Raw genomic sequence first — 228,501 nt, 5'->3', positions numbered from 1 at the left:
TGAAGGCGCCGGTGCGGCTGCAGCCGTCGACCATCGCCGCCTCTTCCAGTTCCTTCGGGATGTTGACGATGAAGCCGCGCAGCGTCCACACCGTGAAGGGGAGGATGAAGGTCAGGTAGGTGATGATCAGGCCCGAGAGCTTGTCGTACTGCTCCAGGTCGTTGAGGAGCAGGAAGATCGGGATGATCATGGCGACCAGCGGGACCATCTGGACCGCGAGGATGCCGACGATCACGATCTTGCGGCCGCGGAAGGCGAACCGGGAGATGGCGAGCGCCGCCAGCATGCCGACGACGATGCCGATCGCCACGACCGAGACGGAGACGATCAGGCTGCGGCCGACCGGGCCCCAGAAGTCCGCGATGGCCAGCGCCCGGCGGAAGTTGTCGAGCGTGAAGCCGGTCGGGAACAGGCTCGGGTCGGGGTCGATGGTGTCCTTGGCCGGCTTGATGGCCGTGTTGAGCATCCAGTAGACGGGGAAGCCGGCGGTGAGGAAGACCAGCAGGCCGAGAAGGTTCCAGCCGGCCTTCGTCTTCCGGGGCCCCCCGGCGGTGGTCGCGGGTCCCCCGGTGGTGATCGCGCTCATTCGACCTCTCCGATCTTCAGCATCTGGCGCATGTACACGGCGACCACGCCGAGCAGCAGCACAACGGTGATCAGGGCGATCGCGGAGCCCTGCGCATAGTCGTTGACGACGAAGGCACGGTCGTAGGAGTAGGTGGTGAGCAGCTGGAACTCCGCCTCCGGGTGGCCGTTGCGCATCACGAAGACCTGCGGGAAGACACCCATGTCCCAGATGACCGACAGGGTCGTCAGCATCACGATGATGGGCTTGAGGATGGGCAGGGTGACGTAACGGAAGACGCCCCAGGAGCCCGCGCCGTCCAGCCGGGCCGCCTCCTCCAGCTCCGCCGGGACCTGGGTGAGGCCGGCGCTGAGCGTGATGACGACGAAGGGGACGGCTCCCCAGACCACCAGCAGCATGATCACGGCCAGGCCCTGCGGGCCGCTGGCGAACCAGTTGTGGCCGATCAACTCGACGCCGGGCAGCTTGCTGAGCAGCGCGTTGAGGATGCCGTAGTCCGCGTCGAACAGCCACTTGAAGACCGTGGTGGCGACGATGATCGGCATGCCCCAGCTGGCCACCAGCACGATGTTGACCAGCGTCTTCATCCAGCCCGAGACCCGCTGCAGGAGCAGCGCGATCAGCATGCCCAGCACCATCGTGAAGATGACCGAGCCGGCCGCGAAGACGATGGTGCGGACCACCACCTGCCAGAACTCGCCGTCGCCCAGCACCCCGGTGAAGTTGTCGAACCCGACCCACTGGGCCGGCAGGAAGCCCCACAGCTGGGACTGCCCGAACTTCTGGAAGGAGAGGGTGACCAGGCGGACCAGCGGATAGCCGAGGACCAGCGCCAGGATCAGCAGACAGGGAGCGAGCAGCAGCCACGGGGTGGCCGCACCGCCCGAAGTCCTGGCTCTGCGTGGGTTCCCCGCGACCGGCGGCGGTGGCGCCTGCCGCGGCGGCGGCACCTTGGCAGGGGTGGTCGTGTCTGCGGCACTCATCGCGCGCTCCTCAGCGGTCCCTCAGGTCGTACGGAGAGCGGGGTTCCGTCCGGACGGAACCCCGCTTGCAGGTCACTTGGTGTTGATGACCTTGTCGATCGCGGTGTCCGCGTCCTTCGCGGCGGCCTCGACCGACTTCTTGCCGGTGCCGATGTCCTGGAGCATGGTCTGCAGGACCTGGGCCTTCTCGACCTGGCCCCAGCCGGGTGCCATCGGGACGAACCAGTTGGACTCGGCCGCGGTGGCCGGGACCGCCGTGGCGGGGTCGTTCTTCAGCGTCGCGAGGTCGGTCTTGTTGTTGGGCAGGTTGCCCTTGGCCATCAGGCCCTTCTGTCCGGAGGGGCCGGTGAACGCGTTGATCCACTCGGCGGCGACGGCCTGCGCCTTGGACTTGACCGGGACGGCGAGGTCCGAACCGCCCAGGAAGACGGGCAGGTTCTTGCCGGACGGACCCGGCATCACGAAGTTCTCGAGGTTGTTCTTGAGCTTGCCGGTCTTGTCGTTCTTCGGGTCGGCGGAGGTCGCACCCTCCCAGGCGGCACCGAAGATCATGCCGGACTTGCCCTGGCCGTAGACGATGTAACGGTCGGACTCGTCCTTGGTCTTGTCGCCGTGCATGTACTTGTCGACGACGTTCTTGAACTCGGTGAGGCCCTTGACGGACTCCGGCGAGGAGAGGTTGGCCTTCCACTGGCCGCCCTCCTCCTTGGCGATGGAGCCGCCGGCGTCGTAGACGAAGGACATGGCCGCGTACCAGTCACGGGTGGGCTGGTACCAGGCGGAGAACTTGTCCCCCTCCTTCTTCTGCACCTTGTCGAGGTCGGCGGTGAGCTCGGCGTACGTCTTCGGCGTGGACTTGATCCCCGCCGCGGCGAAGACGTCCTTGCGCCAGTTGGCGACCCGGCCGCCCGCGTAGTACGGCACGCCGTAGGTCTTGCCGCCGTACGTCACCGAGGCCTTGAGGCCGTCCAGCCAGGCGGCGGAGTTGGTGAAGTTCGCCGGGTCCACGGGGGCGAAGGCGCCCTTGACCATGTAGCCGAGCATCTCGGTGTTGCCCATCTCGACCACGTCGGGGACCTTGTCGGTGGCGAGAACCGCGTCGAGCTTGGTGTTCTTGTCCGGCCAGCCGTAGTACTCGTGGTTGATCTTGATGCCGGGGTGCTTCTTCTGAACGGCAGCGTCGGCTGCCTTCACCAGGCCCGGCCAGTTGTTCTGGGCGTCGACGGTGAGCCAGACGGTCAGCTCCTTGGCGTCCGCGCCGCTGTTGGAAGAACCCTTGCCGTCGCTGCTGCCACACGCCGCGATGGAGACCATCATGCCCGCGATACCGATCGCGGCTATCAGCTTGCGCTTCACGCCACCCTCCTCAGGGAAGCCCACACCCCCCGCCCATGGAGCTGGGACCTGGACCAATGGTGTAGACCAGTACCGGGAGCTTGAACCAGACCAGGAAGCCTGTCAAGAGTCCTCGAAACAGCCTTGACCAGCCGTTATGCGAGCTACATATGCAGGAACCTTTAAGTAAGAAGGCAGCGAAAACAGCGACGCCGGAGTACTCTCGTCCGCTAGACCACTTGGGTCTCCGTGGACTAGACCAAAAGAGCTGGCGACGGTATACAGAAGGGATCACGAAGTGACCCGCATCCGGAGCCGGGAAGGCAGAGCATGAGCAGCGACGTCAGCAGTGCGGAGACCGAGGGCGGGGCAGGTGTCCGTACCGCACGCGTGCCCAAGTACTACCGCCTGAAGAAGCACCTGCTCGACATGACGGAGACGCAGTCGCCCGGCACTCCCGTACCGCCCGAGCGCACCCTCGCCGCCGAGTTCGACACCTCGCGCACGACGGTGCGGCAGGCGCTGCAGGAGCTGGTGGTCGAGGGCCGGCTGGAGCGGATCCAGGGCAAGGGCACGTTCGTCGCGAAGCCGAAGGTCTCGCAGGCGCTCCAACTGACCTCGTACACCGAGGACATGCGCGCCCAGGGCCTGGAACCCACCTCGCAACTGCTGGACATCGGCTACATCACGGCCGACGACCGCCTCGCCGGGCTCCTGGACATCACGGCCGGCGGCCGGGTGCTCCGCATCGAACGCCTCCGCATGGCCAACGCCGAGCCGATGGCCATCGAGACGACCCACCTCTCCGCCAAGCGCTTCCCGGCCCTGCGCCGCTCCCTGGTGAAGTACACGTCCCTCTACACCGCCCTCGCCGAGGTCTACGACGTCCATCTCGCCGAGGCCGAGGAGACCATAGAGACCTCACTGGCCACCCCGCGCGAGGCGGGCCTGCTCGGCACGGACGTGGGCCTGCCGATGCTGATGCTCTCCCGCCACTCGTACGACAAGACGGGCGAGCCGGTGGAGTGGGTGCGGTCGGTGTACCGGGGGGACCGGTACAAGTTCGTGGCGCGGCTGAAGAGGCCCGCCGACTGAGCGGGCAGTAGGGCAGCACCGGAGGGGGCGCGGGGCTGTGTCCGATATGCGGATCCGCCGCTGACGCGCGGGTGCCGTCCCGGCGGGAGTTCGAGCGAATGCGGACGGACCGTCAGGAGCCGGATCCGCAGCAGGGATTCCGCTGCTGCTGACAGCGATGTCGGGCCGGCGCCCCACCGATGTCGCCCTGATGCCGCCTCGATGCAGCCCCGATGCCGGGCTTTCACGGAATCGACATACCGATATGCGGACGAGGTCTTCCGCTCTCGCAACACCGTGACCTAGATTGCCTGCGCATTACACAGGTGATCACAGATGATCAGTACAGGTGATCGGTGAGGGGACGGAACCGGTATGTCAGATGTGTCCGAAGCGAGACCACCAGTGGTGACACCGGTCCGCGTGGTCATCGCCCTCTGTCTCGTGGCGCCCTTCGTGGCGATGCTCTGGGTCGGCTCCTACGCGAAGACGGACCCGGCGTTCGGCGGCATCCCGTTCTTCTACTGGTACCAGATGCTGTGGGTGCTGATCTCGACGGCGCTGACGATGACGGCGTACAAGCTGTGGCAGCGTGACCAGCGCGCCCGTGCCTCGCAGAAGGGCGGTGCGTCGGAATGAAGCACGGCGTGAACGGCGTCGCACTAGGCGTCTTCATCTTCTTCTTCCTGGCCGTCACGGTCATGGGCTTCCTGGCCGCTCGCTGGCGCAAGGCCGAGAACGACCAGAGCCTCGACGAATGGGGCCTGGGCGGCAGGTCGTTCGGCACCTGGGTCACCTGGTTCCTGCTCGGCGGCGACCTGTACACGGCGTACACCTTCGTCGCCGTACCCGCGGCGATCTACGCGGCGGGCGCGGCGGGCTTCTTCGCGGTGCCCTACACGATCCTGGTGTATCCACTGATCTTCATGTTCCTGCCCCGCCTGTGGTCGGTCTCCCACAAGCACGGGTATGTCACGACCTCGGACTTCGTGCGCGGCCGCTTCGGCTCGAAGGGGCTGTCGCTGGCGGTGGCCGTGACCGGCATCCTGGCGACGATGCCGTACATCGCGCTGCAGCTGGTGGGCATCCAGGCCGTTCTCGACGTCATGGGCGTCGGCGGCAGCGCGAACTCCAACTGGTTCGTGAAGGACCTGCCGTTGCTGATCGCCTTCGGCGTGCTGGCGGCGTACACGTACTCGTCGGGCCTGCGCGCCCCCGCGCTGATCGCGTTCGTCAAGGACGCGCTGATCTACATCGTCATCGCCGTCGCCATCATCTACATCCCGATCAAGCTCGGCGGGTTCGACCACATCTTCGCCAAGGCGGGCGAGGCCTACAGCGCGACCAACCCGGCGACCGGGAAGCCGCGCGGGGCGCTGATTCCGGCCGACGCGAACCAGTGGACGTACGCCACGCTGGCGTTGGGCTCCGCGCTCGCGCTGTTCATGTACCCGCACTCCATCACGGCGACCCTCTCCTCCAAGAGCCGGAACGTGATCCGCCGCAACACCACGATCCTGCCGCTGTACTCGCTGATGCTGGGTCTGCTGGCCCTGCTGGGCTTCATGGCGATCGCGGCGGGTGTGAAGGTCACCAACGGTCAGCTGGCGATCCCGCAGCTGTTCGAGGACATGTTCCCGAGCTGGTTCGCGGGCGTGGCCTTCGCGGCGATCGGCATCGGCGCGCTCGTCCCCGCGGCCATCATGTCCATCGCGGCCGCGAACCTCTTCACCCGCAACATCTACAAGGACTTCATCAAGCCGGACGCGACCGCGGAACAGGAGACCAAGGTCTCCAAGCTGGTCTCGCTGCTGGTGAAGGTGGGCGCGCTGGTCTTCGTCCTGACCATGGACAAGACGGTCGCGATCAACTTCCAGCTGCTGGGCGGCATCTGGATCCTGCAGACCTTCCCGTCCCTGGTCGGCGGCCTGTTCACCCGCTGGTTCCACCGCTGGGCGCTGCTCGCCGGCTGGGCGGTCGGCATGGTCTACGGCACCCTCGCCGCCTACGGTGTCGCCTCGCCCACGCAGAAGCACTTCGGCGGCTCCAACGCGGCGATCCCCGGCATCGGCCAGATCGGCTACATCGGCCTCACGTCGTTCGTCCTGAACGTGGCCGTGGCCGTGGTGCTCACCTTCGTGCTGAAGGCGCTGAAGGCCCCCGAGGGCGTCGACGAGACGAAGCCGCAGGACTACACGGCGGACGCGGGCGACCCGGGCGTACAGGTGGAACTGCCGCCGGCGACCGCGGGGGCGTCCCACTAGCGGTTACGGCGATCAGCGGGCCGCCGGGGGAAATCCGGCGGCCCGCCGGCGTATCCGTCCGGCAGACTCAGGCCCATGGACATCGTGATCAGGCAGGCAGAACCCGGCGAGTACGAGGTCCTCGGCGAGATCACCGCCCAGGCCTATCTGCAGGACGGCCTGCTCACCTTCGGCGAAAGCGACTGGTATCTCGCCGAGTTGAGGGACGTCGCCAAGCGGGCGGCCGCCGCCGAGGTGCTGGTGGCCGACATGGGCGGCCGACCGATCGGCGGCGTCACCTACGTCCCCTCCGGCGGCCCCATGGCAGATCTGGCCGGCCCGGGAGAGGCGGAGATACGCATGCTGGCCGTCGACCGGGCAGCCCGCGGCCGAGGCGCCGGGGAAGCCCTCGTACGCGCCTGTGTCGACCTGGCAAGAGCCGCGGAGTGCACCGGCATCGTCCTGTGCACCCAGCCGGTCATGCACGCCGCCCACCGCATCTACGAACGCGCCGGCTTCGTCCGCGCCCCGGAGCGCGACTGGAAGCCGATCTCGGGCGACGAGTTCACGCTCATCGCCTATGAGTTGACGCTGTCAACGCCCCGGGGCCGGTCGACTGCACCCGCGTCGCCCCGACTCCCATGCTCTGGCACGGGTGTCGCGGGACGACCGGACACAGCACCGGCTCCGCCGGACACCTCCCAGCCGTGAGCGCGGGGGTTTCTCGCAAGGATCTGCTGAAGTCACCAGCGACACAACATATGGGGGTGCCGTCTCCACCGGGCACAAGATGTATGCTCATGCTCGCTGTCGCCGCAGGGGAATCCGGTGCGAATCCGGAACTGTCCCGCAACGGTGTACCCATGCGTGTTCGCACACATATGGGCGTCAGTCCGAGGACCTGCCGACAGCGCGCCCGGCCATCCGGCCCGGGTGCTCAGACGTCCGGGCCTCGTGGAGTGGGCCGGTGGACGCGACGCCGTGCGCGCTCGTGACTGCCCCCTGCCCTCCGCAAGGCCCCCGTGCCGAGCGAGGGAGAGCCTCACGTGACCATCGCGCCAGCAGACCCGGTTTCAGCGAACGCCGCCGTGGCCGACGACGGCCTGGGAGCCGCGCTGCTGCGGACCCTGACCAAGCTGACCGCCGACCTCCCCGACGCCGACCCCGGCCGGGTCGCCGCCGCCGCGCTGCGCGGCCGGTCCGCCCGCGCGGACGAGACGGAGCTGCGCGAACTTGCCACCGAGGCGGCCGCCGGCCTCATCTCGGAGGACCCCGCGTACAGCAGGCTGGCCGCCAGACTGCTCACGATCGGCATCGCCGCGGAGGCCGCCTCGCAGGGCGTCACGTCGTTCACCGAGTCGGTCGCCGTCGGCCACCGCGAGGGTCTGATCGCCGACCGAACCGCCGAGTTCGTGCGCGTCCACGCGGCCCGGCTCAACGCGTTGACCGACGCCCGAGGAGACGACCGCTTCGGCTACTTCGGCCTGCGCACGCTCCACAGCCGCTACCTCCTGCGGCACCCGATCACCCGCAAGGTCATCGAGACGCCCCAGCACTTCATGCTGCGGGTGGCGAGCGGACTGGCCGAGGACGCCACTTCCCGCTCGGTGGACGAGGTAGCCGCGCTCTACCGCCTGATGAGCCGCCTCGACTACCTCCCCTCCTCCCCCACCCTCTTCAACTCCGGCACCCGGCACCCCCAGATGTCGTCCTGCTACCTCCTCGACTCGCCGCTGGACGAGCTGGACTCCATCTACGACCGCTACCACCAGGTGGCCCGCCTCTCGAAGCACGCCGGCGGCATCGGGCTGTCGTACAGCCGGATCCGCGCCCGCGGCTCCCTCATCCGCGGCACCAACGGCCACTCCAACGGCATCGTCCCGTTCCTGAAGACCCTCGACGCCTCGGTCGCCGCCGTGAACCAGGGCGGCCGGCGCAAGGGTGCGGCCGCGGTGTACCTGGAGACCTGGCACTCCGACATCGAGGAGTTCCTGGAGCTGCGCGACAACACGGGTGAGGACGCCCGCCGTACGCACAACCTGAACCTCGCGCACTGGGTCCCGGACGAGTTCATGCGCCGTGTGGACGCCGACGAGCAGTGGAGCCTCTTCTCCCCCGCCGACGTACCGGAGTTGGTGGACATGTGGGGCGAGGAGTTCGAGACGGCCTACCGGAAAGCCGAGGCGGAGGGGCTGGCGCGCAGGACGATCCCCGCCCGCGACCTCTACGGCCGCATGATGCGCACCCTCGCCCAGACCGGCAACGGCTGGATGACCTTCAAGGACGCCGCCAACCGCACCGCCAACCAGACGGCCGAGCCGGGCCACGTCGTCCACTCCTCCAACCTCTGCACGGAGATCCTGGAGGTCACGGACGACGGCGAGACGGCTGTCTGCAACCTGGGGTCGGTCAACCTCGGCGCGTTCGTGGCCGGTCGGGACATCGACTGGGAACGGCTGGACGAGACGGTCCGCACGGCCGTGACCTTCCTGGACCGCGTGGTCGACATCAACTTCTACCCCACCGAGCAGGCAGGCCGGTCCAACGCCCGCTGGCGCCCCGTCGGCCTCGGCGCGATGGGTCTCCAGGACGTCTTCTTCAAGCTCCGCCTGCCGTTCGACTCACCGGAGGCCAAGGCCCTCTCCACCCGGATCGCCGAGCGCATCATGCTCGCCGCGTACGAGGCCTCCGCCGACCTGGCCGAGCGCAACGGTCCGCTGCCGGCCTGGGAGAAGACCCGGACGGCCCGCGGCATCCTGCATCCCGACCACTACGCGACCGAACTGACCTGGCCAAAGCGCTGGGCAGCCCTCCGGGAGCGCGTCGCCGCCGTCGGCATGCGCAACTCCCTCCTCCTCGCGATCGCCCCGACCGCCACCATCGCGTCGATCGCCGGCGTGTACGAGTGCATCGAGCCGCAGGTCTCCAACCTCTTCAAGCGCGAGACCCTCTCCGGCGAGTTCCTCCAGGTCAACTCGTACCTGGTGAAGGACCTCAAGGCGCTCGGCGTCTGGGACGCCCGCACCCGCGAGGCCCTGCGGGAGGCGAACGGCTCGGTGCAGGACTTCGCCTGGATCCCGGCCGACGTACGCGCCCTGTACCGCACGGCGTGGGAGATCCCGCAGCGCGGCCTGATCGACATGGCGGCGGCCCGCACGCCGTTCCTTGACCAGTCCCAGTCCCTGAACCTGTTCCTGGAGACGCCGACCATCGGCAAGCTCTCCTCCATGTACGCGTACGCCTGGAAACAGGGCCTGAAGACGACGTACTACCTGCGCTCCCGCCCGGCGACCCGCATCGCCCGCGCGGCCCGGGCGACGGCCACCGTCCCCGTCCAGCAGTCCGCCGACCCCGAGGCCGTCGCCTGCTCCCTGGAAAACCCCGAGTCCTGCGAGGCCTGCCAGTGATGACCAGCACCACCCGTTCCCAGAACCTTCTCGACCCGGGCTTCGAGCTGACCCTGCGCCCCATGCGCTACCCGGACTTCTACGAGCGCTACCGGGACGCCATCAAGAACACCTGGACCGTGGAGGAGGTCGACCTCCACTCGGACGTCGCCGACCTCGCCAAGCTGACGCCCGCCGAGCAGCACCTGATCGGCCGCCTGGTCGCCTTCTTCGCGACGGGCGACTCGATCGTGGCGAACAACCTGGTCCTGACCCTGTACAAGCACATCAACTCCCCCGAGGCACGGCTCTACCTGAGCCGCCAGCTGTTCGAGGAGGCGGTGCACGTCCAGTTCTATCTGACCCTTCTGGACACCTACCTCCCCGACCCGAAGGACCGCGCCGCCGCCTTCGCGGCCGTCGAGAACATCCCGTCCATCCGCGAGAAGGCCCAGTTCTGCTTCAAGTGGATGGACTCGGTCGACAAGCTCGACCGCCTGGAGTCGAAGGCCGACCGCCGTCGCTTCCTGCTCAACCTGATCTGCTTCGCGGCCTGCATCGAGGGCCTGTTCTTCTACGGGGCTTTCGCGTACGTGTACTGGTTCCGCAGCCGGGGCCTGCTGCACGGCCTGGCGACGGGCACCAACTGGGTGTTCCGGGACGAGACCATGCACATGTCCTTCGCGTTCGACGTGGTCGACACCGTCCGCAAGGAGGAGCCGGAGCTCTTCGACGACCAGCTCAAGCAGCAGGTGACGGACATGCTGAGGGAAGCCGTCGAGGCCGAGCTGCAGTTCGGGCGCGACCTGTGCGGTGACGGTCTGCCCGGTATGAACACCGAGTCGATGCGCCAGTACCTGGAGTGCGTCGCCGACCAGCGCCTCACCCGCCTCGGCTTCGCCCCGGTGTACGGCTCCGAGAACCCGTTCTCCTTCATGGAGTTGCAGGGCGTCCAGGAACTGACCAACTTCTTCGAACGCCGGCCTTCGGCGTACCAGGTCGCCGTGGAGGGCACGGTCGACCTCGACGAGGACTTCTAGCGCAAGGCCCTGGGACGGCCCATGGAGCTTCCATGGGCCGTCCATGGACTTGTTATGGAGCGGCAAAGTTCTTCCGGCCCATCTGTTCGGGGCTCCTCGCCTACCGCTACTTTCTGGCCGTCCTGCCATGTACACACAACACCGGCACAGGATGTTCGAAGTGTCATGCCCATGACGGCATCGCGCACCGCCGCCGCTACGCGCGTCACAGGCCTGCCACCCGCGTCGAGAACCCCACTCCAACGACGGAGGCAGTACCCCATGCGTGAGAAGTCCGGACGGAGTCTGCGAAGACTCCTGACCACCGTCATACCCGCCCTCGCCCTCGGCCTCGCCGGGCTGGTCGCGGCCCCGGCGCACGCGGCACCCGCGGTGTCCGCGTCCACCCACACCACCCGCACCGCCCAGAACGCCAAGGCCCTCACCTCCCCCGACCGGCAGACGTTCCACTCCACCGGCAAGGCCGGCCAGAAGGTGCCCACCCAGCACCTGTGCGCCACCGCCGTCCCCGGCCAGGCGGCCTGCTTCGCCCAGCGCCGTACCGACATCAAGCAGCGGCTGGCCTCCGCGGTCGCCGCCGCCGCGCCCTCCGGACTCAGCCCGGCCAACCTGCACAGCGCCTACAACCTGCCCTCGACGGGCGGATCCGGCCTGACGGTTGCTGTGGTCGACGCGTACAACGACCCCAACGCGGCCTCCGACCTGGCCACTTACCGCTCGACCTACGGCCTGTCGGCGTGCACGGTCGCCAGCGGCTGCTTCAAGCAGGTCAGTCAGACCGGTTCCACCACCTCGCTGCCCACCAACGACACCGGCTGGGCCGGCGAAGAGGCGCTGGACATCGACATGGTCAGCGCGGTCTGCCCGAACTGCAACATCATCCTCGTCGAGGCCAACTCGGCGACGGACGCCGACCTCGGCGCCGCCGAGAACGAGGCCGTGGCGCTCGGCGCCAAGTTCGTCTCCAACAGCTGGGGCGGCAGCGAGTCCTCGTCCCAGACCGGCGAGGACACCTCGTACTTCAAGCACCCGGGTGTCGCGATCACCGTCTCCGCCGGTGACTCCGCCTACGGCTCCGAGTACCCGGCGACCTCCCAGTACGTGACGGCAGTGGGCGGTACCGCCCTGTCCACGTCCTCCAACTCCCGCGGCTGGACCGAGTCCGTGTGGAAGACCAGCTCCACCGAGGGCACCGGCTCCGGCTGCTCCGCGTACGACCCGAAGCCGAGCTGGCAGACCGACAGCGGCTGCAGCAAGCGCATGGAGGCCGACGTCTCCGCCGTCGCCGACCCGGCCACCGGCGTGGCGGTGTACGACACCTACGGCGGCTCCGGCTGGGCCGTCTACGGCGGCACCAGCGCCTCGTCGCCGATCATCGCGGGCGTGTACGCGCTGGCCGGCACCCCCGGTTCCGGCGACTATCCGGCGAAGTACCCCTACAGCCACACGAGCAACCTGTACGACGTCACCAGCGGCAACAACGGCTCCTGCTCCACGGCGTACTTCTGCACCGCCGAGACCGGCTACGACGGCCCGACCGGCTGGGGCACCCCCAACGGCACCACCGCCTTCACGTCGGGCAGCACCTCCGGCAACACGGTGAGCGTCACCAACCCGGGCAGCCAGTCGACGACGACCGGCGGCTCGGTCAGCCTGCAGATCAGCGCGAGCGACAGCGCGGGCGCGACCCTGACCTACAGCGCGAGCGGCCTGCCGACCGGGCTGTCGATCAGCAGTTCCACCGGCCTGATCTCCGGTACGGCGTCCACCGCGGGCACCTACCAGGTCACCGTCACCGCCAAGGACTCGACCGGCGCCTCCGGCTCGACCTCCTTCAGCTGGACGGTCGGCTCCGGCGGCGGCACCTGCACCTCCTCGCAGCTCCTCGGCAACCCCGGCTTCGAGTCGGGCAACACCACCTGGACCGCGTCCAGCGGTGTCATCACCAACTCCAGCAGTGAGTCGGCGCACGCCGGTTCGTACTACGCCTGGCTGGACGGGTACGGCTCCTCGCACACCGACACGCTGTCCCAGTCGGTGACCGTGCCGAGCGGCTGCAAGGCCACCTTCACCTTCTACCTGCACATCGACACCGCGGAGACCGGCAGCACCGCGTACGACAAACTGACGGTCAGCGCCGGTTCGACCACCCTGGCGACGTACTCGAACCTCAACGCCGCCTCCGGCTACGCCCAGAAGTCCTTCGACCTGAGCTCGTACGCGGGCTCGACCGTCACCCTGAAGTTCAGCGGTGTCGAGGACTCCTCGCTCCAGACCAGCTTCGTCCTCGACGACACCGCCGTCACGACCAGCTGATCCCGATCGATCCTTTTTGACCCCGGGCCCCGGTCGCCGCCTTCGCGGCCGGGGCCCGGGTATGCGTCAGGAGTGGATCCGGATGCGCGCGTGACACGTCACACCGGAGAGGAGGCCCCCCATGCGCCGAACGATCCACCACACGACCCTCGCCCTCGCGGCACTCACCCTCGCCCTGGCCGGCTGCGGCAGCCAGACCGACAGCGGCAAGGGCGGAAACGGCAACGCCGTGTCGCCCTCCCCCACCCCCAAGAAGAGCCCCCCGGCCAGCCCGACACCCGGTCCCACGGGCGGCTGTACAACGGCATCGACGCTCGGCGCCGCCGACAGCGGCCGTACGGTCTGTCTGGCGGTGGGCGACACCGTCCGGATCAGCCTGGACGGAACCGCGAAGCGGCCCTGGAAGCCGGTCACCGCGAACGGCTCCGTCCTGAAGGCCGCCAACAGCGGCTTCGTCCTGCAGCCCGGCGATGCGAGCGCCGCCTTCAAGGCCGTGGCGGACGGGAAGACCCGGCTGCAGTCCACGCGGCCACTGTGCGCCAAACAGCCCGGCCAGGTCTCGTGCCTGGGGATTCAGGAGTGGTGGGTCACCGTGGTGGTGAAGTAGCGCTGCCGGCGGGCGGGACGCCCGGTGGGGCCGAGGTCCTCGGCCTCCCGGCGGGCCTGCTCGGCCTCGCGGATCTGCCGGGCGATGCGACGGTCGCGCGCGATACCGAGCACGGACGGGAGGACCAGGAGAACGAGGATGGCGAGAACGGTCAGCATTCCGATCAGTCCTTCGAGGTGTGCCGTATCCATGGACACCACTGTCGCGCCGATAGCTCCTGACAGACAGTGGCAGGACTGCCGTAGACCCTCGAAATGCTGCCAATGACGAGGCACACTGGACGGCATGCTGCAGAACGTCGCCGCCGTCGTCCTGGACGGCGTGAATCCCTTCGAACTGGCCGTCGTCTGCGAGGTGTTCGGCACCGACCGCAGCGACGACGGGCTGCCCGTCTACGACTTCGCGGTCGCCTCGGCCGAGGGGCCGGTGCTGAACACGCGCGCGGGCTTCTCCATGAACGTGGAGCACGGTCCGGAGCGGCTGGAGGAGGCCGACCTCATCGCGGTACCGGCCGGCGCCGGCTTCGCGACCCGGGAGTTCCCGCCCGAGCTGCTTGACTCGCTGCGGCGCGCGGCCGACCGGGGCGCCCGGATCCTCAGTGTCTGCTCCGGCGTCTTCGTGGTCGCCGCGGCCGGGCTGCTCGACGGCCGGCGCTGCGCCGTGCACTGGCACCACGCGGAGGAGCTGGCGCGGGCGTACCCGCGGCTGACGGTCGAGCCCGACGTCCTGTACGTCGACGAGGACCCGGTGATCACCTCCGCGGGCACCGCCGCCGGCATCGACGCCTGTCTGCACCTCGTGCGCAAGGAGCAGGGCCCGGAGGTCGCCAACAAGATCGCCCGGCGGATGGTGGTGCCGCCGCACCGGGACGGCGGGCAGGCCCAGTACATCGAGCGCCCGCTGCCCCGTTCGCACGGCGACACGGTCGCCGAGGTGCTGGTGTGGATGGAGCGGCACCTCGACGAGGACGTCACGGTCGAGCAGCTCGCCGACCGCGCCCACATGTCGCCGCGCACCTTCGCCCGCCGCTTCCAGCAGGAGACGGGGACGACTCCCTACCGCTGGATCCTGCGGCAACGCGTGCTGCTGGCCCAGCGGTTGCTGGAGGGGACGGACGAGACGGTGGACGCGATCGCGGGCCGGGCGGGCTTCGGCAACGCGGCCGCGCTGCGCCACCAGTTCGTCCAGGCGATCGGCACGACTCCGAACGCCTACCGCCGCACCTTCAGAGGACCCGAGGCGGCCGCCTGAGCGGCGCCGGGGTTTCTCAGTCGTTCGCGACGACGGGGTAGCGGGGCTCGTTCTCGGCCATCTGCCGCAGCGCGTCCTTGCGCTCGCGCTTGGACAGGCGGTCGATGTAGAGGTAGCCGTACAGGTGGTCCGTCTCGTGCTGCAGGCACCGGGCGAAGTAGCCGGTGCCGCGGACCTTGATCGGGTTGCCCTGCTCGTCCTGGCCGGTCACCTCGGCGTAGTCGGGGCGGGCGAGCGGCGCGTACGCGGTGGGCACGGACAGGCAGCCCTCGTTGCTGTCGTCCAGGCGACGCCGGTCGGCGGGCAGGTCGACCAGCTTGGGGTTGCAGACGACACCGACGTGCCGCCGGCCCTCGTCGTCGCCGCAGTCGTAGACGAAGACCTTCAGGTCGACGCCGATCTGGTTGGCGGCCAGGCCCACACCCTCGGCGGTGCGCTGCGAGGCGAACATGTCCGCGACCAGCTGCTGCAGCTCCTCGCCGAACTCGGTGACGTCCTTGCACTCCTTGTGCAGCACCGGGTTCCCGACGACGGTGATCGGCCGCGAGGTGCCCCGCTCACGCCAGGCGTTCTCGCGCTCCTCGGTCTCCTCGGTGTCGTTGACGAAGCCCTCGTCGTCCACGGGGAGCACGCCCACGTGCTGCTGATCGGTGTCCTGCTGCGCCATGCCGACGTATGCCTTCCTCAAAAACCGGGGGTTGCTGCGGATACAGGGTACGGGGAAGCGCCCCCATCAGGGGGGCGGGTCCGTGTCGATATGCGGCTCCGCCACGTGGGCGCGACCAGCCGCGACGAACCCGCATCCGGCCGCGATCCTCAGCACACCTCTTCGAGATCCCGCCAGTCACGAGAATCCGGGCTATCGGCGACCCACCCGTCCAGCAGCCCCCTCACCAGGGAAGCCGGAGCAGCCACCCCGCATTCCCGCTCGGGCACCCACAACTGCCCATCCGTCCGATGCCCCAACGGCCCCGGATGCCCGGGCTCGCTGTGATCATGGGGATCAAGATGCTCCCCATCACCCTCATCGGACGGCATCCGCGACTCGGAGCACATCCGACACAGCAGTCGCACGGACGACGACCAGTCCTCCGCCGCGAACCCCGCGTCCGCGGCCAGCTGCTCCAAGGCATCCCTGTCCGCCTCCGTGGCGGCCTCCAACAGCACCACCCACGTCGGCACCGGCGACGGCGCCCACAGCTCGATCTCGTCGAACACGGGGTAGGCGTGCCCGGCGGCGGTCGTCCGCTCCCCGTGGGGCACCCCGTCGTGCAGCACGACCTCACCCCACCGGCGCCCGGAGGACGGCAGCGGAATGGACAGGACCTCCATCCGCGCGGGGTCCAGCCGCCGCCCCCACACCACCTCGGCCTCCCCCTCCGGGGAGAGCCGCACGGCAGCGCTGCCCAGCTCCATCCCGACGGGCTCACCGTTCGCCGCGGCGGCCCCCGGCACCCGCAGCCCGTACGCCTGCCAGGACCGCCGGGCCAGCGGCCAGTCCTGCAGGGCGGTGGCCGCGATGCCGACGTTCCACCAGTCGGGGGCGCCGGTCTCCCGGTCCAGCAGCGCGACGGCCCGCAGTCCCGCGGCGCGGGCCTGCTCCCAGTCGTGCCGGAACTTGTGCAGCAGGGCGAGGTTGAACCAGGACTCGGACAGCCAGGGCTCCAGGTCGGCGGCACGTGTCAGCAGCGCGCCCGCGTCCTCGTACCGGCCGTCCCCGATGAGCGTGAAGGCCCGATCGGTGGCCTGCCGCCAGGAGGCGGAGGGCCGGTGCCGTCCCTTGCCGAAGATCCTCACGATTCCCTGCCAGTTCCGTGGAGTGGGCTGGCTAGTGCTGCCCCCGGACACACCCTCTCATTCGCATCCAACCACGTACGGCTGGAAGGGCGCTCATTACCCATGGGTTACCCAGCCGCGGGCAGGGTCAGACAGTCCCGTGCGAGGACCCGGGCCAGCGATTCCACCACTTCGGGCGCATAGTCCCCGGCGGTGGCGAGCCGCAGCTCCTCCAGCGCCGTCAGGGGCCCGCCCGGCCCCGCGTCGCGTGCTTTCTCCTCGTACGCGTTGACGGCTCGCACGATCCGGGCGGCGAGGGGCTGCTCCCGGTAGGGGTCGGCCTGCCGCTCGACGACCACGGCGACCGCCGGGTCCACCCCGGTCTGGCGTACGACGGCCCCGCCGAGCAGGGCGATGCGGCGCTGCTCGGCCGTGGGCAGTACGGCAGTGGCGCCGGCCGGTACCGGGTCGACCAGGCTCAGCTGGCCGATGTCGTGCATGAGGGCGGCGTACTCCAGCACGGTCAGTTCGGGCCGGGTGAGTCCCAGGTCGCGCCCGACGGCGCGGCTGAGGGCGGCCACGCGGCGAGCGTGCCCGGCGGGGGTGTACCCGGCGATCTCGGTGGCGCGGGCCAGGGAGGTGATGGTCTGCCGGTAGGTGGTCCGCACGGCGGCGTACCGGCGGAAGGACAACTGGGTGAGCAGCAGCGGCAGCGAGAACACCGGCAGCGCCCACAGCCCGACGACGGCGACCGCGAGCGCCATCACCGCGCCCGTGGCGCACACGGCCGAGCCGATGCCGAGGAGGGCGTGCAGTTCGTCCCGGAGCAGCGGGCCGAAGGGCCACCGGGTACGGGAGTGTGCGAGCGCGGCGGCGAGCACGGCGTCGCACAGCGCGGTGAGCGCGAGCAGGGCCAGGAGCAGCAGGGCGTAGCCGGGGCCGCGCCATGCGCCGAACGCGCCCCGGTTGTACAGGGGTTGGAAGCAGACGGCGGCGAATCCGACGGTGAGCACGCGCCGCGCGAGGTGGTCGAGCACGGGCCCGCGTCCGCAGGCGATGTGCGGCACGCTGCCGATGAGGGAGGCGGCGAGGACGACGGCGACGACCTGGGTGACACCGTGGTGGGTGGGCTGCCCGGCATCCTCCCCGAGCAGTGCGTACGCCATCGCGCCGGCGGCTCCGAGCGGTGCGGCCTCCCGCACCCGGGCACCGGTCCAGCGGGTGAGCTCGCCGACGGTGACGAGCAGGCCGAAGGCGAGCGCGGTGGGGCGCTCCTCCAGGCCGGCCCGGTGGGTGACGGCGAGGGACACGGCGGCGACCAGGGCGGCACAGGAGTGGATGAGGAGCGTCAGCGGCGGCCGGGCGCTCATCCGAGGGCCCCCGGCCCACTGGAGACGGCCGCGGCAGGCGCGTGAAGGCGTGGTTGCTCCCCCGCCACGACCACCGGCCACTCCCCCAAGGGCCCCCGGCCCGCTGGAAACAACCGCGGCGGGTACGGGAAGGCAGAGTTGCTCCCCCGCCGCGACCACCGGGCGCTCATCCGCGAGCCCCCGGCCCGCTGGAAACGACGGCAGCAGGCGCGAGCAGCCAGACTTGCCCCTCCGCCACGACCACCCGGCACTCCCCCAAGGGCCCCCCGCCCGCTGGAAACAACCGCGGCGCGTACGGGAAGGCAGAGTTGCTCCCCCGCCGCGACCACCGGGCGCTCATCCGCGAGCCCCCGGCCCGCTGGAAACGACGGCAGCAGGCGCGAGCAGCCAGACTTGCCCCTCCGCCACGACCACCCGGCACTCCCCCAAGGGCCCCCCGCCCGCTGGAAACAACCGCGGCGGGTACGGGAAGGCAGAGTTGCTCCCCCGCCGCGACCACCGGGCGCTCATCCGCGGGCTCCGGGCCGGCTGGAGACGGCCGCGGTCGGAGCGGGAAGGCGCGGTTGCTCCTCCGCGGTGACGGCCGGATGCCAGCCGCACCGGCCGAGCGCCTGCACCAGTGCCGCGACCATGCGGGGGTCGAACTGCGCCCCCGCACACCGCTCCAGCTCCTCCAGGGCGACCGGGACGGGCCGGGCGCGCCGGTAGCACCGCGTGGACGTCATCGCGTCGAAGGCGTCCGCGACGGCCACCACCCGTGCCGACTCGGGGATCTGGGTTCCGCGCAGCCCGTACGGGTATCCGCTGCCGTCCAGCCGTTCGTGGTGGTGGAGTACGGCGGCCCGGGCCTCGCCCAGAAAACCGATTCCGCGCACCATTTCGTGGCCGTACTCGGGATGCAGTTCGATCACCCGGCGTTCCTCGGGGGTGAGCGGCCCGTCCTTCCTCAACAGCCGTGTGGGGACGCCGAGTTTGCCCACGTCGTGCAGGATTCCGGCGAACCTGAGGACCTCGACGCGCTCGTCGTCCATGCCGAGTTCCCGGGCGATCATCATGGAGGCCTGGCCGACCCGCTCGCTGTGACCGCGGGTGTACTCGTCCTTGATGTCGACGGCCTGCACCAGCGCCCGGATCGTCGCCTGGTGGGCGGCGCGCTCCCGGTGGTACTGCGTGAACACCCACCAGGACACGCACATCGGCAGCAGCACGAGCAGCGCGGCGACGGGCCCGTACGGGCTGCGCCACAGGACGGCCATCATCAGCCCGGCGAGGCCGTGCACGACCACGGGCGCGAGGGACCGTACGAACAGCCCGCGCCAGGCCCGCCGGACCGGTACCCGCTCGGCCAGCGCGCGGATCCCCCCGTCGAGGGCGGTCAGCACCAGGCAGAAGGCCAGTACCGCGGCGCCCGCGGGCACGAGCGCGTACGGGAAGTGGGAGCCGACGACGGCGTCCCGCCCGCCCAGCGACCAGTGCACGCGGCCCGCGGCCCACACGCCGAGGACCAGCTGGGCGGCGCGCCAGCTCCGCCGCAGCCGGCGCGGCCGCTGGTCGACCCGGGAGAGCAGCGCCCCCGGCAGCGCGACCAGGGCGGCGGCAGGGGGCGGCAGCAGGAAGGCAGCGGCGAGCAGCACCGGGTAGAACGTTCCGGCAAAGCGCCATCGGGCGGCGGCCTGCTCGCAGCCCGCGTACAGCAGGGCGAGCAGGGCGACGGCCCGCCAGGAGGTGTGGACGGCGAGCAGCGGACGCAGGCAGAACAGCGCGCCGAGGACCGTACAGGCGACGTACGCGCGTGCCCGTGCCGGAACCGCCTCCATCACGCCCCTCCCGGCCGAACCTGCTCCGGGTGAGGAGACTAGGGCGAGCCGGGGGGAGTCCGCGGGCTTATGAACCGCGGATTAGCACGTTCGAGTGACGACAGCCCGTTCCAGCCGTTCCGGACGAAGGTCCGGGGGAGTTCAGGACTCCTGCGGGGTCGCGGTGACGTCGTGCTCGGGGACGGCCTGTCCGGAGCGGATCAGGTCGAGCCGCCCGAGGACCTTGGCGCGCAGGTCGGTCGGTACGTCGTCATGGCCGCAGCACCGCTTGACCAGTTTCTTCACGGCCTGCTCCAGGCCGTACTTCTCGAGGCACGGCGAGCACTCCGTGAAGTGCTGCTTGAACTTGTCGCGATCGACGTCCGGCATCTCACTGTCGAGGAACTCGTAGAGATGGTCGAGGACCTCACTGCAGTCCGTCTCGTGCGGCTCTCCGCAGCTCATGAGCCCGAGCCTTTCGCTTCGTCCGACTCTCCGGCGCCGGCCGGGACCAGCCCGCGCTCGCGCGCGTAGTCCTCGAGCATGCCGCGCAGTTGACGGCGGCCCCGGTGCAGCCGGGACATCACCGTACCGATGGGTGTCCCCATGATGTCCGCGATCTCCTTGTACGCAAAGCCCTCGACGTCCGCGAGATACACGGCGATGCGGAACTCCTCGGGGATCGCCTGGAGCGCTTCCTTCACGTCCGAGTCGGGCAGGTGGTCGAGCGCCTGCGACTCCGCGGAGCGCAGACCGGTCGACATGTGCGACTCGGCGCGGGCGAGCTGCCAGTCCTCGATCTCCTCGGCCGCCGAGCGCTGGGGTTCACGCTGCTTCTTGCGGTACGAGTTGATGAAGGTGTTGGTGAGGATCCGGTACAGCCACGCCTTGAGATTGGTGCCTTCGCGGAACTGGTGGAAGGACGCGTACGCCTTGGCGTACATCTCCTGCACCAGGTCCTCGGCGTCGGCCGGGTTGCGCGTCATGCGCAGGGCGGCCGAGTACATCTGGTCGAGGAATTCGAGCGCGTCCCGCTCGAAGCGCGCGCTGCGCTCCGCCGTCGACTCCGCGCTGATGCCCTGGCCCTCGGGCAGCTCCGCCTGGCCGTTGTCGGTCCCTGCGTCGATCCCAGTGACCGGACCCACCTCCTCAAGATTGCGGGCAGCACCGAAACCGGTGTCGCCAGAATCGGAGGATAGACGACGACCCGTCCCCGCCGCCCCCCGAATAGGGGTGGTCTTGGCCGCAGTCAGCACCGTCCAGTCCAGGTCAGTGCGGCTGCTGCGGCTCGGGCATACGGTCGAACCCATGCGGCGGACTCCCTCTCCCACGACGATCGGTGCTGGTCTCCAGCACTTCTGTCCGCCTCAACAGTGACCGCCCGCGCAGCATTCCCAGCCCTCACCCGAGTGACGCGGTCCACTGGGTGACACCGTCCGTGACGATCTCCAGCGCCTGCTCCTGCGAGATCTCCGCCCGCTTCGGCACGGCGAACCCGTGGTCGCCGTGCGGAACCTCGACCAGCTCGTACGCCCCCTCCGGGAACTCCCCGGGCTTTCCGAAGGGGTCGTTGCCGCCCTGTACGACGAGGGTGGGCACCCCGGACCCGAGCAGTTCCTCGGCACGGGACTTCTCGGGCCTGCCCGGCGGGTGCAGTGGAAAGCTGAGGGCGAGGACGGCGTGCGCGCCGAGCTCGGTGGCGGTGCGGCAGGCGACCCGGGCGCCCGCGCTGCGACCACCCGAGATCACCGGCAGTCCGGGCTCGGCGAGCGCGGGCCAGATCCCCCGCCACCCGAGGTCGAGCGTCTTCGGAGCGGGCGCCAGCTTCTTGCCGGCCACCCGCCAGGGTTGCTCGACGAGGGCGACGGTCACTCCGTGTCCCGGCAGGACCCGGGCGAGGGCCTGCAGGTCCCGTGCCCCGATGCCGCCGCCGGCGCCGTGACTGACGGCCAGGACGAGCCGCGGCTGCCCGGCGTGGCGCCAGGTGACGCGCGCCGGGCCGGCATCGGTCTCGACGTCCTGTGTCACTTCTGTCAGATCTGTCACATCAGAAGAGTGTGCCCTCTTCTGGGCCCTCGAGTTCCTTCAGCAGCTCCGGTCCGTTGTTGCGGACGTTGCTGACGGAGATGGACACGGGATAGGCGCGCATCAGCCCGGCGGGCGGCGGCTCCAGCAGCGACCGCAGGCCGTCGGGGTCGGTGCGTGCCGGGTCGAGCCAGGCGTCCCAGCGGTCCGGGGTGAGCATCAGCGGCATCCGGGGGTGGATGTCGGCGAGCGCGTGCGGGCCTTCGGCCGGGGCTACGGCGAGCGGTGTCGTCTCCGCCTCGGTCGTGATCACGGAGCAGGTGACCCACCATGCCTGCGGGTGGTCGTCCGGCAGGGTCTTGTCCCGCCAGAACTCGTACAGCCCGGCCATCGCGAAGACCGACCCGTCGGCGGGCAGCACGAAGTACGGCTGCTTACGAGGCCGCTTCTTCTTCCCCTCGACCTCCAGGTCCCGCTCCTCTTTGGCGGTGACCCACTCGTAGTAGCCGTCGGCGGGGATGATGCAGCGGCGGGAGGTGAAGGCCCGCTTGTACGACGGCTTCTCGTGGACGGTCTCCGCACGCGCGTTGATCATCCGCGCCCCGCCCTCCGGGGTCTTCGACCAGGACGGCACCAGGCCCCACTTCAACTTGCGCAGCTGCCGAACCGGCCGCCGGTCGTCGACGTCCTTGAGAGGGCGGTCCAGGACGGCGTAGACCTCCTTGGTGGGGGCGACGTTGTAGTCGGGCTCCAGGGTCTCCTCGGGTTCCCACTTCTCGACCTCAAAGATTCCTGCGAGATCCTCGGGCCTACGACTCGCTGCATACCGTCCGCACATACGTGCCACACTGCCAGATTCGACACGACTCCAGGGAGCCACAGCCGAACATGCCCACCATCGCATCCGACTCGCTGGCCTCCCTCTGGGACCAGGTCTCCGGCAGCCAGCCGGACCCCGACCTCTGGGTGGTGATCGCGACTCTGGTCGCCGCCCTGGCCGTGGTCGTCCCGCACAACTTCTGGCGCCTCTCGCGCAACGCCATCACCATCGCCCACGAGGGCGGCCACGGCCTGATCGCCCTGCTCACCGGCCGCCAGCTCACGGGCATACGGCTGCACTCCGACACCAGCGGCCTCACCGTCAGCCGCGGCAAGCCGCACGGCCTCGGCATGATCCTCACCGCGGCCGCCGGCTACACCGCTCCCCCACTCCTCGGCCTGGGCGGCGCGGCCCTGCTCGCCGCGGGCCACATCACCCTGCTGCTGTGGCTGGCGACGGCCCTGCTCGTCGCCATGCTGGTGATGATCCGCAACGCGTACGGCGCGCTGACGGTGGTCCTGACCGGCGGCACGTTCCTCCTGGTGTCATGGCTGGCGGGTCCTCAGGTCCAGGCGGCGTTCGCGTACGCGGTGGTGTGGTTCCTGCTGGTCGGCGGAGTACGCCCGGCGTTCGAGCTGCAGGCGAAACGGAGCCGCGGGGGCGCGGGCGACTCGGACGCGGACCAACTGTCACGGCTGACGCATGTACCGGCGGGACTGTGGCTGTTCCTCTTCCACGCGGTGAGCCTGTGCTCGCTGATAGGCGGCGGGCGCTGGCTGCTGGAGGTGTGATCAGCCACCCCAGGGGCGCGGGGAACTGCACGACCAGCCACGATGGCGCGGCAGATGCAGGGCGGCCCGCACAACCCCCTGCTTATAAAGTGGCCCCATGGCGACAACCCCCGCACACACCGCCCTCTGGCCCGCCCCCCTCGCGAGCGGAGCCGTCGACGCGACGGTCCACGTACCGGGGTCCAAATCCGTCACCAACCGCGCCCTCGTCCTGGCGGCGCTGGCGAGCGAACCGGGCTGGCTGCGCCGCCCCCTCCGCTCCCGCGACACCCTGCTGATGGCCGAGGCCCTGCGGGCGATGGGCGTCGACATCGAGGAGGGCGTCGGCCCCGACGGCACCGGCGAGACCTGGCGGGTGCTCCCGACCGGCCTGCACGGCCCGGCCACGGTCGACGTCGGCAACGCAGGCACGGTGATGCGCTTCCTGCCCCCGGTGGCCGCGCTCGCCGACGGCCCCATCCGCTTCGACGGCGACCCGCGGTCGTACGAGCGCCCCCTGAACGGCGTGATCGACGCCCTGCGCGTGCTCGGCGCCCGGATCGACGACGACGGCCGCGGCGCGCTGCCGCTGACGGTGCACGGCGGGGGCGCCCTGGACGGCGGCCCGGTGGAGATCGACGCGTCGTCGTCCTCCCAGTTCGTGAGCGCCCTGCTGCTCTCCGGCCCGCGCTTCAACCAGGGCGTCGAGGTCCGTCACATCGGCGGCTCCCTGCCCTCCCTCCCGCACATCCGCATGACCGTCGACATGCTGCGCGCGGTCGGCGCCCAGGTGGACACTCCGGAGTCGGGCGGCGAGCCCAATGTGTGGCGGGTGACGCCGGGCGCGCTGCTCGGCCGGGACCTGACCATCGAGCCGGACCTGTCCAACGCGCAGCCGTTCCTGGCGGCGGCCCTGGTGACCGGCGGCAAGGTCGTGATCCCCGACTGGCCGTCCCGCACCACGCAGCCCGGCGACAGGCTGCGGGAGATCTTCACCGAGATGGGCGGTACCTGCGAACTGACCGAGTACGGGCTGGAGTTCACCGGTTCGGGCGCGGTCCACGGTATCGACGTGGACCTCAGCGAGGTCGGCGAGCTGACCCCGGGCATCGCCGCGGTCGCGGCCCTCGCGGACTCCCCCTCCACCCTCCGGGGCGTGGCCCATCTGCGGCTGCACGAGACGGACCGGCTGGCCGCGCTCACCAAGGAGATCAACGAGCTCGGCGGTGACGTCACCGAGACCGCCGACGGCCTGCACATCCGCCCGCGCAAGCTGCACGGCGGGATCTTCCACACGTACGAGGACCACCGCATGGCGACGGCCGGCGCGATCATCGGCCTCGCGGTCGGGGGCGTGCAGATCGAGAACGTGGCGACGACGGCCAAGACCCTGCCGGACTTCCCCGACATGTGGGCCGGGATGCTCGAGGCGTAGAGGACGGCAAGGACCAGTCATGCGCCGTTACGGCAAGCACACCGACGAGGACGACATCCGCAGCCGCCCGAACCGCAAGGGCACCCGGCCCCGTACACACATCCGCCCCGCCCACGAGGACGCGGCCGAGGGCATGGTCCTCACCGTCGACCGGGGCCGGCTGACCTGCCTGGTCGACGACCGGATCGTGCTGGCGATGAAGGCCCGCGAACTGGGCCGCAAGGCGGCGATCGTCGGCGACCGTGTGGCCCTCGTCGGCGACCTGTCCGGCAAGAAGGACACCCTCGCGCGCATCGTCCGCATCGGGGAGCGCACCTCGGTCCTGCGCCGCACCGCCGATGACGACGACCCGTACGAGCGCGTGGTCGTCGCCAACGCCGACCAGCTCGCCATCGTCACCGCCCTGGCCGACCCGGAACCCCGCCCGCGCCTCATCGACCGCTGCCTGGTCGCGGCGTTCGACGGCGGACTGACCCCGCTGCTGGTGCTGACGAAGTCGGACCTCGCCCCGCCCGACAAGCTCCTCGAGCTGTACGGCGCCCTCGACATCCCGTACGTCGTGACCAGCCGCGAGGAACTGGAGAACGGCAGCGCGGTGGCCCGCGTGCGCGAGCAACTCGACGGCAGGATCACGGCGTTCGTCGGTCACTCGGGCGTCGGCAAGACGACCCTGGTCAACGCACTGGTCCCGCAGGAACAGCGGCGTTCGACCGGACATGTGAACGCGGTGACGGGCCGAGGCCGCCACACCACCACCTCGGCGCTCGCCCTGCCGCTCGCGGACAGCGACGACGGCTGGGTCATCGACACCCCGGGCGTACGGTCCTTCGGCCTGCACCACATCGACCCGTCCCGCGTCATCCACGCCTTCCCCGACCTGGAACCGGGCACGGAGGGCTGTCCGCGCGCGTGCAGTCACGACGAGCAGGACTGCGCTCTGGACGCGTGGGTCGCCGAGGGCCACGCGGACCCGGCCCGCCTCTATTCACTGCGCCGCCTGCTGTCCACACGGGAGCGCACGGAGGGCGACTGACCTCCACGTTGTTTGTGAGGCCGCCGGCCCGGTAAGTGCATAATCGCACCGAGCCGGACATACGGGAGGACAGCACATGGCGTGGCTGCTGGTAGTGGTGGCCGGGGTGCTCGAAACGGGTTTCGCCGTGTGCCTCAAGCTCTCCCACGGTTTCACCCGCCTGTGGCCGACGATCGCGTTCTGCGTCTTCGCCCTGGGCAGCTTCGGCCTGCTCACCCTGTCCCTGAGGAAGCTGGACGTCGGCCCCGCCTACGCCGTGTGGACCGGCATCGGCGCGGCGGGCACCGCGATCTACGGCATGATCTTCCTCGGCGACCTGGTGTCGACACTGAAGCTCGTCTCGATCAGCCTGGTGATCGTGGGCGTGATCGGCCTCCAGCTCTCGGGTTCCGCGCACTAGACGACTTCGGAGAACCTCGGAACCGTCTGCTGACCCGCGTCAACTCCCGTTCTCCCGGCGCCTACCAGGTCCTGCCCGCACCGCGGCCGAAGCGACCCCTCACACCGTCTGCCGCGGCAGTGCCGAGCGGACCAGGTCCGCCACCCCGCCCTGTCCCGGCGGCGCCGCCACGCAGGACAGGGCAAGCCGTACGACCAGTTCGCAGGAGCGTGCCAGATCCGCCGTGTCCGACTTGACCGCCCCCGGCTTCGACAGCACCGCCACGGCCCGGTCCCGGACGATCGCCACGAAGTCACCGGGGGCCGGCAGCGGACCGTCCGCCCGCCGCTGCGCCGGCACCGCGGAGGAGGACGGCACCGCGGACAGCGTCGGCGAGGGCAGCCGTTCACTCCAACAGCCGGTCAGCATGGCCCGTACGAGTGCGTTCTCGCGCGCCGTGGACGTGGTCCATTCGGCGGTCGCGGTCAGCCGGTCGCGGGCGTCGCTGTGCGTGGCGAGCGCACGCTCGACCCCGGCGAGATAGCCGTCGGCCTCCCTTCTCACGAGCGCCCTGGCGAGCCCCTCCTTGCTGCCGAACTCGTTGTAGAGGGTCTGCCGGGATACTCCGGCCGCCGAGGCGACGTCCACCATCCGTACGGCGGACCATGGTCGGCGCGCCAGCGCCGTGTACGCGGCGTCCAGTAGGGATTCCCGCGCTGCAGGCATCATCGCCTCCCTGGGGCGAGCGGCTCTGCGCCCAGATTTGACGCGCACAAGGGCGCTGTCAAGGGTTCGCGAGCGCACGCGGGGGCGCCCCTCGACCGGCGTGTGCCGGCCCGGAGGCGAACAATGTGCCGCCAAACCGTGAGCATGGCCTGGTGGCCCCAGCGCGACCTCGCCGGATAGCGTTCGTTCCATGCCGGACTACCTCGACGATCTCCGTTTCGCCCACGTCCTCGCGGACGCCGCCGACGCGGCAACGATGTCCCGCTTCAAGGCGCTCGACCTCAAGGTCGAGACGAAACCGGACATGACCCCGGTGAGTGAAGCGGACAAGGCGGCGGAGGAGCTCATCCGCGGCCAGCTCCAGCGCGCCCGCCCCCGCGACGCGGTCCTCGGCGAGGAGTACGGCCTGGACGGCAGCGGCCCCCGCCGATGGGTGATCGACCCGATCGACGGCACCAAGAACTACGTGCGCGGTGTCCCGGTGTGGGCGACCCTGATCTCCCTGATGGAGGCCGGTGAGACCGGCTTCCAGCCCGTCGTCGGCGTCGTCTCCGCCCCCGCTCTGGGCCGCCGCTGGTGGGCCGCGAAGGGCCACGGCGCCTTCACCGGCCGCAGCCTCTCCTCCGCCTCCCGTCTGCAGGTCTCCCGCGTCGCGAAGCTGTCGGACGCCTCGTTCGCCTACTCCTCCCTGACCGGCTGGGAGGACCAGGGCCGGCTGGGCGGCTTCCTGGACCTGACCCGCGAGGTGTGGCGCACGCGCGCGTACGGCGACTTCTGGCCGTACATGCTGGTCGCCGAGGGCGCGGTCGACATCTGCGCCGAGCCGGAGCTCTCCCTCTGGGACATGGCCGCCAACACGATCATCGTCACCGAGGCCGGCGGCGCCTTCACCGGCCTCGACGGCCGCCCGGGCCCGCACAGCGGCAACGCGGCCGCGTCGAACGGCCTGCTGCACGACGAGTTGCTGGGCTATCTCAATGAGCGCTACTGAGGCGCACGCGCAAAAGCACAGATGAGCGCGTGCGCCCTCAATTGGCCGCACGCGCCCTCTTGTTGACCCCCGCTTTACCTGCGACTCTGAGAGTCCCCCCACTTGTGAACTTGTGAATCCTGGAACCAAGTGGATTCCTTTGGAGGTGGCTCCGTCCATGCTCGTCCGCGACGCCATGAGCACGGTGGTTCTGACCATCGGGCCCGCCCACACCCTCCGCCAGGCCGCAGCCCTGATGTCCGCCCGCCGTGTCGGCGCGGCCCTGGTCCTCGACCCGGACGCCGGCGGTATCGGCATCCTCACCGAACGCGACATCCTCAACTCCGTCGGCCTGGGCCAGAGCCCCGACACCGAGCGAGCCCACGACCACACCACCAACGACGTCGTCTTCGCCGCCCCGTCCTGGACGCTGGAGGAGGCGGCCCGCGCCATGGCCCACGGCGGTTTCCGCCATCTCATCGTCCTCGACCGGGGCGAGCCGGCCGGCATCGTCTCGGTCCGCGACATCATCCGCTGCTGGGCACCGGCCCGCCAGCACGTGCCCGCCTGACCGCGCGGGGGGACCGGAAGCCCGCATTGGACTCAGTCCAAGTCGAGCAGCGATCCAAACTCACACCTGTTCGGAAAGTGGTCCCCCTGCTGTTAGGCTGGATTTCATGAGTGACCTTCTGGAACGGCTGCGCGGACGCGGATGGCGGATGACCGCGCAGCGGCGCGTCGTGGCCGAGGTTCTCGGCGGCGAGCACGTGCATCTCACCGCCGACGAGGTCCACTCCCGGGCCGTCGCCAAGCTGCCCGAGATCTCCCGCGCGACCGTCTACAACACGCTGGGCGAGCTGGTCTCCCTCGGCGAGGTGCTCGAGGTCTCCACCGACAAGCGCGCCAAGCGGTACGACCCGAACGCGCACCGTCCGCACCACCACCTGGTCTGCGCCCAGTGCGGCGCGATCCGCGACGTCCACCCGAGCGGCAACCCGCTCGCCGACCTCCCCGACACGGAGCGCTTCGGTTTCACCGTCTCGGACGTCGAGGTCACGTACCGCGGCATCTGCCCGAACTGCGCGGCGGCGTAACCGCCCCGCGGACAGAGGACCCCCGCACACCGGAAACCCCGGACGGGAAACACCGAGGGCCGGAATCCATCTCTGGATTCCGGCCCTCGGCCTTCAGTAGCGGGGACAGGATTTGAACCTGCGACCTCTGGGTTATGAGCCCAGCGAGCTACCGAGCTGCTCCACCCCGCGTCGGTGAACCCAACATTACGTGAAGGGCGCGGCCAGAGGCAAATCGGTTGTCCACCCCACCTGGCCTGCGGGCAGTGCCGCTGGGGCGGCACCCGTCCCACGGCACCTCGCCGGCGCGGGCAAGCAAACCGCTGTGCCGCCGCGCCCTACGCCGACAGCTCCTCCCGCAACGCATCCCGCAGCCGGGCCGCCCGCTCGGACACCTCCGGCGGCCCCAGGGACACCGCCCGGTCCGCCCACCGCTGCCCCTCCGCCAGCTCACCCCGACGCGCGTAGACCAGGGCCAGCCGCAGCGCCGCCCGGCCGTGCCCCGCGTCGGCGGCCCGCGTCCACCACACGGCTGCCTCCGGCTCGCTCCCCTCGCGGGCCAGCAGCAGCCCGAGGTTGAAGGCGCCGTTGCGGGACCCCGCCTCGGCGGCCGCCCGGTACCAGCGCGCCGCCTCCACCACGTCACCCCGGGCCGCGGCCATCATCCCGACCCGCACCTGCGCCCGCCGGTGCCCCTGGGACGCCGCACGCTCGTACCACTCCTCGCACTCGGTCTTCTCGTGCACGGACTCCCCGAGCTCATGCGGGGGCGCAGGCGGTCGCCGGGCGTCCAGTACGGTCGCCAGCCGGTACGCGGCCTCCGCGCTGCCGCCTCCGGCCGCGCAGCGCAGGTGCCGCTCCGCCGCCCGCTCGTCCCCGTCCCGCAGCCGCGCCATGCCGACCTGCAGTGCCGCCTCGGTGTGCCCGGCGGCAGCGGCCCGCTCGTACCAGCGCAGCGCCACCTCGTCCTCGGCCCGCCCGGCGTGCAGGATCCCCAGGTTGAACGCGGCGTCCACGCTCCCGGCCTCGGCGGCCTTGGAGAACCACGGCTCGGCGCCGGTGGTGTCCCCGCCCTGCAGCAGCAGGATCGCCAGCGCGTTCGCCGCCTCCCGGTGCCCGGCGTACGCGGCCCGGCGGTACCACTGCTCGGCCTGTGCGGTCCGCCCCTGCTCGGCGCAGAGCAGCCCGAGGTTGTAGGCGCCGTTGTCGTCCCCGGCGTCCATCGCCGCCCGGTACCAGCGCTCGGCGGTCTGCGTCTCCCCGCGCTCGGCGTGCAGGGCCCCGAGCGCGTTGGCCGCGTTGCCGTCGCCGTCCTGCGCGCCCCGGAGCCACCACACGGCGGCGCTCTCGGTGTCGCCGGCGTCCCGCAGCAGGAAGCCCAGCGCGCAGGCGGCCCGCGCCTCCCCGTCCTTCGCGGACGTCAGATACCAGCGCCCGGCCTCCTTGAGCTCTCCGCGCTTCTCCAGGATCGCCCCGAGGTGCAGCGCGGCCCGCCGGTGGCCGCGCGCGGCGGCCTGCCTGTAGAACTGCTCGGCCTGCGCGAGCAGTTCGACACCGTTGTCGGCCCCGTCCTCTCCCTGGCCGGCCGCCTTGCGGTCGAGCGCTCGCGCCAGGCGGTACGCCGCCTCCCGGTGCCCTCGCTCCGCCGCGGACCGCATCCAGGCCTCGGCGCCGGTGTCCCCGCGGTGCTCCAGCAGATCGGCGAGCGCGTAGGCGCCCAGGGCGTGCCCCTGCTCGGCGGACTGCCGCAGCCAGTACTCGGCGGCGGGCTCGTCCCCGCGCTCGCGGTGATGGCGCCCCAGCGCGTGCGCGGCCGCCGCGGACCCGGCCACGGCGGCGATCCGCCACCATCCGGCGGCGTCGTCGGCGTACCCGCGCTGATGGAGAAGGACCCCCAGGTTGTTGGCGGCGGCGCGGTCCCCCGCGGCGGTGGCGGCACGCAGATGGGGCTCGGCTCCGTCGAGATCACCGCGGCGCAGCAGCATGGCCCCGAGGACACTCATCGCCTCGACGTCGCCGGCATCGGCGGCGAGCCGCTGACGAACTTCCTCGACGGCCTCCTCAGCCGCCTCCCCGGCTTCGCCCGGTTCGGAAGGCTGCACAAATCGCCCTGTCTCGAACAGAGTTGCCTTGTCCCCCATAACGTCCATCGTCGCACCACCTGCAACCTGGGTACACCTGGTATACCGCAGCCAGTGAGGTCACTTCAGCGTTTTGTCGACATGCCCACAGAGAGACAAGTCAAACACAGTTCTCCCAACTCCCCGAGGCGGCATGACGATCCCCCTGACCGGCACATGCGTTCGCACATCACGAAGGCCCGGATCCTTGAGGATCCGGGCCTTCGACTGCAGTAGCGGGGACAGGATTTGAACCTGCGACCTCTGGGTTATGAGCCCAGCGAGCTACCGAGCTGCTCCACCCCGCGTCGTTGTGTGCCAACCGTACCACGACGCGGGGCGGGCATGATCAGCCGCTGCCGGAGCTGCCGCTGGGGCTCGGACTGGGGCTGCTGCTGCTCTTGCTGCCGCCACTCGTCCTGTCGGCCTTGGACTGCGCGTCCTCGGCCCGCTTGAGGGCGTCCGCCAGGTCCTTCTGCGCCTGGCCGTACGCCGTCCAGTCGTTCTTCTTCAGAGCTTCCTGACCGGCGTCGAAGGCCTTCTGGGCGTCGTTCAGCGCCTGTTGGACCGTGGGATTGCCGGACGTCGGCGGCTTGGTCGTCCCCGTGTCCGGCGGCGGGGTGGGCGTACTCTCCGCTCCGAAGACCTTGTTGAGGGCCTCGTCGAGGGTGTTCTCGAAGGCGGTCTGGTCGCCGTAGCTGACCAACACCTTCCGCAGCAGGGGGTACTTGAGTCCACCACCGCGTACGTAGACCGGCTCCACGTACAGCAGTCCTCCGTCGAGCGGGACGGTCAGCAGGTTGCCGTACTCGATGTCGGAGTCGCCGCCCTTCAGCAGCTTGATCGACTCGGCGATGTCCTGTTCGGAGTTGAACTGGCTCTGGACCTGTTTGGGTCCGTCGACCGTGGTGCTCGTCGGCAGTTTCAGGACTCTGATCTTGCCGTAGTCGGGGGTGCCCGCCTCGGCGTCGACCGTCATGAACGCACTCAGGTTGTCCCGGCCGTTGGGTGTGAACGTCGTCGTCAGCGAGAACGCCTGCGAGGACTGGTCGGGCATCTTCATGCTCAGGTAGTACGGCGGCACCGCGTTGCCCGACTTGTTGGTCGGGTCGTCCGGGACCTGCCACACCTCGCTGCCGCTGAGGAAGGTCGTCGGGTTGGTGACGTGGTAGCGGGTCAGCAGCTCGCGCTGGACCTTGAACAGGTCCTGCGGGTAACGCAGATGGTCCATCAGCGACTGCGAGATGGCGGTCCTGGGCTCGACCGTGCCCGGGAAGGCCTTCATCCAGGTCTTCAGGACCGGGTCCTTGGTGTCCCACTGGTAGAGCTTGACCTCGCCGGTGTACGCGTCGACGGTCGCCTTCACCGAGTTGCGGATGTAGTTGACCTGGTTCTGCTGGGCCACCACAGCGCGCGAGTTGTTGTTCGCGGTCAGCGAGTCGGCCGTGGTGTCACCGAGAGTCGTACGGGAGGCGTACGGGTATCCGTTGGTCGTCGTGTACGCGTCGACGATCCACTGGATCTTGTGGTCCACGACAGCCGGATAGGCGTCTCCGTCGATGGTCAGCCACGGTGCGACGGCCTCGACGCGCTCCTTCGGGGTGCGGTTGTAAAGGATCCGCGAACCCTCCCCGATGGCGCCGGAGTAGAGGATCTGCGGCTCGTTGAACGCCACCGCGTACGCGGCCCGGTTGATCGGGTTGTCGAGGTTGACACCGCTCTTGCCCTTGTAGCTGGTGGTCTTCTCACCGCTGTCGTCGGAGTAGTCGATCTCCTTCTGGGGACCGCCGACGATCGAGTACGTGGTGGTCTTCTCGCCGTAGTAGACCTGCTGTTCGTACGTCCCGAGGTCACCGGTGGACGGCAGGTCCGACTCGGTGAAGACGGGCTGGCCGTTGGCGTCGGCGGCCGTGCCCTTGGCGGCGACCACGCCGTAGCCGTGGGTGTAGCGGAAGTGGTCGTTGATCCAGTTGTTCTTCGGGATGCCGTCGAGGTTCAGCTCGCGCAGACCGATGACCGTGTCCTGGTCCTTACCGTCCTTGCCGTACCGGTCGACGTCCAGGTTGGTCGGGAACGCGTAGTAGTTCCTGATCTGCTGGAGCTGCTGGAACGTGGGCGAGACGATGTTCGGGTCCAGGATGCGGATGCTCGCCGTGGAGTCGACGTCGTCGCGCAGCGTGGACTTGTCCTTGGTCTTGCTTGTTCCCGAGTAGTCGGAGACCTTGGCGCCGTCGATGCCGTAGGCCTCACGTGTGGCCTTGAGGTTCTTCTGGACGTACGGCGCTTCCTTGGCCTGCTCGTTGGGCTGGACCTGGAACTTCTGGACGATCGCCGGGTACAGACCGCCGATGAGGATCGCCGAGAGCACCATCAGGCCGAAGCCGATCACGGGCAGCTGCCAGGTGCGCCGCCACAGGGTGGCGAAGAACAGCAGCGCGCAGATGACGGCGATGCAGAACAGGATCGTCTTCGCCGGCAGATAGGCGTTCGCGTCCACATACCGCAGGCCGGTCCAGTTGCCCGTCGCCTTGAAGTCGCTGGACTTGACCGCGAGTCCGTACCGGTCGAGCCAGTACGCGACGGCCTTGAGCGCGACGAAGATGCCCAGCAGTACCGAGAGGTGGCCCGTCGCGGCGGCGGTGGCGCGCGCGCCCGGGGAGGTGATCCTGAGACCGCCGTACAGGTAGTGCGTGAGCGCGGCGGCGATCAGGGAGAGGATCGCGGCGGCGAAGCCGAAGCCGAGCAGGAAGCGGTACCAGGGCAGGTCGAAGGCGTAGAAGGAGACGTCGAGGTGGAACTGCGGGTCCTTCTGGTGGAAGGGCACGCCGTTGACCCACATCAGCCAGGTGCGCCACTGGCTGGACGCCGAGGCGCCGGCGATCAGACCGACCAGGGCGGTGATCCCGAGCAACAGCCAGGTCTTGTACGGGGCGATGCCCATCCGGTAGCGGTCGAGGCTCTGCTGCTCCATCGACATGGCGCTCAGCGGCGGTCGCAGCCGGTGCGCCAGCCAGACGTTGAAGCCGACCGCGAGGGCCATCAGCAGACCGAAGACGAAGAACAGTCCGATCTTGGTCCACAGGGTGGTGGTGAAGACGGACGAGTACTTCACGGAGCGGTACCAGAGCCAGTCCGTCCAGAAGCCCGCGAACATGGTGAACGCCATGCCGAGTACGGCAAGGACGCCCATGGTCATGAGCAGGGTCCGGACTCGCCGGGACGGGCGGCCCACTCTGATCCGTGGCCCCGTCGGGCCTCCGCCGCGGTCCGGCATCTGGAAAGCCAAGGTGCGCACCTCGAAGTCGCTGTCGGTTCGTCAGGCCCCCGCGTGTTCGTGAGCCCCTCCGTGGCCCCCCGTGATCGCGGGCCCACACCTATGCAACTTACTCACCGTTTACTCGGTTCCCGATTCCGGCCATGAACGAGGCAGGATTGTGACCATGTCCAACACTCCCATGGCAGCGAGCCCGCTCACCCGGGCCGTACTCGAGATCGACGAGTACGCCTCCGGCCTCGGCTGGGACCAGCCCGCCCGCCTCTTCGCCCTCGTAGACACCGCTCGGCTGCGGTCCCAGGAACCCGCGCTCGCGGCCCAGCTCGGTCTTGCGGACGAGCCCGACAGCACCGGTCTCACCCCGGTGGAGCAGGACGAGATCCCGGCCGGCAGGCCGCTGGACGAGTTCCTCGCGACGATCGCCTGGCCCGACGCGGTGGCCGGCTGTGCGCTCACGGTGGAGCGGCTGATGCTGCCGCCGTCCGCCGAGGCCCAGGTCCCCCAGGGGCTGGACGAGGCGGGGCTGGCGAAGTGGGTGGCGGGGCACCCGGACCGTCAGGAGGTCCGCATGACGGTGGCGGTGCTGCGCGACGGTGCCCGCGACTCGGCGCTGCGGCTGCGCGAGAAGGACGCGCCGACGGATGTCCTCACGGGCTCCGATCTGGTGCCGGGCCTGGCTCAGGCCCTGGCGGCCACGTTCGAGGAGTAGGCCTCCTCATTCCCGCGGGCCGGTCCTTCGGAATTCCCGCGGGCCGGCCCTTCGGACTACTTGGCCGTGCACTTCGGCAGGTCGGACGTCTTGCCGGTGCGGATGTCCTTCAGCGCGCCGAGGGCGTCGTCGATGGTGTTCACCTTGACCAGGGTGAGCCCACCGGGGGTGTCCTTGGCGGCGGCCGCGCAGTTCTCGGCGGGCGTGAGGAAGTACTGGGCGCCCTTGTCGCGGGCGCCGACCGTCTTCATCTCGATGCCGCCGATCGGGCCGACCTTGCCGCTGTCGTCGATCGTCCCGGTGCCGGCCACGAACTTGCCGCCGGTCAGGTCGCCCGGGGTGAGCTTGTCGTAGATACCGAGGGCGAACATCAGGCCGGCGCTCGGCCCGCCGACGTCGGCGAGCTTGATGTCGATGGTGAACGGGAAGGTGTGATCGGTCCCGGCGGAGATACCGACGATGGCGCGCTTCTTGCCGCTGTCGTCGGAGGTGGTGGTCGTGATCGTGATGTCCCGGGTCCCGGTCGCCGTCGTGTTCTTCTTCACGGCGGCGGCCTGGTCCTTGGCGGGCACGATCGTGAAGGCGACCTTCTGACCGGGCTGGTGCCTGGTCACGAGCTTGGCGACGTCGGCGGGCTGCTTCACGGCCGTCCCGTCGACGGCCTTGATCACGTCTCCGGCGTGCAGTTGGCCCTGCGCCGGGGAGCCCTTGACCACCGTCGAGACGATCACCCAGCTCCTGACCGGGATGCCGAGTTCCTTGAGGGCGGCGACCTTGGCGCTCTCCTGTGACTGGCTGAACTCCTCGGCGTTCTCCTGGGTCGACTGCTCCTCGGTCTTGCCGTCCGGATAGAGCGTGTCGTGCGGCACGACCTTGCTGTCGTGGGCGAGCCACCCGTAGACGGCCTCGACGAGGTTCATCCGGTAGTCGGCGCTGGTGACCCGCACGGTGGTCATGTTCAGGTTGCCGTCGGCGGCATAGGTCCTGCGTCCGGAGATCTGCAGCACCGGCTCGCCGTCGTGGTCCCCGAGCGTGTTGACCGTGGGTCCCGGGGACATCTCCGAGTACGGCACGGGGATGAAGACTCCCGCGCACAGGAGCGCGATCAGCATCAGGGTGGAGGCGAGCATCGTCGCGGTGCGGCGTGGCATGCCAAGACAGTACGGGAAGGTCCTGTCAGCGCACCGTCAGCCCCGCCTCTGTCATGTCACGTACCGGAGTGGGGCTTCTCCATGGCCTCACGGAAGCGGGCGTACCCGTCGAGCTCGGGTCCGTCGCCGCGTGCTTTGCGGGTCCGGTTGGCCCAACTTCCCCACAGACCGGCGCCGACCGCTGCCATGAACGGAATCAACAACCAGAGGAGCGCCCCCATGCCGACCTCCCGACCCCTGTGAGCGACCGCGACAACTGACTGATCAGCAGATTAACCAGTCACACTGAGAACGCTGACGCCAGGGGTGCGGTTACGCAACCCGGGTGTGGCGGAGGGAGCTCAGCAGGCCCCCACCCATTCCTCCTTACCGTCGGAGAAGGTCTGGTGCTTCCAGATGGGCACCTCGTGCTTGAGATCGTCGATCAGCTTCCGGCAGGCCTCGAAGGCCTCGCCCCGGTGCGGACACGAAACAGCGACGACCACGGCGAGATCCCCGACGGCCAGGTCACCGATCCGGTGAACGGCGGCCAGGGCCCGCACCGGGTATGCGGCTACGACCTTCTCGGCGATCCGCCGCATCTCGGCCTCGGCACTGGGGTGACACGAATAGCCGAGCCGGTCGACGTCGGCTCCCCCGTCGTGGTTCCGCACGGTCCCCACGAACAGCGCGGTGCCGCCGGCGGCGTCGTCCCCGACGGCCTTGAAGACCTCGTCCAGGGAGAGCGCGGTCTCACGGACGGCGATCAGCTTGACGGGGTCCTGCGCGGCCTGCTCGCCGGGATGGTCGTTGGTGGATGCCATGCCTCCATCGTGCCGCACGCCTCTGACAACGTGGAACAGACGTTTCACCCGGCACGCACGTGTACGGGCTTGGAGTCTCCTACAAGGCCGGATCTCAGATCCGGCGCCGGGCCTTGCGGGCCCTGCGGACCACGGCCGCCGCGCCGAGCAGCGCCACCGTGGCACCTGCGGCGCCGGCCGCCGTCGCGTCCTTGCGGCCCAGCCGCCGGCCGGCGACCGTGTGCCTGCCGGAGACCTCCTCCAGGAGTTCCGCGAGCACTTCCTCGTTGGTCCACCGGGGCCGCCAGCCCGCGTCGTGCAGCCGGCTGCCGCTGACCACCCAGGGGTACATCGTGTACGCCAGGTCCCCGGCCGGGGACGGTGTCAGACCGATCCGGTGCAGCCGGGCCGCCGCACCCAGCGCGACAGCCGACGGCAGCTCCATCCGCCGGATCCCGCTGAGCTCCTCGACCTCCTCCTGTTCCAGCCACCCCTCGCACCCCACCGTGAGTTCCCCGTCGACCTTCTCCAGGACGGCGTACTCCAGGGCACTGCACAGGTCCTCGACGTGGCAGAACTGCCAGGCGGGCCGCGACCCGGCGACGACGAGCAGCCTTGGGGACTCGAAGTACCTGGTCAGCGCGGTGTCGGTGCCTCCTACGAGCACCGCGGGGCGGACGACGGTGACATTGAGTCCCGGGTGGGCGCGCGGCGCACGCCGGGCGAGCCGCTCGATCTCCAGGAGGTCGCCGACGCCGGTGGCCTCGGCCGTGGCCCGCAGCTCCGCGTCCTCGGACAGCGGCAGCTCGTTGTCCGGCAGCGCCCCGTACACCATCGCGGACGTGCACAGCACGACCCGGTGGACACCGGCCGCGGCGGCAGCGGTCAGAACGGTCTGCGTCCCCCGGACGTTGTAGGCCGAACGGGCGGCGGGATCCGTCTCCAGATCCAGATCGAGCGCCAGGTGCACCACCACGTCAGCGCCCCGCAGCTTGTCCGCGATGGCCGGATCCCGTACGTCCAGGATGTGCCACTGCGCGCCCGCGCACTCGCCGCGCCGCTCGTCGATGGCGATGACCTGCTTGATCTCGTCCGAGGCGACGAGCCGCTCGGTGAGCAGCGCGCCGATGCCGGACGCGGCGCCGGTGACCGCGACGACGGGTCCGCGCGTGGCGGAACTGGTTGACTCGTTTCGCGCTGCGCGAACCTGCGGATCTGGGGAACTCACCGGGCGTCTCCAGCGGTTGTCTTCAGTACGAACGCGAGTGACGCGTCCGTACCAGGTGGCATCCATCCTGCCGCAGGCCAAGAGTCGGCGAAGCACCGAGGCCCGAACCGCCCATGGTGTCTACGCTGGGTGGTGTTATCGGGCAGTCGTGCCGTCGGGGCAACCGGCGGCCTTACCAGCCGAGGAATCCCGTGAGTGACACCCCATTCGGATTCGGCCTTCCGCCGGAGGAGCCGGAAGACGGCGACGAGGGCAAGAAGAAGGACCAGGAGAGCGGTGGTGGTCAGGGACCGGCCAACCCGTTCGGTTTCGGCGGGCTGCCGGGGGCCGGAGGCTTCGGCGGCCCCGGTGCGGACAATCCGCTCGCTGCCATGTTCGGTTCGCTGAACCCCACCGACCTGGGCGCCGCCTTCCAGCAGCTGGGCCAGATGCTCTCCTACGAGGGCGGCCCGGTGAACTGGGAGATGGCCAAGCAGATCGCCCGCCAGACGGTCTCCCAGGGCACCCCTGACGGCACCAAGGACGCGAGTGTCGGCGCCGCCGAGCGGACCGCGGTCGAGGAAGCGGTCCGCCTGGCCGACCTGTGGCTGGACGACGCGACGTCGCTGCCGTCGGGTGCCGGCTCCGCGGTGGCGTGGTCCCGCGCGGAGTGGGTCGAGGCGACCCTGCCCGCGTGGCAGGAACTCGTCGACCCGGTCGCCGAGCGCGTCGGCGCGGCGATGGGTGACGTCCTGCCGGAGGAGATGCAGGCCATGGCGGGCCCGCTGATCGGCATGATGCGCTCCATGGGCGGCGCGATGTTCGGCACCCAGATCGGGCAGGCCGTCGGTGTGCTCGCGGGCGAGGTCGTCGGCTCCACCGACATCGGCCTCCCACTGAGCCCGGCCGGAAAGGCCGCGCTGCTGCCGGTGAACATCGAGGCGTTCGGCAAGGACCTGGGCGTACCGAAGGAGGAGGTGCGGCTGTATCTCGCCCTGCGCGAGGCCGCCCACCAGCGCCTGTTCGCGCATGTGCCGTGGCTGCGCTCGCACCTGTTCGGCGCGGTCGACGGGTACGCGCGCGGGATCAAGGTCGACACGGCCAAGCTGGAGGACGTGGTCGGCCAGTTCGACCCGCAGAACCCGGAGCAGCTGCAGGACGCCCTCCAGCAGGGCATGTTCCAGCCGGAGGACACCCCTGAGCAGAAGGCGGCCCTCGCCCGGCTGGAGACGGCTCTGGCGCTCGTCGAGGGCTGGGTGGACGCGGTGGTGCACGCGGCGGCCAAGCCGCGCCTGTCGTCCGCGGACGCGCTGCGCGAGACCCTGCGCCGGCGCCGTGCCACGGGCGGGCCCGCGGAGCAGACGTTCGCCACGCTGATCGGGCTGGAGCTGCGCCCGCGCCGCCTGCGCGACGCCTCCCGCCTGTGGGCGTCCCTCACGGACGCGCGCGGGGTGGACGGCCGGGACGCCCTGTGGTCCCACCCGGACATGCTCCCGACGGCCTCCGACCTGGACGACCCGGACGGCTTCGTGCACCGCGAGCAGCTGGACTTCTCCGAGCTCGACAAGATGCTCGGCGAGGCGGCGGGCGGTACCGGCGAGAAGCCGAACCTGAAGAAGGACGACGCTTCCGAGGGCGACGGCAAGGGCGACGACACCGAGTGAGCCTGTACGACGACGCGGTCCTCGTCCTGAAGGGGTACGAGGACCAAGAAGAGCTGCGCCAGGCCTACCTGGACCACTTGGCGGCCCATCCGGACGGCATGTGGAAGGCCTGCCACGCGGGCCACGTCACTGCGAGCGCCCTGGTGATCGACCCGTCCTGTGGGCGCGTGCTGTTGACCCTGCACAAGAAGCTGCGGATGTGGCTGCAGATGGGCGGTCACTGCGAGCCGGAGGACACCTCCGTGGAGGCGGCGGCGCTGCGCGAGGCCGCCGAGGAGTCGGGCATCACCGGGTTGGCGCTGCTGCCGGGCGGCCCGGTCCGCCTCGACCGGCATCCCATCCCGGCCCCCTGCCACTGGCACTTCGACGTCCAGTACGCGGTGCTGGCCCCGCAGGGCGCGGTCCAGGAGATCAGCGACGAGTCCCTCGACCTGCGCTGGTTCGCGTACGACGAGGTGGCGTCCGTGGCGGACGACTCCGTCGTACGGCTACTGGAAGCGACCCGCGCCAGGCTGTGAGCTTCAGCGACATGTAAGGGGCGCCCGCAGTTGCGGGCGCCCCTTACGTTCGTTCAGCGGACGATCAGCTCCAGACGTTCCCCTGGTTCTGCGCCCGCGCCCCGTGCTGGCCCATCCCGAACTGCGCGGCGAGGCCCTGGCCGATCTGGGCGTTCTGCGGAGGCAGCAGCTCGCTCGGCTGGACGAGCGCGTAACCGCTGCCCATGAAGCTGAGTTCCCAGCCCTCCCCGGTGTTGCCGCGGCGCCGCCACACGCCGGAGGAGTGCGTCTGGGCCTGCATCTGGACGCGCAGCCCGGTCGACCAGGCGACGATCGCGTCGGCGTCGCAGTTGACGTACTTGTCGGGCGTCACCTGCATCATCAGCGGCGCACCCGAGGTCATCAGGGCGACCTTGCCGCGGCCGGTGATGTTGAGCTGGTACTTCCCCGAGCCGGAGATGCCGTAGAGGCTGTCGACGGCGATGACCTCGTGGTGCAGCGAGGAGTCCATCGCGAGCACATAGCTGCTGTCGACGGTCAGGCCGTCCTGCTCCACGTCCACCACATGGATGTGCTGGGCGAGGTTGGCGAAGTAGACCGTCCCCTGCCCGTGGCAGCGCATCAGGCTGAGGCCCTCGCCGGTGTGCGCACGCGCGCGTGCCTGGTTGTTGCTCTGGTACTCGGCGTCGAACTCGACGAGCCCCTGGTAGGCGACCATGGTGCCCTTGCGGGCCAGGATGTCGTCGTGGCCCTCCAGGGTGACGCGCAGCATCTGCTTGTTCTGCAGGCTGTAGCGCTCCTGGGACTGCGAGTCGTTGAAGGCGAAAAGCGGACTCTGCATGGTGTCTCTGGCTCCCCCTCAGCCCCGGACCCGGAGGCGGTCGGTGCTGTCCTCGCTGGGCTGGACGACGACGATGCCCTGACCGGAGAAGGCCATCTGGTAGGCCTCGCCGCTGCCGCGGCCGATCAGCGACTGCGCCTTGAAGCTGCGCTTGCCCTTCACCCTGAGGTTCGGGGACCAGGCGACGAGTGCGTCCGGGTCGACATACGTCTCGTCCTCGCCGCCGCCGCAGTCGACGACGATCGGCTTGCCCCGGGAGGTCAGCGCGACCCAGCCCTGCCCGGAGATCCTGGTGTTCCACAGGCCCTGTCCGGCGAACTTCGCCAGCCCCTTGACCCGCTCGACACCCCAGGTGAGGTGGGCGTCGAAGGCGAGCAGGTTGGTGGCGTTGACGGAGATCCCGTCGCCGTTCAGGTTGATGACGACGACGTTCGCGCCGTAGTCGGCGAGGTAGAGCAGTCCGTCGCCGGAGCACTTCATCAGGGGCGCGCCCTCGCCTGTGATCCAGTCACGGGCGATCTGGCGCACGGCCGGCGGGTTGGGCTCGTACTGGATGAAGCCCTCGTACGCGATCATCGATCCCACGCGCGCGAGGATGTCGTTCCCGGTCTGCATGGCGACCTTCAGCATGTGGTCGCCGTGGGTCTCCATGCGGGCGGTGACGGGTGCGGGGGCGTAGCCCGCGAGTGGCTGGTTCATTACGGGCTCCCTCAGACCTCGTACGGCTGGACGACGATGAAGTTGCCGGGCGCGCCCCGGAACTGCAGGTTGACGCTCTCACCGGTGTCGCCCGGGTAGGCGTTGCGGCGCATGCGGACCTGGCTGGAGACGATCACCTGGGAGGCGGCCGACCAGGCGACCACCGCGTTGGCGTCGGCGAACGTCGTCGGCGTGACCGGCAGCACCACGGGCGTGCCGTGCGTCTTGACGACGATCGTGCCGGTGCCCTGGAACTGCATCGTGAACAGCGCGCCCCCGGGGATGCCATGCCCCTCGATGCGTCGGACCTCGTACTGGAGGCTCTCGTCGAAGGCGAGGACGCTCTCGGCGGAGACGCAGATCGCGTCACCCTGGAGCTCGACGGGATGCAGATGCGTGGCGTTCTCGGCGAGGAAAACCTGGCCCTGGCCGGTGCAGCGCATCAGCTGCATCTCCTGACCGGTCGCGTTGCCCACGATCCGGCCCGCGAAGCCCGCGCCCTTGTAGCCGAAGTCGACTTTGCCCTGGTAGAGCACCATGCTGCCCTGGCGGGCGAGCACGGGCTGGCCGCCCATGCCGAGGTCGACGCGGACGAGCTTGCTGTTCTGCAGGGTCCAGCGCTGCCCGGTGGGTGTCTCCTTGAACATCTGGAGCGCGGCGCTCACTCCGGCGCCCGTCCGGGGTACGCCCTGCGGTGCGCCGTAGGGCGCCTGCTGCCCCGGGACCTGACCGAACGCGGGCTGCTGTCCGTAGCCGGGCGGCGGGCCCGGGGCGTGCGGGGCCTGCGGGGCCGGGGGCTGGCCGTAGCCGGGCGGCGGCGGTGGGCTCTGGCCGTACGGCTGCTGCTGGGGCGGCTGGCCGTAGGGCGCGGGCGCCGGGGCCGGCGGGTGCACCTGGCCGCCGCCGGGCGGGGACATGGGCGCGATGATGGTGGGCGCGGCGTGCACATTCGGCGCGGCCGCGGGCGGCGGGGGCGGAGTCGCTGCCGGGGGTGGCGCGAAGCCCTGCGGAGCCGGGGCGGGGGCGGCCGGGGCGCCGAACGCGGGCGGGGCGAAAACGGGAGCGGCCCCGGTCGAGGGCTGCTGCGGAGCAGGCGCCGCGGGCGCCTCCTCCTCCATGACCTCGCCGCCGAAGTTCTTCAGCAGCGCCTCGAGGCCGCCGTCGAAGCCCTGTCCGACGGCCGCGAACCGCCACACGTCCTTGAGGTAGAAGTCGCCCAGCATGACGGCCCGCTCGGTGGAGAACTCCGAGCCGTTGAAGGCGTACCGGGCCACCTCCTCGCCGCCCGCGACGATACGGATGTACCCGGGGGCGATCTGCGACATCTGCCCGGCACCGTCGAGCGTCGCCGTGAACGACAGCTTCTGGATCTGCGCCGGGACCCGGTCGAGCGTGACCCGGAAGGCCTCCGTGTCGCCCGCCTGGCCGCCCAGGAGCTGGATGGACTCCTCAGGAGACTTCGGCTGGTTGAAGAAGACGAAGTAGCGGTCGTCCGAGAGCCGTTCGTCGGCGTCAAGGCCGAAGCAGCTGATGTCGAAGGTCAGTCCGGGGCCGCTGATCTGCACGCCTACGTACAGATCGGTACCCGCGGTGAGGTCACTGATCCTGGCCTTGTGGCCGCGTTGGAATTCCCTGGCCATGCGTAACGACCGTCCCCCATCCCGAATGCGAGTGCGTCGCGCCAGGTTAACGGCTAACTCGGACACCGGCTGAAGTCGGTACACACCCGGTACACAACCACCGCCCCGGGGAGGGGCGTCACTCCCCGCGAGCCTCCGGCAGGTGCGGCAACCGTTCGGCGGCGACCACTCCTTCGAGGTAACCCCGGGCCCGCTCCGTGCGCGGATACGCCTCCAGGAGCCGCCAGAAGCGGGGCCCGTGCCCCGGCACCAGCAGATGCGCCAGCTCGTGGACGAGGACGTAGTCGACGACGTACTCGGGCATGCCCTGCAGCCGGTGCGACAGACGGATACTGCCCTCTGCCGGGGTGCACGAGCCCCAGCGGGTGTTCTGGTTGGTCACCCAACGCACCGAGGTGGGCCGGGCCCGGCCGTCGAAGTACTGCTCCGACAGCCGTGCGGCCCGCTCCGCCAGTTCGTCGTCACCGAGAACCCGTTTGCTCTCCTGCGCGGCCAGCTTGTCGAGCATCACGGTCACCCAGCGCTGCTCCTCCGCCTCGGACATCCGGGCAGGGATGAGCACGACGGTGCGATCGCCCTCGCGGTACGCGGAGACCGTCCTGCGCCGACGGGAGCTCCTGCGGACCTCGATCGCGCTCGCCCCCGAGCCGCTCGGCGGCTGGCTCGTCGTGCTGCGCTGTGGCATTCCGGCGCGGTGCAGTGGGTCGGCGGGCACGCCCCGACGTTACCCGCTGCACACGGGGGAAGTCCCGACTCCCGGACGGTTCCGTCTCGATCCGCCACCAAGCGCTTGATTTGTACGACAAATATCCACCGCCTGTGGACAACTTTCGGCACCTGTCCGCCCCGCCGGGCATGCTGGTTCTCGCCGGGACAGCCACGACGGACAGTCGACCGACCATCGACCGCTCGCCGACCGCGCTCCTCCGGCGGACGGGAATGTTCTACGAGGGCTACGGGGGCCTGTCATGAATACGATGATTCCGCTCACGCCGGCGGTGAAGCCGGCGCTCAGGCGCGGCTGGCGCGATCTCAACACGGTGCAGTTCGGCATGACACCGGCGCACGCACTGACGCTGGGTCCGGTGGACACGGCAACGGGCAGCTTTCTCGACCTGCTCAACGGCACCCGCGGACTGCCTCTCCTGCGCGAGGAGGGGCGCCGCATGGACCTGCCCGACGGTCATGTCGACAGACTCGTGGAGCGGCTGGCGCGGGCCGGCCTCCTGGACGACGCGAAGGGCGGCGGGCCGGCCGCCGACACACTGCGCGGCAACAAGGACGTCCTCGCCCGGCTGCGCCCGGACCTCGCCTCACTCTCCCTGATCACCACCGACCCGGGCGACGCGATCAGTCGCCTGGCCGCACGCCGCTCACTCCGTGTGCAGGTGCGGGGCGCGGGCCGGGTGGGATCGGTGCTGGCCTCGCTGCTGGCGGGCGCAGGCATCGGAGAGGTCGACGTCCGGGACGTCGGCCGGGTCGAGCCGGGCGACGTGGCACCGGGCGGGCTGCCCGCCGAGTCCATCGGCGACCGCAGGAACGAGGCCGCCCGGCAGGCCGTACGCCGGTCCGCCCCCGACCGCCCACCACGCCGCAGCAACGCGGCTCCCCCGCCGGACGGCGAGCCCGGCTTCTCCCTGGTGGTCCTCGCCCCACGCGACGACGTCGCCGTCCATGCCCCCGCGCCGTCCACCGCCGAACCCCTCATCGCCTCCGGCACACCGCATCTGTACGCCGGCGTAGTCGAGGCGACCGGCGTCGTCGGCCCCCTCGTCCTGCCCGGTGAGACGGCCTGCGCGGGCTGTCTGCACGAGGGCCGCACCGACCGGGATCCGGCCTGGCCCCGGCTGGTCGCGCAGTGGCGCTCCGGCGCGCCGCGACAGGCGCGGCCCTGCGACCTGACGCTGGCCACTACGGTGGCCGGGCTGGCGGCGGCACACGCGCTCGCGTTCCTGGACGGCCGGGTTCCCACGAGTTCCGGAGCACGCTGGGAGGTCTCCCTGCCCGCTCTGACCTGGCACGCACGGCCGGTCTGGGCGCATCCGGCATGCGCCTGCGGGGCCGCGGAGAAAGGTAAGGGAGAACACACCTCTGAGGACGAGGAGTCACACGAGACAATGACGGGGCAACGGTCGCCGAAGGAGCTGTGCCGTACGGCACAAGCGGCGCGGCCGGCAGGGACTTGGAGGGCGCATGTCTGATCTTCCCCGCAAGGCGGTCACCCGGACCGCCAAGCTCGCCGCGCTCCCGCTCGGCTTCGCCGGGCGGGCGACCTGGGGACTGGGCAAGCGGATCGTCGGGGAGTCCGCGGAGATCGTCGGCCGCGAGCTGCAACAGCGCACGGCGGACCAGCTGTTCAAGGTGCTCGGCGAGCTCAAGGGCGGGGCGATGAAGTTCGGCCAGGCCCTGTCCGTCTTCGAGTCGGCGCTGCCCGAGGAGGTCGCCGGCCCCTACCGTGCGGCGCTGACGAAGCTGCAGGAGGCGGCGCCGCCGATGCCGACCAGCACCGTGCACCGTGTGCTCGGCGAGCGGCTCGGCGAGGACTGGCCCGACCTGTTCCTCGAGTTCGAGGACAAGCCCGCCGCCGCGGCCTCGATCGGACAGGTCCACCGCGGCGTGTGGCACGACGGCCGCGAGGTGGCGGTCAAGGTGCAGTACCCGGGAGCCGGCGAGGCCCTCCTGTCCGACCTGAATCAGTTGAGCCGGTTCGCCCGCCTGCTGGGTCCGCTCATCCCCGGCATGGACATCAAGCCCCTGATCGCGGAACTCAAGGACCGGGTCTCGGAGGAGCTGGACTACGGCCTGGAGTCCCAGGCCCAGCAGGCGCACGCCGAGGAGTTCACGGACGATCCGGACGTGGTCGTTCCGGGCGTGGTCCACCAGTGCGACCAGATCCTCATCACCGAGTGGATCGACGGAATCCCTCTCTCGGAGATCATCTCCGACGGCACCAGGGAACAGCGCGACCGGGCCGGTCAGCTTCTGGCCCGCTTCCTCTTCTCCGGCCCGGCCCGCACCGGCCTGCTGCATGCCGACCCGCACCCGGGCAACTTCCGGCTGCTGCCCGGTGGCCCGGCCGGCGAGGACGACTGGCGCCTGGGCGTCCTGGATTTCGGCACGGTCGACCGCCTCCCGGGCGGCCTGCCCGCCCCCATCGGCGACTCCCTGCGCATGACCCTCGACGGCGAGGCGGAGGCCGTCTACGAACTCCTCTGCGTCGAGGGCTTCGTCAAGGACTCCATAGAGCTGGACCCGAGCGCCGTCCTCGACTACCTCCTGCCGATCATCGAACCCGCCCGGGCCGACGAGTTCACCTTCACCCGAGGCTGGATGCGCAGCCAGGCGGCCCGCATCGCCGACCCCCGCTCCCCCGCCTACCAGCTGGGCAAGCAGCTGAACCTGCCACCGGCGTACCTCCTGATACACCGGGTGACGTTGAGCACAATCGGCGTGCTGTGCCAGCTGGGGGCGACGGTGCGACTGCGCGAGGAGTTGGAGGAGTGGCTTCCGGGGTTCGCGACGGAGGAAGCCACTGAGGAGGAGCCGGCCGCGGAGGCTTGATCGAGGCTGCGGGCTGCGGGCTGCGGGCTGCGGGCTGCGGGCTGCGGGCTGCGGGCTGCGTGATCGTGGGGCCGTGCTGCGGGGCTTCGAGCTGCCGTGATGTGTGTCCGAGGGGGCGGGGGGTGGGGGCGGGGGGAGGAGGCCCCAGAGGAGCGGTCTCACCACCAGGCGGAGTCCAGCCGCCCCTCAATCGCCCTGAGGTTCTCCCGTGAGCAGGTGTCGCAGAAATACTGGCGGGCCCCGTTTTCCACCGAGCAGACCCAGGTGGGCTGCGGGCCCTTCGCCCCGGCGCCGCAGCGGGCGCACACCAGGGGCTGGGGCTCCGCGGGGGAGCCTGAGTCGTCACTGCCTCCGGGAAGACTCGTCACCCGCTGACGATAACGCCGCGCTGCGTTGATCGCGGGCACAACGCACCGCGGGGGCCGGTCCGTTAACGGACCGGCCCCCGCGGGGAGCTATTGCCTCCCGGAGTCGGGAGGCCACCGCTTCAGGTGTGATCGGTTACTGCATGACCGCCATGGCGAGCGCGCGGCGGGCGCGCCGCGAGGCGCGCTCGGCCCGGCGCTGCATCCGGTGGGCGGCCGCCAGGCGCACGGCCTGGCGTTCCCGCTCGGCCTCATGCAGTCGGTCGTGCATATGCGCACGAGCCAGGGCTTCTTGGAGGAGTTGCATCTCTCGGGTCCTGTTCTGACGCGAGTCCGTCGCGCCTGTGGTGGTGAAATCTTCGATCGCGGAGCTGGTGGGCTCGTTGGTGGACGGCTTCATCGGGGCCTGCTTCTTGGGGTCGTTCGTGAGGGGGCGGTCGATGGTTCCGGGGATGTTCATGCCGTGACCGGGTTCTTGCGCGGACGGCCACGCGGCCGCTTCCGGGCTACCACGACACCCTGGACGAACAGCTCGCCACCCCAGACGCCCCAGGGCTCACGCCGCTCCTTGGCACCGGCGAGGCAGGCCTCGATCAGCGGGCAGGTGCGGCAGAGGGACTTGGCGTACTCGACGTCGGCCGGCGACTCGGCGAAGAAGACCTCCGGGTCGTAGGAGCGGCAGGGGACGGGTACGCCGAGGTTCTCGATGGCGTCGTCGAGCGCGGTGAGCGCAGTGAGCGGGATCAAGGTGGGGTCCTCCGTGAGGCCGGGCGGGGGGATCGTTTCGGAAGGCGGTACGGACGGGGCGTGCGCTTCGAGTTGCACGGTTGGTCTTCCTCGTCTGGTCGTTCCGGCCCTGTTGGACCGGGTGGCGGCTGGTACCGGGTTCAGCTCTTTTCCCGAGGCCCCTTCGCTCCGTCGTCCCCGTTCGGGGAAAACAGAAGGGCCGCGGATCCCGGATGGGGTTCCGCGGCCCTGAAGGCGCCGGCCTGATCGGCGATCAGGCTGGATCACTCCAGGGTTCTGGCCCACGGAAGGCCCACATCAGGTGGTGCTGCGTCGTCTGCTTCCGATTTCCGGCGCCGGCCGCCGTAAAGGCATAGGCCTGCGCCTGTGCCATTACTGCTTCCAGTGCCTTGGTCGGTCGCTCATTGCGCTCACGGATGGGAAGACCCGCGAGAGAGACGGGGGCGGACGCCGGACGACCAGCAGTGATGCCGGACAGACCGGTGGCCTGGTTCGAGGCGCCGAGCATGCACGTGGAGACGACCGAGCGATCGGTCAGTTTGGCGGTGCTGATGGAGCTGGTGCTGATGCTGATCACTTCAATCGCCTCCTCTCGGCGTCTCGGGGGACTGGGGTGAGCCAGTCCGACGGATATGCAAGTAGAACACGGAATCGGGGCCTCCGAGAAGGCCTCCGTCCCCGTGGCTAAGAACCTATGGGGATTGCTGGGGCATGCGCAAACTATTTTTTCGACGAGTTTGAATCAGTCCCCTTCGTCCTGTTCCCCGGGTTCGCGACCTGCGCAGAGGGCCAGGACGTCGGCCCCGTAGCGGTTGAGTTTGCGTACGCCGACCCCGGGGATCCGCGCCAGTTCGCCTTCCTCGTCGGGGGCGGCCTCGGCGATGGCCATCAGTGTCTTGTCGGTGAAGACGCAGAAGGCGGGCTGTCCGCTGCGCTGCGCCTGGTCCGCGCGCCATTCGCGCAGTCGCTCGTAGAGTCCCTCGTCCATGTCGGAGGGGCAGTCCTCGCAGCGCATCAGTTTCATCTCGCCGGCGGCGAGCGTGCGCCCGCACACCCGGCAGCGGGCGGGGGTGCGCTGTGTGCGCCGGGGTACGGCGTCCGGTCTGCTCGTGAAGCCGCGTTCGACTCCCCCTGTGCCACTTGCCGCTGCGCGGCCGGCGGTTGCGGTGGAGCCGGGGCGCAGCCCGGCCAGGAAGCGGCTGGGGCGGCGATTCGGGCGGCCGCCGGGTGAGCGGGACAGTGACCAGGAGACGTGGAGGTGCTCCCGGGCCCGGGTGACGCCGACGTAGAGGAGGCGGCGTTCCTCCTCGATCTGCTCGTCGGTCTTCGCGTAGGTGATCGGCATCATTCCCTCGGCGACTCCGACCAGGAAGACGACGTCCCACTCAAGGCCCTTGGCGGAGTGCAGGGAGGCCAGGGTGACGCCCTGGACGGTCGGGGCGTGCTGGGCGTTGGCGCGCTCGTCGAGTTCGGCGACGAGGTCGCCGAGGGTGGCGCCGGGTTTGGCGGCGGCGAAGTCGTGCGCGAGGTTCACCAGGGCGGCGAGGGAATCCCAGCGTTCTCGGACCGCGCCGGATCCGGCCGGGGGCTGAGGGGTCCAGCCTTCGCCGGACAGCACGGCACGGACCTGGGAGGGCAGGTCCACGGCGTCGTCGAGGAGGGAGTCGTTGCCGCCGAAGCGGGCGGCGCCGCGCAGGGCGACACCGGCCTTGCGGACCTCGGGGCGGTCGAAGAACCGTTCGGCGCCGCGGAGCTGGTAGGGGACTCCGGCGTCGGCGAGGGCCTGCTCGTAGGTCTCGGACTGGGAGTTCGTCCGGAACAGGATGGCGATCTCGCCGGCCGGGACGCCGGTGTCCATGAGTTCGCGGATGCGGCGGGCGGCGCCCTCGGCTTCGGCGGGTTCGTCGGTGTATTCGGTGTAGCCGGGCTCGGGGCCGGGCTCGCGTTGCGAGATCAGTTCCAGGCGGTGGTCGGCGGCGCGGCCGCGGGCCTGGGCGAGGAGGCCGTTGGCGAGGTGGACGACCTGGGGGGTGGAGCGGTAGTCGCGGACGAGTTTGACGACGGTGGCTCCGGGGTGGCGGATGCGGAAGTCGAGGAGGTGGTCGGGGGTTGCTCCGGTGAAGGAGTAGATCGTCTGGCTGGCGTCGCCCACGACGCACAGGTTGTCGCGCTCGCCGAGCCACAGTTCGAGAAGGCGCTGCTGGAGGGGGCTGACATCCTGGTATTCGTCGACGACGAAGTGCTGGTACTGGGAGCGGACCTGGTCGGCGATGTCGTGCCGGTCTTGGAGGATGGCGACGGTGAGCAGCAGGACGTCCTCGAAGTCGATGACGGAGCGGTCCCGTTTGAGGTCTTCGTAGACGGAGTAGAGCTGGGCGATCTCGGCCGGGTCGCGGGGGGTGTCTCGGCCGGCCTTGGCGGCGGCGGGTGCGTAGTCGGCGGGGACGGTCTGGGTGACCTTGGACCATTCGATTTCGGCGGTGACGTCGCGCAGTTCGCCGCGGTCGAGGCGGATGCGGCAGGCGGCGGCCGCGTCGGCGACGAGCTGGATCTTGCGGTCGATGAGCCGGGGCATGGAGCCACCGACTGCTTTCGGCCAGAAGTACTGGAGCTGGCGCAGGGCGGCCGAGTGGAAGGTGCGGGCCTGGACTCCGGCGGTGCCGAGCTGGCGCAGTCGGCCGCGCATTTCGCCGGCGGCGCGGTTGGTGAACGTGACAGCCAGCACGGTGGAGGGCTGGAGGATTCCGGCGCGTACTCCGTAGGCGATGCGGTGGGTGATCGCTCGGGTCTTGCCGGTGCCGGCGCCTGCCAGCACGCACACCGGGCCGCGCAGGGTGGTGGCCACCTCGCGCTGTTCGGGGTCGAGCCCTTCGAGCACGGCATCGGGCCCACTCGGCGGAGCCGAATATTGGGAGCTGCCGGTGCCGCGCGGGAAGAGCGTGGAGTGCGTTGCTGCTGTCACATGGCCATGCTGCCAGGTCGCCGGAGACGGGTGCGGCGGTTGTCCACAGGCAGGTACCTGCAGTCGTACTAATGCGGCAGGCGTCACGTCGGGCGTGGTACCGCGTGTGGGGAATGGTGGCTCTTTCAAGTACGTTCCATCACTGCGACCAAGCATCCCCGAGCAGCTGAGGAGCGCGAGAGACATGCCGGGCACTGTGACGATGTACAGCACCACGTGGTGTGGCTACTGCCGTCGGCTGAAGAGCCAGATGGACCGTGAGGGCATCACGTACAACGAGATCAACATCGAGCAGGACCCGGATTCCGCGGCGTTCGTGGAGAAGGCGAATGGCGGAAACCAGACGGTGCCGACGGTCCAGGTACTTCCCGCCAACGGTGGCAAGGAAGTGATCATGACGAACCCCAGCCTTGCGCAGGTCAAGCAGGCTCTCAGGGCCTGAGACATGACGAGACCCCCGGTCACGGGACCGGGGGTCAGTCAGGGCGACTGCTGTACCGCTTGCCGTTCAGTCGCCCCTACCGGCACTCAGCGTGCCGGAGTCTTGTTGCGGGGGTCGTTCGGGTGGCCGTAGACCATGTGCGCGTGCATGCCAGACAAGACGGCACGAGCCGCCTTTGCGCTGCCCGTTCTCACTACCTCAGCTAGGTCTGATCGCAGCGAGAAGCACACAGGGCACGCCTCAGGGTCGACCCTTCCGGGTCGAGGGGTGCGGAGATCAAGAAACAGCATGGTCACCCCCGCACAGCGAGCACGGGAACGGGCATGAGGGCAGCGACCGCGGCGGGAACGCGATCACACCAGAACGGGCGTCCAGCGCTCCGCCGTACTCAGTCCACCAACCATCCGGAGAGTCGGGACTGCTGCATGATCGGGTGACAGCGGGGTTTATGCAGCCAGAGCTGCGGGTGGGGTCATGATGGTCTCGTACTCGACGGGGGTCAATCGACCCAGGCGTCGTTGTCGCCGACGCCGGTGGTAGGTCCGCTCGATCCAGGTGACGATCGCGATCCGCAACTCCTGCCGGGCAGTCCAGGTGCGGCGGTCGAGAACGTTCTTCTGCAGCAGTGCGAAGAAGCTCTCCATCGCCGCGTTGTCGCCGGCGGCCCCGACCCGGCCCATCGAGCCGAGCAGGCCGTGCCGGGTGAGTACGGCGGCGACCTTCCGTGACCGGAATTGCGAGCCACGGTCCGAATGCACAATGCACCCGGCCACCTGGCCACGGCGGGCGACGGCGGACTCCAGCGCGGCCACCGCGAGGCGGGACTTCATCCGGGCGTCGATGGAATAGCCCACGATGCGGCCGGAGTACACGTCCTTGACCGCGCACAGATACAGCTTGCCCTCGCCGGTCGCGTGCTCGGTGATGTCGGTGAGCCACAGCCGGTTCGGGGCGGCGGCGGCGAAGTTGCGGCGCACCCGGTCGTCATGGACCGGCGGTCCGGCCTTGGCGTTCTTGCCGCGGCCCCTGCGCTTGCCGAAGACACTCCACCAGCCGTTGTCCCGGCAGATCCGCCAGGCGGTCCGCTCAGCCATCGCCTCACCGGCCGCACGGGCCTCATCGAGGAGGAAGCGGTGACCGAACTCGGGATCATCGCGGTGCGCGTCGAACAGCGCGTTGGCCCGGTATGCCTCGGCGAGTTCGGCGTCGGTGACCGGAGAGGCCAGCCACCGGTAGTAGGGCTGACGGGCCAGCCCGAGCACCCGACACGTCACCGCCACCGGCACCCTGTGAGGGGCGTCGGCGGCGGCCAGCTCGCGGACGAGCGGGTACATCATTTTGTCGGCAGGTTCGCCTGCGACAGATACGCCGCAGCCCTCCGCAGCACCTCGTTCTCCTGCTCCAGCAACCGGATCCGCTTGCGGGCCTCGCGCAGCTCGGCCGACTCACCCGACGCCGTTGCAGGCCCGGCACCGCCCTCGTCGGTGTCGGCGCGGCGCAGCCACTTCGACAACGTGATCGGGTGAACGCCGAAGTCGGCGGCAATCTGTTCCAGCGTGACGCCGGGCTCGCGATTACGCGCGACCCGCACGACGTCCTCGCGGAACTCCTTCGGATACGGCTTGGGCACTGCAACATCCTTCCAGGCCGCTTCTCAGCAAGCCAGGTCAGGTGTCACCCAACCCTGCAGCAGTCCCATATCACTCACTATCACCATCGTTCGGTACGTCCAGAAACGCCATGATGAGAAGAGGGCCGATACGTTGCGCCTCAAGGCGCATCCCGCGGACTGCATCGGCAATCTCCTTATCCGATGCGCCCTCAAACTGAATCATGATGAACTTGGTAGGGTCATCGTCCTCCATTCGGTGGACGTCAACGCCAGTAAGCATGCTTTCTCCCTTCTGTTGGTAGGGCATAACAAAGGCGCCCCAATGCCTTAACATTGGGGCGCCCTCAAGGGCTCTATTCGATTGTGAGCGCCTTTCAGCGCCTTATCTACCCACCATCGCCATAAGACGGGGTCCACCCGGAATATTGGACCCCGTTCAACTCATTGCTCGATCACGAGCCCAGCAACGGCCTGACCATCTCGGACTAGAAGCGTCAGCGGTCGAGGAACATCCTCTTCAACCAGGGAGCCCGAAGGGATCTGCCTACACTGCCCCTCATCTGGGTAGCCCCAGGCCCACTGTGGATCGTCCGAGCGCACTCGAATGTTGCCGTTCGCATCAAGCACGACGTCCCCAGGTTGCCAGGTCTCGCCAATGCTCGTGATCTTGTGTACCTGTCCCATGTCAGCCATCATGCCCCTCCCCACTGACAACGCTCATGGGAGGCTCGTATAGCCCCTCAACCTCTGTCAGAGGTCTTCCAAGCCAGTAGTACCGGAACGCCACACCATCGATCATGCGCCGTTCAATGCTGACAGCGTCAGCCGGAAGGATATCTATCTCTCCGTCCGCCAAATCGGCGGACAGAAAGACGATCCATCCAACGGAAGTGCCGTAGTCCACTTCGAGGACTTGCATGTCGTCTTCGTCTTCGATGACCCTTGTCGGGTTGTCCGCCTCTGCGGATTCTTCATACCGCGGTGCGGCCTGACAGGGCTTGTCCGCCTGTCGCTGCCATGAGGCGTAGCCGCAGTTCTCGCAGTATCGGTGTTCGCTGCCGTCGATGGCAGGCAACCACTCGTGCCCTGAGGGCACGCTAAAGTGGGACACAGCCGTTCTCCTTCTAGCCCAAGGATGATCGGTCAGGCCCCGTTTCGGTGTTGGTAGCACCGAGCGGGGCCGTTCCGCTGAGGTTGACCCTGCTGTCACCCCCTGTCAAGAGGTGTGACGCATGTCATGTATTGCGCAGGAAGACGTAGTTGGTCGGGGCGAGCCGGGGGTCTGTCGGCTCCTCCAGCTCCTTGAAGTACGTCTCAGGGCTCACGCCTAGAGCGTCGATGACGTGTGGGAGCAGCCTACGGGGCGCCTCAGGGGGCGTGAGCCCCTGCGCCTTGAGGTTGTCCATAAGGTCTCCCAGGTGGACCAGGAAGAGCCTCTGAGGCTCCCTCAGGAACATGATGCGCACTCCGTGCCGTTGCAGGAACTCCCGCCTGTCGTCAGGCTCGGAAGCCTTCCACCACTCCGCGTAGGTCTGCCCTGTGGATGTCCAGATGGTCTCAGGCTTGGGCCCATCGGACTCCGCGATGCGCTCCCGCTCCTTGGCGGCCTCCGCCATCAGGGAGCCATAGGCAATGGCGTTCAGCTTCCCTGCTTGAAGCTCTTTGGTGTACTGAGCCATCTGGCCATCGATGACAGCCAATTGAGCTTCCCTGCGGTCATCGAAGCGAGTAACCGACTCCATCACGTCCAGATGACCAATGGTCTCCGTGATGAAGGTAGTCAGTATCTCATGCATCTCTTCGGCCGGCGTAGCCTGTCGCGCGCATGCCTTAATGCCCTTGCTTTTGTTTCCCTGGCACCGATAGCGCGACTCCCGCGAACGGGTAGGGGTGTCCTTAACGTAGTACAAAGGCTGTTGGCACTTGGCGCAGAACGCCACTCCCACGAGTGGCGAAGTTGACCCCTTCTGCCTTTGGTGCTTGACCGACTGCACCTTGTGCTGAAGTCGCTCAAACTCCTCTGCTGTCAGGACAGGCACGGAACGCATGACAGGCGTTCCGTCTTCGTTACGGACAATACTTTCGTCCGCACGCTGATACTCCCCAAGAAGGGAGCGTGAGACCAGGATTGCTTGAACGGCCGTAGGAGTCCACTTGCTTCCGCGTGGCGCCTTCTTTTCGTCGGACAGCCGTGTCGTGCTCTCTCCTGCTGCCGCACGCATACGCGCAATGTCTTGCGTCGTGGGCACGCCTTCTTCGTTGAGCCAATCAGCGATAGTCGAGAATGAAGGCTTCTCAGCCGCCGTAAAGCGCCGAATCATCTCAACCAGATAGGGGCCAAACTCCGGGTCAAGCTCTAGGCCATAGCCACTATCGCCCTTGACTGCCTTGCGCCCGAATGGCACAAGGCCACCCGCCCAACGACCGCTCTTACGCATTGTCTCTCGCGATGCGCGGATACGCTCTTGGATGGTCTTCAGTTCTGCCTCAGCCAGAACTGAAAGGATTTTCGCGATGACCACACCCCATGGTTTCGACAGGTCGAAACCCTCTTCACATGAGATGAAGCCCTTGCCATGCTTCTCGCACCAGTCAATGAGATCAGACAAGTCACGGCTTGACCGTGCGATACGGTCAATCTTGAAGACGTAGAGAACGTCGAATTCGTGCGCTCGGTTGTTGATCCAGTCCCCCAATTGCGGGCGCATCCATGGCGAGATGGATGCGGATACGTCAACGTCCTCAGCGAATCCGACTAGTTCAGCTTCGTCAGCGTCAACGCGCTTCGTGATGCGCGTCTTCTGCGTCTCTGGTCCCGTCTGATGCTCATTGCCTACCGAGATGCGGACGACGCCAAGCGCTCGCAGCTTCCCCATGACTGCCCCTCCCCTGTGACCGTGCCTGGTGAGAGGGTAGCGGCGATGGTGGGAAGTCTCAACACGGTGCCGACGGTGCTGTTCCCGGATGCTCGACGCTGACCAACCCGTCGTTGGCGCAGGTGAAGCAGAAGATCGGCGCGTAGGCGCGGCGCGGTTTTGTTCGGAGGGCGGTTCCTGGGTCGGTTCAGGGGCCGCCTTCTTGTGGTTTGTCCCACACTGCGGTGTAGCGCCACAGCAGTCGGCGGCGGAAGCGGCAGCCGGGCAGGAGCTGGTGTGCCGCTTTGCGGGCTTCGCCCCAGTGCATGGCCGAGTCCTTGACGGGCATGCCGGCCGGGCCGCGTTTGCCGCCGCGCAGCCGTGCGTTGATCAGGCTGGCGGGCAGGCCGCAGCCGCTGATCACCCAGTCCAGGGCGGTGTGGTTGTACGCCATTCCGACGATCATCAGTCGGCCGCCGGGAGCGAGTAGTCGTACCAGGCCGTTCACCGCGTCCTCGAACGGTGTGTGGTGGACCACGGCGACGGCGCTGACAAAGTCGTACTTACCCTCGGGGAGGGTCTTGTCGTCGAGGTAGTCGCCCTCCTCGAACGTGACGTTCTGCGGTGTCTGCTCGCGGGCGAGCCGGATCATTTCCGGCGAGCGGTCCACGCCTGTCACCGATTCGGCTTTCTGGGCCAGTTTGCGTGCGAGCAGCCCGTCGCCGCATCCGACGTCCAGGGCCGCCCGGCAGCCGTCGGGCACGGCGTCGAGGACGACGGGGTGGTAGTGGACGTTGTGGTTCCAGTACGGGTCTGTCATCGCGGCGTCCGGCTCAGATGAAGCTCCTGGTCGGCAGGGGCTTGCCGTACCACATCTCGATCAGGCGGGCCGCGATGGAGATGCCGTAGGGGGGCAGTACCTCGCCGGCTTCGAAGGCGGCGCCGAGTTCGTCCCGGGAGAACCAGCGGGCTTCGTGGATCTCGTCGCCGTCGACGTTGATGTCGGTCGAGGTGGCGCGGGCCATGAAGCCGAGCATGAGGCTGGAGGGGAAGGGCCAGGGCTGGCTGGCGACGTACTCGACGCCGCCGACGAGGATGCCCGCCTCCTCGAAGACCTCGCGGCGTACCGACTGTTCGATGGACTCGCCCGGTTCGACGAAGCCGGCGAGCGTGGAGAAGCGGCCCTCGGGCCAGTGCACCTGGCGACCGAGCAGGATGCGGTCCTCCTCGTCGGTGACGGCCATGATCACGGCGGGGTCGGTGCGCGGGTAGTGCTCGGCGCCGCAGGCGGAGCAGCGGCGGATGTGGCCGGCGGCGGCGATGACCGTGCGCTCGCCGCAGCGGGAGCAGAAGCGGTGGGTGCGCTGCCAGTTCTCCAGGCCGACGGCGTGCACCATCAGGCCCACGTCGCGGGGTGAGAGCAGGAGGCCTGCCTCGCGCAGGCCCGCGGGGCGCGCGGACTGGTCGATACGGCCGGGCAGCGCGTCCTTCTGGAGCGCGAAGTAGCTGACGCCGTCCTCGTCGGTGCCCAGGAAGTAGCGGTGTGCCTCGGTCAGGGGAGCTTCGAAGGAGGGGGTCATGACGAGTTCGGTGCGGCCGTCGGCCGTCTCGTCGATGAGGACCTGGCCGCCGGAGACCACGAAGCAGCGGGTCGTGGGGTGGCTCCATGCCGCGGCGAGCCAGGCCTCGTCGAGGCGGTGGTGGGCGGCGCGGTCGATGCCGCTGGGGGCGGTGAGGGAGATGGGGCGGTCGGCGGTTTGGTCGGTCCAGGTGGTCACGGGTGATTCCAACTCCCCCAGTGGAACGGATTGTTTCGGCGGGTGGTTCGGTGGGACGTGGTGCGGGAGGCGAACGGATCCGGTGGGGCTGGGCCATGCGGGGCGGCCTCTTCAGTCTGCCCCGCGCGCGGTGCCGCTACGGACGGCGCGGGGGGCTCAGGGTGCATGGCGCCAGGTCTCGGCGAGGTCGCCCCACAGGTATGCGCTGGTTTCGACGCCTTTGAGGAGCAGGTCGAGTTCGATCTTCTCGTTCGGTGCGTGCCAGCCGTCGGAGGGGACGGAGATACCCAGGAAGAGGACGGGTGCCGCGAGGACTTCCTGGAGGTCGGCGGCGGGTCCGGAGCCGCCTTCGCGGGTGAAGCGCACGGGCTTGTCGAAGGCGCGGCCCATGGCGCGGGCGACGGACTGCAGGGCGGGGTGGTCCAGCGGTGTCAGGCACGGGCGCGTGGCCGCGGCGAACGTGATCTCGTGCCGGATCCCTGCGGGTACCTGTTCGGCGGTCCAGGTGCGGACGGCCTTCTCGATGTGGTCGGGGTCCTGGCCGGCGACCAGGCGGAAGGAGAGCTTCACCATGGCCGAGGACGGGATGATCGTCTTGCTGCCGGGGCCCTGGTAGCCGCCGCCGATGCCGTTGACCTCGGCGGTGGGGCGGGCCCAGATGCGCTCCAGGGTGGTGTGTCCGGCCTCGCCGTGGGCGGCGTACGACTTGGCGGTGCGCAGCCACTGCTGCTCGTCGAAGGGCAGTTCGGCGAAGAGTTCGCGCTCGCGGTCGGTGAGTTCGACGATGCCGTCGTAGAAGCCGGGGACCGCCACGTGCGCGTGCTCGTCGTGCAGGGCGGCGACGAGGCGGGCGGCGGCGGTGGCCGGGTTGGGGACGGCGCCGCCGAAGGAGCCGGAGTGGATGTCCTGGTCGGGGCCGAAGAAGTGGATCTCGCATTCGGCGAGGCCGCGCATGCCGGTGCACACAGTGGGGGTGTCCTCGGACCACATGCCGGTGTCGGAGACGATCACGGCGTCGGCGGCGAGCTGGTCCGTGTGCTGCTCGACGAGGGTGCGGAAGTGCGGGGAGCCGGACTCCTCCTCGCCCTCGATCAGCAGCTTCAGGTGGACGGCGGGGGCGGTGCGGCCGGTGGCGGCGAGGTGGGCGCGAACGCCGAGTGTGTGGAAGAACACCTGGCCCTTGTCGTCGGCCGCCCCGCGCGCGTGGAGACGGTTCTCGCGGATGACCGGCTCGAAGGGCTCGCTGTCCCAGCCGTCCTCGCGGGCGGCGGGCTGCACGTCGTGATGGCCGTAGACGAGGACGATGGGTGCCGCGGGGTCGTCGGCGGGCCACTCTGCGAAGACGGCGGGGGCGCCTGGCGTCTCCCAGACCTCTGTGGTCGTGAAGCCGGTCTCCTCGAGTTTGGCGGCGAGCCAGTCGGCGCTGCGACGCACATCGTGTGCGTGGTCGGGCTGGGCCGACACGGACGGGATGCGCAGCCACTCCGCGAGGTCGTCGAGGAAGGCGGCGCGGTGCTGCTCGATGTACGTACGGACGGCGCTGACGGCACTGTCAACGGGCTGGCTCATGGTCACGAGCCTATCGGCCCGCACCGACATCATCGTTGGGCGGTTGCTCACAGTTTGCTTCCGCGGCCGGCTCGTCGAGCAGCAGCCGCTCCAGTGCGGACCGGTCGGGCAGGCCGTCCGGTCGTACAACCTCACCAGTGCGTACGTACAGAAACGCGGCGTTGACGGACTCCAGGGGGACACCTTGCTGCTCGGCCCAGGCGAGACGGTACAGGGCGAGCTGGAGCGGGTCCGCGGTGCGCGAGCGGCTGGTCTTCCAGTCGACGATCTCGTACGTCGTCCGGTCGCCGTCGTGCTCCTTGTAGACAGCGTCGATGCGGCCCCGGACCACGCGGCCGGCGATGGCGAGCTGGAAGGGCGCTTCGACGCGGTGGGGCGTGCGGTGGGCGTACTCGGTGCGTTCGAAGGCGTCCTTGAGCGCTTCCAGGTCGCGTTCGTCGGCGACCTCGGTCTCACTGCCGGGCAGCTCCTCCGGTTCGAGCATCGGGAGGGCGAGTTCTTCGAAGCGGGCCTCGACCCAGGCGTGGAAGCGGGTGCCCCGGCGTGCGGCGGGTTGCGGAGGGCGCGGCATGGGGCGTGCGAGTTCCTGCGCGAAACCGTCCGGGTCGGCGGCCAGGCGCAGTACCTGCGAAGTGGTGAGGGACGCCGGGAGGGGGACGTCGGTGACGGCTTCCCGCGCGCGCAGGAGTTCGCCGGTGAGGGCGTCGAGGTCGCGGTCCCAGGAGGCGAGGGTGCGGGTCTCCTCCGGGGTGAGGCGGGTGTGGGCGGCGGCGCGGGGGCGCGCAGGGGCGGTGTGGGCGTGCTCGGCAGCGGATTCGGGCGGGCCGGGGTGCGCGCGTGCGTCCTGGTTCGCGTTTCCCTCCGGGGCCGCTGCCTGGTGCGGGATGGCCGGGCGGTCCGTGGACCAGGCGTCCCACTCGGCCGGGTCCTCCCCCGCGAACGGGTCCTCCTCTTCGTACGGCAGGTCTTCGTCTTCCGGCGGCGGGGGCCACTCCGGGTCGTCGTGGCTGTCCGGGTCGTGTGTGGCCGCGGGGTGGCCGTCCTCGTGGGAGGCGAGGTCCTCCAGGTGGGCGAGGACCGTTTCGGCGGCCGTCCGGCGTCGGGCCAGGGATGCCTCGTCCAGGGGCAGCGGCCAGACCTGGTCGGCTGTCGCCGTGTCCAGGGCCGGGTTCTCCTCGTCCTCGGCCGGTGCGTCCGCCCACACCTCGATCTCGCCGTATCCGGCGGCGCAGTGGTCGTGGAGGGCTTGCAGGAAGTCGGAGGGGCCGCGGGGCTTCTTCTGGGTGGGGCCCCACCAGTGCCCGGAGCCGAGGAGGAGGGAGCGGGGGCGGGTGAAGGTGACGTAGCCGAGGCGGAGTTCCTCGGTGTGCTGGTGTTCCTTCATGGCCTCCTGGAAGGCTTTGAGGCCCCGGGAGTCCCATGCTGCGACGTCGGGCAGGGTGTCGGCGTCGCCGCGCAGTTCGTGTGGCAGGACCTTGCCCTGGGCGGTCCACTTCTCGCGGCCCTGGGTGCTGGGGAAGGTGCCGGTGACCAGGCCGGGGACGGCGACGACGTCCCACTCCAGGCCTTTGGACTTGTGGGCGGTGAGGACCTTCACGGTGTTCTCGCCGCCCGGGAGGGCGTTGTCGAGGCCTTTCTCGTACTGGGCGGCGGTGCGCAGGAAGCCCAGGAAGGCGAGCAGGGTGGCCTCGCGGTCGCCGGCGGCGAAGGAGGCGGCGATGTCCAGGAAGTTGGAGAGGGTCTCGCGGCGGCGGGCGGCCAGGGCGTGCGGGGACGCGGACAGCTCGACCTCCAGGCCGGTCACGGCGAGGACGCGGTGCAGGACGTCCATGAGCGGGTCGGCCAGCGAGCGGCGCAGGTCGCGCAGTTCGGCGGCCAGGCGCGCGAACCGCACGCGTGCGTCCGGTGAGAAGGGCAGCCCGTCGTCCTCGTGTTCGGCGTCGAGCGGCAGCTCCAGGAAGGTGTCGAGGGCGTCGGCGAGCGAGGTCACCTCGGAGGGGTCGACGCCCTCGACGGCTTCGGCGAGCCGGCGGTCGCGGTCCTCGTCGTCGCCCACGCGCGCGTGGGCGACGAGGAACCGGGCGCGACGTCCCAGGAGGGCCAGGTCGCGGGGGCCGATGCGCCAGCGCGGGCCGGTCAGCAGGCGGACCAGGCAGGCGTTGGCGCCGGGGTCCTGGAGGACCTCGCAGACGGCGACCAGGTCGGCGATCTCGGGCAGGTGCAGCAGCCCGGACAGGCCGACCACCTCGACGGGGACGTCGCGGGTGACGAGTGCGCCCTGGATCTCGGCGAAGTCGGTTGCCGTACGGCACAGGACGGCGATCTCGCCGGGCGGCTTGCCGGTGTTCACCAGGTGGGCGATGGAGTCGGCGATCCAGTCGATCTCCTCGGCGTGGTTGGGCAGCAGCGCGCAGCGCACGATGCCGTCACGTTCGGCGCCGGGGGCCGGGCGGAGGGCCTCCACGCCCGCGTGCATGGCGCGCAGGGGCTCGGCGAGGCCGTTGGCGAGGTCGAGGAGGCGGCCGCCGCTGCGGCGGTTCTCACTGAGCGCCTGGCGGCCGGCGGGGCGGCCGTCGGGGTGCGCGAAGTGGGCCGGGAAGTCGTCCAGGTTGGCGACGGAGGCTCCGCGCCAGCCGTAGATCGCCTGGCAGGGGTCGCCGACGGCGGTCACCGGATGGCCGGTGCCGTCGCCGAACAGGCCTGCCAGGAGGATGCGCTGGGCGACCGAGGTGTCCTGGTACTCGTCGAGGAGGACCACACGGAACTCGTCGCGCAGGATGCGGCCCGCCTCGGGGATGCGGGCGAGCTGGGCGGACAGGGCGATCTGGTCGCCGAAGTCGAGCAGGTCGCGTTCGCGTTTGGCGGTGCGGTAGCGGGCCACCAGGTCGGCGAGTTCGCGGCGGGCGGCGGCGGCTTCGGGAACCTTGCGCAGGTCGGCGTTGGTGAGCTTGGCGCCCTCCAGGGTGCGCAGCAGCCCGGCATCGTACGTGCGCACGTCCTCGGGCCGTACGAGGTGCTCGGCGAGTTCGGCGTCGAGGGCGAGGAGGTCGCTGACGAGGTCCGCGAAGGAGCGGGTGAGCGCCGGGTAGGGGCCCGGTGCCTCGCGCAGCACGCGCGCGGCGAGCTGGTAGCGGGTGGCGTCGGCGAGTAGACGGGCGGTCGGTTCGAGGCCGATGCGCAGGCCGTGGTCGGTCAGGAGGCGGCCCGCGAAGGCGTGGTACGTCGAGATCACGGGCTCGCCCGGCGGGTTGTCCGGGTCGATGGCGTCAGGGTCGGTGACGCCTGCCTTGACGAGCGCCTTGCGGACGCGCTCGGCGAGTTCACCGGCCGCCTTGTTGGTGAAGGTGAGGCCGAGGACCTGCTCGGGTGCGACCTGCCCGGTGCCGACCAGCCACACCACGCGTGCCGCCATCACCGTCGTCTTGCCCGAGCCTGCTCCGGCCACGATCACCTGCGGGGCGGGCGGCGCGACGATGCAGGCCGTCTGCTCCGGGGTGAACGGAATCCCGAGGAGCTCCTTGAGCTGGTCGGGATCGGTGATACGGGGCGGCACGTCACAGAGGCTAGCGGCGGCCACTGACAGTGAAGGCCCAATCGGCCTCGGGGCGGGGAGAAGCGCAGGTCAGCACGTGTGGTGCGGTCGATCACATCGGGCCCGGAAGATCACCCCCGTCACTCGACCACATGTCGTCCTTCGGGCCGCGCGCTGCAGGACGCCCTGAAGGCGCAGTGGGTGCAGTGCTGGCCGGCGCTCGGGGTGAACCGTTCGTCGAGGACCTTTCCGGCGGCGTTGGCGAGCAGTTCGCCGGCCCACTCCCCCTCCAGCGGTTCCTGGGCCTGCACTTTGGGCAGGGTCTCGCCGCCGTCGCGCCGGGCGGCGCCCTGGCGCAGCTGGACCAGCTCGGCGCCGCCGGGCTCGGGACGTATGCCGTCGAAGGCCTCGTCGACGGCGCCTTCACGGACGGCGAGCTGGTAGACCGCGAGCTGCGGGTGGCGTTCCACTTCGCGCGCGGTCGGCGCCTGTTTGCCGGTCTTGAAGTCGACGACGTAGGCGCGGCCCTCGCCGTCGGCCTCGACGCGGTCCATGGAGCCGCGGATGCGGACCTCGTAGTCGCCTGCTTCGAGGGTGACGTCGAAGCCGTGCTCGCTGGCCACCGGGGTGCGGCCGGTGCGGGCGCCACTGGTGTCGACATGCCACTTCAGGAAGCGTTCGAGCGCCACGCGCGCGTTGTCCTTCTCCTGCGCCGACTTCCAGGGCGCGTCGAAGGCGAGCGCGTTCCACACGGAGTCGAGGCGCTCCATGAGGACTGCGAGGTCGGCTGGGGTGTGTCCGGAGGCGACCTCGTCCGCGAGGACGTGCACGACGTTGCCGAAGCCCTGGGCGGCCGTCGCGGGGGCGTCGGCCTTCACCTCGCGGCCCAGGAACCACTGCAGGGCGCAGGTGTTGGCGAGTTGGTCGAGGGCGCTGCCGGAGAGCACGACGGGCTGGTCGCGGTTGCGCAGCGGCACCTTGCTCTCGGTCGGCTCGTACATGCCCCACCAGCGGTAGGGATGGGCGGACGGGACGAGCGGGCGGCCGTCGTCGTCGGCTAGCGCGGCGAGCCGGGCCAGGCGGTGGGCGGCGGCCTCCCTGAGGGTGTCCGAGACGCGCGGGTCGACGGTGGTGGCGCGCAGTTCGGCGACGAGCGCGGCGACGGACAGCGGGCGGCGCGGGCGGCCCGTGACGTCCCTGGGTTCGACGCCGAGTTCGGTGAGGAAGCGGGAGGGCTGGTCACCGTCGTCCGCGGGGGCCTTCACGGCGGTGACGACGAGGCGTTCACGCGCGCGCGTGGCGGCCACGTAGAACAGGCGGCGCTCCTCCGCGAGCAGCGCGCCCGGGGTGAGCGGTTCGGCGAGTCCGTCGCGGCCGATGCGGTCGGCCTCCAGGAGGGAGCCGCGGCGGCGCAGGTCCGGCCACAGTCCCTCCTGCACGCCCGCGACGACGACCAGGTTCCACTCCAGGCCCTTGGAGCGGTGCGCGGTCATCAGGCGTACGGCGTCGGGGCGCACGGCACGCCGCGTGAGGGTGTCGGCGGCGATGTCCTCGGCGTCGATCTCCTCGAGGAAGTTGAGGGCGCCCCGGCCGCCGGTGCGCTCCTCCGCGCGCGCGGCGGTCGCGAACAGCGCGCACACGGCGTCCAGGTCGCGGTCGGCGTTGCGCCCGGCAGCGCCGCCGCGTCGCGCGGAGCGCTCCAGCCGGGCCGGCCACGGTGTGCCGTCCCACAGGTCCCACAGCGCTTCCTCGGCCGTGCCGCCGCTCGCGAGGCGTTCACGGGCCCTGCGCAGCAGTGCGCCGAGGCGCTGGGCGCCACGCGCGTACGTGGGGTCGTGCGCGACCAGGCGTTCGGGTTGGGCCAGCGCCAGCGCGAGCAGCCGGTCCGAGGGCGGTGGCAGGGGGTTGCCCGCGGCCCGTTCCTCGTCGCGCAGGGCGCGCCCGAGACGGCGCAGGTCGGCGGCGTCCATGCCGGCGAGGGGGGAGGTCAGCAGGGTCAGGGCGGTTTCGGTGTCGAGCCAGGACGCGGCGGTCTCTGGCTCTTCGGAGACGAGTCCTTGCGAAGGGGTCTCTTCGGAACCGCCCTCTTTGTGCACGGCGGCTTCGGCGGGGGGCTCGGCGCCTGGCTCGTCCGGCACGTCGGTCCGCGCCGCCTCCGCCTCGGCCACCGCCCGCAGTGCCGTCAGCAGCGGCGCCACGGCTGGTTCGTGGCGCAGCGGCAGGTCGTCACCGTCGATGTCCAGGGGCACGCCCGCCGCGGTGAGGGCTCGGCGGACCGTCGGAATCGTGCGGGATCCGGCGCGCACCAGGACGGCCATCTCACGCCAGGGGACGCCGTCCTCCAGGTGTGCCCGGCGCAGGATGTCGGCGATGTTGTCCAGTTCCGTACCGGGTGTCGGGTACGTGTACGCCTCGACGCGGCCGCCGTCCCGCACCGGGGCGAGTTCGCGGTGCGCGCGTACCTGCTGGGCCGGAAGCCGGGTGAGCGGCATGCGCTGGGTGAGCAGCCGGGTCGCGCCGAGCAGGGCGGCACCGGAGCGGCGGGACGTGCGCAGGACCTCGACGGGTGCCGGGCGGCCGTCCGCGCGCGGGAAGGCGCCCGGGAACTCGAGGATGCCGCCCACGTCCGCGCCGCGGAACGCGTAGATCGACTGGTCGGGGTCGCCGAAGGCGACGAGGGTGCGGCCACTGCCTGCGAGGGTGTGCAGCAGCCGTACCTGGGCGGCGTCCGTGTCCTGGTACTCGTCCACGAAGACGGCGTCGTAGCGCGCGGCGAGCCGCTCGGCTGCCTCGGGGCGGCGGGCGAGGAGGACCGCGCGGTGGACCAGTTCCGCGTAGTCGACGACGCCCTGCAGGTCGAGCACGTCGAGGTACTCGGCGAGGAAGGTGGCCGCGGCACGCCAGTCGGGGCGGCCGATGCGGCGGGCGAAGGCGCCCAGGGCGCCGGGCCCCAGGCCCAGTTCGCGGCTGCGGGCGAGGACCGCGCGGACCTCGTCGGCGAAGCCCCGGGTGGTCAGGCAGGCCCGCAGTTCGTCGGGCCAGCGCACGTGCGCCAGGCCGAGCCGCTCCAGGTCGACCTGGCCCGCGAGCAGTTCACGGACGGTCACGTCCTGTTCGGGGCCGGACAGCAGGCGCAGCGGCTCCACGAACAGGTCGTTGTCCTGGTGGGCGCGGACCAGGGCGTAGCAGAACGAGTGGAAGGTGGTCGCCTGGGGCGCGCGTGCCGCTCCTATGCGCAGGGCCATGCGGTCGCGCAGTTCGGCGGCCGCCCTGCGGCTGAACGTCAGCACCAGGATGCGCTCGGGGTCCCCACCACGGGCGATCCGCGCCGCCACGGACTCGACCAGCGTGGTGGTCTTGCCGGTGCCCGGACCTGCGAGGACGAGCAACGGGCCGCCCTGGTGGTCAACCACGGCGCGCTGTGGCGCGTCCAGACGAGGGGGACCCTGTCGGGTCGGCGGGGTACGCACCAGTCGGTAGGCGCCACGGCCCCCCTGCCGCACCTGGGGGTGCGGCAGGCGCCTGGTGGAGGAAGAGGAGCTCACGTGGTTCGCCGGTCCTGGTGGTTGTGCTGGTCGTCGGACCACCGCGCGTGCCGGGCGGTGATCGGGGGGTGAGGGGGACGTGTGCAGCCGACGCTACGCCGACGCAGCTTGCGGAAGCAGGGCTTCCGCTTCTTCCCTCGCGGCACTCGCACCCCGCGGGCCCCTCGCCCCACGAACGTACGCCATGCCACAAACGTGCCCCGGGTCCCCCGTACGGATCACGGGTCACACACAGGCCCGTCCGATGGCGGAAGCTTTCAGGTGTGACCCTCCGCGCGTTCGCCGCCGTCCCATCGCGCCCGCCTCATGTCGAGGCGCGGCAGGTGGCCCTCGGCGGCCCTGCTCGCCTCCTTCAGGGGGGTGCCCTCGGCGCGGTAGTGATCGAGAGCACGCAGTTCGTGCCCCGGGAGCAGGACACCGTCCGCGCGTACGACACGCCACCACGCAACGGCTCCCCCGTAGAGGGCCATCACCCGGCCGACCTGGCGAGGCCCGCCCTCCTCCAGCCACTCGGCGACGTCCCCGTATGTCATGACACGCCCGGGCGGGATCAGTTCGGCGACCTCGAGGACGCGCTCGGCGTACTCCGGCAGCGCGTCCGCGTGCTCCGGGCCGGCGTCCCGCGGAAGGCTCTCCTCGCTCATCCGGCCCATCCTGCCGCACGCCACCGACAGCGTGACGCGCTCGGGACCGTGCGTATCCCTCGCCCCCGGGCGGCGCTTCCGGCAGACTGTGCGCCCCCGCTCTTGCACCCTGATGCCCCTGTGCGTCGGTGGAGCATGCCACCATCATGCGGGCGGTGACTGGTGATACGAGATCAAGAAGAGACGATGAAGCAGCAGGGTGCGCACCCAGAGGACGCGGAGAGCACTTCTGACGCCTCGTCGCGCGCGGGCACCGGCTCCGACTCCCGCACCGGCTCCGACGGCAAGGACACCGCTTCGAAGGACGCCGGCAAGGGCGGGGACGACTTCCTGGACGAGGCGCACATCGACGAGGTCGAGGGCGACGAACCGCTGCTCCCCGCGCGCGTGCACCGTCCTTCGGATCTGATGCGCCTCCTGGTGGGCGTGCTGGGGATCATCCTGCTGCTGGCGATCGCCGCGTTCGCCCACGGCACCACCTCGGGGCTCGAACAGGACATCAACAAAGGCACCGGGCAGGCGCCCGATCTGCTCATCAAGATCGCCGGCCTGGCCTCCAGCATCGCGATCCTGCTGGTGCCGGTCGCCTTCGCGATCGAGCGGCTGATCAAGCGCGACGGGCTGCGCATCGCCGACGGTGTGCTCGCGGCCGTCCTCGCGCACGGAGTGACTCTCGCCACAGACCTGTGGGTCGCCAAGGCCGCCCCCGGCTCCATCCAGGAGGCGCTCACCCAGCCCTCCCCCGGCGACATCCACGCCCTGACCGACCCGGTGCACGGCTATCTCGCGCCGGTCATCGCGTACATGACGGCCGTCGGCATGTCGCGGCGCCCGCGCTGGCGTGCGGTGCTGTGGATCGTGCTGCTCCTCGACGCGTTCTCGATGCTGGTCACCGGCTACACGACACCGTTCTCGATCATCCTGACGGTGCTGATGGGCTGGACCGTGGCCTACGGGACGCTGTACGCGGTCGGCTCGCCCAATGTCCGCCCCACGGGACGGACCCTGATGGCGGGCCTGCGGCACGTCGGCTTCCGCCCGGTGACCGCGTCACGCGAGGAAGTGCAGGAGACCCCCGAGACCGGTGACCGCGGACGGCGCTACTTCGTCACACTCGAGGACGGCCCGCCCCTGGACGTGACGGTGGTCGACCGGGAGCAGCAGGCGCAGGGCTTCTTCTACCGCGTGTGGCGCAACCTGACGCTGCGCGGCTTCGCCACCCGCAGCAGCCTCCAGTCGCTGCGCCAGGCGCTGGAACAGGAGGCCCTGCTCGCATACGCTGCGATCGCGGCCGGCGCCAACGCTCCCAGGCTGATCGCGACCTCCGAACTCGGCCCCGACGCCGTGATGCTCGTCTACGAGCACACCGGCGGGCGCACCCTCGACACCCTCGCGGACGACGAGATCACCGACGCGCTGCTGCACGACACCTGGCACCAGGTACGCGCGCTGCAGTCCCGGCGCATCGCGCACCGCAGGCTGGTGGGCGACGCGATTCTGGTGGATCGTTCCGGCACGGTCATCCTCACCGACCTGCGCGTCGGCGAGATCGCGGCCGGCGATCTGCTGCTGCGCATGGACATCTCGCAGCTCCTGGTGACGCTCGGGCTGCGGGTGGGCGCCGAGCGCGCGGTCGCGTCGGCGGTGGGTGTGCTCGGCCCCGACGCCGTGGCCGACTGTCTGCCGATGCTGCAGCCCATCGCGCTCAGCCGCACCTCCCGCGCGACCCTGCGCAAGCTGGCCCGGGAACGGGCCCAGCGTGAGCGCGAGGCGGTCCTGGAGGCATCCCGGCAGGCCAAGCAGGCCCACCTGGAGGAAGCGCCGGACCAGCCCGGCCCCGTACTCGAAAAGCCCGACAAGAAGGCCGTACGCGCCGAGCAGCGGGCCGAGAAGAGGGCCATCGACGAGGCCATCGACGAAGCGCGCGAGGAGGATCTGCTCACCCAGATCCGGCACCAGGTGCTGCTGATCAGGCCGCAGGCTCCGGTCGAGCCGGCCCGGCTGGAGCGGGTGCGGCCGCGGACGCTGATCAGTCTGATCGCCGGTGCCATCGGCGCGTACTTCCTGCTGACGCAGCTCACCCACATCGAGTTCGGCCCTCTGGTCGCCAACGCGCAGTGGGGCTGGGTCGTCGCGGCCGTGCTGTTCTCGGCGCTGAGCTACGTCGCGGCGGCCATGGCCCTCCTGGGGTTCGTGCCGGAGCGGGTGCCGTTCCCTCGGGCCGTGGGGGCGCAGGTCGCCGGGTCGTTCGTCAAGATCGTCGCGCCGGCCGCGGTGGGCGGTGTCGCCCTCAACACGCGCTTCCTGCAGCGCGCGGGGGTGCGTCCGGGGCTCGCGGTGGCGAGCGTCGGCGCCTCGCAGCTGTTCGGGCTCGGCTGCCACATCCTGATGCTGCTGTCGTTCGGTTATCTGACCGGCACCGAGAAGACGCCGTCCCTGTCGCCGTCCCGGACCGTCATCGCGGGTCTGCTGACGGTGGCCGTGCTCGTCCTCGTCGCCACCTCGGTGCCGTTCCTGCGGAAATTCGTCGCCACGCGCGTGCGGTCGCTTTTCGCCGGTGTCGTGCCGCGCATGCTGGACGTGCTGCAGCGGCCGCAGAAGCTCGTCACCGGCATCGGCGGCATGCTGCTGCTGACCGCCTGCTTCGTGATGTGCCTGGACGCCTCGATCCGCGCCTTCGGCCAGCAAGGGACCTCGCTCAGCATCGCCAGCGTCGCCGTCGTCTTCCTCGCCGGCAACGCGCTCGGCTCCGCGGCCCCGACCCCGGGCGGCGTGGGCGCCGTGGAGGCGACCCTGACGGTCGGCCTGATCGCCGTGGGCCTCCCCAAGGAGGTTGCGGCCCCCGCCGTGCTGCTGTTCCGGCTGCTGACGCTGTGGCTGCCGGTGCTGCCGGGCTGGCTGGCCTTCAACCAGCTGTCGCGCAAGGGTGCGCTGTAGTACGAAGACCGTAGATGGCGTACCTCTTACGGCCTGTGTTCCGAGCGTCCACGCGCGCGTGCCCGCAGGATGGGAGCATGCCGAACCCTTCCCGCCCGCGCGCGGCCGCCCTGACCGCCACCATCGTGCTGCTGTCCTCCGTGCTGGGAGGCTGCAGCGGCAGCTCCAAGGCCGCCACGGGCGAGGATCTGTCGGCCCAGAAGCTGGACTGGAAGGACTGCCCGGCCCCGTCCGCCGCGGAAGGCGGCGGCGACGCCCCGTCGCCTCTGCCGAACGGCGGCCAGTGGCAGTGCGCCACCATGAAGGCGCCCCTCGACTGGGCGAAACCCAAGGGCGACACGATCGGCATCGCGCTGATCCGGGCGAAGGCGAGCGGCGACAGCAGCAAACGCATCGGCTCGCTCGTCTTCAACTTCGGCGGGCCCGGCGGCTCGGGCGTCACCACACTGCCCGCCTTCGGCCAGGACTACGCGAAGCTGCGCACCCGCTACGACCTGGTCAGCTTCGACCCGCGCGGCGTCGGCAGCAGCGCCCCCGTGAAATGCGAGAGCGACCAGCAACTCGACGCGTACTTCCAGCAGGACGCGACCCCCGACGACGCCACCGAGCGCACCGCGTACGTGGACAACACCAAGAAGTTCAACGCGGCCTGCGAGAAGAACTCCAAGCAGGTGCTGCCACATGTGCGCACCACCGACGCGGCCCGTGACATGGACCTCATGCGGCAGGTCCTCGGCGACGACAAGCTGTACTACTTCGGCATCTCGTACGGCACCGAACTCGGCGGCGTCTACGCTCACCTGTTCCCGAAGAAGGTGGGCCGCGCCGTCCTCGACGCGGTCGTGGACCCGACGCAGAACGCGGAACAGAGCTCGCTCGGACAGGCCAAGGGCTTCCAGCTCGCCCTCGACAACTTCGCCGCGGACTGCACGTCGAAGGCCACGGCGTGCCCGATCGGCGACACCGCGCAGGACGTGAAGGACCGTATCGCCAAACTGCTGAAGGACCTCGACGCACAGCCGATCTCCGGCATCATTCCCCGTCGGCTGACCCAGACCGCCGCGACCAACGGCATCGCGCAGGCCCTGTACTCCAAGGACTACTGGCAGTACCTCACCGAGGGCCTGCAGCAGGCGTACCGCGGCGACGGCAAGGTCCTCATGGCACTGTCCGACTCGCTGAACGGGCGCAGCGAGAACGGCGAGTACAGCAACATCACCGCCGCCAACATCGCCATCAACTGCGCCGACGAGAAGTCCCGTTACAGCCCCGACTACGTGCAGCGGAAACTGCCCGAGTTCCGGTCCGCCTCGCCCACGTTCGGCGACTTCCTGGCCTGGAGCATGGTCAGTTGCACCGACTGGCCCGTGGCAGGTGCCGCCGACCATCCGGACGTGAGCGCGCCGGGGGCCGCGCCGATCCTCGTCGTGGGCAACACCGGCGACCCGGCCACCCCGTACGAGGGTGCGAGGAAGATGGTGGACGCGCTGGGCAAGGGTGTCGGCGTGGAGCTGACGTACAAGGGGCAGGGGCACGGCTCCTACGACAGCAAGAACAAGTGCGTGCAGGCCGCGGTGAACGGCTATCTGCTGGACGGGAAGGTACCGGCGGCCGGAACCGTCTGCTCCTGAGTACCGCCGCAAATTCGGGGAAAAGCGGCAGGTCAGAAGGTTATCCACAGGCTCCGGCAGGTCTGGCTCGATCCGCCTACGATGGCCTGACAGCCGTCCGCTGCTCGATGCGGACGGCCCGCGAGGGGGGACGCACATGGCGCGATTCGTACGGTGGACGGCTCTGGCGGCCGCCGCAGCGCTTCTGGTGGGCGGCTGCAGCAGTGGTTCGTCGTCCGACGACGGCAGAGGTGGTGGAGGGACGAGCACGGCCGCCTCTCCGTCGTCCGGCTCTTCCGGAACGACGGCCGCGCTGCCCTCGTCGCTGACCGCGCAGAAGTTGGCCTGGGGCCGCTGCAAGGCCACCGACGACTCCCCCGCACCCGGCAACGACTGGCAGTGCGCGAGGCTCAAGGTGCCGCTGGACTGGTCGAAGCCGCAGGGCGAGACGATGGGCCTCGGGCTGATCCGCGCCGAGGCCCGCGGGGGCAGGCGCATCGGCTCGCTGCTGTTCAACTTCGGTGGCCCCGGCGCCCCGGGGGTCTCCTACCTGCCGTCCTTCGGCCCCACCTTCGCCAAGCTCCGTGAACAGTACGACCTGGTGAGCTGGGACCCGCGCGGCGTCGGATCGAGCGGGGGAATCCGCTGCCGCAGCGACAAGGAGATCCAGGCCGCGGAGTCGGTGGACACCACACCGGACACCCCGGCCGAGGAGAAGGCGTACCTCCAGGACGCCGTCGACTTCGGCAAGGGCTGCGAGAAGGCCGCCGGAAAGCTGATGGCGCACGCGTCGACGACCGACACCGCCCGCGACATGGACCTGATGCGCCAGGTGCTGGGCGACCCGGAAATGCACTACTTCGGCATCTCGTACGGCACCGAACTCGGCGGCGTCTACGCCCACTTGTTCCCGAAGAAGGTGGCGCGGCTGGTCCTGGACGCCGTGGTCGACCCGAGCGCCGACATGGTGGGCCACGCCGAGAACCAGGCGAGGGGCTTCCAGCGGGCTCTGGACGACTACCTGAAGTCGACAGGACAGGACCCGGCACAGGGATCCCGGACGATCTCAGCCCTGCTGAAGCGGATCGACACCCGTCCGCTGCCGACCTCGGGCAGCCGCAGGCTTACCCAGACACTCGCGCTGACCGGACTGACCTACCCCCTCTACTCCAAGCAGAGCTGGCCCAGTCTCACCAGCGCGCTGAACACCGCCGAGAACGGAGACGGTTCGGAACTGCTGTCGCTGGCCGACGAGTACAACGGCCGCGACGCTTCGGGGCACTACGAGACGACGACCCACTCGCAACGGGTCATATCGTGCTTGGACAGCAGGCTGCGGCCGACGCCCGCCGAAACGAGGAGGCGGCTGGCGCGGTTCGAGAAGATCTCGCCCGTCTTCGGCGACTTCATGGGCTGGGACACGGCCGGCTGGTGCCACGACTGGCCGGTGGCGGGCCAGTGGAACACCCCGCCGGCCAGTGCGCCCGGCGCGCCCCCGATCCTCGTGGTCGGCAACACCGGCGACCCGGCGACGCCCTACGAGGGCGCCCGGAAGATGGCCGACGAACTGGGCAAGGGTGTCGGAGTGGAGCTCACCTGGAAGGGCGAGGGGCATGTGGCGTACGGGAAGGGGAGCGACTGTGTCGACTCGACCGTGAACGCGTATCTGCTGAACGGCACGGTGCCGAAGGACGGAAAGGTCTGCGCCTCGTAGCCCTGGCAGCGGGTCTCTCCTCCCGGGCAGCGGAAAGGGGCCCGGCACCCGTGGTGCCGAACCCCTTCCGGGAAGGCGTGCGCCTAGTAGACCGGCAAGTGAGGCCACATAGGGGCTGACCTGCGGTCCAGCTCCCTTCTCACCCCTCCTGGGCCGTCGTGGGGCCGTCATCGGTGCTGGGGCCGTCGACGAAGGCCCGGTTCACTGCCTCGCGCGTGCGCTTCTCCCTGCCCGGCATGAGGTGGGTGTACATGCGGAGGGTGAAGCCGGGATCGTGGTGCCCCAGGTACTCGGGCACCGCCTCCCGTTCTCCCGACCGCGCGGGACTCCCGCCGAGTCGAGGGCCGGACGCCACGCCGCACGGTTGAAGTCGTTGCGGATCACCTCGCACCCCTTGTCGCTGGTGAAGAACAGGGACGCCGTGACCGGCGAGCCGTCGACCGTCCGCCAGGGCAGGGTCACGGCCCCAGGGGGATGCCGGGTGATGTGCTCCTCAAGCGAGCGAGCGACGCTCTCAGGCAGTGGGACCGCGCGCGTCCTGCCTCCCTTGGGCGGGGCGAACACGGGGCGGTGGTGGATGAGCTCGACCTGGCGGACCACATGCACCAGACCCTTGATGAAGTCCACATCTTCGACGGCCAGGCCGAACAGCTCACCCTGACGTAGGCCACACCCACCGGCCACGTCGACCATGGGCCGGTACTGCTCCGGCAGGGCCGAGCGCGCGGCGAGGACGCGCTCACGGGACGATCCGGCGCGGGTCAACCTCGGGCGCCCGTACCGACGACGAACGGCAGGGGCTGTGCGGGATGAGGCGGTCGTCCACGGCAGCCGTCGGCATGGTGCCGAGGTTCGCGAAGATGACTCGCTGGCAGGCGGGCGCCACTCCCCCGTCCTCCAGGCCGGCTCGCTGCGCTCGCTCGACCGGCGGCCGCAGGCGCTTGCCGACTTCAGGCCGCCGGCTCCGCCCAAACGTGGGGAGCTTCCATCCCGTCCGCCATCGGCCGAGGCAGAGAACCGAGCAGCCGCGGCCCATGGCGTCCAGGCCGTCCGTACAGTGGCGCGCTCCACCTGGAGGCCATGAACCACGCCCGCTCCGCGGTGTGCGGGTCGACGGCGGACGGGATGGAAGTTGGGGAGAGTGGTGGGTTGAGGGGAGCGTTCGACCTAGATCGTCGGGTAATCGAGCACGTCGCCGTTCGGGCAGTTGTTGGAGTGGACGGGAACGAAGTCAGTCAGAATCGGCAGCGCCGACACCTCTGCCCCTTCCAGCCCGCAGACGGATCCCGGCGCGAAGGTCCAGTGGGGGGTCGACTTGTCGTCGGCATGAGCAGGAACTGCCATGGCGACAGCAGCAAGGGCCAGCGTGGCGGTCATGATGATCTTTCGCATGCTCGCTCCAACGACCATGACAATCACCAGACACGGCTCACCATTGGAGTGTCCCCCACGTGCCCGAACCAACGAGCACCAACGGGGAACAGCGGGGACTTGCAGACCAAATTTCACATAGTCCCAGACCGCTCACTGTCCAGCCCAGCCCAGCCCAGCGATCATCGGTGTACCCGATTTTCCACACTGGTGCAGCGCCAATCAGGAGTAGAAGCCCCGGCCGTACTCCTCGGGCCCCACGGCGAAATCGTCCGGACGATCGCGGCGCAGCTCCTCATAGCGGACCGCGAACACATCGATGGCTTCATGAATCGTGCAGCCCAACGTGTCGCGGATCGTCTTGATCGCGAAAACGATCCGATGATCGATGATGTCGCGGTCTACGCTCGCCGGCAGCGCGGCCATGGGTCCTCCGGAGTCGCCGTACGGCAACGGAGTACAGCATCAGGGCAGACCGCAGTCAACCGAGTAAGACCCCTTCCACCCTTGCTGAACAGCGAATCGGCCTTCAGCCACCGCCGCGCCCGTAGTTCGCATCGAGGGGCTGCCGGCACTCTGCACGGGGAGCCGTTCCCAACCGATGGACGCTCCCCGCCAGCCTGACAGGAACGCCCGCGGGCGGGCGATGGCAGAGCTTTCAATGCATGCGGGAACGCTGGCTGAGCGATTCAAAGAGAAGGGCATCAAGCACTACCGATATCCGGCTTTCACTCTTGGGCATCGATTGCAACCGGTCCAACTTGAAGCCATCTCGGCGCGGATGCTTGTGATGTGGCACAAGAGGAACGCAAAAGAGAACCTGGACCGCCTGTACGGCAGCACCGAAAGCCTCGGCATCAAGGAGCGTCTTTGAAAAGGTATCGGAGGAAGATTCGCGTAGGAGCTGATGGGGATAATCTGTTCCGCCAGAACGCGGAGGGATCACCTACCAGCGAGGAATATCGGTGGTGGCTTCCGTGGACGAGCGACCTTCCGAGCTGTCCCGCGGCCGAGAAAGAGCGCTCATTGGTGGCCGGCCCTGACAACTGACTGCAGCTGCGCAGCAGTTCAGAGCGATGATCGAGTGGATGACCGCAAGTCACGGCCATCGATGATCAGGTGTGGCCGTACGCATCACGGTGCGCGATGTTCGGGCCGTCCCTGGGCCGTCGGAGGTCACCCGACGCCGACCGACAACGACAGAAGCCCACGGCATCTGAACTGGTCAGAGCCGTGGGCTTCCTCAGTCTCGCTGGTCAGCGAGACCGGTGATCAGTAGACCGGCTTGTGCGGCTCGATCTGGTTGACCCAGCCGATCACGCCGCCGCCGACGTGCACGGCGTCGGCGAAGCCCGCGGACTTCAGGACCGCGAGGACTTCCGCACTGCGGACACCCGTCTTGCAGTGCAGGACGATCTTCTTGTCCTGCGGAAGTGTCTCCAGGGCGGTGCCCATGAGGAACTCGTTCTTCGGGATCAGCTTGGCGCCGGGGATCGAGACGATCTCGTACTCGTTGATCTCGCGGACGTCGATGATCTCGATGTTCTCGCCGTCGTCGAGCCACTCCTTGAGCTGCTTCGGAGTGATCGTCGAGCCGGCGGCCGCCTCCTGTGCCTCCTCGGAGACGACGCCGCAGAAGGCCTCGTAGTCGATGAGCTCGGTGACGGTCGGGTTCTCACCGCAGACCGCGCAGTTCGGGTCCTTGCGGACCTTGACCTGGCGGTACTGCATCTCCAGGGCGTCGTAGATCATCAGGCGGCCGACCAGCGGCTCACCGATGCCCGCGAGGAGCTTGATGGCCTCGTTGACCTGGATGGAGCCGATGGACGCGCACAGCACGCCCAGCACGCCGCCCTCGGCGCAGGAGGGGACCATGCCCGGCGGCGGGGGCTCCGGGTAGAGGCAGCGGTAGCAGGGGCCGTGCTCGGACCAGAACACGGAGGCCTGGCCGTCGAAGCGGTAGATCGAACCCCACACGTACGGCTTGTTGAGCAGCACGCAGGCGTCGTTCACCAGGTAACGGGTCGCGAAGTTGTCCGTGCCGTCGACGATCAGGTCGTACTGGCTGAAGATGTCCATCACGTTGTCGGCCTCGAGCCGCTCCTCGTGAAGGATCACGTTCACATACGGGTTGATGCCGAGGACGGAGTCACGGGCGGACTCGGCCTTGGAGCGGCCGATGTCGGCCTGGCTGTGGATGATCTGGCGCTGCAGGTTCGACTCGTCGACCTCGTCGAACTCCACGATGCCGAGCGTGCCGACGCCCGCCGCGGCCAGGTACATCAGCGCCGGCGAGCCCAGGCCGCCGGCGCCCACACAGAGCACCTTGGCGTTCTTCAGCCGCTTCTGCCCGTCCATCCCCACGTCGGGGATGATCAGGTGGCGGGAGTACCTGCGGACCTCGTCTACGGTGAGCTCAGAGGCTGGCTCGACCAGGGGTGGCAGCGACACGGGGACTCCGTTGGTCGGTCAATCACTACAGTTGTTCTCCCCGTAACACTGCCACGGCCTTCTTCATTCCGAGACACCCGTTCCGATCCGCGAGACGATTTCGTCCCAGTAGCCGGGCATGGTCTCCCAGGGATCGGCACGGCCGCCGCGGTCGGTGTGATCGGTGAAGTAGATGGTCGAGGCACCCTGCCAGCGGGCGATGCGCAGAGCTTCCTCCAGGTGGGGGCGGGGCACCCCGTGGACGAAGTGGCAGAAGCGCTCGGGCGGATGGTCGGCGGTCCACTCGGCCACCTGCGACCAGCGGTAGTCGCTCCAAGGGCCGGAGAAGGTGACCAGCTGGTCGGCGCTCTCGGCGTAGCCGGGGTGCGGGTGGGTGCCGTGGCCGAGGACGATGTGGGCATCGTCACGGATCGCTCGGAGCGTGGCGGCCGTGCGGCGGACCTCGGGGAGCGAGACGCGATCGGCCGGGCAGCGGTCCAGCAGGAAGCCGTCGACCTGGTACCAGTCGAGGTAGCGGTGCGCGTCGGAGACCATCTCGCCGAAGGTGCGGACCCCGTAGGCGGCGTCGAGGTGGCCGAGGACCCGCACGCCCGCGTTGCGCAGGCGGCCGGCCGCCTCCAGGCAGTGCGGGTCGGGGCGGGCGCCGGGGCCGTCGGCCACGTTGAGGACGACCCAGTGCAAGGGGGTTCCGGGGCGGGTGAGTTCGCCCCACTCGGTGGGTGCGACGAGGGGGTGTGCGTAGCCGGGGATGCCGAAGCCGGTACGGACGTCGGTGCTCGTGGTGCCCGCTTTGGTGCTGGTCAGATACGGCACGCCGCCTCCATCCAGATGTCGGCGAGGGACTCTTCGAGATTGATGCGGGGCCGCCAGCCGAGCCGGTCGCGTGCGGTGCGCACGTCGGCCTGCTGCCAGCTGCCGCAGCCGTCGGGGTACGGGTATGCGACCGGGGCCATGTGATCGGATTCACTGCGGGGATGGCCGATGGTGGCCCGCAGCGGGCCGGGCGGGCCGTCGAGTTCGTGGAGGGCGCCGCCGTATCCGGCCACGCGGGCGAGCATGGCGGCGGCGTCGCGCAGCCGGACGGCGCGGCCCGAGCCGATGTTGATGACGCCCTGCGCGGCGGAGAGCGAGGCGGCGTGCACGGCACGCGCCACGTCACGTACGTCGATGAAGTCGCGCTGGACGCCGAGGCCGCCGAGCTTGAGCTCGCCGTCGCCGGACTGCATGGCGCGGCGCATGGCCTCGGCGAGCCGCCCGAGGGGGGAGCCGGCGGGTGTGCCCGGTCCGGCCGGTGAGAAGACCCGGAGGACGACGGCGTCCAGGCCCGAGCCCAGGACCAGTTCGGTGGCGGCGAGCTTGCTCACGCCGTACGGGCCGCCCGGGCGCGGGACGGCGTCCTCCGCCGTCGACGAACCCGGCTGGCTCGGACCGTACTCGGCGCCGCAGCCGAGCTGTACCAGGCGGGCGCCGCAGCCGCTGCGGCGCAGGGCCTCGCAGACGGTGGCGACGGCGACGGTGTTGTGGCGCGCGAGGTCGCGGGCGCCACCGCGGGTGGCGCCGGCACAGTTCACGACCACACCGGGGTGAACCGCGTCGAGGAAGCGGGTGAGGGCTCCGGGGCTGCCGGACGCGAGGTCGAAGCGGACGTCGGCGTCGTCGCCGCGACCGAGCGCGGTGAGCTGGACGGCCGGGTCGGCGAGCAGGCGGTCGGCGACGAAGCGGCCGAGGTAGCCGTTGGCTCCGATCAGCAGGACTCTCATCGGGCGGCTCCCGGGGCCGAGGCGTCGGGTCGGGAGGTGATCATCTGGGGTTCTCCTTCGGAGGGGGTGGTGCGCTTGCCTCGGGCGGCGGGGCCGGGCGCCTGCGGCAGGGGGTGGGCCGACGTGCGTCGGCGTGCATGCGACTCGCGGAGGTGCGCCGGGGACTGCTGCCGCATCAGCACGGCCGGTCCTCGGGCGCGTGGGCCGAGGCCCGGGTGAGGGTGCGGGTCGCGTGGATCAGCAGGGCCAACGCGGCTGCCCCGCAGGCGAGGGCCGGGACGCTGCCCGGGCCCCAGTGGTCGACGAGGGTCTCCACGGGAGTGGCGAGGAAGCCGCACCCGGGGAGGCGGCCCGCGAAGACCGTGGCCGTGGCGGTGGCCTCGGTCATGACCGTGGCGGTGAGGACGAGCGCGGGGGCGTGGGTGAAGCCGTGCGTGGTGAGGAGGCGGGCGAGGAGCAGCAGGGCGCCCAGGGTGACGGTCTGGGCGTAGTCCGCGGGCTCACCCAGCGCCGCACCGCACACGGCGAGCAGGGCGGTCAGCGCGCACAGGAACAGGGCGAACATGCCGATGAGCAGCGGTCGTACGGAGGCGGAGTACTCCTCCAGGGCGCGGCTGGCGGTCAGTCTGCGGCGGGCGCGTACGGCGAAGAGGTGGGCGCTCCAGGCCGCGGGGGCGCAGGCCAGCGTGAGGGCCAGGACGGGTGCGGTGGCGAGGGGCCAGGGGCCGTCGGCGGTGCCGGTGGGCGGGCCGTCGGGGCCTCCGGCGAGGGCCGCGTCCAGGAGGCCGTCGCCGAGGAGGGCGTAGGCGAGGAGCCAGTACGTGCACGCGCGGCTGCCGGGCGCGTGCGCGAGGGACCCCGGGGGCCTGCGGTCCGCCGCGGCGAGCGGGCCGCGGGTGAGCGCCGCGCGCAGGGCGAGCGCGACGGCGAGCACGCCGACGGCGGCCGCGAGCGCGCGGGCCTGTCCGTGGGTGAGATGCAGGGCGGCGACGGTCGCGGCGCACAGGGCTCCGGGGAGGAGGGTGAGCAGGGCCCAGTCGGCGCGTGCCCTGGCCACGTCGAGGGCTGCCGGGCGGGCGGGGGCGCCGGTGTCGCGGGGTACGCGCGCGTACATCTCCTCCGCCAGGGAGAAGACGTCCCGGTGGCGGAAACGTGCGGCGGTCCGGTCGGTGACGCCGTGGGCCTCCAGGCCCGCAGCGATCTCCAGAGGGTCCACCGCCCGCTCGCACAGCTCACGGTGACGGTGCATCAGCGCCTTCACGGGGTCTGCGGCGGCGCGACGGGGAGCAGCGGGTTGGCGGCGGGCGGCCGGGAGGTCGGTGTCGGCACGCGTGTGTGCCGGGGTTTCGGCGTCCGCACGCGCGCGTGTCAGCGATTTGGCATCTGCACCCACGGGCGCCAGGGGTTCAGCATCTGCACGTTCGCGTTGCGGAGCTTCGGCGACTGCACGCGTGTGTGCCGGGGTTTCGGCGTGTGCATACGTGTGTGCCGGGGCGTCGTCGCCGCCGCGCGTGCCGGGTGCCGTCTCGCCTCCCGCGGTGTGCGAGCCGGAGGTCTCCCCCGCGAGCCATCCCTGTGACCGTTCGTCCCAGGACCCGGGGCTGTCCGGGGTACCGGGGCGGTCCAGTGCTCCCAAGTCGCTCATCGCGCCCCCTCGGTGGCCGGCATCGGGGGCGTGGTCCGCGGCGGCGTCGCGCGGACCGGTGCGCCCTTCGCCCAGCCGGGTCCGCCGCGGGCCACCACACGTGCGGCCGGGTGGGTCCAGCGGCCGGGGACGTGGGCCTCGGCTGGGACGGCGAACGGCAGGGGTTCTCCCGCGTCGTCGAGGACGACGCGGGACACCGGGGTGTGCGAGACGATCTCAAGGTAAATGCCGTGAAATGCCGTGGTGTTCTGCTCGACGGTGAACAGTTCGAGCGCACGCGCGCGGGCGGCGGCGCCCAGGCGCTCCCGGCGCGCGGGGTCGCGCAGCAGCGCGAGGCACGCCTCGGCGAGCGCCCGCGGATTGCGCGGCGGTACGACGAGTCCCGTGCCCCCGATGACCTCGACGACCGCGCCGACGTCCGTGGAGACGGTCGCGCGGCCGCAGAACATGGCCTCGACCAGGCTGATCGGGAAGCCCTCGACGACGCTGGCGAGCACGGTCACCGCTCCGGCCGCGTACGCGTCGGCGAGGCTCGGAAGCTCCGGTCCGCCGATCTCCTCGAAGGAGACGGGGTTGTCACCGACGGCATGCAGCCCCTCCGCCTCGTCGGGGAAGAGCTGCGCTGCCAGCGCCCGGCAGTGGCCGAGGTAGGCCTCGCCGTCGGGGCCGTCCGGGGCACCGACGATCCGCAGGAGCGTCTTCGGCGCCTCCTTGCGGATCTCCGCGAAGGCGTGCAGCAGCGACACCAGGTCCTTGGCGGGTTCGACACGGCCGACCCAGACGAGTGTGTCCGGGTCCGCGGACTGCGGGGATTCACCGACTTCGGCGAACCGGGAGGCGTCCATGCCCGGGTAGACCGTGCGGAGCTTCGCGCGGTCGGCGCCGCACCGTTCCTGCCAGCGGCGGGCGTGCGCATTGCCGGGGGTGACGATCGCGGCCCGGTCGTAGCTCTCGGCAGCGAGCCTGCCGTGGAAGGCGGCGAGCAGGGAGCGTACGGCGGGCGAGGCGTCCGTGCCGGCCAGGTAGTGCGTGCGCAGCCGCACGCCGTACTCGGTCAGCAGCAGGGGTACGCCGTGGAAGTGGTGGGCGAGCAGGCCGGGCAGGGCCGCGGAGCCGCCGGTCGTCGCGTGGCACAGGTCGACCGAGCCGAGTCCGTCGTCCTCGTACCAGTCGAGCGAGAGGGGGCGCAGGGCGCGTTCCAGATGCGCGGCGACAGCGAGCAGATCCGGTACGCGCGCCTCACGCGCCGCACCGAGGGCGCCCGGCGCACGACAGGCGCGCTCCAGGGCCCGTACGGCGGCTTCGGAGCGGAGCGCTCCCACCAGCCCGCGCTCGTCCCGGGCGAGTTCGGCGAGGCCGTACAGCGCGCTGCCGAAACGGTCCGCCTCGGCGGCCGGGGACTCCCCGGAAGCGCCAGAAGGATCCCCGGCGTTCCCGGCACACAGCGCGGCGGCCAACTCCCCATAGCACTCGGCGAACCGTCGGCGCGCCCGGCGCCCGTAGATCGTCCCGTCGTCCTCGGCCGTCCACAGCGGCGCCGTCCACACCCGGCCGACCTGCGGCGGGAGCGCGATCCAGCCCTCGTTCTCCTGGCGCTCGCTGCGGCTGAGGGCGTAGACGTCGAACTCGTGCTGCCCCAGCCCGCGTACGAGCCGGTCGCACCAGAGCCTGGCGTCACCGCTCACATACGGATAGCCACCCTCCGTAAGCAGTCCGATGCGCACGAGCGCACCCCCGATCTCCCGTATGGGGAGCCGCCGTTGACCCGGCGGCTCGCAGCGGAGAAGAACGTATGCGGACAAGGCGGTGGCGCGATGGACGGTTGTCCATCGCACCACCAAAAGGGGTGAACGGTCGTAACTTTCCCGTGCGGATCGCGTTCGATCGCGCTAAGAGATCAAGCAGTTACGTTACGTCAGGCAGCGGCGAGCTCCCGCCGTGCAGCCCTGCGCCGGGCCGCGACCTGGGGATCGAGTGCCGGCACGGCGGCGAGCAGTTGCTTGGTGTACGGGTCCTGGGGGGTGCCGTACACCTCGTCGGCGGGGCCGGACTCGACGATCCGGCCGCGGCGCATCACCGCGACCCGGTCGCTGACCTGCCGTACGACGGCGAGGTCGTGGGCGACGAAGACGAGCGCGAGCCCGAGTTCGCGCTGCAGCTCGCCGAGCAGGGCCACCACCTGCGCCTGGGTGGTCACGTCCAGTGCGGAGACGGGCTCGTCGCAGACGATGACGCGCGGGTCGGCCGCGAGCGCCCGCGCGATGCCGACGCGCTGTCGCTGGCCGCCGCTGAACTCGTGCGGGTAGCGGTCGTAGTGCGCCCCTTCGAGCCCCACACGCTCCAGCAGCTCCGTCACGCGCCTCCGGATGCCCCTCTCGTCCCGCTCGCCACGCGCGCGGAGCGGATCGGCGATCGATTCGCCCACGCTGCGGCGGGGGTTGAGGGAGGAGACGGGGTCCTGGAAGACCATCTGGACGGCCGGATTCACGCCCACGCGCGCGTGCCCCTCGTAACGGACCTCTCCGGTCGTCGGTTGCAGCAGGCCGACCAGCATCCGCCCGAGCGTCGTCTTGCCGCTGCCGCTCTCGCCGACGATGCCGAGGGTCTCGCCTCGGCGGAGGGTCAGCGACACGTCGTCCACCGCGGCGAACGCCCGCTTGCCGCGCCCGAATTCGCGCCGCAGCCCGCTCGCCTCCAGGACGACGTCGCCGGAGGCACCGGCGGACACGCCCCGGGCGTTCTCCGCCCCGGTGGCCGGGGAGTCAGCCTCGGGTCCCTCCGCCGGACCGCCCGGCACATCAGCCCGGGCGGCCCGCGCCGATGCGCCGGAAGAGACCACGCCGCCGTCCCCGGACGCGCGCCCCGGGGACACGGCAGATCCCTCCCCGGACGGGACATCCCTGGCGCCTTGCACCGAAGAACCCGACGAGAGCACCCCACCGTCCCCGGACACACCCTCCGGGGAGACAGCCGCACCGGCCCCGGCCGGGACAGCCCGGGCGCCCGGCGCCAGATCGCCGGAAAAGGCCACCCCGCCGTGCCCGGAGGCGCCCTCCGGGGGCACAGCTGCACCGGCCCCCGGCGAGAGCGCCTTCCGTCCCTCGGCCGAAGCGTCCGGCAGGAGCGACCCGCTGCCGCCCGTCACGGATTCCGAGAGGGCGCCGGGTGGCGTGCGGCGCACGTCCACCCGTGGGACCGCCGCCAGCAGGGTCCGTGTGTATGCCTCCGTCGGTGCCTCCAGCACGTCCGCGACCGGTGCGTGTTCGACCACGCGCCCGTGCCGCATGACGAGGACCTCGTCGACGCTCTCGGCGGCGACGCCCACGTCGTGGGTGACGAGCAGCAGGCCCATGCCCGTCTCCTCGCGCAGCGCGTGCAGCAGGTCGAGGATCTGCGCCTGGACGGTCACGTCGAGCGCCGTCGTCGGCTCGTCGGCGATCAGCAGCGCGGGCTCGCAGGCCAGCGCCATGGCGATGAGCGCCCGCTGGCGCATGCCGCCGCTGAACTCGTGCGGACGGGACCGGGACCGGCGTGGAGCGTCCGGAATTCCCACCCGGTCGAGCACCTCCACCGCACGCGCGCGTGCCGCCCGTCGAGACACGCGCGTGTGTACGCGGTACACCTCGGCGATCTGGTCGCCGATCGCGTAGTACGGGTCGAGGGACGACAGTGGGTCCTGGAAGACCATCGCGGCCTTTGCCCCGCGCAGCCGCCGCAGTTCGTCGTCGGACGCCTGCTGTACGTCGGTGCCGGCGACCTCGATCGAGCCGCCGACCCGCGCGCCGGTACCGCGGTGCAGACCCAGCAGGGCCGAGGCGACGGTGGACTTGCCGGACCCGGACTCGCCGACCAGGGCCAGGGCGGCGCCCTGCTCCAGGCGGAAGGAGAGGCCGTCGACGGCCCGCAGGTCGCCGAACTCGACGAAGAGATCCGTGACTTGGACGAGACTCACGTCAGTACCACCCGTCGGTCGGCCACCGCGTACAGCACGTCCGCGACGGCGTTGGCCAGGACCACGAAGAAGCCGATCACCAGGACCATCCCGACGACGACCGGGAGGTCGACCACATTGACGGCGTGGACGAGTTCCTGGCCGATGCCGGGGAGGCCGAAGAGCGACTCGATGAGGACGGCACCGCCCACCGCGCTGCCGAAGTCGTTGGCGTTCAGGGCGATGATGGGCGCCAGTGCGCCCCGCAGCGCATGCCGGCCCACGAGCGACCGCTCGCCGACGCCGTAGGCCCGGAAGGTCCGGATGTGGTCCTCGGCCAGCGTCTCCAGCATCGATGCCCGGGTCAGCCGGGCGAAGTAGGCCGCCTCGCTGAGGGCGAGGGTGAACCATGGCAGCAGGAGGCCCCAGGCCCACTGCTCCGGGTCGTCGGTCAAGGAGACGTACTCCGGGAAGGGCAGCAGCTCCAGCTGCCCGCAGATCACGATCATCAGCAGCAGGCCGATGACGAAGACCGGCGTGGAGATGCCCGCGAGGGTGAGGCCGGTCAGCGCGCGTTCGCTGATCCGGCCGCGCCGCCATGCGGAGAGCACCCCGGTGCCGACGCCCATCAGGAGCCAGAGCACCATCGCGCCGACCACCAGGGACAGACTGACCGGCAGCTTGGTCAGGATGATCTGGGTGACCTGCTGGTCGCTCTGGTACGACTGCCCGAGGCAGGGCGCCGAGCAGTGCTCGACGGACGTGCCCGTCGAGTAGTCCTGGCCGACGACGATGCCCTCCAGGAAGTGCCAGTAACGCAGGTACAGCGGGTCGTCGAGCTTGAGCTGCTGGGCGACCTGGTGCACCTGTTCCGGCGAGCAGCGGGGGCCGCAGGTGATCTGGGCGACGTTGCCGGGAGTGGCGTAGAAGACGACGTAGATGATCACCGAGATGGCCAGCAGGGTGATCACGGCGCCCATGGCGCGGCGCAGCGCGAAACCGGCGAAGCCGCTCATGACTGCACTTCCTTCGACTGCACTTCCTTCGACTGCACGACCTTCGACGGCACGACCTTCGACTGCACGACCTTTGACTGCACGTCTGACTGCACGTCCTTCTCGGCCGCTGCTTTCGCCTCCCGTTTACTGCCCGTTCCGACGCGCAGGCGGGAGGCCGCGCGCGGGTCGAGGGCGGTGCGTACGCCGTCGCCGAGGACGGTGAGCGCGAGGACGGTCACGAACAGGGCGCCCGCGGGCAGCAGCAGGTACTGCGGCGCCGCCTGGTACCAGACGTTGGCCGAGGTGAGCATCTGCCCCCAGGACGGGGTGGGAGGCTTCACGCCGACGCCGAGGAAGGACAGGGCGGCCTCGATGGCGATGTTGGCCGGAACCATGAGCGCGGCGTACGTGATGACGGGCGCGGCCAGGCCGGGCAGCAGCTCCCGGCGGGCGATCCGCCAGGTGCTCCAGCCGCTGAGCCGCGCTGCGGCGACGTAGTCGAGTTCCTTGAGGGTGAGCGTCTGGGCACGGACGATCTTGGCGATGGTGCCCCAGGCGACGAAACCGATGATGAGCGCGACCAGCACCGGCCTCGGGAAGCTGCTGGGCACGATGGCCAGCAGCGCCAACGCCATGATCATCAGCGGCATGGCGACGATGATGTCGGCGGCCCTGCTCAACAGTTGATCAACCCATCGGTTGCCGAGGGCGGCCGCGACGCCCACGACGACACCGAGAAGGACCTGCACCGTGGTCGCCGCGAGTGCGACCGCCAGCGAGACCCGCGCCCCGTAGGCGAGCCGGGCGAACAGATCCCGCCCGGTCTGCGGCTCGACCCCGAGCCAGTGGTCCCCGCTGATGCCTCCGAAGGAGCCGATCGGCACGCCTCCGCGCGCGGAGTCGACGAGTGAGGGGTGGTACGTGGTGGGGTCCTGGCCCTCCAGGGCGGTGAGGAGGGGTGCGGCGAGCGCGACCAGGACCAGCAGCGCGACGACGGCCGCCGCGACGAGGGCGGCGCGCTGCGTGCGCAGCCGCCGCCAGAACTGACGAGCCCCCGAGGCTCCGGGGACGGGCTCCACGCCCGCCCCGGCGGCCTCGGCGGCGACAAGTGCCTCGCTCACGGCGCTACTTCACCGCGACCTGCGAGATGTCCAGCACACCGGTCCAGTCACTGATCACGACGTTCCTGATGTCCTTGCCGACCAGGCGCTTGTAGACCGGGTGGAACAGCGGCACGGTCAGGGCCTGCTCGCCGATCTTCTTGTCCAGTGCACCCCACCTCTTGGCGGCAGCGTCAAGATCGGTCAACTTGTTGATCGCGTCAATCTCGGCATTGACCGACTTGTCATTGAGCAGGCCCGTGTTGAAGTTGGCGCCGTCCTTGACGATCTGCCGGCCGTCGAAGATCGGGGCGAGGAAGGGACCGCCGGAGGGCCAGTCGGCACCCCAGTGGGTGAGGAAGAACCCGGGCTCGGTCTTCACGTTGTGGATCTTGTCGGAGTAGTCGTTGTCCTCCAGCCCCTGCAGCCTGACCGTGATCCCGGCCTGCTTGAGCGCGTCCTGGACGGCGGTCGCGATCTCCGGGCTGGTCTCGAAGTTCTTGGCGTTGGAGTGCGTCAGCGTCACGGTGAGTCCCTTCGGGTAACCGGCCTCCTTCAGCAGCTCCTTGGCCTTCGCCGCGTTGCCCGTCCTGCCCGCCGGGAAGAGGTCGTACGGCGTGTAGCCGAAGGACTTCTGGTTGGGCAGGTAGGTGGTGGCGGCCTCGGCGAGCGCGGAACCGCCGGCCGCGTTGATCACGGAGGACCGGTCGACGGCGTACGAGATCGCCTGCCGCACCTTGACGTTGTCGAACGGCTTGACCGTCGGGTTGAACGCGATGTAGTCCGTCTGACCGAAGTGACCGGTACCGACCCGCGACGAGAGTTCCTTGTCGCCCGTCACCTTGGCGAGTTCGGCCGGACCGAGGTTGGTGTCCACCGTGACGGCGGCTGCGTCCGCACCCTGGGACGCCGACAGTCGCTGGTTGATCACGGACGAGTCAAGACCCGACTTCACGTCGACCTTGTCCGGGTAGGCCTTCCGCTCCGCGTCCGTCGCGGTCGACCAGTACTTGTTGCGCTCCAGGACGATGTGCTCACCGTTGTTCTCGTTCGTGACGACCCGGTACGGGCCGGACGAGACCGGGTGCTCGGCGTACTTGGTGCCGGTGTCCTTGGCCTTCGGGACGGGCGTGAACTGCGTCTGCGTGGCCAGGTACGGGAACTCGCCCTCGGGCTTGTCCAGATGGAAGACGACGGTCCGGGCATCCGGCGTCTCGATCGCCGACAGGCCCTTCTTGTCCTTGTACGGCCCCTGGTAGTCGGCCGCGCCGACCAGCCAGTCCCGCAAGTAAGGGGCGCCGCCGGACAGTTCGGGCGCGAAGGAGCGCTCGATGCCGTACTTGATGTCGGCGGACGTGATCGCCGTGCCGTCCTCGTACTTGAGGCCCTTCTTCAGGGTGTACGTCCACACGGTCGCGTCCTTGTTGGGGCGCCCGGTGTCGGTGGCGAGGTCCGGGACGACCTTGGCACCGGCCGCGCCGTTCTCCCGGTTGCGGGTGGTGAGCGTACGGAAGACCAGGGACGGGACGTTGCCGCCGCCGGAGGTGTACAGGCGGGCGGGGTCGAAGTTCTCCGTCGGGTCGGCGTTCAGCACGGTCAGGGTGCCGCCCTTGTGCGGCGTGGAGTCGCCACCGGAGCCCTTGGCATCGTTGTCCTTGGGCCCGCAGGCGGCGGCGCCCGCCGCCAGAACGAGGCCTGCGGATGCAGCGGCCACGCGGCGCGCTCTGACGGACGGTTGACGCATCGGAATGACGACCTCTCGGAGTGGTTCGGGCCCCGGTGAACCGGAATGTGCCCGAATGGTGAGACAGGTGGACGAGGAGTGAGACGAAAGTGAACAGACCTCGGCCCGGGCGTCAGGTCGTCGAAAACCGTGACCGAGTCACGGAAGAGGAAGGAAAATCGCGACGCGAACGCCTGAGGGCGAGCGTCAGCGACAGTGGATGTCGGCCACGCAGAGCGGGGTCACGCCGATGAGCGCCAGCTCGATGGCTGCGCGTGCGGTGGCGTGGGGGGTCGACATGCCCAGAAATATGTATGAACTTTCTGGGCATGTCAACGTGACACATGAGGCGTCTGTCAACTCCCGGGATACGGCCAGGGGTTGGGCAGACAGTGGATCCCATCGTGGTCGAGGAACTTGGTCTGCTGCTGCATGACCGGCGCGAGCTGGCCGCTCTTGCTGCAGGTGACATGGCTGTAGCCGAGCCGGTGACCGACCTCGTGGTTGATCAGCATCTGCCGGTAGGCGTGAATTTGATCACCGTATGTCTTCGATCCCTGCGCCCATCTGTACGCGTTGATCATCACGCGCTCGGTGGCGGCCGAGTCGCACGAGACGTTGTCCTCGGTGGTGTCGAGTCCGGACTTCGCGCACCATTTCGCCGTCGTCCCGGGGCTGGCGAGCGTGATCACGAAGTCGGGTTTACCGGTGTAGATGCGCTCGAAGGTGCGGGCACCGTTGTGGGCCCAGCTCCGGTTGTCGTTGAGCGTCTTCTGCACGGCCTGGGCGAAGAGTTCGCCGTCGAGCCCGAGCCCCTGCTCCACGTCCACGCGGTAGGTGTACTTCTGGCCCGTCCCCGGCGCCTTGTCGACCCCGGGGACCGCGTCGAACTTCCCCGACGCCTTGAGCGTGGCGCTGAGCGGGTACTTCTCCGCCATCGCCTGCGCATACGTGAGCGTCGCCACGCCCGGCGACCCGGACGGCGACGACTGCGTACCCGAGTCCCGGGCGTCCCGCGCCTGGTCGGTGGCCGACTGCGTCCCGATGCCGGCGCCTTCGCGCCCGTGCGTGACCTGACCGGCGACGACGACGGCCAGCACGGTGGTGACAGCGGCGGCCGCGATACCGGTGAACGTCCGCCCCTTGCCTCCCTTCGCCTGCGCGGGCACGCCGGTCGGGGGCGCGTCGTCGTCCGTCTCGGAGGGGACGCCGACCCCCGTGTCGGGGTCCCAGTCGGTGACGGGGGCATACGGGTCCGAGGCGTGCGCCGAGACACCGCTACGGGGCGCGAAGACGTCGTCGTCCTCGTCCTCGCCGAAGGCTTCGAGGTAGTCCTGCCGCGGCCCACCGGGCGGCGCCTGCCGCTGCCGCGGTATCGGGGCACCGGGCCCCGCACCGGCCGGCCCCCTCAACTCACCCCATCCACCACCGGCTTCACGCTGCTCGGGATGACCACTGCGGACTTGGGGGGTGCCGCGGACGGGGGTGCCATCGGGGAGGCGGGGGACGCCGCGCCCGGGCGTGCCCTCGGCAACCCGCGGCACCCCACGGGCAGGCGTGCCGTCAGCGAGACGCGGGACACCGTGCACCGGCGTTCCATCGGGCAGACGAGGCACTCCCCGCGCGGGGGTACCGTCCGCAGACCGCGGCACCCCATGCGCGGGAGTGCCGTCCGGCAGACGCGGCACTCCACGCCCGGGCGCACCCTCGGCAACCCGCGGCACCCCACGGGCAGGCGTGCCGTCAGGGAATCGCGGCACCCCACGGGCAGGCGTGCCGTCAGGGAATCGCGGCACCCCGCGCGCGGGCGTGCCGTCCGGCGTCCTCGGCGTCCCGGACATCGGGGCCCGCTGCTGCCCGCCCGACGGTCCGGGCACCCGGCGGCCCACCGCACCGCCTTGCTGCGCCCCCGGAACGGATCCTGTACCGGCGGCCGGCCTGCCGCCCTGCCCCGCACCTATGTCACCGGCGTCGCCCTTCGCGGCGGCAGCGCCCCCGCGGCGGCTGTGGCGTCCCACGTCGGCCCTCAGCTCCCCGCGCTCTCGGCGGCGGTCTCGCCGTCGTCGACGACCGGACCGCCTCCGTCGGGGGAAGCCGCGGCTGCGAGGGAAGCCGGCTCGCCGGACGGGAAGCCGCCGGTCGGCTCTCCTCTCTCACCGAGGAGTTCGCAGAAGGCGCGGGCCACCGTCTCGGGGTACTCCATCATCGCGACATGCCCCGCGTCCGGCAGGGTGAGCAGACGGGACCCACGGAAAGCGCGGGCCGCCCGCTGGGCCATGCGGAAGCCGACGAGCTGGTCCCGGCCGCCGTAGACGAGCAGGGTCGGGGCGAGGACGCGCTCGGCCTGGCGCCACAGGCCGTGCTGGCCGCTCAGCGTGTAGGCATTCACCACTCCGCGCGCGGAGCGCGTCAACGCGTCCCAGAAGTACGGCAGTTGAAGGCGCCGCTCCATCTCCTCGACCGCGTTGCGGAAACCTTCCGGTGTCACCCGACCGGGGTCGCCGTAACAGAGCGCCGTGACCCCGCGGACCCGCTCCTCCGCGGACCACTCCTTGGTGAACCGGGTGAAGAGCGCGGTGACACCGGGCAGCGCCAGCAGCGCCGTGGGGACCGCGGTCCGCTGGACGCGGATCTCCGGCAGCGCAGGCGACACCAGCGTGAGCGTCCGGACCAGGTCGGGCCGCAGCGCCGCGACACGGGTGGCGACGGCGCCGCCGAGCGAGTTGCCGAAGAGGTGCACGGGCCCACGGCCGGCCGCGTCGAGAAAACGGATGACCGCGCGCGCGTGGCCGGTCACCGAGTAGTCGCCGTCGTCCGGCGGCGGCGAGTCACCGAAGCCCGGCAGGTCGACCGCCTCGCCGTCGACGACCCCCTCCAGCTGCTGCATCAGCGCCGACCAGTTCTGCGAGGAACCGCCCAGCCCGTGGACGTACAGCGCGGGCGGCAGTCCCTCACGGGCCGGTGGTCTCGACCGTACCGACAGCGTGATCCCCGGCAGCCCCACCGACCTGAGCCGCTCACCCTCCGCGACCCTGACGGGCGCCACCTTCGGTAGCGCAGTGGTCGCCGGCACGGAGGGCAGCTCGGTCGAAGACATGCGGCAATGTTACGAGACGATCACGCAGTGGCTCATGTGTTCGCGGTCACAGATCGCGGGGCACACCGCATAGCGTCCGGATCGGGTGTCTCCTAGGCTCGTAAAGAGGGCACCCGCAGTGGCCCCTGCTCCGTCGCAGGGACATTCGTAGGAAGGGAGCCCAACCATGGCCGTAGACCCCACCGATCCCGAGACGTTCGTGGACGAGGACACACAGGAAGCCCACGAGATCGACCTCGAGGCCCCCGAGAACGACGCCGCGGACCAGTACGCACACCCCGCACCGGACCGCGACGACCCTCTTGAGGACGTGGACCCGGCCCGCGCGAACGAGGCCGACCTCGTCGAGCAGCGCCGCGTCGTCTCCACCGACGAGGACGACTACCGCTGACAAGCGGTTGCGGGGCGACGGAGTGTGCCGCTGAGCTGGAACGAGGTGACATGCTGCCCGCTTCGATCCGTTTTGAAACCCTCTGTACGGCTTTCGCCACCGTCCGGTCCGTGAAATTCTGCGCTCGCACCGCGCACGACAGGGTTACCGAAAAGTACGATGGCCGCGCGGCGCACACCGCATGTGGACGATTTTGGGAGGCGGCGTGACAGCCATCGAGCAGACAGAGGCAGCACGCCCGCGGGGCACGCGCCTGCCGCGCCGTGCCCGACGGAACCAGTTGCTGGGCGCCGCACAGGAAGTCTTTGTGGCGCAGGGGTACCACGCGGCCGCGATGGACGACATCGCCGAGCGCGCCGGCGTCAGCAAGCCGGTGCTCTACCAGCACTTCCCGGGCAAGCTCGACCTCTACCTCGCCCTGCTGGACCAGCACTGCGAGTCGCTGATCGGCGCGGTACGCGGAGCACTCGCGTCGACGACCGACAACAAGCAGCGTGTACGGGCGACGATGGACGCCTACTTCGCGTACGTCGAGGACGACGGCGGCGCCTTCCGCCTGGTCTTCGAGTCCGACCTGACGAACGAGCCCGCGGTGCGCGAGCGCGTCGACAAGGTCACGACCGAGTGCGCGGAGGCGATCTGCGAGGTCATCGCCGAGGACACCGGCCTCTCGCGCGCGGAGTCGATGCTGCTGGCCTCCGGCCTCGGCGGCCTCGCCCAGGTGGTGGCCCGGTCCTGGCTGCACAGCGACCGCAGCGTGCCGCGCGACCAGGCGGTGCAGCTGCTGACCTCGCTGGCCTGGCGCGGTATCGCGGGCTTCCCGCTGCACGGCATCGACCAGCCCCACTGACTCGCACGCGCGCGTACCGGCCGTTTGTTCCCGTCGGCTGTTCGCTCCTGGCGTGCAGGCGCGGAGGGTGCAGGTCCCCTCACCGGGCTAATGTGTGCTGGGTACGGCGCGTAAAGGTCGCGCACTTCACTGACCGTCGGAGGGACATAGCCGTGGAGGTCAAGATCGGCGTGCAGCACGCGCCCCGCGAGATCGTTCTGGAGAGCGGTCAGAGTGCCGAGGAGGTCGAGCGGGTCGTGGCCGAGGCACTGGCCGGCAAGTCACAGCTGCTGACCCTCGTGGACGAGCACGGCCGCAAGGTCCTCGTCCCGGCCGAGCGCCTCGCCTACGTCGAGCTCGGCGAGCCGGCCCCGCGCAAGGTGGGTTTCGGAGCGCTGTAGGCGCACAACAGCACATCACCGAAGGGGCCCGGCGGCCGATGGTCGCCGGGCCCCTTCGGCTTCGCCCCGAGATTTTTTTCTCCACATCTGGAGCACAAGTCACGCACAGGGGAGGATTGCATTCCGCAGGTCACGGGTATGACGGGCTACGACCGTGATGGGCAGTGTGGCCGTGTGGGAGGGACTCCATGTTGTTGTTCGAAGCGCTCGGTTCCGTACTTCTCGGTCTTGTGCTGGCGGGGGCGGCGATCCACCGCCTGTCCGACCGGCTGCCCACCCGTTCCCTGGTGCTCGCGACCGGGATCGCCGGAGCCCTCTTCGGCGCCTTCGTCACGCACAGCGCGCTGGACCCCGGCAACTTCCTGCTGATCCTGCTCGGCGCTGCGATCGTCTCCGCGGCCTCGCTGTCGCTGCTGGTGCGCCCGGCCGGGAGGCTGCGCCGACGATCAGCGCCGGCGTAGGAACAACGCCCCCGTAGGGGCGCGGGGCCTTGTCTATGTGCGGCTCCGCCACGTGGGCGCGACCAGCCCCCGCGACCCGCAGCCGCGAGACAGCCGAAGCCGCCTCGCAGAGCGCTACGCCGCCAGGCCCAGCGCAGCCATCCGCTTCGTGTGGGCCTCGGTGATCCGCGAGAACATCCGGCCGACCTCGGCCAGGTCGAAGCCGTCCGCGACGCCGCCGACGAGCATCGTCGACAGCGCGTCGCGGTCCGCGACCACCCGCTGGGACTGCGACAGGGCCTCGCCCATGAGACGCCGGGCCCACAACGCGAGACGGCCGCCCACGCGCGGGTCGGCGTCGATCGCGGCGCGCACCTTCTCCACGGCGAAACCGGCGTGCCCGGTGTCGTCCAGCACGGCCAGCACCAGCTCACGCGAGTCCGCGTCGAGCCGCGCGGCGACCTCGCGGTAGAAGTCGCTGGCGATCGAGTCGCCGACGTAGGCCTTGACGAGCCCTTCCAGCCAGTCCGAGGGCGCGGTCTGCTTGTGGAAGCCGTCCAGGGCGGCGACGAACGGCTCCATCGCGCGCGTGGGCTCCTCGCCGATCTCCGTGAGCCGGTCGCGCAGCCGCTCGAAGTGGTGGAACTCCGCCGACGCCATCTTGGCCAGTGCCGCCTTGTCCGCCAGCGTCGGCGCCAGCTTGGCGTCCTCCGCGAGCCGCTCGAACGCTGCGAGTTCGCCGTACGCGAGGGCACCGAGGAGATCGACGACCGCGGCCCGGTACTGGGGGTCCGCGGAGGCCCGGCCCCAGTCCTGGGCGGCCACTCCGGTCTGCTCGGCGGGTGCGTCAGAGGTGTTGTCAGGCGTCGTCATGAAGCGCACAATAGTCCGCTTGCCGAGCCCTGGAAGTCCCTGGTCAATCAGTGTGATGACGGCTACGTGACCAAATCGGCCATCGCGTGTGCGTGATTCCGGGGTATGGTGGTAATGCGCCTGCCGACTACTCGACGGGCCGCACGTATGAGGATGCCCGGTCGGTGGCCCGATCGGCTCCGACCCGACAGCCCTCCTTATCCGTACGGCACATTGCGTACGGAATCCGGAGGGAGACCCCTCAGCGGTACGAGCGCTAGAGCGTCGGCAGTGGTCCCGTGCCCTACGGCAAGCCCGTAAGGCAGCCGACGTCCCCGGCACGGTCCGTCAAAGACCCCCGCGCTCGCCTCGCACCGCGCACACAGAAGAGGCAGCACCCTGACTACCACGTTCAGAGATCTCGGCATCCTTCCCGAGACCGCCGAGGCCCTCGAGGCCGTCGGTATCATCACCCCCTTCCCCATCCAGGAGATGACCCTCCCCGTCGCCCTCACGGGCACGGACGTCATCGGCCAGGCCAAGACCGGCACCGGCAAGACGCTGGGCTTCGGCCTCCCGCTCCTCGAGCGCGTCACCGTCCCCGCGGACGTGGAGGCGGGCCGCGCGAAGCCCGAGGACCTCACCGACACCCCGCAGGCGCTCGTCGTCGTCCCCACGCGCGAGCTGTGCACGCAGGTCACCAACGACCTGCTGACCGCGGGCAAGGTGCGCAACGTACGCGTTCTCGCCATCTACGGCGGCCGGGCCTACGAGCCGCAGGTCGAGGCCCTCAAGCAGGGCGTCGACGTGGTCGTCGGCACGCCTGGCCGGCTGCTGGACCTCGCGGGCCAGAAGAAGCTCAACCTCAAGCACGTCAAGGCCCTTGTCCTCGACGAGGCCGACGAGATGCTCGACCTGGGCTTCCTGCCTGACGTCGAGAAGATCATCAACCTGCTGCCGGCCCGTCGGCAGACCATGCTGTTCTCGGCGACCATGCCGGGCGCGGTCATCGGTCTCGCGCGCCGCTACATGTCGCAGCCCACGCACATCCGCGCCACCGCGCCGGACGACGAGGGCAAGACGGTCGCGAACACCCAGCAGCACGTGTACCGCGCGCACAACATGGACAAGCCCGAACTGGTCGCGCGCATACTGCAGGCCGACGGCCGGGGACTGGTCATGGTCTTCTGCCGTACGAAGCGCACCGCGGCCGACCTCGCCGACCAGCTCAAGCAGCGCGGTTTCGCGGCCGGCGCGGTCCACGGCGACCTCGGCCAGGGCGCCCGCGAGCAGGCGCTGCGCGCCTTCCGCAACGGCAAGGTGGACGTCCTCGTCTGCACCGACGTCGCCGCCCGCGGCATCGACGTCGAAGGCGTGACCCACGTCATCAACTACCAGTCTCCCGAAGAGGAGAAGACGTACCTGCACCGCATCGGCCGTACCGGTCGTGCGGGCGCCAAGGGCATCGCGATCACGCTCGTCGACTGGGACGACATCCCGCGCTGGCAGCTGATCAACAAGGCGCTGGAGCTGAACTTCAACGACCCGCCGGAGACGTACTCCACGTCCCCGCACCTCTTCGAGGAACTGAGCATCCCCGCGGGCACCAAGGGTGTTCTGCCGCGCGCCGAGCGCACGCGTGCCGGGCTGGACGCGGAGGTGCTCGAGGACCTGGGCGAGACCGGCGGCCGCGGTGCACGCGGTCGCGGTGGCCGCCCCGAGCGGGGTGGCCGGGGCGAGTCCGGGTCCACCGAGCGCGAGCGCACGGAGCGCACGCCGCGTCGCCGCCGCCGTACCCGCGGCGGTTCGCACTTGGACGCGACGGCCACTCCGGACGCCTCGACGGCGGTCTCGTCGCCGGAGGAGGCCGCCGGTCCCCGCACTCCACGTCGCCGTCGCCGCACCCGCAGCGGTTCGGCGGCGGAGCCGGTGACGGCCGCGGCCACGGCACCCGAGGCCGCTGAAGCCGCCGTCACGACGGCGGAGGGCCCGGCCCTGGACACCCCCGAGGCCTCGTCGAAGCCGCGCCGCCGCCGCACCCGCAGGTCCGCGGAGAGCACGGCCGCCGCGGAGTCGCTCACCGCCGAGGCCCCGGCGATAGAGGAAGCCCCGCCGGCCGCGGAGCCCGAGGCTCCCGCCACGCCGCGTCGCCGTACGCGCAAGGCGACGGCAGCCGCTGCGGAGACGGCGGTCGACACCGCCGAGGTCACCGAGGCCAAGCCCCGCACCCGGACCCGCAAGGTGGCTACCGCCGCGGAGACCGCGGTCGACACGGCCGAGGGCACCACCGAGTCGGCGTCGGAACCGACACAGACCGCACCGCGCCGCCGCACCCGCAAGGCGACGGCAGCCGCCGAGCCCACGGCCGAGGCCACCGAGGCCAAGCCCCGCACCCTCAAGACGGCCGCCACCGCGGAGGCCACCGCCGAAGCGACCGAGGCCAAGCCCCGGCGTACACGCAAGGCGACCACCGCCGCTGAAACCGCGGTCGACACGGCCGAGGGCACCACCGAGTCGGCGTCGGAACCGACACAGACCGCACCGCGCCGCCGCACCCGCAAGGCGACGGCAGCCGCCGAGCCCACGGCCGAGGCCACCGAGGCCAAGCCCCGCACCCGCAAGACGGCCGCCACCGCGGAGGCCACCGCCGAAGCGACCGAGGCCAAGCCCCGGCGTACACGCAAGGCGACCACCGCCGCGGAGACCGCGGTCGACACCGCCGAGGCCGCGGAGGCCAAGCCGCGGCGCACCCGCAAGACGGCCACCGCCGCGGAGACCACCGCCGATGCGGTCGAGGCCAAGCCTCGCCGTACCCGCAAGGCCGTTGCCGTCGCCGCCCCGGCGCCGGAGGTGGCGAACCCACGGCGTACCCGCAAGGCGGCGGCAGCCGTCGAGGCCTCGGTCGACACCGCCGAGGGCACGGAGGCCAAGCCGCGCCGCACCCGCAAGACGGCCACCGCCGCGGAGACCACCGCAGAGGCGAAGCCCCGCACGCGGAAGGCGGCGACCGCCGCGGTCGACACGGCCGAGGCCAAGCCGCGCCGCACCCGCAAGGCCACCGCCGTCGCGGAGATCCCGGCGCAGGCCGCCGAGGAGCCCGAGGCCAAGCCCCGGACCCGCGCCCGGAAGGCCGCGGCACCCGCCGTGGCCGCCGCCGACACGGCGGAGGCGAAGCCCAGGGCGCGTCGTACGCGGAAGGCCACGGCCGCCGCGGAGCCTGCGGAGAGCTGATTCGCTCACTCACCGACGGCCCGGCCCCACCTCACAGGAGGGGGCCGGGCCGTCGGCGTTCCGGCGCCGGTCCCCCTCCCCGACACCCGAGCAGGGCCGGCACCAGGCCCAGCGAGGCGGCGAGGATCGCCCTCAGGGCCCGCGGGAGCCCGCTGCGGCGGTGGGCAGGTGGGGCATGACGGCGGGCCGAAGCCGTCGGCCCCGGCACCCGGTCCGGATGGAGGAGGTACTGGCGCCGTTGCCACCCCGGCCGGATAACCTCACCTCATGAGCAGGCCCCCGACCTTCACCCCGCCCCCCGGCGCCCGCGCGTACGCGCTGCGCACCGCGCGCGGAGAGTTCGCCGTCGTCGACGCGCCCGTGGCGGACGGCGTCGCCCCCAAGGGAACCGCGCTGCTGCTGCCCGGGTTCACCGGCAGCAAGGAGGACTACAACCCGCTGCACCGGCCGCTCGCGGCACGCGGTTACCGGACCGTCGCGGTGGACGGACGGGGGCAGTACGAGTCCGACGGCCCCGAGACCGACGAATCGGCCTACGCCCAGGCCGAGTTGGCGCGGGACGTGCTCGCCCAGGCGGCCGCGCTCGACACCCCCGTGCACCTCGTCGGCCACTCCCTCGGCGGGCAGATCGCACGAGCCGCGGTCCTCCTGGACCACGCCCCCTTCCTCTCCCTCACCCTCATGGCCTCCGGCCCCGCCCAGATCTCCGGCTCCCAGCAGCAGCGCGTCAAGCTGCTCCGCGACGCGCTCGCCGTAATGAGCATGGCCGAGGTGTGGGAGGCGATCCAGGCCATGGAGCCGCCGGAGGAGACCGAGACCGGCGAGTCCGGGGAACTGGACGGCGGCCTCGACGACCGGGACGACCTGCGCCGCCGCTGGCTGGGCAACAAACCGGCCCAACTCCTCGTGACCGGCCGTCAGTTGTGCGTCGAACCTGACCGGGTGGCCGAGCTGGCCGCCGTACCGCTGCCGTTCCACGTGCTGTCGGGTTCCCAGGACGACACCTGGCCGGTGCCCCTGCTCGACGACATGGCACTGCGTCTGCACGCGCACCGCACTGTCGTGCAGGGCGCCGAACACTCCCCCAACACCGACAATCCCCTCGACACGGCCCGCGCCTTCGCCGACTTCTGGGACAGCGCACAGGACCGCCGGTAAGCGCCGCTGCTAGTACTGCGACTGCAGGTGCTCCCAGAACCCGTCCCGCAGCGCGCGCCGCAGGTCGGCCTGGCCGCGCAGGGAGTACTGGAGCAGTCCCTCCGCCTCCACCAGCAGGTCCTGGTCCACCGAGCCCGGCAGATAGGGGTGGCCGGGCAGCAGTTCCGCCAGGGAGTCGCGGCCCCGCGCGGCCAGCCACTTCGCGGCGATCTGCGCCCCGACGAAGCGGACGTCGTCACGGCCGGGCCGGGCGGCGGTGGCCTCGTAGGCGGCCGCGGTGCGCCGGAAGACGTACGGCTTGAAGAAGTCGAGGTCGAGGGTGCGCTGGCTGTCGACCTCCCAGAGCAGGGGCTCCGCCTGGTTGCGCCCCTCGGGAGCCTCGATGCCCCACAGGTGGACGCGCGCCCCGTAGCCCTGCGCCGCCTCGACCGCCGACACCAGGTCCTCGTCGCCGCCGAGCAGTGCCGCGTCGCTGATCGCCCGGTGTCTGGCCAGTGACTCCAGGTCCGATCTGATCAGCGAATCGACGCCTTTCTGCTGGTTGTTGGCGTTCAGGTTGCCCAGCCGGACCTTCACGTCCGGGAGTTCGGCGATCGACTGCTGCTCGGCGGTGTGGATGCGGCGTCGCGCGCCGTCGTACCAGTAGACGCGGAGCAGTCGGCTGTCCGCGAAGATCGTGCGGGCCCGGTCGATGAGCGCCTCGATCAGGCCTTCCGCGTCCAGATCGAAGGCGCGTCGGTCCTCCGTCCCCGCGACCAGCCGGCCCGCGGCCGCGTACAGGTACCCCGCGTCGACGAAGATCGCATGGGTCGAGGGTGTCTTCGCCACCTCGGCGAGCATCCGCTGCAGCAGCTCGTTCGTGCGGTCGATGCGGGCGCTGAGGGCCGCGAGGTCGTCATTCATCGCCTCCATTGTCCCGGCGGTCACGCTGCGGACACAACCGCTCCCGGTCGGTCTCCTCGGCGGTGCCTTACCCGCTAGTAGTTAGACGTTCGAAAAATTTCTTTAGCGTAGGGAATGTTTGTAACACGCAAGCCGTTGACTAGGACGTACACAGCGAGACGAAGGGAGAGGCCATGCGCTTCGAAATCATGCGACTCGACGAGGTCGACGGCACGACCGTGGACAGCACTGTCGTGGACGCCGCCTCCGTCAACCGGATCGTCCAGCATGCCGCCGCCATCGGACAGCGGCTCTGGATCCGGCCGGCCGAGAGTTCGGCCGCGTAACACGACGCAAACGCAACAGACGCGGATCACCGCTGAAGCTTCAGAGCCCCCGTACGGCATCGACGCCGTACGGGGGCTCTGCGCATACGTACCTCTCAGGCGCCCATACGCACCTCTCAGGCGCCCTTGATCACCTGCGTGATGCCGTTGATGATCTGCTGCACGGCGATCGCGGAGAGCATCATGCCCGCGAGCCGCGTCACCAGGACCACGCCCCCGTCCTTGATGACCCGGATGATCAGCAGCGAGTAGCGCATCACGAACCACAGCACGACATGGATGGCGAGGATCGCGCACCACACCGACACCTGTGTGGCCACGCTGTCGGCCTTCTGCACGGCGAGGATGACGGACACGATGGCACCGGGGCCGGCCAGCAGCGGCATGCCCAGCGGTACGAGCGCCACATTGACGTCCTTGGTCTGCTTCGGCTCGTCGGTCTTGCCGGTCAGCAGGTCGAGGGCGATGAGCAGGAGCAGCAGCCCGCCCGCGATCATCAGCGCGGGCACGGAGACGTGCAGGTAGTTGAGGATCTGGTGCCCCAGCAGCCCGAAGACGGTGATCACGCCGCCCGCCACGCACACGGCCTGGAAGGCCATCCGCTTCTGCACCTTGCCGGGGCGCCCGGCGGTCAGGGCGAGGAAGATCGGGGTGATCCCAGGGGGATCCATGATGACAAAAAGGGTCAGGAACAGGGAGCCGAAGACGGCGACGTCGAACATGGGTGAGCTACACGCCTTGCAGGAAATGGTGATGGACGGGAACGGCAGGTGCGGAGGGGGCCCTCAGGCTCCGCCGGTCCCCGGCACCGGGAACGCCCCGGTGGCCCGCCGCGTGATCTCCCCGTACACCTCGGGATCCGTGACGTACTCGCCGAGCACGCACGTCTTACGGCTGCCGTGGTAGTCGCTGGACCCGGTGGTCAGCAGCCCCAGTTCCCCGGCCAGTCCGCGCAGCCGCGCCCTGGTCTCCTCGTCATGGTCCATGTGCTCGACCTCGATGCCGTCGAGCCCGGCGGCGGCCATCTCGGCGATCGCGGCCTCCGGCACAGTGCGGCCGCGCTTGCTGGCGCCCGGGTGCGCGAAGACGGTGACCCCGCCCGCGGCCTTGACCAGCCGGATCGCCTCGAAGGGATCCGTCTCGTGCTTCTCGACGAAGGCCCGCCCGCCGTCGGCCAGCCACTCCTCGGTGAACGCGTCGCTCACGGTCGGTACGACGCCGAGCTCGACGAGCGCGGTCGCGACATGCGGCCGGCCGACGGAACCGCCCCCGGCGATCCGCTCGACCTGCTCCCAGGTGACCGGCACGCCCAGCCCGTTCAGCTTGGCGACCATGCCCTGGGCCCGCGGCACCCGGTCGTCGCGCACCAGCTCGCGCTCGGCGAGCAGCGTCGGCTCCTCGGGATCGAAGAGGTAGGCGAGCATGTGCATGGAGACACCGTCGACACGACAGGACAGCTCGGCGCCGGTGACGAGCGTGAGCCCCTCCGGCACCGCGGCCATCGCCTCGGCATACCCACGAGTGGTGTCGTGATCGGTCAGCGCAACAACGTCCAGCCCGGCCGCGGCAGCATTCCGCACCAGCTCAGCCGGGGTGTCCGTACCGTCGGAAGCAGTGGAGTGGGCGTGCAGGTCGATACGCACTACGCAGACTCCAAGCGGTGACGGAACAGAAGCGGACGCTCAAGGATAACCGGATTTTCACGGCCCCCTGTCACACCCGCACATACAGAGCGCCCCCTACAGCAACCGCCGTTCGGGGGCGCGAGGAACTGCGCGACCAGCGACATCGGACCCGCAGACGCCGGACGCGCGCCCCAGCTCCCCACCCCGTGGGCGCTACGGCTCGAGCAAGCGCGGCGAGAGCGCCCCGCACGGCACCAGTTCGACCTCCGCCCCCGCATCCCGCAAATCCGTCAGCACCAACTCGTCGTACATCAACAACCCCGACTGCTCGGGCCACACCACCGCCCACAGCCACAGCCCACGCGCCTCGCCCGCGAACACCGCCCGGTCGTCGGGGCTGCCGGCCACATGCCACAGCGGCGTGGGGCGCCCACCCGCCAGCACCTTGGCCTGGGACGGCTTCTCGACGTTCATGTACGGACCCGGATCCGGACCGTCGATCCCCGCGTACCGCGCGCCGAGCCCGACGCCGAGTTCCTCTGCGACCAGGATCAGCTCCCCTATTCCACCGAGCGGCCCCGGCCCCGAGCAGGCCACGGCGGTGGCGCGGCCGCCATGGCGGTCGTCACCCGCGCAGGCCACACCTGTGAACAGCCAGCCGATCGGCAGCGGCCACGGCATCCACACCGGCACCTGGGTGCGATGCACCACGACACTGAGGGCCTCGACGCTGGGCGGGATCACGGGCTGCAGCGGATGCACGGTGCCGTGCACATCGCACTGCCAGGTGTCGGAGAAGAGTCCGGGAGCCCTGACCCGGCCACCACACTTCGGGCAACTGGGTTCGCCCCTCATAGGGCCCCACGGTGCTACCCCCGCTCCGCCACGTCAAGGACGATCACCCGTCCGGACGGAACCCTTCACCGGAACCCTCACCGCCGGAACGGGACGCACGGTGTCAGGGTCTTGACCAACTGCCCGGTTCCGGCGGCGCGTTGGTGAGCTTGCTCACTTGGCGGTCGGCCCAGCGGGACGGACCGGTCAGTCCAGCGGGACGGACCTGCGGGACGGATCCCGCAGGTCCGTCCCGTTCGTCAGCCAGCGCTCCTGGAGGGCCTGGGCGCCGTGCACGCGCTTCCAGGCGGCCTCGTTCGGCGTCATGGGGAGCAGGGGCAGGAAGCGGACCGGATCGAGGGGCTCGTCGAGATCGAGGTCCTCGATCAGACCGCCCGGCTCGGCCACCAGGACGGAGCTGAACGGAGCCCCGGGCCACAGGGGCTCACCGACGTCGAGCGAGGCACCGGGCGCCACGATCACGCCCTCGACCTGCGGGGACGCGGCGAGTACGGCGAGCGGGCGCAGCGCCTTGTCGGTGTCGGCGAGGCCGCCGCGCACCGAGAGGACCAGCTCCGCGCGCGGGCCCTTGACGGGGTCGGCGAGCACCGCGGTGGGGTCGCTCATCGGCTGCGCGGACATGCCGAGCGTGGCGTAGCGGACGATGTCCCCTCCCCTGGAGTCGTCCCGGAAACGCAACACCTCGATGCGGTCCGTGCCCAGGAAGGTGACCGCCGCGCGCGCGTCCGGTTCGCCCAGCGAGCTGCGCAACCGGGCCTCGACCAGAGGGAGAACATCAACCATGCGGTGAGCATAGAACTCGTCAGCACCGGGCAAAGCTGCACCTTGACAGTTTGGGCGGCTGATACTCTGGCCCGGTCGTTCGGGCAGCACGCAGGAGCGTCGCGATCGAGTCCCGACGCCGATTGAGACTCCCTTACGAGGGACCGGCCGGAGGAGGTGGGGCTGTCATGGATCGAAGTCACCCGTGCAGTACCACTCGCTCTTCCCGCCGCTGATACAGCTGATCCGGCTCTGGCTGACCGCCGCCTTTCACGCTCACGTCTTCTCGCGGAAGAGCACTTCGTTTCGTTGTGCCTGATCTGTCTGATCTGAATCAGTAGCGAAGCTCACCACCGCGACGGTGCGGTGCTCCCCGCTTTGCGGACGTGCCAAACACCCGCAGTCAGGACGTCCCCATTCCGGGCAGTTCCATCCGTCGTCGGCGCCCTTTCGCTGCCTGTCACGAAGGAGCCAGCCATGTCGATGATCCGTGACCTCCGCGCCGCGGTCCGGCCGTCCCGCATCTCCCTGCGCAAGGACACCGGTGTGTACGACACGACTCGCGACCCGTCGACGCCGACCGCGGTCGTCGACTGCGCCGTCTACCGCGACGGGGCCCGCGTCGACACGGGCAAGCCGATGACCCCGCACGAGGCGATGCGCCTGGTGCGCCGCGACGGGGGCTTCGTGTGGATCGGGATGCACGAGCCGACCGAGGCCGAATTCGCCGGTATCGCCCGCGAGTTCGGGCTGCACCCGCTGGCCGTCGAGGACGCCGTCCAGGCCCACCAGCGACCCAAGCTGGAGCGGTACGACGACTCCCTGTTCACCGTCTTCAAGACGATCCACTACGTCGAGCACGACCAGCTCACCGCCAACAGCGAGGTCGTGGAGACCGGCGAGGTCATGTGCTTCACCGGACGGGACTTCTTCATCACCGTCCGGCACGGCGGGCAGGGCTCGCTGCGCGCGTTGCGGCACCGGCTGCAGGACGACCCCGAGTTGCTCGCCAAGGGGCCCTCGGCGGTGCTGCACGCGATCGCCGACCACGTCGTCGACGGCTATGTCGCGGTCGCCGACGCCGTCCAGGACGACATCGACGAGGTGGAGACCGAGGTGTTCTCGCCGGGGCGCCGGGGCGGTGTCTCGCGCGGTGTGGACTCGGCGCGGATCTACCAGCTCAAGCGCGAGGTGCTGGAGTTCAAGCGGGCCGTGTCGCCGCTGCTGCGGCCCATGCAGCTGCTGAGCGAGCGGCCGATGCGGCTGATCGACCCCGACATCCAGAAGTACTTCCGGGACGTCGCCGACCACCTCGCCCGCGTCCAGGAGCAGGTCATCGGCTTCGACGAACTGCTGAACTCGATCCTGCAGGCCAACCTCGCGCAGGCGTCCGTCGCGCAGAACGAGGACATGCGGAAGATCACCGCCTGGGCCGCGATCATCGCCGTACCGACGATGGTGTGCGGGGTGTACGGCATGAACTTCAAGTACATGCCGGAGCTGCACTGGAAGTACGGCTACCCGGTGATCATGATGCTGACCGGGGTCATCTGCCTGGGCATCCACCGCACGCTGAAGCGGAACGGCTGGCTGTGAGGCGCCTGGATAGGCTGGGCTCATGACAAGCGAGCTGCTCGACCAGGCCCTCGTCGAGGAGGCCACCAAGAAGTCCGGCCTCATCTGGGTCAGGGGCCCGGGTTCCGCGGCCCGTGCGCTGTGGCATGTGTGGCACGAGGGTGCCGCGTGCGTCGTCGGCGACGGGCCGGGCGAGCAGCCGCTGCCGGGGCTGGCCGACGGGGCCGGCGCCGAGGTGACGGTCCGCAGCAGGGACAAGGGCGGGCGGCTGGTGTCCTGGCCGGCGAAGGTCGTGGAGCTGACGCCGGGTTCCGAGCCGTGGGAGGCGGCGGTCGCCGAGCTCAAGGGCAAGCGGCTGAACGCTCCCGACGGTGAGGCGATGACGGGCCGGTGGGCCCGCGAGTGCCGGGTGCTCCGCTTGGAGCCGGCGGGAGTCTCGGGCCCGCTGCCCGACGGCAGCCTGGCGGAGGCGCCGCTGCCGTCGCCGGCGACGACTCGTCAGCCGATCCCTGCGGGGTTGCCGCGGCTGCTCTTCCGGAAGCGGCGGAGCCGCTAGCGCTCCGCGGGATGGGCCGTCTTTCGTCTGCGGGACCGTTGTGGCTGGTCGCGCCCACGCGGCGGAGCCGCATGTCGATACGGCCCCCCGCCCCTTGAGGGGCGCTGTCACTTACGTCGGCAGCTTCTTGCCGTAGTCGACCGTGTCGCTCTTCTTCGGCTCGGTGAGGGTGAAGTCCTTGCCCCAGGAGGAGAAGGTGAGGGTGCCTGCGCCGCCTGCGCGTTCCAGGCGGAGGGGGTACGGGGTGCCCTCCAGGGAGACGTCCAGCTTGCCGCCGGAGCCCTCGTCGCCGGTGATGCGGATGGTTCGGGTACCCGCCTGCTCGTGGTGGCCGTCCGTCGCGAGCGCGCCGTGCAGGGTCAGCAGACCGTCGAGGAGGACGTCCTTGTCCGTGAACCCACTGAACTTCTTGTACGAGGGGTCGCCCTGCGGCACCTTCACGTACTTGCCGTCGAGCGTGCCCCCGGCCGAGGCGTCCTTGTTGCCGTCCACGTGGTTCCAGAACTCCGCGCCGGCCTTGAGATACAGCTGCTCACCGATCCGCAGCAGCCCGAAGGCCACCCCCTTGGAGGTGACCGAGCCGCTGCCGCCGCCGGACTTCAGGCTCATGTCGAGTGTGTACGTCCGCCCGTTGGTCACCACGGTTCCGGAGAGCCGCACCGCCTCGGCGGATTCGGCGGCCGCCCTGGTCCTCGACTGGATCTTGTCCGCCGACAGCTTGCCGACCCCGTTCGTACCCGCGTCGGGGTCCTCGCTGCACCCCGCGAGCAACCCCGTCCCCGTCACCACCAGCGCGCACACCGCGCTCACCAGGGAGGTCCGACGCGTTCGGCCCAGGGCAATCGCAGTCACAGGTGGGGCTGCCTTTCGGTCGAGGGACGTGGGGCAGGGCCCCAGCAGCGTACGGCAGAGTAACGGGTGCGGTCGGGCCGGGCGGAGCCAGTGCGTCCGGAGCTCCCACCAGGGCGGATCCGATCGGTACGGGCTAGCCTGAAGCCCATCCCAGCGGGCAATTCGGAAATGACGCACAGCAGCTACACGCAGCACTCGACACCCATACGAAAAGGAGGCGCAGCCATGGCAGCGGGCGCGCCCCGGATCTTCGTCTCGCATCTCGCCGGCGTCGCCGCCTTCGACCCGAGCGGCGACCAGGTGGGGCGCGTACGCGATCTGGTCGTCATGCTGCGCGTCGGGCGTCGGCCCCCGCGCGTGCTCGGGCTGGTCGTCGAACTGCCCAGCCGGCGCCGTATCTTCCTGCCCATGACCCGGGTGACCAGCATCGAGTCCGGCCAGGTCATCACCACCGGCGTGCTCAACGTCCGCCGCTTCGAGCAACGCCCCACCGAGCGCCTCGTGTTCGGCGAGCTCCTCGACCGGCGCGTCACACTCGCCGAGACCGGTGAACAGGTCACCGTCCTCGACGTGTCGGTGCAGCAGCTCCCGGCCCGCCGGGACTGGGAGATCGGCCGCGTCTTCGTGCGCAAGGGGAAGAAGGGCGGCGCCTTCCGGCGGGCCAAGGGCGAGACGCTGACCGTGGAGTGGTCGGCCGTCACCGGCTTCTCCCTGGAGGAGCACGGGCAGGGCGCCGAGAGCCTGCTCGCCACCTTCGAGCAGCTGCGCCCCGCCGACCTGGCGAACGTCCTGCACCATCTCTCCGCCAAGCGCCGCGCAGAGGTCGCCGCCGCCCTCGACGACGACCGGCTGGCCGACGTACTCGAAGAGCTCCCCGAGGACGACCAGATCGAGATCCTCGGCAAGCTGAAGGAGGAGCGCGCCGCCGACGTCCTGGAGGCCATGGACCCGGACGACGCGGCCGACCTGCTCTCCGAGCTGCCGGAGGAGGACAAGGAACGGCTGCTGAGCCTGATGGAGCCGGGCGACGCGGCCGACATGCGCCGGCTCATGGCGTACGAGGAGAAGACGGCGGGCGGACTCATGACGACCGAGCCGATCGTCCTGCGCCCTGACGCCACCGTCGCCGACGCCCTGGCGCGCGTACGCAACCGCGACCTCTCCCCCGCCCTCGCCGCGCAGGTCTACGTCTGCCGCCCGCCCGACGAGACGCCGACCGGCAAGTACCTCGGCACGGTCCACTTCCAGCGGCTGCTGCGCGACCCGCCGTACACGCTGGTCAGCTCGATCATCGACGACGACCTTCAGCCCCTCGACCCCGAGGCAGCACTGCCCATCGTCGCCGGGTTCTTCGCGGCGTACGACATGGTCGCGGCGCCGGTCGTCGACGAGGCCGGGTCGCTGCTCGGCGCGGTGACGGTGGACGACGTACTGGACCACATGCTGCCCGAGGACTGGCGGGAGACCGAGTTCCACCTCGACGAGGACGACGAGGGGGCGGCCCCCCATGCCTCCTGAGCGCGAGACCGGCCGCGAGCGCACCCCGGCGGGTGCGACGGCGACCACGCGCACGCGTCCCCGCCTCGACCAGCCGCGGCCGCCGCGCCGCCGGATCCTGCCCGAGTGGGACCCGGAGGCCTTCGGACGGCTCTCCGAGCGCATCGCGCGCTTCCTGGGCACCGGGCGGTTCATCGTCTGGATGACGGTCGTCATCATCGCGTGGGTGCTGTGGAACGTCTTCGCGCCGCACGGTCTGCGCTTCGACAACTACCCGTTCATCTTCCTGACCCTGATGCTGTCGCTCCAGGCCTCCTACGCGGCCCCGCTGATCCTGCTCGCGCAGAACCGGCAGGACGACCGGGACCGGGTCAACCTCGAACAGGACCGCAAGCAGAACGAGCGCTCGATCGCCGACACCGAGTATCTGACCCGTGAGATCGCCTCCCTGCGCATCGGCCTCGGCGAGGTGGCGACCCGCGACTGGATCCGCTCCGAGCTGCAGGACCTGGTCAAGGAGCTGGACGGACGGCAGGACGGCCACCACGAACATGCCGTATTCCCGGCAGAACGGTCGCACGGACGTGACGTAGAAGACCGCTGACGGGCTTACCCGGGCCCTGCTACCGAGCCGTACCATCGTTCCTATGGCTAGCGAAGACGCGGTGCGCGAGGCACTGGCGACGGTGAACGACCCCGAGATCAACCGGCCCATCACCGAGCTCGGGATGGTGAAGTCGGTGGAGATCGGCGCGGACGGAGCGGTCGCGGTCACCGTGTACCTGACGGTCTCCGGCTGCCCGATGCGCGAGACGATCACGCAGCGCGTGACCGAGGCGGTCTCCAGGGTCGACGGCGTCACCCGCGTCGACGTGACGCTCGACGTCATGAGTGACGAGCAGCGCAAGGAGCTGGCGGCCGCTCTGCGCGGCGGCACGGCCGAGCGCGAGGTCCCCTTCGCCAAGCCGGGCTCCCTCACCCGCGTGTACGCGGTCGCGTCCGGCAAGGGCGGCGTCGGCAAGTCCTCGGTGACGGTGAACCTGGCGGCGGCGATGGCCGCCGACGGCCTCAAGGTGGGCGTCGTCGACGCCGACATCTACGGCCACTCGGTGCCGCGCATGCTGGGCGTGGACGGCCGTCCGACCCAGGTCGAGAACATGATCATGCCGCCTTCGGCCAACGGCGTGAAGGTCATCTCCATCGGCATGTTCACGCCGGGCAACGCGCCGGTGGTCTGGCGCGGCCCGATGCTCCACCGCGCGCTGCAGCAGTTCCTGGCGGACGTGTACTGGGGCGACCTGGACGTCCTGCTTCTCGACCTCCCGCCGGGCACGGGCGACATCGCCATCTCGGTCGCCCAGCTCGTCCCGAACGCCGAGATCCTGGTCGTGACGACCCCGCAGCAGGCGGCCGCCGAGGTCGCCGAGCGGGCCGGCTCCATCGCCGTCCAGACCCACCAGAAGATCGTCGGCGTGGTCGAGAACATGTCCGGCCTGCCCTGCCCGCACTGCGGCGAGATGGTCGACGTCTTCGGCACCGGCGGCGGCCAGACGGTCGCGGACGGCCTGACCCGTACGACCGGCGCGACGGTCCCCGTCCTCGGTGCCATCCCGATCGACGTCCGCCTCCGCGAGGGCGGCGACGAGGGCAAGCCGGTGGTCCTGACCGACCCCGACTCCCCGGCGGGCGCGGCCCTGCGCGGCATCGCGGGCAAGCTGGGCGGCCGCCGGCGCGGCCTGTCGGGGCTGTCGCTGGGGATCACGCCGAAGAACAAGTTCTAGGGCTTCTACGGCAGAGGGGGCGCTGTCCATCAGGACAGCGCCCCCTCTGCCGTACCCCTGACTAGGCGTAGGCGCCGATGTCCTTGATCATGGCGAAGGCCAGGCCGTAGGCGCTCATGCCTCTCCCGTATGCCCCCACGTGCACCCCCTGCTGCGTGGAGCCCGCGAGGACCCAGCCGAACTCGGACTCGCGATAGTGGAACGGGGTCGGGACGCCGTCCACCGGCAGGGACAGCGTCGACCAGTCCGGACCGTCCAGATCGTCCGCGAGGGCCCAGGCCGTCTCGGTCTGCTGCTCCAGCCAGTCGTCACGCAGGGAGTGGTCCATCTGCCCCGGCCAGGTGAAGGACAGCAGCCCCACACCCGCGAGCCAGGCCGCCGAGGACACCGAGGTGGCCTCCAGGAGCCCCGTGCCGTCCGCGCTGCGCCGCACGGGGTTGGCCGCGACCGTGACCACGACCGCGAACTTCTCCTTGGGCTCGCCGGCCGTGCCGACCGCGTACTCGTTCTTCACGGAGGGCTCGTCGCCGTGCCCGATCGAACCGTGTTCGACAGCTTCGTCGGCCGCCGTCCCGACCTGCATCAGCCAGCGCGGGCCCGTGAAGGCCTCGTCGAGGCCGTACCACGGGAAGGGCGCCTGCAGGTAGCCGTCGACCGTGCGCCGGCCGGAGGGGAGCTGTTCTGCGCCCTCCTCGGCCGGCGCACGGTCGACGGCTACCGCCTGACTCGTCGTCTCCATGTGCCCGGACGCCTCCTCGCTCTCGTCGGACCGGAGCGGCCCGCCCCCCTTCGGGCGGCGTTACTCCTCGAAGTACGGTCCGCACAACAACTCGGCAGCATAGCCACCCCACTCAGGACAGCACGGAAACCGCCCGGCGCGTGGGTCGCGCCGAGGGCGGGTTTCAGGCCGTGCGGGGGCGCCGTGGAGTATGAAACGCGTCACGTACGGCGCAGAGGATCGTCCGGGGCGTACGGCTCAGAGCCTGTGTCGACAGGCTCTCAGGTGGCGTCCGCGTCGAAGGGCGGGCGGTCGTCTTCCTCGGGCTTCTTCGTCATGTCGACCCGGCCGCCGGTGGAACCGGACGACGGGGAGGCGGAGGGGGACGAGGGCGTCGACGAGGACGACGGCGAGTCGGTGCCGTGGACCGCGTCCGTGACCTCGGCCATCTCCTTCTTCAGGTCGAAGCCGTTGCGGATCTCCTTGAGCCCCAGTTCGTCGTTGTTCAGGTGCTTGCGGACGAACGTCTTGGGGTTGAGGTCCTCGAACTCGAAGTCCTTGAACTCCGGGCCGAGTTCCGACCGGATGTCGTCCTTGGCGCTCTCCGAGAACTCACGGATCTTGCGGATCGTCCGTGTGACGTCCTGGATGAACTTCGGGAGCTTGTCCGGACCGAAGACGAGCACGGCAAGGACAACGAGCGTCACCAGCTCGAGCGGTCCTACGTCATTGAACACCTGAAGCTCCTTGCGATGTCCTCGGTCCTCGGCCCTCGGTGGTCTGCGGGGTCTTCCGTGGTCCGGGCCGGATCCACGGTACCCGGCCATCCCATACGACCGGTACTGTCCCGGGGTTACCGAGTGCGTCTTCCTGCGCGGTTTTGGGGGTTGTTTGCCTTGTGGGGCGACCGTTGGGGGTCATACCTGTGAGGTTTGTGTCAATCAGTCGCCGTCGGCGGAACCGAGCACCAGCGAGATCTTCTTCTCCCTGCCGTCGCGCCACACGGTCAGCCGCAGGCGGTCGCCGGGGCGGTGGGCGCGGGTCTTGACGATCAGCTCCTCGCCGGAGTGCACACGCTGGCCGTCCACGTCGGTGATGACGTCGCCCGCCTTGAGGCCGGCCTTCTCTCCCGGGCCATGCGCGCTGACGGCGGGGCCGCCGCCGGACGCCTTGGTGCCGACGCGGGCGCCGTCGCCGGTGTAGTCCATGTCGAGGGTGACGCCGATGACCGGGTGGGTCGCCCTGCCGGTGTTGATGAGCTCCTCGGCGACCCGCTTGGCCTGGTTGACGGGGATGGCGAAGCCGAGCCCGATGGAACCGGCCTGTCCGCTGTCGTCGGAGGTGCTGTCCGCGGACCGGATGGCGGAGTTGATGCCGATGACGCGGGCCCTGGAGTCGAGCAGCGGACCGCCGGAGTTGCCGGGGTTGATCGGCGCATCGGTCTGCAGCGCGTCGACGTACGACACATCGCTGCCGTCGGAGCTGTCGCCGCCGGCGGTGATGGGCCGTTCCTTGGCGCTGATGATGCCGGAGGTGACGGTGCCCGCCAGATCGAAGGGCGCGCCGATGGCGACGACGGGGTCGCCGACCTGGACATTGTCGGAATTGCCCAGGGCCATGGGCTTCAGCCCGCGCACATCGCTGACCTTGACGACGGCGAGGTCGTAGCCGCTGTCCCTCCCCACGACGCTGGCCTTCGCCGTGTCCCCGCTGTTGAAGGTCACCGATATCCCGCCTTTCGACCCGGCGGCCGGTTCGACGACGTGGTTGTTGGTGAGGATGTGCCCCTGGTCGTCGAGCACGACCCCGGTCCCGGTGCCGGAATCGTCTGAGCCGGTGACATGCAGGGTCACCACGCTGGGCAGGGCCCGGGCGGCAATCGCGGCCACACTGCCCGGAGCCCGCCCCGCAGGCTCCTTCCCGGCCTGGGGCAGCTCCACGGCCCCCACGTTGCGCTCCACATACGCCCCGACGACCCCACCGACACCACCGGCCGCAAGCGCAAGTGCCACTGCACCCCCCACGAGCCCCCTCTTCACCCGCCGCTGCTTGTCCTTCCCCTCGACGACAGCCCCGGTCTGCTGGAGGGGGGCGGGAGCCCAGGGGTCGTAGTTCTGCCAGGGGGTGGAGACGGGGGCGCCGGGAGCCGACGGTATGCCGCCGGGGGGCTGTGTGGAGGCGGGTGCGGTCTGGGCCTCGGGAGCTGCCAGGGGGACGGCAGCAGCAGCGGACGGCAGGTGGGCCGATGTGCCGGGAGGCTGCGTCGAGGCGGCAGGTCCGTGCAGTTCGGGGGCTGCCAGGGGGGCAGGTGCTCCCGAGCCGGGCGTGCCGGGGGGCGACGGCGGCTCCGGGGGCGGTGCGGCGTGGGGCGGGGCGGCCATAGGGGCGGGCACACCGGCCACAGGCGCGGAGACAACCGGCGCACCGGCAGCCGACGAAGGCACCGGGGTCGGCGCGGCATGGGACGGGGCGGCCATAGGGGCGGGCACACCGCCCACGGGTGCCGAGACGACCGGCGCACCGGCAGCCGACGAAGGCACCGGAGGCGGCGCGGGGTGGGACGGGGCGGCCATAGGGGCGGGCACACCGCCCACGGGTGCCGAGACGACCGGCGCACCGGCAGCCGACGAAGGCACCGGAGGCGGCGCGGGGTGGGGCGGTGTCGGCCTCGGTATCGCCGTGCCCTGCGGGGAGGTGGCCGCCGGGTGCTGTACCGGCGGGGCGGGGGCCCAGGGGCCGGGCTCTCCGTACGGCGGGGTGCTGTAGGGATCAGGGTCGTGCAGCGGCTTGGGACGCTCGGCGGCAGGCGGCGCCGGGGCGGGAACCGTAGCCGTGTCCGTGGCGGTTTCCGCGAAGGAAGCCGCCTCGACGGGCCGGCCCGGCTCGAAGTCACCCCCGGTGTGCGGCCCGTCGGAGCCCGCTGCCTCGGGGGCGTCCTGCGAGCCCACGGCCGGGCTGCCGTCGGTCGCCGCCCCGGCTATGTCCCCCGGAGCCCTCAGCTCGAAGTCACCCTCGGGGAGACCACGTCCGCCGCTGCCGCCCACAGCGGGGCGCCCCGGCCCGACCTCGCCTTCCGTAGAAACCGCGCTCTTGCTCCCGGTACCTTCCGGCCGCTCCGACTCGAAGTCTTCGTCGGCGACAGCCGCGCGCTCACCGGAAAACCGTTCCGGCCGGCCAAGCTCGAAGTCGTCACCGGAACCAGCGGCACCACCGCTGCCAACACCCTCCGGCCGACCCGGCTCAACGCCGGCCTCGGAGGCCGCCATCCCACTGCCGACCCCGGTCGGCGGGCCCAACTCGTAGTCACCGCCGTCGGCAGCGTCATGCGACAGGGCCGCCCCGCCGTCCACCGGCGCGGCCCCGGCCACGGGTCGCGGCGCCGCATCCACCGCCCCGGTCGCACCAGCCGCGGTATCGGCGACCGCCGACGACCCCGGAGCCGTACCCCCGGACATCGGCGAACCCGCGGCATCCGTCCGCCCCGGCGTCGCGTCCACCGGACCCACCGCCGCATCCGCAACCGCCGCCGAGCCCGGTGCCGCCTTCGCAGGCCCCTGCGAACCCACCGCCTCAGCAGTCATCGGCGCGGGGGCAGCACCCGTCGGGTCCCCCGCAAGGCTCTGCGGGCGTGGTCGGTTCCACCACTTCGGCTTCGTGGGCTTCCCCTCGCTCATGATCTCCCCACAGCTGGCCACGCCGCGGCACGGCTCCTCGGCGGTGGCCGCAGTTGTCGACTCCGCGCGCGGCTGTCTGCCTGGGCGCGGTCCACCCTGGATTCAACCAGGTTCGCGGGCCGTCGCGCAGGGGCCGGTCAGCGGGAGGTGTGAGGGGAGGAGGGAGCGGAGGCCGAGTCGGGCGCGGGGGCGGCCAGCAGGCCGGGGGACGAGACCTCGGGGGCCGTGGACCACGAGGTCAGGGTGAGCGGCGGGGTCGAGGTGAGCGGACGTATCAGCGGGGACATCACCGCGGCACCCGCCACCACTGGGGTGGTCAGCGCATGCATGGCCTGCGCCGCGGTGGCAGGGCTCGGTACACCCGGCAGCAGTGGTGCGGACACCGCGGTGGGGGCCACCGGGGCGTCACCGAGCGACTGCCGGCCCTGCGCGAGCAGCGGGCCTGTGCCACGGCGCCGCTGGGCCTCGGGGGCCGTCGCGGCGCCCGCCCCCTGCGTACGCATCGGGGTCACATTGCTGCCCGCCCCTGTGCCGCCGCGCGCGTCCGTGGTGTCGGCCGTGGTGCCCGTCGTGACACCGCCCAGCGCGACCGCGGCGAGCGACACGGCACCGGCGGCGACGAACGCGAACCGCATCCCGCGCGATGCCGACCGCTCGGCCTCGTGCCGGCTGACGTCGTGTATACGGAAGCCGCGGTCCGCGGACGGCGGAGGCAGGGGGGCATGCGGGGAAGAAGAGGGGACGTAGCCGAACTCGAAGCGCTCGCCACGCCTCAGGCCGAAGACTCCGGTGACGCCCGGTCTTCCGGAGGTTCCGCCGAGGAGTCCTCCCCCGCCGAACGGCGAGCCATCGCCGTCTGGATCATCTCCCCCCGGAAGTCCTTGCAGACGGGCCAGGAAGCTCTCGGAGGGCGGCGGCGGGGCCGCTTCCGCGAACACGTTCTTCAACTGTCGCTGCGCATCGGCCTCCGCCTTGCACTTGGCGCAGGTGGCCAGGTGGGCGAGGACACGCTCACGCGACTCATGACCGAGCTCTCCGTCCACCAGGGCGGAGAGTCGGTCTCCCAGGTGCTGCTCGGCCAGACGCCTCTCGGCGGGGCTGGGTCGTGTTCCACTCACGCGGTCGCGCCCCCTCCCCCCAGTGCGGCTACACGAGGCACGAACGAGCGGCGCTCGGAGGCGCGGGCCTCCGGCGAGCGGTGCGCGAGAGCCTTGCGCAGCTGTGAGCGGCCGCGGTGGATCCGGGAGCGGACCGTACCAAGCTTGACGCCGAGGGTCGCGGCGATCTCCTCGTACGACAGGCCCTCGATGTCGCACAGGACGACCGCGGCACGGAACTCGGGCGCGAGGGTGTCGAGGGCCTGCTGGACGTCCGCGTCGAAGTGGGCGTCGTTGAAGACCTGCTGGGGCGACGGCTCACGGCTCGGCAGCCGCTCGGCCGCGTCGTCGCCCAGGGCGTCGAAGCGGATGCGCTGCTTGCGGCGGACCATGTCCAGGAAGAGGTTGGTGGTGATCCTGTGCAGCCAGCCCTCGAAGGTGCCCGGCGTGTAGGTCGACAGGGATCGGAAGACGCGGACGAAGACCTCCTGGGTGAGGTCCTCGGCGTCGTGCTGGTTGCCCGTCAGACGGTAGGCGAGCCGGTAGACGCGGCCGCTGTGGGTGCTGACGATCTCCTCCCAGGTGGGCGGAGTCCACGCCTGCCCGTCCGCGTCGGTGGAGAAAGTCGCGGTCTGGGCCTGGTCGGCGGCGCGGTCGTGGTCAGCAACGGTGTCGTTCACGGATTTCGGCCTGCCTGCCGATCCGAGAAAGCGCCGCAGCACTCCTCCCCGATCCACAGGTGCAGCCGCACCTCCCCTGTCGGCTCTGGTGGTGTCCAGTGGAGCCCCTACCATAGCCACCTCGCCCGTTAGCTCCGGATAAGCGGTTTTACGAGAATTTGATCTGGGCTGATACCGCTCGGACCCCTGCTTCCGCAGTTGCTCGGGCCGCCGCCCCTCATCGTGATCCAACCGTGTCCCCCCGTGCCGTCTCCTACCCCTCTAAACGCCCGGTCCCATCTGCGGGTTCCCGGCGCCAACGGATACAGTCACGCCCAGGCAACCACGGGGACAGGAGAGGGTCATTACCGGCAACCGGCAGACGAGCTGGGCGTTCGCCGACGCCTACGTCGCCGAGGACGAAGTGCTGCGCTGGGCCCGTGACCGGGCCCGTGAGGCGGGCCTGCGCTCGGTGTCTCCCGGCACGGGCTCCGCGCTGCGGTTGCTGGCGGCGTCGGTGGACGCGAAGGCGGTGGCGGAGATCGGCACCGGCACCGGCGTCTCCGGCATCCATCTGCTGCACGGCATGCGCCCGGACGGGGTGCTGACCACGGTGGACCCCGAGCCGGAGCACCAGCAGTTCGCCCGCCAGGCCTTCCGTGCCTCCGGTTTCGCCAGCAACCGCGCCCGGTTCATCCCGGGCCGCGCCCTGGACGTCCTGCCCCGCCTCGCGGACGCCGGCTACGACCTCGTGTTCTGTGACGGCGACCGCCTGGAATTCCTCGACTACCTCGCTGAATCGTTGCGTCTGCTGCGCCCCGGCGGCCTCGTCGTCTTCGAGGGCGTCTTCGCCAACGGCCGCACGGTGGACTCGGGCCCGCAGCCCACGGAGGTACTGCGGCTGCGGGAGCTGCTGCGCGCGGTGCGCGAGAGCCAGGAGCTGGTGCCGTCGCTGCTGCCGGTGGGCGACGGCCTGCTCTGTGCCGTCAAGCGGTGACGAGGTCCACAGACAGCAACCCCGGCATCGCTTGGATGCCGGGGTTGTCGAAAGGGTATGGTCGCTTCCGCGTCAGCCGACGACCTTCTTGAGGGCGTCGCCGAGCGCGTCGGCCTCGTCAGGGGTCAGCTCGACGACGAGCCGACCGCCGCCTTCGAGCGGAACGCGCATGACGATGCCCCGCCCCTCCTTGGTCACCTCGAGCGGGCCATCGCCCGTCCGCGGCTTCATGGCCGCCATGCTCGTTCCCCTTCCTGAAACCAGCTCATCGTCAAAGCCGACGGCCCTGGCAGGGCACGCGCGCAGCGTGAGACACGCGACACCGGCATCGAACACATTGCTTCCAAGCCATTATCCCGCATCTCAGGACCCGATGACCAACATCAGTCGGCATCGCTTGGGCAACGCGCGCGAGCAAAACCACCCAATTCGGCGATGTGACTGCGATACTGCGCGGCCGCACGCAGTTCCGCCGACCGGAAACCGTCCCGAATTCTTTGACGCAGGTCACACGTCCACTCCGGTACCCCGGCGGTGATCTCCGCCATGCTGTCCTACGGACAGGGGCGTACCGGCCGGTACGCCTGAACCGCGACAGCCGAGGGGACACACCATGGCCGACACCGTGCTCTACGAGGTGAGCGACGGACTCGCGACGATCACGCTGAACCGCCCGGAGGCGATGAACGCGCTGAACATCGCGACGAAGGTCGCCCTGCGGGAGGCGGTCGGCTCCGCGGCCGAGGACGACGCCGTGCGGGCGGTGCTGCTGACCGCCGCCGGGGAGCGGGCGTTCTGTGTGGGGCAGGACCTCAAGGAGCACATCGGGCTGCTGGCGCAGGACCGGGAGACGGGGTCCGGGCAGACCATGAGCACGGTGAAGGAGCACTACAACCCGGTGGTGCGGGCGATCGCCGGGATGCCGAAGCCGGTGGTGGCCGGGGTGAACGGGGTTGCCGCCGGGGCGGGCTTCGGGCTCGCCCTCGCCGCGGACTACCGCATCGTCGCGGACACCGCTGCCTTCAACACGTCCTTCGCGGGGGTCGCGCTGACCGCCGACTCCGGCATGTCCTGGACCCTGCCACGGGTCGTGGGGCCCGGGCGCGCCGCGGACCTGCTGCTCTTCCCGCGGAGCATCAAGGCCCAGGAGGCGTACGAGCTGGGGATCGCGGGCCGGCTGGTGCCGGTCGGCGAGCTGCATGCCGAGGCGGAGAAGGTGGCTCGAGCGCTGGCCGAGGGGCCGACGGTGGCGTATGCGGCGATCAAGGAAGCGGTGGCTTACGGGTTCTCGCACACCTTGTCCGAGACGCTGGACAAGGAGGACGAGCTGCAGACCCGGGCGGGGTCCTCGGAAGACCATGTGATCGCCGTGCAGGCCTTCGTCAACAAGGAGAAGCCGAAGTACTTGGGCCGGTGAGCCCGGGTGCTTGAGCGCCGTCGGGGACTGCGGGTTCGTCGTGGTTGATCGCCCCACGCGGCGGAGCCGCATATCGATACGGCCCCGCGCCCCTCACGGGGCGCTTCTGGCAACGCATGCTGCCAGGTGATCGTCGACCAGCCCGCACGCCTGCATCAGGGCGTACGCCGTCGTGGGGCCGACAAAACGCAGGCCCCGCTTCTTCAAAGCCTTGGACAGGGCCGTCGACTCAGGTGTGACGGCGGGGACATCGCCCAGAGTCTTCGGGGCCGGCCCCGCGGCCGGCGCGTACGACCAGATGAAAGTGTCCAGCTCACCCGGCGCCCACTCCGCCAGCACACGCGCGTTGGCCAGTGTCGCGTCGATCTTGGCTCTGTTTCGGATGATGCCCGCGTCGGTGAGGAGGCGGGCGCGGTCCGTTTCCGTGAAGGCGGCGACCTTGGCGATCCCGAAGTCGGCGAAGGCCGCGCGGAAGCCGGGGCGGCGGCGCAGGATCGTGATCCAGGACAGGCCGGACTGGAAGGCCTCCAGGCTGAGGCGCTCGAAGAGGGCGTCGTCGCCGTGCACCGGGCGGCCCCACTCCTCGTCGTGGTACGCCACGTAGTCCTCGGTGGACAGGGCCCAGGGGCAGCGCAGGGCGCCGTCCGGGCCGGCGATGGCGGTGCCGTCGCTCACTGCTGCTCCTCCTGGCCGTGCGCCTGGCCGTGCATCGGCTTGTCCATGGAGACGTGGTGCGCGGCGGCCTGGGCGCCCGCCAGAGCGGACTCCAGGTCGGCGATACGGGCGTCGCGCTCGGCGAGTTCCGCGCCGAGGCGGCCCAGGGCGTCGTCGACGTCCGACATGCGGTAGCCGCGGGCGGCGAGCGGGAAGCGGAGGCTGTCCACGTCGGCGCGGCCCACCGGCCGGTCCAGCGGCAGCGGGTCGTGCAGCCGCTCGGGGGCGACCTCGGGCAACGGCCCCTCGCCCTCTCCGCCGCCCACCACGGCCAGGGTCACGGCGGCGACCACGACGGCGAGAGCGACGACCAGGAACAAGAACATAACCATCGCTGTGGTCCCCACGCTCGAGGTTCGGAAGCTTGATGAAACTGAGGATGAAGCTGAATGTGTCAGGGTCCGATCGTGCCATGCGAGTCTGACAGTTAGGGTCGCAGGCGGCCGAGGAACCGGTCTCACCCAGGTCGTACTACGAGAGGTCACAGGGGATGCTCAGGCTGGGCAGGCGCACGTTCGAGGCGCACGAGCCGGTGGTCATGGCGATCGTGAACCGGACCCCGGACTCCTTCTACGACCAGGGAGCGACGTTCCGCGACGAGCCCGCTCTCGCGCGCGTGGAGCAGGCGGTGTCGGAGGGGGCTGCCATCATCGACATCGGCGGGGTGAAGGCGGGGCCGGGCGAGGAGGTGTCGGCCGAGGAGGAGGCTCGGCGGACGGTGGGGTTCGTCGCGGAGGTCCGGCGGCGCTTCCCGGACGTGGTCATCAGTGTGGACACCTGGCGGGCCGAGGTCGGCGAGGCCGTGTGCGAGGCCGGCGCGGATCTGCTGAACGACGCGTGGGGCGGCGTCGACCCCGGGCTGGCCGAGGTCGCGGCGCGGTACGGGGTCGGGCTGGTGTGCACGCACGCGGGCGGCGCCGAGCCGCGTACGCGTCCGCATCGGGTGACGTACGACGATGTCGTGGCCGACATTCTGCGGGTGACGCTGGGTCTTGCCGAGCGCGCGGTGGCGCTGGGGGTGCCCCGGGAGTCCGTGCTGATCGATCCCGGGCACGACTTCGGGAAGAACACCCGGCACAGCCTGGAGGCGACACGGCGGCTCGGGGAGATGGTCGAGACGGGGTGGCCCGTCCTGGTCTCCCTGTCCAACAAGGACTTCGTGGGCGAGACGCTGGACAAGCCGCTGAAGGAGCGGGTGGTGGGGACGCTCGCCACCACGGCCGTGTCGGCGTGGCTGGGGGCGCAGGTCTACCGGGTGCACGAGGTCGCCGAGACCCGTCAGGTGCTGGACATGGTGGCGTCCATCGCCGGGCATCGGCCTCCGGCGGTGGCGCGGCGGGGGCTGGCGTAGGGCCCGCGGCGGAGCCGCTGATGGATGCATCCTCGCCCCCGCCGCCCCTACCCGTCCCGACCCCGGGGGCTCCGCCCCCGGCCCCCCGCTCCTCAGACGCCGGAGGGGCTGGATCTCCCCCTAGCGGGCCGCCTCCTTCGACACCAACGCCACCGCCTCGTCCACGTCGTCCGTGACGTGGAACAGCAGCAGGTCCTTCTCCGACGCCTTGCCCTGGGCGATCAGCGTGTTCTTGAGCCAGTCGACCAGGCCGCCCCAGTACTCGCTCCCGAAGAGCACGATCGGGAAGCGGGTCACCTTCTGGGTCTGGACCAGGGTGAGCGCCTCGAAGAGCTCGTCCAGGGTGCCCAGACCGCCGGGCAGGACCACGAAGCCCTGCGCGTACTTCACGAACATCATCTTGCGGACGAAGAAGTAGCGGAAGTTCAGGCCGATGTCGACGTAGGGGTTGAGCCCCTGCTCGAAGGGCAGCTCGATGCCGAGGCCGACCGAGATGCCCTTCGCCTCGCAGGCGCCCTTGTTGGCCGCCTCCATGGCGCCGGGTCCGCCGCCGGTGATCACCGCCCAGCCCGCCTCCACCAGACCGCGGCCGAGCCGGACGCCCGCCTCGTACTCCGGGGAGTCGACGGGCGTGCGCGCCGAGCCGAACACGCTGATCGCGGGCGGGAGTTCGGCGAGCGTGCCGAATCCCTCGATGAACTCGGACTGGATGCGCAGCACCCGCCAGGGGTCCGTGTGGACCCAGTCCGTGGGAGCACGCTCGTCCAGCAGCCGCTGGTCGGTCGTGCTCTCGGTCACCTGGCCGCGCCTTCGGAGGACCGGTCCGAGACGCTGCTCATCCGGTGGCACCTTCTTGCCCTCGGGGTTCCCGGTAGCCATGTGCGCTCCCTCCGCTTGCAGGTGTTTCCACCTCAGAGTAGATCTACGCGGGTTACGGACGGGGGACCTGAGCATGTCCGCCGTGAAGCGGTGTACGGGCCTATGCCGTCAGCCACGCCCGCAGGCGCTGCTCACCCGCCAGGATCTTCCCGGTTTCGACCCGTTCGTCCCGCTTGTGCGCCAAGTGCGGGTTGCCGGGGCCGTAGTTGACCGCGGGGATGCCGAGGGAGGAGAAGCGCGAGACGTCCGTCCAGCCGTACTTCGGCTGCGGGGTCCCGCCGACCGCCTCGATGAAGGCCGCGGCGGCCGGGTGCGAGAGGCCGGGCAGCGCCGCACCGCTGTGGTCGTCCACGACGAACTCCGTCACCCCGCAGTCCGCGAAGACCTCCCTGACGTGGGCGATCGCCTCCTGCTCCGTGCGGTCGGGGGCATAGCGGAAGTTGACGGAGACGACGCATTCGTCGGGGATGACATTGCCCGCCACGCCGCCCGAGATGCCCACCGCGTTCAGGCCCTCCCGGTACTCCAGGCCGTCGATCACCGGGTAGCGGGGCTCGTACGACGCCAGGCGGGCCAGGATCGGCGCGGCCGCGTGGATGGCGTTGGAGCCCATCCAGCTGCGCGCCGAGTGCGCCCGCTCGCCCGTCGTCTTCAGCAGGACCCTGAGGGTGCCCTGGCAGCCGCCCTCGACCTCGCCGTCGGACGGCTCAAGGAGCACCGCGAAGTCGCCCTCCAGCCACTCGGGGTGCGCCTCGGCGACGTGCCTGAGTCCGTTGAGGTCCGCCGCCACCTCTTCGTTGTCGTAGAAGACGAAGGTCAGGTCGCGGTTGGGGGCCGGGACCGTGGCCGCGATCCGCAGCTGCACCGCCACGCCCGACTTCATGTCGCAGGTGCCGCAGCCCCACAGGACGCCGTCCGCGTCCAGCCGGGACGGGACGTTCCCGGCGATCGGCACGGTGTCGATGTGACCGGCCAGGATCACCCGCTCCGGCCGCCCCAGGTTCGTGCGCGCGACGACGTTGTTGCCGTACCGCTCGACCGTCAGGTGCGGCAGGGCGCGCAGGGCGGTCTCGATCGCGTCGGCGAGGGGCTTCTCGGTGCCGCTCTCGGACGGGAAGTCGACGAGCCGCGCGGTGAGCTCGGCGGCGTCCAGGGTGAGGTCAAGTGGGGTGTCGGCCATGCCGTCGACCCTAACCCCCCACCGCTTCGGCCCACTGCCCACATCCGGCACGTGGGTCACAGAGCCCTCCGCTACCTTGTACGACGTGCCAGAGCCGTCACCCACCCTCAAACGCCGTGGCCGCCTCTTCCGCATCGGGGCGGCTTTCGTGATCCTGTTCGCCGTCGCGGGCTATCTCGCGGTGCAGTACGTCACCGGGGGCAGAGGCGGTTCCGGATGCAAGGTGGTCTCGGGGGAGGCCGGCGGGGCGTCGTACGAGTTCACGCCGGAGCAGGCGGTGAACGCGGCGACGATCGCAGCGGTGGGCACCGGGCGCGGCATGCCCGAGCGGGCGGTGACCATCGCGATCGCGACCTCGCTTCAGGAGTCGGGGCTGCACAACATCGAGCACGGCGACCGGGATTCGCTCGGCCTGTTCCAGCAGCGGCCCTCGCAGGGCTGGGGCACGAAGAAGCAGATCCTGGACCCGACGTACGCGGCCGGCGTGTTCTACCAGCACCTGGCCAAGGTGCACGACTACGCGAAGCTGCCCCTCACGGTCGCCGCGCAGCGTGTGCAGCGCAGCGGATATCCCGAGGCGTACGCCAAGCGCGAGCCGGACGCCACTCTGCTCTCCGCCGCCCTCACCGGGAACTCGCCGGCCACGCTGACCTGCGCCGGCCTCCCGGCCGCCACGCGGGCGGCGGGTCCGGACGCCGTCCGGGCCGCTCTCGTACGGGACTTCGGGCGCGACGCACTGCAGCCGGCCGCCGCCGAGGTGAGCGCCGCGTCGACCCCGGCACCCTCCCCCGCGGGGAGCACGACCGAGAGCACGACGGAGACCGCCCGCACCGTCACGCTCCCCGTCGCAGACAAGAGCCCCGCCAAGGGCCGCAGCGTGCGGCAGCGCGGCTGGCAACTCGCCCACTGGGCCGTGGCCAACTCCTCCGCCCTGCACATCGAGCGTGTCTCCTACGGCGGACGGGAGTGGACCGCCGGAAGCGCCGACACCCCGTGGCACACGGCCGCCGCGGAAGGCGCGGGCGTCGTGGGAAAGGCCACCGGCGCGGTCCGGATCGTCACTGCGCAGTAGTACGGTCCTTCACTCGCACGGGTTATGCCCGGCATGCCCGGTCCACGGTGTGGGCAGGTTTTCGCACCGTCACCCCTGCATCGGTCAAAGCCCTTGTCGGCAAAGGGATGTAAGGATTCGGCGGGCTTGCCGGCCGGGCACTTTTTGCCCGTTTTTATCCGCAGCCGATAATGCGACGCATTGCCAACTCTTTACGTTGGGACGCCGCAACCTTCGGGGCCTTCGAGCGGTAGTCACATCGTCCGAGCCCGGACGATCAACATCCATCGAAGGAGCATCATGTCCCTCCCCCTGACCCGTCGGATCGCCCGTGCCGCGCTGCTCGTCGCAGCGGGAGCGGCTGCCGGGGTCGGTGCGGCCGGCTCCGCGAGCGCGGCGGCCCCCGAACTGCCGGCCACCCCGAACCTCGGTGGCGTGACCGCCCTGGACGGGGCGAACGTCGGCAACACCGTCGACGGTGCGGCGCAGAACGTGACCGGGCTCGCGGGCGACGCCGGCAGCAACGCGGTCAAGAAGGCGGTGCCGAACGCCGGCAAGACCGGCGGCAGCGTGGCGAAGAAGGCGGCCCCGGCGGCGCAGCGTGCCGCGGGTGCCGCGGCCGGTTCCGTCGGGGAGATCGTCGGCGTCACCACCCAGACGGCCACCAAGGGCGGCGGCAACCTGCCGACCGACGGGCTGACCAAGGGCGGCCTGCCCTCGACCGGCAACCTGCCGGTGAAGGGCCTCCCCATCGGCGGCTGAGCAACTTGCACGACGATGGGGCCCGGGACGATGTCCCGGGCCCCATCGTCGTGTCCGGGGTGGTTACAGCCGCTCCACGGCCGCGCGCACCCGCTCGTCCGTCGCCGTCAGCGCCACGCGTACGAACTTCTCGCCCGCCGTGCCGTAGAAGTCGCCCGGTGCAACCAGGATGCCGAGCCCGGCCAGGTGGGCCACCGTGTCCCAGCAGGACTCGTCCCGCGTCGCCCACAGGTAGAGGCTGGCCTCGCTGTGCTCGATGCGGAAGCCGTGGCCGAGGAGCGCCGCGCGCAGGGCCGTGCGCCGGGCCGCGTACCGCTCCCGCTGCTCACGGACGTGGGCGTCGTCACCCAGGGCCGCCACCACGGCCGCCTGCGTGGGCTTCGGCGTCATCATGCCGCCGTGCTTGCGGATCTCCAGCAGGGGGCCGAGCACGGCCGGGTCGCCGGCCAGGAAGGCCGCGCGGTAGCCCGCCAGGTTGGAGCGCTTGGAGAGGGAGTGGACGGACACGATGCCCTCGTACGAGCCGCCGTTCACGTCGGGGTGCAGGACCGAGACCGGGTCCGCCTCCCAGCCCAGCTCCAGGTAGCACTCGTCGGAGAAGAGCAGGATCCCGTGCTCGCGCGCCCACGCGACGATCCGGGTCAGCTGCTCCTTGCCCAGCACCTTTCCCGTCGGGTTGGAAGGCGAGTTGAGCCAGAGGAGCTTCAGGTTCGTCGGGTCGAGGTCGGTCCCCGCGGCGGTGGCCGCAAATGTCTCGGCGTCGTAGACCTCGTAGTCCGCGCCGGCCAGACGGGCGCCCACCTCGTACGTCGGGTAGGCCAGGCGCGGGTACGCGACCCTGTCGCCGGGGCCCAGGCCCAGCTGGGTGGGGAGCCAGGCGACGAGTTCCTTGGAGCCGACGATCGGCAGCACGTGCTTGTGGGTGACCCCGCGGGCGCCGAGCCGGCGCTCGACCCAGGCGGTGATCGCGTCGCGCAGGGCCGGGGTGCCCCAGACCGTCGGATAGCCCGGGGAGTCCGCAGCGTCGATGAGGGCCTTCTGGATCAGCTCGGGGACCGGGTCGACCGGGGTGCCGACGGAGAGGTCGACGATGCCGTCCGGGTGCGAGGCGGCCGTTTTCTTGTACGGCTCCAGCTTGTCCCAGGGGAAGGTGGGCAGGCGGTCGGAGACTGCGGACACGGGATCTGGCTCACTTTCTGGTACGGCACAAGGCCCTCGGGCCCTGATTCGGCAAACGCCTCGGCCCCGTACGGCGATCATGGCGATCCGGCCGTACGGGACCGAGGCGGCGCGGAGTGCGGGCCGCTCGGTGGTTACTCGGCCTGCGGCGGCAGCGCGGCGATGAAGGGGTGGTCCCGCTCGATCAGGCCCAGCTTGCTGGCGCCGCCGGGGGAGCCGAGCTCGTCGAAGAACTCGACGTTCGCCTTGTAGTAGTCCTTCCACTCCTCCGGAGTGTCGTCCTCGTAGAAGATCGCCTCGACCGGGCAGACCGGCTCACAGGCACCACAGTCGACGCATTCGTCCGGGTGGATGTACAAGGACCGCTGGCCCTCGTAGATGCAGTCGACCGGGCACTCCTCGATGCACGCCTTGTCCTTGACGTCGACACAAGGCTGCGCGATGACGTAGGTCACGCTGTCGTTCCTCCTCGATAGGGCGCTGGCGGGCCTCCGTAGGCTCCGCCGCCTGGCGCGCGGGAGCGCGGCGTCGTCGATGCCCGCCCCTAGTATCTCCGTTATTGGGCATGATCCGAACAGGAGGGGTGAACTGACCTGTGGAAATCTCGGCCGGCGGACTTCTGGAGGTTCGTATCACCGCTGCTGACGTGGGGAAACGAGTCTCGGTACGACGCTTGATCGAAGCTGGAGTCGCGGAGGAGAAGTTCACCGACACGGTGGGTGTTCTCACATCATGGGACGACGGTGTGCTGCTGATCACACGCAAGAGCGGTGAGAGCGTCCGGATTCCGGAATCCGCGCTGGTCGCGGGGAAGGTCGTGCCCGCCGCACCGGCCCGTCGGCGGGGTCCTGCCGTCTCCTACGAGGAGCTCGCGCACGTCGCCTCGCGCGCGTGGCGGCCGGTGGAGAGCGAGCGGCTCGGCGACTGGGAGCTGCGGGCCGCGGCAGGGTTCACCCGGCGCGCCAATTCCGTGCTGCCGCTCGGCGACCCGGGCGTGCCGCTCGACGAGGCACTCGATGTCGTACGACGGTGGTACGGCGACCGTGGGCTGCCCGCGTACATCCAGACCGCGACCGGCGCCGAGGGCACTCAGGAGCTGCTGTGCGCGGAGCTGGAGCGGCGCGGATGGGTGCGTGAGGTGACCGCCGGGCTGTGGGTCGGGGCGCTGGCGCCGGTCGCCGACCGGGCCGAGGGGGCCGGTGTCGTGCTGTCCCGGGAGGCGGACGAGGCGTGGCTCGCCCGGTACCAGCGCAAGGGGGTGAGCGAGGTGGCTCTGAAGGTGCTGGGGAGCGGGCCCTCCGTGTGGTTCGCGACGGTTCCCGGCTTGTCCGAAGGTACGGCGCCCCAGGCGATCGGGCGGTGTGTCGTGGACGGGCGGTGGGCGTCCTTCGCGGCCGTCGAGGTGGATCCGGCGCTGCGGCGGCGCGGGCTGGCGACCACCGTCATGGCCGCGCTGGCCCGGCGGGCGCTCGACGAGGGCGCCTCGGCCGCCTGGCTGCAGGTCGAGGAGGACAACGCGGGCGCGCGGGCCCTGTACGCCGGGATGGGCTTCGCCGCGCACCACGCCTACCACCACTACCGGGAACCGGCGGCTCCCGGCGGCGGCCGGTAGTACCGATCGCCGGGAGAGGGCACGAGCCTGCCATGCGTCCCCCATACCCACCACCGCCTGAGCGGTCCGCCGAACTGCGGCGGCGGTTCGCCGAGGAGGCGCGGTCCGAGCGGCCCGATCTGTCCACGCTGTGCCTGCTGGTGGGCGCGGCGGCGGACGGGGAGCTGGACGAGGCGGGACTGGACGCCGCCCAGATGGAGCTGGACCGGCTGGCGGGGCGGATGCCCTTCCGGCCGGGCGGCCCGATGGCCTGGGCGACCGCACTGCACCACCTCCTCGGGGCGCAGGACGGCTTCCGCGGCTCCCCCGCCGACTATCAGCGCCTGGAGTCCTCGCTGCTGCACGAGGTGCTGCGGCGGCGGCGCGGGCTGCCGATCCTGCTCTCGGTGGTGTGGATGGAGGTCGCGCGGCGGGCTGGGGCGCCGGTGTACGGGGTCGCTCTGCCAGGGCACTTCGTGGTCGGGTTCGGGCCTGAGGAGGCACAGGTGCTGGTGGATCCGTTCGACGGGGGGCGGCTGCTGGGGGCCGGCGACGCGGAGCTGTTGGTGGCCGGTGCCACGGGGGCTGCGCTGGATCCGTCGATGTTGACACCGGCGGATCCTCTGGACGTCGTTCTGCGGATCCTCAACAACATCCGGGCGTGGGCCGCGGCTCGGCCCGAGCGGTCGGATGTTTCGTTGTGGGCGGTCGATCTGTCGCTGCTGTTGCCCTCGCATCCGGCGCGGTTGCGGTATGAGCGGGGGCAGGTGCTGGTGCAGCGGGGGGACTTCGTCGAGGGGGCGGTGGAGCTCGAGGCTTACGCCGATGCGGTGGCGGCGGTGGATGAGTCGGCCGCGGAGCGGGTGCGGGGGCAGGCCCGAGCAGCTCGGGCGCTGCTCAACTGAGTTCGCCTGATCACCCCAGGGGCTTGTGAATGGTGCGTGTGCGAGTTCGTCGTGGCTTGTCGCGCCCACGCGGCGGAGCCGCAAATCGATACAGCCCCGCCCGCGCCCCTCAGGGCGCTACAGCCAGCCTTTTTCTCTAGCGATCCGTACCGCTTCGGCCCTGTTTCGTACTGCCAGTTTCTGGATCGCCGTGGAGAGATAGTTCCGGACCGTCCCCTGGGACAAGTGCAGGGCCGCTGCCAGCTCCGCGTTCGTCGAGCCGTCGGCCGCCGCGCGGAGGACCTCGCGTTCGCGGTCCGTCAGAGGGTTGGCGCCTTCCGCGAGGGCCGCTGCGGCCAGGGTGGGGTCGATGACCCGTTCTCCCGACAGGACCTTGCGTACCGCGTCTGCCAGTTGGGCTGCGGGGGCGTCCTTGACCAGGAAGGCGTCGGCGCCCGCCTCCATGGCGCTGCGGAGGTAGCCGGGGCGGCCGAAGGTGGTGAGGACGACGAGTTTCACGCCGGGCAGGGCCTTGTGGACCTGGGCCGCCGCCTCGATGCCGGTGCAGCCCGGCATCTCGATGTCGAGGAGGGCCACGTCCACGGCGTGCTCGCGGGCGGCCGCCAACACCTCGTCGCCGCGCGCCACTTGGGCCACGACCTCGATGTCGTCCTCGAGTCCGAGGAGGGCGGCCAGCGCCTCGCGGACCATCGACTGGTCCTCGGCGAGCAGCACCTTGATCGTAGAGCTCATGCCCCGGATCCTACGGCCGGCGAGGTGGTGACGGGGACGCGGGCGACCAGCCGGAAGCCGTGCTTGACGCGGCCTGCCTCCAGGGTCCCGCCGGCCTTCTCCAGGCGTTCCGTCAGGCCCGTCAGACCGTTGCCGGGGCCCTTGCCGGAGCCGCCCGAGCCGTTGTCCTCGACGGTGAGTTCGAGGACCGGGCCGTCCAGGGTCTGGCGGTGCAGCACCTCCACCGTGCAGCGGGTGGCGCCGCTGTGCCGTACGACGTTGGTGACCGCCTCGCGCAGCGCCCAGGCGAGGGCGGACTCGCTCTCCTCGGGGACGCCGGTGAGGTCCGCGTCGTCGGGCATGTCGGCCGTGACGGCCGCCGCCGTCAAGGCGACCTGTGTGCCCGCGAGTTCTTCGGACAGGCGCGGACGGCGGTAGCCGGTGACCGCCTCGCGGACGTCCACCAGGGCCTGGCGGCTGACCTGTTCGATGTCGGAAACCTGCTGGGCGGCCTTGTCGGGGTGGTCGGGGAGCATGCGGCCCGCCAGCTCGCTCTTGAGGGTGATGAGCGAGAGCGAGTGGCCCAGGAGGTCGTGCAGGTCGCGGGCCAGACGCAACCGCTCCTCGTTGGCGGCCAGTTGGGCGACGGTGGCACGGGCCTTGCGCAACTCGACGGTCGTGCGCACCAGTTGCTTCACCCCCATCATCGCGAAGCCCAGCAGCAGCACCACCAGGACCAGGCTCCAGTCGTCCGCGCCGAAGTGCAGGACGACCAGGAGCATCGTGAGGGTGTTCAGCCCGATCGCCCAGTAGGCGATGCGCTGTGGCAGCGTGGCACCGCAGGTGACGGAGACGTACACGAAGAGGCCGATCCACGCGCTGCCGAGGGTGAGGCACAGGACCAGGGCGAGCGTGCCGAGCAGTGCGACGAAAGCGCCGACGGCCCGTCCGGAGAACGGCCGGCCCATGTTCCGGAAGACCAGCGACAGATAGACGCCGGTGAAGGAGGCCAGGGCCACCCAGCCCGCCACGGTCGCGGCGGGCGTGTGGTGGCCGGAGGTCAGGTCCTGCACCGGCGATCCGAGAAAGATCAGCCAGGGCAGGATCCAGACCAGTTTGCGCATGGCATCGGCCCGGTTGCGGGGCGGCTGGCCGACCCGGATCGCGTTCTCGGCCCGGAGTTCCTCGGGCAGTCCGTCGTCCGTCATCGTGCTCACGCCTTCAGCGTGTCCTTCCGGTACAGCCACGCCGCGCCGCCCGCGAACAGGGCGAAGTAGACGACGAGGAGGGCGAGGTCCTTGGTCTCGGGGGACTGGCTCTGCTCGATGGCCCGCCCCAGGGCAGCGTACGCGTGGGTGGGCAGCCACTTGGCGATGTCCTGCAGCCACTGCGGGAAGGTCGAGGACGGCATCCACAGGCCGCCGAGGATCGACAGACCGAAGTACGTGATCATCGTGATGGGACGGACCGCGTCCCCGGAGGCCAGGTAGCCGATGGCGACGCCGAGCGCGGCGAAGACCAGGCTGCCGGCCCAGATCGCCCCGGTGAGCGCGAACCACTGCCAGGCGTCCAGCCGCACACCCCGTACGGCCGCGGCGACCAGGAAGACGACCACGATGGACGGCAGGCTGACTACGGCGGCACTGGCGGTCTTGGCGAGGACATAGCCGCGCCCGGGCAGCGTGGTCAGCCGCAGCTGCCGTACCCAGCCGCTCTCCCGCTCCTTGGCGATGCGCTCGCTGTTGCCCATGAGGACCGCGGTCAGGGCGCCGAAGGAGGCCATGGAGACCATGACGTACGACGAGACGCTCAGGCCCGTGCCGTCGACCTTGCCCGTCTGGTTGGAGACGAGCAGGAAGATGACCGACGGGTAGATCACCGAGAAGAACAGGAACTTGCGGTTGCGCAGGGCGCGGGTGAGCTCCAGCTTGATCAGGCTGTTCACGACTGCTTCGCCTCCTCGGCGGCGGTGATGGCGACGAAGGCCTGCTCCAGGCCGAGTCCGGCGACTTCGAGGTTGCGGGGGTAGACACCGAGGCCGTACAGGGCGTGCACGGTCGCGTCGGCGTCGGAGGACTGGATGCGGACGGTCTGGCCGGAAATATCCACCGACGTCAGGAACGGCAGGGCGCGCAGTGGGGCCTCGTCGATGGCGCCTTCGAGGTCGAACGACACCCTCCGCGCCCCGGCCTTCGCCTTGATCTCGGCCGCCGTGCCGTCCGCGAGGAGCCGTCCGCGGTGCAGGACGAGCACCCGGTCGGCGATGGCGTCCGCCTCCTCCAGGTAGTGCGTGGCGAACAGGACCGTGCGGCCCTGGTCGGCCTGCTCGCGCATGGTGGCCCAGAAGGCCTGGCGGGCGGAGACGTCCATGCCGGTGGTCGGCTCGTCGAGGACGATCAGGTCGCTGTCGCCGGCCGTGGCGAGGGCGAAGCGGACGCGCTGGGCCTGGCCGCCGGAGAGCTTGTTGACCTTGCGGTCGGCGATCTGGGAGATGCCGGCGCGGGCGAGCACGTCCTTCGCCTTGTACGGCTTGGGGTGCAGATCGCAGGCGAGCTTCACCAGCTCGGCGACGGTGACCTCGTCCATCAGCCCGCCGCTCTGCAGCATGGCGCCCACGCGCCCGGCGACGATGGCCTCGCGCGGGCCGGTGCCGAAGACGCGGACCGTGCCGCTGTCGGCGTGCTTGAGACCCAGCAGCAGGTCGAGGGTGGTCGACTTGCCGGCCCCGTTGGGCCCGAGCAGGGCCACGGTCTCCCCCGGGTGCAGGGCGAGCGTCAGCCCGTCGACGGCCCGTACGGTCCCGTAGGTCTTGCTCACCTGGTCGAAGCCGACCACCGGGGCGGTGGTCGCTGTCGCTGTCGTCGTCATGGGATCCATGGTGGCCGCACAGGCCCGGGTCCCGGCAGTGTCGGCGGTCCTGACTGCCGGATGACAGATGTCATGCGGCGGACGGTGACATACGGCGAAGGGGGCATCCGGCGGGTGCCGGGTGCCCCCTTTCCGGGCCTGGGCTCAGCTCTTCGTCTGGATGATCCCCACCCGGTTGGTCTTGCTCAGCAGGGCCTGGCGCAGGGCGACGTAGACGTCCTGCGGGGTGACGGCGGTCTTCTTGCCGGTGCCCCGGGTGATCAGGACGTGGTCGAACTGGCCGCCGTAGAGCTGCTTGAGCGCGGCGAGGTCCGGCTTGTCGACGAGCTTGCCGCCCACGGCCGAGACCCTGAGGAACTTCCACAGGGAGTTCTGCGGGCTGAGCGGCAGCGAGACGCCCGTGTCCGTCTTGACCGTGACGAGCCCCGACATCGCGGGCTCGGCGAACGCCTTCATCTCCCGGTCGACCTCGGCGTTCGTGATCGTCGGCTGCCGGGTCGTGGTCACGACCGCGACCGGGTCGGTGGCGTTGGTCTCCACTTGGCTGCGGTATGCCTCCTCGACCGCCTGGGCCGACCTGGCGGCGTCGATGCCCTTGCCCGCCTTGCCGTAGACGGCGACGGCCTTGCCGGACTTGAACTCGATCGTGCCCTCGGTCATCGAACCGGAGCCGCCCGCCGTGGTCGTCAGGGCGGCCGTCAGCTTCTCCTCGTCGACGGGCATGACGGGGTCGACGACCCGGTGGTTGCCGAAGAGGGAGCCGATGACGGAGATCGGGTTGTAGTCGGCCTGTGCGGCCGCCGCGACCGTGGCCTGCTCGTCGAACTGGAGGCCCGCCTGGTCCGGCTTGAGCTCGACCGTCTTCCCGCCGACGGACAGCTTCAGCGGCTTGTTCACGCGGGCGCCGAAGGCCGCGTCGAGCTTCTTGACGGCCTCGTCGCGGGTGCCGCCGCCGATGTCGACGCCGAGCACGGTGGTGCCCTTGGGCACGTCGGAGTGGTTCATCAGCAGCCCGGCGCCGTATGCGAGACCGCCGACGATGACCACGCCGGTGCCGAGCAGCACCAGCTTGTTGCGCCCCTTCTTCTTTTTCTTGGGCGCCGAAGCGGCCGGGGTGTTCTGGCCGGCCGGCTCGGGCAGCTTCGGGGGCGTGTGCGGCAGCGGGCCGTCGGTGTGGGAACCGGGGCCGAACGGCGAGCTCGCGCCGGGCGCCCCGACCGGGACGCCGCTGGTGACGGTGTGTCCGGAGATGTTGTCGGGTGCCGGGAAGCCCTGCTGGCCCGGCTCGGGGGCCGGCTTCTGCGGGGTGAGGATCGCGGTGTCGTCGCTCAGGCCGCCACCGGGGCCGAGGCCCGCGCCGTGCGGGGCGCCGATGCCACCGGGACCGCCGAGGCCCGCGGGACCGCCGAGGCCGGCGGGTCCGCCGATGCCCGCAGGACCGCCGAGGCCGACAGGTCCGCCCGGGCCGCCGGGCCCCTTGGGCCCGGCAGGTCCGGTGGGTCCGCTGCCGAAGGGCGAGGTCACGGGGCCGTCACCGGTGACCGGGCCGACGGTCGGGCCCGCGGGGCCCTGGGCGCCGCCCTGGCCGCCGCGGCCGTTCGGCCCGTTGAAGCCGCTCGCGCCGCCGTAACCGCCCTGGCCGTTCTGCCCGTTCTGGGGGCTGGGCTCGCCGTCCGAGAAGTACGGGAGCTCGTCACGGCGCGCCTCGCCGCCGCCGGGGCGCGCCCCGTTGCCCAGCGGTCCCCCGGCCAGCGCCTCGGTGACGTCGAAGGAGCCGGTGCCGCCGCCGTGCCCGGGGGCCACGGGCCCGCCGGTCGCGCCGGGGAGCCCGGCGCCGTTCGTCCCGCCCGGGCGGGGGGCGCCGCCGGGTCGTGAGCCGCCCGGCACGCTCATGGAGCCGACCACGCCGCCGGGACGGCCGGTGCCCGGACGTGCGCCGCCCGCAGGGGCGCCCGTGCCGAAGGGCCCGGCACCCGGGGCGGCCGGCGCGCCCGCGCCCGAACCGCCCGGCAGACCGGCCCCGTTGGTGGAGCCGCCGCCCTGACCGCCCTTGGCGGGCCCCGACTTGCGGGGCGCGAACCACCCGCCAGCCTTGTCCCCGGCGGGCTGGGCGGGGTCGGCCGGAGGCTCGACCGTGCTCATGGCCTGGGTGGCACCCGGCACCGGAGCCTCGGTCTCCCCGGTGCCGTCGGAGCTCTCGGCGTCCGCGACGGGCGTACGTACGACGACCGGCGGAATGGGCCGCGACCCGGGGATGTTGATCCGGATCCGGGTCGTCAGTGTGGTCTCGGTCTTGCGGTCCTCCGGCTGCGCGGCCGAACGGCCCGCATCGGTACCGGCGTCGGAAGCCGTGGGGGTCCCGTACGGCGGCGTGCCCGACGGGTATGCGGCTCCGCCGCGCCCGTTGGGCCCGGAGGACGGAGTGTCAGTTTCACGACTCAAGGCAGGTTCTCCCGGTTGGCTCCGCCGCCCGACACAACCTCACGGGCGGCTCGGCGGCGCGCACCACCATACTGGCCACTTCTGGCGCGTATCCCATGACCGCCGGGGAAACCCACACGGGACTCCCACTAGTGGTTAATGGCGAAGTGGTACGTCACTTGCCAAGTCGGACGTCACGGCCACCTGGTTGCCGCCCCTGTCCAAGGGTGGCGCAGATCACAGCTACGGCCATGCCTCCGAGGAGGAAGAGATAGGAGCCGCCTCCCGCGCCGAAGAGGAAGTCCCCTTCGGGTCTGCTGGCGGTGAGCAGAATGACGGAGATCATCCATCCGGCGGCAGGTGCGATCGCCCCGCCGCGGCCGCCGGTGGCCCGTCCGCCGCCGAGGCAGAGCCCGGCCTCGCCGGCGAGCGCGAGCAGCAGCCCGCCGGGGAACCAGGCGGCCTGCACCAGCGCCCCGGCCGCGCCGACGACCGTGCCGAGCACGAAGAGGCCCGCGTACAGGAGCATCCGTCCGGCGGAGGGCCGCTGGAGCGGCTGGGCGAGCAGGGAACCGCGCTCGGTCATGACGCCTCCTCGACACCGGCGAACTCGATCCCGGCGAAGAGATCGGTCTCTCTCGGCTCTCCGGCCGCCCCGCGCACCAATTGGTAGTACTCGGTGGCGAAGAGGGGCTGCGCCTGTTCATTGGAGAGCGCGAAGTACGGTTCCGCGACCTCGATCTGCGTGCCGTGTGCCCGCATCGCGGCGGCCTTGGCGGCGGCGTGCGCGGTGCCGTCGATCGCGGCGGTGATCTGTTCGTCGGACACGACACCCGGTACGTCGTCGATGACGGCGGCCTTGGAGTAGGGCAGGTCGGGCAGATCGTCCGCAAGGCGGGCGAAGGCGGCCTCGGCGACGGACCGCGGCACGCGGTTCCAGTAGATCTTGGGGATCTCCCAGCCCGCCTCGGCGGCCAGTTCGGCGGCGCGCATGGCCACTCGGTGGGCCTGGATGTGGTCGGGGTGGCCGTATCCGCCGTGGTCGTCATAGGTGATGAGGACCTGGGGGCGTACCTCCAGGATCACCTCTACGAGGTGCGCGGCCGCCTCGTCGACGTCCGCCTGCCAGAAGCAGGCCGGGTCGTCGTTGTCGGCCAGGCCCATCATCCCGGAGTCCCGGTAGCGGCCCGGCCCGCCGAGCTGACGGAAGTCCGCGACGCCGAGCTCGCGCATGGCGGCCGTGAGCTCCCGCAGCCGGTACTCGCCCAGGGCGGTGCCGGTGAGGTGCCGGAGCTCCGGCGGAATGACCTCGCCGAGTTCACCGAGGGTGCAGGTGACCAGGGTCACGCGGGCACCCCCGGCCGCGTACGCGGCCATCGTCGCGCCGTTGTTGATCGACTCGTCGTCCGGGTGCGCGTGCACCAGCAGCAGACGCCGGGAAGGCTGTTCCGTCATGGAGCCACCCTACGAGGCGGCTCCGACAGCGCGACGCAGCCCGGGGTCAGAACTTGATGCTGCCGATCATCCCCGCGATGTTCGTCGTCAGCTCGTGGATGGTGGGAGCGACGGTCGAGGAGGCCAGATAGAACCCGAGCAGCATGCAGACGATCGCATGGCCCGCCTTCAGTCCTGACTTCTTGATCAGAAGGAAGACGATGATCGCCAGCAGCACCACCGCCGAAATCGAGAGTGCCACGGCGGCTCACCTCCAAAGGTCCCAAGAGCGCGGGGGTCGGACTTAGGGGCCAGACAAATCCACACAGCAACCAGCAGGTTCATACCCACCATGCGCTAGTGATCATAACTATCCGACCGCGCGCATCGATCGGCGCACGGCCGCACAAGGGGGCGCATGGCCAATATGGTCAGGGCATGACGACGATGTCCGACTCCTTCCCCCGCAGGCACGCCCGTACCCAGCGGTTCACCCTGGGCGCGCCGCGCGCTTTCACCGTGGCGCCCGACGGCACCCGTGTGGTGTTCCTGCGCTCCACCTCCGGTACGGACAGGGCGAGTTCCCTGTGGGTTCTCGACGTACGGGACGGCCAGGAGCGCGTGGCGGCCGACCCACGCGCCCTGCTGGGCGGCGCCTCGGAGGAGCTCCCGCCCGAGGAACGGGCGCGCCGCGAACGCAGCCGCGAGGGCGGCGCCGGCATCGTCGGCTACGCCACCGATGCGGCGGTGGAGTTGGCGTCTTTCGCGTTGTCAGGGCGGCTTTTCACGGCTGAGCTGCGGGCCGGTACGGCACGTGAACTCCCGGCCACCGGACCGGTGATCGACCCGCGCCCCGCCCCCGACGGCCGGCACGTCGCGTACGTCGCGCAGGGTGCGCTGCGGGTCGTGGACGCCGAGGGCAAGGACGAACGGGCCCTTGCGGAGCCGGAGTCGGCCAACGTCACCTACGGGCTGGCCGAGTTCATCGCGGCCGAGGAGATGGGCCGCGCGCGTGGCTTCTGGTGGTCGCCGGACTCGGCCCGGCTGCTGGTCGCGCGCGTGGACGACGCGCCGGTACGGCGCTGGTGGATCTCCGACCCGGCCCAGCCGGAACGTGACCCACAGCACGTCGCCTACCCGGCGGCCGGCACCGACAACGCGGACGTACGGCTGTTCGTGATCGGTCTGGACGGGGTGCGCACGGAGGTCGTCTGGGACCGGGCGCGCTACCCCTACCTGGCGCATGTGCACTGGTCAGAAGCGGGCGCACCCCTGTTGCTCGTACAAGCGCGCGACCAGCGCAGTCAGTTGTTCCTGGCCGTGACCCCTCAGACGGGCGCGACCCGGCTGGTGCACGCGGACGAAGATCAGGTTTGGCTTGATCTTTTCCCCGGGGTGCCCTGCTGGAGCCCGTCCGGGCAGCTCGTGCGGATCGTCGACGAGGGCGGGGCGCGGGTCCTGGCGGTGGGCGAACGCCCGTTGACGGGGCCGCAGTTGCACGTCCGTGCGGTGCTGGACGTCTCGGACGACAACGTGCTGCTCGCCGCCTCGGACGGCGAGGAGGCCGAGGCCGCCGAGACCGGCGAGGTGCACGTCTACCGCGTCAACGAACTCGGCCTGGAGCGCGTCTCGCAGGAACCCGGCGTGCACTCGGCGGTGCGCGCCGGGGGCGTGACCGTGCTGGTGTCCGCCGCACTGGACCGGCCGGGCGCCCGCGTGCAGGTACTTCGCGACGGCAAGCATGCCGCGACCATCGCCTCGTACGCCGAAGATCCCGGTATGACCCCGCGCGTGACCCTCACCGAGGGGGGCGCACGGCGCATCCCGTGCGCCGTGCTGCTCCCCCGCGATCACGACGGCGAGACTCCGCTCCCGGTACTCATGGATCCCTACGGCGGTCCGCACGGCCAGCGGGTGGTGGCCGCGCACAATCCGCATCTGACCTCGCAGTGGTTCGCCGACCAGGGCTTCGCGGTCGTGGTCGCGGACGGCCGGGGCACCCCGGGCCGCTCCCCGGCCTGGGAGAAGGCGGTCCGCGACGAGCTCGCGGCGGTCACCGTCGAGGACCAGGTGGACGCGCTGCAGGGCCTCGCCGACCGATTCCCGCTGGACCTGAGCCGGGTCGGCATCCGCGGCTGGTCCTTCGGCGGCTATCTGGCGGCGCTCGCGGTGCTGCGCCGCCCGGACGTCTTCCACGCGGCCGTGGTGGGCGCCCCGGTCACCGATCTGCGCCTGTACGACACCCACTACCAGGAGCGCTACCTCGGCCACCCCGACCAGCAGCCGGAGGTCTACCGGCGCAACTCGCTCATCGACGACGCGGGTCTGGTCGACGCGGCCGAGCCGCAACGTCCGATGATGATCATCCATGGTTTCGCCGACGACAATGTGGTGGTCGCCCACTCCCTGCGGCTGTCCTCGGCCCTGCTGGCCGCCGGCCGCCCGCACGAGGTGCTGCCGCTGTCCGGCGTCACGCACATGACCCCGCAGGAGTCGGTCGCCGAGAACCTGCTGCGGCTCCAGCTGGACTTCCTGAAGCGTTCGCTCGTATAACAACGCAAACCCGCCCGAACCGCGTTAACACGCAGGCAACTTCGAGGTAGCCGTACCGATATACGGACGCGCGAGGCTGAACAGCGTACGGCCGTGCGGGTGCCGTAAACGGACCGGGGTGCGCATGTCACCCCGGTCCGTTGCCGTTCCCCACCACTGCCTTCTCCTCCGCGAAGTGGCAGGCCGAGTCATGCGCTGCCGGACCTCCCACGTACCGGAACCCGGCCGGCACCGCCAGCAGCGGAACCTCCAGCGCGCACCGCTCCTGCGCCTTCCAGCACCGCGTCCGGAAGCGGCAGCCGGAGGGGATGTTCGTCGGTGACGGCACATCGCCCGCCAGGATGATCCGCTCCCGGTGCTCCCGCGCCACCGGGTCGGGCACGGGGACGGCGGACAGCAGCGCCTGTGTGTAGGGATGTGTCGGATGGTCGTAGATCTCGGCGTCCTTGCCGGTCTCCACGATCCGCCCGAGGTACATCACCCCGACCCGGTCCGAGATGTGCCGGACGATCGACAGGTCGTGCGCGATGAAGACGTAGGACAGCTCGAACTCGCTCTGCAGCCGGTCCATCAGGTTGATGACCTGGGCCTGCACGGACACGTCCAGGGCGGAGACCGGTTCGTCGGCGACGATGATCTCGGGGCGCAGCGCCAACCCCCGTGCGATGCCGATGCGTTGGCGCTGGCCGCCGGAGAACTGGTGCGGATAGCGGTTGATGTACTCGGGGTTGAGCCCCACGACGTCCAGCAGCTCCTGGACCTTCGTGCGCCGGTCGCCCTTGGGCGCCACCTCGGGGTGGATCTCGTACGGCTCCCCGATGATGTCGCCCACGGTCATACGGGGGTTGAGGGAGGTGTACGGGTCCTGGAAGACCATCTGGATGTTGCGCCGCACGGATCGCAGGGCCTTGCCGGACAGCTTGGCGATGTCCTCGCCCCTGTAGCGGATCTCCCCCTCGGTCGGCTTCTCCAGGTTGACCAGCATCTTGGCGACGGTCGACTTGCCGCAGCCGGACTCGCCGACGATGCCGAGGGTTTCGCCGCGGGCGAGTTCGAAGTCCACGCCGTCGACGGCCTTCACCGCGCCGACCTGCTTCTTGAAGAGAATCCCCTGGGTGAGCGGGTAGTGCTTGACGAGCCCGCTGACCTGCAGAATCGACTCAGCCATTCATGCACTCCCTCCAGAAGTGGCAGGCACTGCGCCGGGCCGGCTCCTCACCGTTCACCTCGTAGAGCGGCGGCTCGTCGGTCCGGCACACGTCCTGGGCCATCGGGCAGCGGGGGTGGAAGGCGCAGCCCGGCGGGATGTGCATGAGGTTGGGCGGCAGGCCCTTGATGGCGTAGAGCTCCTCGCCCTTCTGGTCGAGCCGCGGGATCGACTCCAGCAGGCCCTTGGTGTACGGGTGCGCGGGCACTTTGTAGATGTCGTGCACCGGGGCCGACTCGACGATCCGGCCCGCGTACATCACGGCGATCCTGTCGGCGACGTCGGCGACCACGCCGAGGTCGTGGGTGATCAGGATGAGCCCCATGTTGTACTCGCGCTGCAACTCGGCGAGCAGGTCCATGACCTGGGCCTGGACGGTGACGTCCAGCGCCGTCGTCGGTTCGTCGGCGATGATCAGGGCGGGCTCCAGTGCCAGCGCCATCGCGATCATGATGCGCTGGCGCATACCGCCGGAGAACTGGTGCGGGTAGTCCTTGACCCGCTCCTTGGCGGCCGGGATCCGCACCCGCTCCATCAGCTCGACGGCCTTCGCACGCGCGTCCTTGCGCGACATCCCCCGGTGCACGACGAACATCTCGCCGAGCTGGTCGCCCACGGGGAGCACCGGGTTGAGGGAGGACAGCGCGTCCTGGAAGATCATGGCCATCTCGGCGCCGCGGACCTTCCTGCGCTCCTCCTCCTTCAGCTTCAGCAGGTCCCTGCCCTGGAAGAGGACCTCGCCGCCCGTGATCCTCCCGGGCGGAATGTCGAGGATGCCCATGATCGCCTGCGCGGTGACGGACTTCCCCGACCCGGACTCACCGAGCACCGCGAGGGTCTCCCCGGCGTCCACGCCGTAGTCGACCCCGTTGACGGCCTTGGCGACCCCGTCCCGGGTCCGGAACTCCACGTGCAGGTCCCGCACTTCGAGCAGCATGACGGCGGCTCACCTCAGCTTCGGATCGAGGGCGTCGCGGACCGCGTCGCCGAGCATGATGAACGCCAGCACGGTGACCGCGAGCGCGCCGGCCGGCCACAGGAGCATGTGGGGGGCGTTGCGGATGTACGGGGAGGCCGCCGAGATGTCGATGCCCCAGCTGACGGTAGGCGGCTTCAGGCCGACACCGAGGTACGACAGGGTCGCCTCCAGCGCGATGTACGTGCCGAGCGCGATGGTCGACACGACGATCACCGGGGCTACGGCGTTCGGTGTGATGTGCCGCAGCAGGATGCGGGAGTCGGAGGCGCCGAGTGCGCGGGCGGCGTGCACGTAGTCGTTCTGCTTGGCGGTGATGACCGAGCCGCGGGCGATGCGGTAGACCTGCGTCCAGCCGAGCAGCACGATGAACCCGATGACGGGCCAGATCGTGTTGCTGGTCACCACGGAGAGCAGGACGAGGCCGCCGAGCACGACCGGGATCGCGAAGAAGATGTCGGTGATCCGGGACATCAGCGAGTCCCAGCCCCCGCCGAAGTATCCGGCGAGCCCGCCCAGGGCCGAGCCGAGGAGCGCGACGCCGAGCGTGGCCAGGACGCCGACACTGATGGAGATGCGGGTCCCGTACACCGTGCGCGTGTAGACGTCGCAGCCCTGGCCGTCGTAGCCGAAGGGGTGGCCGGGCTGGGAACCCTCCTGGGCCTTGGCGAGGTCGCACTTGAGGGGGTTGCCGGAGGCGATCAGGGACGGCCAGAGGGAGATCACGACCAGGAAAAGGATCACCAGCGCCGAGACGATGAAGACCGGGTTGCGGCGCAGGTCGCGCCAGGCGTCGGACCAGAGGCTTCGCGGTTTCCCGGCCGGGCCGGTGCCTTCCGGTCCCCCGGGTGTCCGCTCCAGGGTCTGCGCCTCCGTCACGGCCAGGTCCATCGCGCCGCCCATGCCCGCGGAGGAGACGGCGCCCTCGGAGTCGTACTGCTCAGGCATAGCGGATCCTCGGGTCGAGTACGGCGTACAGGAGGTCGACCAGCAGGTTGGCCACCAGGAAGACGAGGACGAGTACGGTCACGAAGCCGACGACGGTCTGGGTGTTCTGGCGCAGGATGCCCTGGTAGAGCTGGTAGCCGACGCCGTGGATGTTGAAGATCCGCTCGGTGACGATCGCGCCGCCCATCAGCGCGCCGATGTCCGTGCCGATGAAGGTGACCACGGAGATGAGCGAGTTGCGCAGCAGGTGGCGGACGATGACCCGCTGCCGGGGCAGGCCCTTGGCGATGGCCGTGCGGACGTAGTCGGAGCGCCGGTTCTCCGCGATGGAGGTACGGGTCAGCCGGGTGACGTAGGCCAGGGAGACGGAGGCGAGGACCAGGCCCGGCACGATCAGCTCGCCGAAGGTGGCGTCGGTGGAGACCGACGGTTTGATCCAGCCCCACTCGACGCCGAGGAGGAGCTGGAGCAGCAGGCCGGTCACGAAGGTGGGGACGGAGATGACGACCAGGGTGAAGAGCAGGACCGACGTGTCGACGGGGCGTCCGCGCCGCAGCCCGGTGACGACCCCCAGCGTGATGCCGATGACGATCTCGAAGAGGATCGCGACGATGGTGAGCCGGATGGTGACCGGGAACGCCGTCGACATCAGCTCGGTGACCTTCTGGCCGTTGAAGGCGGTGCCGAAGTCGCCGGTGAAGACGTTCCCCATGTAGGTCAGGTATTGCTGCCACACCGGCTTGTCGAGGCCGAACTCCTTCTTCAGCTGGGCGGCCGTGGCCGGGTCGCACTGCCGCTCGCCGCACAGGCCCGCGATGGGGTCGCCCATCACGTTGACCATCAGGAAGATCAGCAGCGTGGCCCCGATGAACACCGGGATCATCTGGAGCAGACGCCGGACCACGTACCGTCCCATGGGCGGTCAGCCGACCTTGATCTCGTTGTAGACCGGGACGCTGAACGGGTTGAGCGCCACGTTCGAGAGGCGGTCGGACCAGCCTGCGCTGCCGTTCTGGTACCAGAGCGGGATGGCCGCCATATTGTCGCGGACGACCTTCTCGGCGCTCTGGAAGAGCGAGATCGCCTTGGCGGTGTCGGTCTCGGCGTTGGCCTGGTCGACGAACTTGTCGAAGTCCTTGTCGGACCAGTGGCCGTCGTTGGAGGAGGCGTTGGTGTAGTAGAGCGGCTGGAGGAAGTTCTGGATGAGCGGGTAGTCCATCTGCCAGCCGGCCCGGAACGGCCCTGACATCTTCTTCTGCGTGATCTGGCTGCGGAAGTCGGCGAAGGTGCCGACCGGGTTGCCCACGCAGGCCTTGTCGTTGCCGAGCGCGTTGTTGATGGAGTTGCAGACGGCGTCCACCCACTCCTTGTGGGAGCCCGTGTCCGCGTTGTACGAGATCTTGACCTGGCCGCCGGGCAACCCGCCGCCCTCCTGGACCAGCTTCTTGGCCTCGCTGGGGTTGTACTCGCAGCTGCTCCCGCACAGCCCGTCCTGGAAGCCGCCCTTCGTGCCGAGGACCGGGGAGGTCCAGTCGGTGGCCGGGGTGCGGGTCTTCTGGAAGATCGTGTCGGTGATCTGCTTGCGGTTGATCGCCATGGACAGGCCCTTGCGGACCTTCTCCGAGCCGCTCTTGTTCCAGGCCGGGTCGTAGAACGGGAAGGCGAGCGTCTGGATGATGCCGGCGGGGGTGTTGAGGTACCGGTCGCCGAGGTCGTTCTTGACGTTCTTGAGCTGGGCGGCCGGGACGTCGTCGACCAGGTCGAGGTTGCCGGCCATCAGGTCGGTGTAGGCGGTGTTGTTGTCGGTGTAGACCTTGAGGTCCACGCCGCCGTTCTGCGCCTTGTCCGTGCCGGGGTACCCGTCCCACTTCCTCAGGGACATCTTCGAGCCCTTGGTGTACGACTGCACCGTGTACGGCCCGTTGCCGACCGGCTTCTTGATCCATGCGGCGTGGTCGGAGAAGAAGGCCGCCGGCAGCGGGTCGAAGGCCGCGTAGCCGAGGGTGTCCGGGAAGGTCGAGAACTTCTGGGTGAGCTTGACGGTGAAGGTCTGGCCTCCGGTGACCTTCAGCCCGGAGAGCGTGTCGGCCGTCTGTTTGCCGGTCTCGGGGTGGACCTTGTCGTAGCCCTCGATGTACCCGAAGAAGTACGCGTTCTTCTGGTTGTTCTTGAGGCTGGCGCCGTAGTTCCAGGCGTCCACGAAGGACTTGGCGGTGACGGCCTCGCCGTTGCTGAACTTCCAGCCGCTCTTGACGGTGACGGTGAAGTTCTGCGAGTCCGTGGTGTCGATCTTCTCGGCGAGCATGTCCTTGGCGGCGCCGGTCTTCGGGTCGTACCGCTTCAGCCCCCGGAAGATCATGTCGAGGACCTTGCCGCCCTGCACCTCGTTGGTGTTGGCGGGCTCCAGCGGGTTCTGCGGGTCTCCCCAGGAGGAGCTGAGCACCGCGCTGCTGTCACCACCGCCGCTGCCGCTGCTGCCGCCCCCGCAGGCCGTCACGGCGAGTGCGACCGCCGCGGCGCCTGCGGCCCATTTGGCGTGCGTGGCTCCACGCATGGAGTGCCTCCTCGGGAATGCCGACCGTTACCGGTCAATATCCGAGCAAATGACACTCAGTGCACATTCGGCGCACCCATCTGCGGGACGGATCGCCCGAAGGAGGGTGGTGCCATCCGGGCGAGAACCGCTCCCGACACGCACAGAACGCGGCGCGAACGCAGAGAGCCAAAGACACCGGAACGCGCGTGCGGGGTTCCGCGCTTGAGGGGAATTTGAGAATTCCCGCAGCATGTGATCCACATCACATTACGTGATTCAAATATCGCATTCAATCCACCCAGAACATGATGAACAACCGCCCCGTTTTCCCCTTTGTGACCGCTTTGCCGTCAGGGTGTCCGAACGTGAATTCAAGGAAGATCACCTTGCGGCACTGAATAACGGTTGCCATCTCGACGGAAGACGGCCAATCTTCAGTCGCTGCGCCTTGGTCGACTGCTCGATGGCCGTCGACAGAAGGCCAGTTGACCAGCAGAACGGGGGTTCTGATGAATGCTGCTTTCCATCACGGTCGCGAATGCCGCCATACATTGGCGCGCCTTGGCGCGAATACCTCCACGAACCAGAACCGATTCATCCGTCGGGAATTTCCCGACCGAAGGGAATTCACTTCCGTGAGGAAAATCGTTAGCTCTGTCATGGCGTCCGCCGTCGTCGCCGGCGGCATGGTGGCGATCGCCGCCGCACCTGCGTCCGCCGCGTGCGCCCCGAGCCCGGGGACCGGCTACGAGATCTACGACAAGCACACGGTGTACCCGGGGACCAACCTCGCCAGCACGTGGGTCTTCGACAACACCGACCCCACCGTCAGCTACAACCAGAGCAAGACGGGAACCTGGACTGCCAGCGGCACCGCGGGCGTCGAGGCCGAGGCCGGGGTGATCTTCGCCAAGGCCAGCACGTCGTTCAGCGTGACCGTGGGCAAGAGCTGGTCGCACTCCGACAGCTGGAACTACTCGCTGCACGCCAAGGACAAGGCGGGCAAGACCCAGGTCCGCATGCGGCTGTTCCACGAGGCCAAGAAGTTCAAGGTCCGCAAGTACTCGTACTACTACGACGGCCACTGCAAGTTCCACAGCACGACCAAGTGGCGCAAGCAGTTCACGGCGCCGGTGAAGCGGAACAACAACGTCTGGGGACTCGAGTACAAGTAGGCCCCCGCACACAAAGAGGTCTCGCACAACGGCCCGCCGGCTCTCCGGCGGGCCCTTGTGCTGTCGGCCCACCTCACAGCGGCACTCGCCCCATGGCCTGTCATCTGCGCGGGACGGTGCTCCCCGACGGCTCGGCCCGGGACCTGTGGACGCTCGGGGACCGCATCACCTTCGAGCGGCCCACGCTGCCGGCCGACACCCTCGCCGACGGAGGGTTTCCGCTGCCCGGCCGACGTGCACACCCGTCCGGGCGGGGTGCGGTCAACGCCGCCCGTGCGGGGGTCGACTCGCCGAGCACCTGATCGCGGCAGGCCTGCCCGCCGAGGCCGCCGTCGGCGCCGCGAGCTGGACGGCCCGCGCGTTCCTGGGCCTGCCCGGCCTCCACCGAGGGCGCTCCGGACGACATCACCGTCCACGACGCATACCCGCGCCGTGAACCCACCGTGCTGCGGCATCCCCGCCGTATCGTGCTGCGCGGACCGGTGGTCCGCTGACGGGTCGTCCGTTCGCAGGAGTCACGACATCATCACTGTGACCGACTCCCAGTCGACGGCGTCAGCGCTCTACCAGGCCCCCTTCACAGGTCTTGACCAATAGCGGCCCGGGCGAACATCAACTCGCCGTTTTCGCAGGCCACCATTGGTTTCACGGGCCGTTGACGGGCGCAGACTGCCGCTGGTAGACACACTCTTCACCCAGCTGGCCCGTCACCAGGCAGAACCCGCTCCTGAAGTCCGAACAAGCCGTCCCTGTGCGAGCGATGACGCGAGGTCACGATTCATGAGCCCACAAGACCAGTACGGCACAAGGCGTTCACATCCGAGAAGGCCGCGAGCGCGCTCGGCCCGGCTCGTGGCGGCCGCCGGAGCGGCCGCTCTGACGTTCTCGGCGGGCCTCGCGACTCCGCTCAACCCGGCGCCCCAGCGCGCGGAGGCCGCCCAGGGGAAGAAGACGCTCACCGTCGCGGTGGCGCAGAGCGTCGACTCGCTGAGCCCCTTCCTCGCGGTACGTCTGGTCAGCACGAGCATTCTGCGGCTGACGTACGAGTACCTGACCGACTACGACCCCGGGGACGCGCACCCGGTCCCGGGCCTCGCCACCAGCTGGCAGCCGTCCGCCGACAAGCTCACCTGGACGTACACGATCCGCTCCGACGCGAAATGGTCCGACGGACAGAAGGTGACCGCCGAGGACGCCGCCTGGACGTTCAACAAGATGATGACCGACCAGGCGGCCGCCACCGCGAACGGCAGCTTCGTCACCAACTTCCGCAAGGTGACGGCGCCCAGCCCCACCAAGCTGGTCGTCGAACTGAAGAAGCCCCAGGCCACCATGACCGCGCTCGATGTGCCGATCGTGCCCGAGCACATCTGGAAGGACGTCAAGGACTTCTCGAAGTTCAACAACGACAAGTCGTTCCCCGCCGTCGGTGACGGGCCGTTCGTCCTCAGCGACTACAAGGCGGACAGCTACGTCCGGCTCAAGGCCAACAAGAGCTTCTGGCGCGGGGCGCCCGGGTTCGACGAACTGGTCTTCAAGTACTACAAGGACCAGGACGCGGCCGTGGCCGCCCTGCGCAAGGGCGAGGTCTCCTTCGTCGCGGGCGCGCCCGCCCTGACACCGGCTCAGGCGGCCTCCCTCAAGGGCCAGAAGAACATCCGCGTCAACGACGCCCCCGGCCGGCGCTTCTACGCCCTCGCCACCAACCCGGGCGCGCAGGCCAAGAACGGCAAGAAGTTCGGCGACGGCGACCCGTCACTGCTCGACCAGCGGGTGCGCAACGCGCTGTTCCTGGCCGTCGACCGCAAAACCATCATCGACAAGGTGTTCCAGGGGCACGCGGTCGAGGGCCAGGGCTACCTCCCGCCGCGCTTCTCGACGTACTTCTGGAAACCGTCGGCGAGCCAGGAACTCTCCTACGACCCCGCCAAGGCCGCCCAGCTCCTCGACCAGGCCGGCTACAAGAAGAACGCCGACGGCAAACGGGTCGGCAAGGACGGCAGACCGCTCAACTACCGCGTCCTGTGCCACGCCACCGACCCCAACGACAAGGCGGTGGGCCAGTACCTCAAGGAGTGGTGGGCGAAGCTCGGCGTCGGCATGACGCTCGACTGCCTCGACAACGTCACCGACCCCTGGCTCGCGGGCAAGTACGACCTCGCCTTCGACGGCTGGTCCGTCAACCCCGACCCGGACTACGTGCTGTCCATCCACACCTGCGCCGCTCGGCCCGCGACCCCGAAGGACACCGGCGCGACCGACAACTTCATCTGCGACAAGACGTACGACGAGCTGTACGCCAGGCAGCTCGCCGAGTACGACTCCGCCAAACGGGCCGACATCGTCAAGCAGATGGAGTCGCGGCTGTACGACCTGGGGTACATGAACGTCATGGCGTATCCGAACGCCGTCGAGGCCTACCGCACCGACCAGATCAAGTCGATCGAGACGATGCCGAAGGCCGCCGGCAACATCTACGGCCAGGACGGCTACTGGAGCTGGTGGTCGGCGGTCCCGGCCGACTCGGGCAGCTCCTCCGGGAGCAGCTCGACCGGCGTCGTCGTGGGGGTCGCCGCGGGGGTCGTGGTCCTCGCCGGTGCCGGACTGCTCTTCGCGCGGCGCCGCCGCGCCACCGCGGACGACCGCGAGTAGCCCATGCAGCCAACGGCCCCTGACGCGGCGTCCGCCGCGGTCGACAAGGCCGCCGTACCGGCACCCGCCGGTACGGCGGACCGCGGACCACGGGCCCGCTCCACCACCGCGTATCTGCGGTACGGGGCGGGCAAGGCGGGCGGTGCCGCCGTCTCGCTGCTCGCCGTGCTGGTCACCGGGTTCTTCCTGTTCCGGCTGATCCCCGGTGACCCGGTCAAGACGATGACCGGCGGCCGCCCCATCTCGGCGGAGCAACTGGCCGCCTACCGCCGGGAGTTCGGCCTCGACCTGCCCGTGTGGCGCCAGTTCACGGACTACTGCGGCAAGGCGCTCACCGGTGACCTGGGCACCTCGTACCAGTTCCGCACCCCGGTCATCGACAAGATCGGCGAGGCGCTGCCGAACACGCTGCTGCTGACCGGCACGGCCTTCGTGCTCTACACCGCGCTCGGCATGTTCCTCGGCACCCGGGCCGCCTGGCGGCACGGCAAGCTCGGCGACCGGCTCAACACCGGTCTGGCGCTGACCCTTTACTCCGTACCGTCCTTCTGGCTCGGCCTGCTGGTCATCATCGTGTTCGGCGTGGGCCTCGGCCCCGTCCCCGGACTGTTCCCGACCGGCGGCATGGAGTCGGGCGGCAAGGAGGGCTTCGCGTACGTCCTCGACGTCGCCCATCACCTCGTCCTGCCGGTGCTCACCCTGGTCGCCGTCGAGTACGGCCAGACGCTGCTGGTCACCCGCTCGGCGCTGCTCGACGAGATGGGCAGCGACTATCTGACGACCGCCCGCGCCAAGGGCCTGAGGGACGACCTCGTGCGGCGCCGGCACGCCGTGCCGAACGCGCTGCTGCCCACCGTCACCCTGGTCTTCGTCAACCTCGGCCGGACGGTCGCGGGCGTCATCCTGGTCGAGACGGTCTTCTCCTGGCCGGGCCTGGGCGGGCTGTTCTACCAGGCCCTGAGCGTGCCCGACCTGCCCCTGGTGCAGGGGTTGTTCCTCTTCTTCGCCTCGGCGGTGATCGTGATGAACACTCTGGCCGACCTGATTTATCCCCTGCTCGACCCGCGGGTGGGCCGATGACGGCCGACCTGGTGCAGGAGACGCCTCGCCGGCTGGCCTGGCAGCGCCGCCGCCGTTCCGCCGTGCGGTTCTGGCAGCAGTACCGCACGCACCGGGCGGGCCTGGTCGGTCTGGCGGCGCTCGCCCTGTTCGCGCTGGCCGCACTGACGGCGCCGCTGACGGTCGGCTCGGACGTGGCGGGGGTGACCGACGCGCCGGGCAGTCCGCTCCAGCCGCCGAGCGGTGAGTTCCCACTGGGCACCGACCGGTTCGGGCGCGATCTGCTGGGCCTGGTGGTGTGGGGCTCCCGGGTCTCGCTGCTGGTCGGGCTGCTCGCGGCCGTGCTGTCGGTGGTGATCGGCACGGTCGTCGGGATCACCGCCGGGCACTTCCGGGGGCCGTACGCGACGGTGCTGATGCGCATCACCGACTGGTTCCTCGTGATGCCGGCGCTGGTGCTCGCCATCGCGCTGGCCACCGTGATGACCCGCTCCCTGGGCACGGTGATCCTCGCGATCGGCGTCACCTCCTGGCCGACCACGGCCCGCCTGGTGCGCGCCCAGACGCTGGCGGTGGAGTCCCGGCCGTACATCGAACGGGCCAGAGCCCTCGGCGGCGGCCACTGGCACGTGATGACCCGGCACGTCCTGCCCAACGTGATGCCGCTGGTCCTCGCCCAGACGACCCTGATGATCTCCTCCTCCGTCCTCGCCGAGGCGACGCTGGCCTTCCTCGGCCTCGGCGATCCCACGGTCATCTCGTGGGGCGGGCTGCTCCAGGACGCGCGCGAGGCCGGTGCCGTCAGCTCCGGCGACTGGTGGTACCTGGTCCCGCCGGGCATCGCGATCGCGGTGGTCGCGCTGACCTTCACACTGTGCGGGCGCGCGGTGGAGTCCGTCCTCAACCCCAGGCTGGGGGTGGCCCGTTGACACTGCTGGAGGTCCGGGACCTGGAGGTGACCTACGCAGGCGGCGCGGCCGCGGTGCGGGGCGTGGACCTGTCGCTGGCAGCGGGGCAGAAGCTCGGCGTCGCGGGCGAGTCGGGGTGTGGCAAGTCCACGCTGGCGCTCGCGCTGCTCAGGCTGCTGCCGGCCGGGGCCCGGGTGTCCGGCCGGATCCTGCTGAACGGCGAGGACGTCCTGACCATGCGCTGGGGGCAGGTGCGGGCCGTGCGCTGGGCGGGCGCCTCGATCGTCTTCCAGGGGGCGATGCACTCGCTCAACCCGGTGCACCGCGTCGGCGACCAGATCGCCGAGCCGATCCTGCTGCACCGCGGGGCGACGGCGGCCGCGGCCCGGAAGCGGACCGGCGAACTGCTGGAGCAGGTGGGCCTGCCCGCGGCACGTGCGTCGGCGTACCCGCACGAGCTGTCCGGCGGCCAGCGGCAGCGGGTCATGATCGCCATGGCGCTGGCCTGCGACCCGCGGCTGGTCATCGCCGACGAGCCGACCACGGCCCTGGACGTGATGATCCAGGCGCAGATCCTGCGGCTGATCGAACAGCTCGTCGCCGAGCAGGACGTCGGCCTGATCATGATCAGCCACGACCTCGCGGTCCTCGCCGACACCTGCGACCGGCTCGCGGTGATGTACGCGGGCCGGGTCGTCGAGGAGGGCCCCGCCCGGCAGGTCTACGAGGACGCCCGGCACCCGTACGCCAAGGCCCTGTCGGCGGCCTTCCCGCGTATCGGCGACCGGGCCTCCCGGTTCGCCCCGAGCGGCCTGGCCGGAGACCCGCCCGATCCGTCCGCGCTGCCCTCCGGATGCACCTTCCACCCGCGCTGCCCGGTCGCCCTGGACGAGTGCACCGTCGAGGACCAGCCGCTGCGGGACGCGGGGCAGGGGCGGTGGGCGGCCTGTGTGCACGCGGGGGCCGCGGTGCCGCCACCGGCCGGCCCGACGGAGGATGCGAGGAGCAGCACATGACGACGACCGCACCACCACCGCCCCTGCTCAGCGCCCAGGGCCTGCACGTGACCTTTCCCGGGCGGCACGGTGCGCCCGCGGCGCGGGCCGTGGACGGCGTCGAACTCGACATCCGGGCCGGAGAGATCGTGGCGCTGGTCGGCGAGTCGGGCTGCGGCAAGACGACGCTGGCGCGTTCGCTGCTCGGCCTGGTGACGCCGGCCGCGGGCCGGATCACGTTCGCCGGGAAGCCCCTGGAGTACTCGTCCCGGGCGCTGAAGGCGTACCGCAGGCGCGTCCAGCTCGTCCTCCAGGACCCGACCGGCTCACTCAACCCCCGGCACACGGTGTACGACGCCGTGGCCGAGGGCCTGCGCATCCACGGCCGTACGGGGAACGAGCGGGCGGCCGTCGCCGAGGCCCTCGCCCACGCGGGCCTGCGCCCACCGGAGCGCTTCTTCCTGCGCTACCCGCACGAGCTGTCCGGCGGCCAGCGCCAGCGCGTCGTCATCGCGGGCGCGCTGGTCCTCGAACCCGAACTCATCGTCGCGGACGAGCCGGTGGCCTCGCTGGATGCCTCCGTACGCGGCGAGATCCTCGCCCTGCTGCTGCGTCTGCGCACCGAACTGGGCCTGTCCGCCCTGGTGGTCACCCACGACCTGGGCCTGGCCTGGAACATCGCCGACCGGGTGGCGGTCATGTACCTGGGCCGGATCGTGGAGACGGGCGAGGTCGAACAGGTCCTGACGGCCCCTCGCCACCCCTACACCCAGGCACTGTTGTCGGTACTGCCGGAGGCCCAGGGTGATCCGGTGGTGCTGACCGGCGAGCCCCCGGATCCGTCGCGCATTCCGACGGGGTGCCGGTTCCATGCCCGCTGCCAGGTGCTGGCGAGCGGGGAGGCGGAGCGGGCGGGGGTGGCGGACCGCTGCCGCACGGAGGACCTGGAAGTGCTGGACGGGGGTGGCGGGGACCAGGTGGCCTGTCACTGGGCGCGGGCGCCGGGACGGCCAGGCGACTGAGACCGGAACACATCCGGTCGTAGTCGCCAGGTCCCTCCAGGGGCTGCCGAAGGACGAGCCAGGGGAAGGAACCTGGGACCTGGGACCTGATACCTGGGACCTGGGACCTGGGACAGGGACAGGGACAGGGACAGGGACAGGGACAGGGACAGGCTGGGACCAACGCCGGCCGCGGCCGCTCGTCCATTCCTGGTCCGGGCGGTGCCCAGCAGCCGGTCCTGCGGAAAACGCCGGTTCCCGGCACCCTCAGGGGTGCCGGGAACCGGGCGGCCGCAGTCGGAGCGTCAGGCCGCGCCCACGACGTCCTTCTCCTCAGCGAAGTGACAGGCCGACTCGTGGGCCGCCGGAGAATCCGAGCCCTTGAAGCGCTCGGGAATCGCCAGCAGCGGAACCTCCTCGGCGCACTTGTCCTCGGCCTTCCAGCACCGGGTGCGGAAGCGGCACCCGGACGGCGGGTTCGCCGGGGACGGCACGTCACCGGTGAGGATGATCCGCTCGCGGTGCTCGCGGGCCTCCGGGTCCGGCACCGGGACCGCCGACAGCAGCGCCTGCGTGTAGGGGTGCGTCGGGTGCTCGTAGATCTGCTCGTCGGTGCCGATCTCGGCCATCTTGCCGAGGTACATCACACCGACCCGGTCCGAGATGTGCCGGACGATCGACAGGTCGTGCGCGATGAAGATGTAGGAGAGGTTGAACTCGTCCTGCAGTCGCTCCATCAGGTTGATGACCTGCGCCTGGACGGAGACGTCCAGGGCGGAGACCGGCTCGTCGCAGATGATGATCTCGGGGTTGAGGGCCAGTCCGCGCGCGATGCCGATGCGCTGGCGCTGGCCGCCCGAGAACTGGTGCGGGTAGCGGTTGATGTGCTCCGGGTTGAGACCGACGACCTCAAGCAGCTCCTGCACCTTGCGGCGCCGGTCGCTCTTCGGGGCCACCTCGGGGTGGATCTCGAAGGGCTCGCCGACGATGTCACCCACCGTCATCCGCGGGTTCAGCGAGGTGTACGGGTCCTGGAACACCATCTGGATGTTCCGGCGCACCGCCTTCAGGGCGCGGCCGGACAGCTTGGTGATGTCCTGGCCCTTGTAGAACACCTCGCCGGCGGTGGCCCGTTCGAGGTTCATCAGCAGCTTGGCGACGGTGGACTTGCCGCAGCCGGACTCACCGACGATGCCCAGGGTCTCGCCCTGGTAGAGGTCGAAGGAGATACCGTCGACCGCCTTGACCGCGCCGATCTGACGCTTGATCACGATGCCCAGAGTGAGCGGGAAGTGCTTCACCAGATTGCGCACCTGGAGGATCGGTTCCCCGCGCTCCACCGGGGCCTCGATGGCGGCGATGGCAGCTTCCTCGGTGGAGGCCTCGGCCTTGTCCACCGGCGCGGTGTTCGGGGTCTCAGCCGCGTCCCGAGCCGTGGGCTCAGCCATTGAGGGTCTCCTTCCAGAAGTGGCACGCGCTGCCGCGGCCGACCAGTTCCCGGCCCTCGTCACCGGTGAGCTGGGCGAGCTTCGGTGTGTCGGTGCGACACACGTCCTGCGCCTTGGGGCAGCGCGGGTTGAAGGCGCAGCCGTCCGGGATCCGCAGCAGGTTGGGCGGCAGGCCCTTGATCGCGTACAGCTCCTGGCCCTTCTGGTCCAGGCGCGGGATGGAGTCGAGCAGACCCCGGGTGTACGGGTGGGCGGGGCTCTTGTAGAGCTCGCGTACCGGGGCGGTCTCGACGATCCGACCCGCGTACATCACCGCGATCTTGTCCGCGACGTCGGCGACCACGCCGAGGTCGTGGGTGATCAGGATCAGGCCCATGTTGAACTCGTTCTTGAGCTCCGCGAGCAGGTCCATGACCTGGGCCTGGACCGTCACGTCGAGCGCGGTGGTCGGCTCGTCGGCGATGATCAGGTCTGGCTCCAGGGCGAGCGCCATGGCGATCATGATGCGCTGGCGCATACCCCCGGAGAACTGGTGTGGGTAGTCGTTGACCCGCGCCGCCGCGGCCGGGATCTTCACCCGGTCCATCAGCTCGATGGCCTTGGCCTTGGCCTGCTTGCGGGACATGCCCCGGTGCACCCGGAACATCTCGCCGAGTTGGTAGCCGACGGTCAGCACCGGGTTGAGCGAGGAGAGCGCATCCTGGAAGATCATCGCGATCTCGGCACCGCGGAGCTTCCTGCGCTCCTCACCGGACATCTTCAGCATGTCCTGCCCGCGGAAGAGGATCTCCCCCTGCGGGATGCGGGCCGGCGGCATGTCCAGGATGCCCATGATCGCCTGTGCGGTGACCGACTTGCCGGATCCGGACTCGCCGAGCACGGCAAGCGTCTCGCCCGGCCGGACGGTGTAGTTGACGCCGTTGACCGCCTTGGCCACACCCTCCCGGGTGTGGAACTCGACGTGCAGGTTGCGCACTTCCAGCAGGGGCGTCTGGTCTTCGCCGGCGCCGCGGGGGGCGGGGACGGCGTCCTCGATGATGGTCATGAGTTACGCCCTCCTCAGCGCAGCTTGGGGTCGAAGGCGTCGCGGACCACGTCGCCGAGCATGATGAACGCGAGCACTGTCAAGCTCAGCGCGCCGGCCGGGAACAGCAGGGCGTGCGGCGAGGTGAGCCAGCGGTCCTGGGCGTCATTGATCATCAGGCCCCAGGAGATGCTCGGGGACTGCACACCGATGCCCAGGTAGGACAGCGCCGCCTCGGTGGCGATGTAGACACCCAGGTTCATCGTGGAGATGACCACGATCGGGGCGAGCGTGTTGGGCAGGATGTGCCGGAAGGCGATCCGCATCGGGCCCGCGCCGAGCGCCCGGGCGGCGGCGACGTAGTCGTTGTACTTGTTGCCGATGACCTCGCCTCGCATGATGCGGAAGACCTGCGGCCAGCCGAGGACGGACAGCACCAGGGAGACGGTCCAGACGTTGCTGCTGCCGACCATCGACATGACCAGCAGGCCGCCGATGAGGATCGGCAGCGCGTAGAAGACCTCCGAGAAGCGGGAGACCAGCGAGTCGATCCAGCCGCCCGTCAGGCCGGCCAGGATGCCGATGACCCCGCCGAGCACCGTCGTCAGGACGGTGGAGACCACGCCGACGATGATCGAGTTGCGGGTGCCCCACACCGTACGGGTGTAGATGTCGCAGCCCTGGACGTCGTAGCCGAACCAGTGGCCGTGGCCCGGACCGGTCATCGAGTTCGTGAGGTCGCAGAAGCCGTTGCTGAACGGGGAGCGGGCGGTGAACAGGCCGGGCGCGACGGCCAGCACCAGCAGGCACACGATGATAAAGGCCGAGATGAGGAACATCGGCCGCTTGCGCAGGTCGGTCCAGCCGTCCCGCCACAGGCTGGCGACGCGCTCCGGCTTGCCCTCCGGTTGCGGCGCCTTGGCCGTGGGGCCGTCGGCGGGCACGGGCCGTTCGATGATCTGTTCACTCATAGCGGATCCTCGGGTCGAGCACGGCGTAGAGGACGTCTACGACGAGGTTGGCCACCAGGTAGATCAGGATGAGCAGGGTGACCAGACCCACGACGACGGGCCCCTCGCGCAGGGAGACGGACTGGGCCAACTGACCGCCGATGCCGGGGAGGTTGAAGACCCGCTCCGTGATGATCGCGCCACCCATCAGCGAACCGAGGTCCATGCCGAGGAAGGTGACGACGGGGATGAGGGAGTTGCGCAGCGCGTGGACGCCGATGACGCGACGGCGCGGCAGGCCCTTGGCGATGGCGGTGCGGACGTAGTCCGAGCGGACCGACTCGATCATGCTGGTCCGGGTCAGCCGGGCGATGTACGCCATCGACGTGGCCGCCAGCACCAGGCCGGGCAGCACATAGCTGGCGGGCCAGCCGTCCTCGATTCCCGCGACCGGCGTCAGCTTGAACTTGACGCCCAGTTCGAGCTGGAGGACGTTACCGAGCACGAACACCGGGATCGAGATCAGGAACAGCGTGGCGATGAAGACCACGTTGTCCAGGAACTTCCCTCGCTTCAGCGCCGAGAGGATACCGGCCAGGATGCCGATGACCGCCTCGAAGCCGAACGCCGTCAGCGCCAGCTTCAGCGTGATCGGGAAGCGCTGGGCGACGATGTCGCTGATCGACCGGCCGGTGTAGGTGGTGCCCAGATCACCGCGGAAGACGCCGCTGATGTAGTGCCAGTACTGCAGCACCAGCGGGTCGTCCAGGTGGTACCGCGCGCGCAGCACCAAGGCCAGGTGGGGGTCCTGCTTCTCGCCCATCAGGGCCCGGATCGGGTCGCCCGGCAGCAGGAAGACCAGGCAGTAGATGAGGAACGTGACGCCTATCAGTACAGGGATCGCCTGCAGCACACGGCGCACGACGAATCGGCCCATTGGTTCTCCAAGGAATGCTGGCCCGGTCCGGCGCCCTTGGGGAAGGCACTCGCCGGTCGGACCCAACGGCGAAGAGGGTGGGTGGGGAAGCCGTCTTGCTCCGGCGGCTCCCCCTGCCCACCCCGTGGTCCGCTACTTCACGTCGCGGACGCGGTTCTCTGCCTCGCTCAGCCGAGCTTGACGCTCGTCCAGTCGATCTGGTGAGCGATGAGGTTCATCGAGCTGATCTTGTTGCTGAAGCCCGTGTTCAGACGGTAGAAGTACACCGGGATGTACGGCAGGTCCTTGAGCAGGACGTCGTCCGCCGCCTGGTACTTCTTGATGGCGTCGGCCGCCGTGGCACCCTGGTCGCCCTCGGTCAGCAGCTTCTCGAACTGCGGGTTGGTGTAGCCCGCGTAGTTCGAGCCGTTGTTGATGGCGTCCTTGGAGAAGATCGGACGGAGGAAGTCCTCCATGTTCGGGTAGTCCATCTGCCAGCCCATACGGAAGGCACCCTGGTACTTCTTGGCGCCCAGGTCGTTCAGGATGGACTGGAACTGCTCGAACGGCTTGGCCGTCACCTTGACGCCCAGCGCCTTCTGGATCTGGTTGGCCACGGCCTCGACCCAGACCTTGTGGTCGCCGTCCGCGTTGTAGCCGATCTCAAGGGAGTTGCCGGGCAGACCGCCGGCCTCCTTGAAGAGCTGCTTCGCCTTGGTCGGGTTGTAGGTGCAGGACTCGCCGCAGGCGCCCTTGCGGTAACCGTCGATCAGCGGCGAGACGTAGTCATCGGCCGGGGTGCGGGCACCGAGGAACACCTTCGAGGAGATGATGTTCCGGTCGATGGACATGGAGATGGCCTGACGGATCTTCGGGTTCGCGAAGGCCTTGTTGTACTTCAACGGGAAGCCGATGAAACCGACGGCACCCTCGGGGACGTCGATGTTGTGCCCCGGCAGGTCCTTCTTGTACGTGGCCAGACCCGAAGTGGGGATCACCGGCAGGACGTCGAGGTTGCCCGCGACCAGGTCCTTGTAGGCGGTGTCCTGGTTCGAGTAGACCTTGAAGTTGATGCCCTTGACCTTGTACTGGGACGCCTCGGGGAACTTGGCGTACTTGGTCAGGCTGATGCCCTCGTTGTCGACGAAGGACGTCTTCGCCTCGTAGGGGCCGTTACCGATCGGCTTCTTGCCGAAGCCCTTCGGGTCCTTGAAGAACGCCTTCGGCAGCGGCACGAAGCCGGTGAACGACAGCTGGGTCGGGAAGGCCGAGAACGGGTTCGTCAGCGTGACCTGCAGCGTGTCGGCGCTGACCGCCTTCAGACCGGACATCGTGTGGACCTTGACGGTCTTCTTCGCACCCGGGTTGAGGTCGGAGTAGCCCTGGATGTGGCTGAAGAGAGCGTTGGTCTGCTGTGCGTTGGTCTGGTCGGCGCCGTAGTTCCAGGCGTCGACGTAGGACTGCGCGGTGACCTGCTCACCGTTGTGGAACGTGTACCCCGGCTTCAGCTTGATCGTCCAGACCTTGTTGTCCTTCGTGGTGATGGACTGGGCCTCGTCGTTGACGATCTTGTTGCTCGAGTCGATCTTCGTCAGGCCGGTGAACAGGGCGTGGATGACCTGGCCGCCCTCGGTCTCGTACGTGTTCGACGGGACCAGCGTGTTCTGCGGCTGCCCGATCTCCACCGACACGACACCGTCGCTCTTGCCCTTGCCCGAGTTGCCGGTGTCCCCGCCACCGCCACAGGCCGTCGCACCCAGCGCCACAACGGCGGCTATCGCAACCCACTTGGCGCTCTTGGCACCACGCATGGGGCTCCTCCTCATGAGTCCATTGGTTCACCGCATGGAGGGGCACAGGACGCATCACCGTCACCGGTGCCTGAAATGGTCAAGTGCCCCCGCGCTCGTGAGTCGGCGCCGCCAGCAGCGCGTGACCCGTCGTTCCGAGCTCTACGCGCCTAACTATCTGCCATGTGTCATGGCCGAACCACTCTCATAAGGTATCGGTTCGATCACACCTGACGCGTACATCTTCCAAAATCCGGACAAAGGGTTTGCCGAAAGATCCCTGCGAAACGGACTTGTTACACATCTATCGGGCTCGCATGTCCGTATACCGAACGCGACCGGCATGAAAATTCAGTTGCGGAATCGTGGCGCCTGTGCAGGGATGCACGGCCCACCACTTTCAGCCAACGGGCCTGCACCACAGAGCCGTTCGCCGGGCCCCCACAGGTGACGGACAGGGCCCACGCTGGCAGAAGGTTAATGCCGTGCGATCGGCATTGACGGATCCGGGACGAAAACGAGGGTTTTCCCTAACCCTGCCGCTCCGGACCCCCACCTCGGGCCGGGCGCACAACGAAGGCCCGCGCCTCCCGGTGCGGGCCTTCGACTCGCCGTCACTCCGCAGCGAACAGCTCCGCCGGGTCCGGCGCATGCACGGCCCGCCGGTTCGATCCCGGTGAGGTCGATGTTCATGCCGGCCAATTCACGCGGCTCGGGAAGGGCGACGCCCAGCACCTGCTCCAGGGCCCGCGTCAGCAGCGCGGGGTCCTTCTGGAAGATCCGGTGCATCGCCTCATGCAGCGAGCCGACCATCGGCTCTCCTTTCTTTCCGATCTTTTGGGCGTGATCAACGAGCTAGGAGATGGCCAGGTCACACCAGGTGTATTTGCCTCGATCGCCGAACCGGGCCGACGGTTGCCAGCCCCAGTTGTCCGCGCAGGCCATGACCAGCCCGAGCCCCCGCCCCTCCTCCAGGTCCTCCACCTGGTCCAACCGCCGTGGCGGCTCCGGCGGTTCGGGGTCGGTGTCCCAGGCCCCGATCCACACGGCACCCTCCGGGGAGCGGCGGACTCTGAGGGCCGCGGGTCCCTTGGTGTGGCGTACGGCGTTGGCCACCAGCTCCGCCGCAAGGAGTTCGGCCGTGTCCACCAGACCGATCAGACCGTGCATGGTCAGGATCAGGCGCACAGTGCGGCGACAGATGGTGACGGCTCTGAGGTCGTTCTGGATGTAGAGGGTGTAGTCCCAGGTTTCGGGCATGCGCCATCAACTCCGTTCAGGGGCAAGGGATTTCACGCGCGGTGGCATTGCCGCAGCCGTCACGGCAGAACGGAGCGGTGCGCTTCCGCTGCGTGAGCGTCGCGTCACCGACGGTATTTCCTAAACTTAGGATGCCGCAAGCCGTTGTCGTATTCTGAGCCCCGAACGAGGGACAACCACAGGGCAGTTGCGACGGGAGGAACGGTTGCCACCCAAGAGGCACCTCACAGTCCGCAGGGTGCGGCTGGGCACCGAGCTGCGCAGACTGCGCGAGGTGACAGGCATGAAGGCCCGCGAAGCAGCGGAGCTGCTCGGCGTCGACTCTGTGCAGATCAGCCAGATCGAGTCCGCTGTCGCCGGCGTGAGCGCCGAACGCGTACGACGTCTGGTGGCCCACTACGCCTGTACGGACGAGGCGTTGATCGACGCTCTCGTGTCCATGGCGACCGACCGGACCCGTGGCTGGTGGGAGGAGTACCGTGATCAGCTGCCCGCGCCGTTCATGGATCTACCCGAGATGGAGCATCACGCCCGCTTCCGCCGGGACGTGGAGTTCCTGCATGTCCCGGGTCTTCTTCAGACCGCGGACTACGCTCGGTTTCTCTACTCGTACGTGAACCCGGAGTTTCCGCCGAGCGATGTCGAGCGGCGGGTCGAACACCGCATGAAGCGCAGGGTCATCATCGAACGCCCGGACCCGGTCCCGTATGACGCCGTGATCCACGAGGCGGCGCTGCGCATCAGGGTCGACGACCGAACCACAGCACGGGCTCAGCTCGCGCGTGTCCTGGAGATCTCCGAAGCCGATCACGTCACCGTACGCGTCATCCCCTTCGACCTGGACGGCTTCGGCGGGGCCGGAAGTGCGATGGTCTACGCGGGCGGTCCGGTCCCCAAGCTGGACACCGTCGTCCGTGACGGTCCCGGCGGGCCGGTTTACATCGATACCGAAGCCCAGCTCAACCGATATCGAACGCGATTCCGTAGGGTAGAGGCAGTGTCACTGGACCCGGACCGTTCGCGGGACTTCATCCACCGGCTGGCGAAGGAGCTGTGAGCGTGCTGACCCCCCACTCCTGGCAGAAGTCTTCCTTCTCCGGTGGGGACGAGGGCGATGCCTGCGTGGAAGTCGCCCACCTGGACGACCACATAGCCATCCGCGACTCAAAGGCCCCGGCCAGGGCAACCCTCTCCCTCCCCGCCGAAGCCTTCACCCTGTTCGTCGAAGCCCTCAAGTACACAGCCCCCGCAGCAGACTGAGAAGCCTGGGTGCCCCCGAGACAGGGGCACCCAGGCTTCAAATGGCCTGCCGTCAGCCGTGCTTGGCCCTGCTCGCCGCGCGGGCGCGCTCGCGGGCGTCCAGGTTCACCTTGCGGATGCGGACCGCCTCCGGGGTGACCTCCACGCACTCGTCGTCGCGGCAGAACTCCAGCGACTGCTCCAGCGAGAGCTTGCGCGGCGGGACGATCGCCTCGAACGTGTCGGCCGAGGACGACCGCATGTTGGTGAGCTTCTTCTCCTTGGTGATGTTCACGTCCATGTCGTCGGAGCGCGAGTTCTCGCCGACGATCATGCCCTCGTACACCTCGGTGCCGGGGTCGGTGAACAGCACGCCGCGCTCCTGGAGGTTCGTCATCGCGAAGGCGGTGACGGCACCGGCGCGGTCGGCGACCAGCGAGCCGTTGTTACGGGTCTGGAGCTGCCCGAACCAGGGCTCGTGGCCCTCGTGGATGGAGTGGCCGATGCCCGTGCCGCGGGTCTGGGTGAGGAACTCGGTACGGAAGCCGATGAGGCCGCGGGACGGGACCACGAACTCCATGCGGACCCAGCCCGAGCCGTGGTTGGACATGTTGTCCATCCGGCCCTTGCGGACGCCCATGAGCTGGGTGACCGCGCCCATGTGCTCCTCGGGCACGTCGATCGTCATGCGCTCGACCGGCTCGTAGACCTTGCCGTCGACGTCCTTGGTGACGACCTGCGGCTTGCCGATGGTCAGCTCGAAGCCCTCGCGGCGCATCTGCTCGACCAGGATGGCGAGCGCCAGCTCACCACGGCCCTGGACCTCCCAGGCGTCCGGACGCTCGGTGTCGAGCACGCGGAGGGAGACGTTACCGACCAGCTCGCGGTCGAGGCGGTCCTTGACCTGGCGGGCCGTGACCTTGCGGTCCTTGACCGCGGCCTTGTTGTCGGCGCCCTTGCCGGTACCGCCGCGGCCGACCAGCGGCGAGGTGTTCGTACCGATGGTCATCGAGATCGCCGGCTCGTCGACCGTGATCAGCGGCAGCGGGATCGGGTTCTCCGGGTCGGCCAGGGTCTCACCGATCATGATGTCCGAGATACCGGCGACGGCGCAGATGTCACCGGGGCCGGCCACCTCGGCGGGCTTGCGGGTGAGCGCCTCGGTCATCAGCAGCTCGGTGATGCGCACGTTGGACATCGTGCCGTCACGCTTGATCCACGTGACGGTCTGGCCCTTGCGCAGCTCGCCCTGCTCGACGCGGAGCAGCGCGATACGGCCGAGGAAGTTGTCGGCGTCCAGGTTGGTGACGTGCGCCTGGAGCGGGGCGGTCTCGTCGTACTCCGGGGCCGGGACGTGGGACAGGATCGTGGAGAAGAACGGCTCCAGGCTGTCGCTGTCCTGCGGGACCGTGCCGTCCTCCGGCTTGGTCAGCGAGGCGACACCGTCACGCGCGCAGGCGTAGACGATGGGGAACTCGATCTGGTCCTCGTCGGCGTCGAGGTCGAGGAAGAGGTCGTAGGCCTCGTTCACGACCTCGTCGATGCGGGAGTCGGGGCGGTCCGTCTTGTTGATGCACAGGATCACGGGCAGGCGGGCCTGCAGCGCCTTGCGCAGCACGAACCGGGTCTGCGGCAGCGGGCCCTCGGAGGCGTCGACCAGCAGGACCACCGCGTCCACCATCGACAGACCGCGCTCGACCTCGCCACCGAAGTCGGCGTGGCCCGGGGTGTCGATGATGTTGATGGTGATGACGTCGCCGCCATCCTTCGGGTGGTACTTCACGGCCGTGTTCTTGGCCAGGATCGTGATGCCCTTCTCACGCTCCAGGTCGTTCGAGTCCATCATGCGGTCGTCGAGCGACTCGGCGGCGTGCGCGGCGAAGGCACCGGCCTGCTTCAGCATGGCGTCGACGAGGGTCGTCTTGCCGTGGTCGACGTGGGCGACGATGGCGACGTTGCGAATGTCGTGGCGCGTGGCCATGAAGGCGTACTCCCGGAGTGTGAGGAAGGCCGACGCGTACGTCTGTGTTACGCGGACCCTGCCGGGCTGAACACGCCACGGCCTTACCCCATGGTACGGGGCCGCTGCGGCGGCGGCTCGCCGGGCGACGGGGTCAGGCGTTCCGGGTGGCCGGGGAGCCGGGTTCGCAGGAGAGCCGGGCGGCCTGGCGGGCGAGGGCCTCCGAGTGGTGGACGCCTTCCTGGCAGTCGAGGACACCGGTGATGTCGTCCTGCCAGGACCTTGCCTGCCCCTTGGTCGTCGTACCGCCCGGGCAGGTGTAACGGAAGTCACCCGCCACCTCGCGCACCGCGGCGTACTTCACGATCTCCCCGGCCCCCTCGACCGTGGTGCGGTCCCCGTTGAGGGACGGGGCCTTGGCGTGCACGTCGGTGAAGCTCCATGTGTCGCCGCCCGACTCCGCCAGGGTGCGGGCGTCCGACTCGATCTCGCCGGTCTTCTTGCCCAGCGAGAAGAGGACCTCCCCCGGGGAGACGGCCGGACCCGATACCTTCACCGACGCCCGCGGGGTGTACACCCGCCTGAGCGGATCCGACAGCGTGCCGCCGCCATTGCCCAACGCCTGCACCCCGGAGACACCGGTCAGCTTCTCCGTCTTCTTGACGGCGGACCAGGTGAAGGTTCCGTCCGCGCAGGCCTTCGCCACGGCCGGGGCACTGCTCTTGGCGGCCGCTCTGCCGTCGCCGCCCCCACTGCAACCCGTGAGCCCCGCCACCAGCGCCACCCCGGCCAGTCCCGTCGCCCAAGTCCCGCGCGTGCTGCAGCGCATCCGCCGTCCCCGTTCCCCCGCGCACGGACGCCCGGCGCCCGCGGCATGATCAATGGTCGATTCATGCTGCGTGCGCCGGGCGCCTACCACAAGCCTTTTGAGCTATTCCTGAGCCACCGCACCGCTCAGCCGTCCGACGAAGCGCTCGCCGAAGGCTTCGCGCCCTTCTTCAGGAAGCCCATGTCCTGGTAGACCGGGGTCTGGAAGCCGAAGGAACCGGCGTTCACCAGGTTCTTGCTCGCGGCCGTCAGCTGGGGGCGCTGGTACAGCGGGATGGAGCCGGCGGCGGCCCAGATGCGGGAGTCGGCCTTGCGGATCAGGGAGAGGTTCTCGTCGGCGTCCAGGGTCGCGGCCGCCTGGTCGAAGAGGTGGTCGACCTGGTCGGTGCCGACGCGGGTGTAGTTCTGCTCGACGTCGAGGGAGCCGTCGGCGGCCGGGACCGGCTTGACGTAGATGGGCCGGGCGTCGGTGGCCGGGAACGCGGAGGCGGGCCAGGAGTACAGGGCGAGGTCGAACTGCCCGGACGCGATGTGGTCCTTGAAGTAGCTCTCGTCGGAGACCTTCGTGATCCGGGTGCCGATGCCGACCCGCTCCAGCATGCCGCTGATCCGGTCGGCCACCGTCCGCAGCGCCTGCGAGCCGGGTCCCGACGGGAGCACGAAACGCAGGGTGAGCGGCTTGCCGTTCCTGGCCAGCATGCCGGCCGCGGCGCCGGCCGGGGCCGCAGTGCCCTTGGGGGCGTAGGCGCCGGGCGCACCGCCCTGCTCCGGCCGCCGTCCGGCGTGCTGCTTGCCGTCCGCGAGGTGCGTGTCGGCCTGCTCGCCGCCCTTGGCCCTGTCCTGCTTCCTGGTGTGGTCCTTGGGGTCCTTGCGGTGCCCGCTCTTGCTGTCCCCGCCGCTGTCGTCCTCGCCGACGATGTACGTTCCGTCGTTGCCGCCCTCGGACTCGTCGGTCCCCTCGGCCCCGGCGGCCTTCTCCCCCTTCTTCGGCTTTGTCTGCTCCTTGACCGGGCCGCCGCGCACCCACCCGGCGTCCGTGAGCAGCGCCTGCGCCTGAGCGGTGTCCTGGCCGCCGAGCGCGCCGCTGTTGTCCTCGTAGGCGGCCTGCCCGGACAGCGCGAGATGGCTGCCGACGGGCACGGCGGGCAGCCCGAGCGGCTTGAGGACGGCCTCGGCGAGCGCCTTGCGGTCGAGGGCGCGGGCCACGGCCCGGCGGACGCGCTCGTCCGCGAGGGGGCCGTCGGCGCCGTTGAGGGCGAGCTGGGTGTAGACCGGCTCCAGCGACTTGCGGACCTCGAAACCGCTCAGCCCCTCGGCGTCGGCGGGCAGCGTCCTGGCGGCGGCGCGCCTGGCCTCCGGGCCCGGCAGCGCGGCGGAGCCCTTGGCCCCGCCGGCCGGTGCGATGCGCTGGGCGGCGGACGAGTCGATCTCGGCCAGGTCGATCTCCCCGCCTGCGAGCGCGGCGGGCCGCTTGTCGAGGGGTACGGCCATCAGGTCGATCTCGGACAGCTTGGCGGGCCGGCCCCACCAGCGCGGGTTGCGGACCAGGCTGACCTGGTTGTTCTTGTGGTCGACCGCCTTCAACGCGAAGGGCCCGGCGGTGACCTTGAGCGTCCTGCGTGCGCCGTCGTTGAAGGAGTCCGGCGTCCCCATGACGTCCTTGGGGTAGAGCGGCGAGAACAGCGACTGCCAGTCGGCGTACGGCCGCGCGAAGGTGACCTTGACCTCCAGGTCGTTGGCCCCGCGCTCGATCTTCTCGATGCGGTCGTAGCCGGCGTTGCGGGCGGTCCAGTACGCGTTGTCCTTGCCGGACAGGGCGCGCCACTGGGCGGCGAAGTCGGCGGCGCCGATCTCCCGGCCGTCGCTCCAGACGGCCTGCTGGGCGAGCTTGTAGAGCACGACCTGCTTGGGCTCGGTCTGGACGACCTTGGCGGACTCCAGGTAGTCGGAGTCGCGCTGCGGCCGGCCGTTCCGGTCCAGCCGGTACATGGACGGGAGGACGGCCTGCGCGACGCGGTTCGTGGTCGCGTCGGCGTCCGACTGGAACGTGTTCAGGGTCTCCGGTACGTCGTCCACGGCCCAGCGCAGGGTGCCGCCGTCGGCCACCAGGTCACGGTCGGCGGGCGCGATGTCCGGCCCGGCGAGCGGCTTGCCCGCCTTGTCCTCGGATGCGCAGCCGGTGAGCCCGGGCAGCACGAGCACACCCGCGGCGAGGAAGGCGACAGCACGCGCGACAGCGCGGGGCCTGGTCCTCAGTCTCCCGTCGTGGGACATCACTGCTACCTCCGAGGCCGCTCCAGCCGGTGACACGGGTGGGGGTCTGATCACATTTGGCGGTATTTTGGAGTTGATCAGATCTACGGACCCACTGAAGAGGAAAGGGTTCGGCCACCGGGGATGACACGGCGGCAGAGCCGGGCAACCCCACTCGTACGGCCCAATGTGCGCCCCCGGCGCACACAGAGCGCTTGCGGGCGTGCACTGGAGGCGTGCAATCCGCCAATCGCTGCACATCCCTTCCCACAGGCAGGTGTGACGCGCAACACTCGCAGGCGCATGAACGTTGCCACTGGGGCCTGACGGCCCATGGAAGTGAGGTCACGTCATGTCCGTGCAGGACGACCTGACGACAATGCAGCGCTGCCTGGACGACCTGTCCCGGTCCGTTGGCCGCCTGGAGAAGCAGCTGGGCAGTGGCGGGCTGGACATGCGCCGCGTCCGCGCCGACGCCGATCACCTCAAGGAGAGCGTTGCCCTCCTGCGCGAGGCGACGTCGAGTCCGAGCGCACCGCGCAAACCGGAACTCGTCACCATCCCCGACACCCCGTACGACCCCTCGCTGTGGATCGACACGGACGACGAAGGACTCGGCGCCCGCGACCGCCACGCCCCCTGAACCCGACCGGAGTCATGAGTTGGCCACTGGTACGGAACCACATCTGAACAGCGGCGGCGTACGCACCGGTACGCGCGCCGCGATCGACGCCCCGCATCTGCGGACCGACCGCTGGTGGCTGGCTCCGGCCGCCACCGCGGCCGGGTTGCTGGCCTTCATCGTGTACTCGACATGGCGGGCCTTCGCGAACGCGGACTACTACTCGGCGCCGTATGTCTCCCCGTTCTACTCGCCGTGTCTGGCGGAGAACTGCAAGAACATGCCGTCGGGCCCGAACGCCGACCTCTTCGGGAGCTGGTGGGGCATCTCCCCCGCCGTCATCATCCTGATCTTCCCGCTCGGCTTCCGCCTGACCTGCTACTACTACCGCAAGGCCTACTACCGGGGTTTCTGGGCCTCGCCCCCGGCGTGCGCGGTGGCCGAGCCGCACAAGAAGTACACCGGTGAGACCCGCTTCCCGCTGATCCTGCAGAACATCCACCGGTACTTCTTCTACGCGGCGATCCTGGTCGCGGGCGTGCTGACGTACGACACGGTGCTGTCCTTCCGGGACACCCACGAGAACTGGGGCCACATGGGCCTCGGCACCGTCGTCTTCCTGGTCAACATCACGCTGATCTGGGCGTACACGATCTCCTGCCACTCGTGCCGGCACATCGTCGGCGGCAAGCTCAAGCACTTCTCCAAGCATCCCGTGCGCTACAAGGCGTGGCAGTTCGTGGGGAAGCTGAACGCCCGTCACATGCTGCTCGCCTGGGCGTCGCTGGTGAGCGTGGCGCTCGCCGACTTCTACGTCTATCTGCTGGCGTCCGGCGCCTTCGACGATCCGCGATTCTTCTGATGAGGGGTGCCTTCTGATGTCCGTGGTCGACCGCCAGGAGTGGGACGTGGTCGTGGTCGGCGCCGGGGGCGCCGGACTGCGTGCCGCCATCGACGCGCGCGAGCGAGGCGCCCGTACGGCAGTCATCTGCAAGTCGCTGTTCGGCAAGGCGCACACGGTGATGGCCGAGGGCGGCATTGCGGCGGCGATGGCCAATGTCAACGAGCACGACAACTGGCAGGTCCACTTCCGCGACACCATGCGCGGCGGCAAGTTCCTCAACCAGTGGCGGATGGCCGAGCTGCACGCGCAGGAGGCCCCGGACCGGGTGTGGGAGCTGGAGACCTGGGGCGCCCTCTTCGACCGTACGAAGGCGGGGAAGATCTCCCAGCGCAACTTCGGCGGCCACGAGTACCCGCGTCTGGCACACGTCGGCGACCGTACGGGGCTCGAACTCATCCGCACGCTCCAGCAGAAGATCGTCTCCCTCCAGCAGGAGGACTTTCGTGAGACCGGCGACTACGAGTCGCGCCTGAAGGTCTTCCAGGAGTGCACGGTCACCCGGGTACTCAAAGACGGCAGCCGGGTCTCCGGTGTCTTCGCCTACGAGCGTGAGACGGGCCGTTTCTTCGTTCTGGAAGCCCCTGCCGTGGTGATCGCGACCGGCGGCATCGGCAAGTCCTTCAAGGTCACGTCCAACTCGTGGGAGTACACCGGCGACGGGCACGCGCTCGCGCTGCTGGCCGGGGCGCCGCTGCTGAACATGGAGTTCGTGCAGTTCCACCCGACGGGGATGGTCTGGCCGCCGTCGGTGAAGGGCATCCTCGTCACGGAGTCGGTCCGCGGCGACGGCGGGGTGCTCAGGAACTCCGACGGAAAACGCTTCATGTTCGACTACGTCCCCGACGTCTTCAAGGAGAAGTACGCCGAGTCGGAGGAGGAGGGCGACCGCTGGTACGAGGACCCCGACAACAACCGGCGTCCCCCGGAGCTGCTCCCCCGTGACGAGGTCGCCCGCGCGATCAACTCCGAGGTGAAGGCGGGCCGCGGCTCCCCGCACGGCGGGGTCTTCCTGGATGTGTCGACGCGTATGCCCGCCGAGGTCATCCGGCGCCGGCTGCCGTCCATGTACCACCAGTTCAAGGAGCTGGCGGACGTCGACATCACGGCGGAGGCCATGGAAGTCGGGCCGACCTGCCACTACGTGATGGGAGGCATCGCGGTCGAGTCCGACACCGCCGCCGCGCGCGGGGTGCCCGGGCTGTTCGCGGCCGGCGAGGTGGCCGGCGGTATGCACGGCTCCAACCGGCTCGGCGGGAACTCGCTGTCCGACCTGCTGGTGTTCGGACGCCGGGCGGGCTGGCACGCGGCCGAGTACTCGGCGGCCCTGGCCTTCGAACGCCCCGCCGTCGACGACGTCCAGGTCGACACGGCAGCGGCGGAGGCGCTGCGCCCCTTCTCCGCCGAGGGCCCCGCGCCCGGGGCGGAAGACGGCCGCCCGCCGGAGAACCCGTACACCCTGCACCAGGAACTCCAGCAGACCATGAACGACCTCGTCGGCATCATCCGCCGCGAGGGCGAGATGGAGCAGGCCCTGGAGAAGCTGGCGGACCTTCGGGTACGGGCCCGCCGGGCCGGTGTCGAGGGGCACCGGCAGTTCAACCCCGGCTGGCATCTCGCGCTGGACCTGCGGAACATGCTGCTGGTCAGCGAGTGCGTGGCCCGGGCGGCGCTGGAGCGCACCGAGTCGCGCGGCGGCCACACCCGCGAGGACCATCCGACGATGGACCGCACGTGGCGCAACATCAACCTGCTGTGCCGGCTGGTCGACCCCACGGGCGGACTGGCGGCGACCGATCCCGTCCGCGGCCAGATCGACCTCTCCCGCGAGACCACCGAACCCATCCGCCCCGACCTGCTCGCTCTCTTCGAGAAGGAAGAGCTGGTCAAGTACCTCGCCGAAGAGGAGCTGTACGAGTGAGCAGCTACGAGGCCCGCTTCAAGGTCTGGCGGGGCGACGTCAAGGGCGGCGGCCTGGAGGACTTCAAGGTCGAGGTCAACGAGGGCGAGGTGGTCCTGGACATCATCCACCGCCTCCAGTCCACCCAGGCTCCCGATCTGGCGGTCCGCTGGAACTGCAAGGCCGGCAAGTGCGGTTCGTGCTCCGCCGAGATCAACGGGCGGCCGCGGCTGATGTGCATGACGCGGATGTCGGTGTTCACGCCGGAGGAGACGATCACCGTCACACCGCTGCGCGCCTTCCCCGTCGTACGGGATCTGGTGACGGACGTCGGCTTCAACTACACCAAGGCGCGCGAGGTGCCGGCGTTCGTGCCGCCGGAGGGCGTGGGGCCCGGCGAGTACCGGATGATGCAGGAGGACGTGGACCGGTCGCAGGAGTTCCGCAAGTGCATCGAGTGCTTCCTGTGCCAGGACACCTGCCATGTCGTGCGGGACCACGAGGAGAACAAGGCCGCGTTCGCCGGGCCGCGCTTCCTGATGCGGGTGGCGGAGCTGGACATGCACCCGCTGGACGCGGCCGCCGAGAGCGGTCTCGACCGCAAGAAGACCGCCCAGGACGAACACGGCCTCGGCTACTGCAACATCACCAAGTGCTGCACCGAGGTCTGCCCCGAGGGCATCAAGATCACGGACAATGCGCTGATCCCCTTGAAGGAACGGGCGGTCGACCGGAAGTACGACCCGTTGGTGTGGCTGGGATCGAAGATCCGACGCCGGTCCTCGTAGTCCGCGGAGGGGGCGGCCGGGTTCAGCGCACCCAGCCGTCCCGGTACGCCCTCCAGTCCGCCTCCGTCGCCGCGAAGTCGACGTAGAGCGCGACGCCGAAGTTGGTGCGGTCCGCGTCCGTGCGGGACAGGCCCAGGCGGACGCCTCGGACGGCGGCCGGGACGGTCTCCGCATGGGCCCAGTGGCCGAAGCGGTTCTCGTGGTAGAAGGGCAGGCCCATCAGCAGGTCGGTGGAGGGCGGGGTGACCTCCAGGGCGAGCGAGGTCTGCTGGGCGACGTAGCCGCCGTACAGGCTCTCCAGCGGCTGCATGGTGTCGTACGACATCACGGCGATCTGGTCGACCCGGCGCGCGACCTGGCCGAAGAACCGCTGCGACCACCACTTCGGGTGTCCGGCCACCGTGCCCCAGAAGGCGTGGAAGCCGGGGAGCGGGTCGATGTGGTGGGCGGCGACGGACAGCAGGGCGTGGTGCGACCGGGTGACGGAGCGCAGGGAGTCGAGGAGGGTGAGGTAGTCGCGGTCGCCTGAGGGGAGGGGTTCGAGGTCGAAGTGGACCCCCTCGAAGCCGGTCACCAGGATCCGGCGGGTGGAGGCGACGATCGCGGCGCGGGTCGCCGGCCGCTCCAGACGCATCCCCGTCGGGCCCTCGGTCGCGAGTACGTCGCCGAGCCAGGCCTGGACGCGTAGCCGCGGCGCTCGGCTGTGCAGGGTCCTGATGAGCCAACTCGCCTTGGGATACGCGGACCTGGGGAGGGTGCCGTTGTGTTCCAGGGGGCCCGCGTGGACGTACAGGTCACGGATGCCGGTGGTTTTCAGGCGGTCGGCGAGGGCGGTGACGTCGGCGTCGGTCTTCCGGCCGTCGACCCAGGCGTGGCCCAGCCAGACGGCGTCGCGGTTTCTGGTGTACGTGCCCTGCTTGGGGTCGCCGGTGTAGTTCAGGCGGAGAGCGGATTCGGCGGCGAGTAAGGGGACGAGGAAGACCAGGACCAGGGCGAGGGTGAGGCGTCGCCGGCGGCGGCGGCGCGATTGCTGCGGCTGCTGCTTTGGCTCTGGCTTGGGCTTGGGCGCCTCGGCTTTTCCGTTCCCACCCGCACCACCCGTACTGCCTTCGTCGTCGGGTGCGGGTGGCCCCTGTGGGGGGTTCTCACCGTCGGCGGCTGCCGCGGTGTGGGTGGTGGTCCCGGGTGGCTCCCCGGTGCCTGTCACCGGCTCGTCCGTCCCGCTGCGCTGCTGGGGCCCCGTCCGTTCCATCCCTGCTCCCCCCTCATCGAGCCCATTCGATCCCGCCCGGTCGCGCGGCCGCATTCCTGCTCATACGCTCCGAAATGTGACGTCATCCTTGATCCGGGGCCGGCCGCGGCGTGCCACCGCTCATATATCCCTGCGGGTGCTGCACACCGTGGTGGGCGGGCTGGCCGGGCTGGTGTGGCTGGTGTTGCCGTGGATGACGATCAGCAGTGACATGCCGGTTCCGGCCACCCGTGCGCACCCGGCCGCCGCGAGCGCCGCCGCCCCGCAGCAGGACGGGACGTCGACGGTCGATCTGGTGCTGCCGCTGGTTGCGGTGGGCGCGGCGGCGGTGGTCGCGGGGTACGGGTATGTGCGGCGCACCCGGCGGGCCCGGACGCGTACGACGCCCGGTGGCGCCCCGGCCCCCGCCGGGCCGCACGCACCGCCGCTCTCCGAACTCGACGAACGCGTCAGGGTGTTGCTGGCCGAGGCCGACGACTGGGTGCGCACCAGCCGGGAGGAGCTCGGGTTCGCCGAGGCGCGGTCCGGGGCGGACTCCGTGGCGCCGTTCCTACGGGCCGTGCGGGACGCCGAGTCCGAGCTGTCGGCCGCCTTCCGGATGCGGCAGCAGTACGACGACGGTGTCCCGGAGGACGAGACGTCCCGGCGGCACGCGCTCACCGGGATGGTCGGGCGGTGTCAGGAGGCGGGGCGGCGGCTGGACGCGGAGGCCGCGGGGTTCGACCTGCTGCGCGCGCTGGGGACGGCGGACGGTCTGGGCGAGGCGCTGGAGGTCGCGGAGGGCCGGTTCCGTGCGCTGGCCGCGCGTACTGCAGGCGCCGGGGCGACGTCGGCCGGTCTCGGCCGGCGGTACGGCTCCACCGCGGTCGAGGTTGTCACCGGGCATGCCGAACAGGCCAAGGACCGCCTGGTGTTCGCCACGACCAGGCTCAACCAGGCCCGCCAGGCCGCGGACATGGGGGCGGACGAGGATGCGGCACGGCATCTGCGGGCCGCCGAGGGGGCGATAGCCCAGGCCGACGTGTTCGTGGCCGGCGTCGAGCGGCTCGCCGCCGATCTGGCATCGGCAGCGGGACTGGTGCCGGCCGCACTCACCGGGGCGGAGGCGGAGCTCGCGGCCGCGCGGACAGCTCGTACCGATGCGGGAGACATCTCCGCCGGCGAGTTGCATGCCCGCGCCGCCCACGCCGACCTCGTCCTGGCCGCCGTACGAGACGAGGTCACGGCCGGGCCGTACGACCCGCTCGACGCGCTCCGGCTGATCGTGCGGGGCCTTGGGCCGGTGGGGGTCGGACGGGAGGGGGTGCTGTCGGTCGCCGCGTCGCTGGTCGCGCGGAGTGCCGTGGCCGAGGCCGACGCCTACGTCATGACGCACCGGGGAGCCGTCGGGAGCACGGCGCGCACCCGGCTGGCGGAGGCGCAGCGGCTGCTCGCCGAGGAGCCGCCGGAGCTGCCGGCCACCGACGCCCTGGCCCGCCGGGCCCGCGAACTCGCCGAGCGTGACGTACGGGTGCGTGGCAACCCGCTCGCCGGTGCGGCCGAGCACGAGAGCGGAACCGCAGGGGCGGTCGTCGGCGGAGTCCTGCTGGGCCCCCCTTCTGAGGGCGGCCCCCCGGCAAGCTTCGGCGGCCCCCGCACCCATGTCCGCCGGGCGGAGTCGGGGTCTCCTGACCAGGGTCTCCGGCGGAGTCCGCCGGACAGGCCCTGAGCAGGTCGGGCGAGGGGCACGGCGGTTCGGCCGCGCCCTGAAGGGGCGCGGGACTGTATCGCCATGCGGCTCCGCCGCGCGGGCGCGACCAGCCACGACGTGCCGGCAGACGATCGAGGGCCGGGCTGAATGCGGCCCCGCCGCGGAGCCGCGCACCGGCAGGGCCGTGGAGCGCCGAGGGTCAGAACAGACTCAGCAGCGCCTCCGCCGGATCCGTGAGCCCCGTCTCCCCGTCCGGCAGGGGCAGTTCGAACCACACCGTCTTGCCGCGCGGGGTGCGGCGGGAGCCCCAGGCCGCGCTCAGGAGGCCGACGAGCTGGAGGCCCCGGCCGCCCTCGTCGGTGTCGCGGGCCCGGCGGCGGCGGGGCTGGACGAGGCCGGAGTCCCAGACCTCGCAGACCAGGGTGCGGTCCAGCAGGAGCCGCAGTCTTATGTCACCCTCGCCGTACCGCAGGGCGTTGGTAACCAGCTCGCTGACCAGCAACTCCGTGGTGTCGACGAGGGGTTCGAGGTCCCAGGACAGCAGTTGGCCGCGGGCGTACTCGCGGGCCCTGCCCACGCTGCGCGGCTCGCGCGGCAGGGTCCAGTCGCCGACGGAGTCGGCGGGCAGACCCTGGACGCGGGCCATCAGCAGGGCGATGTCGTCCTCGCCGTGGTGGGTGTCGAGGGTGTTGAGGACCTGGTCGCAGACGTCCTCCAGGGGCGCGGAGGGGTCCGTGAGCGCGCCGACGAAGGCCTGGAGGCCCTCGTCCAGGGGGTGGTCGCGGCTTTCGACCAGTCCATCCGTGTAGAGCGCCAACAGTGCACCTTCGGGTAGTTCGACCTCCACCTCCTCGAAGGGCTCCCCGCCGACGCCGAGCGGCATGCCCGGCGGCACGTCGAGCATCAGCGCGTCCTCGCCGGGTTCGACCAGGACGGGGGGCAGATGGCCCGCGTTGGCGAAGGTGCAGCGGCGGGTGACGGAGTCGTAGACCGCGTAGACACAGGTGGCGAGGTACACCTCGGAGAGGTCCGCCTCCCGGGGGCGGCGGGCCGCACGGGTGGCCTGCTGCACCCCGCCGGGCGCGCCGAGGCCACGCGCGATCTCGTCCAACGCGCTCAGCACTTCCGCGGGTTCGAGGTCGAGAAGGGCGAGCGTCCGTACCGCCGAACGGAGTTCACCCATCGCCACGGCCGCGCGCAAGCCACGGCCCATGACGTCCCCGACCACCAACGCCGTCCGGTGGCCCGGCAGTTCGATCACGTCGAACCAGTCGCCGCCGACCTCGCTGGGGCGGTCGGCGGAGGAGTTGCCCGGCAGATAGCGGCAGGCGATGTCCAGGCCCGAGGCCACCGGGTCGCCCGGCGGGAGCAGCGACCGCTGCAGCATCAGGGCGCGTTCGTGCTCACGGCGGTACAGGCGCGCGTTGTCGATACAGACGGCGGCACGCGCCGCGAGCTCCACCGCCAGGTCCCGGTCCCGGTCCCCGAACGGCTCGCTGCCCTTCGTACGGGCGAACTGCGCGAGTCCTACGACGGTGTCGTGGGCGACCATCGGCACGGCCAGCGTGGACTGCACGAGGCCGCCCTCCTCGCCGGGGACGAGCTGGGTGCGGGCGGTGCGCAGGGCGTCCGCGCAAGGGGAGTTGAAGGGGTAGTGGTGGACCGCGCCGAGGGCGACGGGAGCGCCGCCCCCGACGAACGGCGCGTCGGAGACCGCGCTGGCGAAGGCGACCCGGCGCAGCTCCGCACTGCCGTCGGCGAGGCCCGGCGGGGTCTCGTCGCCCACCAGCAGACCCTGGTAGAGGTCGACCGTCGCGAGGTCGCAGAATCCGGGGACGACGACGTCGAGGAGTTCGCGGGCCGTGGTCTCCAGGTCGAGGGAGTTGCCGATGCGGGCGCCGGCCTCGTTGAGAAGGGCGAGATTGCGCCGCGCGGCAGCGGCCTCGCGGGCCGCGGCGCGACGGGAGGTGATGTCGGTTCCGAGCCAGGCGACACCGATGGGGCGGCCGGAGCCGCTGTGCACGCGGTACAGGTTGATGGACCAGTGGCGGCGGTCCTCGGAACCCGGCACGAAGCCCGTGACGTGCATGTCCGTGATCGAGTTGCCGGTCTCCAGGACCCGGCGCAGGGTGGCCGCGACCCGCTCGGCCTCGGGCCGCTGCAGATAGTCGTGGACGCCGCGGCCTCGGTGGTCGTCGGGAGTGCCGCCGAAGGTGCTGGCAAACTGCTGGTTGGCGCGGCGGACCCGCAGATCGGTGTCGATCAGCAGGAACCCGAAAGGAGATTGACCGAAAATCGACTGCGAGGCGGCAAGGTCGGTCTCGATGCTGCGCAGGGTGCGTACGTCGACCACGATGCAGACGGCGGCCTTCTCGCCCTCCTCGGTCCGCGTCGGCATCACATAGACCTCGGCGAGCCCCTCCTGTCCGCTCTCCCCGGCTGCCGCGCCGGGCTTCCGGAACGGGACCACTCCGGTCCACTCCCGCCCGTCGAGGATCTCGGCCATCTTGCGCTGACCCTGCTCCCGCAGGTCGGAGTCGATGAAGGCCTCGATGGGGTCCATGCCCACCGCGTGCTCGGCGGGGATCCCGAAGAGCTGCTCGGCGCGCAGACTCCACTGGTCGACAAGCCCGTCGGGGCCTATGGAGAAGGACGCGACCTTGATGTAGTCGTAGATGGAGCCGGGTGGGCTGCTCTGCCACATGGCGTCACCGAGAGGTGTTCCGTCGGTCCCGTCGAAGGAGGACAGGCCGGTCCCGCCCGCCGTCCCGCTCGTCACATCGGCCGCGGCATCACCCGCGGCCTCAGCCCTCGCGCCGTCCGACGGGTCCTCGGACTCCGTGGCCTTCGCTGGTATCTCGCTCACGCGAACCGTCCCCTCCAGCTCACCGCGTCCGGCACCGGTCACCGGGGGCGGCTGCCCGCAGTATCCAGCACTACGGCGCCGCACAACACGGTGTTCACGATCACAGCACGGTCCCGACGGTTTTCGGTCCCGGCTGCGACAACACTTCCAGTCTTCTAACCAGCCGGGACCTCGTCGAACCACGCGCACCGAACACTGCCACTGGCCTGAACCAGCCGGTCGACAGGGCAGGTGCCCGCGTACAGCGTCCGACGGACCGGACCAGGAGCCGGCTCAGCCCGGCACGGCGAGCTCGAACCACACGGTCTTGCCCGCCTCGCCGGGCCGGGTGCCCCAGCGGCGTGAGGAGTGGGCGACCAGTTGCAGCCCCCGGCCGCTCTCGTCCTCGGGGCGGGCCACGCGTTCGCGCGGCGGGTCGGGGAGCGGGTCGGAGACCTCCACCAGCAGGACGCCCTCAAGGGCGACCGGCCGCACGAGGCGTACGCCGATGGGTCCCGTGGCGTGCCGAAGGGAGTTGGTGACCAGCTCGCTGACCAGCAGGGCCGTGAGATCTCCGAGGACGTCCAGCTCCCAGGTGCGCAGTTGGCCGCGGACGGCGGCGCGGGCACTGCGGACGGCGCCCGGTTCCGCGGGAAAGCTCCACTCGGCGCAGTCGCCATCGGTGTCGATCACGCCGATCACTTCCCAGGCCAGGTGCACACCCATGTCCGGTTTCATGGGGTTAATGGGCACATACCCGATATCCAGGGCGCAGTACCGTGCGGGCCGGGAGCTTGCTCCTCCGGAGCGGTGCCGCGCGCCCATGAGCTCGGGAGGCCGTGTTGCCCGGCGGCCACGGGTGCGTTGCGGCTGGTCGCACCCGCGCGGCGGAGCCGCATGTCTACACAGCCCCACGCCCCTGAAGGGCGGCCACCTCACGTACCGCTTGGACGTCCTGGTCCAGCCAAGGCACCGTCCACAGCTCGTCCGGGGTGAGCCAGCGCAGTTCGTCGTGGTCCTGGAGGGGTTCGGGGGCCGCGGAACCCGGGCGCAGGCGGGCCGTCCACACCTGAAGGACATACGGCGGCCTCAGGGGCCACTCCCCCGGTACGGGCGCTACGGCCTCGGCGTCCACGCCGAGTTCTTCGCGCAGTTCGCGCACGAGGGCCGCGTCGGGGGTCTCGTCCTGTTCGACCTTGCCGCCGGTTCTCTAGGCTACTCTCTGCTGTCGATTCGTTACTCTTCCCGCACGGAGCTGTGCACGTGAACGTCCTGGAACACTGGTCCGTCGACTTCTACGACTTCACCGCCCCACCGCCTGCCACCGAAGACCCTGGACTCCCTGACTTCGGAGACCTACACGCCAGGGCCATCCGCAACGGAGCCCGTCACGGCACACCCGTCGTCCTGTCGCCGTCGGGTCGGCCGGACACCCGCATCAACCTCTTCTTCCGAGAGGGGCGGATGGCGACGTCCCAGCCGGGGACCTGGCGGCGCTACGCGTACACGCTCGTGGTGTGGCTCGACTTCCTCGATGCCATCGGCACCACGTGGGACCGAGCCACTGTGCGCGACATCGAGGCGTTTAAGGACTGGCGCATCACCGACGCACGCAACGAGGAGCGCGTGAAGGCCACGTCCTTCGACACCGACCGTGCAGGGCTCAACAGCTTCTACACCTGGGCAAGCTCCCGGTTCGGCATCACGAACCCGGTCGCAACCGTGCGCGCCGACGAGGAGGCGCCGGCCCCGCAGGCGTACGGCCGGGCACGACGAGACCCGCTGCGTCCGGCAGGGGCGACGAACCGGCAGGTCAAGTGGTTGCTACGGGATGCCCTGGAGCAATGGCGGGACATCGGCCTGCGCGGATACGGCTTCGACGGACTGCGTCGTCCCGCTTACCGAGCAGGCTTCAACGAGGACCGGGACACGGCTTTCGTCGACGGCTTGTACGGGACCGGGCTCCGGCTGCGCGAGTGGGCGAGCATCCTCGACATCGAGCTTCCCGCGGCGGGCAGCGAGCGGATGGGGACGGCGTGGCTCGCGGCGAAGTGCATCAAGGGCGGGAGGGAGGGGCGCACGTACTGGATTCCCCGGCGGGTGCTGCAGTCCGTCGAGGGGTACCTGGATCCACTGGAGGGGTCCAGGACGGAGGTCGTCCGCCGCGCGCAGCAGCAGGGGCGCTACGAGCGGCTGCACGGGGTACGTATCGTCACCGGCCACAATCCCCGCACCCGGCAGGCGTACGTCGCCTCGGCCGACGGCTCCCAGCCGGTGGCGCTGGACGAGCTCTCGCCGGACGACCGACGTCTGCTGTTCCGCCGTACACCGCAGGGCCTCGAACCGCTGTGGGTGTGGTTGTCGGTGAACGGATTACCGAAGAAGCCGCACAGCTGGGAGGACACCTTCGACGCGGCGAACCGGCGGATCGCCGACGCGTGGTTGTTGAAGGACGATCCGCAAGGGCGACTGGACGAGGCACAACGCGAGCAGCTGCGGCGCGAGTGCCCGCTGTGGATGACGCCCCACATGTGCCGGCACTCCTTCGCGTTGAAATGGTTCTCGATCCTTTCGCTGCTGGAGGAGCGCCGCCTCGAGGGTTTCTCCCCCGATGAGATCGAGGACTTCCGCGACCAGCTCGGCGACATCTGGCTCCAGCTCGCCGTCCTGCTCGGGCACCGCCACCCGGACACCACTCGGGAGCACTACCTGGAGCCCTTCACCGGGTTGCAGGTCTCCTACCTGATGGCACTGCTGGACGACGACGAAAAGGTGGGCGTGGACACACTGGTACGGATCTTCGCCCGGCACGGCGGGTCCGTAGTGGGCCCGGTCGTCGCGGCGGGGGTTGCGCAATGAGGGGCGGTCGACGGGCTTCGCTACCTGCCCCCGGCTGGTCGCCTCCGGAGCGGCTGCCCGAGGGAACCGCGGGTGCCGTGGTCATCTTCCACGAGGAGGGCACCGGCCGGGCCGTCCGGTTCGACTGCTCGGATCTGCCGGTCGCGGAACCGGTACGGCGATGGCTGGTGGAAGTCCTGGCCGAACGGGCCGGACCACGCAGCGGCGTGAAGCGCGCCAAGTCCTTCCGCAGCAGCTTCCAGACAGTCCGTGATTTCGCCAGGGCGCTCGGTTCCAGTGAACAACCGCCGGCTCTCCCCTCGGACATCAGCGCCGTCCACATCAAGGCGTTCCGCTCTCTGTTCCCGGATCCGCAGGCCCAGCGGACCTGTGTACACCGCCTCCGCGTCGTCCTGCGCGACCGTACAGACCTCCCAGAGGCGGCGCGGCGCGAGCTGTTCGGCACCAGGGTCGCCACGAAGAAGGTGTCGGAGCAGGTCACTGCCTACTCCGAGCTCGAATGGCAACAGATCATGACCGCGCTGCGGCGTGACGTACGGCTGTGCCGCGACCGGATCCGGTCCGGGATCCGGCTCCTCGAGCGCTTCCGTTCTGGCGACCTGGAAGAAGGCACCCGCGCCGCTGAACTGGGGCTCCTGCTGGACTGTCTCATCCGGACCGGCGACCTTCCCCGGCAGAGCGACGGCTGCGGTACCGACATCGTGAAGCGGTACGGCGGCGTGACCGCCGTGGTGCGCATGCTGACGCTGTCTCAGCAGGAGGCCAGCGCCTTCGCCCTGCTGCTGGCCGCCCTGACGGCGGAGAACGTGGGCACCATCGCCAGGTGGCCGGCCCTGCATCGTCGACCGGACGGTGCTTCGGAGAACCTGTCCGTTGCGCTGGTGGAGCAGCGCAAACCCCGACGCGGCCCGGACCGTGAGCACCGTGTCGTCGCCGTGGAGGATCTCCCGGTGTCCCTCCGGTCCGTCCTTGAACGGGCGTACGGAAGCGAGCCGCTGTTTCATTCACCGCTGCGGGTCTACGAACTGCTCCTGGAGCTGACGGCGCCAGCCCGGCTGATCAGCGGCCTGACAGGAGCGTTCGTCCACCGCAGGCTGTCGAACCCGGCCGGGCGGGACTCCCTTTGGTCTCAGGAGATCCGGGTCGAACGATGGGCTAGGACCCGGGGATTTCCGCCCGTCAACCACGAGGGCAAGGGCGGGCTGCCCGGCGTCGACGTACGCCGCGTCCGCCAGACCGCTCTGGAGATCCAGCGTCGGCCTGTGTCGCACACCCGGAACACTCTTCGGGACCACTATCTGCGGCGCAGCGAGACCGTGCGCGAGCAGAGCCAGAAGGTGGTCGCCGAGGCGCTCGAGGAGGAAGTCGGCAAGGCACGTGCCCTTGCGGGCGTCGTCGTCCTGCCGCCCCGGCTGCTGGAGTTGGCCACCCAAGAGCTTGAGGCGGCTGCCACCGAGGCCGGGCTCGCCCCGCACACGCTGAAAGGCTTGATGACGGGCGAGCAGGACACCGCTGTCGTGGCCTGCCTCGATCACCACGACAGCCCGCACGCACTGATCGGGCAAGCGTGCCCGGCATCGTTCCTGAACGGCTGTTTGAACTGCGTAAACGCACGCGCCCTGCCGCACCACCTGCCGGTCCAGACCGTGCTGTACGACCGGCTGGCCGCGCTGCGGTTCAACCTCGATCCGCAGCTGTGGCAGGCGCGCTACGCCGGACCGCTCGCCAGGTTGGACGACATCCTCGGCCACTACAGCGCAGCCGAACGCGACCGCGCCCGCTCCTCGGTCAGCCCAAGCCAACTCCTGCTGATCGACGCCCTGCTCGAAGGACGGACCGACCTGCGATGACCACGCCCGCCCGCATCCCCGTACCGCGCGAAGCATACCCTGTCGCCTGGCCGGATGATCAGGTGCCGGTGCTGCGTAACAGGCCCGTCCGGATCGGCACCGAGACGGCTCGCCTCTCGCGCTTCGGCGACGACGTCTGGCACATCCGCCCGGCGCACCGCGACCCGCACGTCTCGGTCGCCAACCTCAACTTCCTGTCCTTCCCCGACTCCCTGCGCCGACAGTTCCGGGCCGTCATGCTGGCCGCCCTCGATCACCCGCTGCCGGTCGAACCAGGAGGACGCCAGCGCCCTGGGCAGCAGATCGGCATCGGCTCATTCTCCAATCTGGCCTGCGATCTCCAACTTTTCGCGCACTGGATGCACGGACAGGGCCTCGGACGCATCGCCGACGTGACCGACCGCGACCTGGACATCTACCTACGGCACGTCAACGCGCTGGACAAGTCGCCGATGCGCAAGGCGGACGCCTTGTGTGCGGTGCGGACCGTGTGGCTCTTCCGCCCCTTCCTCCCCGCTCCCTGCCGCCTCGTGAGCGGCTTTCCCTGGCACGGACGGACTGCCAACGAGCTCGTCGGCTTCAGAGCGAGACAAGGCGAGAACAAGCGCCCCCGCATTCGTGAGGCGACCATGGAGGCACTGCTGGCGTGGTCCCTGCTGATGCTGGAACAGATCGGACCGGATGTCCGCGACGCCTGGCACGAGTACACCTTGCTCAGCCGTGGTGAACACCCATCGCAGTCGATCTACTCCGGCGGCCCCGGGCCTCGCTTGCACACCTACGCGGAGAACTGCCGACGCAACGGCAACGCTCTTCCCGGCAAGCCCGGCCCCGACAGACCGCAGATCAACTACGGTCACGTCCTGCGCCTCGTCGGTCTGGACGGCAAGAGCCAGTTCAGCCCTGCCCAGAAGCGCTGGCTGGCCCAGCAGGGCCTGCCCGTCGCCCCCGACAGCACCGTGGGCACCATCACCGGCCAGATCCAGGGACACCCCTGGTGCGACACCCCCGTCAGCATCGCCGAACTGCCCGGCCTGTGGCGTCGCCTGGGAGCCGCCCTGTTCATCATCATCTGCTACCTGTCCGGTATGCGCCCGGGCGAGGTGCTCGCGCTGCGCCGTGGCTGCCGCGGGGTGGACGAGACGACCGGGCAACTCGTCGTCAACGGATATCGGGGCAAAGGCTTTGACCGCACCCCGGACGCGCCGGGAAAGACCGAGCCCGAGCGCCCCTGGGTGGTAGTCGGCGTCGTACACGAGGCCATCGCCCTGCTGGAATCCCTGCACGACCAGCCCTATCTCTTCCCCGCCCAGCTCTACGCCGGCACGCTCCGCTCATCCACCACTCACGCCCGCACCTGCCACTCCATCAACCGCGACATCGCTGACTTCGCCGCCTGGGTGAACCAGTACTTCCGCCGCGCCGACGGCAGCGACCCCATCCCCGAGGACCCGGCCGGGAACCTCAACGCCAGCCGCTTCCGCCGCACCCTGGCCTGCTTCATCGTCCGCCGCCCGCGCGGCCTGATCGCCGCGGCGCTTCAGTACGGGCACGTCGACACCAAGGTGACGCTCAACTACGCGGGCGCCCCGGACACCGAGTGGCTGCAGGACGTCGCGGTGGAGAAACTCGAACTCGTCCTGGAGCAGATCAACGAGGACGTACAGCGTCTGGAGGCAGGCGAACACGTCAGCGGGCCGTCCGCCGACGCATACCGCCGGAGGGTCACCGAAGCGGCCCACTTCCCCGGCCGTACGGTCGTCAGCCCCCGCAGTGCCGCACGCCTCCTGGCCAGCACCGACCCACAGGTGCACCACGGCGAGGGCATGACCTGCGTATGGCGGCCCGAGACAGCGGCCTGCCGCGCAGCCCGCCTCGCCCAGGGACTGCCCGAACCCTCCGGACCGGACGAGAGCGAGTGCCGCCCCACCTGCACCAACCTCGCCTTCACCGACCGCGACATCGCCCGCCGTAAACAGGAGCTCCGCGATCTGGAGTCGGCCAGAGACAACCCGCTGTCTCCCCTCCCTCTCCGCGACCGGGCAGCGGCTCAAACCCAGCGCGTCGCGGCGCTCATCCACCGCCACGAACACCCCGACGCCGAAGGAGTACCGGCATGACCATCCGGCACCCACGCGACCATGACGCCGAGCGTGCAGCTCTCCGCACCGCCGCCGATCGCCTCCTCGGCGGCACTCCTCTGCGCTCGGAGTCTGGCCGCCTCACCGTCACCGAGCTGCTGCGCGAATCCGGCCTGCGGCGGGACGTCGTCTACGGCGACCACAAGGACCTGGTCGAGGAGTTCCAAGCACGTGCACGGGCCCAAGACCACACCCCCACCCTCGCGCGCTCCCTCGCCGACGACAACGCCCAGCTGAAACAGAAGCTGGCTGAGATCGCGTCCGCGCTGGCCAAAGAGCGCGAGGTGACCGCGGCTCTCCGCCGGCTGATCGCCGAACTCGACCTGGAGTTGCACGCTGCCCGCGAAGACGGCAGGTCCTCCCGAGTCACCAATCTGCCGGCACGACGCCGTCCGACGCCCCGAGGCTGACCTCAGGCACCTGGGTGTCAGGGGCAGCAGCCGGGCTCGAGGCAGCCTCAGATCAATTTTCCGCTGGCCTTGAGATCGTCGAACAGCAGCTGGTCGACCGGGGGAACCAGAGGGCGGTCCGCGTACGAGAACCAGGCGGTTTCCTCGATCTCGCTGCTCGCGGACAACCTCCCCTCGTAGTCCGCGGTGTAGCAACTCATGCGCACCACTGTGCCGGTCGGGGCGCCGGGCACCTCGGCCTCATATGTGCCCACGTGCACCGCCGTGGACGGATCGATGAGCACGGTCAGCTCCTCCTTGATCTCGCGTAGCAGCGTCTCGAGATCGCTCTCCGAGCCTTCCCGCTTGCCGCCGGGAACGTAGAAGACGTCCTTGCCCCGCGGCCGCGCGCAGAGAACCCTGCCGTCCTCGACCCGTACCCAGGCCACCGTGTCGATCAGGACCGACATCACTCCGCCTTCGTCATCTGGACCCCCCGGTGAGGCAGGACACTAGCGGCACCACAGCCGCTGAATCCCGCTCAGCCCTCCAAGCTGCCGATCGCCTCGTCCAGCCACTTCCTCTCTTCGGCTCCGGTCGCACGGGCGATGCGCAGCATGCCCTGCCGGAACAGGTCTGGTGCCTCCTCGGCTCGCACTGGCTCGCCATCGCGGTAGAAGAAACTCGACGGCGTCTCGAGGAACACCTGGCGGCGGCGGAGGACGGCGGCCTGCCCGGCAGGCTCCGGAAGATGACGCAAGAACGCGAGCAACGTGAAGAAGCGCTGGCCATCGGTGATTTCCACGTCTTTGGGGTTCCGCAGGCGAGCCAGCAGCTCGGTGCGGCCCGCATCCGTGAGAGACAGAACCCGGCGGTGCGCGGCACCGCTGCCGGGCTCGGTGCGCTGCTCGACCAAGTCGGCCTTCACCAGCCGCGTGATGGCCGGATAGAGCGCACCGTCGCTCACCGGGCGGATGTGACCGTTGAGGGCTTGGATACGCGCCTTCAGTTCGTAGCCGTGAAGGGGTTCCTCGTAAAGGAAGCCCAGAATCGACAGCTCCAGCATGCACCGATCCCCTCGCTTGCACCCGTCCCGCACTCTTGTTCGCTCCGCGTCACCATGTTATCTCTTTTCGCTGTACCTCGATTAGATGTACAGCGAAAAGAGGGGCTGTGTCATGGGTGCAGTGGAACACCGTCGCAAGCTGATCTCACTTGCGTATCCCGTTTACTTCGAGCTCCTCGCCGGGGTCATGGCCGGGATCATCAACATGGTCTGGGTCGCCCGGCTCGGCGGGGACGCCGTCGCCGCAGTGGCGGTCGCGACTAACGTCGAGAATCTGCTGCTCGGCGTCGTCCTCGTCGCCGGCTCGGGCACGACCGTGCTGGTCGCCCGGGCCAGGGGTGCGGAGGATCCGGCAGCGATACGTTCTGCCGTACGCGGCGGCTGGGCACTGTGGGCGCTCGTCACACCCGTTGTCGCATTCGGCGGGTATCTGGCCCGCGAGCCGCTGGCCCGGCTCGTGCTCGGCGGCGACGACGGCCGTTCGCTGTCCCTCGCCACCGGCTACTTCGCCATCGCGTTACCGGGGATCGCGGTGTTCTTCGCCACCAACGTCGTCGACGGCATCCTCAAGGGCTCTGGCGACACCCGCACTCCGATGAAACTGTCCATGCTCGCGAACGGGCTGATCCTCGTACTGGACCCCGTCCTCATCCTCGGTCTCGGACTCGGGGTGCGCGGGGCGGCTGTCTCCACCGTGCTGGGGCGGACGGCCGCACTCATCTGCGGTCTCCTCGTTCTGCACCGCAACGACCCACTGCGGCGAGCCGCGAAAGGCACCTCACCCCGAGTCGAGAGGCTCGGCACCGACGTGCGCAGGACCGCTGCGACCGGTTTGCCGATGTCAGCCGACTTCCTCATCAGGATGACAGGGGCACTCGCACTCGTCGCCGTTGTCGCCCGGATCGGCGTAAGCGACATCGCAGCGTACGGGATCGCGACCAAGGCGATGTACGTCGCGACCATGGCCTTCTACTCGGTACGACAGGCTGCCGCCATCCACACCGCGCACCTGCTCGGCGCCGGACAGGACGAGCGGCGGAACGCCGGACGCCAGGCGCTGATCCTTTCAGGGGGCCTGGGACTTGCAGCAGCCCTGGCCCTACTCACCGCCGGACCGTGGATCATGCGAGCCTTTGGCGCCGAGGGCGAGGTAGCAAAGGTCGGAGCGCTCTACCTGCGCTGCGTGGGGCCCTATCTGGTGCTGCTCGCGTGCTTCATCGCGTTGGGCGGTGTTTTCGAGGGCAGCGGCAGCAGCCCGGCTCTTGCTCGAATCACCTCGTGCGGAGTGGTGCTGCAACTGGCGCTGGCGTACGGCATGTCGGGATCAGGACTGCCGGGCATCTGCCTGGCCATGGCGCTGTCGATGGCGCTGCAATGCGCGGCCGTCGCCCGGATGTACCGACGCATGGCACCGTCCGCGGCTGCTGACAGCAACAAAAGTCGGCCGGAAGCCTCGCTCGCGCAGCCCGACAGCACACCACCCGACAACCGACTTGCCTAATGAACGCCGGGCAGTTCCCAGCGGCCGGCGAGTTGGGGAGGCGCGCTGCGACGGGCGGCGAGCAGGCGGCCGCCGTCGAACAGGGCGGCGCCCACCACCACGATCCGTTCCGTCATGCGCGGGAGCCTACGGGAGTCAGTTGACCGGGGCCGTTCCGTTCTGCCCGTTCTGACCTATGCGCTCGACCCAGTACAGCTGCTTGTGTCCGCGGTCGTCGAGGCTGTCCGCGATCTTCTGGGCCTCGGCCCGGGTCGCGTACCTGCCCACGCGGTACTGATTGCCGTTGTCGTCCTGCCGAATGACGAGCCAGGGAAGCGTGATCGTGCCGTCGTTCATCGCGCCCCACCACCCCTTCCCGCCCCGGCCCCACCGCTCCTCGCCCGCGGTTCGTGCCGTGCCCCACCCTCTAAGGAAACCGCAATCCGCATATGCCCGAGCCTACGCCTTACCTTTACGCAGCGAACACGGCTTTTCACAAAGAGGTACGCAACCGGCCAGAGCGAGGGGGGCGCACGGACTCGAATGCGCCGCGCGCGGGCATCGACGCATCCGGTCAGCCGCATACCGGGCACGCAGGGGGCGACCTGCGAGAACGGCCAGATTCCACCAGCGTGCGGGGCGGCCCCGGGGGCGCCCGAAGGCGGTCGTGGCGAGGGGGCGGCGGGGTCAACTGCCGTAAGGGTGTGCGCTACTTCACTGGGAGGTGGTACGCGACGCGGTAGCGATCGGCGGGGATGACGACGTCGGCCGTCTCCACGGGGCGGCCCGAGGCGAAGAAGGTGCGCTGAATGACCAGGACGACATGGCCGGGGACGCCGCCGAGGGTCACGAGCTCCTCGGCGAGACCGGGGCGGGCGCCGACCTCCTCGGTGACGTTGTCCACGATCACGTCGATCGCCGCCATGCGCTCGACGACGCCCATGCCGCCGAGCGGACCCTCCTCGGGGAGCATCACGGGGGTGCGGCCGGTGACCGCGAGAGGCTCCCAGGAGGTGGAGAGCATCATCGCCTCGCCGGCCTCACGGAAGACGTACCTCGTACACATCACACGGTCGCCGGGCTTGATGCCGAGCCGCTCGGCGACACAGCTGCTCGCCTCGGCCTGGGCACTGCTGGACCCCCAGGTGCCGCGGCCCTCGCCGTCGGCCTGCTCCTGGCGGAACGGGGTGGCTCCGCCGGCCGGGCGGAACCCTGAGCGGGCCACGCTGCGGGGCACCGGCCGCTCGCGGACGTATGTCCCCGATCCGGAGCGGCCCTCGACCAGGCCCTCCGCCATCAGCACCTTGCGCGCCTCCAGCGCGACGGTGTCCGAGACGCCGTACTCCGCGCGGATCCTGGCCTGGGACGGCAGGCGGGTGTGCGGTGGCAGCGAGCCATTGACGATCTTCTTGCGGAGATCACCCGCGACGCGCAGGTACGCCGGCTGCTCACCGAAAGTCACTGGCCGCTCCCATCAGGTTGTACAGACAGCAACAGCGTGGCAACCGTGGGTTGTGCGGTGCAAGCAAAGGCCAGAGAATCACTCGATGTGATGACATGTGCCCGCGGAGGGCTTTACGCAGGCACTTTCTCCCCGCTATAGCCGAGGTCACACCTCGAACTCGGAGCTGCCTCCGGTGCCGTTCCCGTCGTCCTCCTCGTCCCGGGACTCGGGCGGGACCGCGGTCAGCCCCAGAGCCTTGCGGGCGGTGACAGCGCGGTCGGGTGTCGAGAGCGCCATGACGAGGTCGTAGTGCTCGTAGAAGCTGTTCGCGTCGTCGGCCTTCGCGGCGCGCGCCCATTCCTCCTGTCTCGCCGTGACCTCCTTGACGACCTTCGCGACCGGCGCCTTCGCGTCGGCGGGCCATGAGTGGCCGCGCAGCATCCGGGCCTCCTCGGTGAGCGCGGCCGACATCCGTCCGGCCCATTGCCGACCGGCTTTCAGATCGTCGTCGGGGCTGTCCTTGGGCTGCCGGTCCAGGGCGGCGTTCTCGACGTCGGCGGCCTTGAGATAGGCGGCCTGGTCGGCGTCCAGCGTCTGCTTGTCGTTGCGCAGCGAACCCTTCAGGCCGGCCTTCTCGTCGGTGTTGCCGAAGAGACAGGTCACCTCGCGGTCGCCGTACCGCCAGCTCTGGCGGCCAGGCGTCAGGTAGTACACGTCGACGTCGTCGGGCACGGCCCAGGCGTCCATGGCGTAGCCGTAGCGGAGCGCGTAGCACCGGGTGTCGGCGGCGTCCGTGACCTTGCCGTCGCCCGGGTAGCGGGTGCCGCCCGCCATCCTGAAGGTGGCGAAGACCTCGGCGTCGTGCAGGCCGGCGCACGGCACCTTGTCCACGTCGTAGGCCATGCCCTCCAGGGATCCGCTCGGGGAGTCGAAGCACTCGCCCTTGGCCAGGGAGTAGGCGCTGCCGTGGTCGTGTGCGGCGTTCTTCAGCCAGGCGTCCAACGCGGCGCCGCCGACCGGCACCGCCACCCACAGCACGAGCCCGAGGCAGGAGAGGACCGCGCCGGTGACGGCCATCCCCCTGCCCCGCTCGCCGCTCCTCCTGATCTGGCGCAGCGCGACCAGCCCCAGCAGCAGGCCGAGCGCCGGAACGCAGCAGAGGATGCCCAGGGCCAGGGCGGCGATGGCGACCCCGTTGACCGGCGCGGGGCTGTTGTACGGGCGGTAGCCCTGCCCCCACGGCTGGTACGGGTACGGCCCGGGAGGCGCGCAGGGCCCCTGCGGGTGCTGCCCGTGGGCGTACTGGCCCGGCGGGTACGGCCCTTGGGGTTCCTGGGGCGGGGGCCCGGGAGGCGGGGGTATGGACACGGCTGCCGTGCTCCTGCTTCAGGTGACTGACGCACAGAACCGACGCACAGAACTGACGCCGCACACAGGTGGCGCACTGAAGGCGTACAGAACTGACGTACAGAACTGACGTACGACTGGGCGCATGGTAAGCGTGCGGTGAGGAAAAGAGGACCCCGAGCCTCCGTTACTTCTGGGTCCGCCCGCGCTCCGTCTCCAGCAGTTCCACGCACCGCCCCAGCAGCCCGACCAGCGCCGCGCGCTCCTCGTCGGTGAACTCGGCGGCCAGGGCCCGTTCGACGCGTACGGCGCGGGCGTCCGCGTCGGCCATCACCGCGCGGCCCTCGTCGGTGAGGCGGGTCTCCAGGACGTTCTTGTGCCACTCGTGGGGAGTGCGTTCGATCAGGGCGCGGTCCTGGAGGTTGTTCAGGACCGTGTTCATGGTCGGCGGCGTGACTCCGCACAGGCGGGCCAGGGCGGCGGCCGAGATGCCGGGGTTCTCGGAGAGGTGGATCAGCGCCGAGTACTGCGCGACCGTCACGCCGGCCGGTCTGAGGACCGCCGTCTTGGTCGCACTGAGAGCCTGTTCGGCCCGCTTGAGGTGGGAGCCGAGGCGCTCGGACACGGGCATGGACGTCATCTCCGCATGGTAGCGGCCCCTTTCAACGATCAACATACAGCCACGAGTAAATGCATTGACGATGATTAGAGTTCTAATCTAGGTTCATACACGCAAGGGAGTTAGTACCGAACCGGCCCCTGAAACGAACCTGAGACGAGAGGCACCGACGTGTCCCGTTCGATCCACCGCCGTACGTTTCTGACCGGCGCCGCCGCGCTGGCCGGAACCATCGCACTGCCGGCGACGGCCGCCCGGGCCGCCGCCGCGCCCCGCATCAGTACGGCCTTCACACTTCCCGAAGAGCGCGCCTACCCCGAAGGGATCGCGCTCGACGCGCGCACCGGCGACGCCTATGTCGGCTCCTACACGACGGGGGCGGTGTACCGGGCCGCGCGTGGCAGCCGTGCGGCCGAGGTCTTCCTTCCGTCCGGCACCGACGGCCGTACCACCGCCAACGGGCTGAAGGCCGACCCGGCCGGGCGTCTGTGGGTCATCGACTCCACCGCCGGGGTGGACGTCTACGACCTGCGCACCCGCGCCCTGCTCGCCCGCTTCACCGTCCCCGTCGGCGGCCCCTCGTTCGTCAACGACCTGGCGCTCGGGCCGGACGGCACGGCCTATCTCACCGACAGCTCCCGCCCGGTGGTCTACCGCGTCACTCCGGCCGACCTGGGCCGTGCCCGCGGCGGCAGCGCGACGCTCGACGCCGCCTACGACCTGAGCCCTGTGGCCCCGTCCGAAGGGCTCCTCCTCAACGGCATCGTCGTCGACCCGTCGGGCCGGTACCTGCTGGCCGTCGGCATGACCGGCGGCGGTCTGTACCGGGTGGGCACGGTCACCGGATCCGTACGCCAGGTCACCCTGGACGGCGGCGACTTGAAGAACGGCGACGGTCTGGAACTGGCGCACGGCACGCTGTGGGCCGCGCACAACGCCACCAACACCCTCAGCCGCTGGCGGCTGTCCCCGGACGGCACCTCGGCCCGCCTGGAGCGGCGGTTCACCGACACCGCGCTGCAGATCCCGACCACCCTCGCCCGCACCCACGGCCGCCTGCTGGTCGTCCGGTCCCAGTTCGACAAGGGCGGGCCGATGGGGTCGGGGGTGCCCGAGGAGCCGTTCACGGTGGCCTGGGTGGACGGGATCTGAGGGCCGGTCAGCCGGCCGGTCGCGGTCGGCCGACGGGTTCGCCGAGCGTTCCTCGCTGTTCCTCGGCCGGCCTGTCCGGCGAGGACTCGGCGGTGCGCACCACCCGGGACGGCGCGGTGGCACGGAGTTCGGTGCCCTGCGCCGGCCAGGACCTGGCGGATGGTCCGACACCGGCGCCAGGGACTCACCGCGGCCCGTACGGGCTCACCTCGCCCGCCGCCCGCGCCGAGGCGCAGGGAGTGGCCCGGCGGTCCTCGGCAGCAGCCCCTCGGTTGGCGCCGTTGAACCGGGCGCCCGAGACGGATTCCGGCACACCCGCGACGAGTTCGTCCCCGAGCAGGGCGGACGCCCTCATACAGCCGCGCGAGGGCGGCCGCCCTCGACGGGAGGGACGGTTCAGTCGCGGAAGCCCGTGCGGCGGGTGCGCTTCTCCCAGGCGAGGACGTCCTCGCGTACCTGGTCGAGGTGGTCGAGGACCGCGCTGACGCTGTCGTCGCCGAGCGGCAGGCGCAGCGGGGTCCGGCCCGCCTCCAGCGCGGCGAGGACGAGTGCCGCCGCCTTGGCCGGGTCGCCGGCCCGTTCGTCGAAGCCGGCGTCGACCATCGCGCGCGTACCACCCACGGTGGCGTACGCCCCGCCGTCGGCGCTGGCCTGCGTCCCGTCGTACAGGGACGTACGGAAGGCGCCCGGTTCGACGACGAGGACCTTGATGCCGTACTCCGCGACCTCGCCCGCGAGCGCCTCGGACATGCCCTCCAGCGCGAACTTCGTGCCGCTGTACGCCGAGAAACCGGGATAGGACGTCTGGCCGCCCATGCTGCTCATCTGCACGATCGAGCCCGAGCGCCGCGAGCGCATGTACGGCAGTACGGCGCGCACCAGGGCGGCGGGGCCGAAGACGTGCACGTCGAACAGGGCACGCAGTTCGTCCTCGGTGGTCTCCTCGAAGGCACCGACATGGCCGCGGCCGGCGTTGTTGACCAGGACGTCTATCCGCCCGTGCCGTGCCACCACGTCCCGCACCGCCGGTTCGGCCGCGGCCGTGTCGGCGACGTCCAGGCGCAGCGCCTCGACCTGGTCGGGGTGGGCGGCCACAAGGTCGTCCAGCCCCTCGGGCCGCCGGGCGGCGCCCACCACCACGTCACCGTCGGCGACGGCCGCCTCGGCGACGGCCCGCCCGAGTCCGCTGCCGGCACCGGTGATCAGCCACACCTTGTTCACGAAATCTCATCCCCTCCGGGCAACGCTCCGAGTGACTCCCTGAGCGCTTCGTGAACCAGGCTGCTCCTGTGGCGAGTTGCCCGTCCAAGACCTACGGTGACAACCGATGGCTATGACGGCGGACGTTCATGTGCGGGACCTGCGGTACTTCGTCACGGTCGCCGAGGAGCTGCACTTCACGCGCGCGGCCGAGCGGCTGTACGTCTCGCAGCCCGCGCTGAGCAAGCAGATCCGGGCGCTGGAGCGGCAGTTGGGGGTGGAGCTGCTGCGGCGCGACCGGCACGGCGTGGAGCTCACCGCGGCGGGCTCGGCGCTGCTGCCGCACGCCCGGCGGGTGCTGGAGGCGTGGGCGCAGGGTGCGTCCGTGATGGCCGAGACGAGGGCCGAGCAGCGCGGCACCCTGGTCGTGGGCATGAGCAACAGCCCCGGCCGCGGCGGACTGCTGCCCGCGATCCGCTCCCGCTTCACCGCCGCCCACCCCGAGGCAGCGGTCCGGCTGCGCCAGGTGAGCTGGGACGACCCGACCGCGGGCCTGGCGGACGGCGACACGGACATGGCCTTCGTCTGGCTGCCCCTGCCCGGCCAGCACCGCTACGCCTGGACGGTCGTCGCCGAGGAACCCCGCCTGGTCGCCCTCCCCGACACCCACCCCCTCGCCTCCCGCCCCGAGATCGACTTCACGGACCTGGCCGAGGAACCCTTCCTGGCCCTGCCGAAGAGCGCGGGGCCGCTGCGGGATCACTGGCTGGCGGTCGAGGAGCGCGACGGCCGGCTGCCCCGCGTCGGCGCGGAGATCGCCAGCACGGAGGAGACCTACGAGGCCCTGGTCGCGGGGCTGGGTGTGTGCCTGGTCGCGGTGGGCAACGTGCCCCTCATCACGCTGGGCGGGTTGGTGACCCGACCGGTGCGCGGCCTCGCGCCCAGCCGGTATGTGCTGGCCTGGCGGAAGGGCGACCGGCGGCCGTTGGTGCGGGCGTACGCGGAGGCCTGTCGGCGGGTGACGGAGCGGGTACCCGGAATGCCTTTCCGCCCACCGGACATGGCCACCACCAGCCACGATGACACCGGGTGAGCATCCGTCCCACCTATTGGATCTCATCTTCCGGGTCCGCCGACGGGATGTTAGCTTGCCCTCCGCATTGACACGGGGTGCACCGCGCGATGGGGGGCGGTCACAACGGTTCGTGACCAGGGGGAGTTTCAGTGAGTCGTCAAGCGGCTGCCCAGCAGCTCCGTGCCGCCATACCCAGGATCGTCGAGGCGTACCAGGTGGCGCTGGAACGTCTCGGCAGTCCGCTGGTGTCCCGGGAGGACATCTGGCGGCAGTGCCGTCATCAGGCCCAGAACATCGTGGCCGAGTGCGCGCAGGCGCTGGAGGCGGGCAAGCACGCGGAGCCCCCGGGGGTCGGGGAGTACTCGCGGCTGCTCGGGGCCCACCGCGTCGTCCAGCAGGTTCCGGTGTCCGAATCGGTACGGGCGGTGGAGGTCCTCTGGCAGGCCATGCACGGGGCGGTCGCGGAGGCGGTGGGGCTCGTGCGGGCCGAGGAGCGCCTGGCGGCGACGCAGACGGTGAGCACCGCCTTCCGGGCCTCGACCGGGAGCCGTCTGTACCAGGGGATCCGGGGGTACGAGGAGGCCGAGCGGCCGCCCGCCGCCGGCGGGCGGGAGCGGGATCCCGGGGGGCCTTCGGGTATCGCGCAGGCGCAGATCCGCGATCTGCTGACGCTGCGGGAGCGGCAGATCCTGGAGGGGGTGCGGGCGGGGCTGACGAACCGTCTGATCGGCCGCCGGCTGGAGATCAGCGAGGCGACCGTCAAGCGCCATCTGCACAACGCCTACCGCAAGCTGGGCGCCAGTTCCCGGGTTCAGGCCCTCAACAAGGCGTTTCCCGAGCAGGGTTGACCAGTTGGGGTGATCGCTCGGCGGCGCACCCGCCGTGGTTCATCCGGCGGCGAGCACGGCCAGCATCAGCAGGTTCGCGGCGTACTGCGTGGCCATGAACGCCCGGTAGGGGTCCCGCCGTTGCCGCCGGTCGGCGCTGGTCCGCCGGGCGTCGCGCAGCACCCGGGTGACCACCCACACCGCCCCGGCGGCCACCGGCACGGTGCCCGTCAGGGCGAGCGGGGCCCACAGGACCGCGGCCACCGGGCCGGCCACGCCGACCAGTACGGCGCCGGCCACGGCCAGGGACCGCGCCGCCGCCATGCCGTGGACGACCGCGACGGTGCGCCGGCCGCCGGCCGCGTCTCCGCCGGCGTCACCCAGGTCCTTGACGACCGAGCCGACCAGGGCCATCCAGGCCGCCATCACACAGCCGAACACCACGCTCGTCGCGGTCCAGCCGGAGCCGGCCGCTGAGACCCCGGCCGCGTACGAGGCCGCCCCCAGTCCGAAGACGACGGCGGCGCAGCGCGCGCTCGACTCCTTGGCCCGCACCGGAGCGGCCGAGTAGGCCCAGCCGAGCAGCAGGAAGACCACCACCCAGGCGAGCACCCCGCGGCCTGCCTGTGCTCCGAGTGTCAGCGCGGCACCGGCCAGCAGGGCCGTGACGGCCGCGGCGGTGCGGACCGGCAGGTCTCCGCGGGCGATCGGACGCCGAGAGCCGTTGGCGCGGTCCTCCTGAACGTCCGTCACGCCGTTGAGCAGATACGCGCAGGACGCGGCGCACCACCACGCCATCATGCCGAGCAGGGTCCGCCAGGGGGCCTGCGGCAGCTGCACGGCGGACACCGCGCCGACCGCGAACCGCAGCAGAAACACCGCCTGCACCGACGGCCTCGCCTCCGACCAGCACAGACGCGCCGTCTCCAGGGCGTCGGGCCGGCGGAGATCCAGCACGCGAACCGGTCTGGAAACCCTCGGGAAAACACCGGAATCGATCACGGTCGCAGCCTAGGAACGGCCCCGGGCGCATCGCCATACAACCAACGGCGTACGGGGGTGTACATCGGCGTACACCCTCACTGGCCCGTTGGTCGCAATGCGCTGTGACGCCGTGAATTCATGGGGCACGATGGGCCACGCCGCGACCCGGTGAAATGAATCCGGACGCCGAACTCTTCATTCCGAATCCGCCTGGCAGAACCGGCGCGCGCATATTTCACGGAGGCTTTTCAGGTATGAGCACACGCGGGTTTTCACATGAGCACTGAGGAACGGGCCATGGCCGCCAGGAGCATGGCGGCGATCGGTTGCAGCGGGCATTACGACGGGAAACTCGCCCTGTACGACATCACTGTCTCGCAGGCACACGTCGCGATGCTGCTGAGGCAGGAGATCGTGCCCGCGGACGCTGCCGCGGAACTGCACCGCGCCCTGGACGGGCTCAGGGAGCAGATCCGGTCCGGGGCGGATGTTCTCGACCCCGAGGCCGAGGACGTCCATACGGCGATCGAGCAGTATCTGGAGACGCGGATCGGCGCCGACGCGGGCTGGCTGGGGACCGCGCGTGCCCGCAACGACCTCGCGGTGACCGCGCTCCGGCTGTGGATCCGCGACCAGGTCGTCACGCTGAGGTCGAAGATCCTGGCGCTCACGGAGGCGATGCTCGGGCAGGCCGAGAGGCACGCGGCGACCATCATGCCCGGGTTCTCGCATCTGCAGGTCGCGCAGCCCCTGACCTTCGGTCATGTCTGTCTCGCGTATGCGGAGACATTTCTGCGCGATGCCGAGCGGATCTCCTTCGTGCTCGCTCTGCAGGACGAGTGCCCCATGGGATCCGCCGCGCTGGCCGGCACCGGATTCCCGATCGACCGTGTCACCGTGGCGCGGAACCTGGGTTTCCGCCAGCCGACGGCGAACTCCCTGGACAGTGTGGGCGACCGGGGATTCGCCCTCGATTTCCTGAGCGCCGGCGCTTCGGTGGCCCTGAACCTCTCCCGGTTCAGCGCGGAGATCGTCTTCTGGTCCTCGCAACCCGTCGGCCTCATCTCGCTGCCGGACGAACTGGTCAGCGCCTCCTCGGCCATGCCGCACAAGCGGAACCCCGACGCGGCGGAGCTGATTCGCGGAAAGACCGGAAGGGTTCTGGGCAACCTCCATGCGCTGCAGACCGTGGTGAAGGGGCTGCCGCTGAGCTACTTCCGGGATCTGCAGGAGGACAAGGAACCGCTGTTCGACACCGCGGAGACGCTGGCGCTGTCGCTGGACGCCGCTGTCACCATCGCGACCCTGATGCAGCCGAACGCGGACGTGATGCGCTCGGCCGCCGACATCGAGTTCGTCACCTCGGGCGATCTGGCGGACTGGCTGGCGCGTGAGCGGGGTGTGCCGTTCCGCGAGGCACATCATCTCGTGACGGAGCTGGTGCGCCTGTCCGAGAAGGAGAAATGCCCGATCGGCCGGTTGCCGCTCGAACTGCGGCGCGGTGTCGATCCACGCCTGGCCTTCGCCGAATGGCCGGACATCACCGTCGAGGCCTCGGTCGAGTCGCGGGACAGCCAGGGAGGAACGGCGCCGAAGCGGGTCGCCGAGGCCGCCGCCCAACTCCGTTCACGGCTCGCCGAATTCATCGAGTTCGAAACAGACTTTTCCGACCAGGACATTATCAAGCACGAGGGAGAGACCGCGCGATGACCACCCTGCTGGAAAGCCCCGAGCAGTACATGACCACCCCGGGTCTGCAGGAGAACAAGGAGCAGTACTGGCGGGACGGCTACACCGTCCTCCGCGGGCTCTACACGAACGAGGAGATAGCGGCCTACCGGAGCGAGGTCAACCGGCTCTGGAACCTCGACGGCCTCGACGACGACCTCAATCTGCGCACGGAGTTCCGGCGCGGACCCGACGGCCGATACACCTTCGACCGACTCGACCCGGTCCTGGACATCTCCCCGGGGATGACGGACGCGGCGAAGCACCCGGCGCTGCTCGCCGCCCTGGAAACCCTCCTCGACGGCTCGCCCGAGGTCCTCAAGTGCAAGCTGATCCGCAAGGAGCCCGGCACCAACGGCTACATCCCGCACCAGGACTTCCTGTACTGGCGGTGGCTGAACGAGGCCCCGGACAGGCTGTGCACCGCGGTGATCAACCTGTACCCGAGCGATGCGCGCTCCGGCGGGCTCGGCTTCTACCGCGGCACGCACCACGAGCTTCTGCCCGGCCCGGCGGACAACCCCGAGGCGGACTGCGACCCGACCGCGCTGAACGCGTCGACCATCGACGTCCCCGCCCTGGAGGCCGGTGACGTCCTCGTCTTCCACTCGCTCGCCGTGCACTTCAGCGGCCGCAACGCCGCCGAGGTCCCGCGCACGGTACTGCTGCCCTCGTACTGCGCCACCGACGACAGGGGCCTGTACCGGAGGTACTACCAGCGCGAGGTCGTGCGGCGCTGCAAGGAAATGGTCGGCTTCGAGCGCTACTTCGAGCGCAACGCCGATATCTGAGACGACTTCCCGACGCGTTCAAAGGTACGTGATCATGGACATTCTCCTGCTTCATCCGGTTTCGCAGTGGTCGCTGAACCGTGTCGCGGACATCTGCCGGCGTGAGGACTGGCGGCTGACGATCGTGACGATCGAAAGCTCGACGGTCGGGGACGGCACCGCGGGGCTGCACGAGTGGATCCGAGTGCCGGAACTGACGAACTCCGCCGAGGATCTGCTGGCGCAGATCGCCTCGCGCCGGTTCGACGCGGTGGTCGCCGGCAACGAGTTCGCGGTGATCGCGGCGGACGTACTGGCGCGGGAACTCGGCCTGTTCCACAACGACGTGGAAAAGATTCGGGCCTCCCGCGACAAGTCGCTCATGCGGGAGGTCTTCGCCCGGTACGACGTGCCGCAGCCGCGGGTGATCACCCGGCTCTCCTCGCTGGAGGAGAGCCGCGCGTTCGACTGGGAGAGCGTGGCCTTCCCGGTGATCGTGAAGCCGATCGACATGGCCATGAGCCTTTTCGTGCGCAAGTGCCACTCGCGGGACGAGGTCGAGGCCACGCTGGTGAAGATGCTGGACTTCAAGCGCTCGCGTCTCACCAACCTCGCCTATACGGCGGGTGCGCTCGTCGAGGAGTTCGCGGACGGCCCTGAGTTCAGCCTGGAATGCGTCGTGCAGGACGAGAAGGTCGTCGCTCACGCGTTGACGCAGAAGTTTCTGTCAGCGCCCCCGATCTGCCATGAGGTGGGCCATATCTCAGGCAGTGACATCCCCGCGCCGCACCGGCAGGAACTGCTCGGGGCGGCCGAACGCATAGCTGCCGGCTGGGGAATGACGCAGGGTGTGATGCACATCGAGTTCAAGATGGACGACGAGCGGATCAGCGTCATCGAGGCCGCCGCCCGCCCCGTCGGCGGCCATGTGCCGGAGATCGTGGAACTGCAGCACGGACTGCACCTCGAAGAGGCATTCCTGTACGCCCGCGCCGGCCTCGACTGGAAAGCCCCCGAGCCCGGGCCGCGGGGAATCTGGCACGGGATCCGCTTCCACTTCGACGAACGTTCCGAAACGGCCCGGCCCGACCGCGTCGGCGTCGTGCACGACACCCGCAGCGACGACAACGTCGTACCCGGCGCGGAGCACTTCTCGGTGAATCGGCGCAGGGGCCACGCCGTGCTCCGGAGCGATTCGCTGAACGACCTGGACGCATACATCCGCGCGCTCTAGGCAACTCCCCGGCCAGTTCCGGGCTTTGAGTGAAAGGTGTGCTTCGGCAATGGAATCCCCCCAGCAGGTCATTGTGGTGGGCGGTGGTCCCGGGCTCTGCGACCGGCTGCGCGCGTCCGGCGCGGACATCACGCTGGTCGACACCCCGGCACGGTACGACCGGGCGCTGGTCCCGGTTGCCGGGCGCACGGTGCTGACCGAGTACGACGACCCGTCGCTGATCCCGCTGCTGCGGGCGATCCACCGCGACAGACCGTTCACCGCGGTGCTCTCCCTCACCGAGCAGGGACTGCTGCCGGCGGCGCGGATCGCCGAGGCGCTCGGCGTCCCCTGCATGCCGTCGGAGGTCGTCGAGCGGACGCGGGACAAGTTCGCGATGCGGGCCTGGCTGCGGGACAAGGGGTTCTCCACCGTCGCAGGCGCGGCCGTGCGGGACGCCGCCGGCATCCGCGACTTCGCGGCCGAGCACGGATATCCGGTGATCGTGAAGCCGCGGCACGGCCAGGGCAGCGAGAACGTCTCCTGCTTCCGGCGGCCGGAAGAGGTGGCCCTGCCTGCCGAGAACCTCGACGAGTACATCGCCGAGCCGTTCCTGACCGGTCCGGAGTTCTCGGTCGAGGCGTTCAGCTGCGCCGGCGAGCACCATGTGGTCGCGATCACCGGCAAGTTCACCCACGACGAGGACCCGGCGAACCCTTTCGTGGAGGTCGGGCACGTCGTCCCGGCGCCGCTGGCCCCCGAGGCCGCGGCGGCGATCAGGAAGTACGTCGCCGACTTCCTCGACGTCATGGGCATCACCGACGGCGTCAGCCACACCGAGCTGCGGCTGACGCCCTCGGGCCCCGAGGTCATCGAGACGCACACCCGGGTCGGCGGTGACTCCATCGCCACACTCGTCCGCCAGGCCACGGGACACGACCTGCTCGACCTCACCGTCCAGTGGGCCCTGCACCGGGCGGGACCGCGGCAGCCGAAGGACACGGTCCCCGGCGCCGCCGCCATCCGCTTCTTCACTCCGCCGCCGGGAACGGTCACCGCGATCACCGGCGTGCAGCGGTGGCAGGGCCTGCCCGGTGTCCTCAAGTTGCACCTTCCACTGAAGGCCGGGGACCGGATCCCCGCCATCCGGAACTCCCGCTCCCGGGTCGGCTATGTAGTGGCCACGGCCTCGACCTCCGCGCAGGCGGTCGAGCTGTGCCGGGAGGTCGTCGCCGGGGTCCGGATCGACACGGTCTCCGCCTCATGACGACGTACCGGGAGATCTTCGCGATCCGGGAGTTCCGCGTCCTGTTCGTGGTCCGTCTGTTCACCATGACGGGCGTGGTGCTCTCCAGCCTGGCGCTGGGCACGGTGATGTACGAGCAGACGGGGTCTCCGTTCCTGACTGCGGTCTCCCTCTTCGGCGGGCCGCTGGTCCAACTCCTCACCGCGCGCTATCTGCTGGCCACCTCGGACCTGCTGCGCCCGCGCACCGCGATGGTCCTCATGGCGGCCATCGCGACGCTGACCGCGACGCTCCAGTCGCTGCCCGGTCTGAACTGGTGGACGCGCTTTTCGATCCTGGCCGGCGGATACGTGGCGATGGCGGCCACGTCGGGCACCGTCCTCGCGCTGCTGTCGGAGATCGTGCCGAAGGACGCGTACGTGCTGGCCCGGGCCACGATGAACATCACCGTCGGCGGCATGCAGATCATCGGCAACGCCATCGGGGCCGTGCTGCTCGCCGTGGTGTCACCGTCCTGGCTGTTCGCGATCGCCGCCCTGGCCGCCGTCACCGCGGGCGTCACCGCGAGGACGGGACTGTCGGACCGCCCGCCGCGCGCCCGGGGCAAGGTCGTCGAACGCAGCCGCCGTATCAACCGCGAACTGCTCACCTCGCCGACGATCCGTCCCCTCTACCTGATGATGTGGATCCCCAACGGCCTGATCGTCGGATGCGAGGCACTGTTCATCCCGTACGCCAACGGCCACGCCGGATATCTGCTGGCCGCGGGAGCGGTCGGCATGCTCGTCGGCGACATCGTGGTCGGCCGTTTCGTCGCCGAGGCCGTACGGGACAGGCTGATCCTGCCGCTGCGCGTCCTGTTGGCGGCACCGTTCCTGGCGTTCCCGCTGTCACTGCCGACACCGGTGGCGGTGGCCCTGGTCTGCGTCTCCGCCTTCGGCTACGCGGCGTCGCTTCCACTGCAGGAGCGGCTGGTGCGTCTCACCCCCGAGGACATTCGCGGCCAGGCCTTCGGCCTCTCCGGCACCGGCCTGATGGTGGGCCAGGCGCTGGGCGCCCTGCTGGCCGGCGGCCTCGCCCAGCTCCTCGGCGCCACCCGTGCGGTGGGCTGGGCGATGGCCACGATGGCCGTACTGTCGTTGCTGGTCACCTCGCTGCTGCGAAGAGGACTGCGGGGCCGGGCGGCCGAGCGGACCGCCGTCAGCGGTGCGCAGCCCGCCAAGGTCTGACGGCGCCGGGTCTCAGTCGTCCAGGACGACGACGTGCTTGCCCGGCGTGGTGCCGGACTCGACGTCGGCCTGGGCGTCACGGACCTGCCCCAGACCGTGGTAGACCTTCGCAACCGGGACTCTGAGGCGCCCCGCGGCGATGGCCTGGAGCTGGTGGGCGAGGACGTCGGCCGGGAGGTCGGCGGCCTGACCGCCGTAGGACGTCAGCCGCACCCCGCCCGGAATCATGAACGGGGAGAAGTCGGGAATCGTCCACTGGCCCGCCAGGGCTCCCGTGAAGCAGACCGTGCCGTGCCGGCGGACGGTGCGGAGGGTGTCGGCCAGGACCGAGCAGCCCACCAGCTCCAGTACGGCGTCGACACCGTCCGGCATCAGCTCGCGCACCTGGTCGGCGATGGTGCCGTTGTCGCCGAGGGGATGGTCGACGCCCGCGGCCCGCAGTTCGCCTGCCCTCTTTGGGCTGCGGGTGGTGGCCAGCACGGTGGCTCCCAAATCCTTCGCGATCGTGGCCGCGCTCAGCCCGACCGTGGAGGTGCCTCCGCGAATCAGCAGCGTCTGCCCGGCCCGGAGGTCCAGGCCGGTGGTCAGCGATCCGTAGGCGGTCTGGAACATCTCCGGCAGCGCACCGACGACATCCCACGGCAGGCCGGTCTCGAACGGGATGACCTGCGCCGCTGGGACAGTCACGTACTGGGCGTACGCGCCGTCGTACGAGCGGCCCATGCCGCCCATCATCGTGGCCACCTGCTGTCCCGGCCGCAGCCCGCTGTCCTCGTCGGCCAGGTCGACGAGGCCGACGCCCTCGATGCCGGGGATGCGCGGGTAGGTGACCTCCGCGTCCGACTCACCCTTGCGGGTGGTGACCTCGGACTCGTTGACGCCGAACGCCTTCACCTTGATCCGCACCCAGCCGGGCTTGCGGACGGGCACCGGGACGTCCTTGATCTCCAGTGCGTCGAGGCCGCCGGGCCGGGTGACGACGACGGCCCGCATCGTCGCCTGTGCGGCGCCGCCGGCTGCTGTCGGTTGACTCATGTCGAGTTCCTTGTCCTGTTCGCCCCGTGGTGCGCGGTGCCGTATCGCCCGGTGGCCGTCAGGGGCGGTCGATGCCCTCCCACAGGTCGAGCGCCGCCTGGTAGTGGGCATCGGCCTCGAAGGGCGGGTTGCCGACGCTCCCCGAGATGGGCCGGTCCGTGACGGCGGGCCACAGACGGGTCTGCCCGCCGGTGGCGAAGTCGAGCACGACGTCGCGGACACGCGTGTCACGCTCGGCCAGTTCGGGACTGCGGCCCGGCTTCTCCTGACCGACCAGGGCGTACATCTCGGTGCCGTGTACGGCGGGCGCACCCACGGCGGGCCCGATCATCAGGAGATGGGCGTTGCCGCCCGCCGCGGCGTGCGCCAGGGCGCCGCGGGCGGCGGGGAGCGCGAAGAGGTAGTCCGCCATGAGCGCGGCACGGACCTCGGCCGGGGTACGGGCGCCCTGGTCGTGGGCATCGACGATCTTCTTCGCCCGGGAGCGGGGAATGCGCCACCGGACGACCTCGTCGGTGACACGGTCGAGCGTGTGCGGGTCGAAACGGTCGAGATCGTTCGCCACCCACCAGCCCATGTCGTCACTCGCCATGCTCAGCAGCACGTCGACGTCACGGTGGGAGCCCGAGGCCAGGACATCCATGGGGTGGGCGTGCACCACCGCGCCGGGCCGTCCGGTGTGCAGGACGACGCCGGTCGCCTGGTTGTCCACCCCGCCACGGACTCCGAGATCTGTCGGACAGACCTTGCGCAGGGCGGCCATCAGGGAAGCCGCGTCGAGGCCGAGCAGCTTGTCGGGGTTGTCCGCGACGCCGAGTTCGGTGACGAACCGGTGCGCGAGCTCCTCGGCCCACCAGGCCGGGACGATACGAGCGGGCCCGCCGGAGAACCCGGCCAGTCGCCGGTACAGGCCGTTGGCGGAGGAGGCGCCGAGCAGTCCGAAGGTGGAGTAGGCGCCGGCGCTGTGGCCGTAGACCGTGACCTGGTCGGGGTCGCCGCCGAAGTGGGCGATGTTCTGCCTGACCCAGGTCAGCGCGGCGATGACGTCCTGCAGGAAGAGGTTGTCGGCCTCGGCGAGCAGCCCGCCGTACTGCGACAGCGAGAGCGCGCCCAGGGCGCCGAGCCGGTAGTTGATCGACACACTCACCACCCGCCCGGACGCGGCGAGACCGGCGGCGTTCGAGGTGATCTGTGTGTTCGCGCCGTACTCGAATCCGCCGCCGTGGATGTACACGGTCACCGGGAGCGCCTTGCCGGCCGGCTGCTCGGGGGCCCACACGTTCAGGTTCAGGCAGTCCTCCCCCATCCCGCTGTCCGCTTCGAGCCAGTCGCCGCTGTCGGGCTGGACGGAGACGACGCCCTTGCGGTCGTAGGGGCGGTCCGGGTCGAAGACCGCGACCACGGGGCGGCGGTATCGCTCGGCGGTGGCGTACGGGATCCCCCACCAGGACCGGACCCCTGGTGCAGTTGGGGCCTTGGGAGCGGTGGCGGTCATGGCATGTCCTTCCAACGGTGGTTCGGGTATTTTCGCGCGGTGCATCGGCGGCCGGTTGCTCGCGCTGACGTCTCCCAATCGTTTCCTGGGATCCGGCAAAGAGCCCGGTGGGCAGCGGTCACCTGGTGGTCAGCAGGTGACACTTCCCTGCTTCTCTTCTTCACATGGCCCAGGCCGCCGAGGGGAGGCCCGGGCGGCCTGCAGCGGGTCCGGCGAACCCTGGGAAGCCGGCCGAGCAGGCACTGCATGGGAATGCGGCACCGGTGAGCCGCCGTCGAGGTCGAGCCTCAGCGGTGCGGCAGACGACCTGAGGGCCGGGCTCGGTCGACCGTGCTGAAAGCCAGAAGGCCGTGCGCGGCCCGGTGTTCGTCACCCACCGCAGGCCTGACCCCGCAAGGTGGTCGGCCCGCGGACGGTCAGAGATCCGTCAACCGCCGCCGCGCTCCGCTCACGGGTGGTTCGTGGTGTCGGGGGCCGCGAAGGCGGCCGGGGTGAGGCCGGTGCGGTCGCGGAAGAAGCGGCCGAAGTTCGCGGGATCGCTGAAGCCGAGGTGGACGGCCACGGTCCGGGCATCCCACCGGGCACCTCCCAGCAGGCGCCGGGCTTCCAGGAGGCGCCGCTCGTCGATGAGTTCACGCACCCCCTTGCCGGTGGCGTCCCGTGCGGTACGACTGAGGGTGCGGACCGAGCAGCCGAGCAGCTCGGCGTAGTCCGCGGCTTGGTGCAGTTCGCGAAAGTGCAGCTCCAGGGCATCCAGGAAGCGTCCGTACCTGTCGGCACGGCCGGTGTTGGCCGTGGCCGTGCCGGCAGGGACGACGCCCGGGGAGTTGGCCAGGCGCAGCAGCAGCGATTCGAGCAGGCTGCGCCGCAGGGCGTGGTGGACGTCGAGGGGCCGGCGCCCCAGTGCGCGGTGTTCGTCCAGGAGCTGGAGTGCCGTCTGCTGGAGCCAGGCGATGTCGTCGGGGTGCGGGCTCAGCACGGCAGGTGCCTCGTGCGCGGTGAGCGGGGCCAGGAGACGGGCGAGGTCGGGCCGCAGCATGTCCGGTTCGAACAGGATGAACGGGCCTCGGGCCGGGCCGGGAGGATGCCAGCACTGCGCGTGCCCGGGACGCACCCACAGCCACTGGCCGGGGGTGACGGTCCGCGTGACGTAGTCGACGTCGTGCGCCAACTCGCCCTCGGTGACCAGGATCAGGTAGTGGAAGGTGGCACGGCCCGGACGGGGCGGGTTCCACGGCCAGTCGTCGTGCTGGGCGAAGAAGTCCTCGACGGTACTCACCTCAAGGCCGTACGGAGTGCCGACCGGGGGCTGGAAGCCGTACAGCGGAACCGCAGTCGGTCCGGCCTGCCTGCCCGGCCCGGAGTGTCGCTTGTCGACCATCACGTGTCCGCAGCCTACCGCCTTGCCAGTCGGCTCCGACGGAAGGATGGGACGTGCCAACGCGCCCGCGCGGCGCGCCCTCCGCCTCCTTCGATGCCACAGTCCGTCACCACCTGAGAAGGCTCACCACCCATGAACGGATCGGCCCTGCACAAGACCGCCGCCGACTGCGCGGAGGAACTCCCCGGAGCCCGACTGGAGCACCCCTTCGGCCCCGACTGGGAGGTCTACAAGGTGCGCGGCAAGGTGTTCATGCTGATGACAGAGGTCCCGGGGCGTCCCGTCGTGATCCTCAAGGCGGACCCCGGCGACGCCCACGCCCTGCGGGAGCAGTACAGCCACATCACCCCCGGCTACCACATGAACAAGAGGCACTGGATCACCCTGGAGAGCGGAGAAGGCATCGACAGGACGCTGGTCGAGGAGCTCGTCACCGACTCCTACCTGCTCGTCGTCGCCCACCTGCCCAGGGCCGAGCGGCCCGTCGACCCGCGCACCTACGGCACCGGCACACGGGCGGATTCCTACGACCTGGTCGCCGAGCGGCTGCCGCGACGCGAACGCCCCGTGGCTCGATGAGTTCCGCGAGCTTCCCCGCGAGCGGCTGAGCCGACGCCTGTCAGTGCCCCGTGCAAGGCTCGTCATGTCCGCACACGTCCGCACCCCTCCTGTCCGCACACGTCCGCACCCCTCCCCCTACGACCCGAGAGACCGATGGAACCGACCGAAGCGACCCTGCCGCTCTTCGACGAGGAGCCCGCCCGGCCCCTCGCCGACCGCCTGCGCCCCACCCGGCTGGAAGAGGTCGTAGGGCAGGACCACCTCCTGGCCCCGGACGCCCCGCTGGGCCGCATGGTCGCCCAGCAGCGCCTCAGCTCCGCCATCCTGTGGGGCCCGCCCGGCGTCGGGAAAACGACCGTCGCCCGGCTCCTCGCGGACGCCGGCAAGCTGGCCTTCGAACCGGTGTCGGCCACCTTCTCCGGCGTGGCCGATCTGCGCAAGGTCTTCGCCACCGCACGAAGCCGACGCGGTATCGGCCAGGGCACCCTGCTGTTCGTCGACGAGATCCACCGGTTCAACCGTGCCCAGCAGGACAGCTTCCTCCCCTACGTCGAGGACGGCACCGTCACCCTGATCGGCGCCACCACGGAGAACCCGAGCTTCGAGCTCAACGGCGCCCTCCTCTCCCGCACCCAGGTCCTCGTCCTCAAACGCCTCGACGAAGCAGCGCTGTCCACGCTGCTCGACCGTGCCGAGCAGCTCACCGGCCACCGTCTGCCCCTGGACGACGACGCCCGCCGCGCCCTGATCGCCATGGCCGACGGCGACGGCCGCTACCTCCTCAACATGGCCGAACAGCTCCAGGCCCTCCCGGACACCGAGACTCCCCTGGACACCGCCGGGCTCGCCCATCACATCCAGCAGCGGGCCCCTCTTTACGACAAGGCGCAGGAGGGCCACTACAACCTGATCTCCGCGCTGCACAAGTCGATGCGCGGCTCCGATCCGGACGCGGCCCTGTACTGGCTCGCCCGCATGCTCGACGGCGGCGAGGACCCGCTGTTCGTGGCCCGCCGTCTGGTCCGCTTCGCGAACGAGGACATCGGCATGGCCGACCCGCACGCCGTCCAGCAGGCACTCGCCGCCTGGGACGTGTACGAGCGGCTCGGCTCCCCCGAGGGCGAGTTGGCGATCGCCCAGGCCGTCGTCTACCTCGCCACCGCCCCCAAGTCCATCGCCGTCTACCGCGGCCTCAACGCGGCACACCGATCCTCCCGCCACACCGGCTCGCTCATGCCACCCGCCCACATCCTCAACGCCCCGACCCGGCTGATGAAGGACCTCGGCTACGGAAAGGACTACCAGTACGACCCGGACACAACCGCCGGGTTCTCCGGTGACGACTACTTCCCCGACGACATGGACCGCGAGACGTACTACCAGCCCACCCACAACGGCTACGAAGCCCAGATCACCGAGCGCCTGCGCCACTGGACCGCTCTGCGTGCCCGTCGGCAAAGCGGCTGACCGGGCTCTGAACAGTGCACGGTCCAGCGCCGGCGCTCTCACGTCATCCCTGCACGGGAAAAGACCAGGGGCCCGACTCCGAGGAGTCGGACCCCTTCCGACCTGCATGTTTGCCAGATCAGCGACGTGGCGGTGTGTCACCCGCTACACGTTGAAGCGGAACTCCACCACATCTCCGTCCTGCATCACGTACTCCTTGCCCTCCATACGCGCCTTGCCCTTCGCGCGGGCCTCGGCGACCGAGCCCGTCTCCACCAGGTCCGCGAAGGAGATGACCTCCGCCTTGATGAAGCCCTTCTGGAAGTCGGTGTGGATGACCCCGGCGGCCTCGGGGGCGGTGGCGCCCTTCTTGATGGTCCAGGCGCGGGATTCCTTGGGGCCGGCCGTGAGGTAGGTCTGCAGGCCGAGGGTGTTGAAGCCCACACGCGCGAGCGTGGTGAGGCCCGGCTCCTCGGCGCCGACGGACTCCAGGAGCTCCATGGCGTCCTCCTCGTCGAGCTCGGCGAGGTCCGCCTCCAGCTTGGCGTTGAGGAAGATCGCCTCGGCGGGGGCGACCAGGGCGCGCTGCTCGGCCTTGAAGTCCTCGTCGACCAGCTCGTCCTCGTCGACGTTGAAGACGTAGAGGAAGGGCTTGGTGGTCAGGAGGTGCAGGTCGTGGAGGAGTTCCTCGTTGCCGGAGCCCTGGACGATGCCCGCCGAGAACAGCGTGTCGCCCTTGTCCAGGATCTCCTTCGCCGCCTCGACCGCCGCCACCTTGGGGGCCACGTCCTTCTTGATGCGCGACTCCTTCTGGAGGCGCGGCAGGACCTTCTCGATGGTCTGGAGGTCGGCGAGGATCAGCTCGGTGTTGATCGTCTCGATGTCGTCCTTCGGCGAGACCTTGCCGTCGACGTGCACGACGTTCTCGTCCTTGAAGGCGCGGATCACCTGGCAGATCGCGTCGGACTCACGGATGTTCGCGAGGAACTTGTTGCCCAGGCCCTCGCCCTCGGACGCGCCCTTCACGATGCCCGCGATGTCGACGAAGTCGACGGTCGCCGGAAGGATGCGCTGCGAGGAAAAGATTTCGGCCAGCTTGGTGAGCCGGGCGTCGGGGACGCCGACCACGCCCACGTTGGGCTCGATCGTGGCGAACGGGTAGTTGGCCGCGAGCACGTCGTTCTTGGTCAGGGCGTTGAACAGGGTCGACTTGCCGACATTCGGCAGACCGACGATTCCGATCGTGAGCGACACGTTGCGACTTCCCGTACGTGAGAGACATCAGGGGGACTGGGGCTGCGGGCCCGGTCCTTCTTCGGTGCACGGGCGGGCCGATCCACCAGTCTACGGCGTACCGGTCCCCGCTCCGGCGCCCCGTCGAACGCTTGGCCAAGCTCCGCCCCTCGGCGTGTCTCAGGGGCGATTGCACACATAAACCGACCTAAGTTGGTCCGGTGGAGCAACACGGGACGCGACCCCCGCACAACGGAACGCGACGCGGCAAGCCCCCGCTGCCCCCGCAGGCGAAGCGCGGCGGAAGCGGTGGGGGCGGTGGTGCGCGGTCTGCCGCACAGCGCCGCCCTTCGACCCGCCCGGCGGCGGCACGGCAGCCGGTCCCGCCGCCGGCCGAGGCCGTGCGGCGGCTGCCCAACCCCCGGCTGACCGGCCTGGGCAGCGGTCTGTTCTGCGGGGCGGTGATGTTCGCGCTCGGCTGTCTCGACCAGCTGCTGTTCGGGGCGTCGCTGACGCTGTACGGCGTGCTGTTCCTGCCGGTGTGCCTGCTGACCGCGGTCTGGGTGCGCAAGGGCGACCTGGCGACCGCACCCGTGGTCGTACCGATCGCCTTCGCGGCGGGCCTGCTCCCGGTGGCCGACAGCAGCGGCGGGCTGCTCGGCCGGCTGATGGGACTGGTGACGGCGCTGGCCACGCAGGCCGGGTGGCTGTACGGGGGGACCCTCGTCGCGGGCCTGATCGTGACCGTACGGAAGGCCGCCCTGATGCGCCACCGGCACACCGACCGCCACCGCCCGCCCCCGTACTAGGCCGGGCCCCGGCCGGGCCTAGCTCTCCGCGGCGTGCATCGCCGCCCCCACGATCCCCGCGTTGTTCTGCAGCTGCGCCGGGACGATCTCCGCCTTGATGCCCTCGATGAAGGGCAGGAACTTCTCGGACTTGCGGCTGACGCCGCCGCCGATGATGAACAGGTCGGGCGAGAAGAGCATCTCGACGTGGGCGAGGTACTTCGTGACGCGGCGGGCCCAGTGCTCCCAGGTCAGCTCGCCGTCCTCCCTGGCCTTGCTGGAGGCGCGCTTCTCCGCGTCGTGGCCGTGCAGCTCCAGGTGGCCCAGTTCGGTGTTGGGCACCAGGGTGCCGTCGACGAAGACGGCGCTGCCGATGCCGGTGCCGAAGGTCAGCAGGATGACCGTGCCGCGGCGGCCCCGGCCCGCGCCGAAGTGCATCTCGGCGACGCCCGCCGCGTCCGCGTCGTTGACCACCGTCACCGGCAGGCCGCCCAGGCGGGAGCCGAACAACGCGCGCGCGTCCATGTCGACCCAGCTCCTGTCGACGTTGGCCGCCGTGCGGATGGTGGATCCGCCGGTGACCACGCCCGGGAAGGTGAGGCCGACCGGACCCGTCCAGCCGAAGTGCTCGACGACCTGCTTCACGCCGTCGGCCACGCCGTCGGGCGTCGCCGGGTGCGGAGTGAGCACTTTGCAGCGCTCCTCCGCCAGGTCGCCCTTGTCCAGGTCCACAGGGGCGCCCTTGATCCCGGATCCGCCGATGTCCACACCGAAGATCTGCATGGCTCTACGTTACGACGGACGACTGACAGTCACTCAGGCGAGGTGCCGGTTCGCTCCGCGATCAGCGCCGCCGCCTGCTCGCGCAGGTCGCGGCGGAGCTCCTTGGGCAGCGAGAACGTGATGGACTCCTCGGCCGCCTTGACGATCTCGACGTCCTCGAAGCCGCGCTGCGCGAGCCAGTCGAGGACCTGCTCGACCAGGACCTCGGGGACGGAGGCACCGGACGTGACGCCGACCGTGGACACGCCCTCCAGCCAGGTCTCGTCGATCTCGTCGGCGAAGTCCACCAGGTACGCCTCGCGGGAGCCCGCGAGCTTGGCGACCTCGACGAGCCGCTTGGAGTTGGAGGAGTTGCGGGAGCCGACGACGATCACCAGCTCGGCCTCGGCGCCCATTTGCTTCACCGCGAGCTGGCGGTTCTGCGTGGCGTAGCAGATGTCGTCGCTGGGCGGCGAGATCAGCTGCGGGAACTTCTCCTGCAGTGCGTCGACGGTCTCCATGGTCTCGTCGACGGAGAGGGTGGTCTGGGACAGCCAGACGACCTTGGACGGGTCGCGGACCTCGACCTTGGCGACGTCCTTCGGCCCGTCCACGAGCTGGATGTGCTCGGGGGCCTCGCCGGAGGTGCCGATGACCTCCTCGTGGCCCTCGTGCCCGATCAGCAGGATGTCGTAGTCCTCGCTCGCGAAGCGGACGGCTTCCTTGTGGACCTTGGTGACGAGCGGGCAGGTCGCGTCGATGGTGGCGAGCCTGCCGCGCGCGGCCTCTTCATGGACGACGGGGGCCACACCGTGCGCGGAGAACATGACGATGTTCCCCTCGGGGACCTCCTCCGTCCGCTCGACGAAGACGGCGCCCTTCTTCTCCAGGGTCTGCACGACGTACTTGTTGTGCACGATCTCGTGCCGGACATAGATCGGAGCCCCGTACTGCTCCAGGGCTTTCTCGACGGCGATCACGGCGCGGTCCACACCCGCGCAGTAGCCACGGGGGGCGGCGAGCAGGACACGGCGGCCAGGCGAAGCAGTCATGCGATCCATCGTAAGGCCGCGTTCGGGGGGCCGAAGATCGCGCACCTGTGCGATCTTCGGTTCGCCTCCGCCGCCCCTACCCGTCCCGTCCCTGGGGGCCGCCGCCCCCAGGCCCCCTGCTTTTCGGCCTGAACGGCCTCGTCCTCGATCGCCGGACGAGCTGGAGTGTCAGCCTCGGCCGATACGCTCGCGGCATGGCTCTCAACACGTCCGCGGAAGCGCCCCTGCCCGTCGGTGAGGTCTCGCGGCTCATCGGGGGGTGGATCGACCGGCTGGGGGCCGTCTGGGTCGAGGGGCAGATCACTCAGCTCTCGCGGCGTCCCGGCGCCGGGGTGGTGTTTCTGACCCTGCGGGATCCGTCGCACGACATCTCCGTCGGCGTCACCTGCTACCGCCAGGTGTTCGACGCCGTCGCCGATGTGGTGAGCGAGGGTGCGCGGGTCGTCGTACTCGCGAAGCCGGAGTGGTACGCGCCGCGGGGGCAGCTGTCCCTGCGGGCCGCCGAGATAAGGCCGGTGGGGGTCGGTGAACTCCTCGCGCGGCTGGAGCAGTTGAAGAAGTCCCTCACCGCCGAGGGACTGTTCGCGCCCGGGCGGAAGAAGGCCCTGCCCTTCCTGCCGCAGCTCATCGGGCTGGTCTGCGGCCGCGCCTCCGCCGCCGAGCGGGACGTCCTGGAGAACGCCCGGCACCGCTGGCCCGCCGTCCGCTTCGAGGTACGCAACGTCGCCGTGCAGGGCGTACACGCCGTCCCGCAGGTCGTGCAGGCCGTGAAGGAGCTCGACGAGGCCGGCGAGGTGGACGTCATCATCGTCGCGCGCGGGGGCGGAAGCGTGGAGGACCTCCTTCCGTTCTCCGACGAGCAGCTCGTGCGCGCCGTGGCCGCGTGCCGTACGCCGGTCGTGTCGGCGATCGGGCACGAGCCGGACAATCCGCTCCTCGATTACGTCGCCGACCTGCGGGCCTCCACGCCCACCGACGCCGCCAAGAAGGTCGTACCGGACGTCGGGGAGGAGTACGAGCGCGTGCAGCAGTTGCGCAACCGGGCGCGGCGGTGCGTCGAGGCGCTCGTCGAGCGGGAGGAGCGCGGGCTCGCCCAGGCGCTCGCCCGGCCCTCGATAGAGGATCCGCACCGGATGATCGACGAACGGGCCGATCATGTCGCCTCACTGGTCGACCGGTCGCGGCGCACGCTCGGGCATCTCCTCGACCGCGCCTCCTCCGAGCTGACGCACACGCACGCGCGCGTGGTGGCCCTCTCCCCCGCCGCCACCCTGAAGCGCGGTTACGCCGTGCTGCAGAAGGCCGACGGCCATGTCGTCCGCGCCCCGGACGAGGTGACGGCGGACGAGAGGCTGCGGGCGCGAGTGGCGGAGGGCGAGTTCACGGTGGTCCGGGGCGACTGAGAACGCGGGGACCGGGGCACGGTTCGAGTCGATGCATAGGGTGGGCGGATGACCAGCAAGGTGGATGAGGCGCTCGGCTACGAGCAGGCACGGGACGAGCTGATCGAGGTCGTACGGCGGCTCGAGGCGGGCGGTACGACGCTGGAGGAGTCCCTGGCGCTCTGGGAACGGGGTGAGGAGCTGGCCAAGGTGTGCCGGCGCTGGCTGGACGGGGCGCGGGCCCGGTTGGACGCGGCTCTCGCGGAGGAAAAGTCCGGGGAAGCGGACGGCGGCGAGTAGCGCACGGCAGGGCGAGGTACCGGTGGTCCTCTGTGAAGCGGATCACCACGCCCCGGTTGTTGTTGAACTTTGAACCTTCCTTGGCGTACGGTCGGTCCTGTCAGTGGATCCGGACCGCGGTCCGGTACGGATCCAGGCGCCACCCCGAGGAAGTTGCCGCATGTCTCTCGTTCTTGACCCCGCCGCCCAGGACCTGCTCTTCCGCGAGGCCCGTACCGCGAACACCTTCACCGACGAGCCGGTGACCGACGAGCAGATCCAGGCGATCTACGACCTGGTCAAGTACGGCCCGACCGCCTTCAACCAGTCGCCGCTGCGCGTCACCCTGGTCCGCTCCGCCGAGGCCCGTGAGCGCCTGGTGCGGCACATGGCCGAGGGCAACCAGCCCAAGACCGCCACGGCCCCGCTGGTCGCGATCCTCTCCGCGGACAACGAGTTCCACGAGGAGCTGCCGACCCTCTTCCCGCACTTCCCGGCCGCCAAGGACGTCTTCTTCTCCGAGCGCCCGGCCCGCGAGGGTGCCGCCGGCCTGAACGCCGCGCTGCAGGCCGCCTACTTCATCATCGGTGTCCGTGCCGCGGGTCTCGCCGCCGGCCCGATGACCGGTCTCGACTTCGCGGGCGTCCAGAAGGAGTTCCTGGACGACGACCACACCCCGCTGATGGTCGTCAACATCGGCAAGCCGGGCGAGGACGCCTGGTTCCCGCGCTCCCCGCGCCTGGCGTACGAGCAGGTCGTCACGACGGTCTGAGCGGCCCGCACGAGCCCGCACCACCTCGCACGCCCCCGCACCACCTTGCACGCCCCGCACGACGAAGGCCCCCGGCGACGAAGCCGGGGGCCTCTCCCGTACGCGTCCCGTGCCCCGTACGCGTCCCGCGCGCGGGACGGCTACGCCAGTTTCAGCGCCTGCGCCATCTCCGTCAGCTGCTGGAACGAGCCCGTGCCCGCGACCACGGTCGTCGAGGCCTTGCCCGGGAGCACGAGGGCGTCGTAGCGGCCGCCGGTGAAGCGGGTCCAGGTGCGGCCGTCGATCTGCTCCGTGGCCTTCGTCACCGTCGAGCCCTGGGTGGCCTCGTCGATGAACTCCGACGGCTTCTGGGTGGACTGCTCGACCTGCACGTACTGGCCGCCGGGGGTGTGGAAGCCCAGGTGCCAGGCGTCGAACCGGTCACCCTGGAAGCGGACCGACGTGGCCTTCCAGTCCTTGGACAGGCCCTCGGGTGCGGCCACCGGGTAGGCCGCGGCGCGGCGCGCCGTGAGCAGTTCGACGCGGTAGTCGACCCGTGGGAGCTCCCGGGGCGAGTCGTCGTGCGGGATGAACACGTAGATGAGTGCCGCCGCGATCCCGATGAGGCCCAGGGAGAGGACCATGTCCCGGACCGTCTTCTGCTTGCCGTTCGAACCTGCCACGCCCCCTATCGTCGCAGGTGCCCGGCTCGCTCATCCGTGGGGTCCCCTGCTCATTTTGTCGGACTGACGATAGAGTCGAGGGTCGAACCCTCATCCGGCCGTCGTCGTATCAGAAAGGTGCGCCTCGATGACCGAGCATCATCATCTGCCGTCCGAACTCGAAGTCCCCAGTGAAGCCCCCGACCGCAACCTCGCCCTCGAACTCGTCCGGGTGACCGAAGCAGCCGCGATGGCCGCGGGCCGCTGGGTCGGCCGGGGCGACAAGAACGGCGCCGACGGTGTCGCGGTGCGCGCCATGCGGACCCTCGTCTCCACCGTGTCGATGAACGGCGTGGTCGTCATCGGCGAGGGCGAGAAGGACGAGGCCCCGATGCTCTTCAACGGGGAGCGGGTCGGGGACGGGACCGGGCCGGAGTGCGACATCGCCGTCGACCCGATCGACGGGACCACGCTGACGGCCAAGGGCATGCCGAACGCGATCTCCGTGCTGGCGGCCGCGGACCGGGGGTCGATGTTCGACCCGTCCGCCGTCTTCTACATGGACAAGCTGGTCACGGGACCCGAGGCGGCCGACTTCGTCGACATCGACGCGCCGGTGGCCGTGAACATCCGCCGCGTCGCCAAGGCCAAGCGATCCACGCCGGAGGACGTGACGGTGGTGATCCTCGACCGGCCGCGGCACGAGGGGATCATCAAGGAGATCCGGGAGGCCGGTGCGCGCATCAAGCTGATCTCCGACGGTGACGTCGCCGGGTCGATCTACGCGCTGCGCGAGGGCACCGGCGTCGACATGCTGCTCGGGATCGGCGGCACACCGGAGGGGATCATCTCCGCGTGCGCCGTGAAGTGTCTGGGCGGCACGATCCAGGGCAAGCTGTGGCCGAAGGACGACGAGGAGCGGGCGCGGGCGATCGACGCCGGGCACGATCTCGACCGGGTACTCACCACCGACGACCTGGTCGCCGGCGAGAACGTGTTCTTCGTCGCCACCGGGATCACGGACGGGGAGTTGCTGCGGGGGGTCCGGTACCGGTCGGAGACCGCCACCACCGAGTCGATCGTGATGCGGTCGAAGTCGGGGACGGTGCGGCAGATCAACTCCGAGCATCGGTTGAGCAAGCTGCGGGCTTACAGCGCGATTGACTTTGACCGCGCCAAATAGCTCGGGGAGTTCCGTGCGTTGGCGGGTGCGGGTCGAGTGTGGCTGGTCGCGCCCACGCGGCGGAGCCGCACATCGGCACAGCCCCGCGCCCCTGAAGAAATGCGGTGCCGCCCGCTCTCGAAGCGCACGGCGGCAATAGCAGCGATGGGGCGCCCCCGGTGCGGTGGGGGCGCCCCATCGGCGCGTGCGGGTGGGGGCGTCAGCCCGCTGCCGCTATGCGGCCCTGGGCGCGTGCCGTCTTCTGGAGTTCCATGTCGCGGCGGCGGCGCCTGGCCAGGACCACACGGCGTTCGGCGGCGGTGAGGCCGCCCCAGACGCCGTAGGGCTCCGGTTGCAGCAGCGCGTGCTCGCGGCACTCGACCATGACGGGGCAGCGGGCGCAGACGCGCTTGGCCGCCTCCTCGCGGGAGAGCCGGGCGGCGGTGGGTTCCTTGGAGGGTGCGAAGAACAGGCCGGCCTCGTCGCGCCGGCACACCGCCTCGGTGTGCCATGGAGCGTCTTGGTCCCTGTCCCGCACTGGCACCCGCTGGGCCGGAACGGCAGCTACCTGCAGGGACGAATGCGGCGGTTGCAGCACGGTCTACTCCTGACGACGGCTTCGCGAGCGAGCGACGATGCAGCAAGGCCTACCCGCTGTGCGCGAGCCTATGCACTGAGTTCCGAACCGCTGGATTTCGCGTGCTCGCGAGCGCCCCGGGAGCACGACCACGGGTGGACCAATTCCCTTCGGGCGCCGCCGGATTCGCAACCGTCAACGATCCAGATGTTTGCGCAAACCCTTGTCGACCTTGTGCTGAACCTTGTGATGAACGCGGTCCAGAATGTCCGCGACGAGCCTGCCCCGCTTCGGCCGCGCCTCGACGCTGCCCAGCACGGCCCAGCCGTCGACGTAGACGACCGGGGCGTTCGGTTCGGTCGAGTCGAGGTTGTCCACCTCGAAGCTGCCGAGCACACCGCCGCCGGTGCCGCGCAGCGACACGTTCTCCGGGACGCGGACCTCGACGCTGCCGCAGAACGAGAACGTCTTGATCGCGACCTGCTGGTACTCGAAGAGGGCCTCGCTGAGATCTATCTCCACGCTGCCGAAGATCGCGTACGCATGGATACGGCGTCCGGCGCGCCAGCGGCCCTTGCGGACGGCGCTGCTGAAGACCGCCACCACGTTGTCGTCCGGATCGGCGGGGATGGCGCCCACCGTGGGGCGGTTCGGGGCGGCGGCGAAGGCGGGGGCCGCGCGGTGCTGATGGGCCGCGGGCAGGTCCCGTATGAAGACCTCCAGTTCGCCGACCGTCTTGGCGGCGAGCACGCCCTCGACGCGCTCGGCGTGCTCGTCGGAGGTCAGGCGCCCCTCGGCGAGGGCGTCGCGCAGGAGGTCGGCGATGCGGTCACGGTCGGCGTCCGAAGCGCGCAGTTCGGAGGCCCGCGGTGCCGTGTCCTGGTGTCGGTCGCTCTTCTGAAGGTCCACGACAGCAGCGTACCGAAACGCGATAGATCGCGACTACCCCTCATCGAGGCCTGTGGAAAACCCATACGGTTCTCGAACTGAGCCCTACCTCACAAGCCCGGTGTCAGCGGCAGGTTCTACGCTGGTGAGCGCCCGCCAATGACGGCGGGCCGCCGTCTGTCGAGTGAGGAATGGGCTGAGATGCCTGAGTTCGCGTACACCGATCTGCTCCCCATGGGAGAGGACACCACCCCGTACCGGCTGGTGACCTCCGAAGGTGTCTCCACCTTCGAGGCCGACGGGCGGACGTTCCTCAAGGTGGAGCCGGAGGCGCTGCGCAAGCTGGCGGCCGAGGCCATCCACGACATCCAGCACTATCTGCGGCCCGCCCACCTCGCCCAGCTGCGTCGGATCATCGACGACCCCGAGGCGTCCGGCAACGACAAGTTCGTGGCGCTGGACCTGCTGAAGAACGCGAACATCGCGGCCGCGGGTGTGCTTCCCATGTGCCAGGACACCGGCACGGCGATCGTCATGGGCAAGCGCGGGCAGAACGTGCTGACCGAGGGCGGCGACGAGTCCGCGCTGTCCCGCGGCATCTACGACGCCTACCTCAACCTCAACCTGCGCTACTCGCAGATGGCGCCGCTCACCATGTGGGACGAGAAGAACACCGGCTCCAACCTGCCGGCGCAGATCGAGCTGTACGCCACCGACGGCGGCGCGTACAAGTTCCTGTTCATGGCGAAGGGCGGCGGCTCCGCCAACAAGTCCTTCCTCTACCAGGAGACGAAGGCCGTCCTGAACGAGGCCTCCATGATGAAGTTCCTGGAGGAGAAGATCCGTTCGCTGGGCACGGCCGCGTGCCCGCCGTACCACCTGGCGATCGTCGTGGGCGGCACGTCCGCCGAGTACGCGCTGAAGACCGCCAAGTACGCCTCCGCGCACTACCTGGACGAGATCCCCGCCGAGGGCTCCGAGCTCGGTCACGGGTTCCGGGACAAGGAGCTGGAGGAGAAGGTCTTCGAGCTGACGCAGAAGATCGGGATCGGCGCGCAGTTCGGCGGCAAGTACTTCTGCCACGACGTGCGGGTGGTGCGGCTGCCGCGGCACGGTGCCTCGTGCCCCGTCGCCATCGCCGTGTCCTGTTCGGCCGACCGTCAGGCCGTCGCGAAGATCACCGCCGAGGGCGTCTTCCTGGAGCAGCTGGAGACCGACCCGGCGCGCTTCCTGCCGGAGACGACCGACGAGCACCTCGACGAGTCCTCGGACGTCGTGAAGATCGACCTCAACCAGCCGATGGAGTCGATCCTCGCCGAGCTGACCAAGCACCCGGTCAAGACCCGCCTCTCCCTCACCGGTCCGCTGGTCGTGGCCCGTGACATCGCGCACGCCAAGATCAAGGAGCGACTGGACGCGGGCGAGGAGATGCCCCAGTACCTGAAGGACCACCCGGTGTACTACGCGGGCCCGGCGAAGACCCCCGAGGGGTACGCCTCCGGCTCGTTCGGCCCGACCACGGCCGGGCGCATGGACTCCTACGTCGAGCAGTTCCAGGCTGCCGGGGGCTCCAAGGTCATGCTCGCCAAGGGCAACCGCAGCAAGCAGGTCACGGACGCGTGCGACGCGCACGGCGGCTTCTACCTCGGGTCGATCGGCGGCCCCGCCGCCCGCCTCGCCCAGGACTGCATCAAGAAGGTCGAGGTCGTCGAGTACGAGGAGCTCGGCATGGAGGCGGTCTGGAAGATCGAGGTCGAGGACTTCCCGGCGTTCATCGTGGTGGACGACAAGGGCAACGACTTCTTCCAGGACCCGGCGCCGGCGCCGACGTTCACGTCCATTCCGGTACGGGGTCCCGGGCTGGCGTAGTGCCTGTGGGTGCGGCGGGGATGGATCCCGCCCCCGCCGCACCCTTCCCGTCCCGTCCTCCAGGAGCTGCGCCCCGGACCCCCATCGGCCTGCACGGCCTCGTCCTCGAACACCGGACGGGCTGAAAGACAACGAACGCCGGACGGGCTGAAAGACAACGAACGCCGGACGGGCTGAAAGACACCGTCCCGGGACACCGTCGACATGGCCGTACGGCGTCGCCGAACGCCTGGCTGCCGTCCCAGTTCGTCCCAGGAACGAGCGGGACGGCATCTTTGTGAACTTCGCCGGAAACGCTCCGTGCTGACTGGATCACAGCCCGTGATCCGCAGGTCATCTCGGAGGGACAACCCATGATCCGACGCACACTGCGCAACGGCCTTGTGGCCGCGTTCGCGGTCGTCGCCGTCTTCCCGGTGGCGGCCGTCGCCTCCGCCGGGCCGGCCGCGCAGGCCCACGCCCTGAACTCCACTCCCCCGCAGATCTCCGTGCCGGCGTGGCAGCCGGCCCCCGCGCCGTCCACGCTGCCCGCCAGGCCGAAGTCGCCGAACTGCCACCACGGCCGCCACCACGCGAAGGGCCGCGCAGCCCGCCACCACCGCCAGATCCGGCACATCCGGCACATCCGGCACATCCGGCACATCCACGGCATCCGGCACATCGTCAGGAACCACACCTGGGGTCACGTCGCCACCCACCGCCTGCCGCTGAACGTCCGCTCCGGTCCGGGCACCGGCTACCGCGTCGTCGGCTCACGGTCGGTCGGTTCCAGTGTGGCCATCACCTGCAAGGTGCGGGGTTCCGGTGTGCGCGGCAACCACCGCTGGTACCGGCTCACCCACCACAGGGGCTACGTCGCCGCCCGCTACGTGCACAACCTCAGCACCGTCCGCTGGTGCTGACTGCCCCTCGACCGCACCGGTCGTGATCCCCGGTGCCTCCCGGCAGGCCTCAAGAGCCCGCCGGGAGGCGCCGTCCGGTAATCCGCCGATCACACCCCCGATCGGCGTAATCGCAGGTCAACTCGGTCAACTCCCCTTCATATTCCGGTGATCGCGGTATGGCCGGGCCCCGCCGCCGGGAAAACATCAGGGCGGTCACCCCGGCATGGCGAGGGAGCGAGATGGAGAGCCACGTGACGGTCAAGAGGCAGCCGCTGCCCGACGCGTCGCAGGACGAAGAGCGGCTCCTGACGGAGCGGCTGCGTGCCCTCAGACAGCGGACGGGGCTCAGCCTGGCGGCACTGGCAGGCGTCACCCCGTTCAGCAAGTCGACCTGGCACCGCTATCTGAACGGCGATCAGTTCCCGCCCCGGGCGGCGGTCGTGGCGCTCGGCCGGCTCGCCGACGCCGATCCCGGTCCGCTGCTCGCCCTCTGGGACTCCGCCGCACGCGCGCAGGCCGACGGGGCGACCGTCGCAAGGCGGCAGCCGGTCCCGCCCGTGCCGCCCGTCGCCGTACGGCGCCGCCGCATCCCCCGGCCGAGCCGCGCCGTCGTCGCCCTCGCCACCATGGCCGCCACCGTGGCGGTCACCGCGGCCGCCGCGGACGTCCTGGACCCCGGCCACGCCGCGGCGCCCAGGACGGCCGCCTCCTGCCACGGCAGCGACTGCCAGGGGGAACTCCCCACCTCCGAGACCTGCGGCCGGGACGCACGCACCGAGAGCAGGGTCGCCAGGGCCGCCGAGGTGGTGCTGCTGCGGTTCTCGCCGTCGTGCGCCACGGTCTGGTCCGAGCTGCGCACCCGGACGGGCGGCGCGCGGGAGATCTCGATCAGGTCGGGCCAGGACGAGCTGACCGCGGAGTACCCGGGCGACAAGTCGGACGGATACAGCAGCCCGATGCTGGCCGCGTCGGACCCGCGCGGGACACAGGCCTGCGCGGAGGTCGCCGAAAAGCCCGTGTGCACCGGCCGGTTCGGCATTCCGGGCCGGTGACCGACGCAGCCGTCCGCGTCGCCGCCCCCGGCCGGCCCAAGGTCCGGAACATCCCCGCCCCTCCGATCGCTATACGGACATGAGCGACTACCGCATCGAGCACGACTCCATGGGCGAGGTCCGTGTCCCCGCCGACGCCAAGTGGCGGGCCCAGACGCAGCGTGCCGTCGAGAACTTCCCGATCTCCGGCCAGCGCATCGAGCGCGCCCACATCGAGGCCCTGGCCCGGATCAAGGGCGCCGCGGCGAAGGTGAACGCGCGGCTGGGGGTGCTCGACAAGGACATCGCCGAGGCGATCCAGGAGGCGGCCGCGGAGGTCGCCCGGGGGGACTGGGACGAGCACTTCCCGATCGACGTCTTCCAGACCGGTTCCGGCACCTCGTCGAACATGAACACCAACGAGGTCATCGCCACCCTCGCGACCGAGCGGCTGGGCAGGGACGTACACCCCAACGACCATGTGAACGCCTCCCAGTCGTCCAACGACGTCTTCCCCTCCTCCATCCACATCGCCGCCACCGCCGCCGTCACCCGCGACCTGATCCCCGCCCTGGAGCACCTCGCCGACGCCCTCACCCGCAAGTCCGGGGAGTTCGCCGACGTCGTGAAGTCCGGGCGGACGCATCTGATGGACGCCACGCCGGTGACCCTGGGGCAGGAGTTCGGCGGGTACGCGGCCCAGATCCGCTACGGCGTCGAGCGGCTGTACGCCGCGCTCCCCCGGCTCGCCGAGCTGCCCCTCGGAGGGACGGCCGTCGGCACCGGCATCAACACGCCGCCCGGCTTCTCCGCCGCCGTCATCGAGGAGGTCGCCCGTGTCACCGGCCTCCCGCTCACCGAGGCGCGCAACCACTTCGAGGCACAGGGCGCACGGGACGGGATCGTCGAGACGAGCGGTCAGCTGCGGACCGTGGCCGTCGGACTGACCAAGATCGCCAACGATCTGCGGTGGATGGCCTCCGGGCCGCGGACCGGCCTCGCCGAGATCGCCCTGCCCGACCTCCAGCCCGGTTCGTCGATCATGCCCGGCAAGGTCAACCCGGTCATCCCGGAGGCCGTGCTGATGGTCGCCGCCCAGGTCGTGGGCAACGACGCCACCGTCGCCACCGCCGGAGCCGCCGGCAACTTCGAGCTGAACGTGATGCTGCCGGTCATCGCCAGGAACGTCCTGGAGTCGGTCCGGCTGCTCGCCAACGTCTCGCGGCTGCTCGCCGACCGGACCGTGGACGGGATCACCGCGAACCGGGAGCGGGCGCGCGAGTACGCCGAGTCCTCACCCTCCGTGGTCACTCCCCTCAACAAGTACATCGGCTACGAGGAGGCCGCCAAGGTCGCCAAGAAGGCACTGGCCGAGCGGAGGACGATCCGTCAAGTCGTCCTGGAGAGCGGGTACGTGGAGCGCGGCGACCTCACGGTGGAGCAGCTCGACGAGGCCCTGGATGTCCTGCGGATGACGCGTCCGTAACCATTTGCCGCACCGTCGCGAACCGTGACGCGCACCGCAGCGTCGTATGCCCGGGGCACCTAATATCTGTGCATGGCAGAGGGTGGAGCGATGAGAGCGGAAGCGGACGCGGTTCCGGCGGCGCGGGCGGGGTTCTGGACCCCCGGGACCCAGGTCCTGTGGCGCTACCGGGAGAACGCCGGAGAGCGCTTCCACATCGCCCGCCCGGTCACCGTCGTCCGGGACGACGACGAACTGCTCGCCGTCTGGCTGGCACCCGGCACCGAGTGCGTGCGGCCCGTCCTCGCCGACGGCACCCCGGTGCACGTCGAGCCCCTCCGGTCCCGCTACACCAAGCCCCGTACCGTCCAGCTCGACCACTGGTTCGGCACGGGCGTGCTGAAGCTGGCGCGGCCCGGGGAACCCTGGTCGGTGTGGCTGTTCTGGGAGCCTGGCTGGCAGTTCAAGAACTGGTACGTGAATCTTGAGTCGCCGCTGGTGCGCTGGGAGGGCGGGGTCGACTCCGAGGACCACTTCCTCGACATCTCCGTACATCCGGACCGCAGTTGGCACTGGCGGGACGAGGACGAGTTCGCACAGGCCCAGCAGGACGGCCTGATGGACGCCCCGGCCGCCGAACAGGTGCGCAGGGCGGGGCGGTCCGCGGTGGAGGTGATCCGCGCCTGGGGCCCGCCCTTCAGCGACGGCTGGCAGCACTGGCGCCCGGATCCGTCCTGGGCTGTACCGTCTTTGCCGGAGGACTGGGACCGTACGCCCGCGCATGTGTCCACGTGAGACTCTTGATGCGCCCCCGGTCCACAACCGTAGGATCGTCCTCCGCAAGGGCGCGCGGTAACAACTGCCGGAGCATGCGCTGGGCTTGACCGATCGTCACCGAGGGGCGGCAGGACGTGAGCGAGGGGTACGAGGGCAACACCACAACGAGCCGGAGCGGCTTGTGCGGTGGCACGACAACAGCCTCTGACCACGCGGGAATTCCGTTCCGGGGACACGTATTCCGGGTATCGGGATTCCTGCGGGACGAACTGCGCTCGAGATGCGCAGCCCCGGACGGACGGATTCGACACGCGTGACGGAGCACCCCATGTCCTTCGAGCGCCCGCAGCCGGGCGCCGACCCGGCGGACCCCCGCGGGGCGCTCCTGCACACCCAGACGCCGGTGCCCTCTTCCCCCGGGACCGGTTTACCCGTACAGGCACGCTCCGGGGAGACACCGTCGACGCCGGGTACGGCCACGCCGTGCGGCAAGGGAAAGGAGCCGGCCTCGCCGCCCTCCGACAGCACCGGCCCCGAGCACTCGCAGCCCGCCGCCGGAGAAGCAGTGGAACCCGGCACGCACCGCCCCCGCCCCGTGCCCGAGACCATCCCGGACCAGCCCGGCGGCGAGCAGGACCGGTCGCAGGGGACCGGCAGCCAGGAGCGCCGTACCGGGCAGGGAATGACGGCGCCCGGGCAGCCCACGCCGATGCGGCGGGACGGCGACCGGCTGCGGTTCGTCGGCGCCGCGACCCGGCGGATCGCCCGCGGCATCGACCTCGACGAGATCGTCATGGGCCTGTGCCGGGCCACCGTGCCGACCTTCTCCGACGCGATCCTGGTCTATCTGCGCGACCCGCTGCCCGTCGGCGACGAGCGGCCCACCGGCCCGCTCGTGCTGCGTCTGCGGCGCACCGACCGGATCCCCGCGGAGCGGGACACCGAGGGCGGCTTCTCGCCCGCCCTGCAGCCGGAGCCGCCGGAGATGACGGGGCTCGACGCGGTCGGCGCCGAACTGTGCGAGGTACGGCCGGGCAGCGCGCTCGCCGAGGTGCTGCGCGGGGTCCGCCCGGTCTTCACGGACGCGCCCGCCGCCCGCGCCGCCCTGCCCGAACTCCTCGGCGACGGCGGCGAGTTCGTCGTACCCGGCGGACAGCGCGCGATCCTCGCCCCGCTGCGCGGCCGCCGCCGCGTGATCGGCGCCGCGCTGTTCCTGCGCCGCCCGGAGCGCATGGCCTTCGAGGCCGACGACCTCCTGGTCGCCGCCCAGCTCGCCACGCACAGCGCCCTCGGCATCGACAAGGCGGTGCTGTACGGCCGCGAGGCGTACATCGCCGACGAGCTGCAGCGCACCATGCTGCCGGAGACGCTCCCGCGGCCCACCGGCGTACGGCTGGCGTCCCGCTATCTGCCCGCCGCCGAGACCGCGCGGGTGGGCGGCGACTGGTACGACGCCATCCCGCTGCCCGGCAGCCGGGTCGCGCTGGTGGTGGGCGACGTGATGGGCCACTCCATGACGTCCGCCGCCATCATGGGCCAGCTGCGCACCACGGCCCAGACCCTGGCCGGCCTCGACCTGCCCCCGCAGGAGGTCCTGCACCACCTCGACGAACAGGCCCAGCGCCTCGGCACCGACCGCATGGCGACGTGCCTCTACGCCGTCTACGACCCCGTCTCGCACCGCATCACCATCGCCAACGCCGGCCATCCGCCGCCGGTCCTGCTGCATCTGGGCGGCCGCGCCGAGGTGCTGCGGGTGCCGCCGGGGGCGCCGATCGGCGTGGGCGGCGTCGACTTCGAGGCCGTGGAGCTGGACGCCCCCGCCGGAGCGACCCTGCTCCTCTACACCGACGGGCTGGTCGAGTCCCGGCTGCGCGACGTGTGGACCGGCATAGAGCAGCTGCGCGAGAAGCTCGCCGCGACCGCCCAGCTGACCGGCCCGGACCATCCGCCGCCGCTGGAGGCGCTCTGCGACGAGGTGCTCGACATGCTCGGCCCGGGCGACCGTGACGACGACATCGCGCTGCTCGCCGCCCGCTTCGACGGGATCGCGCCGAGCGATGTGGCGTACTGGTTCCTGGAGCCCGAGGACGCGGCACCGGGCCGGGCCCGCCGGCTGGCCCGGCGCGCCCTGTCCCGCTGGGGCATGGAGGACCTCAGCGACTCCGTGGAGCTCCTCGTCAGCGAGGTCGTCACCAACGCCGTGCGGTACGCGTCCAGGCCGGTGACTCTGCGGCTGCTGCGGACGGACGTGCTGCGCTGCGAGGTCGGCGACGACGTACCGCAGTTGCCGCGGCTGCGGCAGGCGCGGGCGACGGACGAGGGCGGTCGTGGGCTGTACCTGGTGAACAAGCTGGCGCGGCGGTGGGGGGCGACGCGGCTGAGCACCGGGAAGGTGGTCTGGTTCGAACTGAACCAGAGCTGAGCGCGGCACGCGAAGGGCGCCCGGTTGTCACCGGGCGCCCTTCGCTTTCGTCCGCTGCTACTGACCGTTCGGGTTGAGCGGGTCCGTCGGCTTCGTCGGAGTCTGCGTCGGCGTCTGCGTGGGGGTCTGCGTCGGCGTCTGCGTCGGCGTCTGCGTCGGCGTCTGCGTGGGGGTCTGCGTCGGCGTCTGCGTCGGCGTCTGCGTCGGCGTCTGCGTGGGGGTCTGCGTCGGCGTCTGGGTCGGCCTCTTGGTCGTCGGTGTCTGACTGGGCGTCCGGCTCGGCGACGACGTGGGCGACGGCGTCCAGGTCGGCTGGACCGCGGCGCCCTGGGTCGTGTTGAGGTCGAACTTGAGGCCCGTGGCCGAGACGCCGAAGGTGTACGCCGCCCAGATCTGCGCAGGGAAGGTGCCACCGTTGACGCGGGGCAGTCCGCCCGCGTGGTACATCGAGACCTGAGCGCCGCTCTTGGACTCGCCGAACAGGCCCACCGAGGTGACCAGGTCGGGCGTGAAACCGCTGAACCAGGCGGAACGGTTCTCGTCCGACGTACCCGTTTTGCCGGCGACCTTGCGCCCGTCGCGGTTGGCGTTCTGCTGCACCGAGATCTTGGCCGTACCGTCGTCGACCACGCCCGTCAGCACCGAGGTGACCGTGTCTGCCGCCTCGGGGCTGATGACCTGGTTGCCGATCGGGTTCGGCAGAGTGACCGAATGCCTGCTGTTCTCCACGGACTTGATGATGCTCGGGGTGACCTGCTTGCCGTGGTTGTCGAGGGTCGCGTAGACACCGGCCATCTGCAGCGGGCTCGCGCCCATGGTGCCGAGGGTCTGCGCGGGCACCGCCCTGAGGTTGGCGGTGTCCATGCCGAGCTGGCTCGCGACCTTGAGCACCTTGCTCATGCCGACGTCGACGCCCATCTGCGCGAAGACGGAGTTCACGGACTGGTTCATCGCCGTCTGGACGGTGATGGGGCCGTAGCTCCGGTCGTCCTCGTTCTCGGGGGCGAAGCCGACCTTGTTGCCGTTGCTGTCCACGACCTGGCGCTTGCTGGTGCCGTCGTAGATCGTGTTCGCGCCGATGGCCTGGCCGCTCTGTGTCTGGGCGGCCTCGTCCAGGGCGGCGGCGAGGATGACCGGCTTGAACGTCGACGCGGGCTGGTAGTCCGTGCGGGTCGCGTTGTTGCGGTAGTGCTTGTAGTAGTCCTGCCCGCCGTACATCGCGACGACCGCGCCCGTCTTCGGGTTCACGGAGGCGGCACCGGCCTGTACCTCCGCGTCGACCGAGCGCTTCTTCGGGTCGAGCTTGCTGGTCAGCTGTGACTTGGCGGCCTGCTCCAGCGCCGTCTGCTTCTTCTTGTCGATGTTGAGCGTGATGGTCCAGCCACCGGCCTTGACCATGTTCAGGGCGTCATTGATGTTGTCGGCCGTGCCCTGCGTCACCAGCCGCTTCGCCAGCTGGTTGTTGGCCGCGTCCACCAGGTAGCCGGTCTGGCCGCCCATGCCCGGCGCCGCCTTGGGCGCCTTGGGCGTCGGGAACGTCATGGCCTCACGCTTGGTCTTGTCCAGCCAGCCCTTCTCCACCATGTTGTCGAGGACGTAGTTCCAGCGGGCCTGCACCAGCTTCTTGCCGGTGGGGGTCGCGATCGCCCAGTCGTACTGGTTCGGTGCCTGGAGGAGCGCGGCAAGGTAGGCGCCCTGCTGGACGTCGAGCTTCTGGGCGTCGACGTGGTAGTAGGCCTGCGCGGCGGCCTGGATGCCGTACGCGCCGCGGCCGTAGTAGCTGGTGTTGATGTAGCCGGCGAGGATGTAGTCCTTGGACTTCGTCCGGTCCAGCTTCAGCGAGATGACCAGTTCCTTCAGCTTGCGCGAGACGGTCTGGTTCTGCGTCAGGTAGTAGTTCTTGACGTACTGCTGGGTGATCGTCGAACCGCCCTGCGCGCCCTTGCCGGAGAGCGTGTTGAAGATGCCTCGGGCGGTGCCCCGGAGGTCGACGCCGTTGTCCTGGTAGAAGGTCTTGTTCTCGGCGGCGACGAAGGTGTGCTGGACGGGCTTGGGGACCTTGGACAGGTCGACGATCTCGCGGTTCTTCTGGCCGTCGCGCGTCAGCAGCGAGCCGTCGCTGTACTTGTAGACGTTGCTCTGCAGCGTCGCGTCGCCGTTGCCGGCTTCGGGGACCTTGATCATCATGTACAGCGCGACGAAGGCACCCATGCCGAGCAGGCAGAACGCGAAGAAGGTCCCGACGATCTTCTTCCAGGTGAACAGCCGGCGTATGAAGCTCCTGCCGTCCTTGCCCGCCTTGCCCTTGCTCTTGCCCTGGGCCGCCCGGCGAGCCGCGGCCCGGCCGCCTATGACGGTGGGCTCGGCCTCTGACGACTCCGTCCCGGACGAGCGTGTGGGGGGCGCCGCGCGGCGGCCACCACGCTGTCGCGCTCGTCTCTCTTCCGCTCGTCCCATGGGTCCGTTCCGCTCCGCTTCGTTCATGTGTGCTCATCTGCCACACAGGTTCACAGCACAGGTCAGCTCAGAAAGCTAACACCGGGAGATGTGACAAAGGTCGGTGGATCCGCTCTTTTGCGGACGTGACAATCAGCACCCGCCCCGATGGAACCGACGGCCGACAGGGGTTCAGGGTTGCCCCGGCGGGGTAAAGTGATATCACTTGGATAAGTACGTGCTTTCGCTTGAGGGCACTACGACCGAACCGCACCACGACAACGGGGGACCACCCATGCCGATACACGACAACACTCCCGACGCCGACATACCGGAGATGCCCGCGCCCCGCGTCCGGGAGTTCACCGCGCACAGCATCGGCGGCGCGCTCGCGCTCCTGCTCGGTTTGCTCGGACTCCTGGTCGCCGGCGTTCTGTTCGCGGCTGCGCAGGCAAATCCCGCCTTCGCGGCCGGCGGTGCCGTCGTCCTCGTCGCCGCGCTGATCTCGCTGCGCGGACTCAACACCGTGGCGCCGGGCGAGGCGCGGGTCGTCCAGCTCTTCGGGCGCTACCGGGGGACGATCCGGCAGGACGGCCTGCGCTGGGTGAACCCCTTCACCTCGCGCACGAAGATCTCCACGCGCGTACGCAACCACGAGACCGCCGTCCTCAAGGTCAACGACGCCTACGGCAATCCGATCGAGCTGGCCGCGGTCGTGGTGTGGAAGGTGCGGGACACCGCGCAGGCCACCTTCGAGGTGGACAACTACCTGGAGTTCGTCGCCACACAGACCGAGGCGGCCGTGCGGCACATCGCCATCGAGTACCCGTACGACGCCCACGACGAGGGCGGGCTCTCACTGCGTGGCAACGCGGAGGAAATCACCGAGAAGCTCGCCGCCGAACTGCACGCGCGCGTGGAGGCGGCCGGTGTGCAGATCATCGAGTCGCGCTTCACGCATCTCGCGTACGCTCCCGAGATCGCCTCGGCGATGCTTCAGCGGCAGCAGGCCGGGGCGGTCGTCGCGGCCCGGCGGCAGATCGTGGACGGAGCGGTGGGGATGGTCGAGGCGGCGCTGGCCCGGATCGCCGAGCAGGGCATCGTGGAACTGGACGAGGAGCGGAAGGCGGCGATGGTGTCCAACCTGATGGTGGTGCTGTGCGGGGACCGCGCGCCGCAGCCCGTGCTCAACACCGGGACCCTCTACCAGTGACGGACCCCTCCGAGGGTGCTTCGCCCGGGCGCCGGCCGCAGCAGCGCAAGCAGGTGCTGCTGCGGTTGGATCCTTCGGTGTACGAGGCGCTTGCCCGTTGGGCCGGTGACGAACTGCGTTCTGCGAACGCGCAGATCGAGTTCTTGCTGCGGCGTGCTCTCGCGGAGGCGGGGAGGTTGCCGGGGGAGGCGAAGCCGATTCCCCGTCGTGGACGGCCGCCCGGGGGCTCCGCCCCCAGACCCCCATCGGCCTGAACGGCCTCGTCCTCAAACGCCGGACGGGCTGGATGTGACTGAGGCGGCCTTGCCCGTGTACGCCGGACGGCCTGGATGCGATTGAGGCGGCCTTGTCCCAGCACGCCAGACAGGCTGGATGCGACTGAGGCAGCCTTGTCCGTGTACCTCGGGAGGGCCGGACCGGGCCGCTTCCCGAAGTCGTTACCGAACCATGACAATCGGCCCCCACCTGCGCAGCTGTGCCCCAGCTGTGCGCTCCGCCATGATCTGAACACCAGGCGTATACACAAGGCGTATACACCATGTGTAGAGTCGTGGACATGTCCATCGGTCACACCCTTCTAGGGCTCCTGGAGTCAGGGCCCCGCCACGGCTACGACCTGAAGCGGGCCTTCGACGAGAAGTTCGGTCACGACCGGCCGCTGCACTACGGCCAGGTCTACTCGACGATGTCCCGCCTGCTGAAGAACGGGCTCGTCGAGGTCGACGGCATCGAGGCGGGCGGCGGGCCCGAGCGCAAGCGGTACGCCATCACCGACGCCGGGATCACCGACGTGGAGCGCTGGCTCGCGACGCCGGAAGCGCCCGAGCCGTATCTGCAGTCCACGCTGTACACCAAGGTCGTCCTCGCCCTGCTCACCCACCGCAACGCGGCCGACATCCTCGACACGCAGCGCTCCGAGCACCTGCGGATGATGCGGATCCTCACCGACCGCAAGCGCAAGGGTGACCTGGCCGACCAGCTCATCTGCGACCACGCCCTGTTCCACCTCGAAGCCGACCTGCGCTGGCTGGAGCTCACCACCGCACGCCTCGACAAACTCGCGGAGGCGGTGGCCAAGTGACTCCCGCAGGTTCCCTGCTCGTCGCCGACGAACTGCACAAGGCGTACGGGCCGACCACCGCGCTCGACGGCGCCGACTTCTCCATCCACCCCGGCGAGGTCGTCGCCGTGATGGGCCCCTCCGGCTCCGGCAAGTCGACGCTGCTGCACTGCCTCGCCGGGATCGTGACGCCCGACTCCGGGTCGATCCTGTACGCCGGCCGCGAGATGGCGACCATGAGCGATGCCGAACGCAGTGCGCTCAGGCGCTCCGAGTTCGGCTTCGTGTTCCAGTTCGGCCAGCTCGTACCCGAGCTGACCTGCGTCGAGAACGTCGCCCTGCCGCTGAGACTGAACGGCACCTCCCGCAAGCAGGCCGAGCGGACCGCGCTGACGTGGATGGAACGGCTGGAGGTCGACGACC

At 70.3% G+C, this 228,501-nt stretch carries 205 protein-coding genes, 2 tRNA genes, 5 pseudogenes and 1 riboswitch (2 of these 213 running past the window's edge); of the genes and pseudogenes, 91 read left to right on the top strand and 121 right to left on the bottom strand.

The annotated features are described in order from the left end of the window. The 3 genes from LJ657_RS09295 to LJ657_RS09285 form a co-directional block, all read right to left on the bottom strand. Positions 1-586, bottom strand: partial view of a carbohydrate ABC transporter permease gene (locus LJ657_RS09295; RefSeq protein WP_232647916.1) — the 5' portion only. 278 nt of this gene lie to the left of the window's left edge; only the first 586 of its 864 coding nucleotides appear in the window; the start codon lies at positions 584-586; its stop codon lies beyond the left edge, outside the window. Continuing rightward, positions 583-1,569 carry a carbohydrate ABC transporter permease gene (locus LJ657_RS09290; RefSeq protein WP_232647915.1) on the bottom strand — a complete coding sequence of 329 codons (987 nt, stop codon included), beginning with the start codon at positions 1,567-1,569 and terminating at the stop codon, positions 583-585. The genes LJ657_RS09295 and LJ657_RS09290 overlap by 4 nt, the downstream gene beginning before the upstream one ends. A gap of 72 nt (positions 1,570-1,641) precedes the next feature. Further along, positions 1,642-2,925: an extracellular solute-binding protein gene (locus tag LJ657_RS09285; protein WP_232647914.1), complete on the bottom strand. Its 1,284-nt coding sequence runs from the start codon at positions 2,923-2,925 to the stop codon at positions 1,642-1,644. 309 nt (positions 2,926-3,234) lie between these two features. Here LJ657_RS09285 and LJ657_RS09280 point away from each other — a divergent pair, with 309 nt between their 5' ends. From LJ657_RS09280 to LJ657_RS09240, 8 genes and pseudogenes are all read left to right on the top strand, one after another. Further along, complete coding sequence (locus tag LJ657_RS09280) at positions 3,235-3,999, top strand: GntR family transcriptional regulator (RefSeq protein ID WP_232647913.1); 765 nt, start codon at positions 3,235-3,237, stop codon at positions 3,997-3,999. 354 nt (positions 4,000-4,353) lie between these two features. After that, entirely contained in the window at positions 4,354-4,617 is a 264-nt protein-coding gene (locus LJ657_RS09270; RefSeq protein ID WP_232647912.1) for a DUF3311 domain-containing protein, read from the top strand. Beyond that, on the top strand, positions 4,614-6,242 hold the full coding sequence (gene mctP / locus LJ657_RS09265) for a monocarboxylate uptake permease MctP (RefSeq protein WP_232647911.1): 1,629 nt from the start codon (positions 4,614-4,616) through the stop codon (positions 6,240-6,242). Before LJ657_RS09270 ends, mctP begins: the two co-directional genes overlap by 4 nt. Before the next feature lie 75 nt (positions 6,243-6,317). Then, positions 6,318-6,815 (top strand): annotated as a pseudogene (locus tag LJ657_RS09260) (GNAT family N-acetyltransferase); the annotation flags it as partial. 200 nt (positions 6,816-7,015) lie between these two features. Continuing rightward, positions 7,016-7,144, top strand: a riboswitch (cobalamin riboswitch). A gap of 123 nt (positions 7,145-7,267) precedes the next feature. Then, positions 7,268-9,628, top strand: coding sequence for a ribonucleoside-diphosphate reductase subunit alpha (locus LJ657_RS09255; protein WP_232647910.1), 2,361 nt, complete (start codon positions 7,268-7,270; stop codon positions 9,626-9,628). Further along, on the top strand, positions 9,628-10,647 hold the full coding sequence (locus tag LJ657_RS09250; RefSeq protein ID WP_232647909.1) for a ribonucleotide-diphosphate reductase subunit beta: 1,020 nt from the start codon (positions 9,628-9,630) through the stop codon (positions 10,645-10,647). Before LJ657_RS09255 ends, LJ657_RS09250 begins: the two co-directional genes overlap by 1 nt. Before the next feature lie 261 nt (positions 10,648-10,908). Next, positions 10,909-12,963: a putative Ig domain-containing protein gene (locus LJ657_RS09245; RefSeq protein ID WP_232647908.1), complete on the top strand. Its 2,055-nt coding sequence runs from the start codon at positions 10,909-10,911 to the stop codon at positions 12,961-12,963. A gap of 121 nt (positions 12,964-13,084) precedes the next feature. Next, a complete protein-coding gene (locus LJ657_RS09240; protein WP_232647907.1) occupies positions 13,085-13,570 on the top strand; it encodes a hypothetical protein in 486 nt (161 codons plus the stop codon). On the opposite strand, the gene LJ657_RS09235 is transcribed toward LJ657_RS09240, so the two are convergent. After that, positions 13,537-13,761 carry a hypothetical protein gene (locus LJ657_RS09235; RefSeq protein WP_232647906.1) on the bottom strand — a complete coding sequence of 75 codons (225 nt, stop codon included), beginning with the start codon at positions 13,759-13,761 and terminating at the stop codon, positions 13,537-13,539. The genes LJ657_RS09240 and LJ657_RS09235 overlap by 34 nt on opposite strands. 94 nt (positions 13,762-13,855) lie before the next feature. On the opposite strand from LJ657_RS09235, the gene LJ657_RS09230 reads away from it, so the two are divergent. Next, positions 13,856-14,821: a GlxA family transcriptional regulator gene (locus tag LJ657_RS09230; RefSeq protein ID WP_232647905.1), complete on the top strand. Its 966-nt coding sequence runs from the start codon at positions 13,856-13,858 to the stop codon at positions 14,819-14,821. A 16-nt stretch (positions 14,822-14,837) separates the two neighbouring features. Here LJ657_RS09230 and def read toward each other — a convergent pair whose 3' ends face one another. From def to LJ657_RS09190, 8 genes are all read right to left on the bottom strand, one after another. Beyond that, positions 14,838-15,488, bottom strand: a complete 651-nt coding sequence (gene def / locus LJ657_RS09225) for a peptide deformylase (protein WP_232647904.1) — start codon at positions 15,486-15,488, stop codon at positions 14,838-14,840. 149 nt (positions 15,489-15,637) lie between these two features. Then, positions 15,638-16,618 (bottom strand): tetratricopeptide repeat protein, encoded by a 981-nt coding sequence (locus LJ657_RS09220; protein WP_115906028.1) that lies wholly within the window; start codon positions 16,616-16,618, stop codon positions 15,638-15,640. Positions 16,619-16,725: 107 nt separating this feature from the next. Further along, the gene (locus tag LJ657_RS09215) at positions 16,726-17,967 is read right to left on the bottom strand and encodes an HD-GYP domain-containing protein (protein WP_232647903.1); all 1,242 of its coding nucleotides are present in this window, start codon (positions 17,965-17,967) and stop codon (positions 16,726-16,728) included. A 506-nt stretch (positions 17,968-18,473) separates the two neighbouring features. Then, positions 18,474-19,784 carry an HD-GYP domain-containing protein gene (locus tag LJ657_RS09210; protein WP_232647902.1) on the bottom strand — a complete coding sequence of 437 codons (1,311 nt, stop codon included), beginning with the start codon at positions 19,782-19,784 and terminating at the stop codon, positions 18,474-18,476. Between the two features lie 141 nt (positions 19,785-19,925). Next, entirely contained in the window at positions 19,926-20,228 is a 303-nt protein-coding gene (rsrA, locus tag LJ657_RS09205; RefSeq protein WP_232647901.1) for a mycothiol system anti-sigma-R factor, read from the bottom strand. Further along, a complete protein-coding gene (gene sigR / locus LJ657_RS09200) occupies positions 20,225-20,908 on the bottom strand; it encodes an RNA polymerase sigma factor SigR (RefSeq protein WP_232647900.1) in 684 nt (227 codons plus the stop codon). Before sigR ends, rsrA begins: the two co-directional genes overlap by 4 nt. A 256-nt stretch (positions 20,909-21,164) precedes the next feature. Then, a complete protein-coding gene (locus LJ657_RS09195; protein ID WP_372487868.1) occupies positions 21,165-21,791 on the bottom strand; it encodes an alpha/beta hydrolase family protein in 627 nt (208 codons plus the stop codon). 19 nt (positions 21,792-21,810) lie between these two features. Beyond that, entirely contained in the window at positions 21,811-22,626 is an 816-nt protein-coding gene (locus LJ657_RS09190; RefSeq protein WP_232647898.1) for an SOS response-associated peptidase, read from the bottom strand. Positions 22,627-22,676: 50 nt separating this feature from the next. On the opposite strand from LJ657_RS09190, the gene LJ657_RS09185 reads away from it, so the two are divergent. From LJ657_RS09185 to LJ657_RS09170, 4 genes are all read left to right on the top strand, one after another. Next, entirely contained in the window at positions 22,677-23,399 is a 723-nt protein-coding gene (locus LJ657_RS09185; RefSeq protein WP_232647897.1) for a M50 family metallopeptidase, read from the top strand. Between the two features lie 97 nt (positions 23,400-23,496). Beyond that, positions 23,497-24,813 carry a 3-phosphoshikimate 1-carboxyvinyltransferase gene (gene aroA, locus LJ657_RS09180; protein ID WP_232647896.1) on the top strand — a complete coding sequence of 439 codons (1,317 nt, stop codon included), beginning with the start codon at positions 23,497-23,499 and terminating at the stop codon, positions 24,811-24,813. A 19-nt stretch (positions 24,814-24,832) separates the two neighbouring features. Continuing rightward, positions 24,833-25,846 (top strand): ribosome small subunit-dependent GTPase A, encoded by a 1,014-nt coding sequence (gene rsgA / locus LJ657_RS09175; protein ID WP_232647895.1) that lies wholly within the window; start codon positions 24,833-24,835, stop codon positions 25,844-25,846. Positions 25,847-25,922: 76 nt separating this feature from the next. Continuing rightward, complete coding sequence (locus tag LJ657_RS09170; protein WP_232647894.1) at positions 25,923-26,246, top strand: DMT family transporter; 324 nt, start codon at positions 25,923-25,925, stop codon at positions 26,244-26,246. 99 nt (positions 26,247-26,345) lie between these two features. Here the strand turns inward: LJ657_RS09170 and LJ657_RS09165 are convergent, their stop codons facing one another. Next, positions 26,346-26,954, bottom strand: coding sequence for a TetR/AcrR family transcriptional regulator (locus LJ657_RS09165; protein WP_232647893.1), 609 nt, complete (start codon positions 26,952-26,954; stop codon positions 26,346-26,348). A 187-nt stretch (positions 26,955-27,141) separates the two neighbouring features. On the opposite strand from LJ657_RS09165, the gene hisN reads away from it, so the two are divergent. From hisN to LJ657_RS09150, 3 genes are all read left to right on the top strand, one after another. Further along, complete coding sequence (gene hisN / locus LJ657_RS09160) at positions 27,142-27,942, top strand: histidinol-phosphatase (RefSeq protein ID WP_232647892.1); 801 nt, start codon at positions 27,142-27,144, stop codon at positions 27,940-27,942. Positions 27,943-28,099: 157 nt separating this feature from the next. After that, entirely contained in the window at positions 28,100-28,492 is a 393-nt protein-coding gene (locus tag LJ657_RS09155; RefSeq protein ID WP_232647891.1) for a CBS domain-containing protein, read from the top strand. 106 nt (positions 28,493-28,598) lie between these two features. Continuing rightward, positions 28,599-29,015, top strand: coding sequence for a Fur family transcriptional regulator (locus LJ657_RS09150; RefSeq protein WP_232647890.1), 417 nt, complete (start codon positions 28,599-28,601; stop codon positions 29,013-29,015). A gap of 97 nt (positions 29,016-29,112) precedes the next feature. Here the strand turns inward: LJ657_RS09150 and LJ657_RS09145 are convergent. From LJ657_RS09145 to LJ657_RS09130, 4 genes are all read right to left on the bottom strand, one after another. Then, positions 29,113-29,186 (bottom strand) — tRNA-Met (locus LJ657_RS09145). Positions 29,187-29,332: 146 nt separating this feature from the next. Beyond that, the gene (locus LJ657_RS09140) at positions 29,333-31,144 is read right to left on the bottom strand and encodes a tetratricopeptide repeat protein (protein ID WP_232647889.1); all 1,812 of its coding nucleotides are present in this window, start codon (positions 31,142-31,144) and stop codon (positions 29,333-29,335) included. 204 nt (positions 31,145-31,348) lie between these two features. Next, positions 31,349-31,422 (bottom strand) — tRNA-Met (locus tag LJ657_RS09135). Positions 31,423-31,463: 41 nt separating this feature from the next. Further along, entirely contained in the window at positions 31,464-34,409 is a 2,946-nt protein-coding gene (locus LJ657_RS09130) for a UPF0182 family membrane protein (RefSeq protein ID WP_232647888.1), read from the bottom strand. Positions 34,410-34,554: 145 nt separating this feature from the next. On the opposite strand from LJ657_RS09130, the gene LJ657_RS09125 reads away from it, so the two are divergent. Further along, positions 34,555-35,097, top strand: coding sequence for a PPA1309 family protein (locus LJ657_RS09125; RefSeq protein WP_232647887.1), 543 nt, complete (start codon positions 34,555-34,557; stop codon positions 35,095-35,097). 56 nt (positions 35,098-35,153) lie between these two features. Here the strand turns inward: LJ657_RS09125 and LJ657_RS09120 are convergent, their stop codons facing one another. From LJ657_RS09120 to LJ657_RS09105, 4 genes are all read right to left on the bottom strand, one after another. Beyond that, positions 35,154-36,248 (bottom strand): YlbL family protein, encoded by a 1,095-nt coding sequence (locus LJ657_RS09120; RefSeq protein ID WP_232647886.1) that lies wholly within the window; start codon positions 36,246-36,248, stop codon positions 35,154-35,156. Between the two features lie 56 nt (positions 36,249-36,304). Then, entirely contained in the window at positions 36,305-36,469 is a 165-nt protein-coding gene (locus LJ657_RS09115) for a hypothetical protein (RefSeq protein WP_232647885.1), read from the bottom strand. Positions 36,470-36,589: 120 nt separating this feature from the next. After that, the gene (locus tag LJ657_RS09110) at positions 36,590-37,051 is read right to left on the bottom strand and encodes a molybdenum cofactor biosynthesis protein MoaE (protein WP_232647884.1); all 462 of its coding nucleotides are present in this window, start codon (positions 37,049-37,051) and stop codon (positions 36,590-36,592) included. A gap of 94 nt (positions 37,052-37,145) precedes the next feature. Further along, the gene (locus tag LJ657_RS09105) at positions 37,146-38,258 is read right to left on the bottom strand and encodes an SDR family oxidoreductase (protein WP_232647883.1); all 1,113 of its coding nucleotides are present in this window, start codon (positions 38,256-38,258) and stop codon (positions 37,146-37,148) included. A gap of 191 nt (positions 38,259-38,449) precedes the next feature. Here LJ657_RS09105 and LJ657_RS09100 point away from each other — a divergent pair, with 191 nt between their 5' ends. Further along, entirely contained in the window at positions 38,450-39,901 is a 1,452-nt protein-coding gene (locus tag LJ657_RS09100) for a zinc-dependent metalloprotease (RefSeq protein ID WP_232647882.1), read from the top strand. Then, entirely contained in the window at positions 39,898-40,419 is a 522-nt protein-coding gene (locus LJ657_RS09095; protein WP_232647881.1) for an NUDIX hydrolase, read from the top strand. Before LJ657_RS09100 ends, LJ657_RS09095 begins: the two co-directional genes overlap by 4 nt. 64 nt (positions 40,420-40,483) lie before the next feature. On the opposite strand, the gene LJ657_RS09090 is transcribed toward LJ657_RS09095, so the two are convergent. The 4 genes from LJ657_RS09090 to LJ657_RS09075 all read right to left on the bottom strand — a co-directional run bounded on the left by LJ657_RS09090 (position 40,484) and on the right by LJ657_RS09075 (position 44,293). Further along, positions 40,484-41,239 carry an AIM24 family protein gene (locus tag LJ657_RS09090; RefSeq protein ID WP_232647880.1) on the bottom strand — a complete coding sequence of 252 codons (756 nt, stop codon included), beginning with the start codon at positions 41,237-41,239 and terminating at the stop codon, positions 40,484-40,486. Between the two features lie 18 nt (positions 41,240-41,257). Then, positions 41,258-41,938, bottom strand: coding sequence for an AIM24 family protein (locus LJ657_RS09085; RefSeq protein WP_232647879.1), 681 nt, complete (start codon positions 41,936-41,938; stop codon positions 41,258-41,260). Positions 41,939-41,949: 11 nt separating this feature from the next. Further along, the gene (locus tag LJ657_RS09080; RefSeq protein ID WP_232647878.1) at positions 41,950-43,578 is read right to left on the bottom strand and encodes a TerD family protein; all 1,629 of its coding nucleotides are present in this window, start codon (positions 43,576-43,578) and stop codon (positions 41,950-41,952) included. Between the two features lie 118 nt (positions 43,579-43,696). Then, positions 43,697-44,293, bottom strand: coding sequence for a M48 metallopeptidase family protein (locus LJ657_RS09075; RefSeq protein ID WP_232647877.1), 597 nt, complete (start codon positions 44,291-44,293; stop codon positions 43,697-43,699). A 253-nt stretch (positions 44,294-44,546) separates the two neighbouring features. Between LJ657_RS09075 and LJ657_RS09070 the strand changes: the two genes are divergently transcribed. Both LJ657_RS09070 and LJ657_RS09065 read left to right on the top strand, forming a co-directional pair. Next, positions 44,547-45,779 carry a ThiF family adenylyltransferase gene (locus LJ657_RS09070; RefSeq protein ID WP_232647876.1) on the top strand — a complete coding sequence of 411 codons (1,233 nt, stop codon included), beginning with the start codon at positions 44,547-44,549 and terminating at the stop codon, positions 45,777-45,779. Further along, positions 45,772-47,139 carry an ABC1 kinase family protein gene (locus tag LJ657_RS09065; protein ID WP_232647875.1) on the top strand — a complete coding sequence of 456 codons (1,368 nt, stop codon included), beginning with the start codon at positions 45,772-45,774 and terminating at the stop codon, positions 47,137-47,139. Before LJ657_RS09070 ends, LJ657_RS09065 begins: the two co-directional genes overlap by 8 nt. A gap of 158 nt (positions 47,140-47,297) precedes the next feature. On the opposite strand, the gene LJ657_RS09055 is transcribed toward LJ657_RS09065, so the two are convergent. From LJ657_RS09055 to LJ657_RS09035, 5 genes are all read right to left on the bottom strand, one after another. Next, positions 47,298-47,507, bottom strand: coding sequence for a hypothetical protein (locus LJ657_RS09055; RefSeq protein WP_232647874.1), 210 nt, complete (start codon positions 47,505-47,507; stop codon positions 47,298-47,300). A 133-nt stretch (positions 47,508-47,640) separates the two neighbouring features. After that, the gene (locus LJ657_RS09050) at positions 47,641-47,964 is read right to left on the bottom strand and encodes a putative WhiB-interacting protein (RefSeq protein ID WP_232647873.1); all 324 of its coding nucleotides are present in this window, start codon (positions 47,962-47,964) and stop codon (positions 47,641-47,643) included. After that, positions 47,961-48,329 carry a WhiB family transcriptional regulator gene (locus tag LJ657_RS09045; protein WP_115906056.1) on the bottom strand — a complete coding sequence of 123 codons (369 nt, stop codon included), beginning with the start codon at positions 48,327-48,329 and terminating at the stop codon, positions 47,961-47,963. Before LJ657_RS09045 ends, LJ657_RS09050 begins: the two co-directional genes overlap by 4 nt. A 175-nt stretch (positions 48,330-48,504) precedes the next feature. Continuing rightward, a complete protein-coding gene (locus LJ657_RS09040) occupies positions 48,505-48,828 on the bottom strand; it encodes a hypothetical protein (RefSeq protein WP_232647872.1) in 324 nt (107 codons plus the stop codon). 165 nt (positions 48,829-48,993) lie between these two features. Next, positions 48,994-51,213, bottom strand: a complete 2,220-nt coding sequence (locus LJ657_RS09035) for an ATP-dependent DNA helicase UvrD2 (protein WP_232647871.1) — start codon at positions 51,211-51,213, stop codon at positions 48,994-48,996. Between the two features lie 184 nt (positions 51,214-51,397). On the opposite strand from LJ657_RS09035, the gene LJ657_RS09030 reads away from it, so the two are divergent. After that, positions 51,398-51,655 carry a mycoredoxin gene (locus LJ657_RS09030; RefSeq protein ID WP_232647870.1) on the top strand — a complete coding sequence of 86 codons (258 nt, stop codon included), beginning with the start codon at positions 51,398-51,400 and terminating at the stop codon, positions 51,653-51,655. 446 nt (positions 51,656-52,101) lie between these two features. On the opposite strand, the gene LJ657_RS09025 is transcribed toward LJ657_RS09030, so the two are convergent. The 4 genes from LJ657_RS09025 to LJ657_RS09010 form a co-directional block, all read right to left on the bottom strand. Then, positions 52,102-53,285 (bottom strand): IS3 family transposase gene (locus LJ657_RS09025; protein ID WP_232647869.1). Its coding sequence is split into 2 segments (ribosomal slippage): positions 52,102-52,995 and positions 52,998-53,285, totalling 1,182 coding nucleotides; the frame shifts between segments, so codons are not numbered across the junction. A 70-nt stretch (positions 53,286-53,355) separates the two neighbouring features. Beyond that, the gene (locus LJ657_RS09020; RefSeq protein WP_232647868.1) at positions 53,356-53,520 is read right to left on the bottom strand and encodes a hypothetical protein; all 165 of its coding nucleotides are present in this window, start codon (positions 53,518-53,520) and stop codon (positions 53,356-53,358) included. 432 nt (positions 53,521-53,952) lie between these two features. Beyond that, a complete protein-coding gene (locus LJ657_RS09015; RefSeq protein WP_232647867.1) occupies positions 53,953-54,342 on the bottom strand; it encodes a hypothetical protein in 390 nt (129 codons plus the stop codon). 160 nt (positions 54,343-54,502) lie between these two features. Then, positions 54,503-56,143, bottom strand: coding sequence for a recombinase family protein (locus tag LJ657_RS09010; RefSeq protein WP_232647866.1), 1,641 nt, complete (start codon positions 56,141-56,143; stop codon positions 54,503-54,505). A gap of 51 nt (positions 56,144-56,194) precedes the next feature. Here LJ657_RS09010 and LJ657_RS09005 point away from each other — a divergent pair. Next, a pseudogene (locus LJ657_RS09005) lies at positions 56,195-56,289 on the top strand (NrdH-redoxin); the annotation flags it as partial. Positions 56,290-56,330: 41 nt separating this feature from the next. Here LJ657_RS09005 and LJ657_RS09000 read toward each other — a convergent pair. The 6 genes from LJ657_RS09000 to LJ657_RS08975 form a co-directional block, all read right to left on the bottom strand. Continuing rightward, the gene (locus LJ657_RS09000) at positions 56,331-56,942 is read right to left on the bottom strand and encodes a class I SAM-dependent methyltransferase (RefSeq protein WP_232647865.1); all 612 of its coding nucleotides are present in this window, start codon (positions 56,940-56,942) and stop codon (positions 56,331-56,333) included. Positions 56,943-56,955: 13 nt separating this feature from the next. Next, complete coding sequence (gene nudC / locus LJ657_RS08995) at positions 56,956-57,900, bottom strand: NAD(+) diphosphatase (RefSeq protein ID WP_232647864.1); 945 nt, start codon at positions 57,898-57,900, stop codon at positions 56,956-56,958. 156 nt (positions 57,901-58,056) lie between these two features. Then, the gene (locus LJ657_RS08990) at positions 58,057-59,469 is read right to left on the bottom strand and encodes a dipeptidase (RefSeq protein WP_232647863.1); all 1,413 of its coding nucleotides are present in this window, start codon (positions 59,467-59,469) and stop codon (positions 58,057-58,059) included. Positions 59,470-59,479: 10 nt separating this feature from the next. Beyond that, complete coding sequence (locus LJ657_RS08985; RefSeq protein WP_232647862.1) at positions 59,480-63,022, bottom strand: ATP-dependent helicase; 3,543 nt, start codon at positions 63,020-63,022, stop codon at positions 59,480-59,482. A gap of 119 nt (positions 63,023-63,141) precedes the next feature. Further along, positions 63,142-66,546 (bottom strand): ATP-dependent helicase, encoded by a 3,405-nt coding sequence (locus tag LJ657_RS08980; RefSeq protein WP_232647861.1) that lies wholly within the window; start codon positions 66,544-66,546, stop codon positions 63,142-63,144. 257 nt (positions 66,547-66,803) lie between these two features. Then, a complete protein-coding gene (locus LJ657_RS08975) occupies positions 66,804-67,190 on the bottom strand; it encodes an MGMT family protein (RefSeq protein WP_232647860.1) in 387 nt (128 codons plus the stop codon). A 186-nt stretch (positions 67,191-67,376) separates the two neighbouring features. On the opposite strand from LJ657_RS08975, the gene LJ657_RS08970 reads away from it, so the two are divergent. The 3 genes from LJ657_RS08970 to LJ657_RS08960 all read left to right on the top strand — a co-directional run bounded on the left by LJ657_RS08970 (position 67,377) and on the right by LJ657_RS08960 (position 73,451). Further along, positions 67,377-70,127: a lysylphosphatidylglycerol synthase domain-containing protein gene (locus tag LJ657_RS08970; protein WP_232647859.1), complete on the top strand. Its 2,751-nt coding sequence runs from the start codon at positions 67,377-67,379 to the stop codon at positions 70,125-70,127. A gap of 77 nt (positions 70,128-70,204) precedes the next feature. Continuing rightward, the gene (locus LJ657_RS08965; RefSeq protein ID WP_232647858.1) at positions 70,205-71,758 is read left to right on the top strand and encodes an alpha/beta hydrolase; all 1,554 of its coding nucleotides are present in this window, start codon (positions 70,205-70,207) and stop codon (positions 71,756-71,758) included. Positions 71,759-71,894: 136 nt separating this feature from the next. Next, positions 71,895-73,451 (top strand): alpha/beta hydrolase, encoded by a 1,557-nt coding sequence (locus LJ657_RS08960; protein WP_232647857.1) that lies wholly within the window; start codon positions 71,895-71,897, stop codon positions 73,449-73,451. A gap of 139 nt (positions 73,452-73,590) precedes the next feature. Here LJ657_RS08960 and LJ657_RS48545 read toward each other — a convergent pair whose 3' ends face one another. The 4 genes and pseudogenes from LJ657_RS48545 to LJ657_RS08940 all read right to left on the bottom strand — a co-directional run bounded on the left by LJ657_RS48545 (position 73,591) and on the right by LJ657_RS08940 (position 75,248). After that, positions 73,591-73,749, bottom strand: coding sequence for a hypothetical protein (locus LJ657_RS48545; RefSeq protein WP_232647981.1), 159 nt, complete (start codon positions 73,747-73,749; stop codon positions 73,591-73,593). 236 nt (positions 73,750-73,985) lie between these two features. Further along, a pseudogene (locus LJ657_RS48540) lies at positions 73,986-74,144 on the bottom strand (site-specific integrase); the annotation flags it as partial. A gap of 474 nt (positions 74,145-74,618) precedes the next feature. Next, positions 74,619-74,843 (bottom strand): hypothetical protein, encoded by a 225-nt coding sequence (locus tag LJ657_RS08945; protein ID WP_232647856.1) that lies wholly within the window; start codon positions 74,841-74,843, stop codon positions 74,619-74,621. A gap of 201 nt (positions 74,844-75,044) precedes the next feature. Beyond that, positions 75,045-75,248: a hypothetical protein gene (locus LJ657_RS08940; protein ID WP_232647855.1), complete on the bottom strand. Its 204-nt coding sequence runs from the start codon at positions 75,246-75,248 to the stop codon at positions 75,045-75,047. A gap of 175 nt (positions 75,249-75,423) precedes the next feature. On the opposite strand from LJ657_RS08940, the gene LJ657_RS08935 reads away from it, so the two are divergent. Then, positions 75,424-75,696 carry a hypothetical protein gene (locus LJ657_RS08935; protein ID WP_232647854.1) on the top strand — a complete coding sequence of 91 codons (273 nt, stop codon included), beginning with the start codon at positions 75,424-75,426 and terminating at the stop codon, positions 75,694-75,696. Positions 75,697-76,094: 398 nt separating this feature from the next. Here LJ657_RS08935 and moeZ read toward each other — a convergent pair whose 3' ends face one another. From moeZ to LJ657_RS08880, 12 genes are all read right to left on the bottom strand, one after another. Then, positions 76,095-77,273 carry an adenylyltransferase/sulfurtransferase MoeZ gene (moeZ, locus tag LJ657_RS08930; RefSeq protein WP_232647853.1) on the bottom strand — a complete coding sequence of 393 codons (1,179 nt, stop codon included), beginning with the start codon at positions 77,271-77,273 and terminating at the stop codon, positions 76,095-76,097. A gap of 63 nt (positions 77,274-77,336) precedes the next feature. Then, on the bottom strand, positions 77,337-78,086 hold the full coding sequence (locus tag LJ657_RS08925) for a spherulation-specific family 4 protein (protein ID WP_232647852.1): 750 nt from the start codon (positions 78,084-78,086) through the stop codon (positions 77,337-77,339). Continuing rightward, entirely contained in the window at positions 78,074-79,033 is a 960-nt protein-coding gene (locus LJ657_RS08920) for an NAD-dependent epimerase/dehydratase family protein (RefSeq protein WP_232647851.1), read from the bottom strand. The genes LJ657_RS08925 and LJ657_RS08920 overlap by 13 nt, the downstream gene beginning before the upstream one ends. Before the next feature lie 175 nt (positions 79,034-79,208). Then, a complete protein-coding gene (locus tag LJ657_RS08915; protein ID WP_232647850.1) occupies positions 79,209-80,678 on the bottom strand; it encodes a hypothetical protein in 1,470 nt (489 codons plus the stop codon). Further along, the gene (locus LJ657_RS08910; protein WP_232647849.1) at positions 80,675-82,402 is read right to left on the bottom strand and encodes a DUF3492 domain-containing protein; all 1,728 of its coding nucleotides are present in this window, start codon (positions 82,400-82,402) and stop codon (positions 80,675-80,677) included. The genes LJ657_RS08915 and LJ657_RS08910 overlap by 4 nt, the downstream gene beginning before the upstream one ends. A gap of 191 nt (positions 82,403-82,593) precedes the next feature. Next, on the bottom strand, positions 82,594-84,630 hold the full coding sequence (locus LJ657_RS08905; protein ID WP_232647848.1) for a dipeptide ABC transporter ATP-binding protein: 2,037 nt from the start codon (positions 84,628-84,630) through the stop codon (positions 82,594-82,596). Further along, positions 84,627-85,625 (bottom strand): ABC transporter permease, encoded by a 999-nt coding sequence (locus tag LJ657_RS08900; protein ID WP_232647847.1) that lies wholly within the window; start codon positions 85,623-85,625, stop codon positions 84,627-84,629. Before LJ657_RS08900 ends, LJ657_RS08905 begins: the two co-directional genes overlap by 4 nt. Continuing rightward, positions 85,622-86,728, bottom strand: coding sequence for an ABC transporter permease (locus tag LJ657_RS08895; RefSeq protein WP_232647846.1), 1,107 nt, complete (start codon positions 86,726-86,728; stop codon positions 85,622-85,624). The genes LJ657_RS08900 and LJ657_RS08895 overlap by 4 nt, the downstream gene beginning before the upstream one ends. Before the next feature lie 4 nt (positions 86,729-86,732). Continuing rightward, positions 86,733-88,451, bottom strand: coding sequence for an ABC transporter substrate-binding protein (locus LJ657_RS08890; protein WP_232647845.1), 1,719 nt, complete (start codon positions 88,449-88,451; stop codon positions 86,733-86,735). Positions 88,452-88,637: 186 nt separating this feature from the next. Next, positions 88,638-88,730, bottom strand: coding sequence for an Ms4533A family Cys-rich leader peptide (locus LJ657_RS48905; RefSeq protein ID WP_372487845.1), 93 nt, complete (start codon positions 88,728-88,730; stop codon positions 88,638-88,640). Positions 88,731-88,786: 56 nt separating this feature from the next. After that, complete coding sequence (locus LJ657_RS08885; RefSeq protein WP_232647844.1) at positions 88,787-90,448, bottom strand: DUF3152 domain-containing protein; 1,662 nt, start codon at positions 90,446-90,448, stop codon at positions 88,787-88,789. Between the two features lie 8 nt (positions 90,449-90,456). Next, positions 90,457-91,527: an alpha/beta fold hydrolase gene (locus LJ657_RS08880; protein ID WP_232647843.1), complete on the bottom strand. Its 1,071-nt coding sequence runs from the start codon at positions 91,525-91,527 to the stop codon at positions 90,457-90,459. A 166-nt stretch (positions 91,528-91,693) separates the two neighbouring features. Here LJ657_RS08880 and LJ657_RS08875 point away from each other — a divergent pair, with 166 nt between their 5' ends. From LJ657_RS08875 to LJ657_RS08860, 4 genes are all read left to right on the top strand, one after another. Then, positions 91,694-91,918 carry a hypothetical protein gene (locus LJ657_RS08875; RefSeq protein WP_232647842.1) on the top strand — a complete coding sequence of 75 codons (225 nt, stop codon included), beginning with the start codon at positions 91,694-91,696 and terminating at the stop codon, positions 91,916-91,918. Positions 91,919-92,123: 205 nt separating this feature from the next. Further along, positions 92,124-92,768, top strand: a complete 645-nt coding sequence (locus LJ657_RS08870; RefSeq protein ID WP_232647841.1) for a TetR/AcrR family transcriptional regulator — start codon at positions 92,124-92,126, stop codon at positions 92,766-92,768. 152 nt (positions 92,769-92,920) lie between these two features. Next, on the top strand, positions 92,921-93,148 hold the full coding sequence (locus tag LJ657_RS08865; protein ID WP_030929216.1) for a DUF3107 domain-containing protein: 228 nt from the start codon (positions 92,921-92,923) through the stop codon (positions 93,146-93,148). A gap of 188 nt (positions 93,149-93,336) precedes the next feature. After that, complete coding sequence (locus LJ657_RS08860) at positions 93,337-93,609, top strand: hypothetical protein (RefSeq protein ID WP_232647840.1); 273 nt, start codon at positions 93,337-93,339, stop codon at positions 93,607-93,609. A 114-nt stretch (positions 93,610-93,723) separates the two neighbouring features. Here the strand turns inward: LJ657_RS08860 and LJ657_RS08855 are convergent, their stop codons facing one another. Next, entirely contained in the window at positions 93,724-94,461 is a 738-nt protein-coding gene (locus tag LJ657_RS08855; protein ID WP_232647839.1) for a ferritin-like fold-containing protein, read from the bottom strand. A 471-nt stretch (positions 94,462-94,932) separates the two neighbouring features. On the opposite strand from LJ657_RS08855, the gene LJ657_RS08850 reads away from it, so the two are divergent. Together LJ657_RS08850 and LJ657_RS08845 are read left to right on the top strand one after the other, a co-directional pair. Then, positions 94,933-97,671: a DEAD/DEAH box helicase gene (locus tag LJ657_RS08850; protein ID WP_232647838.1), complete on the top strand. Its 2,739-nt coding sequence runs from the start codon at positions 94,933-94,935 to the stop codon at positions 97,669-97,671. A 267-nt stretch (positions 97,672-97,938) separates the two neighbouring features. Then, complete coding sequence (locus tag LJ657_RS08845) at positions 97,939-98,829, top strand: alpha/beta fold hydrolase (protein WP_232647837.1); 891 nt, start codon at positions 97,939-97,941, stop codon at positions 98,827-98,829. Between the two features lie 9 nt (positions 98,830-98,838). Here the strand turns inward: LJ657_RS08845 and LJ657_RS08840 are convergent, their stop codons facing one another. Then, complete coding sequence (locus tag LJ657_RS08840) at positions 98,839-99,732, bottom strand: NYN domain-containing protein (protein ID WP_232647836.1); 894 nt, start codon at positions 99,730-99,732, stop codon at positions 98,839-98,841. 173 nt (positions 99,733-99,905) lie between these two features. Here LJ657_RS08840 and LJ657_RS08835 point away from each other — a divergent pair, with 173 nt between their 5' ends. Continuing rightward, entirely contained in the window at positions 99,906-100,058 is a 153-nt protein-coding gene (locus LJ657_RS08835) for a DUF8834 family protein (protein WP_232647835.1), read from the top strand. A 116-nt stretch (positions 100,059-100,174) separates the two neighbouring features. On the opposite strand, the gene LJ657_RS08830 is transcribed toward LJ657_RS08835, so the two are convergent. The 4 genes from LJ657_RS08830 to LJ657_RS08815 form a co-directional block, all read right to left on the bottom strand. Next, positions 100,175-100,780, bottom strand: coding sequence for a MarC family protein (locus LJ657_RS08830; protein WP_232647834.1), 606 nt, complete (start codon positions 100,778-100,780; stop codon positions 100,175-100,177). Between the two features lie 63 nt (positions 100,781-100,843). Further along, entirely contained in the window at positions 100,844-101,701 is an 858-nt protein-coding gene (locus tag LJ657_RS08825; RefSeq protein WP_232647833.1) for a PHP domain-containing protein, read from the bottom strand. Positions 101,702-101,896: 195 nt separating this feature from the next. Further along, entirely contained in the window at positions 101,897-102,538 is a 642-nt protein-coding gene (locus LJ657_RS08820; RefSeq protein WP_232647832.1) for a DUF6758 family protein, read from the bottom strand. Between the two features lie 186 nt (positions 102,539-102,724). Beyond that, positions 102,725-103,321, bottom strand: coding sequence for a suppressor of fused domain protein (locus tag LJ657_RS08815; RefSeq protein ID WP_232647831.1), 597 nt, complete (start codon positions 103,319-103,321; stop codon positions 102,725-102,727). A 456-nt stretch (positions 103,322-103,777) separates the two neighbouring features. On the opposite strand from LJ657_RS08815, the gene LJ657_RS08810 reads away from it, so the two are divergent. Both LJ657_RS08810 and LJ657_RS08805 read left to right on the top strand, forming a co-directional pair. Then, on the top strand, positions 103,778-104,896 hold the full coding sequence (locus tag LJ657_RS08810; protein ID WP_232647830.1) for a magnesium and cobalt transport protein CorA: 1,119 nt from the start codon (positions 103,778-103,780) through the stop codon (positions 104,894-104,896). A gap of 22 nt (positions 104,897-104,918) precedes the next feature. Then, positions 104,919-105,431: a hypothetical protein gene (locus LJ657_RS08805; protein WP_232647829.1), complete on the top strand. Its 513-nt coding sequence runs from the start codon at positions 104,919-104,921 to the stop codon at positions 105,429-105,431. Positions 105,432-105,542: 111 nt separating this feature from the next. Here LJ657_RS08805 and LJ657_RS08800 read toward each other — a convergent pair whose 3' ends face one another. After that, the gene (locus tag LJ657_RS08800) at positions 105,543-106,283 is read right to left on the bottom strand and encodes a hypothetical protein (RefSeq protein ID WP_232647828.1); all 741 of its coding nucleotides are present in this window, start codon (positions 106,281-106,283) and stop codon (positions 105,543-105,545) included. Positions 106,284-106,508: 225 nt separating this feature from the next. On the opposite strand from LJ657_RS08800, the gene LJ657_RS08795 reads away from it, so the two are divergent. The 3 genes from LJ657_RS08795 to LJ657_RS08785 are packed head-to-tail and all read left to right on the top strand — an operon-like array spanning position 106,509 to position 109,561. Further along, complete coding sequence (locus LJ657_RS08795; protein ID WP_232647827.1) at positions 106,509-107,801, top strand: magnesium transporter MgtE N-terminal domain-containing protein; 1,293 nt, start codon at positions 106,509-106,511, stop codon at positions 107,799-107,801. Next, entirely contained in the window at positions 107,791-108,384 is a 594-nt protein-coding gene (locus LJ657_RS08790) for a DUF1003 domain-containing protein (RefSeq protein WP_232647826.1), read from the top strand. The genes LJ657_RS08795 and LJ657_RS08790 overlap by 11 nt, the downstream gene beginning before the upstream one ends. 43 nt (positions 108,385-108,427) lie before the next feature. Beyond that, a complete protein-coding gene (locus tag LJ657_RS08785; protein ID WP_232647825.1) occupies positions 108,428-109,561 on the top strand; it encodes an Mrp/NBP35 family ATP-binding protein in 1,134 nt (377 codons plus the stop codon). Positions 109,562-109,622: 61 nt separating this feature from the next. Here LJ657_RS08785 and LJ657_RS08780 read toward each other — a convergent pair whose 3' ends face one another. From LJ657_RS08780 to sigE, 5 genes are all read right to left on the bottom strand, one after another. Further along, complete coding sequence (locus LJ657_RS08780; protein WP_232647824.1) at positions 109,623-110,300, bottom strand: hypothetical protein; 678 nt, start codon at positions 110,298-110,300, stop codon at positions 109,623-109,625. Positions 110,301-110,560: 260 nt separating this feature from the next. After that, entirely contained in the window at positions 110,561-111,016 is a 456-nt protein-coding gene (locus LJ657_RS08775; protein ID WP_232647823.1) for a sec-independent translocase, read from the bottom strand. A gap of 204 nt (positions 111,017-111,220) precedes the next feature. Next, a complete protein-coding gene (locus LJ657_RS08770) occupies positions 111,221-112,852 on the bottom strand; it encodes a S1C family serine protease (protein WP_372487867.1) in 1,632 nt (543 codons plus the stop codon). 1,238 nt (positions 112,853-114,090) lie between these two features. Next, positions 114,091-115,071, bottom strand: coding sequence for an anti-sigma factor family protein (locus LJ657_RS08765; protein ID WP_232647822.1), 981 nt, complete (start codon positions 115,069-115,071; stop codon positions 114,091-114,093). Further along, complete coding sequence (sigE, locus tag LJ657_RS08760) at positions 115,068-115,772, bottom strand: RNA polymerase sigma factor SigE (protein WP_232647978.1); 705 nt, start codon at positions 115,770-115,772, stop codon at positions 115,068-115,070. Before sigE ends, LJ657_RS08765 begins: the two co-directional genes overlap by 4 nt. Positions 115,773-116,073: 301 nt before the next feature. On the opposite strand from sigE, the gene LJ657_RS08755 reads away from it, so the two are divergent. Beyond that, positions 116,074-116,706 (top strand): O-methyltransferase, encoded by a 633-nt coding sequence (locus LJ657_RS08755; protein ID WP_099931145.1) that lies wholly within the window; start codon positions 116,074-116,076, stop codon positions 116,704-116,706. Between the two features lie 72 nt (positions 116,707-116,778). On the opposite strand, the gene LJ657_RS08750 is transcribed toward LJ657_RS08755, so the two are convergent. Next, positions 116,779-116,946, bottom strand: a complete 168-nt coding sequence (locus LJ657_RS08750; protein WP_003966491.1) for a DUF3117 domain-containing protein — start codon at positions 116,944-116,946, stop codon at positions 116,779-116,781. Between the two features lie 373 nt (positions 116,947-117,319). On the opposite strand from LJ657_RS08750, the gene chcB reads away from it, so the two are divergent. Then, positions 117,320-118,123, top strand: coding sequence for a 2-cyclohexenylcarbonyl CoA isomerase (chcB, locus tag LJ657_RS08745; protein ID WP_232647821.1), 804 nt, complete (start codon positions 117,320-117,322; stop codon positions 118,121-118,123). Between the two features lie 93 nt (positions 118,124-118,216). Here chcB and LJ657_RS08740 read toward each other — a convergent pair whose 3' ends face one another. Then, a complete protein-coding gene (locus tag LJ657_RS08740; protein WP_308117018.1) occupies positions 118,217-118,798 on the bottom strand; it encodes a DNA-3-methyladenine glycosylase I in 582 nt (193 codons plus the stop codon). Continuing rightward, positions 118,795-119,163, bottom strand: a complete 369-nt coding sequence (locus tag LJ657_RS08735; protein WP_232647976.1) for a DivIVA domain-containing protein — start codon at positions 119,161-119,163, stop codon at positions 118,795-118,797. The genes LJ657_RS08740 and LJ657_RS08735 overlap by 4 nt, the downstream gene beginning before the upstream one ends. Positions 119,164-119,327: 164 nt before the next feature. Between LJ657_RS08735 and folP the strand changes: the two genes are divergently transcribed. Further along, positions 119,328-120,188, top strand: a complete 861-nt coding sequence (gene folP, locus LJ657_RS08730; protein WP_232647820.1) for a dihydropteroate synthase — start codon at positions 119,328-119,330, stop codon at positions 120,186-120,188. A 120-nt stretch (positions 120,189-120,308) separates the two neighbouring features. Here the strand turns inward: folP and LJ657_RS08725 are convergent, their stop codons facing one another. Together LJ657_RS08725 and dapE are read right to left on the bottom strand one after the other, a co-directional pair. Then, complete coding sequence (locus LJ657_RS08725) at positions 120,309-121,067, bottom strand: LOG family protein (RefSeq protein WP_232647819.1); 759 nt, start codon at positions 121,065-121,067, stop codon at positions 120,309-120,311. Between the two features lie 100 nt (positions 121,068-121,167). Then, positions 121,168-122,247, bottom strand: a complete 1,080-nt coding sequence (dapE, locus tag LJ657_RS08720; protein WP_232647818.1) for a succinyl-diaminopimelate desuccinylase — start codon at positions 122,245-122,247, stop codon at positions 121,168-121,170. A gap of 85 nt (positions 122,248-122,332) precedes the next feature. Between dapE and LJ657_RS08715 the strand changes: the two genes are divergently transcribed. Both LJ657_RS08715 and LJ657_RS08710 read left to right on the top strand, forming a co-directional pair. Continuing rightward, positions 122,333-123,319, top strand: coding sequence for a heavy metal transporter (locus tag LJ657_RS08715; protein WP_232647817.1), 987 nt, complete (start codon positions 122,333-122,335; stop codon positions 123,317-123,319). A gap of 279 nt (positions 123,320-123,598) precedes the next feature. Then, positions 123,599-124,060 carry an ATP-binding protein gene (locus tag LJ657_RS08710; protein ID WP_232647816.1) on the top strand — a complete coding sequence of 154 codons (462 nt, stop codon included), beginning with the start codon at positions 123,599-123,601 and terminating at the stop codon, positions 124,058-124,060. Positions 124,061-124,123: 63 nt separating this feature from the next. On the opposite strand, the gene LJ657_RS08705 is transcribed toward LJ657_RS08710, so the two are convergent. Both LJ657_RS08705 and fdxA read right to left on the bottom strand, forming a co-directional pair. Continuing rightward, complete coding sequence (locus LJ657_RS08705; RefSeq protein WP_232647815.1) at positions 124,124-125,239, bottom strand: bifunctional succinyldiaminopimelate transaminase/glutamate-prephenate aminotransferase; 1,116 nt, start codon at positions 125,237-125,239, stop codon at positions 124,124-124,126. Positions 125,240-125,373: 134 nt separating this feature from the next. Next, positions 125,374-125,694: a ferredoxin gene (gene fdxA, locus LJ657_RS08700; RefSeq protein WP_030929316.1), complete on the bottom strand. Its 321-nt coding sequence runs from the start codon at positions 125,692-125,694 to the stop codon at positions 125,374-125,376. Positions 125,695-125,834: 140 nt separating this feature from the next. Here fdxA and LJ657_RS08695 point away from each other — a divergent pair, with 140 nt between their 5' ends. After that, positions 125,835-126,851, top strand: a complete 1,017-nt coding sequence (locus tag LJ657_RS08695) for a GNAT family N-acetyltransferase (protein ID WP_232647814.1) — start codon at positions 125,835-125,837, stop codon at positions 126,849-126,851. A 32-nt stretch (positions 126,852-126,883) separates the two neighbouring features. Continuing rightward, on the top strand, positions 126,884-127,735 hold the full coding sequence (locus LJ657_RS08690; protein WP_232647813.1) for a transglutaminase-like and tetratricopeptide repeat-containing protein: 852 nt from the start codon (positions 126,884-126,886) through the stop codon (positions 127,733-127,735). 117 nt (positions 127,736-127,852) lie between these two features. Here LJ657_RS08690 and LJ657_RS08685 read toward each other — a convergent pair whose 3' ends face one another. The 8 genes from LJ657_RS08685 to LJ657_RS08650 form a co-directional block, all read right to left on the bottom strand. Next, on the bottom strand, positions 127,853-128,467 hold the full coding sequence (locus tag LJ657_RS08685; protein WP_232647812.1) for a response regulator transcription factor: 615 nt from the start codon (positions 128,465-128,467) through the stop codon (positions 127,853-127,855). Continuing rightward, positions 128,464-129,654, bottom strand: a complete 1,191-nt coding sequence (locus tag LJ657_RS08680) for a sensor histidine kinase (protein WP_232647975.1) — start codon at positions 129,652-129,654, stop codon at positions 128,464-128,466. The genes LJ657_RS08685 and LJ657_RS08680 overlap by 4 nt, the downstream gene beginning before the upstream one ends. Positions 129,655-129,659: 5 nt before the next feature. Beyond that, a complete protein-coding gene (locus LJ657_RS08675; protein WP_232647811.1) occupies positions 129,660-130,391 on the bottom strand; it encodes an ABC transporter permease in 732 nt (243 codons plus the stop codon). After that, positions 130,388-131,314, bottom strand: coding sequence for an ABC transporter ATP-binding protein (locus tag LJ657_RS08670; RefSeq protein ID WP_232647810.1), 927 nt, complete (start codon positions 131,312-131,314; stop codon positions 130,388-130,390). Before LJ657_RS08670 ends, LJ657_RS08675 begins: the two co-directional genes overlap by 4 nt. Positions 131,315-131,458: 144 nt before the next feature. Further along, positions 131,459-133,756 carry a hypothetical protein gene (locus LJ657_RS08665; protein ID WP_232647809.1) on the bottom strand — a complete coding sequence of 766 codons (2,298 nt, stop codon included), beginning with the start codon at positions 133,754-133,756 and terminating at the stop codon, positions 131,459-131,461. 154 nt (positions 133,757-133,910) lie between these two features. Beyond that, the gene (locus LJ657_RS08660) at positions 133,911-134,321 is read right to left on the bottom strand and encodes a DUF6113 family protein (protein ID WP_232647808.1); all 411 of its coding nucleotides are present in this window, start codon (positions 134,319-134,321) and stop codon (positions 133,911-133,913) included. Continuing rightward, complete coding sequence (mshB, locus tag LJ657_RS08655) at positions 134,318-135,190, bottom strand: N-acetyl-1-D-myo-inositol-2-amino-2-deoxy-alpha-D-glucopyranoside deacetylase (RefSeq protein WP_232647807.1); 873 nt, start codon at positions 135,188-135,190, stop codon at positions 134,318-134,320. Before mshB ends, LJ657_RS08660 begins: the two co-directional genes overlap by 4 nt. A gap of 46 nt (positions 135,191-135,236) precedes the next feature. Continuing rightward, entirely contained in the window at positions 135,237-135,431 is a 195-nt protein-coding gene (locus LJ657_RS08650; protein WP_115906118.1) for a hypothetical protein, read from the bottom strand. A gap of 176 nt (positions 135,432-135,607) precedes the next feature. Between LJ657_RS08650 and LJ657_RS08645 the strand changes: the two genes are divergently transcribed. Further along, positions 135,608-137,722 (top strand): S9 family peptidase, encoded by a 2,115-nt coding sequence (locus LJ657_RS08645; RefSeq protein WP_232647806.1) that lies wholly within the window; start codon positions 135,608-135,610, stop codon positions 137,720-137,722. Between the two features lie 127 nt (positions 137,723-137,849). Here LJ657_RS08645 and LJ657_RS08640 read toward each other — a convergent pair whose 3' ends face one another. The 5 genes from LJ657_RS08640 to LJ657_RS08620 are packed head-to-tail and all read right to left on the bottom strand — an operon-like array spanning position 137,850 to position 143,407. Further along, positions 137,850-138,890 (bottom strand): ABC transporter ATP-binding protein, encoded by a 1,041-nt coding sequence (locus LJ657_RS08640; RefSeq protein ID WP_232647805.1) that lies wholly within the window; start codon positions 138,888-138,890, stop codon positions 137,850-137,852. Continuing rightward, positions 138,883-139,866: an ABC transporter ATP-binding protein gene (locus LJ657_RS08635; protein ID WP_232647804.1), complete on the bottom strand. Its 984-nt coding sequence runs from the start codon at positions 139,864-139,866 to the stop codon at positions 138,883-138,885. Before LJ657_RS08635 ends, LJ657_RS08640 begins: the two co-directional genes overlap by 8 nt. Before the next feature lie 9 nt (positions 139,867-139,875). Beyond that, positions 139,876-140,853, bottom strand: a complete 978-nt coding sequence (locus tag LJ657_RS08630) for an ABC transporter permease (RefSeq protein ID WP_232647803.1) — start codon at positions 140,851-140,853, stop codon at positions 139,876-139,878. Next, positions 140,846-141,769 carry an ABC transporter permease gene (locus LJ657_RS08625; protein ID WP_232647802.1) on the bottom strand — a complete coding sequence of 308 codons (924 nt, stop codon included), beginning with the start codon at positions 141,767-141,769 and terminating at the stop codon, positions 140,846-140,848. Before LJ657_RS08625 ends, LJ657_RS08630 begins: the two co-directional genes overlap by 8 nt. A 6-nt stretch (positions 141,770-141,775) precedes the next feature. Then, positions 141,776-143,407, bottom strand: a complete 1,632-nt coding sequence (locus LJ657_RS08620; protein ID WP_232647801.1) for a peptide ABC transporter substrate-binding protein — start codon at positions 143,405-143,407, stop codon at positions 141,776-141,778. A gap of 641 nt (positions 143,408-144,048) precedes the next feature. On the opposite strand from LJ657_RS08620, the gene LJ657_RS08615 reads away from it, so the two are divergent. From LJ657_RS08615 to LJ657_RS08585, 7 genes are all read left to right on the top strand, one after another. Next, entirely contained in the window at positions 144,049-144,564 is a 516-nt protein-coding gene (locus LJ657_RS08615) for a hypothetical protein (protein WP_232647800.1), read from the top strand. A 92-nt stretch (positions 144,565-144,656) separates the two neighbouring features. Further along, a complete protein-coding gene (locus tag LJ657_RS08610) occupies positions 144,657-144,866 on the top strand; it encodes a hypothetical protein (protein WP_232647799.1) in 210 nt (69 codons plus the stop codon). A gap of 478 nt (positions 144,867-145,344) precedes the next feature. Then, the gene (locus tag LJ657_RS08605; protein WP_232647798.1) at positions 145,345-147,216 is read left to right on the top strand and encodes an ABC transporter substrate-binding protein; all 1,872 of its coding nucleotides are present in this window, start codon (positions 145,345-145,347) and stop codon (positions 147,214-147,216) included. 3 nt (positions 147,217-147,219) lie between these two features. Then, positions 147,220-148,296 (top strand): ABC transporter permease, encoded by a 1,077-nt coding sequence (locus LJ657_RS08600; RefSeq protein ID WP_232647797.1) that lies wholly within the window; start codon positions 147,220-147,222, stop codon positions 148,294-148,296. Further along, the gene (locus tag LJ657_RS08595; RefSeq protein WP_232647796.1) at positions 148,293-149,204 is read left to right on the top strand and encodes an ABC transporter permease; all 912 of its coding nucleotides are present in this window, start codon (positions 148,293-148,295) and stop codon (positions 149,202-149,204) included. Before LJ657_RS08600 ends, LJ657_RS08595 begins: the two co-directional genes overlap by 4 nt. Further along, complete coding sequence (locus tag LJ657_RS08590) at positions 149,201-150,199, top strand: ABC transporter ATP-binding protein (RefSeq protein WP_232647795.1); 999 nt, start codon at positions 149,201-149,203, stop codon at positions 150,197-150,199. The genes LJ657_RS08595 and LJ657_RS08590 overlap by 4 nt, the downstream gene beginning before the upstream one ends. Beyond that, the gene (locus tag LJ657_RS08585) at positions 150,196-151,200 is read left to right on the top strand and encodes an oligopeptide/dipeptide ABC transporter ATP-binding protein (protein WP_232647794.1); all 1,005 of its coding nucleotides are present in this window, start codon (positions 150,196-150,198) and stop codon (positions 151,198-151,200) included. Before LJ657_RS08590 ends, LJ657_RS08585 begins: the two co-directional genes overlap by 4 nt. 284 nt (positions 151,201-151,484) lie before the next feature. Here LJ657_RS08585 and LJ657_RS08580 read toward each other — a convergent pair whose 3' ends face one another. From LJ657_RS08580 to LJ657_RS08555, 6 genes are all read right to left on the bottom strand, one after another. Beyond that, positions 151,485-152,627: an ABC transporter ATP-binding protein gene (locus LJ657_RS08580; RefSeq protein ID WP_232647793.1), complete on the bottom strand. Its 1,143-nt coding sequence runs from the start codon at positions 152,625-152,627 to the stop codon at positions 151,485-151,487. Next, positions 152,620-153,672, bottom strand: a complete 1,053-nt coding sequence (locus tag LJ657_RS08575; protein ID WP_232647792.1) for an ABC transporter ATP-binding protein — start codon at positions 153,670-153,672, stop codon at positions 152,620-152,622. Before LJ657_RS08575 ends, LJ657_RS08580 begins: the two co-directional genes overlap by 8 nt. 14 nt (positions 153,673-153,686) lie before the next feature. After that, on the bottom strand, positions 153,687-154,622 hold the full coding sequence (locus LJ657_RS08570; RefSeq protein ID WP_232647791.1) for an ABC transporter permease: 936 nt from the start codon (positions 154,620-154,622) through the stop codon (positions 153,687-153,689). Then, positions 154,615-155,538, bottom strand: coding sequence for an ABC transporter permease (locus tag LJ657_RS08565; protein ID WP_232647790.1), 924 nt, complete (start codon positions 155,536-155,538; stop codon positions 154,615-154,617). The genes LJ657_RS08570 and LJ657_RS08565 overlap by 8 nt, the downstream gene beginning before the upstream one ends. 167 nt (positions 155,539-155,705) lie before the next feature. Further along, positions 155,706-157,328 carry a peptide ABC transporter substrate-binding protein gene (locus LJ657_RS08560; RefSeq protein ID WP_232647789.1) on the bottom strand — a complete coding sequence of 541 codons (1,623 nt, stop codon included), beginning with the start codon at positions 157,326-157,328 and terminating at the stop codon, positions 155,706-155,708. Between the two features lie 834 nt (positions 157,329-158,162). After that, positions 158,163-158,567: an ATP-binding protein gene (locus tag LJ657_RS08555; RefSeq protein ID WP_232647788.1), complete on the bottom strand. Its 405-nt coding sequence runs from the start codon at positions 158,565-158,567 to the stop codon at positions 158,163-158,165. Positions 158,568-158,805: 238 nt separating this feature from the next. Here LJ657_RS08555 and LJ657_RS08550 point away from each other — a divergent pair, with 238 nt between their 5' ends. Both LJ657_RS08550 and LJ657_RS08545 read left to right on the top strand, forming a co-directional pair. Further along, complete coding sequence (locus LJ657_RS08550) at positions 158,806-159,624, top strand: helix-turn-helix domain-containing protein (protein WP_372487832.1); 819 nt, start codon at positions 158,806-158,808, stop codon at positions 159,622-159,624. 2 nt (positions 159,625-159,626) lie between these two features. Beyond that, the gene (locus tag LJ657_RS08545) at positions 159,627-159,827 is read left to right on the top strand and encodes a DUF397 domain-containing protein (protein ID WP_232647787.1); all 201 of its coding nucleotides are present in this window, start codon (positions 159,627-159,629) and stop codon (positions 159,825-159,827) included. 52 nt (positions 159,828-159,879) lie between these two features. Here the strand turns inward: LJ657_RS08545 and typA are convergent, their stop codons facing one another. From typA to LJ657_RS08530, 3 genes are all read right to left on the bottom strand, one after another. Then, the gene (typA, locus tag LJ657_RS08540; RefSeq protein WP_232647786.1) at positions 159,880-161,787 is read right to left on the bottom strand and encodes a translational GTPase TypA; all 1,908 of its coding nucleotides are present in this window, start codon (positions 161,785-161,787) and stop codon (positions 159,880-159,882) included. A 133-nt stretch (positions 161,788-161,920) separates the two neighbouring features. Beyond that, a complete protein-coding gene (locus tag LJ657_RS08535) occupies positions 161,921-162,595 on the bottom strand; it encodes a hypothetical protein (protein ID WP_232647785.1) in 675 nt (224 codons plus the stop codon). A 125-nt stretch (positions 162,596-162,720) separates the two neighbouring features. Beyond that, entirely contained in the window at positions 162,721-164,868 is a 2,148-nt protein-coding gene (locus LJ657_RS08530) for an ABC transporter family substrate-binding protein (RefSeq protein WP_232647784.1), read from the bottom strand. Between the two features lie 331 nt (positions 164,869-165,199). On the opposite strand from LJ657_RS08530, the gene LJ657_RS08525 reads away from it, so the two are divergent. From LJ657_RS08525 to LJ657_RS08510, 4 genes are read left to right on the top strand one after another with little or no spacing between them, the layout of a single operon-like run. Then, complete coding sequence (locus LJ657_RS08525) at positions 165,200-165,490, top strand: Rv0250c family protein (RefSeq protein WP_232647783.1); 291 nt, start codon at positions 165,200-165,202, stop codon at positions 165,488-165,490. Between the two features lie 19 nt (positions 165,491-165,509). Next, on the top strand, positions 165,510-166,331 hold the full coding sequence (gene sdhC, locus LJ657_RS08520) for a succinate dehydrogenase subunit SdhC (protein ID WP_232647782.1): 822 nt from the start codon (positions 165,510-165,512) through the stop codon (positions 166,329-166,331). Positions 166,332-166,347: 16 nt separating this feature from the next. Further along, positions 166,348-168,291 carry a fumarate reductase/succinate dehydrogenase flavoprotein subunit gene (locus tag LJ657_RS08515; RefSeq protein ID WP_232647781.1) on the top strand — a complete coding sequence of 648 codons (1,944 nt, stop codon included), beginning with the start codon at positions 166,348-166,350 and terminating at the stop codon, positions 168,289-168,291. Further along, positions 168,288-169,058: a succinate dehydrogenase/fumarate reductase iron-sulfur subunit gene (locus LJ657_RS08510; protein ID WP_232647780.1), complete on the top strand. Its 771-nt coding sequence runs from the start codon at positions 168,288-168,290 to the stop codon at positions 169,056-169,058. The genes LJ657_RS08515 and LJ657_RS08510 overlap by 4 nt, the downstream gene beginning before the upstream one ends. A gap of 22 nt (positions 169,059-169,080) precedes the next feature. Here the strand turns inward: LJ657_RS08510 and LJ657_RS08505 are convergent, their stop codons facing one another. Beyond that, a complete protein-coding gene (locus LJ657_RS08505; RefSeq protein WP_232647779.1) occupies positions 169,081-170,310 on the bottom strand; it encodes a glycoside hydrolase family 18 protein in 1,230 nt (409 codons plus the stop codon). Between the two features lie 76 nt (positions 170,311-170,386). On the opposite strand from LJ657_RS08505, the gene LJ657_RS08500 reads away from it, so the two are divergent. Next, a complete protein-coding gene (locus LJ657_RS08500; RefSeq protein ID WP_232647778.1) occupies positions 170,387-172,018 on the top strand; it encodes a hypothetical protein in 1,632 nt (543 codons plus the stop codon). A gap of 181 nt (positions 172,019-172,199) precedes the next feature. On the opposite strand, the gene LJ657_RS08495 is transcribed toward LJ657_RS08500, so the two are convergent. The 3 genes and pseudogenes from LJ657_RS08495 to LJ657_RS08485 all read right to left on the bottom strand — a co-directional run. Next, positions 172,200-174,866, bottom strand: coding sequence for a SpoIIE family protein phosphatase (locus LJ657_RS08495; protein WP_232647777.1), 2,667 nt, complete (start codon positions 174,864-174,866; stop codon positions 172,200-172,202). A 273-nt stretch (positions 174,867-175,139) separates the two neighbouring features. Next, complete coding sequence (locus LJ657_RS08490) at positions 175,140-175,583, bottom strand: ATP-binding protein (RefSeq protein WP_372487829.1); 444 nt, start codon at positions 175,581-175,583, stop codon at positions 175,140-175,142. A 163-nt stretch (positions 175,584-175,746) separates the two neighbouring features. Further along, positions 175,747-176,049, bottom strand: a pseudogene (locus LJ657_RS08485) (NUDIX domain-containing protein); the annotation flags it as partial. Between the two features lie 59 nt (positions 176,050-176,108). Between LJ657_RS08485 and LJ657_RS08480 the strand changes: the two are divergent. The 4 genes from LJ657_RS08480 (at position 176,109) to LJ657_RS08465 (ending at position 182,105) form a co-directional block, all read left to right on the top strand. Then, positions 176,109-177,704 (top strand): site-specific integrase, encoded by a 1,596-nt coding sequence (locus LJ657_RS08480; protein ID WP_232647776.1) that lies wholly within the window; start codon positions 176,109-176,111, stop codon positions 177,702-177,704. A gap of 77 nt (positions 177,705-177,781) precedes the next feature. Further along, entirely contained in the window at positions 177,782-179,554 is a 1,773-nt protein-coding gene (locus tag LJ657_RS08475) for a hypothetical protein (RefSeq protein WP_232647775.1), read from the top strand. Next, on the top strand, positions 179,551-181,674 hold the full coding sequence (locus LJ657_RS08470; RefSeq protein ID WP_232647774.1) for a site-specific integrase: 2,124 nt from the start codon (positions 179,551-179,553) through the stop codon (positions 181,672-181,674). Before LJ657_RS08475 ends, LJ657_RS08470 begins: the two co-directional genes overlap by 4 nt. Further along, positions 181,671-182,105, top strand: coding sequence for a hypothetical protein (locus LJ657_RS08465; RefSeq protein ID WP_232647773.1), 435 nt, complete (start codon positions 181,671-181,673; stop codon positions 182,103-182,105). Before LJ657_RS08470 ends, LJ657_RS08465 begins: the two co-directional genes overlap by 4 nt. Positions 182,106-182,152: 47 nt before the next feature. Here the strand turns inward: LJ657_RS08465 and LJ657_RS08460 are convergent, their stop codons facing one another. Together LJ657_RS08460 and LJ657_RS08455 are read right to left on the bottom strand one after the other, a co-directional pair. Next, complete coding sequence (locus tag LJ657_RS08460; protein ID WP_232647772.1) at positions 182,153-182,554, bottom strand: NUDIX hydrolase; 402 nt, start codon at positions 182,552-182,554, stop codon at positions 182,153-182,155. A 71-nt stretch (positions 182,555-182,625) separates the two neighbouring features. Further along, positions 182,626-183,150: a PadR family transcriptional regulator gene (locus LJ657_RS08455; protein ID WP_232647771.1), complete on the bottom strand. Its 525-nt coding sequence runs from the start codon at positions 183,148-183,150 to the stop codon at positions 182,626-182,628. 112 nt (positions 183,151-183,262) lie between these two features. Between LJ657_RS08455 and LJ657_RS08450 the strand changes: the two genes are divergently transcribed. Continuing rightward, the gene (locus LJ657_RS08450) at positions 183,263-184,651 is read left to right on the top strand and encodes an MATE family efflux transporter (protein ID WP_232647770.1); all 1,389 of its coding nucleotides are present in this window, start codon (positions 183,263-183,265) and stop codon (positions 184,649-184,651) included. 5 nt (positions 184,652-184,656) lie between these two features. Here LJ657_RS08450 and LJ657_RS08445 read toward each other — a convergent pair. The 5 genes and pseudogenes from LJ657_RS08445 to LJ657_RS08425 all read right to left on the bottom strand — a co-directional run. Continuing rightward, positions 184,657-184,767, bottom strand: a pseudogene (locus tag LJ657_RS08445) (DNA mismatch repair protein MutT); the annotation flags it as partial. Positions 184,768-184,786: 19 nt separating this feature from the next. After that, positions 184,787-184,987, bottom strand: a complete 201-nt coding sequence (locus tag LJ657_RS08440; protein WP_232647769.1) for an SPOR domain-containing protein — start codon at positions 184,985-184,987, stop codon at positions 184,787-184,789. 352 nt (positions 184,988-185,339) lie between these two features. Next, positions 185,340-186,092, bottom strand: a complete 753-nt coding sequence (locus LJ657_RS08435; RefSeq protein WP_232647768.1) for a GntR family transcriptional regulator — start codon at positions 186,090-186,092, stop codon at positions 185,340-185,342. A gap of 147 nt (positions 186,093-186,239) precedes the next feature. Continuing rightward, positions 186,240-187,442, bottom strand: coding sequence for a DUF4190 domain-containing protein (locus LJ657_RS08430; protein ID WP_232647767.1), 1,203 nt, complete (start codon positions 187,440-187,442; stop codon positions 186,240-186,242). 166 nt (positions 187,443-187,608) lie between these two features. Beyond that, positions 187,609-188,061 carry a MarR family winged helix-turn-helix transcriptional regulator gene (locus LJ657_RS08425; protein ID WP_232647766.1) on the bottom strand — a complete coding sequence of 151 codons (453 nt, stop codon included), beginning with the start codon at positions 188,059-188,061 and terminating at the stop codon, positions 187,609-187,611. Positions 188,062-188,211: 150 nt separating this feature from the next. Between LJ657_RS08425 and LJ657_RS08420 the strand changes: the two genes are divergently transcribed. Further along, positions 188,212-189,192, top strand: coding sequence for an SMP-30/gluconolactonase/LRE family protein (locus LJ657_RS08420; RefSeq protein WP_232647765.1), 981 nt, complete (start codon positions 188,212-188,214; stop codon positions 189,190-189,192). A gap of 184 nt (positions 189,193-189,376) precedes the next feature. On the opposite strand, the gene LJ657_RS08415 is transcribed toward LJ657_RS08420, so the two are convergent. After that, positions 189,377-189,547, bottom strand: a complete 171-nt coding sequence (locus LJ657_RS08415) for a hypothetical protein (protein WP_232647764.1) — start codon at positions 189,545-189,547, stop codon at positions 189,377-189,379. Between the two features lie 41 nt (positions 189,548-189,588). Next, positions 189,589-190,413 carry an SDR family NAD(P)-dependent oxidoreductase gene (locus tag LJ657_RS08410; protein WP_232647763.1) on the bottom strand — a complete coding sequence of 275 codons (825 nt, stop codon included), beginning with the start codon at positions 190,411-190,413 and terminating at the stop codon, positions 189,589-189,591. Positions 190,414-190,519: 106 nt separating this feature from the next. On the opposite strand from LJ657_RS08410, the gene LJ657_RS08405 reads away from it, so the two are divergent. Together LJ657_RS08405 and LJ657_RS08400 are read left to right on the top strand one after the other, a co-directional pair. Beyond that, positions 190,520-191,485, top strand: coding sequence for a LysR family transcriptional regulator (locus LJ657_RS08405; protein ID WP_232647762.1), 966 nt, complete (start codon positions 190,520-190,522; stop codon positions 191,483-191,485). A 131-nt stretch (positions 191,486-191,616) separates the two neighbouring features. Then, a complete protein-coding gene (locus LJ657_RS08400; protein WP_232647761.1) occupies positions 191,617-192,315 on the top strand; it encodes a helix-turn-helix transcriptional regulator in 699 nt (232 codons plus the stop codon). Between the two features lie 39 nt (positions 192,316-192,354). Here the strand turns inward: LJ657_RS08400 and LJ657_RS08395 are convergent, their stop codons facing one another. After that, positions 192,355-193,251: a UbiA family prenyltransferase gene (locus LJ657_RS08395; protein ID WP_232647760.1), complete on the bottom strand. Its 897-nt coding sequence runs from the start codon at positions 193,249-193,251 to the stop codon at positions 192,355-192,357. 303 nt (positions 193,252-193,554) lie between these two features. Here LJ657_RS08395 and argH point away from each other — a divergent pair, with 303 nt between their 5' ends. The 5 genes from argH to LJ657_RS08370 are packed head-to-tail and all read left to right on the top strand — an operon-like array spanning position 193,555 to position 199,464. Further along, entirely contained in the window at positions 193,555-194,988 is a 1,434-nt protein-coding gene (gene argH, locus LJ657_RS08390; RefSeq protein ID WP_232647759.1) for an argininosuccinate lyase, read from the top strand. Next, the gene (locus LJ657_RS08385) at positions 194,985-195,797 is read left to right on the top strand and encodes a phytanoyl-CoA dioxygenase family protein (protein ID WP_232647758.1); all 813 of its coding nucleotides are present in this window, start codon (positions 194,985-194,987) and stop codon (positions 195,795-195,797) included. Before argH ends, LJ657_RS08385 begins: the two co-directional genes overlap by 4 nt. 34 nt (positions 195,798-195,831) lie before the next feature. Then, the gene (locus tag LJ657_RS08380; protein WP_232647757.1) at positions 195,832-197,010 is read left to right on the top strand and encodes an ATP-grasp domain-containing protein; all 1,179 of its coding nucleotides are present in this window, start codon (positions 195,832-195,834) and stop codon (positions 197,008-197,010) included. 49 nt (positions 197,011-197,059) lie between these two features. After that, positions 197,060-198,256, top strand: coding sequence for an ATP-grasp domain-containing protein (locus tag LJ657_RS08375; protein ID WP_232647756.1), 1,197 nt, complete (start codon positions 197,060-197,062; stop codon positions 198,254-198,256). Further along, positions 198,253-199,464, top strand: coding sequence for an MFS transporter (locus LJ657_RS08370; RefSeq protein ID WP_232647755.1), 1,212 nt, complete (start codon positions 198,253-198,255; stop codon positions 199,462-199,464). Before LJ657_RS08375 ends, LJ657_RS08370 begins: the two co-directional genes overlap by 4 nt. Before the next feature lie 12 nt (positions 199,465-199,476). Here the strand turns inward: LJ657_RS08370 and LJ657_RS08365 are convergent, their stop codons facing one another. The 3 genes from LJ657_RS08365 to LJ657_RS08355 form a co-directional block, all read right to left on the bottom strand. Then, positions 199,477-200,499 carry an alcohol dehydrogenase catalytic domain-containing protein gene (locus LJ657_RS08365; protein WP_232647754.1) on the bottom strand — a complete coding sequence of 341 codons (1,023 nt, stop codon included), beginning with the start codon at positions 200,497-200,499 and terminating at the stop codon, positions 199,477-199,479. 58 nt (positions 200,500-200,557) lie between these two features. Continuing rightward, on the bottom strand, positions 200,558-201,994 hold the full coding sequence (locus tag LJ657_RS08360; protein ID WP_232647753.1) for a carboxylesterase family protein: 1,437 nt from the start codon (positions 201,992-201,994) through the stop codon (positions 200,558-200,560). A 448-nt stretch (positions 201,995-202,442) separates the two neighbouring features. Beyond that, positions 202,443-203,378 (bottom strand): helix-turn-helix domain-containing protein, encoded by a 936-nt coding sequence (locus tag LJ657_RS08355; RefSeq protein WP_232647752.1) that lies wholly within the window; start codon positions 203,376-203,378, stop codon positions 202,443-202,445. Positions 203,379-203,507: 129 nt separating this feature from the next. On the opposite strand from LJ657_RS08355, the gene LJ657_RS08350 reads away from it, so the two are divergent. Further along, positions 203,508-203,954: an MmcQ/YjbR family DNA-binding protein gene (locus tag LJ657_RS08350; RefSeq protein ID WP_232647751.1), complete on the top strand. Its 447-nt coding sequence runs from the start codon at positions 203,508-203,510 to the stop codon at positions 203,952-203,954. Between the two features lie 135 nt (positions 203,955-204,089). Further along, positions 204,090-205,403: a replication-associated recombination protein A gene (locus tag LJ657_RS08345; RefSeq protein WP_232647750.1), complete on the top strand. Its 1,314-nt coding sequence runs from the start codon at positions 204,090-204,092 to the stop codon at positions 205,401-205,403. Between the two features lie 144 nt (positions 205,404-205,547). Here LJ657_RS08345 and ychF read toward each other — a convergent pair whose 3' ends face one another. Then, positions 205,548-206,636, bottom strand: coding sequence for a redox-regulated ATPase YchF (gene ychF / locus LJ657_RS08340; protein ID WP_232647749.1), 1,089 nt, complete (start codon positions 206,634-206,636; stop codon positions 205,548-205,550). A gap of 200 nt (positions 206,637-206,836) precedes the next feature. On the opposite strand from ychF, the gene LJ657_RS08335 reads away from it, so the two are divergent. Then, positions 206,837-207,424, top strand: coding sequence for a DUF6542 domain-containing protein (locus LJ657_RS08335; RefSeq protein WP_232647748.1), 588 nt, complete (start codon positions 206,837-206,839; stop codon positions 207,422-207,424). A gap of 18 nt (positions 207,425-207,442) precedes the next feature. Here the strand turns inward: LJ657_RS08335 and ppgK are convergent, their stop codons facing one another. Together ppgK and LJ657_RS08325 are read right to left on the bottom strand one after the other, a co-directional pair. Continuing rightward, on the bottom strand, positions 207,443-208,186 hold the full coding sequence (gene ppgK / locus LJ657_RS08330; RefSeq protein ID WP_232647747.1) for a polyphosphate--glucose phosphotransferase: 744 nt from the start codon (positions 208,184-208,186) through the stop codon (positions 207,443-207,445). A 29-nt stretch (positions 208,187-208,215) separates the two neighbouring features. Further along, on the bottom strand, positions 208,216-209,226 hold the full coding sequence (locus LJ657_RS08325) for a 4-hydroxy-3-methylbut-2-enyl diphosphate reductase (protein WP_232647746.1): 1,011 nt from the start codon (positions 209,224-209,226) through the stop codon (positions 208,216-208,218). A gap of 185 nt (positions 209,227-209,411) precedes the next feature. On the opposite strand from LJ657_RS08325, the gene xseA reads away from it, so the two are divergent. From xseA to LJ657_RS08310, 3 genes are all read left to right on the top strand, one after another. Beyond that, entirely contained in the window at positions 209,412-210,620 is a 1,209-nt protein-coding gene (gene xseA, locus LJ657_RS08320) for an exodeoxyribonuclease VII large subunit (protein WP_232647745.1), read from the top strand. 48 nt (positions 210,621-210,668) lie between these two features. Further along, on the top strand, positions 210,669-210,899 hold the full coding sequence (locus LJ657_RS08315) for an exodeoxyribonuclease VII small subunit (RefSeq protein ID WP_232647744.1): 231 nt from the start codon (positions 210,669-210,671) through the stop codon (positions 210,897-210,899). Positions 210,900-211,059: 160 nt separating this feature from the next. Next, the gene (locus tag LJ657_RS08310; protein ID WP_232647743.1) at positions 211,060-211,650 is read left to right on the top strand and encodes a malonic semialdehyde reductase; all 591 of its coding nucleotides are present in this window, start codon (positions 211,060-211,062) and stop codon (positions 211,648-211,650) included. 140 nt (positions 211,651-211,790) lie between these two features. Here LJ657_RS08310 and LJ657_RS08305 read toward each other — a convergent pair whose 3' ends face one another. After that, complete coding sequence (locus tag LJ657_RS08305) at positions 211,791-212,312, bottom strand: DUF4245 domain-containing protein (RefSeq protein WP_232647742.1); 522 nt, start codon at positions 212,310-212,312, stop codon at positions 211,791-211,793. A 127-nt stretch (positions 212,313-212,439) separates the two neighbouring features. Between LJ657_RS08305 and glpX the strand changes: the two genes are divergently transcribed. Beyond that, positions 212,440-213,474 (top strand): class II fructose-bisphosphatase, encoded by a 1,035-nt coding sequence (gene glpX, locus LJ657_RS08300; RefSeq protein ID WP_232647741.1) that lies wholly within the window; start codon positions 212,440-212,442, stop codon positions 213,472-213,474. 199 nt (positions 213,475-213,673) lie between these two features. On the opposite strand, the gene LJ657_RS08295 is transcribed toward glpX, so the two are convergent. Beyond that, positions 213,674-214,051, bottom strand: coding sequence for a WhiB family transcriptional regulator (locus tag LJ657_RS08295; RefSeq protein ID WP_232647740.1), 378 nt, complete (start codon positions 214,049-214,051; stop codon positions 213,674-213,676). Between the two features lie 174 nt (positions 214,052-214,225). Next, complete coding sequence (locus tag LJ657_RS08290; protein ID WP_232647739.1) at positions 214,226-214,939, bottom strand: DUF1707 SHOCT-like domain-containing protein; 714 nt, start codon at positions 214,937-214,939, stop codon at positions 214,226-214,228. A gap of 180 nt (positions 214,940-215,119) precedes the next feature. Here LJ657_RS08290 and LJ657_RS08285 point away from each other — a divergent pair, with 180 nt between their 5' ends. From LJ657_RS08285 to LJ657_RS08260, 6 genes are all read left to right on the top strand, one after another. Beyond that, positions 215,120-216,787: a fumarate hydratase gene (locus LJ657_RS08285; RefSeq protein ID WP_232647738.1), complete on the top strand. Its 1,668-nt coding sequence runs from the start codon at positions 215,120-215,122 to the stop codon at positions 216,785-216,787. A gap of 353 nt (positions 216,788-217,140) precedes the next feature. Next, positions 217,141-217,689, top strand: coding sequence for an SH3 domain-containing protein (locus LJ657_RS08280; RefSeq protein WP_232647737.1), 549 nt, complete (start codon positions 217,141-217,143; stop codon positions 217,687-217,689). Positions 217,690-217,922: 233 nt separating this feature from the next. Beyond that, a complete protein-coding gene (locus LJ657_RS08275; protein WP_232647736.1) occupies positions 217,923-218,723 on the top strand; it encodes a helix-turn-helix domain-containing protein in 801 nt (266 codons plus the stop codon). 79 nt (positions 218,724-218,802) lie between these two features. Continuing rightward, complete coding sequence (locus tag LJ657_RS08270) at positions 218,803-220,188, top strand: class II fumarate hydratase (protein ID WP_232647735.1); 1,386 nt, start codon at positions 218,803-218,805, stop codon at positions 220,186-220,188. Positions 220,189-220,260: 72 nt separating this feature from the next. Continuing rightward, a complete protein-coding gene (fomD, locus tag LJ657_RS08265) occupies positions 220,261-220,962 on the top strand; it encodes a cytidylyl-2-hydroxypropylphosphonate hydrolase (protein ID WP_232647734.1) in 702 nt (233 codons plus the stop codon). Positions 220,963-221,272: 310 nt separating this feature from the next. After that, positions 221,273-223,369 carry a SpoIIE family protein phosphatase gene (locus LJ657_RS08260; RefSeq protein WP_232647733.1) on the top strand — a complete coding sequence of 699 codons (2,097 nt, stop codon included), beginning with the start codon at positions 221,273-221,275 and terminating at the stop codon, positions 223,367-223,369. Between the two features lie 57 nt (positions 223,370-223,426). On the opposite strand, the gene LJ657_RS08255 is transcribed toward LJ657_RS08260, so the two are convergent. After that, positions 223,427-225,826 (bottom strand): transglycosylase domain-containing protein, encoded by a 2,400-nt coding sequence (locus tag LJ657_RS08255; RefSeq protein WP_232647732.1) that lies wholly within the window; start codon positions 225,824-225,826, stop codon positions 223,427-223,429. Between the two features lie 274 nt (positions 225,827-226,100). Between LJ657_RS08255 and LJ657_RS08250 the strand changes: the two genes are divergently transcribed. The 4 genes from LJ657_RS08250 to LJ657_RS08235 form a co-directional block, all read left to right on the top strand. Then, positions 226,101-227,018 carry an SPFH domain-containing protein gene (locus tag LJ657_RS08250; protein ID WP_232647731.1) on the top strand — a complete coding sequence of 306 codons (918 nt, stop codon included), beginning with the start codon at positions 226,101-226,103 and terminating at the stop codon, positions 227,016-227,018. Next, positions 227,015-227,272, top strand: coding sequence for a type II toxin-antitoxin system antitoxin (locus LJ657_RS08245; protein WP_232647730.1), 258 nt, complete (start codon positions 227,015-227,017; stop codon positions 227,270-227,272). Before LJ657_RS08250 ends, LJ657_RS08245 begins: the two co-directional genes overlap by 4 nt. Positions 227,273-227,574: 302 nt before the next feature. After that, on the top strand, positions 227,575-228,099 hold the full coding sequence (locus tag LJ657_RS08240; RefSeq protein ID WP_232647729.1) for a PadR family transcriptional regulator: 525 nt from the start codon (positions 227,575-227,577) through the stop codon (positions 228,097-228,099). Beyond that, positions 228,096-228,501 carry the 5' portion of an ABC transporter ATP-binding protein gene (locus LJ657_RS08235; protein WP_232647728.1) on the top strand. The gene runs 281 nt beyond the window's last position, so the window shows 406 of its 687 coding nt (coding positions 1-406); its start codon is at positions 228,096-228,098; the stop codon falls past the right edge of the window. The genes LJ657_RS08240 and LJ657_RS08235 overlap by 4 nt, the downstream gene beginning before the upstream one ends.

This window comes from Streptomyces guryensis (assembly GCF_021261325.1).
Lineage (GTDB): Bacteria > Actinomycetota > Actinomycetes > Streptomycetales > Streptomycetaceae > Streptomyces > Streptomyces guryensis.
This window is presented reverse-complemented; position numbering and strand designations above follow the sequence as displayed.

Bases quoted from the DNA above. Each gene is read 5' to 3' on its own strand.
- LJ657_RS09240 (WP_232647907.1), top strand. From the start codon at position 13,085: ATGCGCCGAACGATCCACCACACGACCCTCGCCCTCGCGGCACTCACC.
- mctP (WP_232647911.1), top strand. From the start codon at position 4,614: ATGAAGCACGGCGTGAACGGCGTCGCACTAGGCGTCTTCATCTTCTTC.
- LJ657_RS09085 (WP_232647879.1), bottom strand. From the start codon at position 41,938: ATGAACCAGCCACTCGCGGGCTACGCCCCCGCACCCGTCACCGCCCGC.
- LJ657_RS08615 (WP_232647800.1), top strand. From the start codon at position 144,049: ATGGCGTCCGCCGTCGTCGCCGGCGGCATGGTGGCGATCGCCGCCGCA.
- LJ657_RS08575 (WP_232647792.1), bottom strand. From the start codon at position 153,672: ATGACCATCATCGAGGACGCCGTCCCCGCCCCCCGCGGCGCCGGCGAA.
- LJ657_RS08505 (WP_232647779.1), bottom strand. From the start codon at position 170,310: ATGGAACGGACGGGGCCCCAGCAGCGCAGCGGGACGGACGAGCCGGTG.
- LJ657_RS08750 (WP_003966491.1), bottom strand. From the start codon at position 116,946: ATGGCGGCCATGAAGCCGCGGACGGGCGATGGCCCGCTCGAGGTGACC.
- fomD (WP_232647734.1), top strand. From the start codon at position 220,261: ATGGCAGAGGGTGGAGCGATGAGAGCGGAAGCGGACGCGGTTCCGGCG.
- LJ657_RS08855 (WP_232647839.1), bottom strand. From the start codon at position 94,461: ATGACGACGCCTGACAACACCTCTGACGCACCCGCCGAGCAGACCGGA.
- LJ657_RS08630 (WP_232647803.1), bottom strand. From the start codon at position 140,853: ATGCCTGAGCAGTACGACTCCGAGGGCGCCGTCTCCTCCGCGGGCATG.
- LJ657_RS09120 (WP_232647886.1), bottom strand. From the start codon at position 36,248: ATGCCACGCCGCACCGCGACGATGCTCGCCTCCACCCTGATGCTGATC.
- rsgA (WP_232647895.1), top strand. From the start codon at position 24,833: ATGCGCCGTTACGGCAAGCACACCGACGAGGACGACATCCGCAGCCGC.
- LJ657_RS08465 (WP_232647773.1), top strand. From the start codon at position 181,671: ATGACCATCCGGCACCCACGCGACCATGACGCCGAGCGTGCAGCTCTC.
- LJ657_RS08900 (WP_232647847.1), bottom strand. From the start codon at position 85,625: ATGAGCGGCTTCGCCGGTTTCGCGCTGCGCCGCGCCATGGGCGCCGTG.
- LJ657_RS08565 (WP_232647790.1), bottom strand. From the start codon at position 155,538: ATGGGCCGATTCGTCGTGCGCCGTGTGCTGCAGGCGATCCCTGTACTG.
- typA (WP_232647786.1), bottom strand. From the start codon at position 161,787: ATGGCCACGCGCCACGACATTCGCAACGTCGCCATCGTCGCCCACGTC.
- LJ657_RS09250 (WP_232647909.1), top strand. From the start codon at position 9,628: ATGACCAGCACCACCCGTTCCCAGAACCTTCTCGACCCGGGCTTCGAG.
- LJ657_RS08260 (WP_232647733.1), top strand. From the start codon at position 221,273: ATGTCCTTCGAGCGCCCGCAGCCGGGCGCCGACCCGGCGGACCCCCGC.
- dapE (WP_232647818.1), bottom strand. From the start codon at position 122,247: ATGGCCGACACCCCACTTGACCTCACCCTGGACGCCGCCGAGCTCACC.
- def (WP_232647904.1), bottom strand. From the start codon at position 15,488: ATGGCGCAGCAGGACACCGATCAGCAGCACGTGGGCGTGCTCCCCGTG.
- argH (WP_232647759.1), top strand. From the start codon at position 193,555: ATGAGCACTGAGGAACGGGCCATGGCCGCCAGGAGCATGGCGGCGATC.
- LJ657_RS08595 (WP_232647796.1), top strand. From the start codon at position 148,293: ATGACGGCCGACCTGGTGCAGGAGACGCCTCGCCGGCTGGCCTGGCAG.
- LJ657_RS09000 (WP_232647865.1), bottom strand. From the start codon at position 56,942: ATGACAGACCCGTACTGGAACCACAACGTCCACTACCACCCCGTCGTC.
- LJ657_RS08850 (WP_232647838.1), top strand. From the start codon at position 94,933: ATGACCCTCCCCGTCGCCCTCACGGGCACGGACGTCATCGGCCAGGCC.
- LJ657_RS08360 (WP_232647753.1), bottom strand. From the start codon at position 201,994: ATGACCGCCACCGCTCCCAAGGCCCCAACTGCACCAGGGGTCCGGTCC.
- LJ657_RS08785 (WP_232647825.1), top strand. From the start codon at position 108,428: ATGGCTAGCGAAGACGCGGTGCGCGAGGCACTGGCGACGGTGAACGAC.
- LJ657_RS08820 (WP_232647832.1), bottom strand. From the start codon at position 102,538: ATGAGGGGCGAACCCAGTTGCCCGAAGTGTGGTGGCCGGGTCAGGGCT.
- LJ657_RS08280 (WP_232647737.1), top strand. From the start codon at position 217,141: ATGATCCGACGCACACTGCGCAACGGCCTTGTGGCCGCGTTCGCGGTC.
- LJ657_RS08525 (WP_232647783.1), top strand. From the start codon at position 165,200: ATGTCCGTGCAGGACGACCTGACGACAATGCAGCGCTGCCTGGACGAC.
- LJ657_RS08385 (WP_232647758.1), top strand. From the start codon at position 194,985: ATGACCACCCTGCTGGAAAGCCCCGAGCAGTACATGACCACCCCGGGT.
- LJ657_RS08625 (WP_232647802.1), bottom strand. From the start codon at position 141,769: ATGGGACGGTACGTGGTCCGGCGTCTGCTCCAGATGATCCCGGTGTTC.
- LJ657_RS08640 (WP_232647805.1), bottom strand. From the start codon at position 138,890: ATGGCTGAGTCGATTCTGCAGGTCAGCGGGCTCGTCAAGCACTACCCG.
- chcB (WP_232647821.1), top strand. From the start codon at position 117,320: ATGGCCGACACCGTGCTCTACGAGGTGAGCGACGGACTCGCGACGATC.
- LJ657_RS08960 (WP_232647857.1), top strand. From the start codon at position 71,895: ATGGCGCGATTCGTACGGTGGACGGCTCTGGCGGCCGCCGCAGCGCTT.
- LJ657_RS08725 (WP_232647819.1), bottom strand. From the start codon at position 121,067: ATGGCTACCGGGAACCCCGAGGGCAAGAAGGTGCCACCGGATGAGCAG.
- LJ657_RS08285 (WP_232647738.1), top strand. From the start codon at position 215,120: ATGCCTGAGTTCGCGTACACCGATCTGCTCCCCATGGGAGAGGACACC.
- LJ657_RS08845 (WP_232647837.1), top strand. From the start codon at position 97,939: ATGAGCAGGCCCCCGACCTTCACCCCGCCCCCCGGCGCCCGCGCGTAC.
- LJ657_RS09170 (WP_232647894.1), top strand. From the start codon at position 25,923: ATGGCGTGGCTGCTGGTAGTGGTGGCCGGGGTGCTCGAAACGGGTTTC.
- LJ657_RS08470 (WP_232647774.1), top strand. From the start codon at position 179,551: ATGACCACGCCCGCCCGCATCCCCGTACCGCGCGAAGCATACCCTGTC.
- LJ657_RS09155 (WP_232647891.1), top strand. From the start codon at position 28,100: ATGCTCGTCCGCGACGCCATGAGCACGGTGGTTCTGACCATCGGGCCC.
- LJ657_RS09140 (WP_232647889.1), bottom strand. From the start codon at position 31,144: ATGGACGTTATGGGGGACAAGGCAACTCTGTTCGAGACAGGGCGATTT.
- LJ657_RS08460 (WP_232647772.1), bottom strand. From the start codon at position 182,554: ATGTCGGTCCTGATCGACACGGTGGCCTGGGTACGGGTCGAGGACGGC.
- LJ657_RS08970 (WP_232647859.1), top strand. From the start codon at position 67,377: ATGAAGCAGCAGGGTGCGCACCCAGAGGACGCGGAGAGCACTTCTGAC.
- LJ657_RS08880 (WP_232647843.1), bottom strand. From the start codon at position 91,527: ATGTCTTCGACCGAGCTGCCCTCCGTGCCGGCGACCACTGCGCTACCG.
- LJ657_RS08535 (WP_232647785.1), bottom strand. From the start codon at position 162,595: ATGCGCTGCAGCACGCGCGGGACTTGGGCGACGGGACTGGCCGGGGTG.
- mshB (WP_232647807.1), bottom strand. From the start codon at position 135,190: ATGACGGAACAGCCTTCCCGGCGTCTGCTGCTGGTGCACGCGCACCCG.
- LJ657_RS08585 (WP_232647794.1), top strand. From the start codon at position 150,196: ATGACGACGACCGCACCACCACCGCCCCTGCTCAGCGCCCAGGGCCTG.
- LJ657_RS08710 (WP_232647816.1), top strand. From the start codon at position 123,599: ATGTCCCTCCCCCTGACCCGTCGGATCGCCCGTGCCGCGCTGCTCGTC.
- LJ657_RS09270 (WP_232647912.1), top strand. From the start codon at position 4,354: ATGTCAGATGTGTCCGAAGCGAGACCACCAGTGGTGACACCGGTCCGC.
- LJ657_RS08570 (WP_232647791.1), bottom strand. From the start codon at position 154,622: ATGAGTGAACAGATCATCGAACGGCCCGTGCCCGCCGACGGCCCCACG.
- LJ657_RS08610 (WP_232647799.1), top strand. From the start codon at position 144,657: ATGGCCTGTCATCTGCGCGGGACGGTGCTCCCCGACGGCTCGGCCCGG.
- LJ657_RS08555 (WP_232647788.1), bottom strand. From the start codon at position 158,567: ATGCCCGAAACCTGGGACTACACCCTCTACATCCAGAACGACCTCAGA.
- LJ657_RS09115 (WP_232647885.1), bottom strand. From the start codon at position 36,469: ATGGGGGCGCTCCTCTGGTTGTTGATTCCGTTCATGGCAGCGGTCGGC.
- LJ657_RS09110 (WP_232647884.1), bottom strand. From the start codon at position 37,051: ATGGCATCCACCAACGACCATCCCGGCGAGCAGGCCGCGCAGGACCCC.
- LJ657_RS08920 (WP_232647851.1), bottom strand. From the start codon at position 79,033: ATGAGAGTCCTGCTGATCGGAGCCAACGGCTACCTCGGCCGCTTCGTC.
- LJ657_RS08250 (WP_232647731.1), top strand. From the start codon at position 226,101: ATGCCGATACACGACAACACTCCCGACGCCGACATACCGGAGATGCCC.
- LJ657_RS09280 (WP_232647913.1), top strand. From the start codon at position 3,235: ATGAGCAGCGACGTCAGCAGTGCGGAGACCGAGGGCGGGGCAGGTGTC.
- glpX (WP_232647741.1), top strand. From the start codon at position 212,440: ATGACCGAGCATCATCATCTGCCGTCCGAACTCGAAGTCCCCAGTGAA.
- LJ657_RS08770 (WP_372487867.1), bottom strand. From the start codon at position 112,852: ATGGCCGCCCCGTCCCACCCCGCGCCGCCTCCGGTGCCTTCGTCGGCT.
- LJ657_RS08255 (WP_232647732.1), bottom strand. From the start codon at position 225,826: ATGGGACGAGCGGAAGAGAGACGAGCGCGACAGCGTGGTGGCCGCCGC.
- LJ657_RS08620 (WP_232647801.1), bottom strand. From the start codon at position 143,407: ATGCGTGGAGCCACGCACGCCAAATGGGCCGCAGGCGCCGCGGCGGTC.
- LJ657_RS09230 (WP_232647905.1), top strand. From the start codon at position 13,856: ATGCTGCAGAACGTCGCCGCCGTCGTCCTGGACGGCGTGAATCCCTTC.
- LJ657_RS09290 (WP_232647915.1), bottom strand. From the start codon at position 1,569: ATGAGTGCCGCAGACACGACCACCCCTGCCAAGGTGCCGCCGCCGCGG.
- LJ657_RS08670 (WP_232647810.1), bottom strand. From the start codon at position 131,314: ATGACGACGACAGCGACAGCGACCACCGCCCCGGTGGTCGGCTTCGAC.
- LJ657_RS09020 (WP_232647868.1), bottom strand. From the start codon at position 53,520: ATGGAGGACGATGACCCTACCAAGTTCATCATGATTCAGTTTGAGGGC.
- LJ657_RS08840 (WP_232647836.1), bottom strand. From the start codon at position 99,732: ATGAATGACGACCTCGCGGCCCTCAGCGCCCGCATCGACCGCACGAAC.
- LJ657_RS08990 (WP_232647863.1), bottom strand. From the start codon at position 59,469: ATGAGCCAGCCCGTTGACAGTGCCGTCAGCGCCGTCCGTACGTACATC.
- LJ657_RS08405 (WP_232647762.1), top strand. From the start codon at position 190,520: ATGGCTATGACGGCGGACGTTCATGTGCGGGACCTGCGGTACTTCGTC.
- aroA (WP_232647896.1), top strand. From the start codon at position 23,497: ATGGCGACAACCCCCGCACACACCGCCCTCTGGCCCGCCCCCCTCGCG.
- LJ657_RS08815 (WP_232647831.1), bottom strand. From the start codon at position 103,321: ATGGTTGATGTTCTCCCTCTGGTCGAGGCCCGGTTGCGCAGCTCGCTG.
- LJ657_RS09165 (WP_232647893.1), bottom strand. From the start codon at position 26,954: ATGATGCCTGCAGCGCGGGAATCCCTACTGGACGCCGCGTACACGGCG.
- folP (WP_232647820.1), top strand. From the start codon at position 119,328: ATGCTCAGGCTGGGCAGGCGCACGTTCGAGGCGCACGAGCCGGTGGTC.
- LJ657_RS08790 (WP_232647826.1), top strand. From the start codon at position 107,791: ATGCCTCCTGAGCGCGAGACCGGCCGCGAGCGCACCCCGGCGGGTGCG.
- LJ657_RS08600 (WP_232647797.1), top strand. From the start codon at position 147,220: ATGCAGCCAACGGCCCCTGACGCGGCGTCCGCCGCGGTCGACAAGGCC.
- xseA (WP_232647745.1), top strand. From the start codon at position 209,412: ATGGCTCTCAACACGTCCGCGGAAGCGCCCCTGCCCGTCGGTGAGGTC.
- LJ657_RS08270 (WP_232647735.1), top strand. From the start codon at position 218,803: ATGAGCGACTACCGCATCGAGCACGACTCCATGGGCGAGGTCCGTGTC.
- LJ657_RS09050 (WP_232647873.1), bottom strand. From the start codon at position 47,964: ATGAACATCCCCGGAACCATCGACCGCCCCCTCACGAACGACCCCAAG.
- LJ657_RS08660 (WP_232647808.1), bottom strand. From the start codon at position 134,321: ATGACCGAGCGCGGTTCCCTGCTCGCCCAGCCGCTCCAGCGGCCCTCC.
- LJ657_RS08530 (WP_232647784.1), bottom strand. From the start codon at position 164,868: ATGTCCCACGACGGGAGACTGAGGACCAGGCCCCGCGCTGTCGCGCGT.
- LJ657_RS08380 (WP_232647757.1), top strand. From the start codon at position 195,832: ATGGACATTCTCCTGCTTCATCCGGTTTCGCAGTGGTCGCTGAACCGT.
- LJ657_RS08455 (WP_232647771.1), bottom strand. From the start codon at position 183,150: ATGCTGGAGCTGTCGATTCTGGGCTTCCTTTACGAGGAACCCCTTCAC.
- LJ657_RS09190 (WP_232647898.1), bottom strand. From the start codon at position 22,626: ATGTGCGGACGGTATGCAGCGAGTCGTAGGCCCGAGGATCTCGCAGGA.
- LJ657_RS08735 (WP_232647976.1), bottom strand. From the start codon at position 119,163: ATGTTCTTGTTCCTGGTCGTCGCTCTCGCCGTCGTGGTCGCCGCCGTG.
- LJ657_RS08635 (WP_232647804.1), bottom strand. From the start codon at position 139,866: ATGCTGCTCGAAGTGCGGGACCTGCACGTGGAGTTCCGGACCCGGGAC.
- LJ657_RS08835 (WP_232647835.1), top strand. From the start codon at position 99,906: ATGCGCTTCGAAATCATGCGACTCGACGAGGTCGACGGCACGACCGTG.
- LJ657_RS08605 (WP_232647798.1), top strand. From the start codon at position 145,345: ATGAGCCCACAAGACCAGTACGGCACAAGGCGTTCACATCCGAGAAGG.
- LJ657_RS08680 (WP_232647975.1), bottom strand. From the start codon at position 129,654: ATGACGGACGACGGACTGCCCGAGGAACTCCGGGCCGAGAACGCGATC.
- LJ657_RS09210 (WP_232647902.1), bottom strand. From the start codon at position 19,784: ATGGAGGCGGTTCCGGCACGGGCACGCGCGTACGTCGCCTGTACGGTC.
- LJ657_RS08940 (WP_232647855.1), bottom strand. From the start codon at position 75,248: ATGGCCGCGCTGCCGGCGAGCGTAGACCGCGACATCATCGATCATCGG.
- LJ657_RS08310 (WP_232647743.1), top strand. From the start codon at position 211,060: ATGTCTCTCGTTCTTGACCCCGCCGCCCAGGACCTGCTCTTCCGCGAG.
- LJ657_RS08860 (WP_232647840.1), top strand. From the start codon at position 93,337: ATGTTGTTGTTCGAAGCGCTCGGTTCCGTACTTCTCGGTCTTGTGCTG.
- LJ657_RS08345 (WP_232647750.1), top strand. From the start codon at position 204,090: ATGGAACCGACCGAAGCGACCCTGCCGCTCTTCGACGAGGAGCCCGCC.
- LJ657_RS08365 (WP_232647754.1), bottom strand. From the start codon at position 200,499: ATGAGTCAACCGACAGCAGCCGGCGGCGCCGCACAGGCGACGATGCGG.
- LJ657_RS08875 (WP_232647842.1), top strand. From the start codon at position 91,694: ATGGCCGTAGACCCCACCGATCCCGAGACGTTCGTGGACGAGGACACA.
- LJ657_RS08375 (WP_232647756.1), top strand. From the start codon at position 197,060: ATGGAATCCCCCCAGCAGGTCATTGTGGTGGGCGGTGGTCCCGGGCTC.
- LJ657_RS08440 (WP_232647769.1), bottom strand. From the start codon at position 184,987: ATGAACGACGGCACGATCACGCTTCCCTGGCTCGTCATTCGGCAGGAC.
- LJ657_RS08370 (WP_232647755.1), top strand. From the start codon at position 198,253: ATGACGACGTACCGGGAGATCTTCGCGATCCGGGAGTTCCGCGTCCTG.
- LJ657_RS08830 (WP_232647834.1), bottom strand. From the start codon at position 100,780: ATGTTCGACGTCGCCGTCTTCGGCTCCCTGTTCCTGACCCTTTTTGTC.
- LJ657_RS09065 (WP_232647875.1), top strand. From the start codon at position 45,772: ATGTCTGATCTTCCCCGCAAGGCGGTCACCCGGACCGCCAAGCTCGCC.
- LJ657_RS08240 (WP_232647729.1), top strand. From the start codon at position 227,575: ATGTCCATCGGTCACACCCTTCTAGGGCTCCTGGAGTCAGGGCCCCGC.
- LJ657_RS09150 (WP_232647890.1), top strand. From the start codon at position 28,599: ATGAGTGACCTTCTGGAACGGCTGCGCGGACGCGGATGGCGGATGACC.
- LJ657_RS08915 (WP_232647850.1), bottom strand. From the start codon at position 80,678: ATGAGCGACTTGGGAGCACTGGACCGCCCCGGTACCCCGGACAGCCCC.
- LJ657_RS08415 (WP_232647764.1), bottom strand. From the start codon at position 189,547: ATGAGGGCGTCCGCCCTGCTCGGGGACGAACTCGTCGCGGGTGTGCCG.
- LJ657_RS08810 (WP_232647830.1), top strand. From the start codon at position 103,778: ATGTCGATGATCCGTGACCTCCGCGCCGCGGTCCGGCCGTCCCGCATC.
- LJ657_RS08515 (WP_232647781.1), top strand. From the start codon at position 166,348: ATGTCCGTGGTCGACCGCCAGGAGTGGGACGTGGTCGTGGTCGGCGCC.
- LJ657_RS09080 (WP_232647878.1), bottom strand. From the start codon at position 43,578: ATGGCCAGGGAATTCCAACGCGGCCACAAGGCCAGGATCAGTGACCTC.
- LJ657_RS08325 (WP_232647746.1), bottom strand. From the start codon at position 209,226: ATGGATCGCATGACTGCTTCGCCTGGCCGCCGTGTCCTGCTCGCCGCC.
- rsrA (WP_232647901.1), bottom strand. From the start codon at position 20,228: ATGAGCTGCGGAGAGCCGCACGAGACGGACTGCAGTGAGGTCCTCGAC.
- hisN (WP_232647892.1), top strand. From the start codon at position 27,142: ATGCCGGACTACCTCGACGATCTCCGTTTCGCCCACGTCCTCGCGGAC.
- LJ657_RS09070 (WP_232647876.1), top strand. From the start codon at position 44,547: ATGAATACGATGATTCCGCTCACGCCGGCGGTGAAGCCGGCGCTCAGG.
- LJ657_RS08685 (WP_232647812.1), bottom strand. From the start codon at position 128,467: ATGAGCTCTACGATCAAGGTGCTGCTCGCCGAGGACCAGTCGATGGTC.
- LJ657_RS08645 (WP_232647806.1), top strand. From the start codon at position 135,608: ATGACGACGATGTCCGACTCCTTCCCCCGCAGGCACGCCCGTACCCAG.
- LJ657_RS08890 (WP_232647845.1), bottom strand. From the start codon at position 88,451: ATGCGTCAACCGTCCGTCAGAGCGCGCCGCGTGGCCGCTGCATCCGCA.
- LJ657_RS08350 (WP_232647751.1), top strand. From the start codon at position 203,508: ATGAACGGATCGGCCCTGCACAAGACCGCCGCCGACTGCGCGGAGGAA.
- LJ657_RS09125 (WP_232647887.1), top strand. From the start codon at position 34,555: ATGTCCAACACTCCCATGGCAGCGAGCCCGCTCACCCGGGCCGTACTC.
- LJ657_RS09090 (WP_232647880.1), bottom strand. From the start codon at position 41,239: ATGCAGAGTCCGCTTTTCGCCTTCAACGACTCGCAGTCCCAGGAGCGC.
- LJ657_RS08490 (WP_372487829.1), bottom strand. From the start codon at position 175,583: ATGAAACCGGACATGGGTGTGCACCTGGCCTGGGAAGTGATCGGCGTG.
- LJ657_RS08975 (WP_232647860.1), bottom strand. From the start codon at position 67,190: ATGAGCGAGGAGAGCCTTCCGCGGGACGCCGGCCCGGAGCACGCGGAC.
- LJ657_RS08780 (WP_232647824.1), bottom strand. From the start codon at position 110,300: ATGGAGACGACGAGTCAGGCGGTAGCCGTCGACCGTGCGCCGGCCGAG.
- LJ657_RS09245 (WP_232647908.1), top strand. From the start codon at position 10,909: ATGCGTGAGAAGTCCGGACGGAGTCTGCGAAGACTCCTGACCACCGTC.
- LJ657_RS48905 (WP_372487845.1), bottom strand. From the start codon at position 88,730: ATGTCGACCCCCCACGCCACCGCACGCGCAGCCATCGAGCTGGCGCTC.
- LJ657_RS08965 (WP_232647858.1), top strand. From the start codon at position 70,205: ATGCCGAACCCTTCCCGCCCGCGCGCGGCCGCCCTGACCGCCACCATC.
- LJ657_RS08580 (WP_232647793.1), bottom strand. From the start codon at position 152,627: ATGGCTGAGCCCACGGCTCGGGACGCGGCTGAGACCCCGAACACCGCG.
- LJ657_RS08945 (WP_232647856.1), bottom strand. From the start codon at position 74,843: ATGCGAAAGATCATCATGACCGCCACGCTGGCCCTTGCTGCTGTCGCC.
- LJ657_RS09235 (WP_232647906.1), bottom strand. From the start codon at position 13,761: ATGGATACGGCACACCTCGAAGGACTGATCGGAATGCTGACCGTTCTC.
- LJ657_RS08450 (WP_232647770.1), top strand. From the start codon at position 183,263: ATGGGTGCAGTGGAACACCGTCGCAAGCTGATCTCACTTGCGTATCCC.
- LJ657_RS08795 (WP_232647827.1), top strand. From the start codon at position 106,509: ATGGCAGCGGGCGCGCCCCGGATCTTCGTCTCGCATCTCGCCGGCGTC.
- LJ657_RS08425 (WP_232647766.1), bottom strand. From the start codon at position 188,061: ATGACGTCCATGCCCGTGTCCGAGCGCCTCGGCTCCCACCTCAAGCGG.
- LJ657_RS08690 (WP_232647813.1), top strand. From the start codon at position 126,884: ATGCGTCCCCCATACCCACCACCGCCTGAGCGGTCCGCCGAACTGCGG.
- LJ657_RS08805 (WP_232647829.1), top strand. From the start codon at position 104,919: ATGACAAGCGAGCTGCTCGACCAGGCCCTCGTCGAGGAGGCCACCAAG.
- LJ657_RS09030 (WP_232647870.1), top strand. From the start codon at position 51,398: ATGCCGGGCACTGTGACGATGTACAGCACCACGTGGTGTGGCTACTGC.
- LJ657_RS08560 (WP_232647789.1), bottom strand. From the start codon at position 157,328: ATGCGTGGTGCCAAGAGCGCCAAGTGGGTTGCGATAGCCGCCGTTGTG.
- ppgK (WP_232647747.1), bottom strand. From the start codon at position 208,186: ATGCAGATCTTCGGTGTGGACATCGGCGGATCCGGGATCAAGGGCGCC.
- LJ657_RS08315 (WP_232647744.1), top strand. From the start codon at position 210,669: ATGACCAGCAAGGTGGATGAGGCGCTCGGCTACGAGCAGGCACGGGAC.
- LJ657_RS09185 (WP_232647897.1), top strand. From the start codon at position 22,677: ATGCCCACCATCGCATCCGACTCGCTGGCCTCCCTCTGGGACCAGGTC.
- LJ657_RS08935 (WP_232647854.1), top strand. From the start codon at position 75,424: ATGGACGCTCCCCGCCAGCCTGACAGGAACGCCCGCGGGCGGGCGATG.
- LJ657_RS09215 (WP_232647903.1), bottom strand. From the start codon at position 17,967: ATGAGCGCCCGGCCGCCGCTGACGCTCCTCATCCACTCCTGTGCCGCC.
- LJ657_RS09010 (WP_232647866.1), bottom strand. From the start codon at position 56,143: ATGGGGAAGCTGCGAGCGCTTGGCGTCGTCCGCATCTCGGTAGGCAAT.